The 227380-nt window shown below is 69.3% G+C and carries 211 protein-coding genes, 2 tRNA genes and 1 pseudogene (2 of these 214 only partly in view); 105 read left to right on the forward strand and 109 right to left on the reverse strand.

Translation table 11 applies throughout. The features are described from left to right. From ACQPYY_RS29375 to ACQPYY_RS29390, 4 genes are all read right to left on the reverse strand, one after another. Nucleotides 1-371, reverse strand: partial view of a DUF501 domain-containing protein gene (locus ACQPYY_RS29375; protein ID WP_357091942.1) — the 5' portion only. 178 nt of this gene lie to the left of the window's left edge; only the first 371 of its 549 coding nucleotides appear in the window; its start codon is at nucleotides 369-371; its stop codon lies beyond the left edge, outside the window. Beyond that, nucleotides 368-1048 carry an FtsB family cell division protein gene (locus ACQPYY_RS29380; RefSeq protein ID WP_433591776.1) on the reverse strand — a complete coding sequence of 227 codons (681 nt, stop codon included), beginning with the start codon at nucleotides 1046-1048 and terminating at the stop codon, nucleotides 368-370. Before ACQPYY_RS29380 ends, ACQPYY_RS29375 begins: the two co-directional genes overlap by 4 nt. A 51-nt stretch (nucleotides 1049-1099) precedes the next feature. After that, nucleotides 1100-2386 carry a phosphopyruvate hydratase gene (gene eno / locus ACQPYY_RS29385; protein ID WP_379093107.1) on the reverse strand — a complete coding sequence of 429 codons (1287 nt, stop codon included), beginning with the start codon at nucleotides 2384-2386 and terminating at the stop codon, nucleotides 1100-1102. A 220-nt stretch (nucleotides 2387-2606) separates the two neighbouring features. Beyond that, on the reverse strand, nucleotides 2607-3338 hold the full coding sequence (locus ACQPYY_RS29390) for a lytic transglycosylase domain-containing protein (RefSeq protein WP_433591777.1): 732 nt from the start codon (nucleotides 3336-3338) through the stop codon (nucleotides 2607-2609). A gap of 236 nt (nucleotides 3339-3574) precedes the next feature. On the opposite strand from ACQPYY_RS29390, the gene ACQPYY_RS29395 reads away from it, so the two are divergent. The 8 genes and pseudogenes from ACQPYY_RS29395 (at nucleotide 3575) to ACQPYY_RS29430 (ending at nucleotide 14841) form a co-directional block, all read left to right on the forward strand. Further along, nucleotides 3575-4663, forward strand: a complete 1089-nt coding sequence (locus ACQPYY_RS29395) for a TauD/TfdA family dioxygenase (RefSeq protein ID WP_433594761.1) — start codon at nucleotides 3575-3577, stop codon at nucleotides 4661-4663. Next, nucleotides 4660-5649 carry an ornithine cyclodeaminase family protein gene (locus ACQPYY_RS29400; RefSeq protein WP_379093101.1) on the forward strand — a complete coding sequence of 330 codons (990 nt, stop codon included), beginning with the start codon at nucleotides 4660-4662 and terminating at the stop codon, nucleotides 5647-5649. The genes ACQPYY_RS29395 and ACQPYY_RS29400 overlap by 4 nt, the downstream gene beginning before the upstream one ends. A gap of 166 nt (nucleotides 5650-5815) precedes the next feature. After that, on the forward strand, nucleotides 5816-7192 hold the full coding sequence (locus ACQPYY_RS29405) for a Y4yA family PLP-dependent enzyme (RefSeq protein WP_433591778.1): 1377 nt from the start codon (nucleotides 5816-5818) through the stop codon (nucleotides 7190-7192). A 60-nt stretch (nucleotides 7193-7252) separates the two neighbouring features. Next, nucleotides 7253-8284: pseudogene (locus ACQPYY_RS29410) on the forward strand (PLP-dependent cysteine synthase family protein); the annotation flags it as partial. Nucleotides 8285-8802: 518 nt separating this feature from the next. Next, nucleotides 8803-10221 (forward strand): MATE family efflux transporter, encoded by a 1419-nt coding sequence (locus ACQPYY_RS29415; protein WP_433591779.1) that lies wholly within the window; start codon nucleotides 8803-8805, stop codon nucleotides 10219-10221. 132 nt (nucleotides 10222-10353) lie between these two features. Next, the gene (locus ACQPYY_RS29420; RefSeq protein WP_433591780.1) at nucleotides 10354-11307 is read left to right on the forward strand and encodes a metallophosphoesterase; all 954 of its coding nucleotides are present in this window, start codon (nucleotides 10354-10356) and stop codon (nucleotides 11305-11307) included. A 164-nt stretch (nucleotides 11308-11471) separates the two neighbouring features. Next, nucleotides 11472-12575, forward strand: a complete 1104-nt coding sequence (locus ACQPYY_RS29425) for an esterase/lipase family protein (RefSeq protein WP_433591781.1) — start codon at nucleotides 11472-11474, stop codon at nucleotides 12573-12575. Between the two features lie 181 nt (nucleotides 12576-12756). Beyond that, complete coding sequence (locus ACQPYY_RS29430; RefSeq protein ID WP_433591782.1) at nucleotides 12757-14841, forward strand: hypothetical protein; 2085 nt, start codon at nucleotides 12757-12759, stop codon at nucleotides 14839-14841. A gap of 17 nt (nucleotides 14842-14858) precedes the next feature. On the opposite strand, the gene ACQPYY_RS29435 is transcribed toward ACQPYY_RS29430, so the two are convergent. The 3 genes from ACQPYY_RS29435 to ACQPYY_RS29445 all read right to left on the reverse strand — a co-directional run bounded on the left by ACQPYY_RS29435 (nucleotide 14859) and on the right by ACQPYY_RS29445 (nucleotide 17746). Then, the gene (locus ACQPYY_RS29435; RefSeq protein ID WP_433591783.1) at nucleotides 14859-15680 is read right to left on the reverse strand and encodes a DUF4389 domain-containing protein; all 822 of its coding nucleotides are present in this window, start codon (nucleotides 15678-15680) and stop codon (nucleotides 14859-14861) included. Nucleotides 15681-15827: 147 nt separating this feature from the next. After that, nucleotides 15828-16211, reverse strand: coding sequence for a hypothetical protein (locus ACQPYY_RS29440; RefSeq protein WP_379093080.1), 384 nt, complete (start codon nucleotides 16209-16211; stop codon nucleotides 15828-15830). Nucleotides 16212-16291: 80 nt separating this feature from the next. Beyond that, nucleotides 16292-17746, reverse strand: coding sequence for a stealth family protein (locus ACQPYY_RS29445; RefSeq protein WP_379095751.1), 1455 nt, complete (start codon nucleotides 17744-17746; stop codon nucleotides 16292-16294). Between the two features lie 440 nt (nucleotides 17747-18186). Here ACQPYY_RS29445 and ACQPYY_RS29450 point away from each other — a divergent pair, with 440 nt between their 5' ends. Genes ACQPYY_RS29450 through ACQPYY_RS29460 form a run of 3 tightly spaced genes read left to right on the forward strand, consistent with a single transcriptional unit; the run spans nucleotide 18187 to nucleotide 19560 of the window. Then, entirely contained in the window at nucleotides 18187-18675 is a 489-nt protein-coding gene (locus ACQPYY_RS29450; protein ID WP_379093077.1) for a hypothetical protein, read from the forward strand. A gap of 16 nt (nucleotides 18676-18691) precedes the next feature. Beyond that, complete coding sequence (locus tag ACQPYY_RS29455; protein WP_379093074.1) at nucleotides 18692-19267, forward strand: TerD family protein; 576 nt, start codon at nucleotides 18692-18694, stop codon at nucleotides 19265-19267. Continuing rightward, nucleotides 19264-19560 (forward strand): MTH1187 family thiamine-binding protein, encoded by a 297-nt coding sequence (locus tag ACQPYY_RS29460; RefSeq protein WP_433591784.1) that lies wholly within the window; start codon nucleotides 19264-19266, stop codon nucleotides 19558-19560. The genes ACQPYY_RS29455 and ACQPYY_RS29460 overlap by 4 nt, the downstream gene beginning before the upstream one ends. Before the next feature lie 27 nt (nucleotides 19561-19587). Here ACQPYY_RS29460 and ACQPYY_RS29465 read toward each other — a convergent pair whose 3' ends face one another. From ACQPYY_RS29465 to ACQPYY_RS29485, 5 genes are all read right to left on the reverse strand, one after another. After that, entirely contained in the window at nucleotides 19588-20598 is a 1011-nt protein-coding gene (locus ACQPYY_RS29465) for a hypothetical protein (protein WP_433591785.1), read from the reverse strand. A gap of 118 nt (nucleotides 20599-20716) precedes the next feature. After that, nucleotides 20717-21394: a MazG family protein gene (locus tag ACQPYY_RS29470; RefSeq protein ID WP_379095748.1), complete on the reverse strand. Its 678-nt coding sequence runs from the start codon at nucleotides 21392-21394 to the stop codon at nucleotides 20717-20719. A gap of 47 nt (nucleotides 21395-21441) precedes the next feature. Continuing rightward, nucleotides 21442-25059, reverse strand: a complete 3618-nt coding sequence (gene mfd, locus ACQPYY_RS29475; protein WP_433591786.1) for a transcription-repair coupling factor — start codon at nucleotides 25057-25059, stop codon at nucleotides 21442-21444. Nucleotides 25060-25224: 165 nt separating this feature from the next. After that, nucleotides 25225-25872 carry a TetR/AcrR family transcriptional regulator gene (locus ACQPYY_RS29480; protein WP_357280388.1) on the reverse strand — a complete coding sequence of 216 codons (648 nt, stop codon included), beginning with the start codon at nucleotides 25870-25872 and terminating at the stop codon, nucleotides 25225-25227. Nucleotides 25873-26101: 229 nt separating this feature from the next. After that, nucleotides 26102-26716, reverse strand: coding sequence for a TetR/AcrR family transcriptional regulator (locus ACQPYY_RS29485; RefSeq protein WP_357280857.1), 615 nt, complete (start codon nucleotides 26714-26716; stop codon nucleotides 26102-26104). Between the two features lie 207 nt (nucleotides 26717-26923). On the opposite strand from ACQPYY_RS29485, the gene ACQPYY_RS29490 reads away from it, so the two are divergent. The 5 genes from ACQPYY_RS29490 (at nucleotide 26924) to ACQPYY_RS29510 (ending at nucleotide 30743) form a co-directional block, all read left to right on the forward strand. Further along, a tRNA-Gln gene (locus tag ACQPYY_RS29490) sits at nucleotides 26924-26994 on the forward strand. 76 nt (nucleotides 26995-27070) lie between these two features. Next, the gene (gene glmU, locus ACQPYY_RS29495; RefSeq protein ID WP_433591787.1) at nucleotides 27071-28573 is read left to right on the forward strand and encodes a bifunctional UDP-N-acetylglucosamine diphosphorylase/glucosamine-1-phosphate N-acetyltransferase GlmU; all 1503 of its coding nucleotides are present in this window, start codon (nucleotides 27071-27073) and stop codon (nucleotides 28571-28573) included. Next, entirely contained in the window at nucleotides 28570-29550 is a 981-nt protein-coding gene (locus ACQPYY_RS29500; RefSeq protein ID WP_379093053.1) for a ribose-phosphate diphosphokinase, read from the forward strand. The genes glmU and ACQPYY_RS29500 overlap by 4 nt, the downstream gene beginning before the upstream one ends. 179 nt (nucleotides 29551-29729) lie before the next feature. Then, a complete protein-coding gene (locus ACQPYY_RS29505; protein WP_379093050.1) occupies nucleotides 29730-30062 on the forward strand; it encodes a hypothetical protein in 333 nt (110 codons plus the stop codon). Between the two features lie 42 nt (nucleotides 30063-30104). Further along, nucleotides 30105-30743, forward strand: coding sequence for a DUF2461 domain-containing protein (locus ACQPYY_RS29510; RefSeq protein WP_379093047.1), 639 nt, complete (start codon nucleotides 30105-30107; stop codon nucleotides 30741-30743). Nucleotides 30744-30749: 6 nt separating this feature from the next. On the opposite strand, the gene egtD is transcribed toward ACQPYY_RS29510, so the two are convergent. The 4 genes from egtD to egtA all read right to left on the reverse strand — a co-directional run bounded on the left by egtD (nucleotide 30750) and on the right by egtA (nucleotide 35578). After that, nucleotides 30750-31721: an L-histidine N(alpha)-methyltransferase gene (egtD, locus tag ACQPYY_RS29515; protein ID WP_433591788.1), complete on the reverse strand. Its 972-nt coding sequence runs from the start codon at nucleotides 31719-31721 to the stop codon at nucleotides 30750-30752. Further along, entirely contained in the window at nucleotides 31718-32569 is an 852-nt protein-coding gene (locus ACQPYY_RS29520; protein WP_433591789.1) for a class II glutamine amidotransferase, read from the reverse strand. The genes egtD and ACQPYY_RS29520 overlap by 4 nt, the downstream gene beginning before the upstream one ends. Further along, a complete protein-coding gene (gene egtB / locus ACQPYY_RS29525; protein WP_433591790.1) occupies nucleotides 32569-33912 on the reverse strand; it encodes an ergothioneine biosynthesis protein EgtB in 1344 nt (447 codons plus the stop codon). Before egtB ends, ACQPYY_RS29520 begins: the two co-directional genes overlap by 1 nt. A gap of 280 nt (nucleotides 33913-34192) precedes the next feature. Beyond that, the gene (gene egtA, locus ACQPYY_RS29530) at nucleotides 34193-35578 is read right to left on the reverse strand and encodes an ergothioneine biosynthesis glutamate--cysteine ligase EgtA (protein WP_433591791.1); all 1386 of its coding nucleotides are present in this window, start codon (nucleotides 35576-35578) and stop codon (nucleotides 34193-34195) included. 124 nt (nucleotides 35579-35702) lie between these two features. On the opposite strand from egtA, the gene ACQPYY_RS29535 reads away from it, so the two are divergent. Both ACQPYY_RS29535 and ACQPYY_RS29540 read left to right on the forward strand, forming a co-directional pair. After that, entirely contained in the window at nucleotides 35703-36875 is a 1173-nt protein-coding gene (locus ACQPYY_RS29535) for an aminotransferase class V-fold PLP-dependent enzyme (protein ID WP_433594762.1), read from the forward strand. Between the two features lie 107 nt (nucleotides 36876-36982). Beyond that, nucleotides 36983-38629, forward strand: a complete 1647-nt coding sequence (locus tag ACQPYY_RS29540) for a fatty acyl-AMP ligase (protein ID WP_433591792.1) — start codon at nucleotides 36983-36985, stop codon at nucleotides 38627-38629. A 72-nt stretch (nucleotides 38630-38701) separates the two neighbouring features. On the opposite strand, the gene pth is transcribed toward ACQPYY_RS29540, so the two are convergent. Both pth and ACQPYY_RS29550 read right to left on the reverse strand, forming a co-directional pair. Beyond that, a complete protein-coding gene (pth, locus tag ACQPYY_RS29545) occupies nucleotides 38702-39283 on the reverse strand; it encodes an aminoacyl-tRNA hydrolase (protein ID WP_433591793.1) in 582 nt (193 codons plus the stop codon). 25 nt (nucleotides 39284-39308) lie between these two features. Next, entirely contained in the window at nucleotides 39309-39905 is a 597-nt protein-coding gene (locus tag ACQPYY_RS29550; RefSeq protein WP_433591794.1) for a 50S ribosomal protein L25/general stress protein Ctc, read from the reverse strand. Between the two features lie 372 nt (nucleotides 39906-40277). Between ACQPYY_RS29550 and ACQPYY_RS29555 the strand changes: the two genes are divergently transcribed. Together ACQPYY_RS29555 and ACQPYY_RS29560 are read left to right on the forward strand one after the other, a co-directional pair. Beyond that, nucleotides 40278-40535, forward strand: coding sequence for a hypothetical protein (locus ACQPYY_RS29555; protein WP_379093025.1), 258 nt, complete (start codon nucleotides 40278-40280; stop codon nucleotides 40533-40535). Nucleotides 40536-40653: 118 nt separating this feature from the next. After that, nucleotides 40654-41124, forward strand: coding sequence for a hypothetical protein (locus ACQPYY_RS29560; RefSeq protein ID WP_433591795.1), 471 nt, complete (start codon nucleotides 40654-40656; stop codon nucleotides 41122-41124). 66 nt (nucleotides 41125-41190) lie between these two features. Here the strand turns inward: ACQPYY_RS29560 and ACQPYY_RS29565 are convergent, their stop codons facing one another. Beyond that, a complete protein-coding gene (locus ACQPYY_RS29565; RefSeq protein ID WP_379093019.1) occupies nucleotides 41191-41853 on the reverse strand; it encodes a lysophospholipid acyltransferase family protein in 663 nt (220 codons plus the stop codon). Between the two features lie 109 nt (nucleotides 41854-41962). Between ACQPYY_RS29565 and ACQPYY_RS29570 the strand changes: the two genes are divergently transcribed. Further along, a complete protein-coding gene (locus tag ACQPYY_RS29570; RefSeq protein WP_379093016.1) occupies nucleotides 41963-42541 on the forward strand; it encodes a TetR/AcrR family transcriptional regulator in 579 nt (192 codons plus the stop codon). A 103-nt stretch (nucleotides 42542-42644) separates the two neighbouring features. Further along, on the forward strand, nucleotides 42645-44270 hold the full coding sequence (locus tag ACQPYY_RS29575; RefSeq protein WP_433591796.1) for a peptide chain release factor 3: 1626 nt from the start codon (nucleotides 42645-42647) through the stop codon (nucleotides 44268-44270). A 31-nt stretch (nucleotides 44271-44301) separates the two neighbouring features. Here the strand turns inward: ACQPYY_RS29575 and ACQPYY_RS29580 are convergent, their stop codons facing one another. Both ACQPYY_RS29580 and ACQPYY_RS29585 read right to left on the reverse strand, forming a co-directional pair. Further along, nucleotides 44302-44823, reverse strand: a complete 522-nt coding sequence (locus ACQPYY_RS29580) for a nuclear transport factor 2 family protein (RefSeq protein WP_379093010.1) — start codon at nucleotides 44821-44823, stop codon at nucleotides 44302-44304. A gap of 83 nt (nucleotides 44824-44906) precedes the next feature. Next, nucleotides 44907-45797 carry a DUF4393 domain-containing protein gene (locus ACQPYY_RS29585; protein WP_433594763.1) on the reverse strand — a complete coding sequence of 297 codons (891 nt, stop codon included), beginning with the start codon at nucleotides 45795-45797 and terminating at the stop codon, nucleotides 44907-44909. Between the two features lie 350 nt (nucleotides 45798-46147). Between ACQPYY_RS29585 and ACQPYY_RS29590 the strand changes: the two genes are divergently transcribed. Next, nucleotides 46148-47470 (forward strand): hypothetical protein, encoded by a 1323-nt coding sequence (locus ACQPYY_RS29590; RefSeq protein WP_379093007.1) that lies wholly within the window; start codon nucleotides 46148-46150, stop codon nucleotides 47468-47470. Further along, entirely contained in the window at nucleotides 47461-48324 is an 864-nt protein-coding gene (locus tag ACQPYY_RS29595) for an Abi-alpha family protein (RefSeq protein WP_433591797.1), read from the forward strand. Before ACQPYY_RS29590 ends, ACQPYY_RS29595 begins: the two co-directional genes overlap by 10 nt. A gap of 91 nt (nucleotides 48325-48415) precedes the next feature. Here ACQPYY_RS29595 and ACQPYY_RS29600 read toward each other — a convergent pair whose 3' ends face one another. From ACQPYY_RS29600 to ACQPYY_RS29610, 3 genes are all read right to left on the reverse strand, one after another. Beyond that, on the reverse strand, nucleotides 48416-50224 hold the full coding sequence (locus ACQPYY_RS29600; RefSeq protein ID WP_433591798.1) for an ABC-F family ATP-binding cassette domain-containing protein: 1809 nt from the start codon (nucleotides 50222-50224) through the stop codon (nucleotides 48416-48418). A 127-nt stretch (nucleotides 50225-50351) separates the two neighbouring features. Then, on the reverse strand, nucleotides 50352-51275 hold the full coding sequence (locus tag ACQPYY_RS29605; RefSeq protein ID WP_357280442.1) for a 4-(cytidine 5'-diphospho)-2-C-methyl-D-erythritol kinase: 924 nt from the start codon (nucleotides 51273-51275) through the stop codon (nucleotides 50352-50354). Between the two features lie 19 nt (nucleotides 51276-51294). After that, the gene (locus tag ACQPYY_RS29610) at nucleotides 51295-52047 is read right to left on the reverse strand and encodes an SDR family oxidoreductase (RefSeq protein WP_433591799.1); all 753 of its coding nucleotides are present in this window, start codon (nucleotides 52045-52047) and stop codon (nucleotides 51295-51297) included. A gap of 93 nt (nucleotides 52048-52140) precedes the next feature. Between ACQPYY_RS29610 and ACQPYY_RS29615 the strand changes: the two genes are divergently transcribed. The 5 genes from ACQPYY_RS29615 to ACQPYY_RS29635 all read left to right on the forward strand — a co-directional run bounded on the left by ACQPYY_RS29615 (nucleotide 52141) and on the right by ACQPYY_RS29635 (nucleotide 56837). Beyond that, nucleotides 52141-52734 (forward strand): TetR/AcrR family transcriptional regulator, encoded by a 594-nt coding sequence (locus ACQPYY_RS29615; RefSeq protein WP_433591800.1) that lies wholly within the window; start codon nucleotides 52141-52143, stop codon nucleotides 52732-52734. A 102-nt stretch (nucleotides 52735-52836) separates the two neighbouring features. Next, nucleotides 52837-53043 (forward strand): heavy-metal-associated domain-containing protein, encoded by a 207-nt coding sequence (locus ACQPYY_RS29620; protein ID WP_379092989.1) that lies wholly within the window; start codon nucleotides 52837-52839, stop codon nucleotides 53041-53043. After that, entirely contained in the window at nucleotides 53040-53936 is an 897-nt protein-coding gene (locus ACQPYY_RS29625; protein WP_433591801.1) for a hypothetical protein, read from the forward strand. The genes ACQPYY_RS29620 and ACQPYY_RS29625 overlap by 4 nt, the downstream gene beginning before the upstream one ends. Beyond that, a complete protein-coding gene (locus ACQPYY_RS29630; RefSeq protein ID WP_433591802.1) occupies nucleotides 53933-56173 on the forward strand; it encodes a heavy metal translocating P-type ATPase in 2241 nt (746 codons plus the stop codon). The genes ACQPYY_RS29625 and ACQPYY_RS29630 overlap by 4 nt, the downstream gene beginning before the upstream one ends. 163 nt (nucleotides 56174-56336) lie before the next feature. Further along, nucleotides 56337-56837: an LpqN/LpqT family lipoprotein gene (locus tag ACQPYY_RS29635; RefSeq protein WP_433591803.1), complete on the forward strand. Its 501-nt coding sequence runs from the start codon at nucleotides 56337-56339 to the stop codon at nucleotides 56835-56837. On the opposite strand, the gene ACQPYY_RS29640 is transcribed toward ACQPYY_RS29635, so the two are convergent. Further along, nucleotides 56838-57032 (reverse strand): DUF397 domain-containing protein, encoded by a 195-nt coding sequence (locus ACQPYY_RS29640; RefSeq protein WP_379092977.1) that lies wholly within the window; start codon nucleotides 57030-57032, stop codon nucleotides 56838-56840. Next, entirely contained in the window at nucleotides 57029-57901 is an 873-nt protein-coding gene (locus ACQPYY_RS29645; protein WP_433591804.1) for a helix-turn-helix domain-containing protein, read from the reverse strand. The genes ACQPYY_RS29640 and ACQPYY_RS29645 overlap by 4 nt, the downstream gene beginning before the upstream one ends. An 857-nt stretch (nucleotides 57902-58758) precedes the next feature. On the opposite strand from ACQPYY_RS29645, the gene ACQPYY_RS29650 reads away from it, so the two are divergent. After that, complete coding sequence (locus tag ACQPYY_RS29650) at nucleotides 58759-59154, forward strand: GerW family sporulation protein (RefSeq protein ID WP_433591805.1); 396 nt, start codon at nucleotides 58759-58761, stop codon at nucleotides 59152-59154. Here ACQPYY_RS29650 and ACQPYY_RS29655 read toward each other — a convergent pair. Together ACQPYY_RS29655 and ACQPYY_RS29660 are read right to left on the reverse strand one after the other, a co-directional pair. Then, nucleotides 59113-59445, reverse strand: coding sequence for a chorismate mutase (locus ACQPYY_RS29655; protein WP_433591806.1), 333 nt, complete (start codon nucleotides 59443-59445; stop codon nucleotides 59113-59115). The genes ACQPYY_RS29650 and ACQPYY_RS29655 overlap by 42 nt on opposite strands. Before the next feature lie 177 nt (nucleotides 59446-59622). Next, nucleotides 59623-60201, reverse strand: a complete 579-nt coding sequence (locus ACQPYY_RS29660; RefSeq protein WP_433591807.1) for a hypothetical protein — start codon at nucleotides 60199-60201, stop codon at nucleotides 59623-59625. A 230-nt stretch (nucleotides 60202-60431) separates the two neighbouring features. Between ACQPYY_RS29660 and ACQPYY_RS29665 the strand changes: the two genes are divergently transcribed. Continuing rightward, nucleotides 60432-60827, forward strand: coding sequence for a VOC family protein (locus ACQPYY_RS29665; RefSeq protein ID WP_433591808.1), 396 nt, complete (start codon nucleotides 60432-60434; stop codon nucleotides 60825-60827). Nucleotides 60828-60836: 9 nt separating this feature from the next. Here the strand turns inward: ACQPYY_RS29665 and ACQPYY_RS29670 are convergent, their stop codons facing one another. Further along, nucleotides 60837-62045: an FAD-dependent monooxygenase gene (locus ACQPYY_RS29670; protein ID WP_433591809.1), complete on the reverse strand. Its 1209-nt coding sequence runs from the start codon at nucleotides 62043-62045 to the stop codon at nucleotides 60837-60839. A gap of 93 nt (nucleotides 62046-62138) precedes the next feature. On the opposite strand from ACQPYY_RS29670, the gene ACQPYY_RS29675 reads away from it, so the two are divergent. Together ACQPYY_RS29675 and ACQPYY_RS29680 are read left to right on the forward strand one after the other, a co-directional pair. Beyond that, nucleotides 62139-62903 (forward strand): TetR family transcriptional regulator, encoded by a 765-nt coding sequence (locus ACQPYY_RS29675; RefSeq protein ID WP_433591810.1) that lies wholly within the window; start codon nucleotides 62139-62141, stop codon nucleotides 62901-62903. Nucleotides 62904-63347: 444 nt separating this feature from the next. Beyond that, the gene (locus tag ACQPYY_RS29680; protein ID WP_433591811.1) at nucleotides 63348-64940 is read left to right on the forward strand and encodes an ArnT family glycosyltransferase; all 1593 of its coding nucleotides are present in this window, start codon (nucleotides 63348-63350) and stop codon (nucleotides 64938-64940) included. Between the two features lie 30 nt (nucleotides 64941-64970). On the opposite strand, the gene rsmA is transcribed toward ACQPYY_RS29680, so the two are convergent. Further along, entirely contained in the window at nucleotides 64971-65852 is an 882-nt protein-coding gene (rsmA, locus tag ACQPYY_RS29685) for a 16S rRNA (adenine(1518)-N(6)/adenine(1519)-N(6))-dimethyltransferase RsmA (protein ID WP_433591812.1), read from the reverse strand. Between the two features lie 238 nt (nucleotides 65853-66090). On the opposite strand from rsmA, the gene ACQPYY_RS29690 reads away from it, so the two are divergent. Continuing rightward, a complete protein-coding gene (locus ACQPYY_RS29690; protein ID WP_433591813.1) occupies nucleotides 66091-67599 on the forward strand; it encodes an alpha/beta fold hydrolase in 1509 nt (502 codons plus the stop codon). A 25-nt stretch (nucleotides 67600-67624) separates the two neighbouring features. Here the strand turns inward: ACQPYY_RS29690 and ACQPYY_RS29695 are convergent, their stop codons facing one another. Beyond that, nucleotides 67625-68782: an alpha/beta hydrolase family protein gene (locus ACQPYY_RS29695; protein ID WP_433591814.1), complete on the reverse strand. Its 1158-nt coding sequence runs from the start codon at nucleotides 68780-68782 to the stop codon at nucleotides 67625-67627. A gap of 162 nt (nucleotides 68783-68944) precedes the next feature. Between ACQPYY_RS29695 and ACQPYY_RS29700 the strand changes: the two genes are divergently transcribed. The 3 genes from ACQPYY_RS29700 to ACQPYY_RS29710 all read left to right on the forward strand — a co-directional run bounded on the left by ACQPYY_RS29700 (nucleotide 68945) and on the right by ACQPYY_RS29710 (nucleotide 72733). Then, a complete protein-coding gene (locus ACQPYY_RS29700) occupies nucleotides 68945-69712 on the forward strand; it encodes an SDR family NAD(P)-dependent oxidoreductase (protein ID WP_433591815.1) in 768 nt (255 codons plus the stop codon). 112 nt (nucleotides 69713-69824) lie between these two features. Further along, the gene (locus tag ACQPYY_RS29705) at nucleotides 69825-71138 is read left to right on the forward strand and encodes a serine hydrolase domain-containing protein (RefSeq protein ID WP_433591816.1); all 1314 of its coding nucleotides are present in this window, start codon (nucleotides 69825-69827) and stop codon (nucleotides 71136-71138) included. Further along, nucleotides 71117-72733, forward strand: a complete 1617-nt coding sequence (locus tag ACQPYY_RS29710; RefSeq protein WP_433591817.1) for an FAD-dependent monooxygenase — start codon at nucleotides 71117-71119, stop codon at nucleotides 72731-72733. The genes ACQPYY_RS29705 and ACQPYY_RS29710 overlap by 22 nt, the downstream gene beginning before the upstream one ends. A 136-nt stretch (nucleotides 72734-72869) precedes the next feature. Here the strand turns inward: ACQPYY_RS29710 and ACQPYY_RS29715 are convergent, their stop codons facing one another. Then, entirely contained in the window at nucleotides 72870-73997 is a 1128-nt protein-coding gene (locus tag ACQPYY_RS29715; RefSeq protein ID WP_433591818.1) for a transglycosylase family protein, read from the reverse strand. 250 nt (nucleotides 73998-74247) lie between these two features. Further along, on the reverse strand, nucleotides 74248-75075 hold the full coding sequence (locus ACQPYY_RS29720; RefSeq protein WP_433591819.1) for a TatD family hydrolase: 828 nt from the start codon (nucleotides 75073-75075) through the stop codon (nucleotides 74248-74250). Between the two features lie 54 nt (nucleotides 75076-75129). Between ACQPYY_RS29720 and metG the strand changes: the two genes are divergently transcribed. Further along, the gene (gene metG / locus ACQPYY_RS29725) at nucleotides 75130-76686 is read left to right on the forward strand and encodes a methionine--tRNA ligase (RefSeq protein ID WP_433591820.1); all 1557 of its coding nucleotides are present in this window, start codon (nucleotides 75130-75132) and stop codon (nucleotides 76684-76686) included. A gap of 216 nt (nucleotides 76687-76902) precedes the next feature. Here metG and ACQPYY_RS29730 read toward each other — a convergent pair whose 3' ends face one another. The 3 genes from ACQPYY_RS29730 to ACQPYY_RS29740 form a co-directional block, all read right to left on the reverse strand. After that, a complete protein-coding gene (locus tag ACQPYY_RS29730; protein WP_433591821.1) occupies nucleotides 76903-77685 on the reverse strand; it encodes a helix-turn-helix domain-containing protein in 783 nt (260 codons plus the stop codon). 61 nt (nucleotides 77686-77746) lie between these two features. Continuing rightward, entirely contained in the window at nucleotides 77747-78541 is a 795-nt protein-coding gene (locus ACQPYY_RS29735) for a helix-turn-helix domain-containing protein (RefSeq protein WP_433591822.1), read from the reverse strand. Further along, the gene (locus ACQPYY_RS29740) at nucleotides 78541-79338 is read right to left on the reverse strand and encodes a helix-turn-helix domain-containing protein (protein ID WP_433591823.1); all 798 of its coding nucleotides are present in this window, start codon (nucleotides 79336-79338) and stop codon (nucleotides 78541-78543) included. Before ACQPYY_RS29740 ends, ACQPYY_RS29735 begins: the two co-directional genes overlap by 1 nt. 200 nt (nucleotides 79339-79538) lie before the next feature. Between ACQPYY_RS29740 and ACQPYY_RS29745 the strand changes: the two genes are divergently transcribed. The 8 genes from ACQPYY_RS29745 to ACQPYY_RS29780 all read left to right on the forward strand — a co-directional run bounded on the left by ACQPYY_RS29745 (nucleotide 79539) and on the right by ACQPYY_RS29780 (nucleotide 89391). After that, on the forward strand, nucleotides 79539-80210 hold the full coding sequence (locus ACQPYY_RS29745; protein WP_433591824.1) for a TetR/AcrR family transcriptional regulator: 672 nt from the start codon (nucleotides 79539-79541) through the stop codon (nucleotides 80208-80210). 339 nt (nucleotides 80211-80549) lie between these two features. Continuing rightward, entirely contained in the window at nucleotides 80550-81602 is a 1053-nt protein-coding gene (locus tag ACQPYY_RS29750) for a 3-oxoacyl-ACP synthase III family protein (RefSeq protein ID WP_433591825.1), read from the forward strand. 9 nt (nucleotides 81603-81611) lie between these two features. Then, entirely contained in the window at nucleotides 81612-82523 is a 912-nt protein-coding gene (locus ACQPYY_RS29755) for a hypothetical protein (RefSeq protein ID WP_433591826.1), read from the forward strand. After that, a complete protein-coding gene (locus ACQPYY_RS29760) occupies nucleotides 82520-84340 on the forward strand; it encodes a fatty acid CoA ligase family protein (protein ID WP_433591827.1) in 1821 nt (606 codons plus the stop codon). Before ACQPYY_RS29755 ends, ACQPYY_RS29760 begins: the two co-directional genes overlap by 4 nt. Then, nucleotides 84337-84606 carry a hypothetical protein gene (locus tag ACQPYY_RS29765; RefSeq protein ID WP_379092903.1) on the forward strand — a complete coding sequence of 90 codons (270 nt, stop codon included), beginning with the start codon at nucleotides 84337-84339 and terminating at the stop codon, nucleotides 84604-84606. The genes ACQPYY_RS29760 and ACQPYY_RS29765 overlap by 4 nt, the downstream gene beginning before the upstream one ends. Before the next feature lie 70 nt (nucleotides 84607-84676). Then, a complete protein-coding gene (locus tag ACQPYY_RS29770; RefSeq protein ID WP_433591828.1) occupies nucleotides 84677-85717 on the forward strand; it encodes an NAD-dependent epimerase/dehydratase family protein in 1041 nt (346 codons plus the stop codon). 30 nt (nucleotides 85718-85747) lie between these two features. Continuing rightward, nucleotides 85748-86932, forward strand: coding sequence for a peptide synthetase (locus ACQPYY_RS29775; protein ID WP_379092897.1), 1185 nt, complete (start codon nucleotides 85748-85750; stop codon nucleotides 86930-86932). 110 nt (nucleotides 86933-87042) lie between these two features. Next, the gene (locus ACQPYY_RS29780; protein WP_433591829.1) at nucleotides 87043-89391 is read left to right on the forward strand and encodes an MMPL family transporter; all 2349 of its coding nucleotides are present in this window, start codon (nucleotides 87043-87045) and stop codon (nucleotides 89389-89391) included. Here ACQPYY_RS29780 and ACQPYY_RS29785 read toward each other — a convergent pair. Further along, the gene (locus tag ACQPYY_RS29785; RefSeq protein WP_433591830.1) at nucleotides 89292-90524 is read right to left on the reverse strand and encodes a cytochrome P450 family protein; all 1233 of its coding nucleotides are present in this window, start codon (nucleotides 90522-90524) and stop codon (nucleotides 89292-89294) included. The genes ACQPYY_RS29780 and ACQPYY_RS29785 overlap by 100 nt on opposite strands. Before the next feature lie 109 nt (nucleotides 90525-90633). Continuing rightward, complete coding sequence (gene rsmI, locus ACQPYY_RS29790; protein WP_379092888.1) at nucleotides 90634-91488, reverse strand: 16S rRNA (cytidine(1402)-2'-O)-methyltransferase; 855 nt, start codon at nucleotides 91486-91488, stop codon at nucleotides 90634-90636. 138 nt (nucleotides 91489-91626) lie between these two features. On the opposite strand from rsmI, the gene ACQPYY_RS29795 reads away from it, so the two are divergent. After that, a complete protein-coding gene (locus ACQPYY_RS29795; protein ID WP_433591831.1) occupies nucleotides 91627-93234 on the forward strand; it encodes a dolichyl-phosphate-mannose--protein mannosyltransferase in 1608 nt (535 codons plus the stop codon). Between the two features lie 29 nt (nucleotides 93235-93263). Here the strand turns inward: ACQPYY_RS29795 and ACQPYY_RS29800 are convergent, their stop codons facing one another. Continuing rightward, nucleotides 93264-93638: a GntR family transcriptional regulator gene (locus tag ACQPYY_RS29800; protein ID WP_357280540.1), complete on the reverse strand. Its 375-nt coding sequence runs from the start codon at nucleotides 93636-93638 to the stop codon at nucleotides 93264-93266. A 7-nt stretch (nucleotides 93639-93645) separates the two neighbouring features. Beyond that, entirely contained in the window at nucleotides 93646-94872 is a 1227-nt protein-coding gene (gene arcA / locus ACQPYY_RS29805) for an arginine deiminase (RefSeq protein WP_433591832.1), read from the reverse strand. 126 nt (nucleotides 94873-94998) lie between these two features. Between arcA and soxR the strand changes: the two genes are divergently transcribed. Continuing rightward, nucleotides 94999-95508, forward strand: coding sequence for a redox-sensitive transcriptional activator SoxR (gene soxR / locus ACQPYY_RS29810; RefSeq protein WP_379092879.1), 510 nt, complete (start codon nucleotides 94999-95001; stop codon nucleotides 95506-95508). A 67-nt stretch (nucleotides 95509-95575) separates the two neighbouring features. Here the strand turns inward: soxR and ACQPYY_RS29815 are convergent, their stop codons facing one another. The 7 genes from ACQPYY_RS29815 to ACQPYY_RS29845 all read right to left on the reverse strand — a co-directional run bounded on the left by ACQPYY_RS29815 (nucleotide 95576) and on the right by ACQPYY_RS29845 (nucleotide 103296). Then, a complete protein-coding gene (locus tag ACQPYY_RS29815; RefSeq protein ID WP_433591833.1) occupies nucleotides 95576-96475 on the reverse strand; it encodes an SDR family oxidoreductase in 900 nt (299 codons plus the stop codon). A 129-nt stretch (nucleotides 96476-96604) separates the two neighbouring features. Next, complete coding sequence (locus ACQPYY_RS29820; protein WP_433594764.1) at nucleotides 96605-98428, reverse strand: putative bifunctional diguanylate cyclase/phosphodiesterase; 1824 nt, start codon at nucleotides 98426-98428, stop codon at nucleotides 96605-96607. Nucleotides 98429-98492: 64 nt separating this feature from the next. Further along, nucleotides 98493-100640, reverse strand: coding sequence for an Rv1355c family protein (locus ACQPYY_RS29825; RefSeq protein WP_433591834.1), 2148 nt, complete (start codon nucleotides 100638-100640; stop codon nucleotides 98493-98495). 2 nt (nucleotides 100641-100642) lie between these two features. After that, nucleotides 100643-101392, reverse strand: a complete 750-nt coding sequence (locus tag ACQPYY_RS29830; protein WP_433591835.1) for a hypothetical protein — start codon at nucleotides 101390-101392, stop codon at nucleotides 100643-100645. Nucleotides 101393-101641: 249 nt separating this feature from the next. After that, entirely contained in the window at nucleotides 101642-102076 is a 435-nt protein-coding gene (locus ACQPYY_RS29835; protein WP_357280559.1) for an effector binding domain-containing protein, read from the reverse strand. Further along, a complete protein-coding gene (locus tag ACQPYY_RS29840; RefSeq protein ID WP_213559389.1) occupies nucleotides 102073-102516 on the reverse strand; it encodes a GyrI-like domain-containing protein in 444 nt (147 codons plus the stop codon). The genes ACQPYY_RS29835 and ACQPYY_RS29840 overlap by 4 nt, the downstream gene beginning before the upstream one ends. A gap of 105 nt (nucleotides 102517-102621) precedes the next feature. Continuing rightward, nucleotides 102622-103296, reverse strand: coding sequence for a trimeric intracellular cation channel family protein (locus ACQPYY_RS29845; protein WP_379092865.1), 675 nt, complete (start codon nucleotides 103294-103296; stop codon nucleotides 102622-102624). A 119-nt stretch (nucleotides 103297-103415) separates the two neighbouring features. Here ACQPYY_RS29845 and ACQPYY_RS29850 point away from each other — a divergent pair, with 119 nt between their 5' ends. The 10 genes from ACQPYY_RS29850 (at nucleotide 103416) to ACQPYY_RS29895 (ending at nucleotide 112399) form a co-directional block, all read left to right on the forward strand. Further along, complete coding sequence (locus tag ACQPYY_RS29850; protein ID WP_379092862.1) at nucleotides 103416-104144, forward strand: uracil-DNA glycosylase; 729 nt, start codon at nucleotides 103416-103418, stop codon at nucleotides 104142-104144. A 179-nt stretch (nucleotides 104145-104323) separates the two neighbouring features. Then, nucleotides 104324-104884, forward strand: a complete 561-nt coding sequence (locus ACQPYY_RS29855; protein WP_379095733.1) for a TetR/AcrR family transcriptional regulator — start codon at nucleotides 104324-104326, stop codon at nucleotides 104882-104884. 58 nt (nucleotides 104885-104942) lie between these two features. After that, on the forward strand, nucleotides 104943-105182 hold the full coding sequence (locus ACQPYY_RS29860; RefSeq protein WP_433591836.1) for a hypothetical protein: 240 nt from the start codon (nucleotides 104943-104945) through the stop codon (nucleotides 105180-105182). A gap of 384 nt (nucleotides 105183-105566) precedes the next feature. Continuing rightward, nucleotides 105567-105639: transfer RNA gene (locus ACQPYY_RS29865), tRNA-Ala, on the forward strand. Between the two features lie 213 nt (nucleotides 105640-105852). Then, nucleotides 105853-106215 (forward strand): hypothetical protein, encoded by a 363-nt coding sequence (locus ACQPYY_RS29870; RefSeq protein WP_433591837.1) that lies wholly within the window; start codon nucleotides 105853-105855, stop codon nucleotides 106213-106215. 196 nt (nucleotides 106216-106411) lie between these two features. Beyond that, nucleotides 106412-107263 (forward strand): alpha/beta fold hydrolase, encoded by an 852-nt coding sequence (locus ACQPYY_RS29875; RefSeq protein WP_433591838.1) that lies wholly within the window; start codon nucleotides 106412-106414, stop codon nucleotides 107261-107263. Between the two features lie 36 nt (nucleotides 107264-107299). Further along, a complete protein-coding gene (locus ACQPYY_RS29880) occupies nucleotides 107300-107542 on the forward strand; it encodes a VOC family protein (RefSeq protein WP_433591839.1) in 243 nt (80 codons plus the stop codon). Nucleotides 107543-107561: 19 nt separating this feature from the next. Beyond that, nucleotides 107562-109019: a dihydrolipoyl dehydrogenase family protein gene (locus ACQPYY_RS29885; protein ID WP_433591840.1), complete on the forward strand. Its 1458-nt coding sequence runs from the start codon at nucleotides 107562-107564 to the stop codon at nucleotides 109017-109019. Nucleotides 109020-109168: 149 nt separating this feature from the next. Then, nucleotides 109169-110611 (forward strand): aldehyde dehydrogenase, encoded by a 1443-nt coding sequence (locus ACQPYY_RS29890; RefSeq protein ID WP_433591841.1) that lies wholly within the window; start codon nucleotides 109169-109171, stop codon nucleotides 110609-110611. Between the two features lie 192 nt (nucleotides 110612-110803). After that, nucleotides 110804-112399, forward strand: coding sequence for an ABC-F family ATP-binding cassette domain-containing protein (locus ACQPYY_RS29895; protein ID WP_433591842.1), 1596 nt, complete (start codon nucleotides 110804-110806; stop codon nucleotides 112397-112399). Between the two features lie 63 nt (nucleotides 112400-112462). Here ACQPYY_RS29895 and ACQPYY_RS29900 read toward each other — a convergent pair whose 3' ends face one another. Together ACQPYY_RS29900 and ACQPYY_RS29905 are read right to left on the reverse strand one after the other, a co-directional pair. Beyond that, a complete protein-coding gene (locus ACQPYY_RS29900) occupies nucleotides 112463-113500 on the reverse strand; it encodes an alpha/beta fold hydrolase (RefSeq protein ID WP_433591843.1) in 1038 nt (345 codons plus the stop codon). An 87-nt stretch (nucleotides 113501-113587) separates the two neighbouring features. Beyond that, nucleotides 113588-116302 carry an ATP-binding protein gene (locus tag ACQPYY_RS29905; RefSeq protein WP_433591844.1) on the reverse strand — a complete coding sequence of 905 codons (2715 nt, stop codon included), beginning with the start codon at nucleotides 116300-116302 and terminating at the stop codon, nucleotides 113588-113590. Between the two features lie 130 nt (nucleotides 116303-116432). Here ACQPYY_RS29905 and ACQPYY_RS29910 point away from each other — a divergent pair, with 130 nt between their 5' ends. Beyond that, a complete protein-coding gene (locus ACQPYY_RS29910) occupies nucleotides 116433-116861 on the forward strand; it encodes a hypothetical protein (RefSeq protein WP_433591845.1) in 429 nt (142 codons plus the stop codon). A gap of 188 nt (nucleotides 116862-117049) precedes the next feature. Continuing rightward, a complete protein-coding gene (locus tag ACQPYY_RS29915; RefSeq protein ID WP_379092808.1) occupies nucleotides 117050-117481 on the forward strand; it encodes a hypothetical protein in 432 nt (143 codons plus the stop codon). Between the two features lie 4 nt (nucleotides 117482-117485). Here the strand turns inward: ACQPYY_RS29915 and ACQPYY_RS29920 are convergent, their stop codons facing one another. The 10 genes from ACQPYY_RS29920 to ACQPYY_RS29965 all read right to left on the reverse strand — a co-directional run bounded on the left by ACQPYY_RS29920 (nucleotide 117486) and on the right by ACQPYY_RS29965 (nucleotide 126478). Then, nucleotides 117486-118190, reverse strand: a complete 705-nt coding sequence (locus tag ACQPYY_RS29920; RefSeq protein WP_433591846.1) for a hypothetical protein — start codon at nucleotides 118188-118190, stop codon at nucleotides 117486-117488. 20 nt (nucleotides 118191-118210) lie between these two features. Then, nucleotides 118211-118576 (reverse strand): peroxiredoxin, encoded by a 366-nt coding sequence (locus ACQPYY_RS29925; protein ID WP_433594765.1) that lies wholly within the window; start codon nucleotides 118574-118576, stop codon nucleotides 118211-118213. A 44-nt stretch (nucleotides 118577-118620) separates the two neighbouring features. Continuing rightward, complete coding sequence (locus ACQPYY_RS29930; protein WP_433591847.1) at nucleotides 118621-120192, reverse strand: HD domain-containing phosphohydrolase; 1572 nt, start codon at nucleotides 120190-120192, stop codon at nucleotides 118621-118623. Between the two features lie 84 nt (nucleotides 120193-120276). Then, nucleotides 120277-120765 carry a carboxymuconolactone decarboxylase family protein gene (locus ACQPYY_RS29935; RefSeq protein WP_379092799.1) on the reverse strand — a complete coding sequence of 163 codons (489 nt, stop codon included), beginning with the start codon at nucleotides 120763-120765 and terminating at the stop codon, nucleotides 120277-120279. 221 nt (nucleotides 120766-120986) lie between these two features. Continuing rightward, nucleotides 120987-121688 carry a TetR/AcrR family transcriptional regulator gene (locus tag ACQPYY_RS29940; protein ID WP_433591848.1) on the reverse strand — a complete coding sequence of 234 codons (702 nt, stop codon included), beginning with the start codon at nucleotides 121686-121688 and terminating at the stop codon, nucleotides 120987-120989. A gap of 13 nt (nucleotides 121689-121701) precedes the next feature. Next, complete coding sequence (locus ACQPYY_RS29945) at nucleotides 121702-122616, reverse strand: SDR family NAD(P)-dependent oxidoreductase (RefSeq protein WP_433591849.1); 915 nt, start codon at nucleotides 122614-122616, stop codon at nucleotides 121702-121704. A 2-nt stretch (nucleotides 122617-122618) separates the two neighbouring features. After that, the gene (locus ACQPYY_RS29950; protein WP_433591850.1) at nucleotides 122619-123395 is read right to left on the reverse strand and encodes a crotonase/enoyl-CoA hydratase family protein; all 777 of its coding nucleotides are present in this window, start codon (nucleotides 123393-123395) and stop codon (nucleotides 122619-122621) included. After that, complete coding sequence (locus ACQPYY_RS29955) at nucleotides 123388-124929, reverse strand: class I adenylate-forming enzyme family protein (protein WP_433591851.1); 1542 nt, start codon at nucleotides 124927-124929, stop codon at nucleotides 123388-123390. Before ACQPYY_RS29955 ends, ACQPYY_RS29950 begins: the two co-directional genes overlap by 8 nt. Continuing rightward, nucleotides 124926-126071, reverse strand: a complete 1146-nt coding sequence (locus ACQPYY_RS29960) for a thiolase family protein (RefSeq protein ID WP_433591852.1) — start codon at nucleotides 126069-126071, stop codon at nucleotides 124926-124928. Before ACQPYY_RS29960 ends, ACQPYY_RS29955 begins: the two co-directional genes overlap by 4 nt. Next, complete coding sequence (locus ACQPYY_RS29965; protein WP_433591853.1) at nucleotides 126068-126478, reverse strand: zinc ribbon domain-containing protein; 411 nt, start codon at nucleotides 126476-126478, stop codon at nucleotides 126068-126070. Before ACQPYY_RS29965 ends, ACQPYY_RS29960 begins: the two co-directional genes overlap by 4 nt. Before the next feature lie 275 nt (nucleotides 126479-126753). Here ACQPYY_RS29965 and ACQPYY_RS29970 point away from each other — a divergent pair, with 275 nt between their 5' ends. Further along, complete coding sequence (locus ACQPYY_RS29970) at nucleotides 126754-128157, forward strand: lipase family protein (RefSeq protein ID WP_433591854.1); 1404 nt, start codon at nucleotides 126754-126756, stop codon at nucleotides 128155-128157. 145 nt (nucleotides 128158-128302) lie between these two features. Beyond that, on the forward strand, nucleotides 128303-129934 hold the full coding sequence (locus ACQPYY_RS29975) for a cutinase family protein (protein WP_433591855.1): 1632 nt from the start codon (nucleotides 128303-128305) through the stop codon (nucleotides 129932-129934). Nucleotides 129935-130004: 70 nt separating this feature from the next. Here the strand turns inward: ACQPYY_RS29975 and ACQPYY_RS29980 are convergent, their stop codons facing one another. Continuing rightward, nucleotides 130005-130958 carry an undecaprenyl-diphosphate phosphatase gene (locus ACQPYY_RS29980; protein ID WP_433594766.1) on the reverse strand — a complete coding sequence of 318 codons (954 nt, stop codon included), beginning with the start codon at nucleotides 130956-130958 and terminating at the stop codon, nucleotides 130005-130007. Between the two features lie 12 nt (nucleotides 130959-130970). Between ACQPYY_RS29980 and ACQPYY_RS29985 the strand changes: the two genes are divergently transcribed. Beyond that, a complete protein-coding gene (locus ACQPYY_RS29985; protein ID WP_379095911.1) occupies nucleotides 130971-131312 on the forward strand; it encodes a hypothetical protein in 342 nt (113 codons plus the stop codon). Here the strand turns inward: ACQPYY_RS29985 and ACQPYY_RS29990 are convergent. After that, entirely contained in the window at nucleotides 131306-132016 is a 711-nt protein-coding gene (locus tag ACQPYY_RS29990) for a MarR family transcriptional regulator (RefSeq protein WP_433591856.1), read from the reverse strand. The genes ACQPYY_RS29985 and ACQPYY_RS29990 overlap by 7 nt on opposite strands. Nucleotides 132017-132222: 206 nt before the next feature. Beyond that, nucleotides 132223-133305: a substrate-binding domain-containing protein gene (locus tag ACQPYY_RS29995; protein WP_433591857.1), complete on the reverse strand. Its 1083-nt coding sequence runs from the start codon at nucleotides 133303-133305 to the stop codon at nucleotides 132223-132225. 89 nt (nucleotides 133306-133394) lie between these two features. Here ACQPYY_RS29995 and ACQPYY_RS30000 point away from each other — a divergent pair, with 89 nt between their 5' ends. Next, entirely contained in the window at nucleotides 133395-134057 is a 663-nt protein-coding gene (locus ACQPYY_RS30000) for a TetR family transcriptional regulator (protein ID WP_379092763.1), read from the forward strand. Here the strand turns inward: ACQPYY_RS30000 and ACQPYY_RS30005 are convergent. After that, nucleotides 134006-134956, reverse strand: a complete 951-nt coding sequence (locus tag ACQPYY_RS30005; RefSeq protein WP_433591858.1) for an SMP-30/gluconolactonase/LRE family protein — start codon at nucleotides 134954-134956, stop codon at nucleotides 134006-134008. The two genes, ACQPYY_RS30000 and ACQPYY_RS30005, sit on opposite strands and share 52 nt — an antisense overlap. Before the next feature lie 69 nt (nucleotides 134957-135025). Then, complete coding sequence (locus ACQPYY_RS30010) at nucleotides 135026-135976, reverse strand: NlpC/P60 family protein (protein ID WP_433591859.1); 951 nt, start codon at nucleotides 135974-135976, stop codon at nucleotides 135026-135028. Nucleotides 135977-136271: 295 nt separating this feature from the next. Between ACQPYY_RS30010 and ACQPYY_RS30015 the strand changes: the two genes are divergently transcribed. Together ACQPYY_RS30015 and ACQPYY_RS30020 are read left to right on the forward strand one after the other, a co-directional pair. Continuing rightward, nucleotides 136272-137006, forward strand: a complete 735-nt coding sequence (locus ACQPYY_RS30015; RefSeq protein WP_379092754.1) for a ParA family protein — start codon at nucleotides 136272-136274, stop codon at nucleotides 137004-137006. Continuing rightward, the gene (locus ACQPYY_RS30020; RefSeq protein WP_433591860.1) at nucleotides 137006-138070 is read left to right on the forward strand and encodes a hypothetical protein; all 1065 of its coding nucleotides are present in this window, start codon (nucleotides 137006-137008) and stop codon (nucleotides 138068-138070) included. Before ACQPYY_RS30015 ends, ACQPYY_RS30020 begins: the two co-directional genes overlap by 1 nt. A gap of 477 nt (nucleotides 138071-138547) precedes the next feature. Here ACQPYY_RS30020 and sepX read toward each other — a convergent pair whose 3' ends face one another. The 4 genes from sepX to ACQPYY_RS30040 form a co-directional block, all read right to left on the reverse strand. Beyond that, nucleotides 138548-139693, reverse strand: coding sequence for a divisome protein SepX/GlpR (sepX, locus tag ACQPYY_RS30025; protein WP_433591861.1), 1146 nt, complete (start codon nucleotides 139691-139693; stop codon nucleotides 138548-138550). A 184-nt stretch (nucleotides 139694-139877) separates the two neighbouring features. Further along, entirely contained in the window at nucleotides 139878-140546 is a 669-nt protein-coding gene (locus ACQPYY_RS30030) for a GNAT family N-acetyltransferase (RefSeq protein ID WP_357280638.1), read from the reverse strand. Nucleotides 140547-140628: 82 nt separating this feature from the next. Further along, the gene (gene glp / locus ACQPYY_RS30035) at nucleotides 140629-141888 is read right to left on the reverse strand and encodes a molybdotransferase-like divisome protein Glp (protein ID WP_357280640.1); all 1260 of its coding nucleotides are present in this window, start codon (nucleotides 141886-141888) and stop codon (nucleotides 140629-140631) included. Between the two features lie 33 nt (nucleotides 141889-141921). After that, nucleotides 141922-142860, reverse strand: coding sequence for a UTP--glucose-1-phosphate uridylyltransferase (locus tag ACQPYY_RS30040; protein WP_379092744.1), 939 nt, complete (start codon nucleotides 142858-142860; stop codon nucleotides 141922-141924). A gap of 200 nt (nucleotides 142861-143060) precedes the next feature. Between ACQPYY_RS30040 and ACQPYY_RS30045 the strand changes: the two genes are divergently transcribed. The 5 genes from ACQPYY_RS30045 (at nucleotide 143061) to mscL (ending at nucleotide 146949) form a co-directional block, all read left to right on the forward strand. Further along, nucleotides 143061-144716, forward strand: coding sequence for a purple acid phosphatase family protein (locus ACQPYY_RS30045; protein ID WP_433591862.1), 1656 nt, complete (start codon nucleotides 143061-143063; stop codon nucleotides 144714-144716). Between the two features lie 47 nt (nucleotides 144717-144763). After that, entirely contained in the window at nucleotides 144764-145348 is a 585-nt protein-coding gene (locus ACQPYY_RS30050) for a 5-formyltetrahydrofolate cyclo-ligase (RefSeq protein ID WP_433591863.1), read from the forward strand. A 70-nt stretch (nucleotides 145349-145418) separates the two neighbouring features. Next, entirely contained in the window at nucleotides 145419-145733 is a 315-nt protein-coding gene (locus ACQPYY_RS30055) for an FmdB family zinc ribbon protein (protein WP_433591864.1), read from the forward strand. An 87-nt stretch (nucleotides 145734-145820) separates the two neighbouring features. Beyond that, nucleotides 145821-146468 (forward strand): SAF domain-containing protein, encoded by a 648-nt coding sequence (locus ACQPYY_RS30060; protein ID WP_433591865.1) that lies wholly within the window; start codon nucleotides 145821-145823, stop codon nucleotides 146466-146468. Between the two features lie 79 nt (nucleotides 146469-146547). Beyond that, a complete protein-coding gene (mscL, locus tag ACQPYY_RS30065; protein WP_379092732.1) occupies nucleotides 146548-146949 on the forward strand; it encodes a large conductance mechanosensitive channel protein MscL in 402 nt (133 codons plus the stop codon). An 88-nt stretch (nucleotides 146950-147037) separates the two neighbouring features. Here the strand turns inward: mscL and ACQPYY_RS30070 are convergent, their stop codons facing one another. The 9 genes from ACQPYY_RS30070 to ACQPYY_RS30110 all read right to left on the reverse strand — a co-directional run bounded on the left by ACQPYY_RS30070 (nucleotide 147038) and on the right by ACQPYY_RS30110 (nucleotide 155596). Next, nucleotides 147038-147700, reverse strand: a complete 663-nt coding sequence (locus ACQPYY_RS30070; RefSeq protein WP_433594767.1) for an MspA family porin — start codon at nucleotides 147698-147700, stop codon at nucleotides 147038-147040. An 80-nt stretch (nucleotides 147701-147780) separates the two neighbouring features. After that, complete coding sequence (locus ACQPYY_RS30075; protein ID WP_433591866.1) at nucleotides 147781-148461, reverse strand: MspA family porin; 681 nt, start codon at nucleotides 148459-148461, stop codon at nucleotides 147781-147783. A 299-nt stretch (nucleotides 148462-148760) separates the two neighbouring features. Continuing rightward, nucleotides 148761-149432, reverse strand: a complete 672-nt coding sequence (locus ACQPYY_RS30080) for an MspA family porin (RefSeq protein WP_379092723.1) — start codon at nucleotides 149430-149432, stop codon at nucleotides 148761-148763. A gap of 63 nt (nucleotides 149433-149495) precedes the next feature. Then, nucleotides 149496-150170, reverse strand: coding sequence for an MspA family porin (locus ACQPYY_RS30085; protein WP_379092720.1), 675 nt, complete (start codon nucleotides 150168-150170; stop codon nucleotides 149496-149498). A 245-nt stretch (nucleotides 150171-150415) separates the two neighbouring features. Further along, entirely contained in the window at nucleotides 150416-150634 is a 219-nt protein-coding gene (locus ACQPYY_RS30090; protein ID WP_379092717.1) for a hypothetical protein, read from the reverse strand. After that, nucleotides 150631-151125, reverse strand: coding sequence for a MogA/MoaB family molybdenum cofactor biosynthesis protein (locus ACQPYY_RS30095; RefSeq protein WP_357280873.1), 495 nt, complete (start codon nucleotides 151123-151125; stop codon nucleotides 150631-150633). The genes ACQPYY_RS30090 and ACQPYY_RS30095 overlap by 4 nt, the downstream gene beginning before the upstream one ends. Nucleotides 151126-151223: 98 nt before the next feature. Further along, nucleotides 151224-152678 (reverse strand): S1C family serine protease, encoded by a 1455-nt coding sequence (locus ACQPYY_RS30100; protein ID WP_433594768.1) that lies wholly within the window; start codon nucleotides 152676-152678, stop codon nucleotides 151224-151226. Nucleotides 152679-153432: 754 nt separating this feature from the next. Then, nucleotides 153433-154818 carry a HAMP domain-containing sensor histidine kinase gene (locus ACQPYY_RS30105; RefSeq protein WP_357280877.1) on the reverse strand — a complete coding sequence of 462 codons (1386 nt, stop codon included), beginning with the start codon at nucleotides 154816-154818 and terminating at the stop codon, nucleotides 153433-153435. Between the two features lie 88 nt (nucleotides 154819-154906). After that, nucleotides 154907-155596, reverse strand: coding sequence for a response regulator transcription factor (locus ACQPYY_RS30110; protein ID WP_379092714.1), 690 nt, complete (start codon nucleotides 155594-155596; stop codon nucleotides 154907-154909). 331 nt (nucleotides 155597-155927) lie between these two features. On the opposite strand from ACQPYY_RS30110, the gene ACQPYY_RS30115 reads away from it, so the two are divergent. The 5 genes from ACQPYY_RS30115 to ACQPYY_RS30135 are packed head-to-tail and all read left to right on the forward strand — an operon-like array spanning nucleotide 155928 to nucleotide 161608. Continuing rightward, the gene (locus ACQPYY_RS30115; RefSeq protein WP_433591867.1) at nucleotides 155928-159233 is read left to right on the forward strand and encodes an ATP-binding protein; all 3306 of its coding nucleotides are present in this window, start codon (nucleotides 155928-155930) and stop codon (nucleotides 159231-159233) included. Next, entirely contained in the window at nucleotides 159230-159637 is a 408-nt protein-coding gene (locus ACQPYY_RS30120; protein ID WP_213559341.1) for a roadblock/LC7 domain-containing protein, read from the forward strand. The genes ACQPYY_RS30115 and ACQPYY_RS30120 overlap by 4 nt, the downstream gene beginning before the upstream one ends. A 31-nt stretch (nucleotides 159638-159668) precedes the next feature. After that, the gene (locus ACQPYY_RS30125; RefSeq protein WP_357092287.1) at nucleotides 159669-160046 is read left to right on the forward strand and encodes a DUF742 domain-containing protein; all 378 of its coding nucleotides are present in this window, start codon (nucleotides 159669-159671) and stop codon (nucleotides 160044-160046) included. After that, the gene (locus ACQPYY_RS30130) at nucleotides 160027-160722 is read left to right on the forward strand and encodes a GTP-binding protein (RefSeq protein ID WP_379092707.1); all 696 of its coding nucleotides are present in this window, start codon (nucleotides 160027-160029) and stop codon (nucleotides 160720-160722) included. Before ACQPYY_RS30125 ends, ACQPYY_RS30130 begins: the two co-directional genes overlap by 20 nt. Before the next feature lie 46 nt (nucleotides 160723-160768). Beyond that, nucleotides 160769-161608, forward strand: coding sequence for an MHYT domain-containing protein (locus ACQPYY_RS30135; protein WP_433591868.1), 840 nt, complete (start codon nucleotides 160769-160771; stop codon nucleotides 161606-161608). A gap of 6 nt (nucleotides 161609-161614) precedes the next feature. Here ACQPYY_RS30135 and ACQPYY_RS30140 read toward each other — a convergent pair whose 3' ends face one another. After that, nucleotides 161615-162400, reverse strand: a complete 786-nt coding sequence (locus ACQPYY_RS30140; protein WP_433591869.1) for a VOC family protein — start codon at nucleotides 162398-162400, stop codon at nucleotides 161615-161617. Nucleotides 162401-162531: 131 nt separating this feature from the next. On the opposite strand from ACQPYY_RS30140, the gene ACQPYY_RS30145 reads away from it, so the two are divergent. Beyond that, the gene (locus tag ACQPYY_RS30145) at nucleotides 162532-163560 is read left to right on the forward strand and encodes a glycoside hydrolase domain-containing protein (RefSeq protein ID WP_433591870.1); all 1029 of its coding nucleotides are present in this window, start codon (nucleotides 162532-162534) and stop codon (nucleotides 163558-163560) included. A 292-nt stretch (nucleotides 163561-163852) separates the two neighbouring features. Beyond that, nucleotides 163853-164077 (forward strand): hypothetical protein, encoded by a 225-nt coding sequence (locus ACQPYY_RS30150; protein WP_213559337.1) that lies wholly within the window; start codon nucleotides 163853-163855, stop codon nucleotides 164075-164077. An 89-nt stretch (nucleotides 164078-164166) separates the two neighbouring features. On the opposite strand, the gene rpmF is transcribed toward ACQPYY_RS30150, so the two are convergent. The 3 genes from rpmF to mrf are packed head-to-tail and all read right to left on the reverse strand — an operon-like array spanning nucleotide 164167 to nucleotide 165918. Continuing rightward, nucleotides 164167-164340: a 50S ribosomal protein L32 gene (gene rpmF, locus ACQPYY_RS30155; RefSeq protein WP_433591871.1), complete on the reverse strand. Its 174-nt coding sequence runs from the start codon at nucleotides 164338-164340 to the stop codon at nucleotides 164167-164169. Continuing rightward, entirely contained in the window at nucleotides 164340-164627 is a 288-nt protein-coding gene (locus tag ACQPYY_RS30160; protein WP_379092691.1) for a type B 50S ribosomal protein L31, read from the reverse strand. The genes rpmF and ACQPYY_RS30160 overlap by 1 nt, the downstream gene beginning before the upstream one ends. Nucleotides 164628-164631: 4 nt before the next feature. Beyond that, the gene (mrf, locus tag ACQPYY_RS30165) at nucleotides 164632-165918 is read right to left on the reverse strand and encodes a ribosome hibernation factor-recruiting GTPase MRF (protein WP_433591872.1); all 1287 of its coding nucleotides are present in this window, start codon (nucleotides 165916-165918) and stop codon (nucleotides 164632-164634) included. 109 nt (nucleotides 165919-166027) lie between these two features. On the opposite strand from mrf, the gene rpmB reads away from it, so the two are divergent. The 4 genes from rpmB to rpsR are packed head-to-tail and all read left to right on the forward strand — an operon-like array spanning nucleotide 166028 to nucleotide 167057. Then, nucleotides 166028-166264: a 50S ribosomal protein L28 gene (gene rpmB / locus ACQPYY_RS30170; RefSeq protein WP_357280687.1), complete on the forward strand. Its 237-nt coding sequence runs from the start codon at nucleotides 166028-166030 to the stop codon at nucleotides 166262-166264. A 10-nt stretch (nucleotides 166265-166274) separates the two neighbouring features. Then, the gene (gene rpmG, locus ACQPYY_RS30175) at nucleotides 166275-166445 is read left to right on the forward strand and encodes a 50S ribosomal protein L33 (protein WP_433591873.1); all 171 of its coding nucleotides are present in this window, start codon (nucleotides 166275-166277) and stop codon (nucleotides 166443-166445) included. Between the two features lies 1 nt (nucleotide 166446). After that, nucleotides 166447-166752, forward strand: a complete 306-nt coding sequence (rpsN, locus tag ACQPYY_RS30180) for a 30S ribosomal protein S14 (protein WP_379092682.1) — start codon at nucleotides 166447-166449, stop codon at nucleotides 166750-166752. Nucleotides 166753-166802: 50 nt separating this feature from the next. Then, entirely contained in the window at nucleotides 166803-167057 is a 255-nt protein-coding gene (rpsR, locus tag ACQPYY_RS30185; protein WP_433591874.1) for a 30S ribosomal protein S18, read from the forward strand. A 179-nt stretch (nucleotides 167058-167236) separates the two neighbouring features. Here the strand turns inward: rpsR and ACQPYY_RS30190 are convergent, their stop codons facing one another. Next, nucleotides 167237-167797 carry a LysM peptidoglycan-binding domain-containing protein gene (locus tag ACQPYY_RS30190; protein WP_379092678.1) on the reverse strand — a complete coding sequence of 187 codons (561 nt, stop codon included), beginning with the start codon at nucleotides 167795-167797 and terminating at the stop codon, nucleotides 167237-167239. Nucleotides 167798-168014: 217 nt separating this feature from the next. On the opposite strand from ACQPYY_RS30190, the gene ACQPYY_RS30195 reads away from it, so the two are divergent. Then, on the forward strand, nucleotides 168015-168473 hold the full coding sequence (locus ACQPYY_RS30195) for a hypothetical protein (protein ID WP_433591875.1): 459 nt from the start codon (nucleotides 168015-168017) through the stop codon (nucleotides 168471-168473). A 92-nt stretch (nucleotides 168474-168565) separates the two neighbouring features. Here ACQPYY_RS30195 and purH read toward each other — a convergent pair whose 3' ends face one another. From purH to sucC, 6 genes are all read right to left on the reverse strand, one after another. After that, a complete protein-coding gene (gene purH / locus ACQPYY_RS30200; protein WP_433591876.1) occupies nucleotides 168566-170140 on the reverse strand; it encodes a bifunctional phosphoribosylaminoimidazolecarboxamide formyltransferase/IMP cyclohydrolase in 1575 nt (524 codons plus the stop codon). After that, a complete protein-coding gene (gene purN, locus ACQPYY_RS30205) occupies nucleotides 170137-170772 on the reverse strand; it encodes a phosphoribosylglycinamide formyltransferase (protein WP_379092670.1) in 636 nt (211 codons plus the stop codon). Before purN ends, purH begins: the two co-directional genes overlap by 4 nt. A gap of 103 nt (nucleotides 170773-170875) precedes the next feature. Next, a complete protein-coding gene (locus tag ACQPYY_RS30210) occupies nucleotides 170876-172492 on the reverse strand; it encodes a cell division protein PerM (RefSeq protein ID WP_433591877.1) in 1617 nt (538 codons plus the stop codon). 120 nt (nucleotides 172493-172612) lie between these two features. Next, entirely contained in the window at nucleotides 172613-173605 is a 993-nt protein-coding gene (locus ACQPYY_RS30215; RefSeq protein WP_433591878.1) for a DUF5336 domain-containing protein, read from the reverse strand. A 291-nt stretch (nucleotides 173606-173896) separates the two neighbouring features. After that, nucleotides 173897-174811 carry a succinate--CoA ligase subunit alpha gene (gene sucD, locus ACQPYY_RS30220; RefSeq protein ID WP_357280709.1) on the reverse strand — a complete coding sequence of 305 codons (915 nt, stop codon included), beginning with the start codon at nucleotides 174809-174811 and terminating at the stop codon, nucleotides 173897-173899. A gap of 14 nt (nucleotides 174812-174825) precedes the next feature. Further along, nucleotides 174826-175992 (reverse strand): ADP-forming succinate--CoA ligase subunit beta, encoded by a 1167-nt coding sequence (gene sucC / locus ACQPYY_RS30225; RefSeq protein ID WP_357280711.1) that lies wholly within the window; start codon nucleotides 175990-175992, stop codon nucleotides 174826-174828. Between the two features lie 854 nt (nucleotides 175993-176846). Between sucC and ACQPYY_RS30230 the strand changes: the two genes are divergently transcribed. Further along, a complete protein-coding gene (locus tag ACQPYY_RS30230) occupies nucleotides 176847-177815 on the forward strand; it encodes a M23 family metallopeptidase (RefSeq protein WP_379095720.1) in 969 nt (322 codons plus the stop codon). 81 nt (nucleotides 177816-177896) lie between these two features. Here the strand turns inward: ACQPYY_RS30230 and pgi are convergent, their stop codons facing one another. Next, nucleotides 177897-179537 carry a glucose-6-phosphate isomerase gene (gene pgi, locus ACQPYY_RS30235; RefSeq protein ID WP_379092660.1) on the reverse strand — a complete coding sequence of 547 codons (1641 nt, stop codon included), beginning with the start codon at nucleotides 179535-179537 and terminating at the stop codon, nucleotides 177897-177899. An 89-nt stretch (nucleotides 179538-179626) separates the two neighbouring features. On the opposite strand from pgi, the gene ACQPYY_RS30240 reads away from it, so the two are divergent. Then, the gene (locus tag ACQPYY_RS30240; protein ID WP_433591879.1) at nucleotides 179627-181078 is read left to right on the forward strand and encodes an NAD-dependent succinate-semialdehyde dehydrogenase; all 1452 of its coding nucleotides are present in this window, start codon (nucleotides 179627-179629) and stop codon (nucleotides 181076-181078) included. A gap of 211 nt (nucleotides 181079-181289) precedes the next feature. Here ACQPYY_RS30240 and ACQPYY_RS30245 read toward each other — a convergent pair whose 3' ends face one another. Continuing rightward, nucleotides 181290-181598 carry a chorismate mutase gene (locus ACQPYY_RS30245; protein WP_357091322.1) on the reverse strand — a complete coding sequence of 103 codons (309 nt, stop codon included), beginning with the start codon at nucleotides 181596-181598 and terminating at the stop codon, nucleotides 181290-181292. 364 nt (nucleotides 181599-181962) lie between these two features. On the opposite strand from ACQPYY_RS30245, the gene ACQPYY_RS30250 reads away from it, so the two are divergent. Then, nucleotides 181963-184488, forward strand: a complete 2526-nt coding sequence (locus ACQPYY_RS30250; RefSeq protein ID WP_433591880.1) for a UvrD-helicase domain-containing protein — start codon at nucleotides 181963-181965, stop codon at nucleotides 184486-184488. Here the strand turns inward: ACQPYY_RS30250 and ACQPYY_RS30255 are convergent, their stop codons facing one another. From ACQPYY_RS30255 to ACQPYY_RS30265, 3 genes are all read right to left on the reverse strand, one after another. Further along, a complete protein-coding gene (locus tag ACQPYY_RS30255; protein ID WP_379092651.1) occupies nucleotides 184489-184725 on the reverse strand; it encodes a hypothetical protein in 237 nt (78 codons plus the stop codon). Between the two features lie 133 nt (nucleotides 184726-184858). Continuing rightward, a complete protein-coding gene (locus ACQPYY_RS30260; protein ID WP_433591881.1) occupies nucleotides 184859-186481 on the reverse strand; it encodes an acyl-CoA dehydrogenase family protein in 1623 nt (540 codons plus the stop codon). Nucleotides 186482-186493: 12 nt separating this feature from the next. Continuing rightward, on the reverse strand, nucleotides 186494-187123 hold the full coding sequence (locus tag ACQPYY_RS30265; protein ID WP_433591882.1) for a TetR/AcrR family transcriptional regulator: 630 nt from the start codon (nucleotides 187121-187123) through the stop codon (nucleotides 186494-186496). A gap of 65 nt (nucleotides 187124-187188) precedes the next feature. Here ACQPYY_RS30265 and ACQPYY_RS30270 point away from each other — a divergent pair, with 65 nt between their 5' ends. Together ACQPYY_RS30270 and ACQPYY_RS30275 are read left to right on the forward strand one after the other, a co-directional pair. Beyond that, nucleotides 187189-187950, forward strand: coding sequence for a crotonase/enoyl-CoA hydratase family protein (locus ACQPYY_RS30270; protein ID WP_433591883.1), 762 nt, complete (start codon nucleotides 187189-187191; stop codon nucleotides 187948-187950). A 149-nt stretch (nucleotides 187951-188099) separates the two neighbouring features. After that, nucleotides 188100-189350, forward strand: a complete 1251-nt coding sequence (locus ACQPYY_RS30275) for a hypothetical protein (RefSeq protein WP_433591884.1) — start codon at nucleotides 188100-188102, stop codon at nucleotides 189348-189350. 6 nt (nucleotides 189351-189356) lie between these two features. On the opposite strand, the gene ACQPYY_RS30280 is transcribed toward ACQPYY_RS30275, so the two are convergent. The 3 genes from ACQPYY_RS30280 to ACQPYY_RS30290 all read right to left on the reverse strand — a co-directional run bounded on the left by ACQPYY_RS30280 (nucleotide 189357) and on the right by ACQPYY_RS30290 (nucleotide 192950). Continuing rightward, on the reverse strand, nucleotides 189357-190970 hold the full coding sequence (locus ACQPYY_RS30280; RefSeq protein ID WP_433591885.1) for a carboxylesterase/lipase family protein: 1614 nt from the start codon (nucleotides 190968-190970) through the stop codon (nucleotides 189357-189359). A gap of 337 nt (nucleotides 190971-191307) precedes the next feature. After that, complete coding sequence (locus ACQPYY_RS30285; RefSeq protein ID WP_357280742.1) at nucleotides 191308-191553, reverse strand: DUF2630 family protein; 246 nt, start codon at nucleotides 191551-191553, stop codon at nucleotides 191308-191310. Continuing rightward, the gene (locus tag ACQPYY_RS30290) at nucleotides 191550-192950 is read right to left on the reverse strand and encodes a PLP-dependent aminotransferase family protein (protein WP_433591886.1); all 1401 of its coding nucleotides are present in this window, start codon (nucleotides 192948-192950) and stop codon (nucleotides 191550-191552) included. Before ACQPYY_RS30290 ends, ACQPYY_RS30285 begins: the two co-directional genes overlap by 4 nt. A 175-nt stretch (nucleotides 192951-193125) precedes the next feature. On the opposite strand from ACQPYY_RS30290, the gene ACQPYY_RS30295 reads away from it, so the two are divergent. After that, a complete protein-coding gene (locus tag ACQPYY_RS30295; protein WP_433591887.1) occupies nucleotides 193126-193812 on the forward strand; it encodes a pyridoxamine 5'-phosphate oxidase family protein in 687 nt (228 codons plus the stop codon). Between the two features lie 5 nt (nucleotides 193813-193817). Here the strand turns inward: ACQPYY_RS30295 and ACQPYY_RS30300 are convergent, their stop codons facing one another. The 3 genes from ACQPYY_RS30300 to cobF all read right to left on the reverse strand — a co-directional run bounded on the left by ACQPYY_RS30300 (nucleotide 193818) and on the right by cobF (nucleotide 197297). Next, nucleotides 193818-194684 (reverse strand): Fpg/Nei family DNA glycosylase, encoded by an 867-nt coding sequence (locus ACQPYY_RS30300; protein ID WP_379092621.1) that lies wholly within the window; start codon nucleotides 194682-194684, stop codon nucleotides 193818-193820. 114 nt (nucleotides 194685-194798) lie between these two features. After that, entirely contained in the window at nucleotides 194799-196409 is a 1611-nt protein-coding gene (locus ACQPYY_RS30305; protein ID WP_433591888.1) for an AMP-binding protein, read from the reverse strand. A 123-nt stretch (nucleotides 196410-196532) separates the two neighbouring features. Further along, nucleotides 196533-197297, reverse strand: a complete 765-nt coding sequence (cobF, locus tag ACQPYY_RS30310) for a precorrin-6A synthase (deacetylating) (protein ID WP_433591889.1) — start codon at nucleotides 197295-197297, stop codon at nucleotides 196533-196535. 20 nt (nucleotides 197298-197317) lie between these two features. On the opposite strand from cobF, the gene ACQPYY_RS30315 reads away from it, so the two are divergent. The 5 genes from ACQPYY_RS30315 (at nucleotide 197318) to ACQPYY_RS30335 (ending at nucleotide 200954) form a co-directional block, all read left to right on the forward strand. Continuing rightward, nucleotides 197318-198124: a thymidylate synthase gene (locus tag ACQPYY_RS30315; RefSeq protein ID WP_379092612.1), complete on the forward strand. Its 807-nt coding sequence runs from the start codon at nucleotides 197318-197320 to the stop codon at nucleotides 198122-198124. Next, a complete protein-coding gene (locus ACQPYY_RS30320) occupies nucleotides 198121-198615 on the forward strand; it encodes a dihydrofolate reductase (protein ID WP_379092609.1) in 495 nt (164 codons plus the stop codon). Before ACQPYY_RS30315 ends, ACQPYY_RS30320 begins: the two co-directional genes overlap by 4 nt. Nucleotides 198616-198720: 105 nt before the next feature. Continuing rightward, nucleotides 198721-199047, forward strand: coding sequence for a cupin domain-containing protein (locus ACQPYY_RS30325; RefSeq protein WP_357091284.1), 327 nt, complete (start codon nucleotides 198721-198723; stop codon nucleotides 199045-199047). A gap of 63 nt (nucleotides 199048-199110) precedes the next feature. Then, nucleotides 199111-200118: a Dyp-type peroxidase gene (locus ACQPYY_RS30330; protein ID WP_433591890.1), complete on the forward strand. Its 1008-nt coding sequence runs from the start codon at nucleotides 199111-199113 to the stop codon at nucleotides 200116-200118. A 38-nt stretch (nucleotides 200119-200156) separates the two neighbouring features. Then, complete coding sequence (locus ACQPYY_RS30335; RefSeq protein ID WP_379092603.1) at nucleotides 200157-200954, forward strand: family 1 encapsulin nanocompartment shell protein; 798 nt, start codon at nucleotides 200157-200159, stop codon at nucleotides 200952-200954. On the opposite strand, the gene ACQPYY_RS30340 is transcribed toward ACQPYY_RS30335, so the two are convergent. After that, entirely contained in the window at nucleotides 200955-201941 is a 987-nt protein-coding gene (locus tag ACQPYY_RS30340) for a GlxA family transcriptional regulator (protein ID WP_433591891.1), read from the reverse strand. 136 nt (nucleotides 201942-202077) lie between these two features. Between ACQPYY_RS30340 and ACQPYY_RS30345 the strand changes: the two genes are divergently transcribed. Continuing rightward, complete coding sequence (locus ACQPYY_RS30345; protein WP_433591892.1) at nucleotides 202078-202668, forward strand: isochorismatase family protein; 591 nt, start codon at nucleotides 202078-202080, stop codon at nucleotides 202666-202668. Between the two features lie 12 nt (nucleotides 202669-202680). Here ACQPYY_RS30345 and ACQPYY_RS30350 read toward each other — a convergent pair whose 3' ends face one another. After that, entirely contained in the window at nucleotides 202681-204048 is a 1368-nt protein-coding gene (locus ACQPYY_RS30350) for a serine hydrolase domain-containing protein (RefSeq protein ID WP_433591893.1), read from the reverse strand. 158 nt (nucleotides 204049-204206) lie between these two features. Here ACQPYY_RS30350 and ACQPYY_RS30355 point away from each other — a divergent pair, with 158 nt between their 5' ends. Together ACQPYY_RS30355 and ACQPYY_RS30360 are read left to right on the forward strand one after the other, a co-directional pair. Further along, nucleotides 204207-204731, forward strand: coding sequence for a hypothetical protein (locus ACQPYY_RS30355; RefSeq protein ID WP_433591894.1), 525 nt, complete (start codon nucleotides 204207-204209; stop codon nucleotides 204729-204731). Between the two features lie 42 nt (nucleotides 204732-204773). After that, nucleotides 204774-205169, forward strand: coding sequence for an NUDIX hydrolase (locus ACQPYY_RS30360; protein WP_379092588.1), 396 nt, complete (start codon nucleotides 204774-204776; stop codon nucleotides 205167-205169). Between the two features lie 63 nt (nucleotides 205170-205232). Here ACQPYY_RS30360 and ACQPYY_RS30365 read toward each other — a convergent pair whose 3' ends face one another. After that, the gene (locus ACQPYY_RS30365) at nucleotides 205233-206900 is read right to left on the reverse strand and encodes an MFS transporter (RefSeq protein ID WP_433591895.1); all 1668 of its coding nucleotides are present in this window, start codon (nucleotides 206898-206900) and stop codon (nucleotides 205233-205235) included. Between the two features lie 173 nt (nucleotides 206901-207073). Here ACQPYY_RS30365 and ACQPYY_RS30370 point away from each other — a divergent pair, with 173 nt between their 5' ends. Further along, nucleotides 207074-208480, forward strand: coding sequence for a TerD family protein (locus ACQPYY_RS30370; protein ID WP_433594769.1), 1407 nt, complete (start codon nucleotides 207074-207076; stop codon nucleotides 208478-208480). A 10-nt stretch (nucleotides 208481-208490) separates the two neighbouring features. On the opposite strand, the gene ACQPYY_RS30375 is transcribed toward ACQPYY_RS30370, so the two are convergent. After that, on the reverse strand, nucleotides 208491-209180 hold the full coding sequence (locus ACQPYY_RS30375) for a TetR/AcrR family transcriptional regulator (RefSeq protein ID WP_379092583.1): 690 nt from the start codon (nucleotides 209178-209180) through the stop codon (nucleotides 208491-208493). 184 nt (nucleotides 209181-209364) lie between these two features. On the opposite strand from ACQPYY_RS30375, the gene ACQPYY_RS30380 reads away from it, so the two are divergent. From ACQPYY_RS30380 to atzF, 6 genes are all read left to right on the forward strand, one after another. Continuing rightward, nucleotides 209365-210921: an amino acid permease gene (locus tag ACQPYY_RS30380; protein WP_433591896.1), complete on the forward strand. Its 1557-nt coding sequence runs from the start codon at nucleotides 209365-209367 to the stop codon at nucleotides 210919-210921. A 16-nt stretch (nucleotides 210922-210937) separates the two neighbouring features. Next, nucleotides 210938-211087 (forward strand): hypothetical protein, encoded by a 150-nt coding sequence (locus tag ACQPYY_RS30385; RefSeq protein ID WP_379092577.1) that lies wholly within the window; start codon nucleotides 210938-210940, stop codon nucleotides 211085-211087. A 2-nt stretch (nucleotides 211088-211089) separates the two neighbouring features. Beyond that, a complete protein-coding gene (locus tag ACQPYY_RS30390) occupies nucleotides 211090-211836 on the forward strand; it encodes a DUF1989 domain-containing protein (protein ID WP_433591897.1) in 747 nt (248 codons plus the stop codon). After that, on the forward strand, nucleotides 211833-212453 hold the full coding sequence (locus ACQPYY_RS30395; protein ID WP_433591898.1) for an urea amidolyase associated protein UAAP2: 621 nt from the start codon (nucleotides 211833-211835) through the stop codon (nucleotides 212451-212453). The genes ACQPYY_RS30390 and ACQPYY_RS30395 overlap by 4 nt, the downstream gene beginning before the upstream one ends. A gap of 74 nt (nucleotides 212454-212527) precedes the next feature. Then, nucleotides 212528-214462 carry a 5-oxoprolinase/urea amidolyase family protein gene (locus ACQPYY_RS30400; protein WP_433594770.1) on the forward strand — a complete coding sequence of 645 codons (1935 nt, stop codon included), beginning with the start codon at nucleotides 212528-212530 and terminating at the stop codon, nucleotides 214460-214462. Nucleotides 214463-214499: 37 nt separating this feature from the next. Continuing rightward, complete coding sequence (atzF, locus tag ACQPYY_RS30405) at nucleotides 214500-216104, forward strand: allophanate hydrolase (RefSeq protein WP_433591899.1); 1605 nt, start codon at nucleotides 214500-214502, stop codon at nucleotides 216102-216104. Between the two features lie 16 nt (nucleotides 216105-216120). Here the strand turns inward: atzF and ACQPYY_RS30410 are convergent, their stop codons facing one another. Next, nucleotides 216121-216963 carry a patatin-like phospholipase family protein gene (locus tag ACQPYY_RS30410; protein WP_433591900.1) on the reverse strand — a complete coding sequence of 281 codons (843 nt, stop codon included), beginning with the start codon at nucleotides 216961-216963 and terminating at the stop codon, nucleotides 216121-216123. 93 nt (nucleotides 216964-217056) lie between these two features. Further along, entirely contained in the window at nucleotides 217057-217530 is a 474-nt protein-coding gene (locus ACQPYY_RS30415; RefSeq protein ID WP_357280812.1) for a MarR family winged helix-turn-helix transcriptional regulator, read from the reverse strand. 110 nt (nucleotides 217531-217640) lie between these two features. On the opposite strand from ACQPYY_RS30415, the gene ACQPYY_RS30420 reads away from it, so the two are divergent. Beyond that, nucleotides 217641-218789: a GDSL-type esterase/lipase family protein gene (locus tag ACQPYY_RS30420; RefSeq protein WP_433591901.1), complete on the forward strand. Its 1149-nt coding sequence runs from the start codon at nucleotides 217641-217643 to the stop codon at nucleotides 218787-218789. On the opposite strand, the gene ACQPYY_RS30425 is transcribed toward ACQPYY_RS30420, so the two are convergent. From ACQPYY_RS30425 to ACQPYY_RS30440, 4 genes are all read right to left on the reverse strand, one after another. After that, complete coding sequence (locus ACQPYY_RS30425) at nucleotides 218762-219448, reverse strand: hypothetical protein (RefSeq protein WP_433591902.1); 687 nt, start codon at nucleotides 219446-219448, stop codon at nucleotides 218762-218764. The two genes, ACQPYY_RS30420 and ACQPYY_RS30425, sit on opposite strands and share 28 nt — an antisense overlap. A 121-nt stretch (nucleotides 219449-219569) precedes the next feature. Further along, entirely contained in the window at nucleotides 219570-221138 is a 1569-nt protein-coding gene (locus ACQPYY_RS30430; protein ID WP_433591903.1) for a hypothetical protein, read from the reverse strand. Next, complete coding sequence (locus tag ACQPYY_RS30435; protein ID WP_357091369.1) at nucleotides 221123-221872, reverse strand: ABC transporter ATP-binding protein; 750 nt, start codon at nucleotides 221870-221872, stop codon at nucleotides 221123-221125. Before ACQPYY_RS30435 ends, ACQPYY_RS30430 begins: the two co-directional genes overlap by 16 nt. A gap of 339 nt (nucleotides 221873-222211) precedes the next feature. Next, nucleotides 222212-227380, reverse strand: partial view of a non-ribosomal peptide synthase/polyketide synthase gene (locus ACQPYY_RS30440; protein WP_433591904.1) — the 3' portion only. 39129 nt of this gene lie beyond the right edge of the window; 5169 of the gene's 44298 nt are visible here — the last part of the coding sequence; the start codon falls outside the window, past its right edge — the gene reads right to left on this strand; the stop codon is at nucleotides 222212-222214.

Here is a 227380-nt window from a genome sequence, read left to right on the forward strand (position 1 = left end):
CGGTCGGGCATGCCACCCCCGGCGAAGTCGGTGCCCAGGTCCTCGATGGCATTGCGTTCGGCCAGGTAGCTGTCGTACGCGGCGCGATAGGCGGCGGCCAGTTCCGGATCGCGGGTGAGGCGTTCGGACATGTCGCGCATCAAGCCCGTGGTCTCGAGCCGGCTCGCTTCGGCGGTCAGCCGCGGGTCGGTCAGGTAGTACAGGGTCGGGAAGGGCGTGCCGTCGGGCAATTTGGGCGCGGTCTTCACGACCGCGGGCAGGCCGTCCGGGGTGTGGTACGCGATGGCGAGCACGCCGCGCGGAGCCCGGCCCAGTTGCTCGGCGACGATCGCGAGATCGCGCTCGCTGGGTTCGTTCTCGGCTGCGGTCACCTGGGTTGTCCTTCCTCGGAGGGTACGGGCGGCGGGGGCGGCGCCGGAGTGGTGGTGGGTGCGGGGGCGGCGACCGGTTGCGGCGACGAGATGCTGTGCCACACCTGCGTGTACCAGGGGTCGGGCTCCCGCGGCTTGGCGGGCTGGGTCGGGATGGCCGGCTGCTCGATCTCGGGGATCTGCACGATGTAGGGGGTGTCCCCCGGCATCACCAGGCGCAGGCGGTCCCGGGCCTCGGCCTTGATGTAGTTCGGATCCTGTTGCTGCGCACGGCGATCACGCAGGACCGAGACGTCCTCTTCCAGCTGACGGTGCTGGGTGGCCAGTTCGGCGGCATCGGCGCGCTGGGTGAAGTAGGTGCGCAGCGGGACCGCCAGGGTGAGCGCCAGGCCCGCCAGCACCGCGGCCAGCAGGACCGCGCGCCCCGTGGACAGGCCCAGGATCTTGCGTTCGTGCCGTTCGGAATTCGCGGCGGGCGTGGTGCGGCGCTTGGCCGTGGCCTTCACCGCCGCCGTCCGGGTCTTGCTCGCGGTCTTGGGGACCGCGCCCGACTTGGACGCCGCGGTGGCGGTTTCGGTCCGCTTCCCGCCCGAGGCGGTCTTGGACCGGGTGGAGCGCGACGGGCGCCGGTCACTTCGTCCCGCAGGACTGGTACCGCGCGCCCGTCGCTCCGTCATCTCACACCTCGAAAGTCAGCTGATCGATTGCCTTCTCAGCCTTCGACTATGTCAGCCTTCGAACGCGAAACGCGGGAAGGCCGCGTCACCGGCGTAGCGCGCCGAGTCGCCCAGGGCGTCCTCGATACGCAGCAGCTGGTTGTACTTGGCGACCCGCTCGGAGCGAGCCGGGGCGCCGGTCTTGATCTGGCCGGAGCCGACGGCCACGGCCAGGTCGGCGATGGTGGTGTCCTCGGTCTCGCCGGACCGGTGGCTCATCATCGTCTTGTAGCCGTTGCGGTGGGCCAGCTCGACCGCGTCCAGGGTCTCGGTCAGGGTGCCGATCTGGTTGACCTTCACCAGCAGCGCGTTGGCCGCGCCCTTGGCGATGCCCTCTTCCAGGCGGTCCGGGTTGGTGACGAACAGGTCGTCGCCGACCAGCTGCACCTTGTCGCCGATCTGGTCGGTCAGCGCGACCCAGCCGTCCCAGTCGTCCTCGGACAGCGGGTCCTCGATCGAGACGATCGGGTACGCGCCGAGCAGGCCGGCGTAGAAGTCCGACATCTCGGCCGCGGTGTGCAGCTTGCCCTCGAACTTGTAACCCTCACCGGTGGTGTAGAACTCGGTGGCGGCCACGTCGAGCGCCAGCGCGATCTCGCTGCCCAGCTTGAAACCGGCCTTCTCGATCGCGGAGACGATCAGGTCCAGGGCGGCGCGGGTGTTGGCGACCGACGGCGCGAAACCGCCCTCGTCGCCCAGGCCGGTGGACAGGCCCTGAGCCTTCAGCACCGACTTCAGCGTGTGGTAGACCTCCGCACCCCAGCGCAGCGACTCCTTGAAGGTCGGCGCGCCGATGGGGGCGATCATGAACTCCTGGACGTCGACGCCGGAGTCGGCGTGCGCGCCACCGTTGAGGATGTTCATCATCGGGACGGGCAGCACGTGGGCGTTCGGGCCGCCGACGTAGCGGAACAGCTCCAGGCCCGAGGACTCGGCGGCGGCGCGGGCCACGGCCAGCGACACGCCCAGCAGAGCGTTGGCGCCCAGGCGGGACTTGTCCGGGGTGCCATCCAGATCCAGCAGGGTCTGGTCGACGGTGCGCTGTTCGACGGCGTCGAGACCGATCACGGCCGGGGCGATCTCGTCGAGGACGCCCTCGACGGCCTTCTGCACACCCTTGCCCTGGTAGCGGTCGCCACCGTCACGCAGCTCGACGGCCTCGTGCTCACCGGTGGACGCGCCGGAGGGCACGGCCGCACGGGTGAGGGTGCCGTCGTCGAGAGCGATCTCGACCTCGACAGTGGGGTTGCCACGAGAATCCAGGATCTCGCGAGCTCCGACCTGTTCGATGATGGCCACGAAACGACACTCCTTCGGCTGCTGACTCGGCAGGTCGCACGGCTGTCGCCGTGCTGCCGAAAAGCCTAGCAGTGTTGAATTTGCCCCTCCGCTACGCTCCGGGGCCGGTTCGCGGCCCCTGCGGCCTCGACTTTTCCCTCCTCCGCTTCGCTCCCCCGCTCCAAGGCGGAGGTCTATCCAGCCGCAGTCCGGAATCGAGACGGGCCGCGAACTCCAGGTGTCAGACGGTGCGGCCCACGCTGTAGGCGGCGGCGCGATACCGGACGGTATTCATGTAGCTGGTGGATTGGTTGTAGGTGAGCAGGGCCTGCTGCCAGCCGGGCGCGGCGGTCAGGTCGCCACCCATGGCGCAGAGGTAGCGGGCGGCGGTGAGGGCGGCGTCGTCGATGTTGTCGGGATCGATCTTGCCGTCGCCGTTGGCGTCCACGCCCCAGCGCTTCCAGGTCTCGGGGATGAACTGGAACGGGCCCATGGCGCGGGCGTAGACCGGGTTCGCGTCGGTGGCGCCGACATCGAGGATGCGGGCGCGGCCCGGCGAACCGTCCAGGGCCAGGCCGCGGATCGGGGGCGACACCGTGCCGTCGTCGGCGATGCGGGAACCGGCGTGGGTGCCGTGCTGACTCTCGACGCTGGCGATGCCCGCCAGGGTGGTCCAGCCGATCCCGCATTCGGGCTTGGAGCGGGCCAGCACCGCGGCCGCGTACCCGTACGCCTCGAGCGCGAGCACCGGGATGCCGGTCGATTCGCGCTGTTCCTTCGCCCAGTCGCGGAGCTGAATCGCGGTGCGGCCCGGGGCATCCAGATCGATCGCGGGCACCGGTGCGCCTGCTCGGGGCGGCATGTCGTCGGGCACCGGGGTGAGATGGGTTGTCCCGCAACCGGTCAGCACGAGGAGAGCGACGGCCGCGCCCACCAGGCCGGCGCGGGTCAGCGGGGCTCGGAGGCCGGCCATTCGGATACGCACACCGTTCATCATCCAGATGGATCGGCGCGCAGGCGAGAAACGTCAACGCGGTTCGCCCGAACGAGGCCGATTCGATTACCCTCCGCGCGGGCATCCTATACCTATTCGCTATTTCTACGACACACCCTTAGGTAAGCCTTGCCAAAATTCCGCGGGGGCAATACCGTCTTCGGTCGAGCCAAGATCACCATGCCCCCGCCCACGCCAGGAAGGCCCTTCCGTTGGTGAAAAGCGTTCTCTCCGAACGTAAACCGCTCCACCCCGAAAAGCTCGAACCATTCGAGCGGCGCGACCTGCCGGAATCCGCGACCCGCGCGATCCGCTACCTCGCCGCTGAGATCGCCGTCACAGTCGGCGCTACCCCCGCGATTGCGGCCACCCTCTCGCATCCGGTCCTGTTGCGCCACATCGACGCCAAATACGGCAGGCTGCCCGACGTCGTGCACGAGGCCATGCGCCCGCCCACCACGTCCGCGGGCGTCGCGGTCATCGGCCGGCTACCGATCGACGAGGACGCGCTCGGCCCGACCCCGTTCAATTGGGAGGAGGCCGCGGCCTGGGCCGGAGACCGGTCGCGGCGGTCCACCTCGTTCGAACTCGACATCGCCCTGCTGCTGCTGGCCCGGTGCGCCGGTGAGCCGTTCGGCTGGCAGGGACAGCAGGCCGGGCGACTGGTCAACAACATCCTGCCCACTCCCGGGCACGAGCACGAGCAGTCCGGGGCCAGCAGCACGGCACTGCTCAGCCCGCACACCGAGGACGCCTTCCACCCGCGGCGCGCCAACCTGCTGATGCTGAGCTGCCTGCGCAACCCCGACCGGGTCGCCACCACCGTGTCCTCGATCCGTCAGGTGGAACTCGATGCGGCGCAATGGGACATCCTGCGCGCCGCCCGGCTGCCGATCCTGCCCGACGTCTCCTACGGCGCCGACTTCGGTGAGGAGACCGCGCCGCCGATCCCCACCGTCGGGGCCGACGCCGACGGGCCGACACTGCGTTTCGACCCCGCGTACACCCCGCTCGACCAGGCCGACGACGAATTTCGTTGCGCCTACCAGCATTTGACCGGCGAATTGCACCGGGTAAGTCGCGCGGTCGCTTTGGCTCCCGGCGAGCTATTGCTGGTGGACAATGATTCCGTGGTCCACGGCAGGGTGCCTTTCGCGCCGCGTTACGACGGCACCGACCGCTGGCTCAAGCGGGTGAATATCCGTCTGCCCCAACGCCGCCGCGCCGCCGCCGAAGCCGAGGAGGACGGCTACGGCCAGCGCGTCGTCGCCCCCTTCAGCACGACCAGAGGACAGCACCCGTGAACTATCGCCCCACCCCGCTCCGGGTTCTCAGCCGCAGCGACCTGGCGGATGTCCCGATCAGCCCCGCCGAGGTGGTCCGCGCGGTCGAGGACGCGTATCTCGCACTGGCGGGCGGCGATTCGGACAACCCGCGGAAGCTGAGCGTGGCACACCCGGACGGCTGGTCGGTCGCGTACGCCATGCTGGGCCGCGACGGCCGCCGCCGGGTGGTGGCGATGAAAACCAGCTACAAGTTCGACCCGCACCACGACCGCTCCAACAAGCGGTATTTCACCACCATCTCGCTCTACGACGACTCCACGGGAACACCCATCGCGCTGATGGATTGCGCCCGCGTCGGCGCGCTGCGCACACCCGCGGTCTCGGCTCTGCTGGTACGCGAATGCGTCCGGCCGGGTGCGCGCAGCGCGCTGCTGATCGGCACCGGCACCCAGGGGCGCAACGCGCTGCCCCACCTGCTGGCGGCGAACCCGCAACTGAACCGGCTCATGCTCTACGGCACCCACCCCGAAGGCCTGGAAGCCGTGTATCGGCAACTGCTGCACCACCATCCGCACGCGGAACTGGAGACCGTCGACGACCCCAACGCGGCGGCGCGGGAGGCGGACGTCGTCCTCGCCACCGCGGGTCCGGGTACCGAGGTCGCCATCGACTCCGAGGATCTCGCGCCCGGCTCGACCGTGGTGCTGGTCGGCTACGGCCTGGCCCCCTCCACCCTGGTGCACGCCGATCGCGTGATCGCCACCAGCGCCGAGCAGATGGCGCTCACCGGAACCGATATGGCGGGCCCGGACGGCCGACTACGCCGGGTCGACGCCGAGCTACCCCAGATCCTGGGGCATCGCGCCGTCGGCCGGATCTCCGATGACGAACGAATCTTCGTGTACAACAGCGGGCTGGTGCTCACCGATATCGCCGTCGCGCACGCGCTGGCCAATCGCGCCATTGCCGAGGGACGGGGCACCGAGGTTTCGCTCTGGGACTGATCGCCGGAATTGACCGGCTGGATTCGCCTCAGAAATTCACCCGAAACGGTTATTCGCGACATTGATCCAATCGATAACCGCTCGGGTCTAACGTTTCGAACGACACTCTCATGCATGTTGGCTATCGCCGCGCCCGAGGGGCAGCCCCGCGCGCCCGAAAGGAAAAATGTCCGCCTCCGCCGAGACCGTGGTCGCCCCTCCCGGTATCTCCACCATTACCGCCAGCCCGATGCCCGCGCACCGACACGCCTGGGAACAGGGGCTACTCGACCACCCGGAGGCGCTGCGGCAAATCGCCGGGCAGATCGACGGACCGTTCCACGTCATGTATCCCGACCAGGTCGTGGAGAACATCCGAGGATTCCAGCGGGTATTCGCCCGGGCCGGGGTGCAGGGCTCCGTCTACTACGGGAAGAAGGCCAACAAGGCCGACTGCGTGGTCCGTGCCTGCGCCGAGGCCGGATGCGGCGTCGATGTCGCCAGCGTCGACGAACTGAACGACGCCACCCGGGGCGGTATCCCCGGGACCGACCTGATGGTCACCGGACCGGCGAAGTCGGATCGGCTGCTCGAACTCGCGACCCGGGCGCGGGCGCTGATCGCGGTCGACGACCTGGACGAGCTCACCCGGCTGAGCAGGTTCCCGGAACCGAGCCGGGTCCTGCTGCGCGTGCTGCCCCCGGGCTCCACCAGCCGGTTCGGGCTGACCGAGCAGGAATTGGATCTCGCCCTCACCGAGATCGATCGGAACGTTGTGCACCTGCACGGCTTCAGTTTTCATCTCTCCGGCTACGAGGCGGCCCCGCGCGCGGCGCTCACCCACGCGCTGATCGAACGCTGCCGCAAGGCCCGCGTCCTCGACCATCCGATCAGCACCATCTCGATCGGCGGCGGCTTCGGCGTGGACTATGTCTCCGGGGACGACTGGGAGACCTTCCGCAAGGGCGTCAATCCGCGGTGGTTCCACGGTGACCGGGCCCCCGGCGCCGGCTCCTACTACCCGTATCACTGCCCCGTGCCCGGGCCCGCCATGCTCGCCGCCATCCTCGGATCCGACGACCTCGCGGACACGCTGCGCGACACCGGCATTCGGCTGGCGATCGAACCCGGGCGGGCGCTGCTGGACCGCGCGGGCAGCACCGTATTCGGGATCCAGGGCGTCAAAACGCGGTACGCGCACGGCGTCCCGTACGACATTCTCACCGCCAACGGGACCAGCCTCAGCCTTTCCGAACAATGGTTCAACAGTGAATATCTGCCCGACCCGGTGTTGTGGCCGCAACGCCCGGGAAATCTCACCCCGACCTGCGTCGGCGGGTCGTCCTGCCTCGAAGATGACATGCTGAGCTGGCGCCGGATCCCGCTCCCCCGGCCCGCCACCACCGATGATCTGCTCATTTACCCGAATACCGCCGGTTATCAGATGGACAGCAACGAGTCCTCATTTCACGGGCTCCCCATTCCGCCGAAGGTAGTCTTGCGAAGCTCGCCGGATCGACGACAATTCAATTGGCGCCTCGATACCGCTCTCGACGCGTTCTGAACCGTTTTCAGTCACCGCCCCGCGCCCCGCTCCAGCGACCTTCCCGAGGAGAAACACTCGATGCCGGTTATCGCCAGGCGAGTGTCCGAGCTGATCGGCCGGACCCCGCTGTTCGAGCTGGCCGTCAGCCCGGCCACCGGGACACGGCTGTTCCTGAAACTCGAGACCATGAACCCGACCGGGACCGCCAAGATCCGGATGGCCCGGGCCATGGTGCTGGACGCGGAGCGGCGCGGGCAGTTGGGGCCGGGCGGGCACATCATCGAATCGACCTCCGGCAATACGGGTTTGGGGCTGGCGGTGGTCGCGCGCGAACGCGGGTACCGCTTCACCGCGGTGGTCGACAATCACGCGTGCAAGGCCAAGCTGAACGCCATGCGGGCCATGGGCGCGACGCTCGAATTCGTCTCCGACGAGGGTGACGACGGACTGTCCACCTCCGCGCGGGAGGAGCGGGCGGCTGAGATGGCCGAGCAGACCGGCGCGTACTTCCCGGCGCAGCACGCCAATCCGGCCAATGGCGTCGGATATGTCGCGCTCGCCGGGGAATTGGTGGCCGACCTCGGGCACGTCGACGTGCTGGTGGCGGCGGTCGGGACCGGCGGATCCCTGTTCGGGACGGCGCGAGGGCTGCGGGAGAAGGGCTGCGATCCGCGGCTGATCGGTGTCGAGCCGGAAGGGTCCATCGCCTTCGGCGGGCCCGGGCACGACTACTGGCAGTCCGGCACGGGGACGCCGATCGGCGCCGAACCCGGGGTGCACGTGGACCAGGACCTGCACCTGATCGACGAGCGGGACCGCGTGAAGGTGTCCGACGTGGACGCCTTCGCCACCACCCGCGCGCTGGCATCCCACCTGGGGCTGCTGATCGGCGGGTCCTCGGGCAGCTCGGTGTACGCGGCGCTCACCCGGATCGACGAATTCCCCTGCCACTCCACCGTTGTCGTGATCATCAACGACGACGGCGAGAAGTACCTGGACACGGTGTTCGACGACGAATGGATGGCCGACCGCGACCTACTCGACACCGAACGCGAGGCCGCGGTCACCACCCTGCTCGCCGCCCACCGGCCCGCGGCCCGCCCCGACCCGCGCGAGCGCGCGGCCCTGCGGCACCTGCACTACGCGTTGCCCGACGACTACGCCGTCGAACGCGGCCTCACCGGACGTCCGCTGCGCGACTACGCCGACCAGAAGGTCCCCGAGGCCACCCTGATCCATCAGCTGGAACTGGCCGACATGCCCGCGCACGAAATCGGCGAGCTGCTCGCCGCCGGCGACTCCGGGCTGGTCTGCCTCGCGCTCGACAAGTACCGGCAGCGGCTCGAGGATCAGGCCGCCATGGTCGCGCAACTGCTCGCGAAACTCCGTGGCACCGCGCCCGTACCGCCCGGCACCCACACCATCCTGATGCCGGACACCGCACCCGCCGCCGATTCGGCACCCGGCTCCACCACCGGTCCCGTGCCCGCCGCCGGTTCGACCGCCGTGCCCGCAGCCGATTCGACCGCCGTGCCCACCACCGGTTCGACCGCCGTGCCCACCACCGGTTCGACCGCCGTGCCCACCACCGCGTGTGCGCCCGTACCCACGGACGGGGCTGCCACGAAATGACCGGGGCGCTCGGATATTCCGATCGACGACACCGGCATTCCGATGGGCGGCAACTGGCTTCGCTGGCCGCCCCCATCGCCTTGACCCAGCTCGCCCAGGTCGCGGTGTCCACCACCAATATCGCGCTGATGGGGACGCTCGGGGTGCGCGAGGTGGCCGCGGGCGGGCTGGCGCTGGTGCTGTTCAACCAGATTCGGACCATATGCGTCGGGCTGATCACCGGGACCGGGAATCAGGTGGCGACCGTGGTGAGTCGCGCCGAGAAACAGGGGCGGCGGGCCGAGGCCCTGGTCCGGGAGGTGGTGCGGTCGAGTTTCCTGATCGCCACCGTGGCCGGATTGCTCGGCGGCGCACTGCTGATCGGGCTGGGGTGGGCGTTGCGATGGCTGGGGCAGGACGCCGACGTGCTGGCGCAGGCGCGGCCGATGATGGTGGCGCTCGCGCCGGGACTGGTGCCGTGCCTGTGGTTCCAGGTGTTGCGGCAGTACACGGTCGGGATGCAGCGGCCGCAGGCGCTGCTGCTGGTGACGCTCGGGTCGGTGGCGCTGAATCTGGTCCTGGCGCTGGCGTTCATGCACGGGTGGGCCGGGCTGCCCGCGCTCGGGTTGACCGGGGTCGGCGTGGCGACCTCGCTGGTCTTCCTCATCACCTTCGGGGTGTTCTGGGCGATGGTGCGGCGGGATCCGAAACTGCGTGCGACGCTGCCGGTCCGGATGTGGCCGGTGCATTCGGCGACGGTGCGGGAGGAACTGCGGCTGGGGACGCCGATCGCGCTCACCTACGGGTCCGAGGCGGGCATGTTCTCGGTGCTGGCGCTGGTCATGGGGAGTCTCGGGGCGGCGGCGCTGGCGGCGCACAATGTCGTCTACCAGATCGTGTACATCGTGTTCCAGGTGGCGATAGGACTCTCGCACGGGGCGTCGATCCTGGTCAGCCGGGCGGTGGCGCGCGACGAGTACCCGCACGCGCGCTCGGTGGCGTGGCTGGCGCTGCGGTACGCGGGACTGGTCGCGGCGCTCACCGGGCTGGCGTACGTACTCGCACCGGACCGGGTGTTGAGGCCGTTCCTGGCCGACAGTGATTCCGCCACCGTGCGGTTGGCGCACACCCTGCTGGTGATCGCGATCGTGCTGCAGTTCTTCGACGCCGCCCAGAACATCGGGGTGGGATTGCTGCGCGGGCTCAAGGACACCAAGGCCGGGTTCCGGCTCTCGCTGGTGGGGTACTGGGGTGTGGGATTGCCCACTGCACTGCTACTTGCCTTCCCGGCCGGGCTGGAGGCGGCGGGTGTGTGGTGGGGGCTGACGGCCGGGCTGGCCACCACCGCTGCCTTGATGCTGCGGCGCTACTTCACCCTGCTGCACGCGCGTGAGCAGGAACATCCACGAGTGCTGGCCGGTAGCCTCGGGCATTAGCCCGACATCCAAATCTCACCTTCCCGCAAGCATGTCGTCACTGGGCACGGGCAACCTGGAAGAAACGGCTTTCGCTATTCTGGCGACGAATTCGGTCAGGGGCGCAAACCACCAATGCCGGGGAGGATGTCCGTGCACATCTCGCGAGTCGCCGAACACGCCAGGGCCGATCATGTCCTGTTCCACTTCAGCGACACCCATCTGATCGCCGCCGACACCGAGCTCTACGGTGCGGTCGACGCCGAGGCGCGGCTGTCCACCCTGCTCGGCCAGGCCGAGGCCAGCGGCATCGCGCCGACCGCCATCGTCTTCACCGGCGACCTCACCGACCAGGGCGAGCCCGGCGCGTACCGCAAGCTGCGGGACCTGGTCGAGCCCTGGGCCGAGCGCATCGGCGCGCCTGTCGTGTGGGTCGCGGGCAATCACGACGAACGCGGCACCCTGCGCGAGCACCTGCTCGACGAAACGCCGTCCGCCGCACCGTTCGACGTCGTCCACATGTTCGACGGCCTGCGCGTCATCGCCCTCGACACCACGGTCCCGGGCCATCACTGGGGTGAGATCACCGAAGCCCAATTGACCTGGTTGCGAGACGTTCTCGCCGAACCCGCCCCCTTCGGCACCATCCTCGCCATGCACCACCCGCCGATCCCCTGCGTCCAGGACCTGGCCGTCCTGGTGGAGCTACGCGACCAGCGCCGCCTCGCCGACGTCCTCGACGGCACCGACGTGCGCGCCATTCTGGCCGGCCACCTGCACCTTTCGAGCCACGCCACTTTCGCGGGCATCCCCGTCTCGGTCGCGTCGGCCACCTGCTACAGCCAGGACATGGCGGCCGCCGAGGGCGGCCAGCGCGGCCGCGACGGCGCACAGGCCTTCAACTATGTGCACATCTACCCCGACACCATCGTCCACTCAATGGTCCCGATCGGCCACGGCCCCACCGTCGGCAAGCCCGCCGATCCGGAACAGGCGGCCGCCCGTCTCGCCGACGCCGGCATCGTCATCCCGCCCGCGGCCCGCATCCCCCACGTCCTGCGCCGCCGGACCGAGGCCTCCGAGTCCGACGGCGAGACGGTTCTCTGACGGTCTGAACCCGAGCGCTGTTGGCGCTTTTCACACCGATCGTCCGGTGCGATTGTAGGAACCGCGAATCCAGCTGCAACCAGGGCGAACATCCACGGTCATCGCAATACCTTCGGCATCCAGGTTCGGGCAGCGAAGCCCGGCACCTGCAGGAAGGACTACAGATGACCACGAGCAAGCGGATGCGGGCGCGCGTCGCCGCGGCGATCATGAGCGCGGTGGCGCTGACCGGGCTGGCCGGCGTCAATACCGTTCGGGCCCAGGCCGATACCGCCGCCCCCACCATCCAGAACCTCGTCGACGCCATCAATTCCGGCGTGAAGACCGCCGGCAAGGCGCTCGCGGACACCGGCGTATCCAGCGCCCCGCACTCGACCATCCCCTCCGGCAACGGTCCCCAGATGACCGACGCCGTCGCCGCCTTCACCTTCTCCCTCGCCAATGCGAACATGGCCCCCTCCGGCGCCAACGACTGGAACTGCAAACCCACTGCCGCGCACCCCGAACCGGTGGTGCTGTTGCACGGGTCGTGGATGAACGCCTACGACGGCTTCGCCTACCTGTCGCCCCAGATCAAGCAGGCCGGTTTCTGCGTGTACGCGCTGAACTACGGCCAGGAGGGCCTGCTCCAGCAGGGCGGCCTGAGCGCGCTGGTGCCGGGCGTCAACGGCATTGCCCCCATGGAGGATTCGGCGAAGCAGGTCGCGACCTTCGTCGACAAGGTGCTCGCGTCGACCGGCGCGCACAAGGTCGACGTCATCGGCCACTCCCAGGGCGGCCCGGTCGCCGACCAGTATCTGAAGTTCGGCGGCGGCGCGAGCAAGGTCGACCAGCTCATCACCTTCGGCGCGACGCACCACGGCACCAGCCTCGACGGCATCGCCACCCTGGGCCGGCATCTGACCGACATGGGTTTCAACGCACTGGGATTCAGCCGGCTCCTGGTCGGTGAGGGCCTGATCGAACAGGTCGCCGGATCCACCTTCTACGCGACCCTCAACGCCTCCGGCGACACCGTGCCCGGCGTCCACTACACCAGCGTCGCCACCAACCACGACGAGATCTCCACCCCGTACACCGCCACCTTCCTGACCGCGGGCCCCGGCGCGACCGTGAACAACGTGACCCTCCAGGACGGCTGCGGCATAGACCTCTCCGACCACCTGTCGATGATGTATTCCAAGCGCGCGGTCTCCATCGCGCTGCGCGCCCTCGACCCGTCCGGCCACCCGAACCTGGTCTGCGCCTTCAACCCTTACGCCCTCTGAGCCCCGAGCCCGCATCCGACGCACAAGGTAAAGCGTCGGATCCGGGCCTCCACCGCCGACGGAGTCCGACCGACCGGCGGCGCGATTCGAGTAGTCGAGTACTCGCGCTGCCCCGGTACCCGACGACGATGATCAGAGCTTCCCTCGTGCACGACCATCGAGTGAGGATCGAGGATCAGCCATGACCAAGAACGTGCGCCTCGGCATCATCCGGGCTCGGCACAACTCCGCCGTCCCGGTCATCCCCGATGCCGCATGCATCGCCATGCTCATGACCGGTGAGCACGCGGTCCTGAAGTACTGGATCAACACCACCCGTGGACATCTGGATTTCATCGACTCACCGATGTTTCCGTGGGTGGACGTGACGCTGGGCGCCGACACCAGCCGCGCGGCACAGGCCAAGGCCGCCGTGGACGCGCTGCTCGCCAAGTTCCCCGATCCCAACCCGCTGGCCGGGCTGGACGGCCTGATCGTGCTGATCCATCCCGGAGCCGCCGGTTTCGGCGCCGGTGCCACCGGCGTTGCCGGTTTGCCCACCGCGGTCCTCTCGGCCGGCTTCAGCAATCACACGTTCATGTGCCACGAGACCGGTCACGTGCTCGGCTTCCCGCACACCTTCGGGCTGGACAACAACGGCACGGACTGGGACCCCAACGACGCCACGATCATCGTCGGCCCCGAATACGGCTCCCCCTACGACCTGATGTCCTCGGCGTCGTTCGGCAGCCGCTGGCTGGGCGCGGGGCCGACCTACTCGGCCTCGCCGACCTTCGCCGGACCGGCCATCGCGGGCTGGCCCAATCCCGGCGCCTTCTCCATGGGACCGCATCTGTCGCGGGCGAACCTGCACCTTCACCTGCCCGATGCGCTGGCCGGCCGGATCGTCGAGCAGGCCTTTCCACAGCCGGGCGCGACGGTCACGGCCCGGCTGGTGCCTGCCTCGGCTTCCACCGGTACGTGCCTGCTCATCCTGCATCCGCCGGGTGAGCCGCCCAGCGGCGCGGGCCGGGTGTACGTGGAGTACCGCATACCGGACGGCTGGGACGCGGGATTGGATCCGGTCGGCCCGAGCCTGTCTCGCTCCGGTGTGGTCGTGCACTCGCTCGTCGATCAGCCGAATGTCGGCCCGCGCGCCTGGTATCGCGGCAGCATCCCGACGGTGTCGGTGGACCGCGATGTCACCGTCGCCATGACCCCGCTGGTCGTCCGTACCGACAACGTCGACGACCACTGGGTCGACGTGGCCGTCACCGTCGGCACCGGACGCCGGGTCGACATCGTGCGGGGAAACCACACCGACGACATGGTCGGTGTCATCGGCGAACTCCAGCAGTCGAACAGCCCCTGCGGCGACCCCATCCGGAAGGGCTCGTTCGCGACGGCGACGACCGACCAGTTCGGCCTGCGCACAATAGGTTTCGGCGGGGTCGGAGAGCCCGTCGCACCGGCGGCGACGGTCTCCTGGACGGTGGGCGGCGTGCCGGCGCCAGGACCCAGCGGGAAGGTCGACGTACCCGTCGGCGACGTGACCTTCCCGATCGACTACACCATCGACCCCGTGGTGTTCGAGTTGCAACTCACCTCGCGGGGCGGGGAACGCTACGAAACGCCGGTCGCGGTCACCGTCACCGGTGACGGCGCCGGCGCCACGGCGAGCGCCACCTTCAGCGCCCTGGGCTGGTTCGACGGCATCCACCCCGATGACGTCGACGCCCTGGGCAACTGCCTGCGGCGGATCGCCGACCGCTACCGCGTCGCGCCGCCCCCGTTCCGCAAACCAAGTCCCGATCCGCCCTGGACGCCGCCGATGCTCCGGCGCCTGGCCGACGTGCGATGGTTCGACAAGGCGGTGCGACTGCTCGACGAGCTGCCGGGCCTGGAGGCCGAGGGCCGCAGCGCACTTCTACAGATCATGTCGTCACAGATTCAACCGGTCCCCACGATGCTGGATCGGCTGGGGGCGGACGGGATCGATTTCAGCGTGCCGGAAGCCGAGCTGACCGATTGGCTCGGCGACCCCGAATTCACGCCGTACCCGGCGATGGCCGAGGCGCTGCTGAAGCTGTTGGACGGCAACCGACTTCGACGCCCGGTGTTCCTGGACGTGATCGTCTTCAACTACGAGAATTCGCCGGGAAACCCCTCGCCGCGCAGGGTGGAAGACGTCGACACGCGCGTGCTGAAGGCGGCCGTCGTCGACGGGTCGAACGATCGATACGGCGAGGCGGGTTCGGATTTCGGCGAGCTGCTCAGCGTCCGATAGCCGAACCCCGAAACCGATCAGGGAGTCGGACGAGGCCATTCGATCTGGGTGGGGTGAGTCGGGCCGCCGTCGTCGTCGGTGGAGAAGTCGGGGCTGGGGTTGAAGAAGCCCCAGATGATGCCGAGGACCAGGATGATCCAGAGCAGGACCTTGCCGGCCTGGGAGACCAGGAGCGGGCGGGTCGGGGAGGCGGGGGTGAAGCCGGGCGGGAGGGCGGCCTCCGGTTCAGGGAGGGGGCCGTCGCCGAAGACCTGCTTGAGGTAGGTGGGGGTGAGCATGAGCCAGTAGGCCTCGGTGCGGATCTGGACGCGCAGGACGGCCGCGGTGGCTTGGAAGAGGGCGGCGGGCATGCGCCCGGTGATCAGCACGATCAGCCAGACGATCGGGGAGATGACCATCCAGCCGGTGGACAGCCAGGTGGCCAGCACCTGGATGGGGAAACCCAGGATGAAGCGGAACAAGACGGCCCAGCGGTTCAGGCGGGTGGGGGCCGGGAACAACACGCGCACCGGGTAATTCACATCGGTGTCGACGGTGAACGGCGGATACTCGTCGACCAGCAGGTACAGGTAGCCCTCGACCCGGGCCGTGTAGGCCAGCGTCCAGCGCAGGTAGTCGCCGCACCACTGCGGCAGGGCGCCGGTGAACAAAGCGCCGAACCAGCCGCAGATCGCCACCACGATCTGGCCCAGCGTCAGGATGAACAGCACGAACAGGTGCGGGATGGCCAGGATCAGGCGGAGCAGCACGGTCCAGCGGCGCTGTTGCACGGGCGGGAAGATGTCGAGATCGACACTGGGTTCCGGCATCGGCTGCACCGGCATCGAGGCCGGCGGCATCGGCGGATATTCGACCATGACGCACGCTCGCTTCCTGGTCCGTGACGACGGGAAAGACGTTTCCTGGTCAGCGTCCCACAAGAATTAAGGAGCGCGCCGAGGGCGCGCTCCACGAATTCAGGACTATGGGTTGGAATCGGACGGAATTCAGTCGATCTTGACGCCCAGCCCGTAGTCGAGGGTGTTGTGACCGACCGAGGTCACCACCAGCTCGTAGGAGCCGTTCACCGGCAAGGTGACCTTGGCCCACTGCTGCTGGTTGGCCAGCGTCCCGGTCGGGCCCTTGATGGTGACCACGGTGTCCGACCAGTACGGCGCGGCGCTGATGATCATCGTCTGCCCACCCCGGGCATCGAGCCGATAGGTGTCATTGCTCCACCCCTGCAGGTGGCCGCTGACGAAGGCATTGTCGGTGCCCTTGGCGAAATGGATCTGATGCGCGCTGTCCGCGGCGGCCGGACCCGTGCCGAGAACGGTGGCGGTGGTCGTGGCGGCGGCGAGAACAGCGGCGGCGAGGAATTTCTTGTTCATGCCATCGATGGTCGGAGCCGCCACCAATCGGATTCCAACCAAACACTATTGGCCGGAATCCGGGCGGAGCGCGCGGCGGGTCAGGCCGCGCCGGATTCGAAGGCCGTCATGGTGCCCGCGATGGTGTCGGGCTTTTCCCAGGGCGCCGGTTCGGGGAAGTAGGTTTCCAGGAATTCCGAGACGGCGCGGACGCGTTCGGCTTCCGGGACCTCCGGGAAGCTGCCGTCGTTGAGGCAGAAGAAGTCGACGTTGCGGCGTTTGGCGAGGCCGTCGAGGAGGGCCAGGCCGGTGTAGCTGGTGGTGTCGACATAGCGCATCTTCGCGGCTTCCTGGGGGACGGCGCGGCCGGTGAGCAGTGCGTAGTAGTGGTAGAGGGAATTGGTGACCGAGATGTCGGTGGCGGCGCGGAAGCGGCTGGCCCGGGTGCGGGCGAAGTCCTCGGCGAAGACCTGCTCCATTTCCAGCAGGACGCTGCGGCGCAAGGGAACCGGGGTGTGCTCGAGGTGGCGGGTGATCACGTGGCCGAAGCGCTGGGACAGCAGGGCTCGGTTGACGCGGGCCGCGTTCTCGAAACCGCTGCGCCGCTCATTGTTCGCGCCCGGGCCGATGCGGGTGCCCGCCTCGATGTAGCGGCTGATGCCCGCGGGAGTGAAGAACATGGAGGGGCGCACCGGGCGCGCGAAGAACATGTCGTCATTGGAGTAGAGGAAATGCTCCGACAAGCCGTCGATGTGCTGCAACTGGCATTCCACCGCATGCGAATTGAAGATCGGCAGACCGCTGATATCCGAGAAATGGTCCAGGGCACGGACGATGGTGACCTTCGGGTCGTCGCCGAGCCAGTCGGGGACACGGGAATCGGTGGCGATGAAGATGCGGCGGATCCACGGAGCGTTCTTGTGCACCGAGCGCAGGGCGTAGCGCAGTTCGTCGATCTGGCGGATGCGGGCGTCGGCCTCGTCCCCCTCGCCGACCACCACCTGCGCCAGCATTCCCGCACGGCGGGCCCGGAATTCGGGGTCGGAGCCGTCCACCCAGGAGAACACGATGTCGATGTCGAAGCCGACGTCGGCGGTGTTGGGGGTGAACATGCCGGCCAGGGTGGGCCAGCTGGCGTCATAGAGGAGCACGGTCGAGGGCTCCACGTCGGCGACGTCGAAGACCATGCGGGTCAGGGCGTTCGGGCGCGGGCATTCCACGGTGTCGCCGTGGTACTCCCACAGTTCCAGTTCCACGTGATGCGCCGGATCCAGGTCGCGGCCGAGCCGGAAGACATTGTGCGGCTTCTCATTGCAGGAGAATCCGGCGACCATGGCCGCCCCCAGCACCCGTCTGAGCGCGGCTCGGTGACCACTGTCCACGGCCAGCACCAGCCGATGGTCGGCATCGCGAACCAGCAGGTAGGGGACATCCGCGGCGACCAGTTCGGCGCGCAGGTAGCGCAGGTCGTCGATCACCGGTTGGGACACCACCAGATTCGCGACCGTCGCGCTGCCCACCATCTCCACCATCTCCGGCTGCTGCCCCGCACCCATATCCGCCATCGCCGTCTCCGCTCTCTTCGTGCTGTTCACCTCACGTCTTCGCGGCGTCACGCCGGCAGGGCCGCATACCGGCCCGGGGCACGCCCGGGCCGGTACACGCCGTGAAATCTGTTGTGCAGTCAGAAGAACGGAGCGGACGGTGCTTCGGGTGTGTTTCCACGGGCGATCTTCACCGGGCGGTCATCGGCCGGCTACTCGCGTGACCTCGCTGGGTCGAGGGACTGTAACGAATGATGCAACCGTTATCGCTTCTCGTCAATCTGTTTCCCCGCAGGTCCAGAGGTGTTTTCACAGTCGTAACGGACGAAACACCCGTATCTGGCGCGCTCGGGCTCCACGTCGGAGACCAGCGGTCCAGTGCGGCAACGGCATACACTTGCGGGCAGCACAGTCCAGCCCGCTGTGCGGACCCAGATGGTGAGGGGACACAGATGGTAGCCGACGCCCGGGAACGTCAGGAGCCCTCGACGGACACGCAACCCGACCACCCCGAACTGGACGTTCTACCCGAGTGGCCGCTGGACACCATCGCGGTGCTGGTGACCACCGATCCCGCCCCGCACGCCATCCCCGTCTCCTGGCCGGTACGCGCCGGCGACCGGCGAATCCTGCTCAGCCTCAAGTCCGATCGCGGCTCGCTGGCCCGGCTGCGGGAACGGCCGGAGCTGGCGCTGCTCATCCTGGGCGGCGGCAATGTGGCGTTGTGCGCCCGCGGCACCGGCAAGGTGATCGCGGATCCGCTGCCCGGCGCCGACGATTACGTGGCGGTGGAATTGACCGTCGACGTGATCGACGACCACCGCCAGTCGGCTTTCGCGGTCGCCTCGGGAATTCAGCGCACCGTCATCGACGACACCGAACTACGCTATCTGGAGAATCGGGTCGCCACCCTCGAAGCAATGGCGGCCGACCGCAACTGAGATCGAAGGAGATCGTGTGTCTGTCAGCTTGGCCAAGGGCGGAAATGTCTCGCTGTCCAAACAGGCCCCGAATCTGACCAAGGTCGCGGTGGCACTGGGCTGGGATGTGCGCACCACCACCGGCGCCGACTATGACCTCGACGCCAGCGCGATGGCCTGCGGATCCAATCAGCGGGTGCTGTCGGACGCGCACTTCATCTTCTACAACAACCTGCGCTCCCCCGAAGGCACCATCGAGCACACCGGCGACAACCTCACGGGCGCGGGCGACGGCGACGACGAGGTGATCAATGTCGACCTGGCCGCCATGCCGCCGACCATCACCAATATCTTCTTCCCCGTCTCCATCCACGAGGCCGACGTCCGCCGCCAGTCCTTCGGCCAGGTCCGCAATGCCTACATCCGCGTCATCGACGCGGTCACCAACTCCGAACTGGCCCGCTTCGACCTCAGCGAGGACGCGTCCACCGAAACCGCCATGGTCTTCGGTGAGCTCTACCGCCACGGCCCCGAATGGAAGTTCCGCGCCATCGGCCAGGGCTACGCCTCCGGCCTGGCGGGCATCGCCCGCGACTACGGCGTGAACGTATGATCGTCGCCTTCTCGGTGACACCCCTGGGCGTCGGCGCGGACGTGGGCCGCGCCGTCGCCGAGGCCGTCCGCATCGTGCGCGCCAGCGGCCTCCCCAACGAAACCAACTCCATGTTCACCACCCTCGAGGGTGAATGGGACGAGGTCATGGCCGTGGTCAAACAGGCCACCGACGCCATCACCGCGGTCGCCCCGCGCTGCAGCCTGGTCCTCAAGGCCGACATCCGCCCGGGCGTCAACGACGCGATGACAGCCAAGGTCGACACCGTCGAGCGGTATCTCGCGGAGGACTGATCCGGTCAGCGGATGCGCCGGCTCCGGTCAGGAGATGCGCTGGCGGAGCCAGGCGGGGATCTCGTCGCCGGCTCGCGGGTAGGTGGCGAGTTCGCGGCGGCATTCGTCGGGCTCGGGAATGGGGAGCCAGTCGGGGATTTCCTTGAAGGACAAGGTGAATTGGGCCTTGGTGGAGTCGGCGCGGAGCAGGACCTGGCCGCTGAGCCAGGTGCCGGTCATCTGGTCGTAGCAGACTTCCTTGAGGCGGTTGAGCAGCATGAGGACTTCCTCGGAGGGCTGTAGCTCCTCGGAGGGGACGCCGGACTCGGGGACCTCGGGGACGGGGGCGCCGGACAGCTCCAGTTGGAGTCCCGCGTGGCCGTCGTCGCCGACCAGGGAGAACCACAGCACCGCAAGGGTCCAGCCGGTGGGTAGCTCGTCGGTGAGGGCGCTGACCAGGGCGGTCTCCACCATGTCGCGATCGGCCGAGCGGGGGGCGGCGGGCGGTTCGGGGGCGGCGCCGGGGGCGTCCTCGACGGTTCTGACCACCAGGCCGGGACAGTGATCGCGCATGACCTCCACGACCGTGAGCACCGGCACGGGTAGGCGCTCGGCGACGATGTACAGCGGGCGGTCGACCTGGCGGCGGGCGATCACATCGCCGAGCGCTCGGACCCGGTGCCGGAACTCCTCCGGATCACGCAGCACCACTTCGGCGAAGAGTTCCGTGCGCCCGCCCTTGCGTAATCGGCCGACGCCCAGCCGGATCCGCTCCACCTCGCTCCACGCCACGTGCGGGAAACCGCGATACGTGAAGCCGTGATCATTGAGCAGCAGCGTCGGCTGCGGGCGGAACAGATCGTCGGCCATGGTGTAGACGCCGAAACCGAACACCGCCATGAGCACCCCGGCCACCACCCGCATGACCGGATGTTCCGCGTCGTTGAACACCACGAAACCCGGTAGCACGGTCATCACCAGGAAGAAGACCAGCGCGACGATCGCACCCGTTCTCCGCGGGTAGTACTCGGTGATCGATTCGCGCCCCGAAGCATGCACCCCTGTGACGCTAGCCGAAACCGGCCTCGCGCAACACCGCCGTTATCGCCCGGCATGGCCACCGCTATGCCGAATTTGCCAGGAATCACCATGATTCCAGGCCGGTCCGCTCGGCGGGTCAGCCGTGCGGCCAGTACCGATGCCAATCCTCGGCGGTCAGCGCGTCGCGCGTGCCTCGATCGATTTCCGCGGCGTCCTCGGCGGCGCGCACCGTGGCGGCGAAATCGAGAGTGGCCTTGCGCAGGCGTTCTTCGGCGCTGTCGGGCCCGCCGAGCTCCACCACCCGCAGGGCAGCGGGAATCAGCTCCTCCGGTAGCCCCGCTTTGATGCCGCGCGAGCGCACCTTCTCCGCCAGCGCGAGCGCGGGCTGCGCCATGGCGATCCCGTCGAGGCAGGAGCGCCGCGCCTTCTCGGCGGATTTCCGCTCCTCCCAAGCCTTTTCCTGCGCCGCGATCTTCTCCGCCACCGACGCGCCGGGAACGGTGAAGGCGTCGAGCGCGTCGCTCAGGTGCGGGCTGCGGTGCACCAGCTTGGCGACCAGCGCCGCCGCCACCTCCGCGACCGTGAATTCGCCTGCGGCCTCGGCGATCCGGGAGTGGAACAGCACCTGCAGCAGCAGATCGCCGAGTTCCTCCTTGATGGTCTCGGCGTCCTCGTCCTGGATGGCGTCGAGCAGCTCGTAGGTCTCCTCCAGCAGGTAAGGGCGCAGCGAATCATGGGTCTGCGTCACCTCCCAGCCGCCGAAATTCCACAGCCGATCCATCACCTCGACAGCCTCGCCCAGCGCCTCGGTCATGCGCGCGGTATCGGCCGCGGTCTCGGCGGCGACGCCCTCCCCCGATGTCATCGGTCGGCCATCACCTCTGCCGGAACCCGGACATCCACGGCGCCGGGCGCCTTTCCGTCCAGAGCGAGCAGCAGATCGGCCACGAACTGCAGCACCTGGACGTCACGGACGCGGGCCGCGCCGACACTGTCCTCCACCCGCGGTAGCGGCAGCTGGACGATGCCGGTGGCCGCGCGGTAGGTGGCGTTCGGGTAGAGCCGCTTGAGCCGCAGCTGCTTGGAGTCCGGCAGCTGCAGCGGCGACACCTTCACCGTGGTCCCGGTGACGCCGATCTCGGCGATCGAGTAGGCGCGGGCCAGCAACCGCAGCTTGGCCACCGACACCAGGCGGCCCACCTCCACCGGCAGCGGCCCGTACCGGTCCACCAGCTCCTCGACCACGGCCGACAGCCCCGAATCGTCCTGGGCGGCGGCGAGTTTGCGGTACGCCTCCAGACGCAGGCGATCGGAGGTGATGTAGTCCGGCGGAATGTGCGCGTCCACGGGCAGGTCGATGCGCACCTCCTTGACCTCCTCGTCCACCGAGATCGGGCGGCCGTCGGCGGCGGCGCGATACGCCTCCACCGCCTCCCCGACCAGGCGCACGTAGAGGTCGAAGCCGACGCCCGCGACATGGCCGGACTGTTCGGCGCCCAGCACGTTGCCCGCGCCGCGAATCTCCAGGTCCTTCATGGCCACCGCCATGCCCGCGCCCAGATCCGAGTTCTGCGAGATGGTGGCGAGCCGGTCGTAGGCGGTCTCGGTGAGCGGCTTCTCCGGCGGGTACAGGAAGTAGGCGTACCCGCGTTCCCGGGATCGGCCGACGCGGCCGCGCAACTGGTGCAGCTGCGAAAGGCCCAGGGCGTCGGCGCGTTCCACCAGCAAGGTGTTGGCGTTGGAGATGTCCAGACCGGTCTCGATGATGGTGGTGCACACCAGCACATCGAATTCCCGCTCCCAGAAGCCCTGCACGGTCTTCTCGAGCATGTCCTCGTTCATCTGCCCGTGCGCGACCACCACCCGGGCCTCCGGCACCAGATCGCGAATCTTCTTGGCCGCCTTGTCGATCGACGACACCCGGTTGTGCACGTAGAACACCTGGCCGTCGCGCAGCAGTTCACGGCGGATGGCGGCGGCCACCTGCTTGTCGTTGTAGGCGCCGACATAGGTGAGGACGGGATGCCGTTCCTCGGGCGGGGTGAGGATGGTCGACATCTCGCGGATGCCCGCCAGCGACATTTCCAGGGTGCGCGGAATCGGCGTCGCGGACATGGTCAGCACGTCCACGTGTGTGCGCAGCGCCTTGATGTGCTCCTTGTGCTCGACGCCGAAACGCTGCTCCTCGTCGACGATGACCAGACCGAGATCCTTCCAGCGCACGCCCGTCTGCAACAGCCGATGCGTGCCCACCACGATGTCGACATCCTTGGTGGTCATGCCCTCCAGGATCTCTCGCGATTCGGCGGCGTCGGTGAACCGGGACAGGCCCTTCACCACCACCGGGAATCCGGCCATCCGCTCGGTGAAGGTCTGCAGATGCTGCTGTGCCAGCAGCGTGGTCGGCACCAGCACCGCCACCTGCTTGCCGTCCTGCACCGCCTTGAAGGCCGCGCGCACCGCGATCTCGGTCTTGCCGTAGCCGACGTCACCACAGATGACGCGGTCCATCGGGACCGCCTTCTCCATATCGGACTTCACCTCGGCGATGGCCGAGAGCTGGTCGACGGTCTCGGTGAACGCGAACGCGTCCTCCATCTCCTGCTGCCACGGGGTATCCGGGGCGAAGGCGTGACCGGGCGCGGCCTGGCGGGCGGCGTAGAGCTGCACCAGCTCGGTGGCGATCTCGCGAACCGCCTTGCGCGCCTTGCGTTTGGTATTGGCCCAGTCCGAACCGCCCAGCTTGGACAGCGACGGCATCTCGCCGCCGACATAGCGGGACAGCTGGTCGAGGGAGTCCATCGGCACGAACAGCCGGTCGCCGGGCTGGCCGCGCTTGCCGGGCGCGTATTCGATGACCAGGTACTCGCGGCGCGCGCCGCCGATGGTGCGCTCGATCATCTCCACGAAGCGGCCGATGCCGTGTTGATCGTGCACCACCATGTCGCCCGCGGTCAGGGCCAGCGGATCGACCTGGTTGCGGCGGCGGGCGGGCAGCTTCTTGCCTTCGCCGGGCGCGGTGACCCGGTTGCCGGTGAGGTCGGATTCGGCGATCACCACCAGTTTGGCGTCGTCGAACACCATGCCGTCGTGCAGCGAACCGCACAGCACGCCGACCAGGCCGCGGACCGGCTCGGCGCCGGCGTCCAGCGCCGCGGCGGGCACCTCGGCGTCGGCGAGGCGTTCCAGAATGCGTTGCGCCGTACCGTGTCCCGCCACCACGATGACCGCGCGGCCGCCGGTGGCGACGTGTGCGCGCAGCGAGGCGAAGATGGTGGCGACCAGTTCCTCCGAACCCCGCGCGGAGGCGGCCGCCAGCACCGGCAGCACGATCTCGTCCGGGGCGTCGGCGGCCAGCGGGCTCAGCGTCCACCACGGCAGGCCGCGGCGGTCGGCGTCGGCGCGCACCACGTCCAGGCCGCGATAGCCGGAGGCGGCCAGGTCCAGGCCGTGCGCGCCCAGCGGCGCGGCCCCGCCGAAGGAGGCCGCCGTCCAGGACGCCTCCAGGAATTCCTGCCCGGTGCGCACCAGGTCGGCGGCGCGAGTGCGAACCTTCTCCGGATCGCACAGCAGCACATGGGTTTCCGCGGGCAGCGCGTCCACGAGCAGCTGGAGTTCGCCGGGCTGCAGCACCGGCAGCAGCGCCTCCATGCCCTCCACCGGGATGCCCTCGGCGATCTTCTCCAGCATCTCCACCAGCGCGGCGTCGGCCGGATTGTCGGCGGCCACCTGGGCGGCCCGTTCGCGCAGGGCGTCGGTCAGCAGCAGTTCGCGGCACGGCGGCGCGACCACCAGATCGATCGGCACCTCGTGGATGGAACGCTGGTCCTGCACCGAGAAGGCGCGCAGTTCGGAGACCTCGTCACCCCAGAACTCCACGCGCACCGGATGATCCGCGGTGGGCGGGAAAAGGTCCAGAATGCCGCCGCGGACCGCGAATTCGCCGCGCTTGCCGACCATGTCGACCCGCTCATAGGCGAATTCCACCAGCCGCGTGAGCAATTCGTCGAAGTCGAACTCGGCGCCGGGTCGCAGCACGATCGGCTCGACCTCCCCCAGCCCCGCCGCCATCGGCTGCATGAGCGAGCGCACCGTGGTCACCACCACCCGCAGCGGACCGGTCACCCCCGGATCCTCGGGATGCGCCAGCCGCCGCAATACCTGCATCCGCCGGCCCACGGTGTCGGCCCCCGGCGAGAGCCGCTCGTGCGGCAGCGTCTCCCACGACGGGAACAGCGCGACCGTATCGCCCAGGATCTCGGTCAGCTCGGCGGTCAGATCATCGGCCTCGCGCCCGGTGGCCGTCACCACCAGCAGCGGCCGCTGCCCGGCGATGGTCGAGGCCACGAACGGCCGCACCGCCGACGGCGCGACCAACCGGGCCTCCGCGCGCCCGATCAGGCTCGCGACCTGCGTCAACGCGGCGTCGGCACCCGCCACCGCAGCAAGTCCCGACAGAGGCGGACGATCGGTGGTCATGCGGAGACTCCTCGGCGCAGATCAGCGTTTCAGAACGACCAACCGAGTCTAGTGCGGGGCCGTGACAAGCCGTGCAGCCCCCAACCTCCACCAACCCCGCTGTTCGCGGCCCGGCTCGGTCCGGACTGACGGAGCGAGGGAGCGCAGGGCAGGCAGGGCAGATAGTTACTGCACGTAGCGGCGCAGGCGGCGGGCGGCGAACTCGCGGAAGTAGGCGACCTTCTCCTGGGGCACGATCGAGGGCAGGAGGAAGTACCAGGCGCGTTCCATGCGGGTCGCCATCTGATCGATCGACTCGGTGCTGACCGCGACGATGTGGACGCCGGTGGTCATCTCCTGCAGGAGCATGCCGATGGTGTCGGGGTCGAGGTCGGGCTCCAGATCGCCCTGGGTGATCGCGCGTTCGGCGAGCAAACGGTGCGTCTCGCCCCAGGTCTTGGCGATATTGTCACCGGTCGCGCCGCGGTAGTCGCCGATCTGATGGGTGAGTTTGAGCATCGCGCCGACCATGGGGTCGTTCATGGTGAGATCGGCGACCACGTAGGTGATCCCGATGCACGCCTCCAGCGCCGGCACCCGCGGATCGAAGAAACCCTGGCATGCGCTGATCAGTCGCTCGTTGCCCTGATCGACGACCGCGCGCGCCAGTTCTTCCTTGGAGCCGAAGTGAAAGTACAAGGCGCCCTTGGTCACATTCGACTGCGCGATGATCTCGGACAGGGACGCGTTCGCGTAGCCCAGCCGGAGAAAGACATCGGCAGCGCCCGCGAGCACGGAATCGCGAGTGATCTCCGCACGCGCTTGCCTAGCCATCAGATCCGCCCGTCATCAAACCAGCCATCCTGAAGTAGACCGCCATCCCGAAGTTGACCGACATCACAGTTCGAACAGCACTCGAAGGATGGGTGAACCGTACCACCCGGCTGCGTGCTGCCAGCCGATTCGAGCATTCGACCCGTCCTCCTTCGCAATTCGCTGGTTAACTGTCCGGTTCTGCCCCGCTACGACAGACATATCAGACCAAAATTCAGACCGCAGGGTTCTATAACCCCTTGCCGCTCGGCCATTCCGACGCCAGCTTCGGTTCCGCCTCCAAATGCGTGAGTCCGTTCCAGCACAGATTCACCAGGTGCGCGGCCACCACTTCCTTCGACGGCTGGCGCTCGTCCAGCCACCAGGTCGCCGCCGTCGCAACCATTCCCACCAGCGCCTGCCCGTACAGCGTCGCCAGAGTCGGATCCAGACCACGCCGTTCGAAATCCCCGGCGAGAATATGGGCCACCTGATTCACGGCCTCGTTGAGCAGACTCGAATAGGTGCCCTCGGCCGCCGACACCGGCTGATCCCGCATCAGGATCCGGAATCCGTCGGTGCGCTCCTCCATATAAGTGAGCAACGCCAGCGCCACCTGCTCGAGCCGCACCCGCGAACGGTTCTGGGTGAGCGAGGAGGTGATCATCTCGAGCAGTGTCGACATCTCCCGGTCGACCACGACGGCGTAGAGCCCCTCCTTGCCGCCGAAGTGCTCGTACACCACCGGTTTCGAGACCTGCGCCCGCGCCGCGATCTCCTCGATCGAGGTGGCGTCGTAGCCGCGCTCGGCGAACAGCGCCCGCCCGATCTCGATGAGCTGCTGACGGCGCTGGGTGCCGGTCATGCGCGCCCGCGCCGGCCGTTGGCCTTCGCCAGCCGTCATCGCCCACCTGCCCCTTTCGCCCTGCCCGCGAGCACCTTTACGGGGTCGCGCGCCCCGCGCCCACCGCGGTTCGGTAGGTAGCCTATCGACAGACACGATGGACACTGTGTAAGCGGTTCGACGTGGAGGCGTACTTCATGCGAGGATCAGACCCGCATGACGCTGCAATCCGCCGTGGTGTAATGGCAGCACAACTGATTTTGGTTCAGTTTGTCCAGGTTCGAGTCCTGGCGGCGGAGCTCGCGCGCAGGGTCGCTATGGTTGGCCCCGCACAACCTGACTCAGCACACGATGACTGGCAGCCGAGGGAGATCCATGCCACAGGAGACCGCCGTCGTCGTTCTCGCAGCCGGAGCCGGAACCCGAATGCGGTCCAAGACACCCAAGGTGTTGCACCCGCTGGCCGGCCGGAGCATGCTCGCGCACGCGTTGCATGCCGCGCACGAGATCGACCCGACGTCGCTCATCACCGTGATCGGCCACGATCGCGAACAGGTCGGCGACGCGGTCGGCAAGGTGGGAGCGGAACTGGGCCGCCCGATCACCCTGGCAGTTCAGAACGAGCAGCGCGGCACCGGCCACGCCGTGCAGTGCGCGCTCACCTCGCTGCCCGAGGATTTCGCGGGCGATGTCCTCGTCACCTACGCCGACGTACCGCTGCTGGACGGCCACACCCTGCACGCGCTGCTCGACGAGCACCGCAGCTACTCCGACGGATCCGCCGCCACCGTACTGACTTTCGTGCCTGAGGACCCGAACGGCTACGGCCGCATCGTGCGCGATGACGAGGGCCGGGTCATGGAGATCGTCGAGCACGCCGACGCCACCCCGGAGCAGGCCGCGATCACCGAGGTCAACTCCGGCGTCTACGTCTTCGACGCGGCCGTGCTGCGAATCATGATCTCGCGCATCGACACCGCCAACGCCCGCCACGAGCTGTACCTGACCGACGTGCTCAAACTGGCCCGCGAGGCCGGGCACCCGGTGCACGGCGCGCGGCTGGTCGATTCCGCCAAGGTCACCGGCGTGAACGACCGGGTGCAGCTGGCCGGTGCGGCCAAGACGCTGAACCGCTACATCCTGGAGCGGCACATGCGCGCCGGGGTCACCATCGTCGATCCGGGCAGCACTTGGATCGACGGCAATGTGGTGATCGGCCGCGACACCGTAATCCGCCCGGGCGTTCAGCTGTTGGGCGACACCGTGATCGGTGAGGACGCCGAGATCGGCCCGGACTGCACGCTCACCGACGTGACCGTCGGCGACCGCGCCAAGGTGGTCCGCACCCACGGCGAGAAGTCCAGCATCGGCGCCGGCGCGAATGTCGGCCCCTTCGCCTACCTGCGGCCCGGCACCTCGCTCGGCGAGGAGGGCAAGATCGGCGGCTTCGTCGAGACCAAGAACGCCACCATCGGCGCGCACTCCAAGGTCCCGCATCTCACCTATGTGGGTGACGCAACCATCGGCGAGTACAGCAATATCGGCGCATCCAGCGTGTTCGTGAACTACGACGGCGTCAAGAAGCACCACACCACGGTCGGATCGCATGTGCGGACCGGTAGCGACACCATGTTCGTCGCCCCGGTCACCGTGGGTGACGGCGCGTACTCGGCGGCGGGTACTGTACTGCGCAGAAACGTTCCTCCGGGGGCGCTCGCGGTATCGGGTGGAGCACAGCGCAATCTCGAGGGTTGGGTACAGCGCAATCGCCCCGGTACCGATGCCGCCCGCGCGGCCGAAGCGGCTCTCGCTTCGAACCCGGAGGATGCGGGAACCACCGAGAAAACCAACGAGCAAAAGGATGGCGAACGTCAGTGACCGCGTTCTCTACCGATAACCAGAAGAATCTGATGCTGTTCTCGGGACGCGCTCATCCCGAGCTCGCCGAGGCGGTGGCGAAGGAACTCAATGTTCACGTCACCCCCCAGACCGCTCGTGATTTCGCGAACGGCGAGACCTTCGTCCGGTTCGAGGAATCGGTCCGCGGCTCCGACGCCTTCGTGCTGCAGAGCTTCCCGGCCCCGCTGAACCAGTGGGTCATGGAGCACCTGATCATGATCGACGCGCTCAAGCGCGGTTCGGCCAAGCGCATCACCTCGGTGCTGCCGTTCTACCCCTACGCCCGCCAGGACAAGAAGCACCGCGGCCGCGAGCCCATCTCGGCCCGCCTGGTCGCCGACCTGCTCAAGACCGCGGGCGCGGACCGGATCATCACCATCGACCTGCATACCGATCAGATCCAGGGCTTCTTCGACGGCCCGGTCGATCACATGCACGCGCAGGTGCAGCTGGCCGAGCACATCCGCAACAACTACGACCTGTCCAACATCACGGTCGTCTCCCCCGACGCCGGCCGGGTGAAGGTCGCCGAGAAGTGGGCCAACTCGCTGGCGGACGCGCCGATGGCGTTCATCCACAAGACCCGCGACCCGCTGGTCCCCAACCAGACCGTCTCCAACCGCGTGGTCGGTGAGGTCGAGGGCCGCACCTGCATCCTGATCGACGACATGATCGACACCGGTGGCACCATCGCCGGCGCGGTCAAGGTGCTCAAGGCGGCCGGCGCGGGTGACGTGGTCATCGCCGCCACCCACGGCATCCTGTCCGACCCGGCCGCCGAGCGTCTCGCCAACTGCGGGGCCAAGGAGGTCGTGGTCACCAACACGCTGCCGATCGACGAGGCCAAGAAGTTCCCGACCCTGACCGTGCTGTCGATCGCGCCGCTGCTGGCGCAGACGATCCGCGAGGTCTTCGAGAACGGCTCGGTCACCGGCCTTTTCAACGGGAACGCCTGACAGACGACGGGGCCACGTCCCCGACCAGCACCAACCGAGCGCCCCTCCTGTTCGCGGGAGGGGCGCTTCTGCGTGAAATGGGGTCGACAAGCGTGTTCGTTTCGGCTGGCAGGCGGTAGCGTTGGGTCGGACGTACGGTTTGCTACTGGTGCGCTGACAGCGCGGAGAGGTGGTGCCGCATGGCCGACCGGCCCGACGAGGACGACGCCCGGCTGATGGACGAGGTCTTCGACACCGATCAGGTCTACGACAGCGATGTCGACAACCTCGACTACGACCTCGGCGACGACGACCAGGAAGACGAGATCCGCGAGTACCAGCGCTACATCGCCGACCCGCCCTCCGACCTGGTCATCCGCAATCGCGAGAACGACGACGACGGCCGCCTCGGCATCGGCGACGAACTCGACCAGGAGTGGACCCGCCGCCGTCAGCGCGAGGAATTCGGGATCGAGGACAACCGCCCCGCGGAGGTCGCCGCCATGGACATCGTCGAGGAGCTCGAGGACTAGGGCGGTCGCACGCGGCCGCGGGGCATCACGGACACTCGATCCATGACCGCGTTCACGGGATTCCCGCTCGCCGGACTCGACTTCTACGAGGACCTGGAAGCCGACAATTCCAAGGCCTTCTGGACCGCCCACAAGACCGTGTGGGAAGAGTCGGTCCGGGATCCGATGAAAGCCCTGGTCGCCGAGCTGGAACCCGACTTCGGCACCGCCAAGATCTTCCGTCCCTACCGCGACGTGCGTTTCGCCAAGGACAAGTCGCCGTACAAGAACCATCAGGGCGCGGTGGTCTACAGCGCGCAGTACTCCGGCTGGTACGTGCAGATCGGCGCGGGCGGGCTGCGGGTGGCCGGCGGCATGTACGCCGCCGAGGCCGCCCAGCTCACCGCGCTGCGCGCCGCCATCGACGACGAGGTGCGCGGCGCGGAACTGGAGGCGCTGATCGCCCGGCTGATCGCGGACGGCTACGCCATCGGCGGGGACAAGCTGGCCACCAAGCCCAAGGGCTACGACATCGACCATCCGCGCATCGAATTGCTGCGGCACAAATCCCTCACCGCCGGAAGGGATTTCGGCGCCCCGAAGTGGCTGACCACCCCGCGCGCCGCCCGGGAGGTCCGGGCGGCGTGGGAGCAGTTGCGGCCGCTCATCGAATGGCTGGCGGCCGTGACGGCGCAGAAGTAGCCGCGCCTACCGGCGTTCGGCGAACACCAGGGCGAACCGCCGGTCCGGGTCGGTCCAGATGTGCTCGGTGCTGAAACCGGCGGTGTCCAGCTCGTTTTCGAGCACCTCGCGGCGGAACTTCGCGGAGATCTCGGTGCGCAGCTGCTCGCCCGCCGCGAAATCGACGGTGAGGTCGAGTTCGGGAATGCGGACGGTCATGGCCTCGGTGGCCTCGAGCCGCATCTCGATCCACTCGTTCTCGGCGTCCCAGAGGGCGATGTGCGCGAACTTGTCCGGCACGAAGTCCGCGCCCAGGCGGGCGTTGAGGACGTGCAGCACATTGCGATTGAATTCCGCGGTGACACCGGCGGCATCGTCGTAGGCGGGGACCAGCACCGCCGGATCGATGACCAGGCCCGCCCCGAGCAGCAGCTGCTCGCCGGGCTCGAGCACATCCCGGATGCCCGCCAGGAATTCGGCGCGCTCGGCCGGAACCAGATTGCCGATGGTGCCGCCCAGGAAGGCGACCATGCGTCGGCCGCCGCCGGGCAGATTGTCCAGGGTGTTGGTGAAGTCGCTGACCACGCCGTGCACGACCAGGCCCGGGAACTCCGCCGCCACCTCGTCCGCGGCCATCCGCAGCGCCGAGACCGAGACATCCTGGGGCACATAGCTCTTCAACGGCCCCGCCGCGGAGAGCGCGTTCAGCAGCAGCCGGGTCTTGGCCGCCGAACCCGCGCCGAGTTCGACCAGCACCTCGGCCCCGGCGATCCGCGCGATCTCCCCGACCACTCGCTCCAGCAGCGCCCGCTCGGTGCGGGTCGGGTAATACTCCGGCAGTTCGGTGATCTTCTCGAACAGCTCGCTGCCGCGGGCGTCGTAGAACCACTTGGGCGGCAGCCACTTCGGCTCCGCCGTCAGCCCGCGCCGCACGTCCTCGCGCAACGCGGTCGTCAAATCCTCGTCCGTCAGATGGATTTCCACCGTAGCCGCAGTCATGAACCAGTCCTTCCGATCTCGATATCCAGTGGTTCCACCGTCACTTCGCCGATCCGCGCCCGCACCAGCCGCCGATCCTCGATCGCCCGCCAGCGTGGATCGTCGTCGAACGGTTCCGACGACGCCACCACGAACCCATCGCCCGACAGCAGCGACAACGAGTGATGCCACGTCGTCGCCCACACTCCGGACCCGTTCCCCAGCAGCAGGTTCAAACGCGCCCGCGGCGATCGCTTCAGCACCGCGGCCATCACCCGCCGCAACACCGCACCCGGTTCCGCGTCATCCTCGAGCAGGTGGCGCAGGATCACCCAGAGCACACCGGAATCCGTCAGCGCCTCGGCGTCGAGCAGGGACCCCGAACCGAATTCGGCGGCTACGGCGGTCAGCACGGCGCGCCAGTCGGGAATCGCCCCGTTGTGACTGAAGGCCCAGCGGCCGTGGACGAACGGCGCGCAGGCCGCCCGCTCCACGGGCATGCCCACGGTCGCGGAGCGGACCGCGGCCAGCACCGCCGCCGAGCGGATCTGCGGCAGCACCTCGTCCACGGCCGGATCGGTCCACATCGGTACGGGATTGCGGTAGCGGCTGACCACCGGATCGATCGGCGGCGGGTTGTCCGCCGGATCGCCGGTCGCGCCACCGTGCCAGACGACGCCGGGGCCGTGGTCGAGCGCCGCCGCGTCGGGGTGGTGCCACCAGGCGACGCCGAAGCCGTCGGCATTGATGATGCCGCCACCGCGCATCTCACGCGGCGCCCAGGACTGGGTGCGCAGTGAGTGCGGGCCCTGGGTGAGCAGCGCGCCGACCGGGGTCGGCGGGCCCAGATAGGCCAGGTGACGGCACATCAGCGCTCGTCCGATCCCAGATCTCGGGCCAGCCGGAAACCGGAGAAGATCTGACGGCGGATGGGGTGGTCCCAGTTGCGGAAGGTGCCGCGGCAGGCGACCTGGTCCGCGCCGAAGGAGCCGCCGCGCAACACCTTGTAGTCGCCGCCGAAGAAGACCTCGGAGTATTCGCGGTACGGGAACGCCCGGAAGCCCGGGTACGCCTCGAAACCCGAGGACGTCCACTCCCACACGTCGCCGATCAGCTGATGCACTCCGGCCGGCGACGCGCCGTCCGGGTAGGCCCCGACAGCGGCCGGTTCCAGGTGGTGCTGACCGAGATTCGCGAGCGCCTCGGTGGGATCGCCATCGCCCCAGGGGAATCGGCGGGAACGCCCGGTGCTCGCGTCGAAGCGCGCGGCCTTCTCCCATTCCGCCTCGGTGGGCAGGCGCTTGCCGGCCCAGCGGGCGTACGCCTCGGCCTCGAACCAGCACACGTGCACCACCGGCTGATGCGCGCGCAGCGGCTGCATGACGCCGAAAACCCGTCGCCACCAGCGTCCGCCGCCGTCCTGCTCCCAGAACTGCGGCGCGGTCAGCCCGGCCTCCACGCGGTGTGCCCAGCCGCGCTCGGACCACAGTTCCGGTCGCTCGTATCCGCCGTCGTCGACGAAGGCGAGGTACTGCTCATTGGTGATCGGCGCGGCGTCGATGGCGAAGCCGTCGACGTGGACCGGGTGCGCGGGCCGTTCATTGTCCAGCGCCCAGGGGTCGGTATCGGTGCCCATGGTGAATTCGCCTGCGGGCACCACGACTTCACCGGTGACCGCCACCCGTACGGCGGGAGTCGGCGGCGCGGACAGCACCGCCGCACCGGTCCGCAGCTGGTGGGTGGCCAGCATGGTCTCGTCGTGCTGCTGCTCGTGCTGGGCGATCATGCCGAACGCGAACCCGTCCCGCACCAGGTCCGGGCCGCGCAACGGGCTGCGGTCCAGCACATCCCACACCTTGTCGCGCACGGTGCCGACATAGTCGCGCGCCTGTGCCGGATCCAGCAGCGGCAAGGCGGGCCGATCCGCGCGGGCGTGCTTGAACGCGTCGTAGAGGTGGTCGATGTCCTTCCGCACCGGTTCGCGCCCGCCCACATCGCGCACCAGCCACAGCTCTTCCTGGTTGCCGATATGCGCGAGATCCCACACCAGCGGGCTCATCAATCGCGAATGCTGTGCCACCAGCTCGGCCTCGTCGAGGCACTCGGTCAGCCCGATGGTCCGCCGCCGCGCTCGTTCGAGCGACTCGGCGATCCGCCCGCGCAGGGCCTCGGTCTCGGCGTGGTCCGACCCGGGCAGATGCTGAACAGTCATGAGAGAACTCCCGATTCGAGAATGAGGCGCGGCGGGCGGGCCTTCGCCACCGGCCGGGCAGCGTGCGCCCGGCGGGCGGCGGCCGGACGCTCGAGGGTGCGGACCGACGCCGAATGGCCCGGGTGGCGGCCGGAGTCGGCCGCGGCGCACCACCCGCTTCCCGCGGCACGACCCCGGTGGGATCGCGAGTGCCGCCGCACCGGGCGACGGCGCCGCCGGGCCGATGGTCGTCCGCGGAGACCGGTTCGCGGGCCCAATGCGAAACCGCCGGGTTCGGATGTCATGCCCCGCCTCCGAACTCGGCCCCGGTGGGAATGTCACCGCGGCGACATCGAAGTGCGGCGGCGGCCAATTCTCCTGCGGCTTCGGGGGTCTCGGCATGTGCGGTCGCCATCTCCAGCAGCGCGACGGCGGTGGCACGCAACTCGGGATCGGCCAGTCCGTGGCGCGCGGACTCCGACCAGGCGCTCGCTGTGGGGTCCGCCAGAGCCGTTGCCTCCTTGACGGTCTCGGCCGACGACAGCAGCGCGCCGATGGCGTGGACCGGCACCGTCCAGCCGTCCCCGGGCTGCGCGTCGATATAGCGGACCTCGAGGTGACCGGCCGCGCGGACCGGTGGGAACAGGGTGGTGAGGTGATAGTCCAGATCCGACCGGTCCGGGCGGCGGCCGATCTCGTCGTCGAGCGCTCCGCACAACCAGTCCGCGAAGGTGGCTCCCGGCGGCGCGCACCAGTCGGCCTCTGTTCCGGCGGAACCAGAGCTGCCGTTGGCAGAGCCGGAAGTGCCGGCGGCAGAGCCGGAAGTGCCGGCGGCAGAGCCGGAAGTGCCGTTAGCGGAGCCGGGGCGCACGCACAGCAAGGGTACGTCCAGCGCCCAGCGCGCGTAGCCGGTGATGGGATCGGCCCAGTCGTGCACGGGCGGCCGCGTACGGAGCTGATCGAGCCGCTGCCAGGCCCGCATGCGCTGCGAGGCCCACGCCCCCGGCGGGGCGGTGTGCAGGCCCGGTGAGCAGGCGAAGGCCGCCAGCAGGGCCGGGCCCACGGCGTACAGCGCCCGCCAGCGGGCGGCGATCTCGGCGGGGTCCGCGCCCGCGTCCACGCTGACCTGGGTGGCGGCGGTATTGCACATCATGAGCGCCCCGAACGGGCCCAGGCCGGCGAAGGACTCCTCCATGGCCCGGTAGCGCGGCAGCCGCAGGACGCGCAGGGGCAGCCGGACCGCGTCGGCGGCGCCGGAAATGGTTCGGATACCGCGGGATTCGAGCAGCTCCCGCAAGCTGGTCGTGTCTGCCCGCAAGCGCTCGCACAGTTCGGTGGCGGTGCCGAACGGGGCACTGGACAGTTCGATCTGACCGCCGGGTTCGAGGGTGACCCGGCTGCCGCCCGGCAGCGGATCGGCCGGGGAATCGGGAGAGATGGACCGCGGCGCATACGGCCCGAGGGCGTCCGCGAGGACCGTGAGGTCCGGACGCGAATTCGTCGCCGAAAGTTCACCTTGCGCGGTGAGCCACTCCAGTTCGGCGCCGATGAGCAGCGGTGGGCCCTGTTTGAAACAGACTTTTCCGACATACGCCTCAGCGGCGGCGCGTGAGGTGAATTCGCCGCCGGGTTCCGAGACATCCAGGCCACTGCGCAGCACATCGGCGGGTGACGCTGTGACAGCCATTGCCAACCTCCGTCTGATGCGGTCGCCGCTGGGGATCGGAACGACGACCCAAACCAGAGTAGCGAGCGACTGTGACAAGAAATCTGACGAAATGAAGAACGCGGCAACCTATATGGTCGATTCCATGCTGGATATGGCTGGATTGCGGGCCGATACCCCCGGATGTGAAAATCACGTATTTCTCGACAGCGCGGGCTCCTCGCTGCCCCCACGGGCCGTCGTGGACGCCACCATCGCCCACCTGCGCCGCGAAGCGGAGATCGGTGGCTACCGCGCGGCCAACGAACGCATCGATGACCTGTACGCCGTCAAAACTGCGATCGGCGAACTGATCAACGCCGACCCCGCCGCCCTGGCCCTCAGCGACAGCGCCAGCCGCTCCTGGAGCGACTTCTTCTACTCGGTCCCGCTGGCCCCCGGCGACCGCATCCTGATCTCCGGCGCGGAGTACGGCAGCAATGCCATCGCCGCCCTGCAGCGCTCCCGGCAGACCGGCGCGGTCGTCGAGGCGATCCCCAGCGACAGCAGCGGCCAGCTCGACCTGGACGCGCTCAGCGCCATGATGGACGAACGCGTGAAACTGGTATCGCTGGTTCACGTTCCGACCAACGGCGGCCTGGTGAACCCGGTCGCCGAGGCCACCCGCATCGCGCACCGGTCCGGCGCGCTGGTGCTGCTGGACGCCTGCCAGTCGGCCGGTCAGCTACCCCTCGACGTCGCGGCCCTGAATGTGGACGCCCTGTCCGCCACCGGCCGCAAATGGCTGCGCGGCCCGCGTGGCACCGGGTTCCTGTACGTGCGTCCAGAACTGGCGCTGAGCCTGGAACCCGGCCGCCTCGACCAGCACAGCGCCGAATGGACCGCCCCCGACGACTACGTGCTCTCCCCCGACGCCGGGCGCTTCGAGTTCTGGGAGTACTCGGTCGCCGCCCGGCTGGGCCTGGGCGCGGCCGTACGGTACCTGCTCGACCTCGGCCCGGCCGCCGTCTACGCCGCGATCGCCGAGCGCGCTGAGTATCTGCGCAAGGCGCTGTCCGAGATTCCCGGCGTCGACGTGCGCGACCGGGGCATCCAGCACGCGGGCATCGTGTCATTCACCCTGGACGGGCTGGAACCGGTCCGGGTGCGCGACCGGCTGGCCGCGGAGTCGATCACCGTCACGGTCAGCCACCGCAGCTCCACCTTGCTGGATATGTCGGCGCGAGAACTGAACTCGGTGGTTCGGGCCTCCCCGCACTGCTTCGTGAGCTTCGAGGATCTGGACCGCTTCGCCGGGGCCGTCCGGGCTCTCGGGTAGATCTTCAGAACCCTCACATACCAGACCGGATCACCCGAAAACGGTTAACAGCGCACCTCGAACGCGGGATATTTGAATGCTGGTCCGGCATTCGAGGAGTGTTCTGCGTGAGCCGCTTCACCGACGAAATGTATGCCACCGCCCGCGTTTCCCAGCGCGGACTGGTGACCGGAGAGCCCGACGCACCGCTGCGTCAGACATGGGCCGAGATCCACGACATCGCCCGTCGCATGGCGGGCGGGCTGGCGGCCGCCGGCATCGGCCCCGGCGACGCCGTGGGCGTGCTGGCCGGGATGCCGGTCGACATCGCGCCCGCCTGCCAGGCGGCGTGGATGCGTGGCGCCTCGCTCACCATGCTGCATCAGCCCACACCGCGCACCGATCTGGAGGTGTGGGCCCACGACACCGAGACGGTGCTGGGCATGATCGAGGCGCGAGCGGTCATCCTGGGCGCGCCCTTCGAGATCGCGGAACCGCTACTGCGCGAACGCGGTATCACCGTGGTGACCCTGGACTCCATGCGCGCGGGCGACCCGATCGACCTGGTGCCCACCGGCGAGGACGATATCGCGTTGCAGCAGTTGACCTCCGGGTCGACCGGCTCGCCGAAGGCCGTGCGGATCACGCACGGCAATTTCTTCGTCAATGCCTACGCCATGTTCGATCGGGTGAAGTTCCAGCTCGACGACGACGTGATGGTCAGCTGGCTGCCGCTGTTCCACGACATGGGAATGGTCGGATTCCTCAGCGTGCCCATGCAGTTCGGCGCCGAGGTGGTGTGCGTGACCCCGCTGGACTTCCTGGCCCGGCCCATCCTGTGGGCCGAGCTGATCTCCAAATATCGCGGAACAGTCACCGCCGCACCGAATTTCGCGTACTCGCTGCTGGCCCGGCGATTACGCAACGCCGACGAGGGCTCGCTGGACCTGAGCAGCGTGCGCTACATGTGGAACGGCGCGGAACCCGTCGACGCCGACACCATGGAGGCGCTCGCCGTGGCCGGACAGCGCTTCGGCCTCAACCCCGCGGCCCTCACCCCGGTCTACGGCATGGCCGAGACCACCCTGGCCGTCTCCATCCCGGATCCGGGGCTCGGCCAGATCCTCGACGTCGTCGACGCCGATCTGCTCGAGGCGCTCGGCAAGGCGGTGCCGGTCCGCGATTCGGACCATCACCACGGCGGCGTGCGCCGCCTGCCCACCCTGGGCTACCTGGTCGACAATCTCGAGGGCCGGGTGGTCGATGCCGAGCGTCAGCCGCTGCCCGCCCGCAGTGTCGGCGTCATCGAATTGCGCGGTCCGGCGGTGACTTCCGGCTATGTCACCGTCGAAGGCTTCCGCCCCGCGCTGGACGCCGAGGGCTGGCTCGACACCGGCGATGTCGGCTACTTCACCGAGGAGGGCTACATCGTCGTCTGCGGCCGGATCAAGGACGTCATCATCATGGGCGGCCGCAATATCTATCCCACCGACATCGAGCGAGCGGCCTTGCGCGTCAAGGGAGTTCGGCCCGGCAACGCGGTGGCGGTGCGCCTCGACGCGGGCCAGAAACGCGAGAGTTTCGCGGTGGTGGTGGAATCCAACGATTACCAGAATCCGGTGGAGGTGCACCGCATCGAGCACGACATCGTGCACGCGGTGTTCTCCGAGGTGGGGGTACGCCCCCGCAGCGTGACCGTGCTGGGACCCGGCGCGCTGCCCAAGACCTCCTCCGGCAAGCTGCGCCGCTCGGCGACAGCCACCAGCGTGTCCTGAGACGCGAAGCGCCCCGGGCTCGAATTACCCTGGGGCGCAACGTAGTTGACGCTCAGTACGGCAGTTGACCACTCAGTGCAGCTGGTTCTGCGCGGTCTCCAGACCCACGCGCAGCAGCAGCTCGACCGCGTCCGCGGTCTGCTCGACGATCACCGGAACCTCTTTGCGCTCCGACGCGGAGAACGGCTTCAGCACGTAATCCGCGGGATCCTGCCGGCCCGGCGGACGGCCGATGCCGAAGCGGACGCGCAGATAGTCCTTGGTGGTGAGAGCCTGCGAGATCGACCGCAGCCCGTTGTGCCCGCCCTCGCCGCCGCCGCGCTTGAGGCGGATCTGGCCGAAGGGGAGGTCGAGTTCGTCGTGGACGACGATCACCTCGGTGGCGGGCACGGAGAAGAATTTGGCCAGCGCCGCGACGGGCCGCCCGGACAGGTTCATGTAGGTACGCGGCTTGGCCAGCAGCACCTTCCGCCCGTCCAGGCGGGCCTCGAGCAGATCCGCGCCGGACTTCTTGTGCACGGTGAAACGACCGCCGACCCGCTCCGCGAGCAGGTCGGCGACCATGAAACCGACATTGTGCCGGGTGCGCTCGTACTCGGATCCGGGATTACCCAGACCGACCACGAGCGCGGGCCCGGCTGTTGCCTCGGTCATCGAGAACCGTTGCGGGAGTAGGGAGTTACTCCGCGGCGGCCTCTTCGGTGACGGCCTCTTCGGCCTCGGCGGCGGCGGCCGGGGCGGCGATGACGTTGACGATCAGGGCCTCCGGGTCACCGGCGAGGGTGACGCCCTTCGGCAGCTCGATGCCGCCGGCCAGGATCTGGGTGCCGGCCTCGACGCCCTCGATCGAGACCTCGATGGACTCGGGGATGTGCAGGGCCTCGGCCTCGATGGAGAGGGTGGTGGCGTCCTGGGTGACCAGGGTGCCGGAGGCGGCATCGCCGACGATGGCGACGTTCACGTCGGCGGTGACCTTCTCGCCACGACGCACGATCAGCAGGTCGGCGTGCTCGATGTAGCGGCGGATCGGGTGGACGACGACCGACTTGGTCAGCGCCAGCTGCTTCTTGCCGTTGATGTCCAGGTTCAGGACGGCGTTGGTGCCGTGCTCACGCAGGATGGCGGCGAACGCCCGGGCGCTCACGGCCAGGTGCTGCGGCTCCTCGTTGTGGCCGTACAGGACGGCGGGGACATTGCCGTCGCGGCGGGTACGGCGGGCGGCACCCTTGCCGAACTCGGTACGTACGGTGGCTTCGAGAAGGTTGGCGTCGGACATGACTGTCTACTCCCTACGGCTCGTCCGGCTGTAATGTCAGCGTGTCGCCAGGCGACGTGGGCCGCCCTGGCAAAGTGGTTGGTCTGCTCGTCGGCGAAGACCAACGTGGACGGCCGAATAGGCCGAGCCGCGTCGATCACGGTGGGCAGCTAGGTGCCACACCCTCGCCGAGACAACCTGAAGACTCTAACACGCTGCCGGAAGGCACTTGCCGCACCCCCTCGGCGGCAGCGATTTCCACCCTTGTATCCGGCAATTTGACACACTAGTATTTCGCATCACTCGGCCCACCCCTCGAACCCATTCCTACCCGGTCCCGGGTCATTCGAGGGCACGCCGAGGAGCTTGTCTGCCAAGTTAGGAAAACGCTTGATGAAGAACATCCGCCGGGTCGGCTTCAGCGCCGCGGGCATCGCCGCAGTCTCCGCCGCCATCGCGCTCACCGCGCCGATCGCCTCGGCCACCAACAACGACTGCGGCCCGGGCACCACCACTCCGCCGCCGACCACCACCACTCCGCCGAAGACCACCACTCCCTCGACGGGCGGCGGCGGCTTCGATTCGATCATCAAGTCGCTGGGCACCGGCTCCGCCGCCAACTCCAACGGCATCGGCGCTTCGGTCAGCTGACGGGCCGCACCGTCAGCAGGCGATTATCCCGGTTTCGGGGACGGGGATTCCTTTCCAATGCTAGGCAGTTTGATCGGCACGCTGATCAGCGTGCCTCCCGAGTGAGGAACAGAGATCTATGAAGAACATCCGCCAGGCCGGCCTCAGCGTCGCGGGCCTCGCTGCCATCTCCGCAACCGTCGCCATCGCCGCTCCGTTCGCCGCCGCGGACACCACCGTCAACGGTCTGACCGTGTCGGGTAGCGGCTACACGGTGGGCAAGACGTACACCATCACCATCGTCACCGGCTCGCCCACCGTCAGCGCGAACGTCTTCGACACCACCGGGTCGAACACGGTCTCCGTCGGCACCGCGACCCCGGCGACCGGCACCGCCACCACGGCCGCCATCAACTGGACCCCGGCGTCGGCGGGCACGCACCACATCACGGTCACCCTCAACGGCGCCGGTCAGTCCGCCACCGTCGGCCCGGTCGACATCACCGTCTCCGCCGCGGCCGAGAACTCCGGCCTCGACACGGGCAGCGCCGCCGGCCTGCTCCAGTCCCTCGGCATCACCGGCTCCAGCGCGAACGCGCGCGTGAGCTGAGACGACCAGTACAACGGCCGGTTATCCGGGTCCCGATCGGATCCTGGATAACCGGCCGTCGTCGTTTCAGGCGGCCTGCTGCTTGAAGGTGGTTGCGTAGCAATCGACATACGGGCGGCCCGAGCGGCTGACGATGTCGGCCATGAGCTCGTCGGTGGCGCGGCGCACGGCCCGCTGGTCGGCGGGCAGGAAATAGCGCGGGTGGCCGAAGGAGATGCTGACCTTGGCCGGGCGCAGGAAGCGGCCCTCGCGCGGATTCACCCGATCGGTGCCCGACAGCACCACCGGGATCACCGGGGCGCCGGTCTGCATGGCCACCCGGATCACGCCGGTGCGGCCCCGGTAGACGCGGCCGTCGGGCGAACGCGTGCCCTCCGGGTGAATGCCCCAGATACCGCCCGACTCCAGCACCCGCACCGCCGCGGCGAGCGAATCCGAGCCCGCGCTGCCGCCGGTGCGGTCCACCGGAACCTGACCGGTGGCGTTCATGACGAAGCGGTTGAGTCGACCGCGGAACCCGCCCTCGGTGAAGTACTCCTGCTTGGCGATGAAGGTGACCCGGCGGCGCAGCACCAGGCACAGGTAGAGCGAATCCACCACGGCCAGATGGTTGGCCGCGATGATCAGCGGCCCGTCCTTCGGAACATGGTGCAGCCCTTCGATCTTCGGGCGCCCGAGCAGCCGCAGCACCGGCCCCACCAGGATGTGCTTGAGGAGCCAGTACCACATGGAGTCCACCCAACTCTCGCCGTTTCGACCACTTCGTAGACAGTGTCTACCCGTACTTTTCTACCGGATGCGAGTAGACACTGTCTACGAATGCTGGAGAATGTGACATATGACCACCGCCGAGCCCCTGCGCGAACGACTCGTCACCGCCGGAGTCGCCATGCTCGAGGAGGTCGGCGCGGCCGAACTCGGGCTGCGGGCGATCGCCCGGGAGGCGGGGGTGTCACACGGCGCGCCCCGGCGGCACTTCCCCACCCACAACGCGCTGCTGGCGGCGGTCGCCGCCCGCGGCTACGCGGACCTGCGCGCGGAAATCGATGCGGTGGGCGGGGATACGCCCGAGGAACGGGTACGCCGGAACTGCCTCGCCTATATCCGCTTCGCCGCCGCGCGGCCGGAGATGTTCACCCTGATGTTCCGCCACGACCTGCTCGAGGGCGCGGGCGGGAACTTGCGGGTCACCTGGTCACTGCCCCTGTTCGCCCGCTGGCGGCAGCTGGTCGCCGACTGCGCGGGCCCCGGCGCGGACGAGCGGGCCGGCGAACAGGCCCTCGGCCTGTGGACCCAGCTGCACGGCATCGCGGTGGTGGTCGCCAACCGCAGTATCGAGGCGATCGCGCCGGGCATCGATATCGAGGCGCTGGTCGGACGGGCCGTGGCCCGGCATCTCGCCCCGGACCCGGACTGACCTCCGGTTCGAGGGCCACATCGGGCCGGACCGGCCGGTCGGGGCGGGGGGCCGGTCGCGTACCCTGGTTCGGTTGCCTCGTCCGCACATAAGGAGTCCCCCCGTGAGTTCCCCGACTGCCAGCGCGACCTCAGCTACCGCCGGTCGGCTGGCCGGTGAGGCGGCGCGGCGGCGCACCTTCGCGGTGATCTCCCACCCGGACGCGGGTAAGTCCACCCTGACCGAGGCGCTGGCCCTGCACGCCAAGGTGATCTCCGAGGCGGGCGCCATCCACGGCAAGGCGGGCCGCAAGTCCACCGTCTCCGACTGGATGGAGATGGAGAAGGCGCGCGGTATCTCCGTCAGCTCCACGGCCCTGCAGTTCGAGTACGGCGAGTGCGTCATCAACCTGGTGGACACCCCCGGCCACTCCGACTTCTCGGAGGACACCTACCGCGTGCTCACCGCGGTCGACGCCGCGGTCATGCTCATCGACGCCGCCAAGGGCCTGGAACCGCAGACGCTCAAGCTCTTCCAGGTGGCGCGCGACCGCGGCATCCCGGTCATCACGGTCATCAACAAGTGGGACCGCCCGGGCCAGGCGCCGCTGGAGCTGCTCGACGAGATCGTCGACCGCATCGGCCTGACCCCCACCCCGTTGTTCCTCCCGGTCGGCATCGCCGGTGACTTCCGCGGCCTGCTGCGCCGCGGCGAGGAGGGCGCGGCCACCGAGTACATCCACTTCACCCGCACCGCCGGTGGCGCGACCATCGCCCCGGAGGAGAGCTACAGCCCCGAGCAGGCCGCCGAGCGTGAGGGCGATGCCTGGACCACCGCCGCCGAGGAGAGCGAACTGCTCTCGGCGGCCGGGCAGGACCACGATCAGGAACTGTTCCTGGCCGGGCACACCTCGCCGGTCATCTACGCCTCCGCCATGCTGAATTTCGGTGTGCGCCAACTGCTCGAGACCCTGGTCGAGCTCGCGCCGCCGCCGCGCGGGCGCACCGACATCAAGGGCGAGCCGCGCGATACCACCGCGCCGTTCAGCGCCGTCATCTTCAAGGTGCAGGCGGGCATGGACACCGCGCACCGCGACCGGCTGGCGTTCATGCGCATCGTCTCCGGCGAGTTCGAGCGTGGCATGGTGGTGACCCACGCCCAGACCGGGCGGCCCTTCGCCACCAAGTACGCGCTGACCGTCTTCGGCCGCGAACGCACCACCGTCGACACCGCCTACCCGGGCGACGTGGTCGGCCTGGTCAACGCGACCGCGCTGGCCCCGGGGCACACGCTCTTCGTGGACAAGAAGGTCGAGTTCCCGCCGATCCCGTCCTTCGCGCCCGAGCATTTCGCCTCGCTGCGCGCCAAGACCGCGGACAAGTACAAGCAGTTCCGCAAGGCCATGGATCAGCTCGACTCCGAGGGTGTGGTGCAGGTGCTGCGCAACGACGCCCGCGGTGAGCAGTCGCCGGTGCTGGCCGCGGTCGGTCCCATGCAGTTCGAAGTCGTCACGGCGCGAATGCAATCCGAGTTCAATGTCGAGACCCAGCTCGACCATCTGCCGTTCCAGCTGGCGCGGCGCACCGATGCCGAATCGGCCGCGGAGCTCAGCCGGCAGCGCGGCGTCGAGGTCTTCACGCGGACCGACGGCGCGATCCTGGCCCTCTTCAGCGACAAGTGGCGGTTGCAGTACATCGCCAAGGAGATGCCGAAGCTGACCCTCGAACTACTGGTCGCCGGAACGGAATAGGACTCCGGTCGGCTTCGGGCGGAGCGGGCGTTCAGCCCATCGTGCCCGAGCCGTCCGAGCTGGGCTCGACGCGGGGCGTGTCCGCGGGATCGCGGGCGATCAGGCCCCAACGGCTGGAGGTCAGGCGCAGACTCGGCAGGTCCGAGAGCGAGAGCACGACCTCGTAGGTGCGTTCGTAGCCGGTGTGCGCGATACGCCACTGCCCGTCCTCGCAGCGCACGTATTTGTCCGTGTAGAACGCCGCGCCGCGTAGGAGCATGTTGTGGCCGGGGATGAGCACGGTGTCGGCCAGGTACCAGGTGCCGGTCGCCTCGTCGCCGTCGACGTCGATTTCCGGGTGGTCGCAGCGGTGTTCGGTGATGACGTGCGGGCCCAGCGTATTGCGCATGAAGGCGAGGAAGGCGTCGCGCGATTCGAACTGGAGGTACTCGCTGTAGGTGGCGGTGGCCTCCGGAATCATGGTGTCGGCGAACTCCTCCCACGCCTTCGTGTCGAGCGCACGCAGGTAGCGGAACTTCAGCCGGCTGATCGCCGCGACGGCATCGGAATCCATACCTTCCACAATCCCATCAGGTGCGGGAAACCTGAGGAAATCGGCACGGATTTGTACCGGATCGCTATCAGCCGGATACCGAGTCAGTTGTTGATGGTGAAGCAGGTGTTGCAGAAGTCCTCGCCGAATTCGGTCAGGCGCAGGCTCTTTCGGACGATCTTGGGGACTCGACCGGCCTTTTTCAGCGCCTGCTCGACCACGGGCTGCACTTCCAGCACCATGTATCGCGACAAAACGACCGGATCTTCCGAGGTCATGGTGAGACCGAGACGGCTCAGATTGATCAGGTAGTGCCGCGCGCGGTCCGGGTAGCGGACGCCGGACTGCTCCGGAACCGAGGTCAGATCCCCCGCGACCAGCTCCGACCCGATGCCCAGCGGCCGATTGGTGCGCACGTCGACCGACGGCTGCGGGCCCTGCAACGCCATGAAGCGCAGGATCCGGGCCTCGTCGGGGGCGAGTTGATCGAGGATGCGGTCGTAGGCCGGGTGCACGTCCTCGGTGAAGTAGACGTCGGCCGAGCGGGCCAGCAGCGCGTCGCCGCGGCGGCGCAGATCCTCGGTGGTGCCCGAGCGGACCAGACCGCCGCCGTTGGCGATGGCCTGCTGCGGCGCGGCGCCCATGGGAGTCGGTACGTAGCTGACGATCTCGCGCACCGAGCCCTCGGTGACACCGAGCGCGCTGCGCGCGATCGACCGCAGCGCCGCCCCCGTGCGCTCGGCGATATCGGCCGAGGACTCGCCGTCCAGCGCCGCCTGGGTCAACTGCTTGGTGATCTCGAAGCTGGTGCCGACCGCCCACTCGGTCCCCCGCACCGCGGTGCCGGCCGCGAGCCCGGCGGCCCGGAAGACCCCGCGGATCAGACGGGCCTCATTGCTGATCTGCCGCTGCTCCACATCGGAACTGCGTTCCACGGCACGAGGTCCCGGACGGGTCACGTCCTGCCCCGGGATCCTGTCTTCCGCCACGTCCATCTCCGAATATCGCCAGGTGAACACAATCGTCCACAGATTATTGCCCCCGACGGACCTGCGGGCACGTTGAACCCATGAGCCAGACGAAGGTTACCCCAGTCCACGTCCGCCGAGTAACGACGCACATGACCCCCAACACGAACGATCAAAGGACGATATGGCTGTGGTCTCCGCCATTCTCGTGGTCCCATCGGGAGAGAGGAACATCGAGCCCGGGCAGTGTGACCGAGATCTCCGACCCAGACACTCCGCCGCTGGACTCGCTTCCGGAATAGCCAGTAAGGTCCGAACCGCCGATGGGGTAGTCAACGCCTAAGGCGGTGCGTTGCGGGTCGGCAGGAGGGTGTCGCGTGCTAGAGAGTGTCTTCGGGGTGCGTCCGACCCTCCTATTGGAATTGATCACGATTCCGCTGTTCACGGGCGTGATCGGCTATATCACCAACTGGACCGGCGTGCTCATGTTGTTCAAGCCGATCCGGTTCCACGGATTCCGGCTGCCCGGTTTGGCCGCGGTGTTTCCTTTGCTGCCCAAGCGGATTCAAGTGCTGCCGCTGTTGCAGTACGACGGGCGGATCGGCTGGCAGGGGATCGTGCCGTCGCGCGCCGACAAGATGGCCAGCATCGCCGTCGACAAAGGACTGGCGAAACTCGGGAGTGTCGCGGATTTCTATCGCGAACTGGAACCGGACAAGCTCGCTGAACATTTTGTTGAAATTGCCGATCTTCAGATTCGCGGCATTGTCGAGGAGATCCTCAAACGCGAACATCCACAGCTCTGGTACAACCTGCCGACAGGTGTGCGGGAGATGGTCCACAACCGCGTGCGGGAACAGTTGCCGGATATTCTCCGGGAACTCACCGATGAACTCGGCAAGAACATCGATCAGCTGCTGGACGTCAAGTCCATGACCATCCGCTACTTCCAGGCGCGGCCGCAGATGCTGAATTCCGTGTTCCAGGTGCTCGGCGCCAAGGAACTGCGATTCATGCAGAACTTCGGCTTCTACTTCGGCGCGCCCATGGGTCTGGTGCTGGTCGGAATCCTGCACTGGACGCACTGGTCGTCGCTGGTCGTGCTGCCGGTCGGCGGGGTGATCATCGGCTGGGTGGTCAACTGGATCGGCATCAACCTGATCTTCGAGCCCGCCTATCCCAAGTGGTGGTGCCCGTGGCGGCAGGGCCTGCTGATCAAGCGGCAGGACGAGATCACCGAGGGCTACGCGGCGCTGGTGGCCAGCGAGATCATGACCGTCGCCAATATCGGCGACGAACTGCTCAACGGCCCGCGCGCCGATCGCACCATGCAGATGCTCACCGACACCCTGCGCCCGGCCGCCGACCGCGCGCTCGGCCCGGCCCGCTCGGTGGTCAAGTTCGCCCTGGGCAGCCGGGAATACGACACCCTCCAGGACACCCTCACCAACGAGGCGATGACCATCGCGCCCATCGCCTTCGCCGACCCCGCGTTCAACGTGCAGCAGGGCGTGCAGGTGCAGGAGTACATCGCCAAACAAATGTCGGCGCTGCCCCCGCCGGAGTTCGTGGACATGCTGCGTTCGGCCATCAAACAGGATGAATGGCTTTTGTTCGTCCATGGCGGCGCGCTGGGGCTCTTCGCCGGTTACGCTCACCTCCTGATCTTCGGAACAGGAGTCGCCACCACATGGATATGACCGAATCCTCCTCTGGCGAGGACGATCCCGCCGATCCCTCCACCGTCATCGCTGTTCGCGAGTCCGCGCCGCTGCCGGTGCCGGTGGACTCGGGTGAGCGGCGGGGTTCGGCCGGACCGGTGCGTGCCGCCACGGGAGTGGTTCGGGTGGCCATGTCGGCGGCGGTCGAGGCCAGTTTCTGGAGTCTGCACACCGCGCTCGGGGTGACCTCGGTCGTGCTGCGCGGCAGCATGGCCGGGCAGCCGCCGCGCGAGATCCTCTCCGACGCCGGCGCGCAGGTGCGGCAATCGGTCCGGCAGGCGCTGGGCGTGCCCGTGCCCGAGGACCTCGACGCCGCACCCGATTCCGGGCACACGGCGCTGCTGCGGGCCCGCGGCGCGGAACTGCTGCGCCGGTCCGCGGACTTCCACGCCGAGGACGACACCCACCATCACACCGCCTACTCGCGCATCCTGGGCGAACTCGCGCCCGACGAGGCGCGCATCGTGCGGCACCTGTACCTGGACGGGCCGCAGCCCGCGGTCGAGGTGAAGACCGGACGCAGCTCCTACCGGGGCGTGTTCAACCTGCTGGGCGAGGACGCGGCCCTGCGCTACCCGAACCGGATCGACGAGTACCTGGCCAATCTGGACCGGCTCGGACTGCTCGACGTGACCCGCGAAGCGCTGGGCAACCCCAACCGGTACCAGCTGCTCGAGGCCATGCCGGAGGTGCGGCGGCTGCTCAAGCGGGCGAGCTTCGGCACCAAGGTGCTCTATCGCACCGTCGAATTGACCTCCTTCGGTGCGGGTTTCGTCCGCACCTGCCTGCCGGTTCCCTCACTCGACCCGCAGATGCTCGAGCAGCACGGATAGATTCTCGAACCGCACGGATGGATGTCCGGCAGTGTTCACGAACAATCGATCGCCGTCCACCACCAGGGTGAACGGCGATTGTCGTTGGAGCTCAGGCGTCTTCGGCCAGTTCCAGCCAGCGCTCTTCGGTGGTCTCCTTCTCGGCCTGCACCTGCTTCAGTTCGGCGCCCAGCTTCACCAGCTTGTCCGGCTCGGTGGCCGCTTCGGCTAGCGCCGCGTGCAGCTTCTCCTCGCGGTCGGTGAGCTTCTCGAGCGCGCGTTCCAGCTTGGCCAGTTCCTTGCGGGCGGCGCGGTAGGCGGCCGAATCCGTGGCCGGGGCCGTGGAATTCGCGGCGGCGGCCGGGGCGGCGGAGCGGGCCGGGGTGGCCGGGCCCCCGCTCAGCGCGGCGCGTTTGCGCAGGTATTCCTCGATGCCGCCGGGCAGGTTGGTGAGTTTGCCGTCGCCGAACAGCGCCCAGGTGGTGTCGCAGATGCGCTCGATCAGATAGCGGTCGTGGGAGATGACCACCATGGTTCCGGCCCAGCCGTCGAGCATGTCCTCGAGCTGCTGCAGGGTGTCGATGTCGAGGTCGTTGGTGGGCTCGTCGAGCAGCAGCACGTTCGGCTCGGCCATCAGGATGCGGGTGAGCTGCAAGCGGCGGCGCTCGCCGCCGGACAGGTCGCGCACCGGGGTGCGCTGTTTGGCCGGGGTGAAGCCGAGCCGCTCGGCCAGCTGACCGGCGCTGATCTCCTTGTCGCCCAGCATCATTCGCTGCGCCACGTCCTGCACGGCCTCCAGGACGCGCATGTCCAGCGGCAGGTCGTCGAGTTCCTGGCGCAGCCAGCCGATCTTGACGGTCTGGCCCTGGATCCGCTTGCCGGACTGCAGGTCCCGCTCCCCCGCGAGCGCGCGCAGCAGGCTGGTCTTGCCGGAGCCGTTCACGCCGACCAGGCCGACCCGTTCGCCGGGCGCGAGCCGCCAGGTCAGGTCCTTCACCAGTTCCCGGCCGTCCGGGAGGGCGAGGGTGGCGTCCTCGAGCTCGACCACCACGCGGCCCAGTCGCTTTCGCGCGAAGGAGGCCAGTTCCACGGTGTCGCGCGGGGCGGGGACATTGGCGATCAGGGCCTCGGCGGCCTCGATCCGGTAGCGCGGTTTGGAGGTGCGGGCGGGCGCGCCGCGGCGCAGCCACGCCAGTTCCTTGCGGGCCAGGTTCTGGCGGCGAGCCTCGCTGGCGTCGGCCTGGCGGACGCGTTCGGCGCGGGCGAAGATCCAGTCGTTGTAGCCGCCGTCGTAGGTCTCCACCTTGCCGCCCTGCACCTCCCAGGTGCGGGTGGCGACGGTGTCGAGGAACCAGCGGTCGTGGGTGACGACCACCAGCGCGCTGCGGCGGGCGAGCAGATGCTCGGCCAGCCACTGCACGCCCTCGACGTCGAGGTGGTTGGTGGGCTCGTCGAGCACCAGCAGGTCCAGCTCGCGAACCAGGGCGGCGGCCAGCGCGGTGCGGCGGCGCTCACCACCGGAGAGGTTGGCGACCGGGGTGTCCATGCCGAGATCGGCGATGCCGATGCCCTCGACCACGGAACGGATACGGGGGTTGGCCGCCCATTCGTGCTCGGCGACGCCGTCGGTGCGCTGATCCTCGGCCAGGCCCGCGAGCACGACATCGCCGACCGTCGCGTCCTCGGGGAGGACGCCGCGCTGGGTGACGACCGCCATGCGCAGGAATCCGGCCCGGCTGACCCGGCCCGAATCGGGCTCTTCGAGACCTGTCAGCACCTCGAGCAGCGTGGTCTTGCCGCCACCGTTCAGACCGACGACACCGATCCGCTCCCCTTCCTGAACCCCGAGGGACACCTTGTCGAGCAGCGGCTTGACGCCGAAGCTCTTACTGACGGTTTCCAGGTTGATCAGGTTGGCCACGGAACTGTCCCGCCTCTCCGGGTCTTTTGACGAACCGTAAGAGCCTACTCACCCGCCGTCGCGGACCGGCGGTCGCGTTCGGAGAGACTCGGCCCGTCCCCGGCCAGTTACCCCGAAGCTCACGAAATCAGTTGTCGCCCACGATGCGGCGCGCGCCCGGGACCGGGCCGTGGGCGGTGCGGACGCTGCGGGCGACGCCCGCGCCCGCGAGCTCGGCGGCGACGGCGACCGCGGCCTCCTCGCTCTCGCACAGGAAGGCGCAGGTCGGGCCGGAACCCGAGACGATGCCCGCCAGGGCTCCCGAGGTGACACCGGCCCGCAGGGTGCGGCGCAGGTCTGGCTTCAGCGACAGCGCGGCGGCCTGGAGGTCATTGCCGAGCAGCGGGGCTAGCTGGGTCGCGTCGCCGGAGGCCAGGGCTTGGAGCAGGTCCTCGGGGCTGCCGAGGCGCGGCGGGTCACCGGCCTCGCGCAGGCGGTCGAGTTCCTTGAAGACGGCCGGAGTGGACAGGCCGTCCTTGGCCAGGGCCAGCACCCAGTGAAAGGTGTTGCGGGACAGCACCGGGAGCAGCTTTTCGCCGCGGCCCCGCCCGAGCGCGGTGCCGCCGTGCAGGGAGAATGGGACATCACTGCCGAGTTCGGCTGCGATATCGGACAATTCAGCCCGGCTGAGGCCGAGCTCCCACAGGTCGTTCAACCCGACCAGGGCCGCGGCGCAGTCCGCGCTGCCGCCCGCCATCCCACCGGCCACCGGAATCCCCTTGGTGATCCCGATTTCCACCAGCGGCGCCCGGCCCGCCTGATCGGCGAGCCGGACCGCCGCCTGCCAGACCAGGTTGGTGCGGTCGGTGGGGACCTCGTCGGCGCCCTCGCCGGTCACCTTGACCCGCATGGCGGCGGCCGGCGCGATCTTCAGATCGTCACTGAGCGAAAGGGCTTGGAAGACGGTGGTGAGGTCGTGGTACCCGTCTTCACGCAGGTCACCCACCCCGAGGTGCAGATTCACCTTCGACGGGGCACGCACGATCACGGGACTCGGCACAACTGACAGCACGCGCCAAGCCTAATGGTGCTCAGAGCAGCGCACCGCCGGTGGCGTCGATCCATTGGCCGGTGACCCAGCGGCTGTCGTCCGAGGCCAGGAACGCGACGATATCCGCGATCTCGGCGGGCTCGGCCACGCGATTCAGTGGTGACTTCGCCGATACCGCCGCCATGGTCGCGTCGTTGCGCAGCCAGTCGGCGTTCATGTCGGTGTCCACCACGCCCGGCGCCACCGCGTTGACGGTGATGCCGCGCGCGCCGACCTCCTTGGCCAGCACCGAGGTGAAGGCGTCGATCGCGCCCTTGGTCATGGTGTAGGCGAGCAGTTCCGGCATGCCCGCGCCGCGGGTGAGCCCGGTGGAGACGTTGACGATGCGCCCGCTGTCGCGCAGCCGGTCCAGGCCCAGCTTGGTGACGAAGAACGGGGATTTCGTATTGACGGCGAAGACCCGGTCGAACGCCTCTTCCGAGGTGCCCCCGATGGGTTCCCGGACGCCGTCGGTGCCGGCGTTGTTGACCAGGATGTCGAGGCCGTCGGCGTGGGCGTCGAAGGCGGTCCACAGCGCTTCGGCGTCGCCGGGCACGCCGAGGGTGGCGGCGAAGGCGAAGGCCTGGCCGCCCGCGGCCTCGATGCTCGCGACGGTCTCCTTGGCGGCGGCCGCGTTGCCGTTGTAGTGGACGCCGACCCGGGCGCCGTCGCGGCCGAGGCGCCGCGCGATGGCGCGCCCGATTCCCCGTCCGCCGCCGGTGACCAGTGCCGTCTTGCCGGAAAGTGCGCCCATGACCTCGTCCTTCGTTCGTCGGCCACATTCTCTAGTGACCGTTACAGAAACCGACGATAACACATGTGTAGCGGTCGTTATAAAATCGCTGACATGGCCACAACCACCCGGGGTCGCCCCCGCTCGTTCGACCGCGACGCCGCCCTCGACCAGGCGCTGCGGCTGTTCTGGGAACGCGGCTACGAGGCCACCTCGGTCAGCGACCTGACCAAGGCGCTAGGCATCGGAGCGCCCAGCCTGTACGCGGCGTTCGGCGACAAGCGGAAACTGTTCGACGAGGTCCTCACCGCCTACGGCACGAGTTACGGCGGCTTCGCGGCGCGCGCCTTCGCCGAGGAGCCGACCGCCCGCACCGCCGCGGAGCGCACCCTGCGGGAGGCCGCGGCCGAATACGCCCGGCCCGGACAGCCGCCCGGCTGCCTGGTCATCCACGCGGGCACCAACACCACCAATCATGAAGTGCTGCAACTGCTTCAGACGCTGCGCAATGACAATATCGACGCCTTCGAGCGGCGGATCCGCGAGGACGTGGCCGCCGGACGCCTGCCCGCCGACACCGACGCCCGGGCCCTGGCCCGCTACACCGGGGCCGTCATGCAGGGCATGTCGCAGGCCGCGCGGGACGGCGCGGACGAGGGTGAGCTGCGCCGAGTGGCCGCGCTGGCCATGCTGGCCTGGCCCGACTGAATTTCTCGGACCAACCGCTTGCGTCAGGTACCCATGGGGGGTATGTTTCTCGATGTCGGGGATACCCCCTCACCGTATGAGAAGCGAGCGAAGGAGACCACCATGGCCACCAGCACCTACACCGTCACCGGCATGACCTGCGGCCACTGCGTCGGTTCGGTCCAGAAGGAGATCGGCAAGATCGACGGCGTCACCAGCGTGGATGTGGATCTCGCCAGCGGTCTGGTCACCATCGAGTCGGCCGCCGAGCTCGCCGACGCCGCTGTGATCGCCGCCGTCGACGAAGCGGGTTACGAGGTGGCCAGGTGAACGATCGACTGAAGTTCGCCGCCTTCGGTGGCGGACTGGTCGTCTTGTTCGGAGCCGCGCTCGGCATCGGCGCCCTGGTGGGCGACCGGTCCGGCGCGGCCCCGGCCGAGGCCGCCGACCACTCCCAGCACGAGACCGCCGCGCCGACCGGCCTGCAGGACAGCCTCTCCGGCTACACCCTCGGTGAGATCAGCGCCCCGGCTACCCCCGATCAGCAAGGCGCGCTGCGTTTCCGGATCACCGGACCGCAGGGCACCGTCACCCGATACGACAACCTCCACGACAAGGACCTGCACCTGATCGTGGTCCGCTCGGACGCGAGCCAGTTCCGGCACGTGCATCCCACCCGGGCCGCCGACGGCACCTGGTCGCTGGACTGGAAGTGGGCCGCGCCCGGCAGCTACCGGGTGTTCGCCGACTTCTCCCCCGCCGGCGGGCCCGGCGAACTGGTCCTGAGCCGCACCGTCGCGGTCGCGGGCAATGTGACCGACAAGCCGCTGCCGCCGGTCTCCGAGACCGCCGACGTGGACGGGTACCGGGTCACCCTCGCCGGTGATCTGACCACCGCGGGCAGCGAACTGACCTTCAGCGTCACCCGGGACGGCAAGCCGGTGACCGACCTGCAGCCCTACCTCGGCGCCTACGCGCACCTGGTAGCCCTGCGGGCCACGGACCTGGCCTACCTGCACGTCCACCCCGAGGGCGAGGTCGGCAAGACCGCTCCCGGCCCCGACGTCGCCTTCCACGCGCAAGCGCCCAGCGGCGGCGAGTACCGCCTGTACCTGGACTTCCAGCACGGCGGCGCGGTCCACACCGCGGAATTCACCGGCACCGCATCCACCGCCGCACCCGCTTCGGGTGCGCCCGCATCACACGGAGGAGGTCACTCATGAGCGCCCCGGCTCCCGAGCGTTCGATCGAACTCGATATCGGTGGAATGACCTGCGCCTCCTGCGCTTCCCGGATCGAGAAGAAGCTCAACCGGATGGACGGCGTCACGGCGTCGGTCAACTACGCGACCGAGAAGGCGAAGGTCAGCTTCCCCGACTCGGTGACCGCCGATGACCTGATCGCCAAGGTCATCGACACCGGCTACACGGCGGCCGTGCACCACACCGAACCGGTGAAAACCGAGGCGGCCGAGACCGATTCGGCCCCGTCGGCGGCGGATCTGTTGCGGCACAAGCTGCTGGTGACGCTCGCGCTGGCGGTCCCCGTGGTCGCCATGGGCATGTTCCCGGTCTTCCAGTTCACCAACTGGCAATGGCTCTCCCTCACCCTGACCGCGCCCATCGTGGTGTGGAGCGCGTCCCAGTTCCACCGGGCCGCGTGGGTGAACGCCAAGCACGGTGCGGCCACCATGGACACGCTGATATCGCTGGGCACGCTGGCGGCGTTCAGCTGGTCGGTGTACGCCCTGTTCTGGGGCAATGCCGGAATGCCCGGCATGAAGCACCCGTTCAGTTTCGTCATCGAGCGCGGCGATTCGTCCTCGGCGCTGTACTTCGAGGTGGCGGCCACCCTGGTCACCGCCATTCTCGCGGGCCGCTATTTCGAGGTGCGGTCCAAGGAGAAGGCCGGGTCCGCGCTGCGGGCGCTGCTGGAGCTGGGCGCGAAGGACGTGTCGGTGCTGCGCGGCGGCGTCGAGACCCGGATTCCCATCGGCGATCTGCGGGTCGGCGAGGAGTTCCTGGTCCGTCCCGGCGAGAAGGTCGCCACCGACGGTGTTGTGGTGAGCGGCAATTCGGCGCTCGACATGAGCATGCTGACCGGTGAATCGGTGCCGGTCGAGGCGGGCCCCGGCGATCAGGTGGTGGGCGCGACCGTGAACGCCGGCGGCCTGCTGACCGTGCGCGCCACCCGGGTCGGCGCGGATACCCAACTGGCGCAGATGGCTTCGCTGGTCGAGGACGCGCAGAACGGCAAGGCGCCGGTGCAGCGGCTGGCCGACCGGTTGGCGGGCGTGTTCGTGCCGATCGTCATCGCGATCGCGGTGGCGGCGCTGGGCTTCTGGCTCGGCACCGGCGCGGCGGTGGCGACTGCGTTCGGCGCGGCCGTCGCGGTGCTGATCATCGCCTGCCCGTGCGCCCTCGGCTTGGCCACGCCCACCGCGCTGCTGGTGGGCACCGGGCGCGGCGCGCAGCTGGGCATCCTGATCAAGGGCCCGCAGGTGCTGGAGTCGACCCGGCGGATCGACACCGTGGTGCTGGACAAGACCGGCACCGTCACCACCGGCAAGATGACGCTGGCGGAAGCGATTCCGGCGGCCGGCGTCGATGCCGACGACTTGCTGTCGGTGGCCGCGGCCGTCGAGCACGGCTCCGAGCACCCGGTCGCCAAGGCCGTGGTCGCCGGCGCCGCCGAGCGCGGACTCGACACCGAAAAGGTGGAGCAGTTCGTCAGCCACGGCGGTAAGGGCGTGCAGGGTCTGGTCGGCGAGCGGGCCGTGGTCATCGGGCGCACCGAGCTGATGGCGGACTGGTCGATCACGGTGCCGGAAGTCCTGGCGGACGCCAAGACTCGCGCCGAGCAGGCCGGGCAGACCGCCATCGTGGTGGCCTGGGACGGACAGGCGCGCGGCGTGCTGGTCATCGCCGACGCCGTGAAACCGACCAGCGCGCAGGCGATCTCGGAGATGAAGGCGCTCGGGCTCACCCCCGTGCTGCTGACCGGCGACAATGCCGCGACTGCGCGCACCGTGGCGGATCAGGTCGGCATCGCGGAGGTCATCGCCGAGGTGCTGCCCAGCGACAAGCTGGACGTGGTGAAGAAGCTGCAGGACGAAGGCAAGGTGGTCGCCATGGTCGGCGACGGCGTGAATGACGCGGCCGCCCTGGCCCAGGCCGATCTGGGCCTGGCCATGGGCACCGGCACCGATGTCGCCATCCAGGCCGCCGACCTCACCCTGGTCCGCGACGACCTGCGGGCGGTGCCCACCTCGATCAAGCTGTCCCGCGCCACATTGCGCACCATCAAGGGAAACCTGTTCTGGGCGTTCGGCTACAACGTGGCGGCCATCCCGCTGGCCGCCGCCGGCCTGCTGAACCCGATGCTCGCGGGCGCCGCCATGGCGCTGTCCAGCGTGTTCGTGGTCAGCAACAGCCTGCGGCTGCGCCGCTTCCGCGGGTGAGCCGACACCGCGTCGGCAGGTGAGTCACGGCGGCAGGTGAGTCACGGCGACGGGCCGCCCGGATCGCACGATCCGGGCGGCCCGTCGCGGTCGTCGTCCTGCGCTTCGCTGTCATCGTGTTGAATGTCGGGTGTCCACCGCCGCCCCCTCTCGAGGAGCTTCGTTGACCACCATCGCCGAATACCTGGCCTCCGCCCAGATCCAGGCCGCCCCGGTCGACCCCGCGGCCCCCGGCGCGCCGAAGGTCACCGTCGGCGTTCCCGAAGGCTGGCAGCAGGTCCCGCCGCAGATGTTCCCCGGCTCCTTCGGCGTCTGGACCCAGCCGCCCGTCGACGGCTGGGCCGACAACGCGGTCCTCCTGGTGGCGACCTTCACCCCCGCCGTCGACCCCGCCGAACTCCTCACCCACGCCTTCGACGATGCCCGCCAGCTCCCCGCGTGGAAGGACATCGACACCGACACCGCGGACTACGACGGCCTCCCCTCGGCCGCCATCACCGGCACCTACGAGGTCCAGAACCTCACCCTGTGGGCCTACAACCGCTACATCATCGTCGACTCCGACCAGGGCCAGTACCTGGTCCAGCTCACCATCACCACCCGCAACGACAGCGACGGCAGCGCCCCCACCGCCATCCTCCAGGGCCTGTCCATCTCGGCGTAGCTACCGCTCCCACACCCCACCGGCGAGAAACCGATCCCACTGCTCGCCGGTGAACACCAACGCGGGCCCACCGGGGTCCTTGGAATCACGGACCCCGACCCCGCCCCGGTTCAGGAATGCGACCTCGACGCAGTCCTGTCCCCCGGCGCTCCGGCTGCTTTTGAACCATTCGGCTTGGGCCAGCTCATTTTTCACGCTGAATACTCCTTTGCCATCCGCCGCAGCAGGTTTCTGCTGTCGGCCTCGTTCAACGCTACGCGTTCGATGGTGGCGAACGCGGCACGATACTGGTCGACGGTGCCATCCAGCTCGAAGTACATTGCGCCCGTGTAGCTCTCGACATAGACGACAGTTGGCTCCTCGGGCTCGCCGTCATCGTCCACGGCGAAATCGAGGATCGTGAAGGGGCCGGGCGAGACGCCCAGGGGAAATCCCGCTGCGGCAGACAGGATCCGAACAGACACATTCGGCGGCATGGCCGCGAGGTGCCGGAGTTGGGCGGCCATGACCTTCGGGCCACCGACCACTCGTTGCAGCGCGACTTCGTCGATGACCAGGCGCGTGGTCGCGGGCTTGCGCTTCCTGGTGATCAGGGACTGTCGCCTGATTCGAAGATGCACCCGCCGTTCGATGGCCGTAGGCGACTCATGCGGAAAGTAGATGTGGTCCAGCGTGCGCGCATACTCCGGAGTCTGGAACAAGCCGGACACCATGTCGGGCCGGTAGATCGTGATCCGCTCGGCCGCCGACTCCAACCCGACGTATACGTTGAACCCAGCCGGAATCAGGTCTCCGTATTCGTGCCACCACGATTTCACATTGGCTTGCTGCGCAAGCCCTTTCAGCGGCTCCACATATTCGGGCGCATCGTAGATCCGGCACAGTTCTTCGATGTCGCTCAGGTGGATCCGTTCGGTCACTCCGGTTTCCAGCCTTTGCAGGCTGCCGGTACCTCGCTCGGCCAGCTTGGCCGCCTGCACGATCGACAGACCACACTGCTGCCGCAGTTCTCTCAAGTACCGCCCAAGTTGGCGGCGAGGCAGATTGCTGGAGCGCTTCGACATGACCATCTCCTGGCGTCGGCTCCGAAACCCGAATCAATTGTGCGCCGAAATCGGATGGCGTGCTGGGGAAACGCGCAGAAATCCTGCGCACGCAGAAATCGCGGTCCTTCGATCGCAGTTTCTGCTGTCCGATGTACGCATCCCCGGTTCCCCAACCACTCCGAAACCCCACCGGGAGCCCGGGAGCGACCGAGATCCGCGTTCGAGAGGAGACCATAATGCGGTGGGACACCTGGGCACTTCTGACGATCGCAGTCCTCTGCGGCAGCGTGATCCTCTGGTCCTGGTGGGGCTTCCACCACGACGCTCCCGCACCAGAGCCCACCGTCCTACGACTCTCCGTCATCGGCGGCGGCCACCTCGACGTCCCCCGCCCCGAAGCAGATCCCGGACGCCATCGCCGAGCACCACGACCAATGCGCACTCACCCAAGGCATCTCCGCCGGACGCCGCAAAGGTTCGCGGCATGACCCCCGCCGAGGTGGCCGTTCTCACCGCACTCAGCCCCGACCGCACTCTCACCGCCGCCCAAGTCCAGCTCGCCGCAACTCTCACTACCTGGCGTACGCGCAACGCCTTGGCCCATCTCGAATCCCGTGGTCTGATCGTTCCCAGTCACCCGCGCGGTCGCTGGCGGATCACCCCGCGCGGCCGCGCAGCGCTGACCTCGAAGGCGAGTAGGTTTCGTTGATCCAGCCGGGTCCGACAGCCGGTGCGGCAGCGCTGAACTGCCCTGAACCACCACTACTGCTCATGAATTGGCGACGATTCGATGATTCGCGGCAGGGTTGTGGAGGAAAAGACCAGTCAGGGTGGCGGACTCGGCGGTCGTGTCCGGTTGGCGGAACAATGGCGGTATGGATTTCGAGGATGCGGGCGGGTCTACCGCGCGGCTGATGGAGGAGCTGGTCGATCGGCTCGGGGAGAAGGCGCGCGCGTCAGTGGTTTTCGGGGATCCGATCACCGGCGACGGGGTCACGATCGTGCCGGTGGCCCGGGCGGGGTTCGCGTTCGGTGTCGTGCCCGGTCGCGGTTCCGCCGCCGACGAGGTCGTCGACGGCGGGGGTTCGGGCGGCGGAATGGAGATGCGGCCGTTGGGATTCATCGAAATCCGGGACGGCTCCGCCCATTACCGCCCGCTCCCGGCCCGGTGGACCGGCGTGGCCCTGCCTCTGGCCGGGATCGCGGCCGGCCTCCTCGCACCGTACGCATTACGCGCCGGACGCCGCCTTTACCGGGCGCGCCGCGGCTGAACCGGCCACCTCACCGGCGGTGAGTGCGCGGTGGCGCTGCTGCTCGAGTTCGATGAATCCGTCGATCAGGGTGTTGTAGACCCGCTCGACCAATGTCGGGTCGACGCCGTGGCGCACCGCCAGTTTGCGGAGGCGGACCATCATCCGGCCGCGCCGGTCGGGGGCGCGGACCTCGTGTTCGTCGCGTTTGAAGGTGGCGGCGCGCATCACCAATTGCTGCCGGGCGCCGAGCAATTCGATGATCTGCGCGTCGATCGCATCGATCTCGCCGCGCACTTCTTCCAGAGACATGAATTCGGACCTCTCGATTCGAGGCCACCGACGCGTCAGCCGAGCGACGCGAGACGCGTCGGCCACCGCACCGGCAGCCGACACGAACGCACGTCAGAGCCGCCGAAACCTCGGCCGCCACGACTGCGTCATCACCATCACTCGGCCATCAAACCACAGGTCCGCGGCGGTCGCCGATCAGTCGAGGTCGTCGAAGGTCTCGATGTCGGTGCGGAACGATCCTCCGTCGGCGGGTGCGATCAGGACGACGAAGTCGGGCAGGGCGGTGGCGGTGGCGTCGCCCTTGTCGTCCGTCGCGCCGGGTTCCGCTTCCCAGTCCAGGAGGTGGACGGTTACGGCGTACGAGCCTGCCGGAAGGTCGATGTCGGTCGGCTTCATGTCGGCCACCGTCGACTCTTCCTCATCGAACGAGCCGACCTCTTCGATGCCGCTGATCTTGGCGACGCCCGTGGACACGAACAGGTACGGCTCGGAGGAGTTCTGCGCGTACCGCCGCTCGCGCTCGGTGAGCTCCCCCGCCGCGCCCTGCCGCACCAGCACTCCGAATCGCCCGTCGGACAGGATGTTCAGCGGCACCAGCCGACCGGCGCGGACGTGCTCGATGATCGGTTCGTCATCCAGCAGCTCCAACTCCCAGCTGTCGTAATCGACAACATGGGTGAACGCCGCCGGATCCCACAGCGCGAGCATCCCCGAACCGGTGACCGCGGTGAACACGCGCTCGCTCGACACATCGACCGACAATCTCGAAGTCATGCCGGTCAGCATGGCAGGGCCTACCGACAGAACGCGATATCGCCCACTACCGCAAGGGAATTGGCCGGCGAGTCAGGGACAGGATCGCGGCGATACCCGTCCGGCCATCGACACCGACGACATCGCTCCCTCCGCCGGCACGTTCCTCCGACGGCAATCTATCGGCCCGATGTGGATGTCCCCGGACCGATCACGGGGATCGTGTGGAGAACATCGCGTAGATTCCGACCATGCCCCTGGGACACCTCGGCGTCAATGTCACCGATCTCGCTGCGGCACGCCAGTATTACGACCAGCTGATGCCGCTGATCGGCTACGACCAGCTGCTGGCCGACGATACGCAGTTCGCCTACTGGCCCGCGGGCGGCAAGGTCGGCACGTATCTGTTCTTCTACCCGGCCCCGGAGCCGGGCTACTCCCCCGAGCGCGCGGGTCTTCAGCATCTCGCGTTCATGGTCCCCACCCGCGCGGACGTCGACCGGGTCCACGACTGGGCCTCGGGTCGTGGCGACGAGATCATCCATACGCCCCAGTCCTTCCCGCAGTATCCGCCGCCGTACTACGCCACGTTCTGGCGCGGGTACGACGGCGTCATGCTGGAAGCGGTGTGCCACAAGGACCGGTGAGCGGGGCCTTCACCGGGCCGGATCGGCTACGGACTCGTAGTCGGGGAGCCGGTCGGTGGCCTTCGGGGACATGATGCGCTCCATGCCGGACATCGACTCGAGCAGCGGCAGGCGGGTGACGGCGTTGCGCACGGCCATGCCCAGCCGGGTCTTCGGCACCATCAGCCGAAGGTTGGGTCCGACCTGTTGTTTGCGGGTGATCAGGGGACGGTGCGACCGCTCGTACCGGTCGAAGGCGATGCGATGGTCACCGGCGGCGGCCGCCAGCTCCCCGGCGAGCCGGTAGGCCCCGATCAGAGCGATCTCCGCACCCGCCCCCGAGACCGGTGAGGCACAGTAGGCCGCGTCGCCGACGAGGACGACCCGCCCGCTGGACCACGAGTCCATGCGGACCTGACCGAGCGCGTCGATGTAGGCGTCCGGGTCGGCGAGGACGCCCGCGAGCAATCCCGGTACGCGCCAGTCGTTCTCGTCGCCGAACTCGGCCGAGAGCAGGGCGCGGGCCGCTTGCTGGTCGCGCAGGTCGATGTCGCGTCGGGGGCTGCGGAACATGAAGTAGGCCTTGGCCTGCGGGTGGTTGCCCGATCGGTAGACGCCGGTCATGCGGCCGGGGGTGTTGAACAGGGTGACCCACCGGTCGGGGCCCAGCTCCGCGTCGGCATTGCCGAAGGCGAAGTAGTGGTCCAGGAAGCGCACGTAGTCCGATTCCGGCCCGAAGGCCAGTGTGCGGACCGTGGAGTGCAAGCCGTCCGCGCCGACCACCAGGTCGAAGCGGCGGGCGGGTCCGTTCACGAAGGTGACGGTCACGCCGTCGTCGTCCTGATCCAGCGCCGTGATGGCGTCGTCGAAGAGGTATTCGACTGCGCCGGAGGTGATGTCGTGCAGCATCCGCACCAGGTCGCCGCGCATGATCTCGACCTCGGCGCTGCCGTTCTCGTTCTTGATGCCCTCGATGTCGATGCGGGAGATCTCGCGGCCGTCGGCGCGGACGAACCGCATGCCGACCACATCGGCCGCCGCCTCGCGCACCCGCGGCATGATGCCCATCTTCTCGGCGACCTCGATCGCCTGGTCGCGAATGTCCACGCCTTGGCCGCCGGTCCGCAGCCGCGCCGCCCGCTCGACCACGGTCGGCCGGAATCCGTGGCGGGCGAGCCAATACGCCAGAGCCTGGCCCGCGATCCCGGCGCCGGAAATCAGAATTCGCTCTCTCGACATGATGACTACCCCTATCTCAAAAATACTGACCAACGGTCAGTCTCGACTGTAGGCCACTGACCGATGGTCAGTCAACGGGTAGGGTGCTGGGGCATGACCGACGACTCACGGGCCCGCATCCTTCGCACCGCGCTCACACTGTTCGTCGAGCGCGGGTATCACGCGGTGTCGGTGCGGGAGATCGCCGAGCAGGTCGGTCTGACGAAAACCGCCGTGCTCTACCATTTCCCGAGCAAGAGCGACATCGTCGCCGCCCTGGTCGAGCCCTTGCTGGCCGAGACCGAGGCCCTGCTCGAATCGATTCAGACCCTCCCGGACTCGGCCGAACGGCGATGGGCCGTGGTGGAAGGACTCATCGACACCTGGCTGCGGCACGCGCGGGTGCTGCGGATACAGCTGCACGACGAGGCGCTGTCCGCCGACAACGCGACCTATGCCCGGCTGCGCGACATCGCGCTGGCCGCCCAGGAGGTGATCGCCGGACCCGAGGCCGACTTCGCCGAGCGGGTGCGGGCCACGCAGGTGTACGCCGCGCTCAGCGACCCGGTGGTCATCTTCGCCGACCATCCCGAGCCGGAGCTGCGCGCCGCGATTCTCGCGGGCGCGCAACAACTCCTGAACACGCCGCCGCCCCGGCGCACCACCACCCCCGCCCGAGCGCCCGAGACACCGCGCCGCCGTCCGGCCCGGGGCCGTCCCGGCGCGATGACCTCGACGATGGTGGCCTCCGCCCAGCGCATGCGGGATGCGGGCGACCACACCGTCGACGAGATCGCCGCCGAGCTGGGCGTGTCCCGCGCGACCGTCTATCGGTATCTCGCCACGCCCACCGGCGACGGCTCCGAGACGGCAACGTGAGACATTTTTGAGACGCGCTCGCGAATCCGGGCGGCGAGATCGCTCCGCCCACAGGCGCACCCGAATGGCGCATATACGACTTGTCTCATTTGAGACAAATCCACACGAGATGAGCGCGGTCACTGTCGCGTGATCAGGGGGTGCGCACCCGTGGCGGGAACCCGCGAGAGCACCGACTCGGTAGCCGCGTTTACGGTGTTCAGCGGCCCTTCACAGGGGTAGCTGGAGGGGTGCTGAGAACTGTTCGACAAGGCCTGCCGGGACACCGCGAGGAGGGGGTAAACCCGGGCGCCGGGCGGCGGGTTGCTGCGGAGGGGGCGGCAAGCCCCTGAAAGTTCGGGGCGACTGCACGGGGGGTTTGCGGATATTCTGCTGCGTGATCGACGCCCGGCCTTGCCGACTTTCGGTTTCGCCGGGCGTTTTTGTGTTCCCTGGGAGGGCATAGTGTCAACCACCGAAGTGGCGCCGGAGCCGGTCGCCGTCGAACCGGTCGCCGATCGGCGGGTGCATCCGTTCGCGTGGAAGGGCGTCCTGGCGGTTTCGCTGGGGTTCGCCGCCGTGCTCGGCCTCCCCGCGGCTCGGATCAATTACTTCGGCGACGAGCTGTACTTCTTGGCGGCTGGGCGTCGGCTCGCGTGGGCCTACCCGGATCAGGGTCCGCTGGCGCCTTTCGTGGCGCACGTGATGGATCTGATCGCGCCGGGTTCGGTACTGGCGCTGCGCATTCCGGCACTGCTGCTGATGGCCGCCGCGGCGGTCGTCGCGGCCGCCACCGCGCGGGAGCTGGGCGCGAGCGCGCGGTATCAGGTGCTGGCCGCGACGGCGTACGCGGTGTCACCGCTGGCGTTCAACCAGATGCAGCTGATCACGCTGACCTTCGACATCCCCTTGCAGGCGGCCATCATCTGGCTGCTCATCCGCTGGGTGCGCACGCGGCAGGACTACCTGCTGATCGTCGCGGGCGTGGCCGCCGCGCTGGCGTTCCAGGCGAAGTGGATGATGCCCGGCGTGTGGGCGCTGCTCGGCCTGGGCGTGCTGATCGCGGGCCCGCGCGAATTGCTGCGCCGCCCGGCGCTGTACGTCGGGACCGCGATCCTGACGCTGTCGATGGTCCCCGGCATCGTGTGGCAGGTGCAGCACGGCTGGGTGGAATCGCAGATGACCGAGATCATCGCCCAGGAGCAGTACGCCGCCAATACCGGTCCGCTGATCTGCGCGATCGAGATCGCCGTCCAGTGCGGTCTGCTCGGCGGCCTGCTCAGCATCTTCGGCCTGTGGGGCCTCACCCGGCTGGAGGCGTTGCGCCCCTACCGTTTCGCGCTGATCGCGGGCCTGGGCCTGCTGATCATCGTCCTGGTGGAGAACGGCCGCTCCTACTACGTGGCGGGCTTCTGGCCCGCCCTGGTCGGCGCGGGCGCGTTCGCGTTGAGCACGGTCGAGGCGCGAAAGCAGATCAGCAAGTGGGTCAATGCCGTGGCGGTGCTGTCGGCGGTCATGTTCACGGCGTGGATGGCCTCGATCCCGGTCCCCTACAGCTGGGAGTGGGCGCGCGACTTCACCGGCATCGACAAGCCGATCACCGACCAGGCGCAGTACTGGCAGCGTGAATCGCTCACCGGCCCGGCCGGATACGAGACCTTCACCAAGGCGGTCGCCGACGCGGTGGCCGGACTGCCGGAGGCCGAGCGCAACAACACCGCCGTGGTCGCCGCCGCCTACGTGCAGGCCAGCGCGCTGGAGGAATTCGGCCGCGACCACAACCTGCCGCCGGTGTTCAGCCCGAACCGCGGCTTCGGCTACTTCGGCCCGCCGTCGGACTCCTACCGCACCATCGTCTACCTGTCGGTGGACGGCGTGGGCGACAAGGACTTCCTGGCCCAGTTCAACTCCACCACCGAGGTCACCAAGATCAACGACCCGAACGGCCTGCCCGGCCTGGAGCGCCTGATGACCGTCTACGTGTGCCGCGAACCCAAGCACCCGTGGGCCGACGTGTGGCCGGGCCTGCAGACCCTCACCTTCCCCAGCGGAATCTGAGAGTCCACGGACTCGGCCGGCTGCGGGGAGTCAGCCTTGTTGAGCCAGACGAACGAAAGCGGCGGTATCGAGCGTCTCACCGCGCGCGGTGGGCGCGATACCGGCCGCGGTGAGACGATTCTCGGCCTCCGCGGCCGAGCCCGCCCAGCCCGCGAGGGCCGCGCGCAGGGTCTTGCGGCGCTGCGCGAAGGCCGCGTCGACCACGGTGAACACCCGCTGCCGGAAGGCGTCGTCCTGCGGCCAGGGCGCGTCGTCGAACCGGTCGATGCGGACCAGCCCGGATTCCACCTGCGGCACCGGCCAGAAGATCTGGCGGCCAACGGTTCCGGCGCGCCGCACGCTGCCGTAGAAGCCCGCCTTCACGCTGGGCACGCCGTAGATGCGCCCGCCCGGCGTGGCCGCCAGCCGATCCGCGACCTCGAGCTGCACCATGACCAGCGTGGTCCGGATGCTCGGGAATTCGGCCAGCAGGTGCAGCAGCACCGGCACCGCGACGTTGTAGGGCAGGTTGGCGACCAGCGCGGTCGGCTCGGCGGGCAGGTCGGCGTGGGTGACCTTCATGGCGTCCATGGGCACCACGGTGAGCCGGTCCGCGAGTTCGGGAGCGCGCGCCCCGACGGTCTGCGGCAGATGCGTGGCCAGCGTCGGATCGATTTCGACGGCGATGACGCGATCCACCACGTCGAGCAGGGCGAGTGTCAGCGATCCGAGACCGGGCCCGACTTCGAGCACGGTGTCTCCGCGTGTCACGCCGGCGGTGGCGACGATGCGGCGCATCGTATTGGCATCGTGGACGAAATTCTGCCCCAACTGCTTGGTCGGGCGGACCCCGAATCGCTCGGCGAGCTCACGCACTTCGGCGGGGCCCAGCAGGGCTGCTTTTCCACGACCGGCGACTTCGGGTTCGGACATTCTGGAAAACCTATCAAGCTGGGCGGATCACTCGCGCCGACACCCCGGTCAGGACACGGTCGGCGCGGCGCGGATGCGGTCGGTGAGCCCGCCGAGGCCGGCGCCGCGGTCATCCGCCGCAGCGCCGCTACGGCGTGGCGGACGCGCGCGTCGGACCAAAAACCCCATCACTCAGGGCTTTTCGCCCTATGCCCGGGTAGCGTCGCCACCCGGCAACCACGACCTTGGAGGAGAGTGCATGCCCGCTCGGCGGATTCGACGGTTCGTTCTGGGCGCGACGCTGGTGACCGCGGCCGCCACCCTGCCCGCGGGCCCGGTGCACGCGGAAGCGCCCGTCGCGCCGGATCGGTTCACGCATCAGACGCTGAACTGGCAGGCATGCAATGACAAGATCCTGGACAAGGCGGGCGCGCAGTGCGCGGGCGTGGTCGTCCCGCTCGACTACGCCGATCCCGGCGGCCGCACCCTGACCCTGGGCATCTCCCGGGTCCAGGCCACCGATCCGGAGCGCCGTCGCGGCATCCTGCTGACCAATCCGGGTGGTCCGGGCGGCCAGGGCCTGCGCATGCCCGCCAACTACCTGACGAACCTGTCCGACGACGTGCGCGCCCAATACGACATCATCGGCATGGACCCGCGCGGCATCGGCCGGTCCGACAAGGTCAACTGCACGATCCCGATTCCCACCATTCTGTTCTCGGCGGGCTTCGACGTCCTCGGCTTCGCCCGCGACGCCACCGTGGCCGCGGCCATGGCGAGCGCCTGCGTGGCCACCGACCCCGGCAAGATCCGCCACATCACCACCCGCAACACCGCCCGCGACATGGATGTCATCCGGAGCGTGCTGAGCGAGCAGAAGATCAACTTCTTCGGCGCCTCCTACGGCACCTACCTGGGCGCGGTCTACACCCAGCTGTTCGGCGACCGCGTCGACCGCATGGTCCTCGACTCCCCCATCGACCCGGACCGCTACTACATCGGCCTCTACCAGGACATGGGCGCGATCAACGAATGGGCGCTCGACGACTGGGCGACCTGGGCGGCCCGCCACGACGACCTCTACCACTTCGGCACCACCCCCGAGGCGGTGCGCGGCTGGGTCGAGGACCTGATCCGCCGGTCCGCGGGCCACGAGATCTACGGCAGCGGCTTCCTCGTCGACGAGCACACCATCCCGATGATTCTGGTTGCGCTGCTGCCCAATCCGCAGTTCAACCCGAACCTCGCCGAGATCCTCACCATGGTGGCCAGCGGCGTCGCGGGCGGCCCGATCGACATGGACGCCCTCCAGGCCAAGATCTTCTCGGTGGTGCCGCTGGACGCCGCCGCCATGGCCGCCATCATGTGCGGCGACAAGGCCGCGCCGCGCGATCCCGCCTGGTACTACAAGAACGTCGAGGCCACCCGGGCGTCGCAGCCGGTGTTCGGCGCGTTCGCCAACAACATCACCGCCTGCGCCTTCTGGCCGGACCCGGTGGAGCAGCCCACCGAGATCGGCAACGACACCCCGGTGCTGATGCTGGCCAATGTCCACGACACCCGCACCGCCTACTCCGAGGGCCTGGCGCTGCACGCGAAACTCCCGAAGTCGCGACTGATCACCCTGGCGGACACCAGAATTCACGCGTCGTTCCGCGACGATCTGAGCCCGTGCGTGAACGATGCCGTGAACACCTACCTGGCCACCGGCGTCCGCCCGGACACGGACATCACCTGCGCGCCCGACTACAACTGGTTCCCGAAGTAGCCGGTCCGGGCCGGACCGCCCCGGCTCAGGGCAGGGTGGGGGTGGACAGGATGCGATCGGTGAAGGCGCCGATCGCATCCCACATGGCCGGGTTCAGCTGGGTGTGGCTGCCGGTGCCGACCACGGTGGAGAAGTCGACCCCGTTGGCGGCGAACTGCGCGGCCAGCGCGGCGTGCAGCGGGGAGGGCACGGTGGTGTCGGTCGCGTTGACCAGCAACAGGATCGGCGCGTCGTAGCCGGTGACCGGCACGGTCATGTACTGGTTCATGGCGGCCTGGAACGCGGGATCGTTGAGCGGCCGCGACAGCATGTCGCCGATGCCCATGCCCTCGACCTTCTTCATGATGTCGAGGAAGCACAGACTCTGCGACTCGTCGAGCGCCTGGCGGCCGCGCTCGGTGAGGAAGCTGTCGACGTTCGCCTGCGGGTGGGTGGCGCGCAGGCCGGCCAGCATGCTGACCACGAAACCGTTGACCGCGGTTCCGGCCTGGCCCGGGATCTCCGGCATCCACGGGCCGACGAACGGGGTGATCTTCTCCAGATCCGATTCCGGGTCGACGGTGATGGTGCCGCGGAAGTCCAGATCCGGTGCGGTGGCGGCCTGCAGGTGCGCGGTGCCCAGCGCCGCCTGGCCGCCCTGCGAGAAGCCGGTGACCGCCCAGCTGCGCGACAGCGAGGGATTCAGTGCGCGAGCGGCTTTCAGCAGGTCGATGGTCGAGCCGGCCTCGGTGCTGATCTCGAGGTACGGGTGCGGGCCGGTGTCGAAGCGGCCCAGGCCGAGGTAGTCGGGGGCGACCACGGCGAAGCCCTTGTTCACCAGGTACTGCAGGAATTTGTCCTCGGTGGCCCGGGTGATGTGGGTGGTGTCGGTCTGACCGCCGCAGCCCGGTCCCATGCCGGAGGTGCCGTGGTCGTAGGCCATGATCGGCCAGCCGCCCTCGGGCGCGGGGCCGGGCGGAACGAACAGCGCGCCACTGGCTTTCACCGGTTCGCCGTTGGAGCGGGTGGTCCAGTAGTCGATGAAGGTGCCGTCGGACAGGCCGCGGAAGCCGTCCGACGCGGGCGTGGTGGCGAAGGCGGTGCCGGGATAGGCCTGTGCCGGAGCGCCGGGGATCACCAGCAGGGCGCCGGCGGCCGCGAGAGCCGTCGTGCACACACGAGTACGCCAACCAACCGAACGCATGAATCCTCCATCAGATCCCGACCCTCATTGCCCGAACACATACGGCGAAGGAGTTTATCTACTGGACTGTCGTTCAAATATGTGAACACTCTGGCAAATAGCCGACGAGTATCCGGCGCACACCCCATTGACGGGCTTTGAAACTTGTTCTAATTTCTCGCCATGTCGAGCAGATACGAAGGTCGTCGAGTCATTGTCACCGGAGCGGGATCGGGCATCGGCCAGGGCGTGGCCCTGCGCCTGCTCGCCGAGGGGGCCCAGCTGGTCGCCGCGGATGTGAACGAGGCCGGACTGGCCGCCACCGTCGACGCCGCCCCCGCCGCGCAGCGCGAACGCCTGCGCACCCTCACCATCGACATCGCGGACCAGGACTCGGTCCGCGCGGTCACCGCCGAGGCCCTCGAATTCCTCGGCGGCCTGGACGTTCTGGTCAATGCCGCGGGCATCCTGCGCGCCGCGCACACCCACGAGATGCCGCTCGAGGACTGGAACAAGGTCATCTCGGTCAATCTGACCGGTACCTTCCTGATGATCCGGTCCGCCCTGCCCGCGCTCATCGAATCCGGCCACGGCGTGATCGTGAACTTCTCCTCCACCTCCGCGTTCGGGTCCAACCCGTATATGGCGGCGTACTCCGCGTCCAAGGCGGGCGTGAACGCGCTGACCCACTCCATCGCGCTGGAATACGTGAAGAAGGGCCTGCGCGCGGTCAATATCGTGCCCGGCGGCATCAGCTCCGGCATCACCTCCGGTCTGGCGCTGCCCGCCGACGCGGACTGGTCACTCATGGCGCGGCTGCCCGGCTGGATCGAGGGCGGCGCGCTGGGCAAGCCGGAGGACATCGCGGGCGTGGTCGCCATGGCCGCCTCCGACGACGGCCGCTACATGACCGGCACCGAGCTGCGGGTCGACGGCGGCGCGCTGATGTAGCGGGCCCGATTTCAATCGGGACCAGTCGGTACGGAGTTAGGCTGGCAAGCACTTCCTAGCCACGAACATCGGACCCGGACGGAGAGTCATGGGAAACCGGCGGAGTTTCGGAGTGCTTGTCGCCACCGTGGGATTGACAGCGGCGGTGGGATGCGAGTCCTCGAAGGACTCGGGTGGATCGAAGGAATCCACCAGCGGGTCCCCGGAATCGAATGGATCCAAGGAACCGGCGTACGCCGCGACGCTGCGCCCGCTCATCACGAAACTGATGAAGGACAACGTCATTCCGGGCGCCGTCGTCATGATCACCTCGCCCAAGGAAGGGAACTGGAAGGCCGCCTTCGGGACCGGGACCCTCGGCGAGGACGACCCGATCAGAGTGGACGACCATTTCCGGATCGGCAGCAATACCAAGACCATGACCGTCACGGTCCTCATGCAGCTCGCCCAGGAGGGCAAGCTCTCCCTCGACGATCCGATCGACAAGCACTGGCCGGGAGTGCCCAACGGCGACAAGATCACCCTCGCCCAGCTCGCCGAAATGCGCAGCGGCCTCTACAACTACACCTTCGACCGCGACCTGAGCGTCGAGGTCGACAAGGACCCGCAGAAGGTGTGGACCCCCGAGGAGCTGCTGGCCATCGCCTTCGCGCACCCGGTCCGATTCCCGCCGGGCGAGAAGTTCGAATACAGCAATACCAACACCATCCTGCTCGGTCTGGTCATCGAGAAGGTCGCGAAGATGCCGCTGGCGGATGCCCTACGCCAGCGCATCTTCGAGCCGCTCGGGCTGAAGAACACCTCGTTCCCGGCGGTGTCCGACTCCTCGATCCCGGATCCGCACCCGCAGGGCTACACCTTCGGCACCATGGTCTCCACCATCGACACCTACGCCCTGCCCCCGGACCAGCGGGCGGCGGCGCTGGCGGGCACCCTGCAACCGAACAACTCGACCACCTCGAGCCCCTCCTGGGCCTGGGCCGCCGGGGCCGCGATCTCGACGGTGGAGGACATGACCACCTTCACCAAGGCGCTCGTCGAGGGCAAGCTGCTCGACGCCGAGTTCCAGAAGATGCGGATGGACAGCATCCAGCCGATCAACCCGGACCTTCCGGCATTGGCGGGATACGGCCTGGGCCTGGTGCGATTCGGTGAACACCAGTTCGGGCACGACGGCCAGCTCCCGGGCTTCATGAGTTACATGGCGTCGGACCCGGATTCCAAGCTCACCATCGTGGTCGCCACCAACCTGGCGGCGGTGCCCTCGGGCGATGGATCGGCCCTGGTGCTGGTGAAGGCCATGCTGCCGACCTTCTACGGCCCCAACGTCCTGTCCGGAAACGATCCGGCACAACGCGATAGCGGTACCAGCACCACCGCCGCCTCGCCTACCGAGTCGACGCCGTGGACGACGACACCGCGGTAATCATCGCCGGAGCCGGACCCGTCGGCCTGACCGCGGCCATCGAACTGCGCCGCCGGGGCGTACCGTGCCGGATCCTCGACCCGCTGCTCGAACCACCGCAGTACGCGAAGGCCGTCGGCATCCAGCCGCGCGCGCTGGAGGTGTTCGAGCAGATGGGGGTCGTGCGGGAAATCCTCGACGCCGCAATACCGTTGCGCGGGCAACTCGCCTATGTCAACGGCGAACCGGACGGGCGGATGGAGCTGACGCTGCCGCCGGACGTGCCGTTCGGATTCGTCGGGCTGCCGCAGTACGAGACCGAGCGGATCCTGCGGGACCGGCTGACCGGACTCGGCGGCGTCATCGAACGCGGTACGCGGGTAACGGCTTTCGCACAGGACGCCGACGGGGTCACGGTCACGTCGGAGAACGGGAGCGGCGCCGCGACCACGCGCGCGGGGTATCTCGTCGGCTGCGACGGCGCGCACAGCACGGTCCGCAAGGCGCTGGGATTGTCGTTCGAAGGGGCCGCGTTCGCCGAGCAGTACATGCTCGGCGATGTGGAACTCGGCTGGAACATGCCGCGCGGCTACAACATTCGCGCCAGCCACCGGACCGACGGCGTCGTCGACGACGTCCTGGTCTGCATCCCGCTGCCCGGCCTGCACCGGTACCGCATCTCCATGCTGCTGCCCGACGGCCACTCGGGCGAGCAGACCGGCGACAGCGTCGAGCACGGCTTCACCACCGGGTGGACGCCCGAAATCGACGACCTGCAAGCGGTCGTCGACCGGCTCGCCCCCGAACCGGCGCGGGTCTCGCATCTGCGCTGGTCCTCGGTCTTCCGGATCAGCCACCGGATCGTCGACTCCTACGGTCACGGCAGGGTTTTCGTGGCCGGCGACGCCGCCCACATCCATCCGCCCACCGGCGCGCAGGGCATGAACACCGGCATCCAGGACGCGCACAACCTGGCGTGGAAACTGGCGCTGGCCGTCCGCGGCGACGCCTCCCCCGCCCTGCTCGGCTCCTACGACGCCGAACGCCGCCCGGTCGGCGAGGAGGTCGTGGGCCGCACCGTCCGCAGCGCCCGCGAAGGCATCGGCGCGGACTCCACCGACCCCGAATACGTGCTGCGCCGCGAAGCCCAGCTACTCATCGACTACGCGGGCAGCCCGATCGTGGCGGCCTCCCCGGCCGACGAACCCGCGCCGCGCGCCGGGGCCCGCGCTCCCGACGCCCGCGGCCTCACCCGCGCCGCCGTCGCCTTCGACCTCCGGCTGCTCCCCTTGCTGGACGGCACCCGCCACACCCTGCTGTTGTACGCGGACGACACCACCGCCGACTCCGACCTGCGCGCGCTGGAAGAGCTGGCCACCACCGCGATCGCCGCCGCCCGCTGCCACCTGAACGTCTATCTGATCGCCACCCCCGGCGCCGTGGCGGACGCGACCACCCTCCCGCTGATCCGCGACACCGCGGGCGAATTCGCGCGCGCCTACCGGGCGGCGCGGCGGTCGGCCTTCGTCATCCGGCCCGACGGGTACCTGGGCTACGCCCGGCGCGCGGCCGACATCGCGGACCTGATGACCTATCTCGAATCCACTTTCCGCTGACCATGTCGCGGGAGAGATCTTCGGTAACACCCTGATTCGCGGAACCGACATCCCCGGTGAGTGTCCGCTGTCCGCACTCGCGGGACAGCCGTTCGACCCGATCGCCGTGGCTGTCCGGGCCGATGAGGGGTCCGGACTAGCTGATTCCCAGCCGCGACGTGCACGCGGGCCACGCACCCCAGCCCTGGCGGGCGCGGGTCACCTCGGCGATGGCGATCTGCTCCTCGCGCGTGGCCATATCGGCGCGAGGCGCGTAACGGGTGCCGCCCTGCCGTTCCCAGGTGCTCTGGTCGAACTGGATGCCGCCGAAATAGCCGTTGCCCGTATTGATCGCCCAGTTGCCGCCGGATTCACAGCTGGCCAGGGCGTCCCAGGTACGGCCGTCCTTGACCTCCGGAACCTCGGTGCCGGGCTTGGCGCCGCGGCGCACGGTCTTGGGTTGCGCGGGGACGATCACGGTGGACTTGATCGGATCCTTGCCCGCCTCTTGGCCGTTCACGATGGAGACCGCGAAAGTCACGTCCTGCGTGCCCGGTACGCCCGCGTTCTCGACGATCGTGCGGCTCATATTGAGCGACTGATCCTCGATGGTGTTCTCCGGCGGATCCAGCGGCACCCGCTCGGTGCGGTTCTGCACGATCTTGCGGGTGACGGTGATCTTCATGCCCTCGGTGAGCGGGGTGTTCGCGGCCGGGACCACGAAATCCTGATTCACCAGCGGGCGGCCCTGCACCTGGAGCAGTTCCCCGACGGTCGGCGCGGCCAGCCGGACCAGGGCGGGGGCGAAACCGTTGTCGCTCAGCTCGACCGTGCGCGGGTTGGTGATCAGCAGCTGCGCGCCCAGCAGCGGCAGCGGCGTCGGGCGCGCGGGCGAGGTGTAGACGTCGCCGGGCAGATTCAGCTTCACCACGGCCTCGGCCACGGTGAGCGCGGTGGTCCACGCCTTGGACGGGGTGCCGTCCACGATCAGCGCGACCTCGCGGGCCCGGTTCAGCGTGATGGTGGAGCCGTCGCTGATGCGCGCACCCGCCGACGGGGACACGTCGTCGCGGCCGGAGATGCCGTAGCCGGCGTCCGCCAGCGCGCCGCGCACATCGCCGCGCATGGTGGACACGACGAAATCCTTGCCGTCGACGACGAAGGTCACCTGTTTCTTGCTCATGATGGCGACGCCCGCACCGACGATGAGCGTGACGAGCATCGCCGCGATCGCCCCGTACAACATCGGGGAACGCGACGAGTTGATCTTCGCCAAAGCGTGCATCGGAAATCCCGGCATGGTCACAATACGATAACGAGGGGGTCAGTGAATCACAACCACTCGCGGCAGTGCTGCGGGAACGAGGGTCACGACCCGGTATCGAACCGCAGGTGAATCACGATCGCGGCAGATCTTAGTGAGCCAAGCCACACCGATTCAACTCGTGCCGATGGCAACGCGGGAATCGCGCGATGACGAAAAAGGTGCGGTGGCCGCGTTTCCGCGGCCCCCGCAGATCCCGTAGACGCGGGCGTCAGATCCCGTAGACGCGGCGCGCGTTCGCCGTGGTGATCTTGGCCAGCTGCGCCGGATCCTGCTCCCGCAGCTCCGCCAGCGCGCGCAGCGTGTACGGCAGCATGTAGGACTCGTTCGGCGCGCCCCGGAACGGATGCGGCGTCAGGTACGGCGCGTCGGTTTCCACCAGAATCAGTTCGTCCGGAACCAGTTTCGCGGCCTCCCGCAATTCGTGCGCATTCTTGAAACTGACCGTGCCCGAGAAACTCAGTACGAAGCCCTGTTCCACGCACGCCATCGCCATGTTCGGGTCCGAGGAGAAGCAGTGGAAGATCACCTCGTCCGGCGCACCCTCGTCGATCAGCACGGCCAGCAGGTCGTGATCGGCCTCGCGGTTGTGGATCATGAGCGGCTTGCCCAGCCGTTTGGCCAGGTCGATGTGCCAGCGGAAGCCCTCGACCTGCTCCTCGATATCGGCGCAGCCCTCCAGTTTGCCCGGCCAGTAGTAGTCCAGGCCGGTCTCGCCGACCGCGACCACGCGCGGATCGGCAGCCAGCTGCTCCAGCTCGGCCTTGGCGGCGTCGTCGAGGTGGTTGGCGCGGGTCGGATGCAGCGCGACGGCGGCGTACACGCGGTCGTCCCAGTGGGCGGCGCGCACCGCGAAGCGGGCCGCCTCCAGGTCGTCGGCGACCGTCACCAGTTCCCGGACGCCGACCTCCCGGGCCCGGTCCACCAGCGCCGCAACCGATTCCGGATCGGTGGCCCCGCAGGCGTCGATGTGGGTGTGCGCGTCGATCAGCGGCGACAGCGGCTCCGGCGGCTCGGGCGCAGGTCGGCGGCTACTCATGGACGGGGATATTCACGCGAGCGACGTAGGACACGCAGATAGAGTAGACACACCATGAGCGCATCCGATCGCCCCGCCTTTTACGTCACCACGGCCATCGCGTACCCGAACGGCGCACCGCACATCGGGCACGCCTACGAGTACATCTCCTCCGATGCCCTGGCCCGCTTCAAACGGCTGGACGGCTTCGATGTGTTCTACATGACCGGCACCGACGAGCACGGCCAGAAGGTGCAGCAGGCCGCCAAGGCCGCCGGGCTCTCGGAGCAGGAGTACGCCTCGCGCAACTCCGACGTCTTCGAGAACATGGACAAGGCGCTCGACATCTCCTTCGACCGCTTCATCCGCACCACCGACGAGGACCACCTCGCCGCGTCGGTCGCGATCTGGGAGCAGATGGTCGCCGCGGGCGATATCTACCTCGACACCTACGCCGGCTGGTACTCGGTGCGCGACGAGGCGTTCTACACCGAGGAGGAGACCACCGTCCTCGAGGACGGCACCCGCATCTCCACCGACACCAAGACCCCGGTGGAGTGGACCGAGGAGTCGAACTACTTCTTCCGCCTGTCCAAGTACCAGGACAAGCTGCTCGAACTGTACGAGACGCAGCCGGAGTTCATCGCGCCCGCGACGCGGCGCAACGAGATCGTCTCGTATGTGAAGGCCGGTCTGAAGGATCTGTCGATCTCGCGCACCACCTTCGACTGGGGCGTTCCGGTGCCCGGGCACCCCGATCACGTCATGTACGTGTGGGTGGACGCGCTCACCAACTACCTCACCGGCGCGGGCTACCCCGACACCTCCTCGGGCTCGTTCCAGAAGTATTGGCCCGCGGATCTGCACATCATCGGCAAGGACATCTCGCGGTTCCACACCGTGTACTGGCCCGCGTTCCTGATGAGCGCCGGAATCGCGCTGCCGAAGCGGGTTTTCGTGCACGGCTTCGTCAACTACAAGGGCGAGAAGATGTCCAAGTCGGTCGGCAATGTGGTCGACCCGATGGAGCTGGTCGACACCTTCGGCCTGGACGCCGTCCGCTTCTTCCTGCTGCGGGAGATCTCCTACGGCCAGGACGGCTCCTACAGCGAAGAGGCGATCATCGGCCGGATCAACTCCGACCTGGCCAACGAGTACGGCAACCTGGCCCAGCGCTGCCTGAAGATGGTCGGCCGCGACTTCGCCGGTGTGGTCCCGACCCCCGGTGAGTTCACCGAGGACGACAAGGCCCTGCTGGACCGCGCCAACGGCCTGCTCGAGAAGGTCCGCGCCGAATTCGACCAGCAGCAGATCCATCTCGGCCTGGAACAGCTGTGGCTCACCCTCGGCGAGACCAACCGCTACTTCTCCGCCCAGGCCCCCTGGACCCTGGCCAAGGCCGGCACCCCCGAGGACACCGCCCGCGAAGGCACCATCCTCTACGTGACCATGGAAGTCCTGCGCATCGTCTCGATCCTGGTCCAGCCGGTGATCCCCGCGTCGGCAGGCAAGATCCTCGACCTGCTGGCCGCTCCCGACCGCACCTTCGCCGACGTCTCCACCCCGCTGGTCCCGGGCACGGCTCTCCCCGAGCCGGAAGTCGTCTTCCCGAAGTACGTGACCCCCAAGTAATGCGAGATCCGGTGCCGCCCGCCCCCCTTCGGCGGGCGGTCACCGAGTCGTCACACCCGTATCCACCACGGGTGGAGATTCCCCTCCGAACTCCACCGGCACCGGAACGGGAATGCCGCGAGAAAACGCGAAACTGCCCGATCCGAAGCACGGGCTCGGACCGGGCAGCAGCAGTTTGATCTCGCCGAACAAGCATCCGGCCCCGCCGCGGCAGGGTCAACCCGCAGAGGTCGCACGAATTGGGGCACTCACGCTCGGCGCCGGGTCGGCCCGGGGCGTGAGCATGAACAACTGGTACGGGCAGTTGTCGGGATGCCAGGCGTTGTAGGAGCGCATGGTCAGCGCCATCTGCCCGCCGGTCTCCGGGTCCCGCACCAGAACCAGTGAATCGTTGAACTGCTCTTCACTGAGGTCGGTGGTCCAGAATCGCTCGAACTCCGGATTCACCCGGCAGGTTTCCAGAATCTGCGCGAGCCGCTCCGGAGCGACGGTCCCCGGCGCGTTCACCCGCAGGATGAACAGCAGCCGATGCACGATCAGCTCCCAGTTGATCAGCACCTCCCGCGCGATCGGCTCGGTCATCATCTGCTCGATGACATTCGCGGGCCGCTCGGCTTCCGCATGCGTGGGAAGCAGCCACGGAAACGCCTCCCGCGCGGCCTGGTTCGCCGCCAAGATCTCGTACTCGGGCGTCCGGTGATAGAACGCCGGAAACGGCAAAGCCTCCAAATGCTCGATATCCTCGGCCCGCAACGCCGGCGGCCACACCCCCGCCTCCACCGCGGAGGCCATCGGCAGCGCCAGCGAAGCCATTTTGCGCAACAACCACGCGGGCGCGTCCATGGCCCGGGACCAGTCCGCCAGCCGCTCCGGCGACATGGGGCGTTCACCGTTCTCGAGCTTGCGATAGAGGGACAGGCTCACGAACATGCGTCGCGCCACGTCGTCCTGGGTCAATCCCAGATGCTCGCGCCGGTAGCGCATGAACATGCCGAGCATGGGCTGCTCCGGCGCGGGCCGACTCTCACCGGACACCATCGGTCCACCTCCTCGGGGCGGGTCAGTCGATCGCGAAAGGATCGACAGTGGGGGTGCCGGGCGTGCGCGGCGTGAGCATGAACAGCTGGTAGGAGCAGTCCTGAGGGAGGGACGGGTTGTACGAGCGCATGGTGAGGGACATGATCTCGCCGGATTCGGGATGACGGACCTGCACCAGGGAGTCGTTGAACACGTACTCCTCCATGGGGGTGTTCCACATTCGCTCGAACTCCGGGTTCACGCTGCAGGTTTCGATGATCTGCGCGAGCCGCTCCGGGGCGATGATGCCGGGCGAGAGGACACGCAGTCCGAACACCAGCCGATGCGCGATGGTGTCCCAGTTGACCAGCAGTTCCCGCATCTCGGGGACGGTCAGCATCTGCTCGATGACGTTCACCGGGCGCCCCGCGCCGGCACCCGCGGGCGCCAGCCACGGAAACGCCGCCGTCGCAGCCTCGTTGGCCGCGAGCACCTCGTATTCCGGGAAGCGGTGGAAGTACGCGGGGTACTGGAGGGCCCGCAGGTGGTCGAGGTCTTCCTGACGCAGTTCGGGCGGCCAGGCCCCGCGGGCGATCGTCATGATCTTCGGAACCGCCAGAGTGACCATCTTCTCGAGCATCCACATCGGCGCTTCGGTGGCGACGCACCAGTCCTCGAGCCGCTCCGGGGTCAGCGCGCGCTCGCCGCTCTCCAGCTTCCGGTAGAGGGAGAGCGAGACGAACATGCGCCGCGCGATCTCCTCCTGGGTGATGCCGAGGGTCTCGCGCCGGTAGCGCAGGTACATCGCGAGCAGCGACGGTTCGGGTTCGATGTCCATCATGCGAGCGCGAAGGGGTCGACGGTGGCGGTGCCGGGGGTTCGCGGCGTGAGGACGAACAGCTGGTAGGAGCAGTCCTGGGGGTGATAGGCGTTGTAGGCGCGCATGGTGAAGTGCCTGATCTCGCCGGCTTCCGGATCGCGGATCAGCATCAGCGAATCGGTGTAGAGGTCCTCGTCCATGGGGCTGTTCCACATGCGCTGGAACTCCGGATCGGCGTGGCAGGTCCGGATGATCTGCGCGAGCCGTTCGGGGGCGATGACGCCGGGCGAGAGGACGCGGAGGGTGAACAGCAGCCGGTGCGCCACGGTGTCCCAGTTGACCAGGGACTCACGCGCTTCGGGCACGGTCATCATCTGTTCGATGACGTTCACCGGGCGCTCGGAACCCTCGGGCGCGGGGGCCAGCCAGGGAAACACGGCGGTCGCCGCCGAATTGGCCGCCAGCACCTCGTATTCGGGGAACCGATGGTAGAAGGCCGGGTAGGGCAGGGCGTGGAGATGATCGAGGTCTTCCCGACGCAGCACCGGCGGCCACACTCCCCGCGCCACCGTCGCGATCTTCGGCATCGTGAGCGAGACCATTTTCTCGAGCATCCAGCTCGGCGCGTCCATGACGGCGCACCAGTCCGAGAGCCGCTCGGCGGTGAGCGCGCGTTCCCCGCTCTCGAGCTTCCGGTACAGCGAGAGGCTGACGAACATGCGCTTGGCGGTTTCCTCCTGGGTGATGCCGAGCGTCTCGCGCCGATACCGCATGTAGATCCCGAGCAAGGGTTGTTCGGGGATCGAGTCGAACACTCCTAGCACCTGTCGTCCACCCTTCCGGAAATCTTCCGTCAGCCTACGGTCCGGTGCAGGTCACAGTGACGCGGGACCCGGTTGAGAGGACAACCGCAGGAGACTGATGGCATGCGATGTCAATACCGGGGTGGGGCGGCTTCGACGGGGGCTCGATAATGGGGATCTGAAGTGTTGACAGTTCAGTCAGGGAGGTTTGGATGCGGGGTTGGGGTGGGTCGGCCGCGGGGTTGCAGCGCACGGACTTCGATCAGCGGCATCGGGCCGCCCGGGAGGCGGTACTCACCTCGCAGCGGGGGCGGTTGCTGGAGGCGATGGTGGAATGCGTTGAGGGGAAAGGGTATTACGCGGTCACATTGAGCGATATCGTGGCGCGGGCCCGGGTATCGCGCAGTACGTTCTACGAGCACTTCAGCAATAAGGAAGAGTGTTTCGTGGAGGCGGTGCGGACGGCTTCGGACATCATCGCGACTCGGATCGCCGATGAACTGGGGCAGTTGCCGACCGATGCGGGGGCGCACGAGCGGATCGAGTCCATCGTGGTGACATTCTGCGAAACCGTGGCCTCCGAGCCGGATTTCGCGCGGCTGATGCTGGTCGAGGCGTTCAAGGTGGATCAGCAATCGGTGGCGCTGCGGGATCTGTCGGTGGATCGGTTCGCGGATCTGTATCGCGCGTTCTATGCCGAGGCACGGGTAACCGATCCGAGCCTGCCGGTGATCGCGAACGAACTGTTCGCGCTGATCCCGGACGCGATCGGGGAGCGCACGCGGCGGGTCATCGTCGCCGAGGGGGCGCATCGGGTGCCCGAATTGGCGCCGCTGTTCGTGGAATTCGTGAACGCGGTATTGGGGCTGCCCGAACGCGCCTGACGCGTGAACTCACTCACAACAGGGGGCCTCGTCCTGCCATATCCGGACCATGCCGAAGGCGCATGACCGAGGATAGCCGGATGTTCACTTGCATTGCCGGAGAAGGTCAAACCCCCATTTCAGCGCGACCTCGGCGAGGCTGGCTGCACTGAGGGCTTTTCTGTCACCGCCGGTAACAGTAAGCGACTGTTCACCTTTCGTCCCAGACGGTTACACGGAACGCGACAGTTCCCCAAGCTGGTTACCCTCGGGTAGCCTCAGCGCATCCGAGCTTGACGATCACAGTCGATCACCTTTCCCCCCAACGCTTTTCAGCCTCCCCAGTTTCAGGAGTCCCCTGTGCCGCAATCTCGATTCGAATCGATCGGCGCCTATCTGCCCGAGAACCGGGTCACCACAGCAGAACTCGTCGCGCGATTGAAGGAGGCTCCCGAATTCGATCTCGAACGAATTACGGGAGTCAAGGAACGCCGCTTCCGCGACACGCGTCCGGAGAGCCGCGAGGATTCCTTCGCGCTCGCCATGAAGGCGGTCGAGGACTGCCTGTCCAGGTCGTCGTACGCCGCGGGCGATCTCGACATCATCATCTCCACCTCCATCACCCGCAGCAAGCACGGCACCAAGATGTACATGGAGCCGTCCTTCGCCGGCACGATCGCCCGCGCCATCGGCGCCCGCGAGGATGTCATCGCATTCGATCTCTCGAATGCGTGCGCCGGCATGATGAGTGGCGTCTACATTCTCGACCGCATGATTCGCAGCGGCGCCGTGAAACGCGGCATCGTGGTCAGCGGTGAGGCCATCACGCCGATCGCGGAAACCGCGGTCAATGAAATCTCCAGCAAATACGATCTGCAATTCGCCTCGCTCACCGTCGGCGATTCCGGCGCGTGCGTGGTGCTGGACGAAGCCGTCGACGACAACGACGTGATCCACTACATCGAACTCACCACCGCGTCGGAGTTCTCCCACCTCTGTCTGGGAATGCCGAGCGACAAGTCCAACGGCGTCGCGCTGTACACCGACAACCGGAAGATGCACAACGAGGCCCGGTTCCTGCTGTGGACCGACACCCAGCGCAATTTCATGGAGGCGCAGGGCTTCACCTTCGCCGACGAGGGCTTCGACTACATCATCCACCACCAGTTCGGCGCGGCCGCGATCCCGTTCATGAACGCCATCGCCGAACGCGAATTCGGCCACCCCATGCCGCCGGACCTGAATGTCATCGAGAAGTACGGAAACACTTCCAGCACTTCCCATTTCATCGTGCTGCACGATCAGCTGAGCCAGCAGAACCTGGCCGCCGGATCGAAGATCCTGATGATTCCCGCGGCGTCGGGCGTCGTCGGCGGATTCCTGTCCACCACCATCTCGTCGCTGAAGGTCTGAGGTACCGCCATGGGTGTGCGCATCAAATCCACCGGAATCGCCCGGGACACCGACACTTTCAGCATCGTGGAGCTCAGCGGCCGGGCCGCGCGCCGGGCGATGGAGAGCGCCGGGGTGGAGCCCGGACAGGTCGGGGTCATGATCAACGCGGGCATCTTCCGCGACAGCAATACCGTCGAGCCCGCCGTCTCGGCGTTGATCCAGAAGGCCGCGGGCATCGGCCTCGACTACGTGAAGGAGGACCCCCGGTCCTTCTCCTTCGACCTGATGAACGCCGGCACCAGCGTGCTCAATGCCGTGCAGGTGGCCCAGGCGGTGCTGGCGACCGGCAGCGCCGAGCACGTGCTGATCGTCTCCGGTGACACCCACCCGTCGATGACCCGCGCGGCCGCCGACGACGAATTCCCCTACGCCACCGCCGGCGCCGCGCTCCTGCTGGAGCAGACCGGCGAGCCCGAGGGCTTCGGCCAGGTGCACACCCGGGCCGCCGCGGGCACCCCCGGCCTGGAGTCGTACGTGGACACCGAGACCATGGGCGACCGCGGCCGCGGCCTGATGACGGTGGACCGTGAGCCGGACTACCTGGACCGGCTGCTCACGGTCGCCGCCGACGCCGCCCGCGCCGCCCTCGCGGGCGGTGACGTGGAGGAGACCACCACCGCCCTGATCGCCGCCACCCCGAGCGACGACTTCCCGGCCCGCCTGGCCGAGGAGCTGGGCATCGCCCCGGACGCGGTGTTCCTCCCGGACCTGTCCCAGGGCGACCCGCACACCGCGTCGCTGTCGCTGGCGTATCACGCTGCCGCCCAGGCGGAATCGCTGACCGGGTACCGCGATGTGCTGTTCGTGGCGGCGGGCGCGGGCCCGTCGGCGGCCGCCGTCGTGTACCGCCTACCCGCCGTGGTCGGGGCCGCGGCGTGACCACCGCGACCTATTGGCAGGCCATCGACCGCTTCCGTGCGGTGGTGGCCGCCGATCCGGACCGTGAGGCGGTGATCTACCCCGCGGGGAAGACCGCCTCCGGCCTGCCGGACTACCGCCACCTCACCTACCGCGAGCTCGACGAGTGGTCCGACACCATCGGCCTGCACCTGGCCGCCGCCGGGGTGGGCCGCGGCACCCGCACCATCGTGCTGGTGCTGCCCAGTCCGGAGCTGTACGCGATCATGCTGGGGCTGTTGAAGATCGGCGCCATCCCGGTCGTGATCGATCCGGGCATGGGTGTGCGCAAGATGCTCAACTGCCTGCGCGCGGCGAACGCGGAGGCGTTCATCGGCATCCCGCAGGCGCACGCGGCGCGGGTGCTGTTCGCCAAGTACTTCCGCAATGTGCGGGTGACGCTGACCGTGGGCCCGCGCTGGTTCTGGGGCGGGCCGACCCTGCGCAGCTGGGACGCCCCGGTGACGGCGAGCCGGTTCGGCACCCGGTTCCGCAGCGACGCCGCCGGTCCGGTCGGCGCGAAAGTGGCTGCGCGACTGGAGGAACTGCTCGCCTCCGTCGCCGACTCGCGGCGGCCGTCCGGTGAGCACCGCGCCCCGTTCGACGCCTTCACCCTGCGTGAGCGGGTGCCCGCGCCCGCCGACGAGGTGCTGCTCATCGCCTACACGACCGGCTCGACCGGCCCCGCCAAGGCGGTGGAGATGACGCACGGCAATCTCAGCGCCATGGTCGAGCAGGTGCACGCCGCCCGCGGCCGGGTGGAGCCGGGCACCTCGCTGATCACGCTGCCGCTGGTCGGCATTCTCGACATGCTCCTCGGATCCCGGTGTGTGCTGCCGCCATTGGTGCCCAGCAAGGTCGGTTCCACCGATCCCGCGCACGTGGTGGACGCGATCAACCGGTTCGGGGTGAAGACCATGTTCGCCTCCCCGGCCGTGCTGATCCCGCTGCTGCGGCACCTGGAGACTCACCGGACGCCGGTGCCGACGCTGCACAGCATCTTCTCCGGCGGCGCGCCCGTCCCGGACACCTGCATCGCCGGGCTGCGCCGGGTGCTGCCCGCGGACGCGGAGGTGTACGCCGGGTATGGCTCCACCGAGGCGCTGCCCATGTCCACCATCGAATCCCGCGAGCTGCTGGCCGGTCCGGCCGATCGCGCCCGCCTCGGCGAGGGCACCTGTGTGGGCCGTCCCGCCGAAGGGGTGCGCGCGCGGCTGGTCGCCATCACCGACGACCCGATCCCGACCTGGGCGCACGCGCAGGCCCGCGAGACCGAGCTGGCCGCCACCCGCGGCATCGGCGAACTGGTGGTGGCCGGGCCGAACGTGAGCACCCGCTACTACTGGCCGGAGTCGGCGAACGCGGCGGGCAAGATCCAGGACGGTGAGACGGTGTGGCATCGCACCGGCGACCTGGCCCGTATCGACGGCGAGGGCCGGATCTGGTTCTGCGGACGCAAGAGTCAGCGGCTGCAGACCGCCGCGGGACCCATGTTCTCGGTGCAGGTGGAGCAGGTCTTCAACGCCGTGCCCGGCGTGGCCCGGACCGCGCTGGTCGGCGTGGGCGAGCGGGGCGCGCAGCGGCCGGTGCTGTGCGTCGAGACCGTACCGGGCGCGGATCCCGCGGCCGTGACGGCCGGGCTGCGCGCGCGGGCGGCCGAATTCACGGTCACCGCAGCGGTTTCCACGTTCCTGTTCCACCCGAAGTTCCCGGTCGATATCCGACACAATGCCAAGATCGGCCGCGAGCAGCTCGCGGTCTGGGCGGCGGAGCGGCTCGGAAAGGACGAACGACGATGAAGGTGCTGGTACTACGGGCGATTCCGGTGCTGGGCTGGCTGTATCTCGCCGTGGGCGTGCTGCTCGCGGCGGGGGATCGCGCCCCGGAGAACCGGCTGTTGCGCGCGGTGTTCTGGATCGACGCGTTCCTGAGCGTCGTGGTGCACGCGGCCCAGATCCCGGCCGCCCTGCGCGCCACCGCGGACAGCGGGCACTCGCCGGTCAAGACGGCGGCCATGACCCAGATCTTCGGGATCACCTGGTGGAAGACGCAGGAGGCCGCATGACCGGGTCAGGCGCGGAGCAGGCAGCGTGCATGACCACGCAGCGCTCCCGGGCACGCGGAAAGGACAGGGCGTGAAGGCATTGGTGACGGGCGCTTCCGGATTCCTGGGCGGGGCGCTGGTGCGCCGCCTGGTCCGCGACGGCGACTACGAGGTGGCCATTCTGGCCCGGCCGACCAGCAACCTGCGCGATCTGTCGGAGGTGCTGGATCGGGTGGAGGTCGTCACCGGCGACCTCACCGATCAGGGGTCCCTGGACCGCGCCACCAAGGGCGTGGACGTGGTCTTCCACAGCGCCGCACGGGTGGACGATCGCGGCACGCGCGACCAGTTCGTCGCCGAGAACGTCACGGCCACCGAGAATCTGCTGCGGGCGGCGAAGCGCAATGGCGCTGCGCGGTTCGTGTTCGTGTCCAGCCCGAGCGCGCTCATGGACCGCGACGGCGGCGATCAGGTCGATATCGACGAATCGGTGCCGTACCCGAGCCGCTACCTGAACCACTACTCCGAGACCAAGGCCGCGGCCGAACGCCTGGTCCTGGCCTCGAATACGGACGGGTTCACCACGTGTGCGCTGCGGCCGCGCGCCATCTGGGGCGCGGGCGACCGGTCCGGGCCGATCGTGCGGCTGCTGGGCCGGGCGGGCGAAGGGTCGCTGCCGGACCTGTCCTACGGCAGGCACGTGTACGCCTCGCTGTGTCACGTGGACAATATCGCCGAGGCCTGCGTGCTGGCCGCGCGCAGCGAGAACGCCGGCGGCAAGGCGTATTTCGTCGCCGACGCCGAACGCACCGACGTGTGGGGCTTCCTCGGCGAGGTGGCCACCGGTCTCGGCTACCCGAAGCCGACCCGGCAGCCGAATCCGAAGGTCCTCGCCGCGATCGTGGCCACCATCGAAACCGTCTGGCGCGTACCGTTCGTCGCCACCCGATGGTCGCCGCCGCTGTCCCGGTACGTGGTCGCGCTGATGACCCGCACCGCGACCTACGACACCTCCGCCGCCGCCCGCGATCTCGGCTACCGGCCGATCGTGGACCGCGAGACCGGCCTGGCCGGTTTCCTGACCTGGCTCGAAAGCCAGGGCGGCGCGGTGGCATTGAACGCGCAGATCTAACGCATCGAGACGATCCAGGCAGGTAGACCCATGTTCCGCCGTCCCATCTCCCCCACCGAACTCATCTACTTCCCGATGCGGGATCTGGCTCCGCCGTTCCTCATGCAACTGGTGGTGGAGGGCACGGGCAGCATCGACCCGGAGACGCTGCGGCGCGCGGTCGCCACCGCCGCCGCCGCGAACCCGGGCGCGCGCCTGGTGCGCGACGGCCGCCACTGGGTGGACAGCGGACGCGCACCCGGCGTGCGCGTGGTCGAGCACACGCTGCGCTACCCCGCGCTGGAAGCGGATCCGGTGCTGACCAGCCCGATCGGGCCGACCCCGGACGCCACGGTGGAGGTGCTGCTGCTCACCGGCACGACCACCGCCCTGGTCTTCCGGGTGTTCCACGGCGTCATGGACGGCATGGGCATGGTCATGTGGACCACCGACGTGCTGCGGGCGCTGCGCGGCGAGGAGCCGGTGGGCGCGGCCGACCCGATCGCCGACGCCGAACTGGTGAAGCGGATCGGCGCGCCCGGGCGGCCCACCCTCATGCTGCCGCGCTTCCGGTCGGCGACCGGACACGGCCGCCAGGAGCGTGGCGAGCACCGGCATCTGTTGCGCACCAGGACCATTCACGCGACCGGGCCGGGCACGCTGATGCGGGTGGCGGCCATGCTGGCCGATGAGGGCGGGCCCGTCTCGCGGATCATGATCCCCGTCGACATCCGACGCCACGACCCGGAGCTGCGGTCGACCGCGAATCTCGCGCTGCCGCTGTTCCTGGACGCGCGGCCGGGCATGGACTGGCGGCAGCTCAACGAGATCAAGCGCGCGGGGCTCGCGGAGAACCGCGAACTGAACCAGATGGACAACGGCGGGCTGAAGTACCTGCCGCAGGCCGCCGGACGCGGACTGCTGCGCGTCCTCAACGCCCTGGGCTCGCGGACGGGCCTGAACCTGGCCTCCGCCACCGTCTCCCACATGGGCCGCTACGACCTCGACGCCCTCGCCGTCCCCGGTTTCGCACCCACCGCCATCAAGGTGATGCCGCAGCACAGCGTCGCCATGCCACTGCTCATCGGCATGACCGAATGCGGCGGCCGCACCGAGCTCACCGTCTCCGCGCGCAGCGGCCGCGGCGTGCCCGAACGCCTGGACGCACTACTGGACCGCATCGTCCGGACGCTGGAAAGCGAACTCGCCCAGCAACCGTCGACCGCTCACAACTAGGGACCGAGCCCACCGGGGTGTAGCGGCGACGCCGCCGAGCGCGTCCGGCCTGGCCACAGTGCCCGGCCCGCCGCGCTCACCCGCTCGCGCACAACAGGATCGGAGTGCCCATGACCACCACCGGCAATTCCACCGAGGCCACCGGAGCTGGGATCGAGGGCGACTCGCCCGGCGCCACCGGCGGGCCCGCCCAGCCGACCGACTACTCGGCCACAACCGAATCCGGGGCGGCCGGCGGACAATCGCGCGGTGGCGTGGCATCCGGTGATCAGGCGGCGGTCGGCGGTCTCGTCGCCGCGTGGGCGCGCGTGGTGGTCGCCCGGCCGAAGACCGTGCTGGTGGTGGCGGTGTTGTTCGCACTGGCCTGCGGGGTGTTCGCGACCGGACTGCAGCAGCGGGTGAGTTCGGCGGGATTCGTGGTGCCGCGCAGTGAATCCACGGAGGTGGACGCCTGGGTCACCGAGCGGCTCGGGCCGCAGAATCCGGATGTCATCGCCGTGTACACCGCGCCCGAAGGGCAGTCGCTGGCGGATATCGGGCCACGGGTGACGGCGGCCATCGCGTCCATCGACCCGGCGCTGTTGCGGCGGCCCGTCGAAAGCTATTGGAGCAGTGCGCGATCGCAGTATCTGCGGTCGGCCGACGGGCGGCAGGCGGTCGCCGTGGTGTTCTCGGCGGGCGACGACAACCAGCGGGTGGCCGAGTATCCGAGAATCGCTGCCGCGCTGCGGGTCGACGGGCTCGACACCAAGCTGACCGGGTACAGCGCGCTCGCCGACACGATCAGCACGCAATCACGGGACGATCTGGTACTGGCCGAATCCATTTCGATCCCCTTGACGGCGTTGGTGCTGGTTCTGGTGTTCGGCGGTGTGGTGGCCGCCGCGCTGCCGGTGGCGATCGGCACCCTGGCGGTGATCGGGGCGCTGGGCGCGGTCGGGCTGATCGCGAGGCTCACCGAGGTCAGCGTGTTCGCCATGAACGTGGTGTCGCTGCTGGGCCTCGGATTGGCCATCGACTACGGGCTTTTCATCGTCGGACGGTTCCGGGAGGAACTCGCGCGCGGAACCGGCGTGGAGGCGGCGGTGACCCGCACGCTGGGCACGGCCGGGCGCACGGTGCTGTTCTCGGCGCTGCTGCTCATGTGCGCGTTCGCGGGGACGTTCGTCTTCCCGCTGGCGGTGCTGCGTTCGCTCGGGATCGGGGCGATCGCGGCGGTGGGGCTGGCCGCCGCGCTGTCGGTGACCGCGCTGCCCGCCATACTGGCGCTGCTCGGTCCGCGGATCGGCAAGTGGAGCTGGCGCGCGGACGCCTTCGATCGTTCCGAGGCTCGGGCGCAACGGTTCTGGGGTGGCGTCGTCACCGCGGTCATGCGGCGGCCGGGCGTGATCGCCCCCGCCGTCGGCGCGATCCTGCTGGTGCTGGCCGCGCCGCTGACCGGTGTCCGGCTCGGCGACATCGACCACACCGCCCTGCCCGCGGGCAATGAAACGCGGGTCGCCGTCGAGGAACTGACGGCGCACTTCCCCGCCGCCAATAGCGGGGCCACCATCCTGGTCCGCGAAACCGGCGGCGGCACACCGACTCAGGCCGTGGTCAGCCGCGCGCTGCGGGAGATCGGCGGCGTGTCCGGAGTCCGGCAGGCGCTGGCCCTCGATACCCGCGACGACACCGTCATCGTGCACGCCGCGCTCGCCGCCCCGGACCGCTCACCGCGCGCCCAGGACATCGTGCGCGACCTGCGGGACCTGCATCCGGACGGACTCGAGCTGCGGGTCGGCGGCGAGAGCGCCACCACGGTCGACAGCATCGCGGCGGTGCTCGATCGGCTCCCGCTCATGATCGCGGTCATGGTGGCCGTCACGCTGCTCATGCTGGCGGTGGCGTTCCGCTCGATCGTGTTGCCGCTCAAGGCCGTCCTCATGGCCTTCCTCAGCCTGGCCGCCACCTTCGGCGTGCTCACCTGGATCTTCGATCAGGGGCATCTGGCGGGTGCGCTGCACGTCAGCGTCGGCCCGCTGTCCGCGGGGATGATGGTCCTCATCATCGCGGTCGTGTTCGGGCTCTCCACCGACTACGAGGTGTTCCTGCTGTCGCGCATGGTGGAAGCGCACGACGCGGGCGCGGACACCGAGACCTCGGTGCGCGTCGGAACCGTGCGGACCGCGCGCGTGATCACCGCCGCCGCGACGCTGCTCGTGCTCATCACCGGCGCGTTCACGCTGTCGCCGCTCACGCCCATGCGGTTCCTCGGCCTGGGCATGGTGATCGCGCTGATCATCGACGCCACCCTGGTCCGCATGCTGCTGGTCCCGGCGCTGGTGAAACTGATGGGGCCCGCCAACTGGTGGACCCCGGGTCAGGGACGGAGGCGGACCGGCAGCGCGGTGAGTCCCCGCACGATCAGCGACTTGCGCCAGGACAATTCGGCGTCGGTCGCGAGCACCAGGTCCGGGTAGGCCGCGAGCAGGCGGGTCAGCGCGACCCCACCCTCCATGCGCGCCAGCGGAGCGCCGACGCACCGGTGGACGCCGTAGCCGAAGGCGAGATGGTTCTTGTCGGCGCGGTCCAGGTCCACCCGGTGCGGGTCGTCGAAGCGCGACGGGTCGCGGTCGGCGGCGGCCATCGACACCAGAACCCGCTGACCCGCGGGGATTTCGATGCCGCCGACGGTGACCGGGGCGGTCGTGTAGCGGAAGGTGCCCTCGCCGGCCGGGGACTCGAAGCGCAGGACTTCCTCCACGAAATCCGCCATCCGGCCCGGGTCCGCGGCGAGAGCGGCCCGGACTCCGTTGTCGGTCAACAGGATCGCGACGGCATTGGAGATCAGGTTCACGGTGGTCTCGAAACCCGCGATCAGCAGCAGGAACACCATGCTGATCAGCTCGCGTTGGGAGAGCCGGTCGCCGTCCTCACTGGCCGAGATCAGTTCGGACAGCAGGTCATCGGCGGGCAGTTGCTGCTTGGCGCGGATCAATCCGTCGATATAGCCGAGGAATTGGCCGACGGCGGCGCCACGGGCCTCGGGGGTCTCGTCATTGGAGACCAGGGTCGTGGACCAGGCGCGAAAGCTGTCGCGGTCCGCGTTGGGCACGCCCAGCAGTTCACAGATCACCAGCATGGGCAGCGGGAACGCGTAGCGGTCCAGCAGATCCTGCTCGGTCGCGGCGTCCTCGGCCAGCCCGGCCAGCAGACCGTCGGCCAATTCGGTGATGCGCGGCGCCAGTTCGCGCACCGCGCGACCACTGAACGCGCGATTCACCAGCGCCCGCAGCCGGGTGTGCTCCGGCGGGTCGTAGAACAGCATCATGTCGCCGAACATGGCCGCGCCGCCGGCATCACCACCGAGCGCGGCCTGCGCGCCCGGCGATGTGAGGGCCTTGCTGACGGCGGGATCCAGGAAGACGGCCTTCGCCGCCTCGTAATCGGTGACCAGCCAACCGGTCCCGCCGTCGGGGAAGCGCACGAAATGCGCCGCGCCGCGCGCCCGCAACAGGTCGTACGCGTCGTGCGGCCGCTGATAGAAATCGTCGCTCAACTCGAACGGTTCCAGCACCAATTCACTTGCCGGAGCGGCCGTCTCATGCACCATGAACGGGGACTGTAACAGCGGCCCGCCGGGCCGGGCGCGGCATCGGCGCACCCCTTCCAGTGGGCACACTGGCCAGACAATCGCGGTCCGAACACCGACCCGCACAGTGCTATTCGGCGGAACGAGACGCCAGCACCGCGTCGTACAGCTCGCGACGCGACGCCCCGGTGGCGGCGGACACCTCCGCGCACGCGTCCTTCAACCGCAGCCCCGACTCGATCAGGGCTTCGACCTGGCCGACCAGATCGGCGGGCTCGGCCGAAACGGGCTGCGCGCCTTCGAGAACCACGGTGATCTCACCGCGCGCCCCCTCGACGGCCCAGGCGGCCAGCTCCGCCAGCGTGCCGCGCACGACCTCCTCGTAGGTCTTGGTGAGCTCCCGGCAGACCGCGGCGCGCCGGGTCGGGCCGAGCACCTCGACCGCGTCGGCCAGGCAGTCGGCGAGCCGGTGCGGGGCCTCGAAGAACACCACCGCGCGGGCTTCCGAGGTCAGCGTGCGCAGCCACTCCTTGCGCTGCCCGGACTTGCGGGGCGGGAACCCGTCGAAACAGAAGCGTTCGACGGGCAGGCCGGACAGGGCCAGCGCGGTGGTGACCGCGGACGGCCCGGGCAGGCAGGTGATCGGCAGGCCGTGCTCCACGCACGCCGCCACCATCCGATAACCGGGATCGCTCACCGACGGCATGCCCGCGTCGGTGACCAGCAGCACCGTCTTCCCGGACTCGATCTCCTCGAGCAGCATCGGGATGCGCGCGGTCTCCACGTGGTCGTAGAAGCTCACCACCCGGCCGGAGATCTCCAGCTCGAGCGCCTTCGCCAGCGACCGCGTCCGCCGGGTGTCCTCGGCCGCCACGATGTCGGCGGTGGCGAGCGCGTCCCGCAATCGCCGCGAGGCGTCACCGATATCGCCCATCGGCGTCGCCGCCAGGACCAGCCGGCCCGGCGCACCGGACCCGGCGCTCATCTGTTCCGCTGTTCCACTCCGAGACACCCGCCGAACCTACCGGCGCGGGCGCGCGAACCCCGGCCGGGGGCCGCCACCGGAGTGGCGGCGGCTCACCGGAAGGCGACTCGAGGGGCGCGACCGCTTACGATCGACGGCGTGACCCAGGTAACCGACGTGCGACCGTCAGCGGTTCAGGCGGAGACGGCGGCGCTGTCGAGTCCCGCTCCGCTGGCGCCCTCACCCGATTTCGGGCCCACGGACTGGGCACGGGGCTGGGTGGTCACGCTGTTCCTCACCGCGATCGCGGGCATCACCCGGTTCCTGCTGCTGAACTATCCGACCGACCTGCACACGCCGGTCTTCGACGAGAAGCACTACGCGCCGCAAGGCTGGCAGGTGCTCACCAACGGCGGCGTCGAGGACAACCCGGCCTACGGGCTGGTGGTGCACCCGCCGGTCGGCAAGCAGATGATCGCGCTCGGCGAGGCCATCTTCGGATACGGGCCGTGGGGCTGGCGGTTCACGGCCGCCGTCTCCGGAACGCTGCTGGTGCTGCTGGTGATCCGCATCGTGCGGCGGATGACCCGATCCACCCTGATCGGCGCGTTCGCGGGCATCGTGCTGATCTGCGACGGACTCACCTTCGTGTCCTCGCGCATCGGCATGCTCGACATCTTCCAGGCGCTGTTCGTCACCGCGGCCTTCGGCTGCCTGGTGGTGGACCGCGACGACATCCGCGCCCGCATCGCGCTGGTCGCCGCCGAGGGACGCATCGACGACACCGAATACGGGCCGCGGTTCGGCGTGCGCTGGTGGCGGTTCGGCGCGGGCCTCATGCTCGGACTGGCCTGCGGCACCAAATGGTCCGGCGCGTACTGGATCGTCGGGTTCGCGGCGCTGTCACTGGCGTTCGACCTGGCCGCGCGACGCGGGTATCGGGTGAAGAAGCCCTGGGAGGGCGTGGCCCGGCGCGACCTCGGGCCCACCGTCTACGCGCTGATGGTCGTACCGGTGTTCGTCTACCTCATGTCCTTCTGGGGCTGGTTCGCCAGCGAGACCAGCTACGACCGGTACGCGGTCGGGTCGAAGGTCGGTCGCGGCGGGGACTTCTCGTGGGTGCCCGGCGCGTTGCGCGGACTCTGGTACTACGGCGGCGAAGTCCTCAACTTCCACAAGGAACTCACCAACTCCGCGGGCAATCACCATCCGTGGGAATCCAAGCCGTGGACCTGGCCCATGGGACTGCGGCCGATGCTCTACTACTACGCCGACACCAATGTCAGCGGCTGCGGGCAGGCCGCCTGCGTCAAGGCGGTCATGGCGATCGGCACGCCCGCGCTGTGGTGGGTGGTCTTCCCCATGCTCGGGTGGGCGCTGTGGCGCAGCATCGTGCGGCGCGACTGGCGCTACGCCGCCGTCCTGGTCGGGTACGGGGCGGGAATCCTGCCCTGGTTCCTGGACCTGGACCGGCAGATGTACTTCTTCTACGCGGTGCCGCTGGCCCCGTTCCTCGCCATGGGCGTGGCGCTGGCGCTCGGCGACATCCTCGGCCACGCGCCGCCCAGCGGACGGCGGCTCTCGGGCGCGCCGGGCTGGCAGATGTTCACCCCGCCCAGTGAACGACAGGGGCTGGGGCTGCTGCTGGTGTGCCTGTACCTGGCGCTGGTCATCGCCAATTTCATCTGGCTGTGGCCGATCCTGACCGGTATGCCGATCACACCCGGCAACTGGCACGACCACCTGTGGCTGCCCAGCTGGAGGTAGGACCGACGCTCGGCGTCGACCGCCGGAAACTATGGCGCCGTGTCGTTTTCGCCGAGGGCGGCGTGCAGATAGCGCTCAGCGGCATCGTCGTCCAGGCCTAGTCGCCTGATCACCGCCACGTACTCGGTGGCCGCGCGGCCCGCCAGGTCGCGGGTCGGGTCGCCCGAGGACGCGATGAAAGAGCCCAGCCGCCCGCGGGTTTCGAGCATGCCGTCCTGCTCCAGCTCGCGGTAGGCGCGCGCCACCGTATTGGGGGCCAGTTTCAGCGTCGCCGCCAGCGCCCGGACCGTGGGGATCTTGGTGCCCGCGGCGAGCTCACCGGAGCGCACCCGGGCGATGATGCCCTGGCGCAGTTGCTCATACGGCGGGACCGTCGAGTGGTGGTCGACCGGGATGTCCAGCATGGCTTCATCACACCTCGTCACGCGACAACGGGCAGGACAGGCAGCGCGGACCGCCACGGCCGGAACCCAGCTCGGAGCCGGGGATGCGCAGCACCTCGATTCCGGCGTCTTCGAGCCGCGCGTTCGTGTTCTCGTTGCGTTCGTAGGCCACCACCACGCCGGGGGCCAGGGCGAGGGTGTTGTTGCCGTCGTCCCACTGCTCCCGTTCGGCGGTGACGCCGTCCAGGCCGGTGTCGACCACCCGCAGCTTGCCGATGCCCATGGCCTCGGCCGCCACCCGCAGGAAGGGGTCGGGGCCGGAGATGCTCACGCCACCCTCCTCCTTACGAATGGTGAAGGCGCACAATTCGTCCTGGATCGCCGGATACATGACCACGGCGTCGACGTCGACCATGGTGCAGACCGTGTCGAGATGCATGGTCGCACGGGTCTGGGCGATCGGCACGACGAGCACGGTGTGGGCCAGGTCATCCTCGAAGAGACTGCGCGCCAACGCTTCCGCCCCCGCGGCGGTGGTTCGCTCACCCACCCCGACCGCCACCACGCCCGGGGACAGCAGCAGCACGTCGCCGCCCTCGATGGGGGCGGTGTGCGATTCGTAGGCCCGGCGCACACCCAGGAAGCGGGGGTGGAAGGCGTAAATCAGGTCGGTGAGCGAGGTTTCGCGGGCCCGCGCGGGCAGCGCCAGCGAGGTGATCGCCACGCGCGGGCCGACCCAGAACGACGAGTCCCGGGTGAACAGCAGGTTCGGCAGCGGATCGATGACGAAGTCGTGGCCGTGATGCATGCGGCGCACCAGCGAGGTGGCGTCCTGACCGAACGGCAGCTCGTCGAATGTCATGCCGGACATCAGGATCTGCGCCAGCTCCGGGGCGGGCACCCGGCGCAGGTGGGCGGCCAGCTCGTCGGCCAGCACGTGACCGAGCCGGCGGGCGTCCACGGCCCCGGAAATACCCTGGATCCGGGCGGCGCCGCTGCCCTGGATGGTCTCGGTGAGCACATCGGCCAGCAGCAGCACCTCGACCCCGCGGCCACGCAGCACGTCGGCGAAGATGTCGTGCTCCTGCTGGGCGCGCTCCACCCACGGAATGGCGTCGAACAACAGCTGATCGTTGTTGCGCGGGGTGAGCCTGCGCAGCTCGTCGCCCGGGCGGTGCAACAGCACCGTGCGCAGTGCGCCGACCTCCGAGGTCACGGAAAACGGTCGCGCCGTGGGTGCGGCCTTTGTTCCCATGACACGACGGTAGTTGCCCGCGGCACGGATGGCATGCAATTCGCACCCGGGAAAACCTCGAGTCGCCCCGGTGAATCCTCCGGTCGCCGGGTCGCCGCGGCCGGAAACCTGGAGTAATGTTCAGGAATGCAGACCGCGTCGTGGCAGGCGAAGGAGCTGACCCCCGGTCAGCTCGCCCAGCGAGCCGGAGTATCGGTGTCCGCCTTGCACTTCTACGAACGAGAAGGGCTGATCAGCGCCCGCCGGACCAGCGGCAACCAACGCCGCTACTCCCGCGAGACCCTGCGCCGGGTCGCCTTCATCCGCATCTCCCAGCGGGTCGGCATACCGCTCGCCGAGATCCGCCGCGCCCTCGACAACCTCCCCGACGGGCGCAACCCCAGCCGTCGCGACTGGGAGACCCTGTCCACCACCTGGCGCGCCGATCTCGACGACCGAATCGAACAGCTGGTGCGGCTGCGCGACAACCTCACCGGATGCATCGGCTGCGGGTGCCTGTCGCTGGGCGTGTGCAAGATCTTCAATGCCCACGACCACCTGGGCGACGAGGGACCGGGAGCGCGGGTGCTCGACACGCACGCGGCCGAGAACTGCACCAAGCCGGGCGTCTGCGAGCCGACCGCCGATCAGATCTGACCCGGTCGGCCGATCCGCCGCACCGGGTCCGGCGAGTGCGGCCTACCGCCCGGCCCGACGCCGCCGGTCAATCCGCCGTGTTCGCACCCGTCACTTCGCCCTGCCGCCCGGACTTCGACTCCGGCCTGGGCAGGAAGGTGGTGAACAGGTCGTTGGCGCGACGCATGGCGAACTCGTACGGCCAGGCGAACTTGCGGGCCCACCAGTAGCCGAAGCGGATGTCGAACTGGGTGTGGATCAGGTAGGTGCCCTTCTCCACGCCGCGCAGGATCGTCTCGGCCACCTCGTCCGGCGACTTGGCGTGGCGGCGGAAGCGCTTGATCCAGGCCTGGATTCGCGGGTCGTCACGGTCGACGCCGACGATGTCCACGGTCTGCACCAGCGGAGTGTCGACCGCGCCCGGCACCACCAGGTGGACATTGATGTCGTGGCGGGCCAGATCGAAGCGCAGCACCTCCGAGACGCCGCGCAGACCGAACTTGCCGGCGCTGTACGCGGCGTGCCAGGGCAGCGCGAGCAGACCGGCCGCGGAGGACACGTTGACCAGCGCCCCGCCCCGCCCGGCCTCGACCATGGGCGGCACGAAGTTCTCGATCACGTGGATGGGACCCATGAGGTTCACATCCACCATGCGCTTCCAGTGCTTGTGCTCGAGGTTCTCGACGGTGCCCCAGGTGGAGACGCCCGCGATGTTCATCACCACGTCGAGCGAGCCGAGCTGCCCGTGCACCTTCTCCGCGAACGCGGTGACGGCCTCGTAGTCGCTGATGTCGAGGGCGGTGGCCACCTCCACGGCGCCGCCGCCGGAACGGATGGATGCGACGGTGGCGTCCAGCCCCTCGGCGTTCACGTCGGTGAGCACCAGCCGGGCGCCCTTGCGGGCCGCCGCCAGCGCCGTGGCCCGGCCGATGCCGCTCGCCGCGCCGGTAATCAAAGTCTTCTTGCCGCTCAGGCCACGATCACGCACGCCGATCCATCCCTTACTTCGACAGCCCTGTCAGAACCGCACGCTACATCACGAACAATAGTGTTCGCGAGTCGGACGAGTACCGGTTTCGCCCCGATTTCCCGGGGGTTCGAATTATTTCCGGGCAGGTCAGGACGGTCCCGGCAGGACCGACCGGCTGGTACCGGGCAGATCCAGATCCAGCGCGATCCGGCCCGCCGCCAGATGCTCCTCGACCTCCTCGGCCGGCATCGGCCGCGCGATCAGGAAGCCCTGCGCCCGATAACAGCCCAGCGCCACCAGCGTGCGCGCCGCCACTGTGGTCTCCACCCCCTCGCCGACCACGCCGAGACCGAACGAACCAGCCAGCCCCACAATCGATTTCACGATAGCCAGATCATCCGCGCTGGCGCCCAGCCGCTGCACGAACCCGCGGTCGATCTTCACCGCGTCCACCGGCAGCGCCTTCAGATGCGACAGCGACGAATACCCCGTCCCGAAGTCGTCGATCGCGATCTGCACGCCCATCCGCTTGAGCCCGCGCAACGTCACCTGCGTGCGCGCGAGATCCTGCACCACAACATGTTCGGTGATCTCCAGGCACACCGACGACCCGTCGATCCCGTACCGCCGCAGAATCCCCTCCATGGTCTCCACGAAGTCCAGCGAAACCAGCTGCACCGGAGACACATTGATCCGGATCACCACATTCGACGCCAGCCCCCGCCGCCGCCACAACGCGAACTGCTCACTGGCCGTGCGGATCACCCACCGCCCCAGCTCCCCCGCCAGATTCGTGGCCTCCGCCACCCCCACGAACGCCCCCGGCGGCAACAACCCCCGCGTCGGATGCTGCCACCGCACCAACGCCTCCAACGCGACAACCCGCCCCGTCCGCAAATCCACCTCGGGCTGATAGTGCAGCACCAGCGACCCGTCCGACACCGCGCTCCGCAAATTCAGCTCGACGTCGTCCTGCAACTCGAACTGCGCCCGCATGGCATCGGTGAAAACAGCCACCCCATTGCCGCCACTGGACTTCGCCGACAACAGGGCATGATCGGCCCGCCGCAGCACATCGGCGACCGTGGTCTCCCCCGGAATCCCCAGCGCCACACCCACACTCGCCCCGCGACTGACGGTCTCCTCCCCCACCGTCACCCGCCGCCCGATCAACTGCTGAATCCGCGTCGCCTCCGCCCCGGCCGACTCCGCGTCCATCGGCTTCGCGGGCACGATCACGAACTCGTCGCCGCCCAGGCGGGCGATCATGTCGGCAGGATCCAGGTTCTCGCGTAACCGGGTCGAGAGCGAGCGGATGAAATTGTCACCCGCGGTGTGCCCCAAAAAGTCGTTGAGCGCCTTGAGCCGATCCAGATCGAGGAAGAAGGTCGCCACCGGCCCGGCATTACCGGGCCGCAGCCGATCCTCCATGTGCTCCAGCAGCGCGCGCCGGTTCACCAGCCCGGTCAGATCGTCGTGCATGGCGATATATCTGAGCCGCTCCTCGGCCACCACGCGCGCCTGCAACTGAGCGAACAGGGCGGCGATCGCCTTGAGAACATTGAGCTCGCGAGTACTCCACTCGCGGTCGCCCTCTTTGATGAAACCGAGCAATCCGGTCGCTTTGCCACGGGAAACCAGGGGCACCGCGGCGGCAGACACGGCTTCGATTCCGGCGGCTTGGTGAATCAGTCGCTGATAGTCGGCGAATTCGGGGATGGGCCTGATGATGATGGGTTCGACGGTCTCGCCGAACCGTGTCAACGCCTCGGTCGGATCCTCGAGGTCGGCCACCTGCAAGGGATCGATATCCGCGGGCATCGTTCGATGCGGCCACTCCGCGATCAGGACCGAAGCCGCGCGGGTCTCATCCGTGAAACGCAGGAAGCTGAAATCGACATCGAAGTGCTCCACCAGCCAGGCCAGCACACGCTCACTCGCGGCCGCCATCGTGGACGCATCGACCGCCATCAACTCCGAGGCGACCTGGGTCACCAATGAGTCGAGAGTTCGCCGAGGCACCTTGTCTCCGATCTCACTCGCCGCGCATGCCGAGACTCGGTATCGGACGTCGCCCGCTGCGAACAGCAGGTTCCGACGCGTAGCCGAGACGCAGCACCAGCGCCATCGTTTCGTGCCCAGGCACTTCCAACAGCTCCAGGAAGCTGCCCTGAAGTGACGTTAGTGTATCGGCGAACTCCGGGGAAACCGCGTGTAGTTCCCCGGGGCGTCGGGCATAAAGGAATACCGGCGAAACCGGCTGAACCGCGAGTCCGGATCGTTCGGCGGCAATCCATACCCGCTGCATTGCCTCGCCTGCCTGGGCATATGCGACGAGCTCGGATCGCCCGTCCAATTCCGGGCGCGGGAAGGTCAGCGCGGCGACGGCCGAACTGGATCGCAGCTTCGTCAGTGTGTCCTCCACCAGGGCAGCACCGCCCGACCAGGAGCGCAGATGGGCCATCACATCGGGGCGAATGGCGATCTCGAGCTTGGCCAAACCGTCCGGCCGAAGGCCCAGGGTGCGCAGATCCATCCCGGTTCGCAGATCGTCGCCAGGCCATCGCAGCTCGGATGTCATCTCGGCATGCATGTCCCGGGTCAGGTAGCGCGTCCGCTCGGATTCGGCCAGGATGCGCGCCGCGGAGTCGATACCGTGGCGGTCGGTGACCATGCGCAACGTCGCGCCCGCCCGGGTCGCGACGGCCCGGAGTCCGTCCAAGACCTCGGCCGGGATCGGCGCGCCGGTCCCCTCGCCACGATTGGTGTGCCGATCGAGCAGCCCCCGATAGTGCTGGGACAACTCCGGGTCAGCACCCGAGCCCAACCGCATCACGGCGGTGAGCGGTCCCGCTTCGCCGGTCCGCAGTTCGCTCTCGCCGAGCATCCCCTGCGCGGCAGCGGCAGCACGCGCGTTGAACAGCGCGGCTCCGACCGCGAGCGCACTGCCCCGACCGCCGATATCCATCATCGAGGAGCGCTCGGGCGCGAGGGCGATGGTCACCTCGGCCGTGTCGGCGCGAAGCGTCCACGGCTGGACATTGCCACCCGAGGGCGCCCGCTGCGCGCATTCGAGCACGGCCTCGATGCCGGACCGGGGTCCCGGCTCGTCCGGTCCGTCCGGCCACACCAGTTCGTCCCGGAACTCGGGCTCGACGATCTCGTCGAGGCTCTTTTCGATGTCGACGCGCGTGCGCCCGGACCTCAGCTTCTGACCCAGTCCGATCCGGCGCACCGCCGCGGCCACATTGGAGCCGCCGAGCTGCACGTCGGAGGCCAATTGTGGCCAACTGTTGAGAGTCTCGCCGATCTCCACCATGCTCGCCGCGAGCGTGGCCGACAGATTGCGGCCGTCCAGAACGCGGACCATGAGCGGGGTCTTGTCGCGGGTGGACAGTCCGCGCAGTTCGGCGGCCGTGACGCCACCCAACAAGCCGTGGAACGGCTCCCGCTCCGGTTCCAGGTCGAAACGCTCCACATCGAGCAGCCCGCGATCGCTGGAATGCATCACGAGCGGGAGCCTCAGGCGGCGGGCGCCCTCGCGCACCGCGAGCTTCATGTCGAACGAATCGCATTCCTCCACAACGATGTCCAGACCGGCGAGAAAGGCTTCGATGTTCTCCTCGTCGACCCCGGTCGGGAAGACCTCCACGGGCAGGTAGGGATCCAGCTCGGCGAGCCGGCGGGCGGCGACCACGGCCTTGTTGGCTCCGAGGTCGAACAGGGTGCCCGGGAGCCGGTTCAAGTTGGAGAGCTCGACGGCGTCGAAGTCCGCCAGCCGCAGCAGTCCGCACGTGCCTTCCATGGCGAGTACGTGGGCCACGGCGTGACCGACGCTCTGCCCGACCACACCGATGGCCTGGGTGCCGAGGATCTCCTGTTCCGCGCGAGTCAGGTTGTTGCGATTCCGGTCGAGCCGGACGGTGCGAAGCAGTTCCGGACCGGGCAGCGCGATGACAGCACGGCGCCAGGGGTAATACGCCCACCGCTCCAAATCCGGTGAATCGGATATTTTCGGCGGCGCAACCAGACTCGCGAACTCGGCACGCAGACCGGCTCGCAGGTCCCGGACCTCGATCGTCGAATCCGACAACAACTCGGCAAGCCGGGTGGCCTGCTCCGGATCGGATTCATCGAGCAGTATCGGGCGATAATGCTCGTCCGATCCGCCGTTTTCGATCATGATTACGCCAGCCCTTGGGCCGGCGCCCAGTCAATGCGCGGCAACAGACCATTCTCCCGCAATTGGGACAATTCGATCTCGATCATTCGCGCTTGCGATTCGGTTGCCACGGAAGCATATGTATCCATATCCCACCAGATCGCGAAGGTCCGGTAACGATCATCCGGATACGATGACGGCGGAATCCACCACGCCACATTCGCCCCGCTGCTGCGATAGAGATTCAACGCGTGCTCCGGAGAATGCGAACCGATGTAGCGGACGCCGAGTAGCAGCGCGGCATGAACGCAGGCCCGCGACATCCAATCGGCCAGCGCGTGGCGGTGTTCGGAATCACGGTCCACCCAGCCGGCCTTGCACTCGATCACACCGCGGGGGATCTGCTCGGCGATCAGGTGCCGGAAAGCCGAGTCACCTTCCAGCCCTTCCCAGCTCGCGACAGCACGCATCTCGTCGACCTGCTTGTGCGGGCCCTCCGCCCGCACTCCCGCGACCACCCGGCCCTCGGGATCGAGCGCCACGAGGAACAGCGATGTGGTGACGCCGTCGATCACCTTGTCGTACTCGAGTGCTTCCTCGGAGCCGAACCGCCGATAGGCCGCGAGCGCGCCGTCCATGTTTCGGCGCCACAGATCCGGGTCGGCCTCCGGAGGGCCGACCAAGATCGTGAATCCCGTTCGCGACTCCTGAAATCGAAGCATGCCGTGACCAGGACTTCCCTCCGGTACGCGCTCGATCGGTTCGACTGCCATACAGTTCCACTCCACTAAAAACGACCCGCGCGACTGCTGCGCCTTCGCCCGATACGGTCGTGCATCCACGACCGACGGACGAAGGCGCCTAGGGGAGTATCCGCCAGGGGGCAGAAATTGTCCAGGCGTCCGGCAAATCTTCCGAAACCCGAATGGTCGTAAAGAAATCCCGCCAGGTCAAACCATTGCTATCAGTCATGAAAACCTGCGACAAGACCGGTTGGTTCTCAATCAGTTAACAACCGGCTATCAGACCAGGATGGAGATGAACAGCTCCAGTTCGGACGGGCCGTGCCAGATCTCGATCTCCTCGCGGTAGGCGCGGGTGATCTCGGCGGAGGCGGTGGCGTCGTCGACCTGGGCCCAGACGTCCTCGACGGGGTCGTGGTAGTCGCCGTTGGGGCTGAAGCGGGCGTAGACGCCCTTGGGGACGCGGATGAGGATGTCGCCGGTGGGGGCTTCGTCGGGGCCGGGGTATTCGTAGGAGACCAGGACGTTGTAGTTGCCGGCGGGGTCGGGGACGTAGACCGTGGCCAGGGGGCGCTGGGTGGCGCCGCGGTCGCGGAGGCGGTCGCGCAGGAACTCGATGAGCTCACTGTTGGAGACCTTGAAGCTGGGGCGCACCCGGGGAACCACCAGGCCGCCGTAGACGCCGCCGGGGCGGACCACGATCGAATAGGTCATGACGGCTCGACCGCCAGGTACAGATCGATCTTGTACGCGTGCGGGTAGGTCTCGAAATCACCGGTGTGAATGCGCTTGATCTGGTTGTGCTCCTCGGCGTAGGCGATCTGCGTCCACAGGTCGGTCATCACCTGCGGGAAATTGCCGATCGAGGAGAAGCGGGCGTACGTGCCGCGCGGGAGCCGGGCCACCAGATGGCCGCGGGTCACCTCGTCGAGGGAGGAGCACTGGTAGCCGACGATCTGGGTGTTGTAGGTGCCCAGCTCGGCCGCGTAGTCGGTGTAGGCGGAGGCGAGGGGGCCGCCCAGGTCCTGGTGCAGGACCGCGGCCCAGGCCACCTCGAGGTCGTGATCGCGCAGTTCACCGAGGGCGCGTTTGGGACTGCGCACCGGTAAACCGGCGACCCAGGTCTCGTCCCGCTCGACGATCTCGAACTGCATGGGAAGGAACTCTCTCGAGGTGTGATTCACAGCCGGTCGGCCAAGCCTTCGCCATGCTATCAATCGCCGGGAACCGTGCTGGGCGACACGACAGAGGCGCTCGTCTCACCGGGCGGCGGGGTCGTCCTCGCGGCGGCGGTGCGGGCGGGCCATGGGTGCGTGCCAGTGCCGATACAGCGCGAGCAGGCGCAGGGAGACCGCGCCCGCACCGGCCAAAGCGCCTGTCCAGTAGGTGTATTGGCCGTAGTGCAGCAGGGTCGCGGTCACCGCGGATCCGAGCAGCGCGGGGACCGCGTAGAGCTCTCCGTCACTCAGGACGCTCGGTGTGACACCGGCCAGCACGTCGCGGATCACACCGCCGCCGACCGCGGTCACCAGACCGAGCGCGGCGGCCGAGGTCGCCGACATGCCGTGCTGGAACGCGGTGACCGTGCCGGTCACACAGAAGATGCCGAGACCGATCGCGTCCGCGACATTGAGCGGGGTGCGAGTCAGGCGGACCGGCGGGTGCCAGAAGAAGATCAGCACCGCGGCCAGCAGTGCCGTCGCCGCGTAGGAGAGGTCGACGAAGGCGCGTGGCGGGGTGCGGCCGATCACCAGATCGCGGATCACACCGCCACCGGTCGCGGTCGCCACCGACAAGGCCGCGATGCCGACCACGTCGAAGCGGCGGCGCACCGCGAGCAGCGCGCCCGACACACCGAATGCGAACACTCCCATCAGGTTTCCCGCGCTCTGCGCGGCGTCGGCGGCGGTGCCGAGTTCGACGAGATCACTCATTGCACGCCCGGTTCCCTTCCTGGGGTCGCTAACTCTCCGCTAACGGCGCTCAGTATGCCCGGTCCGCCGTGCCGACGCCCAGCCGCACGGTACGGGCCGAAATGTGATTGAGTCGCCTGGTGTGCCGCACAATTGCCCAGCTCGATGCGGAACTGACCGCCTGTCGCGCCTGCCCGCGACTGGTGGCGTGGCGCGAACAGGTCGCCCACGAGAAACGGGCCGCGTTCAGTGACGAGAATTACTGGGGCAAGCCGGTTCCCGGGCTCGGTCCGGCCGATGCCCGGCTGCTGCTGGTGGGGCTGGCGCCCGCGGCGCACGGCGGCAATCGCACCGGTCGCATGTTCACCGGTGACCGCAGCGGCGATGTGCTCATCGCCGCCATGCACGCGGTCGGCCTGGCCAATCAGCCGACCAGTGTCTCCGCGGACGACGGTCTGCGTTTGCTGGGAACTCGCGTGACCGCGCCGGTGCACTGCGCGCCGCCCGACAACAAGCCGACGCCCCTGGAACGCGACACCTGCCGCCACTGGCTCACCACCGAATTGACGCTGCTGGCGCCGACCTTGCGCGCGATCGTGGTGCTCGGCGGCTGGGGTTGGCAGGCCCTGCTCCCCGCCCTATCCGAATCCGGCTGGGCGGTACCCAAACCCAAGCCCCGTTTCGGCCACGGCGCGCACATCGAACTGAACGGCGCCACCCCCGCCCGATCCCCGATCCACCTGTTCGGCGCCTACCACCCATCCCAGCAAAACACCTTCACCGGCCGCCTCACCCCCGAAATGCTGCAGCAGGTACTCCGCGACGCCGCACACGCCGCCGGCCTCCCCCAACCGCCGAGTGGCACATGACGGAGGGGTTTTGTCCGAAACTCCCGCCAGGGTGTGCCACTCGGCGAACCGGGCAGGTTGGGCGGACCGGCTAGGATACGGTCGTGAGCAGGGCCGATGACGAATCCGGGCAGGGCGGCGCGACCGTCCGGGGTGGCGGGAACGGCGTCCGGCCGCGGCGGGCCGAGACCCGGCAGCGGCTGCTGGACGCGGCGTTCGAGGCGTTCGCCGAGGAGGGTTTCGGCCGGTGCTCGGTCGAGCAGGTGTGTGAGCGGGCCGGGTTCACGCGGGGCGCGTTCTACTCGAACTTCACCTCGCTGGAGGAGCTGTTCCTCGCCATGTGGGAGCAGCGGTCGGCGCTGATGCTGGCCGAGGCGGCGGCGGTGCTCGACGCGCCCGGCTCGGTGGCGAACGATCCCCGGCGAGCGGTGGAACAGGTCCTCACCGCGGTTCCGGTGGACGACAAGTGGTTTCGGATCACCTCGGAGTTCACCGCGCACGCCCTCCGCAATCCCGATCTGCGGCAGGTGATGGTGGCGCGTGAGGAGGCGATCGCGGCGGCGCTCACCCCGGTGGTGGTGGCGCTCATGCGGCGCAATGCCCGGCGAGTGCCCGATCCGGCCGCGTTGGGCCGGGCGCTGGTGGCCGTACACGACGGCACCCTGGCCCAATGCCTGCTGGAGCCGGACAACCCCGCGGTCCGCGAGTACCGGATCGACCTGTTCCTGCGAGTCCTCGACTCCTACAGCGAACCGGCCTGACCGTTCGGACCTGTGCGGCCCGCGATGCGCTCACGTTCTCCCGGAATTCGGGCAGATCGTGAGCGATGGCGTGCACTATGTCGAACGCCCGATCGGACTTCTCCCCGAAGCAAAGTTCGACAACGAGCCGATCGCCCAACGCCTCCCCGCCGCATTCCCGTACGCGTCGAACGAATTCCGCTCCAGCGCCCGCCCCGAGCACATGACCAATGCTCATATCAACATGAATCAACACCGGCCCGGATTCGAATTTCCGTTCGCCGGACAGGAATTCATCCCACAAACCCAGCAACCGTAGCCCGCCCACCCCCGGCAGCAACGGAATCACCTGCGCCCGAACCACCTCCACCCCCGCCGCGAATTCCACCGCGTACCCATTCCATCACCCCCAGTCCCCCCCAGCCCGCCACCAGAAACCCGCACACCCCCGCCAAGCTCTCCACCACCACCCAAATCGTCTCCACCCGCCCAGCCCCACACCCAACACCTCCCCGCCTCCAAACTGCGCCCACCCGGCCCCTCCAACATCCCCCGCGCAGCCCCTTCCACCGCTCTTCCCCAGCCGGGAACACCCGCCCACCTCCCCATCACCACCCCAAGAAACCCCTCCCAACCAGCCGATTCGCCGACTCCCCACCCCACCTGCTAATGTTCTCCGAGCGCGGATCGGAAGATCCGACGCGGGGCTATAGCGCAGTTGGTAGCGCGTCTCGTTCGCATCGAGAAGGTCAGGGGTTCGATTCCCCTTAGCTCCACAGAACACAGAGCCGCAGGTCGATGACCTGCGGCTCTGTTGCATGTTCGGCGAGGCGCGGATTCGGAAGGTGTCTGCCGAAACGAAACTGGGCATCTGCCCGATACGCTTCGGAACGTCCGGCCTGGTTTGTCGGGTGTTTGGTTCCTCGAGTTGGGTAGTCCGATCGGGAGTCGGCTCCTGGCTCTTCATGCGATACGAACCGAGGGGATTCATGGGCAAGTCATTGGGTATCGCCGCGACGGTTGCGGCCATGAGTGTTTCGGGATTGGGCTTCGGGGCGGTGGCCGGGTCGGGTAGCGCGCAGGCCGCGCCACAGGACTGCAGCGTGACGCGAGGGGTGTTCGACGCGTCCGCGGTCTGCGGGGCGGATGGCGGCAGCAACTATGTGCTCCATCTCGACTGTGTCGGCCTTTACGCCAGCGGGCCGTTCCCGCTGTATGCCGTCGGGCCCTACAAGGTGCTCAGCTATCCCTTCACACCGTCCGGTCAAACCATCTCGGCAGGGTGCACCGGAATGGGTCCCGGCGTCTTCGCTGTGGCGACAAATGCCTACGTCGAGATCTACCACCCTTAGTCCGCAGTCACCGCCCGTGACCTCGACAGAGGTCACGGGCGGTTGTCGTTTCAGCGTCGAGATCGCCGACCTCGACTGACGACGTACCGAGGGTGTACGTCGCCGGTAGCGTCAGCTGACGGATGTGGCGGTGGGGGCCGGAGGGCGACAGTGGGATCACGTTGTTGGATCTCACTGCTTCGGAGGATGAAAACTCATGGTCGGCAATGGATATGGATGGCTGCGGCGGCGGACGGCGCGGGTTGCCACCGCGGTCGTGGCGGGGGTGGCCGGAGGCGGTCTGGTTGTCGCGTGCAGTGCGGAGGCCGTCACCAAGGCCGGGCCCGTGGATGATGCGCCGCGGCCGACCATCGTGCTGGAGCACGGGGCGTTCGCCGACGGGTCGAGTTGGAACGCGGTGATCGAGAAGCTGCGGAAGGATCGGTATCCCGTGGTGGCGGCGGCCAATCCGCTGCGGGGCCCGGCGAATGATGCCGCTTCACTGCGGGGGTTGATCAGCAAGATCGATGGGCCCGTCGTTCTGGTCGGGCATTCCTACGGCGGGTCCGTCATCAGTGCGGCGGCCGCGGGGAACGACAAGGTGAAGGGGCTGGTCTATGTGGCCGCGTTTCTGCCCGCGGTCGGTGAGAACGCGCTCGAACTGACCAACAAGTTCCCGGGGTCGACGCTGCCGGGCACGCTGAATCCGGTGGCGTACACCGGTGTCGACGGGGTCGCGCAAACCGATCTCTACATTCAGCAGGACAAGTTCCGGGCCCAGTTCGCGGCCGATGTCCCCGAGGGCGAGGCGGCTCTCGCGGCGGCGGCGCAGCGGCCGATCGCGCAGGCGGCGTTGGAGGAGCGGGCCACCGTCGCGGGGTGGCAGGACAAGCCCAGCTGGGACATCGTCACCACCGAGGATCTGAATATCCCGGTGCAGGCGCAGCGGTTCATGGCCGAGCGGGCGCACGCGACGGTCACCGAGGTGAAGGCGTCGCATTCGGTGGCCGTGTCGCATCCGGATGTGGTCGCGGACGTGATCGAGCAGGCCGCCGCGGCCGCGCACTGAACCTCGACAATCCTTACACCACAGGAGAACACGATCATGGATATGAAACTCGAAGTCGTCGTGCTGCCCGTATCGGATGTCGACCGCGCCAAGGCGTTCTATGTGGATCGGCTCGGCTTCCGGGACTCGACCGGCGTCTTCCATCACGCCGGCACCACCGATCGCGTCGCCGGCACGCACCCGGAGCGCCGCAGCTACGGTTCCTTCGCGGCGTTCGACGACCCCGACGGCAACAGCTGGTTCCTGCAGGAAATCACTCAGCGCGCACCCGGCCGCTGACCCGGACCGAAAGCAGATCATGTCCGACGAGAACATCCAGATCTACGACGTCATCGTCCTCGGGGCGGGGCCGGTCGGCGAGAATGTCGCCGACCGCACCGCCGCCGCGGGACTCCGCACCGTCATCGTCGAATCCGAGCTGGTCGGCGGCGAATGTTCGTACTGGGCTTGCGAACCCAGCAAGGCGCTGCTGCGGCCCGCGTTGCTGTACGGCGAGGCCGCGCGGTTCCCGGGCGTCGCGAACGCGGTCACCGGTTCCCTCGACGCCGACGCGGTCCTGAAGCATCGCGACCGGATGGCGGCCGATTGGGACGATCGGGGGCAGGTCGAATGGCTCGAGTCGGCCGGCATCGAATTGGTGCGCGGTCACGGGCGGCTCGACGGGGTGCGGGAGGTGACGGTCGAGACTCCCGGCGGCGGCACCGTGCGATTGCGGGCCCGGCACGCGGTCGCGGTGTGCACGGGCACCCGGGCGGCCTTGCCGCCGCTGCCGGGCTTGGACGCGTTGCGGCCGTGGACCAGTCGTGAGGCCACCAGTGCCCGCGAGGCGCCGCGCCGGCTCGGCATCGTGGGCGCGGGAGTGGTCGCCGTCGAAATGGCCACGGCGTGGCGGGCTCTGGGGTCCGAGGTCGTGCTCATCGCGCGGGAACCGCGGCTGCTCACCCGCGTCGAGGGGTTCGCCGCGGACCTGGTCGCCGACCGGCTGCGGGCGGCGGGTGTCGACCTGCGGTTCGGGTCGGGCATCGTGACCGCGGAACGGGCGGGTGGACCCGACGACGGCATCCACCTCGGTCTGTCCGGCGGTGAGCGGATCGTCGTCGACGAGCTGCTGTTCGCGACGGGCCGGGCGCCGCGCACCGACGATATCGGCTTGGAGACAGTCGGTGTGGACTCCGGCGACTGGCTCGCCACCGATGACGCGTTCACCGTGACCGCGGTCGACGGCGAATGGCTGTACGCCGTAGGCGATGTCAACCACCGGGCGCTGCTCACCCATCAGGGCAAGTATCAGGCGCGGATCGCGGGGCAGGTCATCGCGGACCGGGCGGCCGGTCGGGAGCTGGACCGTTCACCGTGGGGCGCGCACGCCGGGACCGCCGATCTGGTCGCGGTGCCGCAGGTGGTGTTCACCGATCCGGAGATCGCCGCGGTCGGCCTCACCACCGAGGAGGCGGCGCGGCTGGACCGCACGGTGGATGTCGTCGACTACGAGATCGGCCGGGTCGCGGGCGCGATCCAGCACGATCCGGAGTATCGCGGCCGGGCCCGCATCCTCATCGACCCGGAGCGCCGGGTGATCGTCGGGGCCACCTTCGCCGGGCCGGGCGTGGCGGAGCTGCTGCATTCGGCGACCATCGCCATCACCGGCGAGATCACCGTGGACCGCCTCTGGCATGCGGTGCCGTCGTTCCCCACCATCAGCGAGGTATGGCTGCGACTGCTGGAGACCTACCGGGATCAGCGCGCGAAGCCCTGACCGGGGAGCGCCGCGCATCGTGCTCGAGGAGTGGGAGCGTGACCGTCAGCGAGTACGTCATTTGACGCTCGCGGCCCGCACCCGACGGCTCCTAGCGTCACCACCATGACCAGCATCTTTCGCCCCGCCCTCGACGCAGGAGCACACGGATGATCACCTATGACCGGCTCTATGTCGGCGGCGCCTGGACCGAACCCGCCGAACCGGCGCTGCTGGAGATCCTGTCCCCGCACGACGGATCACTCATCGGCGCGGCGGCACAGGCGCAACCCGCCGACGTGGACCGCGCGGTCGCGGCGGCGCGCACCGCGTTCGACAGCGGGGAGTGGCGCGACACTCCGCCGAGCGAACGAATCACGGTGCTGCGCAGGTTCAACGAACTGCGCGAGGAGCAGGCCGACCGGATCGCCGAGCTCATCACCGCCGAGAACGGCTCCGCGGCGTGGTTCACCCGGGCGGGTCAGGCCGCGCTGACCCGGCAGGCCAACGCCTATCTGATCGCCGCCGAGAGTTTCGACTGGGAGCGCACCCTCACCCCATCGGACCCGGATTCCCCGGTGCGCAGCGTGGTTCGGCGCGAGCCGGTCGGCGTGGTGGCGGCGGTGATCCCGTGGAACTCCCCCTTCTCGTCCGCCACGTCGAAGATCCTGCCCGCGCTGCTGACCGGAAACTCCGTGGTGCTCAAGGTTTCTCCGGAGAACTCGCTCAGTATGGGCCTGCTGGCCGAGCTGGTGGATCGCATCGGCCTGCCCGGCGGTGTGATCAGTGTGCTGCCTGCGGAACGGGAAACGAGCGAGTACCTGATCTCCCATCCCGGGGTGGACAAGATCGCGTTCACCGGCTCGACCGGGGCCGGTCGCCGGATCGCGGCCATCGCGGGCGAGCAGCTCAAACGGGTCAGCCTGGAACTGGGCGGCAAGTCGGCGGCGGTGATCCTGCCCGATGCCGATCTGACCGCGGTCGTGAACGGCTTGAAGTTCGGTTCGCTGCTGAACAATGGCGAATCCTGTATCGCCCAGACGCGCATCATCGCGCCGCGCTCCCGCTACGAGGAGGTGGTCGAGGCGCTGGCGGGGCTGGTGGCATCCCTGCCGGTCGGTGACCCACGCGACCCGGCGACCTTCATCGGCCCGATGGTTCGCGGCGATCAGCAACAGCGGGTCCGCGACTACATCGAGCTCGGCATCGCCGAGGGCGCGCGCCTGGTCTGCGGCGGCCCGCAGCTGCCGCCGGGCCTGCGGGACGGCTTCTATGTCACGCCAACGGTTTTCGCCGATGTGACCCCGTCCATGCGGATCGCCCGGGAGGAGATCTTCGGCCCGGTGCTGGTCGTCCTCGCCTACGACGACCTCGACGACGCCGTCCGCATCGCCAATGACTCCGACTACGGGCTCTCCGGAGGCGTGTGGTCGGCGGACGTCGACGCGGCGCTGTCCGTGGCCCGGCGAATCCGGACCGGGACCGTCACCGTCAATGGCGCGCCGGTCGGCTTCGACGGCCCGTTCGGCGGCTTCAAGGCCAGCGGGATCGGCCGCGAATACGGCGCGGTCGGCCTGGGCCAGTACACCGAATTCCAGACGATCACCGTCTGACGTCGCTGCTAGGGTGGTCCCGTGCTCATCGAGGAAGTCGACAGAATCTAGCCGCCCGGTCGAAGGCGGCGCTTTCTCACACACCTGTCGCTCGGCCCCATCGGCCGAGCGCCCTTGGCCTTCGCCCGGCTCCGAGACGTTCCCGAATCACGTCCGGCCGCTCGTTCGCGAGCAGGAAAGAGTCGACAACCCATGTCCACATCCATGCCTTCCGCCGTCACCCTGCGGAATCTGTCCTTCGAATGGCCCGACGGCAGCATCGCGCTGTCCGGGCTCAGCGGCACCCTCGGCACCGGGCGCACCGGTGTGGTCGGCCGCAACGGCGCGGGGAAATCAACGCTGTTGCGGCTGATCGCCGGAAGCCTGACCCCGACGGCGGGGCGGGTCGAAACCACCGGCGCGGTCGGGTATCTCCCGCAGAGCCTCACCCTCGGCCGTGAGGCGACGATCGCCCACTTGCTCGGTATCGCGCGCAAGCTCGCGGCGTTGCGCGCGATCGAGTCCGGCGAGACGAGCGACGAGCATTTCGAGACGATCGGCGACGACTGGGACATCGAAGCCCGCGCCGACGAGGCTCTCCACGACATCGGTTTCAGCGCAGCCGATCTGAACAGACGGGTCGGCGAGATCTCGGGCGGCGAGGCCGTCCTGGTCGCGATCACCGGCCTGCGGGTTCAGCGCACCCCCATCACCCTGCTCGACGAACCGACCAACAACCTCGATCGCGAAACCCGTTCCAAGCTGGCTGGATTCGTGGATTCCTGGTCCGGAACCCTGATCGTGGTGAGTCACGATCTCGAACTGCTCGAGCGGATGGACGCCACCGCGGAGCTGCGCGGCGCGGAACTGGCGGTCTTCGGCGGGCCCTACAGCGCCTGGAAGGCGGCTGTCGAGCAGGAGCAGGCCGCGGCAGTCCAGGCCGCCCGCACCGCCGAACAGGCCGTGAAGGTCGAGAAGCGGCAGCGGATCGAGGCCGAGACCAAGCTGGCCCGCCGCGAGCGCACCGCCCGCGCGACACAGCGGGACGGCGGGATTCCACGGATTCTCGCGGGCAACCGGGCCAGCCGGGCCCAGGGCTCGGCGGGCGCCATGCGCACCACACTGGACGCGAAACTCCAAGCCGCGCAACAGCTGCTGGACGACGCGTCGGCCCGGGTCCGCCGTGAGGAGCACATCCACCTCGATCTCCCGGATCCGGATGTGCCGCGCAGCCGCCGGATCGCGGAACTGAGTGACGGTGATCGGCGGGTCATCATTCAGGGCCCGGAACGCGTCGCGCTGGTCGGCCCCAATGGCTCCGGAAAATCGACGCTGATCGAGAACCTGCTCACGGGCCGCGATCCGGAACGCGGCAGTCTGCTCACCGATCGGGTGGGGTATCTGCCACAGCGTCTGGACAACCTCGACGAGGACGCCAGCGCGCTCGACAACGTGCACGCCGCGGCACCCACGGCAACCCCGGCCGTGATCCGTAATCATCTGGCCCGCTTGCTGTTACGCGGCAGCAGTGTCGAACGTCCGGTCTCGACACTGTCGGGCGGTGAACGCTTCCGGGTGTCGCTGGCCCGCCTGTTGTTCGCCGATCCGCCGGCGCAGCTGCTGATTCTGGACGAGCCGACCAACAATCTCGATATCACCAGCGTCGAGCAGCTGACCGAGGCGCTGGCCGACTATCGCGGCGCGATCCTGGTGGTCAGCCACGACTATCCCTTCCTGCGCGGGATCGGGGTCGACACCGTGGTGGAACTCGAACCGGGCGGCCGCATCCAGCAGCGCGGCTCCCTGTGAATGCCTCCGGCTCCGGGCGCCTTCGGGTGCTCGGAGCCGGATCCACACAACCTTCCGCCACCGTCAGAGATGGTCGGCGTCGATGATCGCCCGCGCGAACGACTGGGGCGCTTCCTGCGGGACGTTGTGGCCGATCCCGTCGAGGACGCGGTGCTCGTACTTGCCGGTGAACTTGCCGCGATACCCCTTGCCGTCCTTGGCCGCACCGTCGAAATCGCTGCTCACGGTGATCGCGGGCACCGAGATGACCGGCCCGGCGGCGAGCTGCTGTTCGTAGCCGTCGTACTGCGGTTCGCCGGGAGCCAGGCTCAGCCGCCACCGGTAGTTGGAGATGACGACGTCGACGTGATCGGGATTGTCGAAGGCGGTGGCGCTGCGGTCGTAGGTGGCGTCGTCGAAAGTCCAGGCGGGAGAGGCGCGTTGCCAGATGAGCTTGTTGAAGTCGTGGCGATTGCGGTCGTAGCCGACGCGGCCGCGTTCGGTGGCGAAGTAGTACTGGTACCACCAGCCGAGCTCCGCTTCGGGCGGCAAGGGCTGCTGCTGGGCGGCCTGCTGGGTGATCAGGTAGCCGCTCACCGCGACCATGGCCTTGACGCGTTGCGGCCACAGTGCGGCGATGACGTCGACCGTGCGTGCGCCCCAGTCGAATCCGCCGAGTACGGCCTTGTCGATGTGCAGGGCGTCCATGAAGTCGACGATGTCGCGCGCGATGGCCGACTGCTGCCCGTTGCGCACGGTCTGCGGGGACCGGAAGGTGGTTTCGCCGTAGCCGCGCAGGAAGGGCACCAGGACCCGGTACCCGGCGTCGGCCAGCAGCGGGCCGACATCGGCGAAGCTGTAGGCGTCGTAGGGCCAGCCGTGCAGCAGGATCACGGGCTGCCCGGTGGCGGGACCGAATTCGGCGTAGGCGACGTTCAGCACGCCCGCGTCGATCTTCTTGATCGGGCCCAGGCTGGTGTGCGCGCCCGATCCGGCCCGCAGGTTCACGCTCGCGGGAGCCGGCGCGGGGGTGGTGGAGTCGGTGGCGCAGGCGGTGAGGGTGGCCGCGGCCAGGCCCGCCGCCAGCGTGGCGCCGAGGAGGCGTCGTCGGTCGAAGTTCATGCCTTCGACGCTAGGCAGCGGACCCGGGCCGCCGCGTGCGTCGGATGACGTAATCGGTGTCGATCGGTCGCGTCGGCGACCGGCCGATCATCCGGCCGTGTCGTCCAGGGTGGGGAGCAGGGCCGCGAGATCCCCGCGCGAACTGATGCCCAGCTTCGGGAAGATCCGGTGCAGGTGGGTGCTGACGGTCCGGTGCGACAGGTAGAGCCGCTGCCCGATCTCCCGGTTGGTCAGGCCCTGCGCCGCGAGTTGCGCGATGCTCAGTTCGTGCGGCGTGAGCCGCTCGCGGGCATCGGGGTCGCGGTTCGGGCTCGATTCACCGGCGCTGCGCAGTTCCAGGCGGGCCCGTTCGCTCCACGCGGTGAAGCCGAGCGCATCGAAGATCTCACGGGCCGTGCGCAAGTGGGTGCGGGACTCGACCACGCGGCGCTGCCGCCGCAGCCATTCGCCGTAGGCCAGGTGCAGGCGACCGCGTTCGGCCGGCCAGCCGGTCAGATCCGCGGCCAGGGCGGCGGCGAACGCCTCGGCGGCCTTGTCGCCGGCGAGCACCGCTCGGGCGTAGCGCAGGCCGATGTGCAGGGCCGGTGACGGCGTGGACGCGGCGGCCGCTTCGAGACCACGCAGCAGGTCCGTCATGGCGTCGGTCCGACCGGCGCGGACGGCGGCCTCGGCGAGTTCGGTGAGGAAGTACGCGGCCAGCGCCGGCGAATGCGAGGGATCGCGCGGATCGTGGATGCGGGCCAGGTCGGTGAAAGCGTCGTCGAATCGGCCTTCCCCGAGCGCGGTGAGCCCCCGGGTGAGCTGCACGGTGGCGAGCACAGGCCGGGCTCCCGCGGCCAGTCCGGTGCGTTCGGCGTCCGCCGCCAGGGTGGTGGCGTGCGTGTAATCGCCACGCAGCGCGGCGATTTCGGCCTGTACCGACACGATCACCGCATGCATGAACGGCTGCTCGGTCTCGAGCGCGAACGCCGCCGCCTCGGCCGCGATGGGTGCGGCGGTGGCGATATCGCCGAGCCGGGCCAGGCTCCACGCCTGGATCGCGAGCGCCCGGGTCAGCAGCCCCAGCCGTCCGGCGGAACGGAATCCGGGTGCGGAGGCCGCGGCGAACTGGGCCGCCAGATCGAACGCGCCGACCTGGTAGGCGGCGCTGCTGAGAAAGTGGTCGACCTCGGTGTCGCGACCGGAGGTGGCCGCCAGCGTGCGCAGGTGGCCGAGGACCTCGTCGCCCCGCTCGAACGGGGCCACAATCGAGTCGATCGCCAGCTTGGCCGGATCGCCGTCGGGAATGGCGAAGGTGTCGGCGACCGCGAGCACCGCGCGCCGGGTGTCGGGCCCGGGTTCGGACCAGAAGCAGCGGGCCGCCGCCGCCCACAGGATCCGCAGCGCCGGATCCGGGTAGCCGTCGGCGGCGACGTCGGCCGCCAGCACGGCCAGTTCACCGATGCGCGTGTGGCTTTCGCGCATGCCGTCCTCGAAACCGCTGAGCAGCCAGGCCGCGGTGGCCTGCTGTCCGGCCGTGAGGGGCAGCATGCGCGCGGCGTCCACCAGCCGTTCGACGGTGTCGCGGCGACCGGCGTCGACGGCCAGTTCGGCGGCGCGCAGCAGGCGGTCCGCGCGGCGGCCGGGGGTGACGGTGAGAGCCGCGGCGTGTTCCATGGCGGCGACCGCGCCGCCGCGGTGCCGGGACCGTTCGGCGGCGGCTTCGAGCGCGGCGGCGACGTCCTCGTCGGCGCCGGCCGTGCCCGCCGCCCGATGCCACACCTGACGCTCCGGCGACTCGGCGAGCACGTCGGCGAGGGCCAGGTGGGCGCGGCGGCGTTCCGCGCCGGTCGCCGCGGCCACCAGGGCCGACCGCACCAGGGGATGGCGGAAAGTGACCGTGCCGGAACCGATGTCGACCAGCCGGGCCGCGACCGCCGGGGCGAGATCCTCGGCGGTGGCGGCGGAATCCAGGAGAATCCCGGCGGCGGTCAGGGTTTCGGCGACCGCGTCGCCGTCGTTCAGGGCGGCGACGAGCAGGACCGAGCGGGTCGGGCCGGGCAGGGCGGCGCTCCGGGCCGAGAAGGCCTGTTCCAGACGCTCGGTCAACGGCAGAGCCGAGGCGCTCTCGGTGAGATCCATTGCGGTCGTGGGTAGCTCGGTCAGGGCGAGCGGGTTGCCGTGCGATTCGGCCAGCACGCGACGCCGGACCTGCGCGGGCAGATCCGGTGCGATGGCGTCGAGCAGCGCGTTCGCGTCATCGCCAGGCAGCGGTCCGAGCCGCATGACGGTCAACCCGGCGGCGCTCAACGGCGAGGCCGCGCCGTCGCGCCGGGTCGCCAGCAGCGCAACGGGTTCGGAGTCGATGCGGCGCGCGACGAAGGCCAGCACCTCGGCGCTGGCCAGGTCGAGCCAGTGCACGTCCTCGGCGACGACCAGCACCGCGCGCTCGGCCGCCGAATCGGCGAGCAGGGTCAGGGCGGCGAGCCCGACCAGGTGGATGCTCGGCTCGTCGGTGCTCTCCGACATGCCCAGAGCGGTTGTCAGCGCCTCGAATTGCCGGGCGGGCAGGGCGCCGAACTCGCGGCGCAGCGGATACAGGAGCCGTTGCAGCCCGGCGTAGACGAGATTGCGTTCGGCTTCCACGCCCGCGGTTCGGAGCACGCGGTGACCGGCGGCGGAGGCGGCGGCGACGGTTTGCTCGACCAGTGTCGACTTCCCGATGCCGGGCTCGCCCTCGATCAGGATGCCGCTGCGCTCGCCGGGTCCGTCCACCAGGGCGGACAGGTCTTTCAGTTCGGTGTCGCGTCCGAACAACGGCATGGTGCGGAACCCTCCTCCGGGCCCGCACGGAAGATGTGGGTCCCGCCGCGACCCTACCCACCGTCGATTACGTCAAGACAGCGTCATCTGACAGATTCGGCGACCCGGCCGTGACCGCGAAGGTATTTCCATGGCTACCGTTCGATTCCACCTGATGTCCACTCTGTCCCCCGCCGAGGTCATGCACGTGCTGACCGACTTCGGCCCGACCCGCCCCGACGCCTGGCCCAGCATCGACGCCGAACACTTCGCCGTCCACGCTCGCGGCGACAATTGGGCCGAGGTCACCGAGGGCACCGCCGCCGCCTGGGAGCGCGCCCGCTACGACTGGGACCCGTCCGGCGACACCGTCACGATCACCACCCTCGATTCCAAACTCTTCGGCGCGGGCGGCGGCTGGGTCTTCCGCATCACCCCCGACCTGCCCGGCAGCCGGGTGGACGTCGAGCTGACCCGCAGCCCGCAGGCGTTCAAAGGCAAGATCCTCGCCGCGCTGCTGCCCCTCATCGGCCCGTCCTCGCTCCGCAAGTCCTTCGCGACACCGCTGCGGGCCGCGTGATGTCCGCATCGCAGCCCCACCAGCATTTGATCGCCGACCTATTCGTCTGCGGACCGGTCGCGATGCTGCTCTGGTCCGAGACCGCCGTGCTGCACGGTCGCGGGCCGTCGGTGCGAGACCTCCTCGGCTAGTCCGGATCCGGTTGTCGGTTCGGGAAGATCGGGCGGCATCGCGCGCTTGTACCGTCCATGACGACAACCGGCTCGGAGGACCTCGTGAACCAGCAGAACCCGAACGGCTCGACCGTGCTGTCGGTCGGATTGCATCCCAGCGCTGTGGATTACAGCAACTACCCCCAGTTGACCGAGGAGATTCTGACCGCGCGCATCACGGCCGGCGAGGCCGCCTTGCGCGAGGCCGGGTTCGATCTGGTGTCGTGTCAGCTGCCCGCCGACCCCGATGCGGCGGAAGCGGCACTGCGCGAACGCATTGCGGGGCAGACGTTCCGGGCCGCCATGATCGGCGCGGGCGTCCGGATGGCCGGCGAGCACACCCTGCTGTTCGAGCGGCTGGTCAACACGCTGGCGGACGAGGTTCCCGGAATTCGATTCTGCTTCAACACGTCACCGGAGACCACCATCGACGCGCTGCGCCGCTGGGTGGAGCCCAGCGTGCGCTGACGCGTCAGTCCACGTCGTCCCGGATCTGCCACATCGCCTGACCGATCGCCACCACACCGCGGGCGGGCAGGGTGACGTCGCCGATCCGGGGGTTGGCGTCCAGGTGGGCGGGGCGACCGAGGTCGTGACCGTCGAGGACCGCGGTCGAGTCGGTGACCAGGTACATGCGTTCGGGCATGAGGAGGCCGGTGTGTCCGCTGGGCATGGTTCCCGCCATCTGCAGATGACCCAGACCCAGTGCCGTGGCCATCATTTCGCGTGAGCGGACGAGGGTGCGGGAGCGCCAGGTGGCGAGTGGCAGGTGGCCGCCGACGGCGTTGAGGGCGCGAAGGGCCGGGGTTTCCGTCACGGTCAGCGTCCAATCCAGGGCGGGCTTGTCGACGGTGACGTGCAGGGACGTCGGGCCCGTCCATTCGGCGCTGACCGACGCGAAACCGGTGTGGTCGCAGGCGGGGCCGTAGTAACGCGGGCACGCGTGATCCAGGCGTTCGCCGTCCACGAAGATCGACCAGCGGCCTTCGGGGTCCCGATGCCAGACGGTTCTGTAAGGGCCGAAATCGTTTTCGGGGAAGACGCGGAGCGCCAGCACATGGCCGCTGTCGAAGGGGAGGCCGAAAACGCCCCAGCCCTTGACGTATTCGTGGCCGGGCCAGGGCGCCTGGCCGCGGTGTTCGGGGAGGCCGGTGAGCCGGGAGGCCAGATCGAGCATGGGGTCACCTCCGGTGGGAGTCAGTAGCTGAAGGTGGTGGCCGGGTCGTCGCCGATCCACTGCCACATCGGAATGGTGCCCTGCAGCTCGGCATTGCCGACCAGGTTGCCGGCCTCGAGTTGCTTCGCGTTGAAGCAGATCGGGCACACGAAGTAGCGGCCGCCGGCCGCCTCGTAGCGTTTGCACAGCTCCTGGAGGGGCGGGCAGCCGTCGCAGGCGACGCCGACCGCGGTGTCGGCCAGCGCGAGCCGGACCGCCTCCTTGGTGAGGAACATCAGGGTCTCGCGCCCGGTTTCGGCGGCGCCCACGGCTACCAGGAACGCGACGGTGACCTTCTCGGGGTCTTCGAGCCCGGTGGTCAGGCTGATCACGGCTTTCGACATGATTCGACGGTAGGCGCGGCGAATCCGGGTGTCGTCGGGCGTTCTCCCTACGAATCGGTGGCCAGTGTGTCGAGCAGACCGTGCTGGACGGCGTAGAGGGTGACCGTCGAGCGGGTCGACGAACCGGTCTTGGTGTAGATGCGTTCGATGTGGGTGCCCGCCGTTTTCGGGGCGATGCCCAGGGTGCGGGCGACCTGGCGGGTGGACGCGCCGCGCGCGATGAGGGCCAGGACCTCGAGTTCCCGCGGGGTGAGGCCGTCCGGACCGGTGCGGCGGCGCTGACGGGGCTGTCCCGCCGCCGCGAGGACGGCGTCGACCGCGCCCGCGTCGAGCCGTCCGCGGCGCATCTCGGAGCGGAGTTCGGCGAGAATCCGCTTGGGCGGCAGAGCCTCCCGGTACGCGCGCGGTTCGCTCATCGCGCGATAGGTGTCGGCGGCGGCCAGCAGCCGCGCCGAGACCGGAATCGACGGGCCGGTCAGGCCGCGATGCGCGCCCGAGCCGTCGAGTCGCTCGTAGGCCATGGCGGCGATGGCGCCGATCCGGGCCAGTCCGGCGGGGCGGGCGAGGACCCGTTCGGTGTAGTACGAGTTCATGCGCAGCCGCTCCAACTCGGTGACACTCAAGGGGCCGGGCTTGTCGAGAATCGTTGCGGGAACACCGTGCAACCCGATGTCGTGGAGCAGGGCGGCGCGACGCAGCACCGTGACATCGGGTTCGGCGAGCCCGGCGGCGGCCCCGGCCCGGGCCGCGAGATCGGCCACGCCGCGCGAGTGGCCCGCCCGATAGGGCGAGCGCAGATCGGTGAAGTCGGCGATCACCTCGAGGGCCGTATCCAGTTCGGCGCCGGTTAGATTGCGGCGCAACGCGGGATCGGCGGCGATGAGCTCCCCGTAGTCCGGATCGGAATCATTGTCGGCCAGCAGGTCCCGCGCCGAGGCACAGAATTCGTCCACCACGGCCGGATCGAACTGGGTGCCCCGCCGAGCCCGGGCGACCTCGACGGCGGCCTCGATTCCGGCAGTCCGATGCAACACCTCGGCCACGTCGGCGAGATGGAACAGACGCATCCCCAACCCGATTCGATCCCCGCCGACACCGACCGGCACGCCCTTGCCGTCCCACCGCGCGAAGAACTGCCGCAGCGAATCCCCGACCGCGGGGGCCAGCCCGAGCCGGTCGGCCATGGTCGACGTGGTGAGGCAGTGCGACATGAGCCCGCGCTCGATATCGCGCCCGCCCTTCGCCGCGATCGCCACCGTCTTCCGCACCCGCTGCGCGAACGGCCCCGAAGCCCCCGCGTGCGAGAGGAAGAACCGCGCTCCGCCGAGCCCCCGCAGGTCGGTCCCGTAGCTGTCGGCCCGGAACGCGATATCGTCCCCGAACCACGCCGAAACCTCGGGCGCGTCGGCCACACATCCGGCCCAGGCCAGGACCGCGGTGTAGTACAGGTCGGACCGCTCCCCCTCGGTCAGCCCGACCCGCTCCCCCAGTCGCGTGGCGAGCCGCCAGGACCGCAGGACGTGCGCCATCGGCTGGCCCAGGCCGAGATCCATCGCGAACGAGAACGCTGCCAGCAGTGCCGCCAGCGAAACACCCGTCTCCCGAGCGTCACGCGCCATGCTGCGAGCATAGGCGCGCGCCGCGCCGTTCGATCTCGGATCGGCCCGCGGCCTGGACCGACGGGCCGGACCGGGGCGTGCCCGTCAGTCGGCGGCGATCGCCTCGAAGGTGCCCGCCTGGTAGGAGCCGCCCTTGGTCTTCGTGATGACCGCCAGCCGGTTGGCCGCGTTGATCAGCGCGATGACGTAGACGAGCGCCGCGGCCTGGTCCTCGTCGTAGTGTTTGCGGACCAGCGCCCACGTCTCGTCGGAGACGCCGTGACCGGTGTCGGCGAGGCGGGTGCCCTCCTCTGTGAGGGCCAGGGCGGCCTGCTCGGGCTCGGTGAAAACGGTCGATTCGCGCCAGACGGCGACCAGGTTGACGCGGGTCGCGGATTCGCCCGCGGCGGCCAGTTCCTTGGTGTGGCCGTCGACGCAGAAGCCGCAGCCGTTGATCTGGCTGGCCCGCAACTCCACCAGCTCCATCAATGATTTCGGCAGGCCCGACTGGGTGATCGCCAGGCCGACACCGGCGAACCGCTTGCCGAGCTTGGCGCCGACCGCGTTGGTGTTCAGGTCGATTCGGGGTTCCATCATGTGATCCTCACGTGCGGTGATGAATTGGACGACCACAAGACGCCGGAGAACGCGTCCGCGTGACAGCGTCCAGCCTGTGAGGTGGGCCACGGCCGAAACAGAAGACGCCCGCGCCATCCGGGGATGACGCGGGCGCTGGGACGCGCGGTTACTTCGGTTCCGGGTGGGTGGTGGGGGTATGAATGATGTCGAAGTACACCGTCTTGTCGTTGGCGTAGCTATCCGGTGGCAAGTCCTCGCTCAAGGAATCGCTGGCAGGATCGGATGGCGGCGGGCAGATCCACGGCGTCGGGAGCGATCTGATACTGGGCCGCCACGCCGCGCAACATGCCGGTCAGCACCGTCGCGGTGGACGCCGGATCGACGTCGGCGGACACGGATCCATTGCGCTGTCCGGCGCGCAGCAACTGCTCGACGCCGTGCCGGAAGCGTTCGTCGTCGGTGGCGAACACCGGGCGCAGCGCCGCCTCGGAAGGCATTGCGGCGCCCCACATCACGAAGAAGGCGCGGCTGGTCCGGGGGTATCCGATCATGGCCGTCAGGTAGTCCTCGGCCAGCCGCGACAGCACCGCGACGGCATCGAATCCGGGCTCCTCGAGCTCGGCCACACCGGCCTCGCCGACGAACTGCGCCTGGATGCGCTGGGCGAGTTGATCGACCAGGGCCGCCTTGGTGCCGAAGTGATGGTTGGCCAATCCGCGGCTGTAGCCCGCGAGTTGCCCGACATCGGCGAGCGACGTCTGGTCGACACCGCGTTCGGAGAACAGCGACTCGGCCGCGTCCAGCAGCGCCTGACCGGCCTGAGCAGCCCGTTCCCGTTGGGTGCGGCGTGGGGGCGGGGCCGCGTCGCTCCCCTTCGCCGCCCGCGCCACCGACTGCTCGGTGGCCTCCGCCATGGACCTCTCCGCGCGACCCGCCATGGCGCAACCCTAACTAGCCCAGTCGTGAACCACCGTTGACGGGCACCACTTGCCCGGTCACGTAGTTCGACAGCGGCGAGCACAGCCAGAAGATGACATCGGCCGCCTCCCCGACGGTGCCGGTGCGGCCCAGCGAGACGAACGGCATCGGCCGCGCCGCGTAGATCTCGGCATCGGTGAGCGGGACATCGGGATCCACGGTGATGCCCATCCGCCGCGCCTGCTTGGCGGGCATGCCGACCCGGATCTCGCGGCCACCGGTGTTGATGACCTCGCGATCGGATTGCGGCTGCCCGAAACGGGTTTGGATGATCCCGAACGCCACCGCGTTGACGTTCACGTGCATCGACCCCCACTCCTGGGCCAGGGTGCGGGCCAGCCCGAGCACACCGGCCTTGGCCGAGGCGTAGTTGGCCGCGCCGTCGAGCCCGAGCAGCCCGGCCATGGAGGACACCATCACCGTCTTGCGGTGCCGCGTGATCCCCTCGGCGGCGTCGGCCCGGTCGGCCGCGCGGAATACCGGCGCGCAGGCCCGGGCCAGGCGGAACGGCACCATCAGGTGGATGTCGAGCATGGCCTGGAACTGGTCGTCGGTCATGGCGTGCACGCGGGCGTCCCACGCGTATCCGGCATTGTTGACCACGATGTCGAGGGCGCCGTACTCGGCGATCGCGTGGGCGACCAGGTCATCGCACGCACCCGGCGCCACCAGGTCTGCGACGAAGGCGCCGGCCGACCCCGCGCCGTAGGCGTCGTTGATCGCGGTCACCGCCTCGTCCGCCTTGTCCTTGTCCACATCGGCGATGACGACCTTGGCCCCATTGGCCGCGAGCAATGTCGAAGTGGCGCCGCCGATTCCGCGGGAACCACCGGTGACGATCGCGACCTGCCCGTCCAGCAGACCGCTCTCGAAGCTCGGTGTCAGCATGGTCAGCGTCCCTTCCAGACCGGCGGCCGCTTCTCGGCGAAGGCGCGCAGGCCTTCTCGCAGGTCCTCGGATTGTTGGAGTGCGGTCAGATAGGGCATCTGCTTCGCCCAGGCTTCCTCGTCGGTCCAGCCCTGGGAGTCGACGACGATCTGCTTGCTCGCCCGCACCGCCAGCGGCCCGGCGGCGCAGATGTCGCGGGCCAGCTCCAGCGCGCCGTCGACCGCCCCGCCCGGTTCGGTGAGCCGGTTGATCAGTCCGAGTTCGGCGAACATCGTGGCGTGCCAGGGCTTTCCGGTCAGGATCAGCTCCATGGCCAGGTGATACGGAATCCGCTTGGGCAGCCGGAAACAGCCGCCGCCCATGGCCACCAGCGATCGCGCGGCCTCCGGCAGGCCCAGGGTGGCGGTGCGCGAGCAGACGATCAGATCGCAGGCCAGGCACAGTTCGAGGCCGCCCGCGAGGGCGTGGCCCTCCACCGCGGCGATGATGGGTTTGACCGGCGGCCGGGCCATGATGCCGAAGCCGCCGCGGCGTTCGGTGACGCCCATATCGCCGGTCGCGGCGGCGATCAGATCCTGTCCGGCGGAGAACACCAGGTCGGAGCCGGTGAGGACCGCGCAGCGCAGCGCGTCGTCGGCCTCGTAGCGGTCGATGGCCGCCTCCAGGGCGCGGGCGGTCGCGCCGTCGAAGGCATTGCGGCGTTCGGGCCGGTCGATCCGGATGAGCAGGATCCCTTCGTCGACGACGTCGGTCACGATGAGATCGGGCCGGTCAGACATTGCGCTCACGTCCTTCCCAATATGGTTGGCGCAGTTCGTGTTTCATAACCTTGCCGACCGGGTTGCGGGGCAGGTCGGTGACGAAGTCGAAGCGGCGGGGGCGTTTGTACCCGGCCAGCCGTCCTTCCAGGTGGGCCAGCAGTTCGGCCTCGGTCGGCGCGGATCCCGGCGTCGCGACGATGTAGGCCAGCGGCTTCTCGCCGAAATCGTCGTCGGGGATGCCGATCACCGCGGCGTCGATCACCCGCGGGTGCGTGACCAGGGCCTTCTCGATCTCGGCCGGATAGATGTTGACCCCGCCCGCGACGATCATGTCCTTGATCCGGTCGGTGATGAACAGGAAGCCGTCGGCGTCGAGGTAGCCGACGTCGCCGGTGCGGTAGAAGCCGTCCTTGATCACGTCCTCGCCGAGCGGCGGACCGCCGAGATAGTTGCGCAACACGATCGGCGTATTGACCGCGATCTCCCCGGATTCCCCGGCGGGCAGCCGATTCCACTCCGCGTCGACGATGGCGATCTCGACCCCGTCGAACGGCAGGCCGCTGGTGCCCGGCTTGGCGATCTGATGCTCCGGCGCGGTGTAGCTGATCATGCCGGGTTCGCTGGCGCCGTAGCTCTCCCACAGCACGTCGTCGCCGAAGCGCTCGACCACCCATTCCTTCAGCGACTGCGGGACCGGTGCGGCCCCGGTTCCGAGGTGCCGCACCGAGGACAGGTCGTAGCGGTCGAGTACCGCGCCGGGCAGTTTCTGCAGGCGCAGCAGCATGGTGGGCACCGCGATCCAGGACTGGATGCGATGCTCGTGGATGAGCCGCAACGCCGCCTCGGCGTCGAAGGGATCCAGCGTGACCACGGTCCCGCCGCGCCCGCACGCCGACGCCGTGACCGCCGGTCCGGCGCCGTGATGGATCGGCATGGTGAGCAGTGCCCGCACCGCGTCGGGCAGGGGCGGGACGGAGGCCACCGAGGTCAGGAACCGGTACAGGCGTTCGGGATCGGTGACGGTGGCCGGGTCGGTCGGCGGGACGCCGCGCGGGCGGCCGGTGGTGCCGGAGGTGTAGAGCACGAGAGCGGGCCGAGCCGCACCGAAACGAGCCGGGGCGTCCGGTGTTTCGAGCAGATCCTCGTAGCGGACCCCGGGCGCGCCCGCGGTCTGGCCGACGGTGATCAGCAGGCCGACCATGTCCGGATCCCATCCGGTGACGTCGATGTCATTGCAGGCCAGCCCTTTCGCACCGCTGTCGCGCAGGATGTACAGCGCCTCGTCCGGGGTCAACCGCCAGTTCACGGCCACCTGGGCCACGCCGAGCTTCTGCAGGGCGCGCTGGACGACGAAGTACTCCGGCGCGAGCCGGAACCGCGTGCCGATCCGATCGCCGCCGGTCAGCCCGCACCGGGCCAGGCCTTCCGCGACCCGGTCGGCCGCGTCGTTCCATTCCCGATAGGTCAGCACGGCGCCGCCGCTGACCACCGCGGGTGCGTCCGGTCGATGGACGGCCCAGAACTCCGGGGATCCCATGTCGGGTGTGTTCACCATTCCTCCTCGCGTGCGAGCACGTGTACGGCGCAGACCGCGCCGATTCCGACCATGTGCGCCAAGCCGATTCGCGCATCGGGGTGTTGCCGCGGCCCGGCTTCGCCGCGCAGCTGGACAGCCAGCTCCGCGATCTGCCCGACGCCGGTCGGCCCGATCGGATGTCCCATGGACAGCAGCCCGCCGGAGGTGTTGACCGCGACCTTGCCGCCGATATCGAAATCACCCCGGGCCAGGGCGGCCGCGGCCCGGCCGGGCTCGCACACCTGCATCGCCTCGAGATAGACGAGCTCCTCCACCGTGAAGGCGTCGTGCAGCTCGATCAGATCCACGTCGTCGATGCTCACGCAGGCCGCCCGCAACGCCTCGGCTGTGGTCTCCGCGGTCAGGGCGGCGTCGAAATTCTCGGTGCCGTAATAGGTTTCCGACCGCAGCGCCGAGGACCGCACCCGCACCGCGCGACCCCGGTCGAGGCCGAGGTCGGTGATCGCCCGTTCGGAGACGACGATGGCGGCGGCCGCGCCCTCCCCGATCGGACAGCACTGCAGGCGGGTGAGCACGCCGCTGAGGGCCGGCGGGGCCAGCACCTCCTCGAGCGTTCTGGCCCCGGGGCGCTGCGCGTTCGGATTGAGCGCGGCATTGCGGCTGTTCTTCACCGCCACCCGCGCGATCTGTTCCGGCGTCGCGCCCGTCTCGTACATGTACCGCGAGGCCAGCAGCGCGAAGTGCGAGACCGGCAGCAGCCGATTCCCGACCAGGTCCTCCAGCCCGGCGGCGCGGGCGGGCATGGTGAGGTTCAGCGGCTTGTCGACGCCGACCGCGATGGCCACATCGTGCAGGCCCGCGGCGACATCGAGGTACGCCTGCCGGAAGGCGCTCGACCCCGACGCGGAGGCGTTCTCGACCTGCACCATCGGGATGCCGGTCGCACCCAGATGCCGATACATCAAGCGCGACAACGCCATCGAGGTGGTGGCGGTTCCGGTGTACGCGGTGTCCACCTGATCCCACCGCAGGCCCGCGTCGGCGAGCGCCGCGCGGACGGCGGTGACGCCGAGCTCCGGATACGGTGTGCGGCCGGGCTTCCGATAGGGATGCAAGCCGACGCCGATGACCCACACCGGCCGCAGGTCCGTGCTCATGCCCGCACCTCGCTCCCGGCCGGAACCGCCGCGAAGGCGGGCTCGACCATCTCGGCGTCGTCGCGCCGCACGACCCGCCAGCGCGCGGCGACCCGATCGCCGATCCGCGGCGCGGGCGAGTCGGGGTGGGTCAGCGCGCGGATCAGCGGCCCCTCGTCGAGCACGATCTCCGCGACGGTGAACGGGGCCGCGCCGAGCGGGTCGACCGCCACCTCCGCGACCGCGAACACCACGCCTTCCGCGCGCAGGGGCCGCGCACGCAGCCGCCCCTCCCCCGCGCCGCACATCTCGCAGCCGAGCCCGATCGGCGGGAAGTACACCCGGCCGCACGCCTCGCATTCGCAGCCGAGCAGCACCGGATCGTCCGGTAGCGGGTCATAGAGCCTGGGGTTGACGGCAACGCGCATCGAGACCTCGCAAACTTACTTGTTGAGCGTTCAGTAAGTGTGAAACTAGCAGTGATCCCCGCCACCGGGAAGGGCTCTTGCCGAAATTGCCCCACGACCTCGCATCCCGGCCCGTCGAGCCACGCCACCGGCGTCGATAGGCCGAATCCGCCCAATCCCCGATTCCGCCGCTCGCGCATATTGCGAGCCCGGTCACAGCTGTGGCAGAGTGAGCCCCGCAATATTGAGACTAGTTAGTCTCACAACTTGGGGATTCAGGGTGAGGAAGTGGGTCGATGAAGACCAGGCGACTGACCGGGCGGCTCGTACGCTTCGGGACGGTGTCCATCACGACGCTGGTGGCGGCGGCATTCACGGTGGGACCGGCGCACGCCGATCCGGCCGCGCCGACGCCGCCCTCGATCGCGCCGGCACAGGTGCTGCCACTGCCGCCGGAACTCGATCCCGGCTTCTACAACCCGCCCGCCGACGTGATCGCCGCCGCCGCGCCCGGCGAGATCATCGCGGCCCGGCAGGTCAATCTCGGCAACTTCGGGCTGATCCCGCTGAACGTGGACGCCTGGCAGGTCTCCTACCGCTCCAACAACAGTCGCGATGAGGCCATCGGAGCGGTCGCCACCCTGATCAAGCCGCGCGGCACCGCGCCCGCGCCGCGCAAGCTGCTCTCGGTGCAGATCGCCGAGGACTCCACGCAGGGATATTGCAGTCCCTCCTATGCGCTGCAACACCTTTCGGCCGCGCCGTTCCTCGGGCAGATCGTCGCGCCCGCCGAATTCCTCTTCGCGCAGGCCGCGCTGCAGAAGGGGTTCGCGGTCGTGATCCCCGATCATGAGGGCCCGAATTCGGCGTACGCCGCCGGGCCGCTGGCAGGGCGCATCACCCTCGACGGCATTCGCGCCGCCACCTCGTTCGCGCCGCTCGGCGTCGGCGCGGGCGCGCCGACCGCGCTGTACGGCTACTCGGGCGGGTCGATGCCCACCATGCACGCCGCCGAGATGCGCAAAACCTATGCGCCGGAACTGAATATCGTGGGCGCGGCCTCCGGCGGCACCGGCGCGGACCTCGGCGCGGCACTGCTCATGGCCAACAATCAGGCCACCGCGGGCCTGGTGCTGGGAGCGGTCCTCGGGCTCTCGCGGGAGTACCCGGACTTCAGCGCGCTGCTGGACCAGAAGCTCAACCCGCTCGGCCAGCTGCTGCGCACGGTGAAAGCGCCGTTCTGCGTGCAGTACCAGACCGCGCTGCTGCCGTTCCTCAATATCACCGGCATGATCAACTCCCCCGACCCGCTCGCCGAACCCGCTGTTCAGGCCATGCTCGAGGACACCCGCCTGGGCAAGAGCCTGCCGGACATGCCGCTGTTCGTGTGGCACTCGCGCTGGGACGAGATCCTGCCGTTACCCGCGGCCGACAAGCTGGTCGACACCTACTGCGCGCAGCCCGGAGCACAGGTCACCTACACCCGGGACTGGGCCAGCGAGCATGTCATCGGCGAGGTCTCCGGCGGACCGGCCGCGCTGCTGTGGCTGTTCGATCGCTTGAACGGTATTGGCGCGCAACCGGGCTGCTCCACCACCGACATGCCGTCCATGCTCGGCACCCCCGGTGAGCTGCAGTCCCTGGGCGAGACGCTGGGTGAGACCTTCGCCTCATTCTTCGGCAAACCGATCGGCGCCTGATCAGCGGGTTCGGGTCAGGGTGCGGTAACGACTCATTCGCATAAGTAACACTCGGATCTCCGGTTACGACGTCTCCGTGTGAAGACGGCCCGCTCAGTCGCTGGGCCTGACAGTTCACTTGTCGGGGTGAAATGGGGATTCGGGCATGGATATTCGCGGGTTCGCGAAACGACATAAGATCGCATCGGCGGTCGCCGCTCCCGCGGTGCTGGGTGTGGCGGCCGCGATAGCGGCCACCTACGCGCTGACGGGGCCGGATTCGAAGCAGGCCGATCCGGCGCTGACTTCGTCGGTCACCGAATGCCATGACATGGTGACCATCTCGGTGGCCGGACGCAACGACTCGCCGCAGTCCGGGACCACCAAGATGCTCGTCGACGCGAACGGCAACGAACTGCCCGCCGCCCTGTCCGACGACTACCAGAGCCACTGGGTGGACCCGGTGGTCAACGCCCCCGGCGGCTCGGTCGACTCCAATTCGTATTCGGCCGTCTACATCTCCTATCCCGCGAACCTGAACAGCTACGAGGACGCCGTCAATACCGGTGTCGCCAATACCGAGCAGGTCATGCGGGATATTTCCGCGGCCTGCCCGAACACCAAATACGCGATCGTCGGCTATTCCGAGGGCGCGGACGTGGTGCGGCGGGTGGCCATGCAGATCGGCCACCAGAGCGCGGGCGCGGACGGCAAATACGGGATCGTGGATCCCGGCAATGTCGCGGGCGTGGTGATCCTCGCCGACGCGGGCCGCACCGCCGGGGAAGGTCCGTTCCCGGGCGCGAAGGACCCGAGCCGTCCGGACAACTTCAACCAGAGCTACCAGACCGGCAAGCAGGTCGCGGGCGGACAGGGCGCGCTGCCCGACCAGGCCGGTGACTTCGGCGCGCTGAACGGCCGCATCGCGTCCTTCTGCTCCGACGGCGACCTCACCTGCGCGGCGCCGAAGAACATCTCGCTGCTGCAGCTCGCCATCAATGTCGGCCGCCAGATCAATGCCGACCAGATGCAGAACGAGGGCCTCAACCCGACCACCGGCATCGACGTCGCCGTCGTGCTCGGCAAGATCGCGGGCGACGCCTTCGCCGACATCGCGCACAACCCGGGCTGGTGGACCAGCAAGGAGACCTTCCTCGACGTGCTGCTCAAGGTGTCGCAGCCCGGCTACCAGGCGAACCAGCAGAACGCGACCCCGGTGGCCGCGGACAATATCGCCGCCGAGAACATGTCGCCGCTGGCGTACCTGCCGCAGAAGGTGTTCAACGAGGTCATCGGGCTGATCACCACCAATCAGAACACCATCCCGGTGATCATGAACGACCCGTACAACCTGACCCTGGGCCCGAACGGCACCGGCCACCACTTCGACTACTGGCACGACTCCAACCCGGACAACGGCAAGCCCGTCAGCTCCGCCGAGTACGCCGCCGCCTGGCTCACCGAACTGGCGAAGCAGGCCCAGGCCCACCAGCTCGACCCGAAGACGCTGACCACCACGCCGACCCCGACCACCACCTCGAAGGCCCCGGCCGCGCTGGCCGCCGCCCCGAAGTCCGGCGAGGCCGCCACCACCACACCGGCGACCGGAACCACGACGACCACCACCACCCCGGCCCCGGCCGTCACCACCACGACGCCTCCGGCCACCACGACGGTCGCCCCGGACACCACCACCGCGCCGGTCACCACCACGCCCCAGGTGACCACCACCGTCCCGACGACGACACCTGTCGTCACCACCACCACCGCGGCGCCTACTACCACGCCCACGAACTGACAGCGCAGCAACGCGCCCGGCATCCCTCGGATGCCGGGCGCGTTCTGGTTTCGTCACCCGGGGAGACGGGTCAGCGAATGGTGAACCAGACCAGGCTGCCCAGCCCCGCGATCAGGCAGTAGACGGCGAAGGGGGTCAGGGTCTTGGTCTCGAAGTACGCGGTCAGGAACTTGACCGAGATATAGGACAGCACGCCCGCGACCACACTGCCCGCCACGGCCGGACCGAGGATGGCGTGGTTCTCGGGCTTGAACAGCTCCGGCGTCTTCAGCACGCCGGCCGCCAGGATGACCGGGGTGGCCAGCAGGAACGCGAAGCGGGCGGCGTCCTCGTGGCGCATGTCCTTGAACAGGCCCGCCACGATGGTGCTGCCGGAACGGCTGATGCCCGGGAAGAGCGCGGCGATCTGGGCCGATCCGATCAGGGTGGCGTCGCGCATGGTCAGGCGGGACAGGCGCACGTCCGAGGCGCGGTCCGGGTCGGTCATCGGCAGCACGATGGTGTCCTCCATGGACACGTCCCGGCGGCCGGTCGGGCCGGCGAGCACGAAGTCGGCCTCGGGCTCACGCTTGCGCATGATCTCCGCGGACAGCAGCACGAAACCGTTGATCGCCAGGAAGATCGAGGTGGGCACGGGAGTGCCGAGATAGTTGCGGACGATCTTCTCCAACAGCAGTCCGGCGAGGCCGACCGGAATCGTCGCCACCACCAGCAGCACGCCCAATCGCGCTTCGGGCGTGCGGATCTCGCGGGTCAGCGCCACATCCCACAGGCCGCGCAGGATGCGCACCCACTCCCGCCGGAAGAAGATCACCAGGGCCAGCGCGGTGGCGACGTGCATGGCCACCAGCAACGCCAGGTACGGGGAATCCTTGGCGGACATGCTCAGATCGTCGGCCCACTGCCCGCCCACCCAGGCCGGCAGCAGGATGCTATGGCCCAGGCTGGAGACCGGGAACAGCTCGCTCACCCCTTGCAGCGCGCCGACGACGATCGACTCCAGGTAACTGATGGCCATTCGAATTCCTGTCGGGCGGTGGTGCGGGGACCCGAACACCCCGATGGCGCCGGGGCAGCTCGCCTGGCGAGGCTACCGGAAGCAATCCAATTGCGCGGCGCGGCGTCCGGCAGCGTGGAATACTTCGGCGATATGCAGTACAGGGGATTCGGTAATCCCGATGTCGGCGAGGATCCCGAGTTAGCTCAGGCCCGCATCTTCCTGGACGAATTGGAAAGGCATGTAGTCAAACTGACGCGGCGATTACACACCGCACCCACCGCGGAAGCCCGGCAAACGATCTCGGCCGAACTTTCCACGGTGCGCAAGTATGTCGATCGCATTCACCGCAGATTTCCCGGCATCGCCGTCGCTCATTGATCGAGCCGCGGCCGCCAGCGTTCGGCGGAACGGACCATGTCCAGGCCCACCCGCTCGAGATAGTCCCCCATGCCCAGCAGCCGCAGCCCGGCGGGCGTGGCCACACCGAGCGCGTCCGCGCCGTGCCGGGCCTGGGCCGCCAGCCGCTCGTTGACCTGCGCCCCGGCGAGAGTGGCTCGGTACCAAGCGGACTCGTCGATCACGTAGCGGTCGCGGCGGGTGCCCGGGTCCCGGTCGCGGCGGATCAGCGCCCGCTCCTCGAGCCGCCCCACCGCCGCGGACACCGTCGCGGGGCTCACCCGCAACTGGGCCGCCAGCTCGGCGGCGGTGAGACTGCCCGAGTCCGCGGCGTACAGCCGGGCCAGCACCGCGGCGGCCATGCGCGGCATCCCGAACTGCGCGAACAGCAGCGCGAAGCGGTCGCTGACCTCGGTCAGCAGCACCGGATCGCGGCCGTATTCGTCGACGCCGGAAGGCTTCTCGACGGGTTTGGGGCGCGGCGTGCGGCGGCGCGACCGCACCGCGGTGGCGGCCTGCGCCAGCTCCGCGCGGTAGCGGCCCGGACCGCCGTTGCGGGTCACCTCACGGCTCACGGTGGAGGTCGGCCGGGACAGGCGACGGGCGATCTCGGCGTAGCCGAGGCCCCGGGCCAGACCGGCGGCGATGAGGCGGCGATCATCGGGGCTGAGTCTTCCTCCGGGCACGGAGCGGCTCCTTCATCACATGCCGCCGAGGCGGCGCGGCATCACCCTATTGCAACACGAAAACCGCCCGGTGGGCGCCGCAAATGATCATCATGACAATCGAAAACCCTTGGCACACTTGCATTATCCTGTTCGTGACGGCATTCGGTCTTCACCCCGGTTGGGAACGCAACGTAGCGTTCGCCATCAGTCGAACAGCCAGCGCTTCACAATCCGGTCAGGTCGGCCAGCACCGTGAAGTCCATGATGTCCGCGCCCGCCAGGTACACCGGCTGCGTGGTGTGCGCCCCGCGCACCCGCACCTCACCGCGCGGGCCGCCGTAGCTCACCCGCGCCGCGCCACGCTCGATGAGCCGCACGTCCAGGCTGTGCGCCGCCTCCGCCAGCGAGGCGAACAACAGCAGACCCTCGTAACAGGATTCGCCGATATTGTTCAGCGCCGGCGCCAGCTGACCGAAACGGGAGGTGTAGCGGCTGCCGAAGGCCATCGCCTCACGCGACACCAGGCTCTCGAAATAGCCACTGGCGGTGAACAATCCGCGCGCGCTGTCCGGACCGCCCGCGTAGAGCACGTCCTCGCCGATCATCATGCTCAGCCGCAGGCGGCTCTCGTCCAGCCCGGCCGCCGCGAAAGCCTGATTGAACGCCGCGCAATCCGCGCCGACCATGAAGAGCAGCACACCCTCGGCGGGCGAACTGCGGATGAGGTCCAGCGCCGCGGCGAAATCCCGGCTGCCCAACGGCACGAAAACCTCACCGACCACGTCGATATCGCTCGTGTCAGCGAATTCCCAAGTAACCCTTGCTGTTTCACGCGGCCAGACATAGTCGTTGCCGACGATGCACCAGCGGCGCACCCCCAGCTCGGCACGGAACCAGCGCAGCGCGGGGAACAACTGCTGATCCGGGGTCTCCCCCACCATGTAGACGCCGTCGGAGTCCTCGCCGCCCTCGTAGAAGGTGGTGTAGATGTAGGGCACCCGGCCCGCGGTGTACGGGGTGATGGCCTTGCGCGCGTTCGACAGGTGCCAGCCGACCACGCCGTCGATCATGCCGCGGCTCACCATCCGGTCGATCCGCGCGGCCAGCACCGGCAGCGGCGCGCCCGCGTCCACCGGATGCAGCCGAACCGGGCGGCCCAGGATCCCGCCCATCGCATTGATGTCCTCGACGGCCAGCGCGGCGCACGCCTCGCAGGAGGGCCCGAAGATGCCGGCCGAACCGCTCATCGGGACGACCAGGGCCAGGTCCACCGTCGCCCGGCGCGACCGGGCCGCACGTGGCGTCATCGATCATCACCGCCGTCCGAATGCCCACGGATCCGCCCGCGCGTCCACCCGGGACCACGCGGTGCGAGACGAAGGGGCACGATAGCACCGTGAACAGTCCTGACGCGCGCGAGCTCATGTTGCTCGCCGGTGAGCGCACCATCGCCGAACGCGGGCCGCATGTGGCCCTGCGCGATATCGCGGTGGCGGCGGGACAACGCAACAACTCCGCGGTCCACTATCACTTCGGTTCCCGGGACGGACTCATCGCCGCCATTATCGAACGCCATCAGCCCGCATTGGAATCCCGCCGGACCGAACTGCTCGCCGAGCACGAGTCCTCGGGCGCCCCGGACAGCGTCGCCGCGCTGGTCGCCATTCTGGTGCGGCCCATGTTCGACGTGCCCTACGCCGAGGGCTCGACGCATTACGCGCGGTTCCTGGAGCAGGCCCGCGCCCATCCGGCGGTCACCGGACCCAATCTCAACGAAAAGCGTTGGCAGACAACACGAGTGCTCGTCGCCAGGCTGTATCATGCACTGGCGGAACTGACTCCGGCGCAACGCCGGTACCGGCTGCAGGCCATGACCACGGTCATGTTCGCCCTGCTCGCCGACTACGAGCGGTACGTGCTGCCCACCGAGATCGAACGCGACGAGGTGCGCGACAGCATCATCGCCATGATCGTCGGACTACTCAGTGAACCGGTGAACCACCCCGGTCAGGGGGCCGCCGTCCGGGCGTCCGGATCGAAGCCGCCCGGCACCTCGTAGACCACACCGCCGAAGGTGATGCCGAAGAGCCGGCCCGCCGAGAAGCCTTGCGCGCCACGGCCGTACTGCACCGCGCTGGTCAGCCGCGGGCCGGCGCCGAGCACGCAGTACCGGCCCGGAGCGTCGATCCGCACGACCTCACCCGACAGATTGAACGGCAGCACCGGGCGCTCCGCCGAATCCAGGGTGAGCCCATCCGCGGCCGCGAGGGCGTCACCGCCGGACAGGTCCAGCAACGACTGCGGAGCCCACGGGGCATCGGTGGGTATGCGACTCACGCCCGGATTGGCGAAAGTCCGCGACACGTACAGGTAGGAGCCATCCCGGTTCAGCACGGCGCCATTGGCGCTGGGCAGACTGCCCCAGTCGGCCTGCACCACGCCGTTCGGATTCACCCGGCCCACCAGCGAGCCGAAATCATTGGTCGCGTAGACGGTTCCGTCCGCCGCCACGTCCATACCGTCGCCCGCCGACAACCCGGCCGCGAACGGAGCCACCGCCCCGGTGTCCGGGTCGACGGTCACGATGCCCGCCTGCCGCAGCGAATCACCCACGAGGACACGGGGATCCGCGCCGTATCCGACCAGCAGCCGGCCGTCCGGGAGCCAGGCCAGCGCACCCGCCCCGCCGGAGGGCACCCGCGCGATCGGCACCGCCGGTGCGCCCGGGGCGTCGATCCGGAAGACCCGCCCGCTCACCAGATCGGTGACGAACGCGCGCCCGGCCGGGTCGACGGTGATGCCTTCCAGCGCGGTCCCCGGCAGATTCGCCACGGTGACGGTCGGCCCGCCCGCGCTCGCGCACACCGGTGCGGCATTCGCGGGAGTCTCGGCGAGAGTCGACCAGGCCGCGGCCGCGAGCGTGGCGAGAGTCAGTGCCACCGTTTTCCTTGCACCCATGCCCTACCTCGCACTATCGGTCAATTGATCAAGAATTCGGGGGAATCACGTCCGCCGATGTCGATCGGTTCACTGGAAGCGACGCGCTCCGGTCACCGGCATATTCGACAGCGGTGAGACCTTCACCCCGGAACCATAGTCACTGGCGTGAATGATCTTTCCATCGCCGAGGTACATCGCCGAATGGCCACCACCGTAGTAGGAGACCAGATCGCCCGGCTCCAATTCGTCGATCCCGACCGGGGTTCCCGCGGCGAGCTGTGAATAACTCGTGCGCGGCAGTTCCACGCCCGCCTCTCGATACGACCACTGCACGAAACCGGAGCAGTCGAAGGAGTCCGGGCCGCTCCCGCCCATGCTGTAGTTCGCGCCGAGTTTGGTGCGGGCCGCCTCGACCGCGCGCTCGCCCGCCGTCTTCGGCATCGCCGCGGGCACCGTGGTGCGGGTGGCCGCGGAATCGGTCACGCCGGGGATTCCGGTCAGCGGGGGCAGGGCGGCGGGCACCGCGAAGGTGCCGAGACCGGCCACCGATACCGTGCGCGATACCGGCGCGGGGGCCTGGATCACACCGGTCGGGGCGGCGACGGCAGGAATGGCGACGGCAGGGGTGCCGATCGCCGGGGGCACGATGGCCGGGCGCAGCGACTCCGGGAGCAGTGACTGCACCGGCGCCGGGTCGGGCATCGTGTCGGCCGGGGCGATGACGATGTGCTGCGGCGCCACCGTCATCCGGGGGGCGTCCGGCTCGCCGATCGCCGATTCCGGCGTGGGAGAAGTGGTTCCGGCCGCGGGGGGCAGAATGCCGATCGCGGGGGTCACCCGGCCGAGCGGGGCGGCGATCTCGTCCGGGATGTCGATCGCCCCGATACCGGGGATCGTCACCGGCGCCGCCTGCGCCTGGCCCGCCGCGAAGAACAGGGCGGCTCCTATGGCTGCAGCTCCGAGGACTCCTGTCACCAGGGTCCGCAGGCTCAGCCGCGGAAGTAATCGAACCTTCTGTCTATCACCGTTGGTTTCCATGAGCGGTCGTCCTCCGATCAAGCCGTGAGAGCTATCCGGTTTCCGTCCATCACGCGAAATTCTTCGGTACTGCCAGCAGATCCGAGAATGCATATTTCGCCGGAACGTCGGAGGTGGCAATGAATGACATGCGTGTTATTCATTACGAAACGGTAACCATTGACGGCTGTGTCCAATTGGACACAGCCGGTTTCCAACCAATTCGACACCCCCGAGCGAGCCTTCACGGGCGCGTCCCGCGCGCGTGTGAGACTGATCGAGGAAGCTGCCCTCCCCATCAACAGGAGGTTGATCGATGACCAAATCCCCTGCGCTAGGCAACCTTCCCGAGCCACTGGTGATCACGCTCGGGAATCTCAAAGGAGGCGTGGGCAAGACGACATCCGCCTTCTTCCTCGCCTCGTATTTCACTACCGCGCACGAACTTCGAGTACTGGTGATCGACGCCGACCCGCTGAGCCAGACCGGGTACTCCTGGTATCGGCGACTACAGAAGGCCGAGGTCGACATTCCCTTCGAATTGCTCGCCTTCCCCTCGCGGCACGTGAATGACTGCATCACCGACAATTCCGCGAACTACGACGTGATCATCGTCGACGCCGGCGGTGAATCGGCCGACATCTTCAAGGCCGCCGTCCCCGTCAGCGACGAACTCATCCTCGTCACCAGCGTCAGCCCCTCGGAAGTCAAACGCGTCCCCAGTACCTACCGCGCCGCCGAGGAAGCGGCCGCCGAGCACGAGAAGGCCGTTCGCGTGCGTGTGCTCATGACCAAGGTTCCGGTCACCATGAAGAACGGCGTCAACGTATCCACCGAATACCGCACGCAGCGCGGCAATCTCGAGGACGCGGGCTACGAGGTCTTCGACTCCTACGTCAGCGCCTGGAAGTGGTATCGAGAGGCCGCCGACGGCGAAGTCGGTGACGGCGCCGAGAACCCGATCGAGGATCTCGGCGAATACCGGGCCGTCGGCGACGAGCTGGTGCGCGACTACATCGAGTCGTGCGTGCCGGCGGAGGTGTCGGCCTGATGCCACCCCAGCGGAGAAAGACCTCCATCGGCGGCGGCCTGGGCCGCAACCCGCTCTCCGACGAGGCCGAGCACACTCCCCCGGTGTCCCCGCTGCGCGACGCCAAATGGCCGCGCACACCGAAACTCTCACCGGCCGCCACTACCGTCCTCATGGCGCCGGCCGCGCCCGCGGCGGCCCCGGCGGAAGCGGCGGCGGCGCCCGCCGCCACCGCGACCGCCACCCTGACGCCCGAGACGGTGGCGGCCGAACCCGTGGCGGCGCAACCGGTCACGCCCGCGCCGAAGATCCCGGCGGCACCGAAGATCTCGGCCGCACCGAAGGCTCCGGCGCCGAAGCCGGTGGCGCGCGAGGCCACCCCGGCGGCGGCCGAGAGCACGCCCGGCGTGCTGGATCTGCCGCTGCCCACGACGGGTGGCGAAGGACCGCTCAGCCGCAGCGAGTCCGATCAGCTCGAGGTGTGCGAGTCCTCCATCGACGCGCTGCGGGTGGCCTTCTGGACCGCCGGGCGCGCCCTGCAGATCGTGCGCGACGGCCGGCTCTACCGCGCCGACCACGCCACCTTCGACGAGTACGTGGAGAAGCGCTGGGACATGCAACGGTCCTACGCGCACAAGCTGATCCGGGCCTGGCCGCTCGCCGCGCGCCTGCACCCGGTCGCGCCCGCCCTCAACGAGGGCCAGATCCGCGAGCTGCTGCCGGTGGCCGCGGCCTACGGCGAGGACGCGGCGGTCACCGTGTACACCACGCTGGCCGCCGACGTGAAGGTCACCGCGGGCAAACTCCGCGAAGCCGTCGCCGTCCTGCCCGACGACTACGACGAGGGCGCGGTCGTGCAGCGGCTGCGCGCGTGGCTGCGCGGGGACCTCACCGAGGAGCAGCCCGCCACCTCCGACGTGTTCAGCGCGGTCGAATCCCGGCTCACCGCACTCACCCAGAAGGTGGTGAAGGGGTCCGGGGAGCATCCGGTGGCCGCGCGCGAATTCGCGGCCAAACTCCGGACGCTGGCCGAACTCATCGAGCGGCAGATTCCGGCAACCGGCCGAATGCCGGACGTCGATTAGCTCGCGACAGCACCCGCCGAAAGGGCCCGGCCGAAAGCCGGGCCCTTTCGCTGTAATAGCAAAAGCCTATTCAATTTCGCGAGAGACACCTCTCGAACCTCTCAGTGGCTACGCCCCCGAACCCACGGAAACCCGCAGCCTCACACCCGAACTCCAGACGACTCGGAGCGACGCTCACCGTAGGCGCGGTCGTCGCGTATCAACCGGCAGTCATCGGCAGGCTCATGCCCGCGCGCGCCCAATGAATCACGACCCACCCCCGCCCCGCCCCCGATGAACTCTCGGCCTCACCCCCGTGCGAACTCTCGGCGTCACTCGGAACGCCAGTCGGCTCAGCGCTTCACTCGCATCACCCATGGCTCAGGGCCTCACCCGCACAGCCGTGGCGCGGCTCCTCGCCCGCACCGCCTATTGACGACCCCTGATATGCGAGAAGGGCTCCCCGTTGAACGGGGAGCCCTTCTCGGTGCGTTGTGGCTATTCGCCTACGGCGCGGCGTTCGCGGGCGCCGGCGGCTCGCTGGCGGGTGGCGCGCGCCTCAGCGGCGTCGAAGAGGTCGAGGTGCTCGAAGAACGGGTCCTCGTCGTCGGGTTCGACCAGAACGGCACGGCGCAGCTGGGTGCGGGTCTCGTCGCGGTCGGGGCGGGGGCGTTCGCGGGTGCGGCGCTCCTCCTCGGCGTCGGCGTCGGACTCGGTCTGCGTGCGGGACGCGCGGGCGGCGCGGCGGCGGCGGATGTCCTCCTCGATGCGAACCTGCTTGCGTAGGTAGGCGAGGTAGGCGACCAGCACGGTGCCGGACAGCGCCGCGAGCCACCACAGGATCGAGGAGATGGCCACGCCGGAGGCGGCGAACAGCAGGCCGGCGAGCACCAGGCCCAGGACGGCGCGCTGGCGGAAGGTGTAGCGGGCCGCGCGGGCGGCGGCGTCGGCCTCGGGGTCGAATCCGCCGCGTCCGCGCCGGGACGGCACGAAATCCTCGTCCTCGTCGTCGGATTCCGGCTCCGGCTCCGGCTCGGGGTCACGCAGCGCGGGGGCGCGGGAGACCCGCTTGCGGGGCTCGGCCGCCGACACCTCGGCCACGGCGGCTTCCGGCTCAGCGTCGTCGGTCTCGGCCGCGGCATCCACGATCTCGGATTCTGTCTCATCCGTGGCGGTTTCGGGGTAGGTCTCGGATTCCGCTGCGGCGGGCTCGGATTCGGCGGCGTCCTCGTCCGCGTCGTCGGCGCCCTCCGGGTCGGTCGAATCCGTCTCGGGCTCCGGCAGTTCGGCGCTCACCGCGGCGACGACCTCGTCCTTCTCGGCTACGGTTGCTGCCGTCGCGGCCGCGGCGGCGGCGGTGAGGGCTTCCGGTTCGGCGGGGCTGTCGTCCGATCTGGTCATCCGATCCTCCGGATCCTCATTCGGGTGAAGCTTTCTGCGAACCGGCACGTAGTCCGGGTCGGTGTCATGTCCGGTCGCCGGACCTTTCCTGGTGCGTCGCTTGGCACCACCGCGATGCAACACTCGTGTCGAGAGGGCGGCGTCGGTGTGCTGCCGGATGCGGGGATGGCGATTGGCCAGCATCGGGAAGAGCACGAAGACCCAGAGCACCACCAACCCGATCCACAAGATCGAATTCGGCATTGGCCCTTACACCTCCGTCCCGCCCTGTTGTCTGTCCCTTCTGATCGGAAAACAGACGCACCACCGACGTGCGTAGGTTAATTCCACGCCGTGGGTATTCCCCTCAGGCGCGCCGACCACACACGCAACACTAGTCACACGAATTCGGTCGCGAAAACTCTCACACGCCGCGCTCAGCGAGTTATCAGGCTTTGCTGGCGCGCCCCGCACGAATCAGCCTGTCCACCACGGTCCCCGAAACCTCCTCGACCGTCATGCCGACCAGCAGATGATCCCGCCACGCGCCGTCCACGTCGAGGTAGCGCTGCAGCATGCCCTCCTCGCGGAAACCGACATTGCGCAGAACCGCCTGACTGGCAAGGTTTTCCGGCCGCACCGTGGCCTCCACCCGGTGCAGGCCCACCTCGCCGAAGCAGTGGTCCAGGCCCAGGGCCAGCGCCGCGGTGGCCACGCCCTGCCCGGCCAGCTCGCTCGACACCCAGTAGCCGATCCACGCCGACCGCAGCGCGCCGCGCACGATATTGCCCACCGTGAGCTGACCGCTGAACTGGCCGTCCACCTCGATGACGAGCGGAATCATGGCGCCGCGCCGCGCCTCGGCCTTCAGTGCCGACCACAGCGCGGGCCAATTGCTGGAGTGGTTACGCGCCTCCCACGGACCGCGGCCGGTGGGCTCCCACTTCTCCAGATAATCCTTGTCCCGGACCCGGATCCGGCCCCACGCGGACGCGTCCCGCAGGCGGATCGGCCGCAGCGTGACCGTGCCCGCCGCGACCCGCACCGGACCCAGATGCGCTGGCCAGCCCGGATGCTGGGCCGAACGGAAGACGTTCACGCTGAATCCATTCGCCATGCTCGGGTGCCCTGCGTGGTGACGCGACCAAGCGCTGGGTGGAGGAGCGACGCCTTCGGGCCCTGACCGATCATGTCGGGCCTCACCCACGCTGAGCCAGGAACGCGACCTGGACCTCGTCACCGGTACGCACCTCGGTGGTCTCGGGGTCGATCACGATCAGGCTGTTGGCCTCGGCCATGGTGGCCAGCAGATGCGAGGACGCCCCGTTCGGGCCGCCCAGCGGCTGCACCAGGTAGTCGCCGGTCTGCTCGTCGCGCATGAGCTGCGCGCGCAGATAGCCGCGGCGGCCCGGGATCGAGGCGATCGGCAGGATGGTGCGCGCCCGCACCATGCGCCGCATGGGGTGACGACGGCCCAGCGCGATCCGGATCAACGGCCGCACCATGACCTCGAAAACCACCAGCGCGCCAACGGGATTCGCGGGTAGCAGGAAGGTCGGCACCTCGTCGCGGCCGAGCAGGCCGAAACCCTGCACCGACCCGGGATGCATGCCGACCCGGGTGATCTCCAGCTCGCCGAGCCCCTCGAGGGCCTCGCGCACCTGCTCCGACGCCCAGCCGCCGACCGCACCCGCGATCACGACCACCTCGGAGCGGACCAGCTGGCCCTCCACCACGTCCCGCAGCCGCTTCGGATCAGCACTCACGATGCCGACCCGGTTCACGTCCGCGCCCGCGTCGCGCGCGGCGGCGGCCAGGGCGTAGGAGTTCACGTCGTAGACCTGGCCGGGTCCGGGCGTGCGGTCGATGTCGACCAGCTCGCCGCCCACCGACAGCACCGACAGCCGGGGCCGCGGATGCACCAGCACCTTGTCCTTGCCGACCGCGGCCAGCAGGCCCACCTGGGCCGGGCCGATGATGGTGCCGGCGCGCACGGCCAGATCGCCGGGCTGCACGTCGTCGCCGATGCGGCGCACGTAGTCCCCGGAGCGGACCGCCTCGTAGACCTTGACCCGGGCGCGGCCGCCGTCGGTGTTCTCCAGCGGCAGCACGGCATCGGCGAGGGTGGGCAGCGGCGCGCCGGTGTCCACGCGTACGGTCTGGCGGGGCTGCAGGCGGATCGGCTGGCGGGAACCGGCCGCCACCTCGCCCACCACCGGCAGGCTCAGGAGCACCGAATTGCCGTCCTCGTCACGGATATTCGCGCCCGCGCCGGCCACATCCACACTGCGCACGGCGTATCCGTCGATGGCGGCCTGGTCGAAGCCCGGCAGCGGGCGCTCGGTGACCACATCCTCGGCGCACAGCAAACCCTGTGCCTCGCTGATCGCGACCCGGACCGGCCGTGGGGCCACGGCCGCGGCGGTCACCTTGATCTGCTGATCCTCAACCGAGCGCATGCCGCCCTTCCGTTGTCGCGCCTGCTCGTCGCCTCATTCGCACGTGGTCAGCTGCGGATTCCAGTCCGGACCGAGCCGCTGCTCGAGCCACTCGCGCAGAGCGGGACCGTATTCCTCGCGTTCCAGAGCGAAATCGACCGCAGCACGAAGATAACCGCCAGGGTTGCCCAGATCGTGCCGCGACCCACGATGCACTACGACATGAACCGGGTGGCCTTCCGCGATCAGCAGCGCGATGGCGTCGGTCAGCTGCAGTTCGCCGCCCGCACCGGGGGTGATGCGACGCAGCGCGTCGAAGATGGCGCGGTCCAACAGGTATCGCCCGGCCGCGGTGAAGGTGGAGGGCGCCTCGTGCACGGCGGGCTTCTCCACCATGCCGTTGACCTTGAGCACGTCACACGGGCCGTCGGGCAGTTCCTCGACGTCGAAGACGCCGTAGGCGCTGACCTCTTCCTTGGGCACGTCGATGGCGCACAGCACCGAACCGCCGTAGGTGTTCCGCACGTCGGCCATCAGCTCCAGCACGCCGCCGGGCAGCACCAGGTCGTCGGGCAGCAGCACCGCGATGGCGGTCTCGTCGGCGTCGAGCACCGATTCCGCCTGCGCCACCGCGTGACCCAGGCCCAGCGGCTCCTCCTGCACCACCGAGGTGACGTCGAGCAGGGCGGGGGCCTTGCGCACCTTCTCCAGCAGATGGAACTTGCCGCGCTCGGCGAGGGTGCTCTCCAGCACCAGGTCCTCGACGAAATGCGCGACCACACCGTCTTTTCCGGGCGAGGTCACGATCACCAGCCGATTGGCGCCGGATTCCGCGGCCTCGGCGGCGACCAATTCGATGCCCGGGGTGTCGACCACCGGCAGCAACTCCTTGGGAACCGTCTTGGTCGCGGGCAGGAACCTGGTGCCGAGCCCGGCCGCGGGGACCACCGCGGTGCGGAAGCACGACTCGGTTCCGCCGCCAGTAGCTGTCATGAATTTCACCCTATCCATCCGTCATATGCCCGAGAGTGGCTCGTGGCCGCCTCGATATCCCCGAGAGCCTAAGGGGCGAGGACGGCAGGAGCGCACCGAACGCCGGACCGAGGGCGTTCTCACCGACCGACCCGTTCTTTTCATTTGGCGTTCGTCGCACTGTGACCTCCCTCGTACCCACTGGTTGTTGACTGACACCCATGACCGATCGTGAGGATTCCCACAACCCCGATTCCACGCCGGACAACCCCGACACACCTACTGTCAGCACCCCTGACACCACCCGGGCGGTCAGCCGCCGCCGATTGTTCGGCGCCTCCGCCGTCGCGGGCCTGGCCGGACTGGCCGTCGGCGCGGGCGGCGCGGTCGCGCTGAAGAGCTCCGGATCCACCGCCGCCGCCTGGCCTCGCTCCGCCGAACTCGTCACCACCCCCGACCGCGCCGCCGCGCCCCGGGTCTCCGGGCTGCACCTCCAGTTCGGGGCCGACGCGGCCCGCGAGGTCGTGGTCACCTGGCACACCCTCGGATCGGTCAGCGCGCCCACCGTGCGCTACGGCACCGCCGACTCCGGATTCGGCACGGCGGTTTCCGCGCGGACCCGCACCTACCGGGATGCCAAGTCCGGCATCGAGATCCAGGCCCACCACGCCCGGCTCACCGGCCTGTCCCCCGACACCGACTACGTCTACGCCGCCGGGCACGACGGCGCGCCGCCGGAACTGGGCACCATCCGCACCGCGCCCGTCGGGCGCGCCAAGTTCCGGTTCACCAGCTTCGGCGACCAGGGCACACCCACCGTCGGCAAGATCGTCGACGGCAAGGCCCTCAACGACAACCTCGGCTCCCAGTACGCCGGCGACATCACCTCCGCGGTGGAATCACTGGCCCCGCTGTTCAACCTGGTCAACGGCGACCTCTGCTACGCCAATCTGTCCACCGACCGCATCCGCACCTGGAACGACTGGTGGGCCAACAACTCTCGCTCGGCCCGCTACCGGCCCTGGATGCCCGCCCCCGGCAACCACGAGAACGAACTCGGCAACGGGCCCATCGGCTACCAGGCGTTCCAGACCTACTTCACCGTCCCCGACGCCGGGAGCGAGGAACACGCCCAGGGACTGTGGTACTCGTTCACCGTCGGTGGCATGCGGGTGATCGCGGTCGCCAACGACGACGTCTGCCTGCAGGACGGCGGCAACAGCTACGTCAAGGGCTACTCCGGCGGAGCCCAGAAACGCTGGCTGGAAAGCGAACTGGCCGGGGCGCGCGCCGACCAGGGCATCGACTGGGTGGTGGTGTTCATGCACCAGGTCGCCATCTCCTCGGCCGACAAGGCCAACGGCGCGGACCTGGGCATCCGCGCCGAATGGCTGCCGCTGTTCGACAAATATCAGGTCGACCTGGTGTTGTGCGGGCACGAACACCATTACGAGCGTTCGCATCCCGTGCGCGGGACGACCGGGTCCGAGACCCTCACCCCCAAGCCCGCCGACACCCGCAAGGACGTCGTCGACACCGGGAAGGGCACCGTGCACCTGGTGATCGGCGGGGGTGGCACCTCGGTGCCGTCCAATCACCTGTTCTTCCCGGGCGACAGGTGCCGGGTCATCACCGCCGTCGGGAACGCGGATCCGGCGACCGGCAAGAAGGTCCCGACGTATGTGCTGGAGGACGCGCCCTGGTCGGCGTTCAAGGACGCCGAACATCCCTACGGCTTCTGCGCTTTCGACGTCGACCCCGGCACACCCGGCGGGAACACCACCATCAAGGGCACCTACTACGCCCTCACCGGGCCGACCAGCGAGCTGAAGGCCGTCGACACCTTCACCCTGACCCGGCCGCGCGCGGACCGCTGAGCGCGGCGGGCGCGGATCGCCCAGAGCGGCCGCCCTAGGGTGGAAGCGTGACGGACGAGCGGGACAAGACGGCGTGGCGCGCGGAGATCCTCGCGCGCCGCAAGGCCCTGCCCGCCGAGGTCCGCGAGCGCGAGGCCGCGGCGCTGGCCGCCGCGGCCGGACGGCTCGCGGACAGCGGCTGGGTCTGCGCCTACGTGCCCGTGGGCGGCGAACCCGGCTCGGTGGCCCTGCTCGACGCGCTGCGGGCCGCCGGCGCCCGGGTGCTGCTCCCGGTCACCGGCGAACCCGGGCCGCTCGCCTGGGCCGAATACACCGGGCCCGACGGGCTGCGCCGCGGCCGGTTCGGGCTGCGCGAACCGGACGGAGACCCGGTCGCGGACGGAATCTCGACGGCCTCGACGATTCTGATTCCGGCGCTCGCGGTGGATCGGCGCGGGGTCCGATTGGGACGCGGAGCCGGTTATTACGATCGAAGTCTGAACGCCGCGCGCGCCGACGCGCGATTGATCGCCGTGGTGCGCGACGACGAACTCGTGGACCGTTTGCCGGAGGAGTCACACGACCATCGAATGGGGTGGGCACTGACCCCGTTCGGCGGGCTGCGCCGCCTCGGAGATCGAGCCGGGAATTGACACCCGATTGGCAGCGTTGGCACTGCCAGCTGTAGAGTGCTAATTCGACGAAGAGCGTGGAGGTTTCCCGATGCCTACTTACTCGTATGCATGCACCGAGTGCGACAACAAGTTCGACATCGTGCAGTCCTTCTCCGATGACGCACTGACCACGTGTGACCGTTGCAACGGCAAGCTCCGCAAGCTGTTCAACTCGGTCGGCATCGTCTTCAAGGGCAGCGGCTTCTACCGCACCGACAGCCGTAACGGCTCCACCTCCTCCGAACTGGCCAAGCCGTCGTCCTCTTCGTCGGACAACGGCGGGTCGAGCTCCACCGCGTCGAGCGCGTCCACGTCGAGCACCTCGACCTCGTCGTCCAGCGGTTCCAGCACCTCCGCGGCCTGATCGCAGCTTTCTCCACAGGCTCTTCGTTATCCACAGCCCGGGTCCGGCCCGGGCGTGCCGGTGTCGGGGCGACCGTACGCTGCCCCCGTGACGCGACCGTATCGAGCTTTCCCGCACGAGTTCCGTAGCCGCCTGACCTGGGCGGACTCGGTGCTACTGCGGCGGGCCGGGGCGGTCGCGTTGCTCATGGCGGCGGCCTTCCTGGCCGTACGCCCGGATCCATCCGCGGACCGGACACCCGTCCTGGTCGCCGCGCGGGAGCTGCCGCCCGGGCAGGTGCTCGGCGACGGCGATCTGCGCACCGCCGACCGGGAGACCGCGACCCTGCCCGCCGGAGCCGTGCGCGACGCCGCGCGGGTGCGCGGGGCCACCCTCGCCGCCGCACTCACAGCCGGGGAGATCCTCACCGAGGTGCGGGTGCTGAGCCCGCGACTGGCCGCCGTGGCGGCGGGCTCCCCCGATGCGCGCATCGTCCCGATCCGCCTGGCGGACAACGCCGTTGCCGAGATCCTGCGCACCGGCGACCGGGTGGACGTGGTGGCGGGCGAGGACACCGGCGGGACCGGCCGTCCCGCACGGCTATTGGCCGCCGACGCCGCCGTGGTGCTGGTGCCGCAGGCCGACGGAACCCGCGGGCGCACGGACCGGGTGGTGCTGGTCGCCTTGGATTCCCGACGCGCCACCGCGGTGGCAGCCGCCTCGCTGCGGACGGCGCTCACGGTCGTGTTCCACTGAACCGGCGCATCGGTGAACTAGCATCGCCTCACAACCCCATCATTCTGCGTTCGATCCCTCAGGTAGAGGAGTTTCGGCAATGCTCAAGGGTTTCAAAGATTTTCTGATGCGCGGCAATGTCATCGACCTGGCCGTGGCCGTCGTCATGGGTACGGCCTTCGTCGCGGTCGTCACCGCCTTCACCGACGGCATCGTGACACCGCTGCTGGCGGTCTTCGGCGGCACCAATCAGCTCGGGCTGGGCTTCCAGCTGGTGGCCGACAAGCCCGCCACCTTCATCGCGATCGGGCCGATCATCACCGCGGCCATCGATTTCGTCATCATCGCGGCCCTGCTCTACTTCATCCTGGTGGTCCCGGCCACCAAGGCCAAGAAGAGGTGGGGCGCCAAGGCGGACGACGTGCTCACCGACAACGAACTGCTGCACGAGATCCGGGACCTGCTCGCGGAGCGCAGCGCGGGCGGGCGGCACGAACTCTGACCCGCGGCGCGAACTCCCCTGCATCACAAGGCAAAACGGGCCCGGCGCGAAAAGCGCCGGGCCCGTTCGGATTACACCGGGGTGTAGATCAGCCGAGGCTGAAGGGCTGGCCCCACAGGGTGACCCAGCTGATCACGTTGTCGGTCTCGACCTCGACGCTCACGAAGGCGCGCGCCTGGGCGTAACCACCACAGCCGTTCAGGCCGATGGTCTCGTCCGACCAGGTGACCGAACCGCTGGTGCCGCTGAAAGCGTTGCGCTTCTTGTGGATTTCGTGGCCGAAGTCGTCCGGCATCTCCAGGTCGAGGATGTAGAACGACTTGGCCTGGCCCGGACCCAGGGTCAGGTTGGCGCCGGAGTTCACGCCGCCGGTCGGGGTGGCGTTGCCACTGCTGTCCCAGCTCGCACCGCCTTCCGCACCACCGCTGACGCCGCCGCCGTCGATGGTGACCTGGCAACCCACGACATAGCCGGGGTAGATCTTGCCGCCGGTCGCGGTGGTGTCGCCGGAGATGTTGACCTGCGCCGACGCCGAGACCCAGGCGTTGCGGTGCACCGGGGTGGCGCCCAGCGACGGGCTGATGTTGGCGGACTCGCCGACCAGCTTCACCGTGACCACGGTGCCGTCGGACAGGGTCTGGGTGAGCTCGCCGCCCGGCAGCGGCACGAAGGTGTCGGCATTGGCCGCACCGGTGGAGAACAGGCCAAGGGCCGCGGTGGCGACGGCACCGACACCGGCCACCCGCGCCATTGTCTTACGGATGTTCATATCTGGTTGTCCCTCAGATTTGGTTCGCTTGCGCGAGAAAGGATTTGGCGGGCGGAGACCACTTAGCCGATGCTGAACGGCTGGCCGTAGAGGGTGGTCTTGGAGTAGTGATCGCCGATGACCTCGACGACCGTGTACGCACGCGCCTGGGCGTAGCCCGCGCAGCCCTGGATCTGGATCTCGGCGTCGCGGTACTCGACCGAGTAGGTGCCCGCCTTGGTGATGTCCTTGTAGTCGATCTGGACGAACGCCACCTCGCCGGGGCCGAGGTTGACGCCGATCGAACCACCGATGCTCGCGCTGTCGAGGTTGATGCTGCCGGAGACACCGGCCGAGATCGCGTCCTCACCGATGGAGATCTGGCAGCCGACGATGTAGCCGGTGTTGATCTGCGAGGTGCCGTGGGTGGACGAGTTGTTGCTGCCGGGGATACCGACCGGGCCGTTGTTCGGACCGACTGTGCCCTCGGGGGTTTCGGTGACCACCGCGGAGGCGGCGCCGCTCACCCACACCACACGGCCGGCACCGTTGGCAGCGAGCGACGGCGACACGATGGCGTGCTCGCCCGTCCGGGTAATGGTGACGGTGCCCGCCGGGTTCACCTTCTGGCCGTCCGGCAACGGCACGAAGGTGTCAGCGTTAGCGGCACCAGTGGAAAAAAGGCCGATGGCCACGGCAGCAGCCGCGCCGATGCCCGCGAAACGGGCCGCGGTACGCAGACCGTGGGAGCGCTTCTCGCTCATACTTCCCCTCATCAGGTTTCTTGCGGTCAACCTCGACCACCGAGGTTGAAATGGGACTCTTGCGAATCCCCGATTGAGTTTGTCGCCACATTGTTGCCACTGTGTTACTCGTTACGAATTCTTTTCCCGTAGCGACGGAGGGCACTTTACATCACAGCTGTGAGCTCTGAGACGTGAGCGAACAGGATCGACCACTCGCCGACACAAACCCGCAGGTATCCAGAGAAAGTCGTGGATAGCAAAAGGGGCCCGGTGCTAATCGCACCGGGCCCCTTGGCATTCCGCTGAGCGGAAACTGATCAGCCGAGGCTGAAGGGCTGACCCCACAGCGTGTAGGCGGTGATCACATGGTCGGTCTCGACCTGAACCGCGATGAACGAGCGCGCCTGCGCGTAACCGCCGCAGCCGTTCAGGTTGATGGTCTCATCCGACCACGTCACCGAACCGGAGTTACCCGAGAACTTGTTGCGCTTGTAGTGCGCCTCGCTGCCGAAATCGTCGGGCGCTTCCTGATCCAGGACGTAGAACGCCTGCGACTGGCCGGGGCCCAGGGTCAGGTTGCCGCCGACATTCGCACCGGCCGACGGGCTCGAGCCGTCGTAGTTTGCGCCCGCGCTCGGGCCGCCGTTGGCGCCGCCGCCGGAGATGTTGACCTGGCAGCCGACCACGTAACCGGGGACGATCTTGCCGCCGGCATCGCCGTGCGTGCCCGACAGCTCGACGCGCGCGCTGCCCGAGACCCAGGCGTTGCGGTGCAGCGGGGTCGAGCCCAGCGACGGGTTGATGTTGGCCGACTCGCCGGTCATGGAGATGGTGACGACGGTGCCGTCGTCCATGGTCTCGGTGATGGAACCGCCCGGCAGCGGCACGAAGGTGTCGGCGTTGGCCGCACCCGTGGAGAACAGGCCCAGGGCGGCGGTGGCGACGGCGCCGATCCCGGCGGCCCGCGCCATGGTTTTGCGAACGTTCATGATGGTTTCCCTCTAGGGTCGAATTCGCTTGTGCGAGAGATGAATCGGTTGTCTGACCACACGTCAGCCGAGGCTGAACGGCTGCCCGTAGAGGGTGGTCTTCGAGTAGTGGTCACCGATGATCTCGACCACGGTGTAGGCGCGCGCCTGGGCGTAACCCGCGCAGCCCTGCACGTCGACCGGCACATCCTTGTAGTCGATGGAGTAGCGACCCGCGTCGAGGATGTCCTTGGAGTTGATCTGAAGGAAGGTCACCTGGCCGGGGCCGAGGTTCACGCCGATGGAACCGCCCGCGTTCGCGCCGGTCAGGCTCACGCCACCGGAGACACCGGCGGAGATGGCGTTGTCGGCGATGTTCACCTGGCAGCCGATGATGTAGCCGGTGTTGACCTGCGAGGCGCCGTGCGTGGAGGAGTTGTTGGTGCCCGGACCGTTGGTGGGGCCGTTGTTCGGGCCGACCGTGCCCGCGGGGGTCTCGGTGACGTCGGCGACGACCTTGCCCGAGAGCCAGGCGGTGCGCCCCGCGCCGTTCGCCGACAGCGACGGCGAGATGACGGCGTGCTCGCCGAGACGGTTGATGGTCACGCCCGGTCCGACCTTCTGACCGTCCGGCAACGGTACGAAGGTGTCGGCGTTGGCGGCGCCGGTCGACAGCAGGCCGAAAGCCACGGAGGCGGCTGCGCCGATGCCCGCGGCACGCGCGGTCCAACGCAAACCGGCAGTCCGGTTCTCGCTCATTGTTCCCTCATCAGTTTTTTTGCGGACAACCCCGACCACCGGGGCTGAAGAGAGCCACTACGGCACAGAACTCGGCAAGAGCAACTATCAAGCGCGCTGCTCATTTTCTTTACAACCGTAGCTTTGTTGACCCAGAGGAGATTTTAGCCACAACAGCTACTGTTTGGCAACAAATTGATAACGGCGCGTCAAATCACGGCCTTCGAGAGATGGCTAATTCCCGGCAGCCGTGATGTAAGCGAATCTCAACCGTGATGGGGCGGCTTCTGCGCGCGCAGCCAATCATCGGAGGACTGAACGGAATCCGGCTCGGGAGTGCGCTCGTCCTTGGTCGTGGACGGCAGTTCGTCGCCGAAGACGCGCGCGAGCCGGGCGCGTTCGGCGGGGGTCAGACGACGAGACCCCGCCCGGCGCTCGGCCGGACGGGGCGACTCGGGTGAATCAGGTGTGTCGGCGTCGGTCATTCCGACAGACCGGACAATTCATCGATGACTTTGCTCGCCAGCGGGCCCAGAGTGGCCATGCCATCCCGGACCGCGGCGCGTGAACCCGGCAGGTTCACCACCAGCGTGCTGCCCGACACCCCGGCCAGACCGCGCGACAGGCCGGCGTCCAGCGACCCCGAGGCCAGACCCGACGCCCGCAGGGCCTCGCTGATCCCGGGCAGCACCCGGTCCAGCACCTCCTCGGTGGCTTCCGGCGTCACGTCACGCGGGGACATACCGGTGCCGCCGACCGAGATGACCAGGTCGACACCACCGATCACCGCGGTATTGAGGGCATTGCGGATCTCCACCTCATCGGCCGACACCGACACCGAGGCGTCCACCAGGAACCCGGCCTCGGTGAGTAGCTCGGTGACCAGCGGACCCAGCGAGTCCACTCCGCCATGGGCGGTTCGATCGTCGACGACCACGACAAGAGCACGGCCCGCCACAGCGGCATCGATTTCCATGGTGCTCACCGTAGCGCCCTTGTCCGACAACAGCTCCCATCCCCCGTCGGAGGTGACACGGATCGCCGGTACCGGTTCCCTGCCATTGACACGGTTGCTCATCGTCCGCCCTCCGCGGCTGCTTCGCCGAGGGTGACCTCGACAGTCTTGGGGTTCTTGCCCTGATCGTCGGTGTAGGTCACCTTGACCTTGTCACCGGGCCGGTGCGAGCGCACCCCGGCGATCAGTGAATTGCCCGAGTCCACGATCTGGTCGTCGATCTTGGTGATGATCGCGTTCTTCGGGATGCCCGCCTTGGCGGCCGGGCCGTCGGGCGACACGTCCATCACACGCGCGCCGTTCACATCGTCCTGCGCCCGCACGGTCACACCGATCTGGGCGTAGGTGGCCTTGCCGTTCTTGATCAGCTCGTCGGCGACGCGGCGCGCGGTGTCCACCGGGATCGCGAAGCCCAGGCCGATCGAGCCGCTCTGCGCGCCCGCCGACTCGGCGGTGCCCATGGTGGCGATGGCGGTATTGATGCCGACCAGCTTGCCGTTCATATCGACCAGCGCACCGCCGGAATTGCCCGGGTTGATGGCCGCGTCGGTCTGGATGGCGTCGATGACCGTGCCCTGCGAACCCGGCTCGCCGCTGGTGGAGACCGGACGGTTCAGCGAGGAGACGATACCGCTGGTCACCGTGCCCGCCAGGCCCAGCGGCGAACCGATCGCCACCACGCCCTGACCCACCTGCAGATTGCCGGACTGCCCCAGCTCGATCGGCTTCAGATCCGACTTGCCGGTCACCCGGATGACCGCGATGTCGGAGACCGGGTCCGCGCCCACCACGGTGGCCGGAGCGGTCGAGCCGTCATTGAACGCCACATCCATCTTGGCGTTCTGGCCCGCGCCGCTGACCACGTGATTGTTGGTGAGGATCAGCCCGTCCGAGGACAGGATCACCCCGGAGCCCTCGCCCTCGGCCCGCGCGCCCGCGACCCGGATCATGACGACGCTCGCGAGCACCTTCTGCGCCACCGCCTGCACCGAACCCTCCGGCGCGGGCGCGGCCTTGCCGTTGCCCGCGGGCTGATCCAGCGCATTGCTCACCGTGCCGTGATCGCTGCTGTGGGTGGCCAACGCGCCCACCGCGCCACCGATACCGCCGCTGAGCAGCGCCAGCACGACCGCGCCGGCGACCAGACCGGTGCGGCCGGACCGCTTCGGCCCCGGCGCGCCGCCGTACGCCAGACCCGGTTCACCCGGCATCCCGGGCCCACCCGGACCACCGGGCACGGCCGGAATCACCTGCGTCGGATGCGGACCCGCCGCATAAGCCGGAAGCTGCCCCGTCGAATACGCCGACTGCTGCCCCGTCACGTACGCGGGCTGCTGGCCCGTGGCGTACGTGGGCTGCTGGCCCGTGGCGTAGGGCGATTGCCCCGCCCCGGCGGCAGCCCGCTGTCCTGTCCCGGCAGTCGGCGGCTGTCCGGTAGCGGGCGTGGGCTGCTGCCCGGCCGCGTACCCGGCCCCCGACGCCGCGTACGCCTGCCCGTAACCCCCGCCCGGAATCTCCCCGGTCGGCGGATTCCCACCACCGTACTGCTGCGAATAAGGCTGTGCGCCACCGAAAGCCGCCCCGTAGGCGGGGCCACCCTGCGGCGCGCCGAAACCCGGGTGCGCCGCACCGGGCAGCACCTGGGTGGCCGGATCGACCGCACCCGAACCCGGTTGCCCCGCAACGCCGTACGCCGTCCCGCCCGGACCACCGAAGGCCGGCGCCGAACCAGCGGGCGGCTGCGCGCCCGCAGCGGGCTGATCGGCCCGCGGATCGCTGCCCTGAGCCTGGGGCATCCCGCCGGAGAACGATTGCGCCGCACCGAAACCGGGCGCGCCGGGCGTACCGGGAGCGCTCGACGCGGGACCCGCCGCGGGCGCTCCGGGATGGCCGGGCTGCGCCGGGGACGGGAACGCGCCGGGCGCCGGAGCCGAACCCGGGGTGGCGGCCGCGAAGCCGTTGAAGGAGTCGGCCGCGGGAGCGCCCGCGGGGTCCCGCTTCGGCAGGCCGGACGCGGTGGTGTCGGAGCCGGAGGCCGGGCGGTCGGAACCGGGGGCCTGGCCGCCGGGGGCGGGCTGCGCGCCGGCGGGCCCGGAGGGTGCGCCGGCCGCGGCGGCGTGGTCGGCGGCCTGGCCTTCGGGCTCGGTGCCCCGCTGGTTCGAATCCTCGGTCATTTCTCGTTTTCTCCTCGAGTCTCGTCGCCAAGCCTGGCGGGAACGACTGAGAGTGGACTGAGACCGTGCTTGCTTTTCGCCGAGCTTTCCGGGTTCAGTTGTCCGCCTCGGCGGGCAGGGGCGGTGCGCTTTCTCCAGGCAGAACGATACGGATCAACGCGCCCCCTCGGTCGGAAGTGTCGATGTTGATGGTGCCACCGTGCTTGGTCACCACCTGCTTGACGATGGCCAGGCCGAGCCCGGAGCCGGGCATGGAGCGCGAGGCCGTGGTGCGGTAGAAGCGCTCGAACACCAGCTCGCGTTCGGCGGGCGGGATGCCGGGCCCGGCGTCGTCGACGGCGAACTCGAGCAGTCCGCGCCCGTTCTCGCGCATGGTGACGAACACCTGCGCGCCCTCCGGACTCCACTTGGCGGCGTTGTCGAGGACATTGAGCAGGGCGCGTTCCAGGCCGGGTTCGTCGCCGTAGACGAACCAGGGCCGCAGCTGGGCCTCGAAATCGATTCCGGTGCGCCGCCGCCGGACTCGCTCCAGCGCGCGTTCGGCGATCTCGCCGAGGTCGATGCGCTCGTACACGGTTTCCGGGGCGTCCTCGCGGGCCAGATCGACGAGATCGCCGACCAGCGTGGACAACTCCTCGATCTGGGCCATCACGTCCGAGCGCAGTTCGGCCATGTCCTCGTCGGGGATGCGGGGCGCGCCCGGCCGGGAGGAGGCGATGAGCAGTTCCATATTGGTGCGCAAAGAGGTCAGTGGCGTCTTCAGCTCATGGCCGGCGTCGGCCACCAGGCGGCGCTGCCGTTCCCGGGATTCGCCGAGGGCGCGCAGCATGGTGTTGAAACTCTCGGTGAGCCGGGCCAGTTCGTCGTCGCCGGTGACCGGGATGGGGGTCAGGTCGTCGGTGCGGGCGATGCGTTCGGTGGCGGCGGTGAGCCGGGCGATGGGTCGCAACCCGGTGCGGCCCACGGTGGTTCCGGCCGCCGCGGCGACGATGACCCCGCAGCCGCCGACCACGAACAACAGCCAGGCCAGCCGGTCGAGGACTTCCTTGGTGGGTTGCAGCCGCTGTGACACCACCAGCGTGGATCCGGAGTGGGTGCGGCGGGCCAGCACCCGCTGGTCGTCGACGGTGCGCAGTGAGAACCCGATCTCGCCGCGGGCCACCTGCCGCTCCTGATTGCCGATCGGCGGAATCGTGGTCTGCGGCGGCACGTACTGCGACTGGTCCGCGAACACCAGCGCCACCCCGACATCGCTGGAGTACAGCCCCGCGAACACCAGCGACTGGAAGCCGAGGCTGTCGAGGTTGTTGTCGATCATCACCGAGGCGCGGGCCCGCAGCTGCGAGTCCACGTCGGCGTACAGCGACCGGGCCACCATGGCGTAGGCGGCGATGGAGGTGAAGGCGACGGCGACGGCGACCACCGAGGCGGCCAGCAGTGTCACCCGCCAGCGCAGCGACACCGAACGGGTCAGCGGCATCGGCGGCCGCAGCCCGTCGTGCTCCGTCCGCGATCCGAGTCCGGCGACCACCGTCCGCCGGGGAACGCTTCTACCCACGAGCGCCTGCCTACGGAGGAGTCTCGCGCAGCACGTAGCCGACGCCGCGCACGGTGTGGATGAGCCGCGGCTCACCGTCGGCTTCGGTCTTGCGGCGCAGGTAGCCGATGTACACCTCGAGCGCGTTGCCGGAGGTGGGGAAGTCGTAGCCCCACACCTCCTCCAGGATGCGGCTGCGGGTGAGCACCCGGCGCGGGTTGGCCATCAGCATTTCCAGCAGGGAGAACTCGGTGCGGGTGAGGCTGATCGGCCGTTCGCCGCGGGTGACCTCGCGGGTGACGGGGTCGAGCGAGAGGTCGGCGAAGGACATGGCCTCGGAGGCGGCGTCGACCGGGTCGCCGGCGGTGCGGCGCAGCAGGGCGCGCAGCCGGGCCAGCAGTTCCTCCAGCGCGAAGGGCTTGGGTAGGTAGTCGTCGGCGCCGGCGTCCAGCCCGGCGACCCGCTCGGACACCGAATCCCGTGCGGTGAGTACCAGAATCGGCAGATCGTCGCCGGTGCTGCGCAGCCGGCGGCACACCTCGAGCCCGTCCAGCCGGGGCATCATGACGTCCAGGACCAGGGCGTCGGGTCGCTGACTGGCGGTCTTCTCCAAGGCGTCCAGACCGTCGACGGCGAGGTCGACGGTGTACCCGTTGAAGGTCAGCGAGCGACGCAGCGATTCACGAACCGCGCGGTCGTCGTCGACTACCAGAATGCGCATGGCAACCAGTCTGCCCACAACGACTGAGAGTCCACTGAGAAGGGCCCTTCCGACACGCCGGATGGGTGAGGCAGATGACCTGCGTGTTTTACGAACGGCCGATGCCGAGTGGTTGCAATGTCACCCAATTCGACGCGAAAGCCGTTGCGGCAAGCCCGCATTCGGAGGCTTATACACTACGTCTTCCGAATTGCCGTTACTCAGCTCACGCGGTATGTTGCAGGCCGGAAAAGAAGACCCTTAGTTGGTTCTGCGCGGGCTCGACCCCAAAGCCGTACAACCGCATACGTACCCGGGGGTCAATCGTGAAAGCGGAGGCGACGGAAGCGGGATGGAAGCAGCACCCCGGTCGTGGCAATTCAGCCTGTCCAACTGGCCCGTTACCCGCAAGGTCGGCATCGTGCTGGTGCTCCCGGTGCTTCTCGCCGCGACCTTCGCGGTACTGCGCATCAACAGCGAATTGCAGACCATCTCCAAACTGAGCGCGGCCTCGGAGCAGATGGACGTGCTCCGCCCCACGGTCAAATTCCTCACCAGCACCAATGAACTCGCGGTCGCCGCCATCGTCGGCGGCAACCAGGACGTGGACGCCGACCTCGACGCCGCCACCGCCAAGTTCGACCAGGCCCAGGCCGAACTGGAGACCGCGCTCAAGTCCTCCAACGCCGACCCCGGCGTCGTGAAGGAACTCGGCACCGCCATCGCGGTCGCGAAGACCATGCGCAACAGTCTGCGCACCAGCTCCCCCCAGACCATCGGCGATCAGGCCGACGAGGTGCAGACCCGGGCGCAGAACTCGCTCGCGGGCGCGCCCACCGTCGGCGACCTCCGGGTGCAGCAGTCCTTCCTGCAGTTCGGCGCCGCCCTGACCGCCTCGCGCCTGCTCACCCAGGAGCGCGTCATGCTCGCGGTGCCGGGCGCCGGGGCCAACCCCGCGCTGCGGACCAAGCTGCTCACCGCCATCGGCGCCGAGATCACCATGATCGAGGTGTACCGCGGCATGGCGCCGGAATCGGCGCAGAACGCGAACACGCTGAAGGACAACGCCGGCGCCCGTGTCGGCATCCTGATGCAGAACGTGCCCGACCCGGGCACCCTGCCCGCCATGCAGGACTCGCTGCGCGGCAGCGCGGACGCCTACGCCTCCGAGGTCGCCACCGTCGCGGGCACCATGGGCGCCAAGCTGTCCGAGCTCACCACCGAGGCGCGCAACAACGTGCTGCGTGACACCTCGGTCGTGATCGGCATGCTGCTGGCCGGTCTCGCGCTGGCGCTGGTGGTGGCCCGCTCGCTGGTCGTGCCGGTCCGCCGCCTGCGGCGAGACGCCTTGCAGGTGGCCCACATCGACCTGCCGCAGGAGCTCGAGGTGGTGCGCGCCGGCGGCGCGACCCCGGAGATCTCGCCGGTCGACGTGCACACCACCGAGGAGATCGGGCAGCTGGCCCGAGCCGTCGACGACATCCACTCCCAGGCCCTCCACCTGGCCGCCGAACAGGCGCGACTGCGCCTGCAGATCGGCAACATGTTCGAAACCCTCTCGCGCCGCAGCCAATCCCTCGTGGAGCAGCAGCTGTCGCTGATCGAGGAACTCGAGCGCGACGAGGACGACTCCGAGCGCCTGCAGTCGCTGTTCCGCCTCGACCACCTCGCCACCCGCATGCGCCGCAACGGCGACAACCTGCTGGTGCTGGCCGGAACCGCGCTGCGCCGTGGCCATCTCGCGCCGGTGCCGCTGTCGGACATGCTGTGGTCCTCGGTCTCCCAGGTGGAGGACTACCAGCGCGTCGAGATCGGCACCGTGCCCGACGGCATCGTCGCCGGCGAGCCCGCGGTCGACATCGAGCACCTGCTCGCCGAGCTGATCGACAACGCGCTGCGCTACTCCCCGCCCACCACCCCGGTCGCGGTGTCGGTGGCGCGCGCGGTGGACGGCGGCTACCTGATCGAGATCACCGACCGCGGCCTCGGCATGAACGCCGACGACCTGCAGGGCATCAACGACCGCCTCGCCTCCGGTGGCGAGGTCAATGTCGAGACCGCGCGCCGCATGGGTCTTTTCGTCGTCGGCCGCCTGGCCAAGCGGCACCACATCACGGTGAGCCTGCGCCGCACCTCCGCCATGGTGCAGCAGCCGGGCATCACCGCCAGCGTGCACCTGCCGGGCAGCCTGGTCTCGCCCGCGCCGGAACGCGTCGGCGACCCGACCGGTCAATACCCGGTGGCCACGGCGCTGCCCATGCCCCCGTCGGCCCTGGCCTCCGGGCCGATCCCGGCCGCGGCCCTCGTCTCGGGCCCGATTCCGGCCGCCTCCGGGCCGATTCCGGCGGCGCCGGGTCAGATTCCGCCGCCCGTCGGGCCGATCACCGGACCGAACCCCGTGGTCAACCCGCCGCGGCTGACGCCGGTGCCGAATCTGCCCGAACCGCCCACCGGCCGCTTCCCGACCACCAGTTCCGGCCTGCCGCAGCGCAAGCCGGGCACCGATACCGGTGAGCACCCGATCGTCCCCGCGTTCCCGGAACCGCCGCAGCAGCAGGCCGATCGCTTCTCCGACGGATTCACCGACGCCTTCACCCCCGACGACGCCCGGGCCTACGGCGCGAGCGCTGTCCGGCCCGAACCCGCGGCGCCGCAGGGCCCCGCCCCCATGAGCTTCTGGGGCGAGGCCGCCGAGTCCACGGAATCTGCCGAGCACAATACGGTTTCCGAGCAGGCCGCCGGGTCCGGGCCGGACTCGGAGGAACCGGCCGGTTACGCGCCGGAGCCGATCGCCCCGGCCGCGGAAACGGTCGCCCCGCTCCCCCAGCGGGTCGCGCCCCAGCAGGTCACGCCGATGCCGCAGCGGGTCGCCCAGGTGCCCGAGCGCCTCGTTCCGGCACCCGAGCCCGTGGCGCAGGCGCCCGAGCCCTTCACACCGGCGCCCGAGCCCTTCACGCCCCCGGGGGCCGAGCCCTTCACGCCCCCGGCGCGGGAGCCCTTCACACCGGCCGGGTCCTTCGCACCGCCGCCCGCTCCGACCGCGCCGATCACCAGCACCCGCAACGGCGGCAGCGGCTACGTCGAGAACCCCAACGGCCCGGACACCGGCAGCTATTTCGGCAACGGTTTCAGTGCCTTCGGCGACAACGACCGCCCCACGCTCCCGCCCACCGCCGTCCCCGGCAGCGTGACCGGCGGCGATATCGGCGGCGCCGCTGTTCGAGGTGCCGACAACGCTATTCGCGGCAATGACGCCGCGCGCGGCAACGAGGCCGCACCCGCCGGATCGCGGCCGGCCGCGCCGCAGACCGGCCTGCGTCCGGTCGAGGGCGCTCCGACCCCGATCTACCAGCGCATGGTCTCCGAGTGGCTGGTGGAACCGGCCGACGGGCAGCAGACCGGCGCCGCCTGGTCGTCGACTTCGGACGTCGGCTGGGCCGCGGCCGAGGACGCGGCCAACCCGACCACAACCAGTCGTACCGAAGGCGGCCTGCCGATTCGGCGGCCCGGCGCCCAGCTGGTGCCGGGCGCGGTCGCCCAGGAGGACGACGGTACCGGCCGCGACCCGGAAGAGATCCGCAACAGCCTCAGCAGGCATCTCAGCGGCGTCCACTCCGGGCGGGCCGACTCCCAGTACAACGACGGAGGGCATGCATGACCGACACCCAGAGCACCACAACGGATGAGAATCTGAACTGGCTGGTCACCCGCTTCACCAAGGAGGTGCCCGGGGTCTCGCACGCCGTGCTGGTCTCCGCGGACGGTCTGCTGCAGGCCACCAGCCCGCACCTGCCGTCCGACCGCGGCGAGCAGCTGGCCGCGGTGACGGCCGGTCTGGCCAGCCTGTCCGCCGGCGCCGCACAGCTTTTCGAGGGCGGCAAGGTGATGCAGTCCATCGTGGAGATGCAGCGCGGCTACCTGCTGGTCATGAGTGTCGGCAATGGCTCGCACCTGGCGGTGCTGGCCAACAAGCAGCACGACATCGGCCGCATCGGCTACGAGATGGCCCTCCTGGTCGACCGGGTCGGCTCCGTCGTCTCGGCCACCGCCCGCACTGCCTAGATGAGTCGAACACTGCCTAGATGAGCCGCAAATGACCAATCCTCATGGCGGTGGCGGTAACCGGCCACCGACCACCCGAGTTCGTCCCTACGCGTTGACCTCCGGCCGTACCGAGCCGGCGGTCGAGCTACCGCTGGAAGCGGTCGTCGAGACCCTGTCCTACACCGCCCACTTCGACTGGCCCGCCGGCGACGTGCGCACCGAGATCCTGCGGCTGGGCACGGCCCGGCTCTCGGTCGCCGAGATCGCGGCGCACCTGGGCCGTCCGCTGGGCATGGTCCGGGTCGTCATCGGCGATCTGGTGGTCGCCGGAACCCTGCGTGTGCATTCGACTTTGAGCGATCAGGCGACCTTCGACGAGCGCCGCTCCCTGATGGAGAGGACCCTGCATGGACTCCGCGCCCTATAACGGCGGAGGCTACCCCGCCGGCCCGCACGGGGGGCCGGCGTACACCACCGGGCAGTTCCCGAACCCGGGACTGCAGTATCCGCCGCGGCCGGGCGAGGAGTCGCGCACCGCGTCGACCAAGATCGTCGTGGCGGGCGGATTCGGCGCGGGCAAGACCACCTTCGTCGGCGCGGTCTCCGAGATCGTGCCGCTGCGCACCGAGGCCATGGTGACCGGCTATTCGGACGGGGTCGATGACCTCGCCGCCACGCCCGGCAAGGAAACCACCACCGTGGCCATGGATTTCGGGCGCATCATCCTGCCCGGCAACCTGGTGCTGTACCTGTTCGGCACGCCCGGACAGCGGCGGTTCTGGTTCATGTGGGACGACCTGATCAAGGGCGCCATCGGCGCGGTCGTGCTGGTCGACACCCGCCGCATCGAGGACAGCTTCGCGGCCGTGGACTTCTTCGAGGCCAAGTCGCTGCCGTTCCTGATCGCGGTCAACCGCTTCCCGGACGCGCCGCGCTTCCCGGTCGCCGAGCTGCGCGAAGCGCTCAGTGTCCGCGAGGGCGTGCCGATCGTGGACATCGACGCGCGCGACCCGGTCGAGGTGCGGCGGTCGCTGGCCGCGGTCACCGAATACGCGATCGAACGGTTGATGGTGGCGCAGCGCGAGACCGCGCAGCGCGGCTGACGTTCGCCCATCCGGGTTCGGGCTTACGAAGGACAGGGGTGTCTGGATGATCTACTTCTCGATGGGCTACTGGGTGCTCGCGCTGGCGGTGATCGTGTCGTTCGCGGGGGCGGCCTGCGGGCTGGCGTGCATTCGGCAGTCCACCAAGTCGGTGACCCAGAAGTTCCGGATCGTATGGCTTTTCGTGGCGGCGGTGTCGATCGGCGGCGTCGGGGTCGCCATGCCGGTGTTCGTCTCCATGCTCGGTTTCGATGTGCGCGGCACCCAGCTGCGCTACGACAACCTGTCGATCACGCTGTTCTCGGTGCTGTCGGCGATCACCGTGTTCCTGGCGCTGCTGATCACCGGCAAGACGCTGGTGTGGTGGCGGCTGCTGGTCGCGGCGGCCGTGATGGCCTTCGGGATCGGCGACGTGCACCAGCTGCTGCTGGGCGCCATCCGGATCCAGGGCACCGCGGACCGCGGCCTGGTGTCCACCGTCGCGGTGTACGCGATCGCGTTCGTGCTCTCGGCGCTCACCCTGTGGTTCAGCCTGTGGGTCGGTTCGGTGCCGATGGTGCTGGCCGGCGCGGTGGTGTACGCGGTCCTCGTGACCAGCATGCATTACGCCGGACTGACCGGGCTGCAGGTGCACGTGGACCCGAACGCGCCCGCGCCGCAGGGGAATGTGCTGTTCACCTTCTTCGTGCCGTTCTTCATCATCGGCACGCTGTCGCTGGCGATTCCGATCACCGCCATCCTGGTCGCCCCGGACCGGCGCGAGGCCCGCGCCCCGATGGCGGCCCCCGATCCGGCGGTCGCGCACAGCACGTCGCTGCAGGCGGCCTCGCAGCACGCCGCGGCGTCGCAGCAGCAGGGTGCGCGCCGACCGGAATCGATGCTCTGATCCGCACTAGCGCGGCACGTCCCGGGGATCGAGCAGACCGAACAGCTCGCCCTGGGGCGCGGCCATGATGGCCATCCGGCCGAACGGTCCGTCGGTGGCGGACATGAGCACGGTCGCGCCCAGTTCCACGGCGCGGGTAAGGCCGGAATCGATGTCCTCGGACTGGAACCAGGTCAGCCAGTAGGGCTGGGCGGGGGCGACGCCGTTCACGCTGTCGTCGTTGATGCCGCCGACCGAGCCGGTCTCGCCGGGCGGAGTGAAGGTGGCGTATCGCGTTGTCTCGTCGTCGAATTCGGCGAAGTTGAAGCCGAAGACCGCCGCGTAGAAGGACTTCGCGGCCGCGAAATCGCCGGTGTGCAAGTCGTTCCAGACATAGGCGCCGTGCTCGTTGTACACGGCCGCGCCGTCGTGGGCGCGGGCCTCCCACACCGCGAAGGGCGCGCCGGAGGCGTCGGCGGCCACGAACATGCGGCCGAACTCCATCACGTCGAAGGCGGGAACCAGCAGGCGGCCGCCCGCCGCGGTCACCTGCCGCGCGCACGCGTCGGCGTCGGCCACCGCGAAGTACGTGGTCCACGCCGAGGGCACCCCGGCCTCGGGTTTGGGCCCGATGCCCGCCACCGCGCGGCCGTCCCGCAGCGCCATCAGGTAGCCGCCCGACTCCTCCCCGCCGCCTTGCATGTCCCAGCCGAACAGTCCGGCGTAGAACTCGCCGGCCTTGGCCGGATCGTCGACCTGACAGTCGACCCAGCACGGTGTTCCGGGCGGCCACGCCTCGTCGCGTACAGGCATTTACGAATCTCCGTTCCCACTCATCAGTGACGCACCTCACAAAGCGTCCCCAGTCAACCACTCTCGATCGATCGCCGCGATGGTTCGGATTCGGCTCCCGGCGGCGCCGCCGTCGAATTACAGTGGGAGTCATGCGTTTCGGGCTGGACTACGCCGCAGGTCGGCCCGCGCCGAGTGCCATCACGGCCAACGGCTACGACTTCGTGGTTCGCTACCTGTCCGAGGGCGGCCCCTCGCTGCCGGGCAAGCTGCTCACCCCCGCCGAAGCGGATGACCTGCGCGCACACGGGATTTCCATCGTCGCGAACTGGGAGACCACCGCCGCCCGCATGCTGGACGGCTACGGCGCGGGCGTCACCGACGCGCGCGCCGCGCTGGCGCAGATGCTGCGCTGCGGCGGGCGGACGGATCGGCCGATCTACTTCTCCGCGGATTTCGACGCCACCCCGCAACAGCAGGTGCCGATCGACGCCTACCTGGACGGCGCGGCGAGTGTCCTCGGACGCTCGAATGTCGGTATCTACGGCGGGTATTGGCCGGTGAGCCGGGCGCTGGACGCCGGGACGGCGACCTGGGCGTGGCAGACGGTGGCGTGGTCGGGCGGGCGGGTGGATCCGCGGATCGCGATCTACCAGAACGGCGAGCAGGTGATCGTCGACGGCGTGGAATGCGATGTGAATCAAACCGACCGAATCGATTTCGGCCAGTGGGATGTGGAAACGGAGGAACCCGACTTGACACCCGAACAGGACGCGGCATTGCACGACATCCAGATCCAGCTGCGCGGACCCGGCCTCAACGGCTGGCCGCAGCTGGGCACCGATGCCCAGGGCCGCAACCGGACGGTGGTGGACGGGCTGGCGGCCGCGCTCACGCGGATCGACGAACTGCGCACCGAGATCAGCGAACTCGAAGCCACCACCGCCGAGTTGAAGGAGGAACTGGCGCGGGTGGCGGGCAAGGGGCACTGGCCCTTCCCGTTCTCGCTCGTCGAGGGTCCGGCCACCGCGTTCGCCGATCAGCTGGCAAAGCTCGAGCAGTTGCTGCCGGATGTGCCGTTGCCGGGCTGGGGAACCGGACCGAACGGACATTCCGGTGATAAGGCCGCGAATGGATCAGCCTCGGCGAGTTCCGCACCGAAAGCCTTATCCGACAGTTAGATTGGGTGAATTGTCGGATTCTCCCCGTCGAGGGAAGAACCCGAAACGGCCTCTGAAGTGGCGATGAGCGGGTTCTCCTGTAATCAGAAGAACCCGCCCTCAAGGCACGAGAATACCGTCACCAGGCCACGACTTCACAACTTTAGGAAGACTTTTTCGCACCCTCGCGAAAAGTCCACCCGTGACCGGGGCCTCCGCAACACCTGAGCAGATCACTGGTGGGACAGCAACTTCAACGCTATTGTCGGGCTCGTCCGTTCTCTTGCTCCAGTTCCAGACGAAGGAGGCTCTCGTGGCCGTCAACGTGGTACTCGACAAAGCTCTCGACAAGGCCTACGAATCCAAGTCTCTCGACGACATCCTGGCCGCGCCGCCGTCGGCGCTCGCCGGACTCACCGAGAAGCACGACGCCCAGCTGCTCGAGGCGCTCGGTGTGAAGACCATCGCCGACCTCGGCAAGAACAAGTACTTCCGTCTCGCCGCCACCCTGGTGGACCTGGCCGCGAAGGAGGGCTGACGGGCCCCGGGGGAACCCCGGACCCGCAGCAGTGGGGAGGTTCGGGGGGCCAAGCCCCCGAACCCCCACGACCCGCGGTCTTCTCGAACTCAGAGTTTCCCGGGATCGATCAGCCCGCGTTCGACGGCTCGCAGCAGCCGCCGCGGCACCCTACGCACCACTCCCCCGACCGTGACCGGCACCAGATCCGGCGGGCTCGCCTTCCACTGCGAACGGCGGCTGTGGGTGTTCGCGCGCGACATCCTGCGCTTCGGAACGGCCATCAGGCGTTCTCCTCTCCGGTGATCGAATCACGGTTTCCTCGAACGCGTTTGCCGTAGCGGCGCTCGAACTTCTCCACGCGGCCCGCGGTGTCCAGGACGCGCTGATTCCCGGTCCAGAACGGGTGGGAATCGGCGGTCACGTCCACCACCAGCAGCGGGTAGGTATTACCGTCCGACCACTCGATGGTGCGGGTGGAGACCGCGGTGGAACGGGTCAGGAAGCATTTGCCGGTGCCCACGTCCTGGAAGACCACCGGGTGGTAGTCGGGGTGGATTCCCTGTTTCATCACTTCACCTTTCGTTGTTGCGGGTCTTGCCGTCGCCGGCGGGTGTCGAGCGGGTGGTGTCGCACGGCTCCTCGTGCTGATCGCCGAACGGGTCGACCCACAGCGCGACCCGTTCCGGGGCGAAGCGCACCTGCCGCAGTTCGTCCTCGTCCACCAGCGCCCAATGCAGCGCGTTCCGGATCTCGTCGGCGTCGGCGTCGGCGACCAGGATCACCAGCGAGGTGTGGCGGTCGCCGAAGTGCTCGTGCCAGCGCAGCGAGGCCAGCACGCGGCGTTCCGGGTCCACCTCGCCCAGCTCGCGGGATGTCATGGCCGCGAGCCACTTTCCGGCGCCGCCGACGCGCAGCCCGCCGCCCGCCGATTCCAGCCACACCACCTCGTCGGGCTGGGTGGCCAGCCAGGCCCGGCCCCGCGCGCTCACCACGCCCTCCAGCAGCACATCGATGGCCGAATGCAGTCGATCGGGGTGAAAGGGGCGGTCGGTGGCGAATTCCAGCAGCGCCACACCACAATCCGGCTCCAACGGCGGTGCGCCCGCCAGCAGCGGGGCGTGCGGATCGAAGGCCGCGCCGCGGCGCGCGTCGTCGGGCACCCGGCGCAATAGCCAGGTCAGATCGTCGACGTCGAGGGTGGCGGGGTCGGCTACCCAGCTGATCGGGGCGCGCGGGGACAGCCGGGCCAGCACGGCGGTCGTGCGCTCCCGGTCGAGCAGGTCGGCTCCGGAGTCGAAAACCAGCAGGGCATCGGCGAACTCGGCCTGGCCGACGGCCAGCTGCGCCACGGTGCGCTCGTCCTCCGCGGTGACATGGCCGCGCTCGGCGAGGGTCTCGTCGCCGGTGGCGTCGGCCAGCCAGTCGCGGGCGTCGACGCAGGTGAGGACGGTATCGATGCGGACGCTGCGGGCGGCCGGGCCGTCGACGCGACCGAGCACACCGGTCACCACCACGTCATTGACGGCCTGGCACACCGCTTCGGCTTCGAAGGCCGGATCCAGCGCGAGCACGATGCGCCGCACCGAATCCCGTTCGGCGAGCTGACACAGGTAGGGCAGCAGGTCGGCGCGCAGGGTGCAGGAGACGCAACCGTGCGCGAGTTCCAGCACGGTGACGGTCTCGCGCCCGTCGAGACGAACCGTCCGGCGCACCACACCCTCACGCAGTTCGCTCAGGTCGTGCCGGACCACGACGGTGCCGGGCTCGGCGCCCAGCAGGCGCGCGGCCTGCTCGACACCGTCGGCCGCGCGTCCGGGGAGTCCCGCGAGGACGAGCACAGGCTTGCGTTGGGACGCCACCGGTCCCCCTTTCGACAATGATTTTCAATTACTGGGGAGTCAATGTACCGTGGAATAAGTTCGTTGTCGAAAACGATTGTCAATATCGTCTACCCCGAAGGGAGTGCCCATGTCGGCCATCTGCCAGGTCACCGGCCGCAAGCCGGGCTTCGGCAAGTCCGTATCGCACTCGCACACGCGGACCAACCGGCGCTGGGACCCCAACATCCAGCGCAAGACCTACTACCTGCCCAGCGAGGACCGCCGCATCACGCTGCGGGTCTCGGCCAAGGGCATCAAGGTCATCGACCGCGACGGCATCGAAGCGGTCGTCGCTCGCCTGCGCGCCGCCGGCGAGAAGATCTGAAAGGAAGACGATGGCATCGAAATCGACTGACATCCGGCCCGTCATCAAGCTGAAGTCCACCGCCGGGACCGGCTACACCTACGTCACGCGCAAGAACCGGCGCAACGACCCCGACCGGCTGGTCCTGAAGAAGTACGACCCGGTCGTCCGCCGGCACGTCGACTTCCGCGAGGACCGGTGATATGGCGAAGAAGTCCAAGATCGCCAAAAACGAAGAGCGCAAACTGATCGTGGAACGCTGGGCCGGGCGGCGCGCGGAGCTCAAGGAGATCATCCGCAAACCGACCAGCAGCGACGCCCAGCGGGCGGCCGCGCAGTCCGCCTTACAGCAGCTGCCGCGCGATGCCAGTCCGGTACGATTGCGCAATCGGGACGCCGCGGACGGACGCCCCCGCGGCCATCTCCGCAAGTTCGGCCTCTCGCGTGTGCGGGTTCGCGCGATGGCTCATCGAGGAGAGCTGCCCGGTGTGCACAAATCGAGCTGGTAAGCATCCACCATTCGTTGACAACGACACCGCGTGAGTGAGGAACCGCTGACATGGCAGTGAAGCGAGCACCGTCGAAGAAGATGCGGGCCGAGCAGGCCCGCCGTCCGAAGAAGAACCCCCTCATCGCGGCCGGCATCGAGACCGTCGACTACAAGGACGTGAACCTGCTCCGCACGTTCATCTCCGACCGCGGCAAGATCCGCAGCCGCCGCGTGACGGGACTGACCCCGCAGCAGCAGCGCCAGGTGGCGGTGGCCGTGAAGAATGCCCGCGAAATGGCCTTGCTGCCCTTCACGAGCCGATAGCCCGCGGAGCGAAAGCCCAGGAATGGGAACAACTCTCGGACGCTCAGGGGGTACTCCCTGAAACCCCGGCAGAGGCGTGAGCGGGAGCGACGGCACGGCCCGTCCACCCCAAATCCGAGGCCCCCGAGTGCTTTTTGCACTCGGGGGCCTCGTTCTCGTTCACGTGGCGGAGCCGCGATTTACGGGATGGTCAGCACCTGGCCGGGCTGAATCAGGTCGGGGTTGTCGACACCCGACGCGTTGGCGATCTCCTGGTAGCGGTTGCCGTCGCCGTAGAAGCGCTCGGCGATGGCCCACAGGGTGTCACCCGGCTCGACGGTGTAGGTCTGGGCGGCGGGCGGCGGCGGGGGGACATCCTCGACCGCGGCGGCCTGGGTCTGGACCGGCTCCGGAGCGGGGAGCGGGTTGTCGGTGTTGGTGCCCGACGACCACAGCGAGCCGCCGTCGGAGCCGTACAGCACCACATTGCGGTCGGCCTGCACGACCAGGCGCTCCGCGCTCTTGCCATTGGTCTCGGTGGACCAGGCGGCGCCGTCCTCCTTGTAGAGGACGAAGTTGCCGTCATCCTGCAGGGTCGCCTTCACGACGCCCTGACCGTTGGTGCCGGAAGCCCATTCGACCTTGCCACTCGGGTCGGACAGCACCAGGTTGCCATCATCTTGCAGAGTCAGGGTGTACGCGCCGCCTTGCAGCGACTGACCACGACCGAGTTCTTCGCCAACCTTCAACGAGTCGCCCACGGTGCGTCCTTTCGGGAGGGGGGAACATGAGATAAGACGATGTCGCGGAACTGCATTCGCACATCTGGGGACGACAGTACCGACTCCGCCCCCGTCACCGCATCGTTACGCGCCGGTTCTGCGAAGATTTCGGCGTGTCTTCGCCAGAAATTCGCCGGCTGGGCTTACACGGCGCTCCGGACCGGTCGTGCGGTGGCGGGACATTAGGGTGTCAGCCATGTACGGGATACGGGCACGCCGCCTGATCGCTGCCGCCGCAGCCACTCTGATCGGGCTCAGCCTCACCGCCTGCGGGAACTCCGGCAACGGCGGCACCACCTCCAGCAGCACCGGCGCGACCACCACCGCCGCCACGCCCACCGAAGCCACGAGCGGACAGATCGGACGCGAGTTCACCGCCGACCCGACCATCGTGAGCCCGCACGGCATTCCGTTCGACAGCTGGACCCGCGTCGCCCCCGACAAGATCGCCGTCAACTTCCAGACCGGCTCCCCCGAATGCTACGGCGTGGACGCGAGCGTCACCGAGACCTCGTCCACCGTCACCGTGGACCTGCGCTCGGGCACCCGCGCCGACGCGGTCGGCAAGATGTGCACCATGATCGCCGTCTTCGGCACCCTCGAGGTGCCACTGAAGTCCCCACTCGGCGATCGGAAAGTATTGAGCGCCACGTAATCCCGCATACGCGACAGGGCCCGGACCGCATAGGCGATCCGGGCCCTGTCCCGATCTCGTGGTACCGCTACCGCGTCACCGCCGACTCACGCTCAGTGCGCGAAGTGACGAGATCCGGTGAGGTACAAGGTGACTCCGGCCTCACGGCACAGGTCGATGGTGTCCTTGTCGCGGATGGAACCGCCCGGGTGCACGATGGCGCGCACGCCGGCCGCCACCAGGATCTGCGGGCCGTCCGAGAACGGGAAGAACGCGTCGGACGCGGCCACCGAACCCTTGGCCCGCTCCCCGGCCCGCTCCACCGCCAGCTTGCAGGAGTCGACCCGGTTGACCTGGCCCATGCCGACGCCCACGGCCGCGCCGTCGTCGGCCAGCAGGATGGCGTTGGACTTCACGGCACGGCAAGCGCGCCAAGCGAATTCGAGGTCACGCAGGGTGGCCTCGTCGGCCGCCTCGCCCGCGGCGAGAGTCCAGTTGGCGGCGCTGTCGCCTTCGGCGTCGAGGATGTCACGGTCCTGCAGCAGCGCGCCGCCGCTGACCGGACGCAGCTCCGCGCCCTTGCGCTGGGCCGGGTCGGCCACCAGCACGCGCACGTTCTTCTTGCGCGCCAGCACCTCCACCGCGCCGTCGGCATAGGACGGGGCCACCACGACCTCGGTGAAGATCTCGGCGACCTGCTCGGCCATCTCGACCGAGACCTCACGGTTGGCCGCGATCACGCCGCCGTAGGCGGAGACCGGGTCGGTGGCGTGCGCCTTGCGATGCGCCTCGGCGATATCCGCGCCGACCGCGATGCCGCACGGGTTGGCGTGCTTGATGACCGCCACGGCCGGAGCGTCGAAGTCGTAGGCGGCGCGCCAGGCGGCGTCCGCGTCGGTGTAGTTGTTGTACGACATCTCCTTGCCGTGCAACTGCCGCGCCTGCGCCAGCCCGCGCGGGCCGCCCTGGCTGGTGTACAGCGCGGCCGCCTGATGCGGGTTCTCGCCGTAACGCAGCACGTCCTCGCGCTGCCAGGTGCCGCCGATCCACTCCGGGAACTGCTGCGCGGCAGCCGATTCCGGCGCCACGGCCGGAACCGCGACACTGGTCATCCAGCTGGCGACGGCCACGTCGTAGGTGGCGGTGTGCTGGAAAGCCTTGGCCGCCAGGGCGGTCCGCTCGGCGAGGGTGAAACCACCCTGCGCCACGGCGGCGATCACCTCGGCGTAGTCACCGGTGTTGACGACCACCGCGACCGACGGGTGGTTCTTGGCGGCGGCGCGCACCATGGACGGGCCGCCGATGTCGATCTGCTCCACGCACTCGTCGACGCTCGCGCCCGAGGCCACGGTCTGGGTGAACGGGTACAGGTTCACCACGACGAGCTGGAAGGCCTCGACACCGAGCTCGACCAGCTGGTCGACGTGCTCTTCCTTGCGGGTGTCGGCCAGGATGCCGGCGTGCACGCGGGGGTGCAGTGTCTTGACCCGGCCGTCCAGGGTCTCCGGGAAACCGGTCAGGTCTTCGACTTTGGTGACCGGAATGCCGGCGTCGGCGATCTTGCCGGCGGTCGAACCGGTGGAGACCAGCTCCACGCCCGCCTGGTGCAGACCGGTAGCCAGTTCGATCAGCCCGGTCTTGTCGTAGACGCTTACGAGGGCCCGCTTGATCGGCTTGCGTTCACTCACCGGAGAACTCGCTCATCTGGGATAACTGCCTTTCGTCCATCGGAGACAATGCCTCGGGTAGCGACGGCGGCGACGGTCTCCGCCAGCAGCCGGCGCTCCACGACCTTGATGCGCTCGTGCAGGGTCGCCTCGTCGTCATCGGGCAGCACGGTGACCGCCTCCTGCGCCAGGATCGGCCCGGTGTCGATGCCCGAATCGACCAGGTGCACGGTCGAACCGGTCACCCGCACGCCGTAGGCGAGCGCGTCCCGCACGCCGTGCGCACCCGGGAACGCGGGCAGCAGCGCGGGATGGGTATTGATGATGCGACCGCCGAAACGGTCCATGAAAGCCGGACCCAGGATCTTCATGAAGCCCGCCGACACCACCAGATCCGGTGCGAAGGCGGCCACGATCTCGGTCAGCGCCCGATCCCATTCGGCACGGTCGGCGAACTCGCCCAGCGCGACCTTGAACGAGGAGACGTCGAACGCCTCGGCGTGCTCCAGGGCGGCGCAGTCGCGATCCACGCCCACGGCGACCACCCGCGCCGGGTAGCCCGGCTGCCGGGTCGCTTCCAACAGGGAACGCAGCAGGGACCCGGTGCCGGAGGCGAGCACCACGACGGACGCGGGTGCGGTCGGCGGCAACATCGGGGCGGGCGTGGACGTCAGCGCACTACTCCCTGTCGATCGGGGCGGGGAAGGGACAGCGGGAAGCTATCCGCCGACCAACAGCCTAACGACCGTGCACCGGCTACTTGTCCGGCAGGTCTCCCTCTACCACTTCCGCGTCGACGATGTCGGGGTTGTCGGCGGATTTCACACCGGCGGCGGACCCGTCGTCGTCCTGGTCGTCGACCAGTTCGGCGTCCAGGGCGTCGTCGAGATCCTCGTCGTCGTACCAGCCGCTCTCGGCGTGGTGGCCGGTACCGGGCGCCGAGGCGGGGGCGGGGGCGTCCTCCCCGAGTTCGTCGCCGTAGTCGTCGTACTCGTCGTCGTAGTCGTCGTCGGCATACTCGCCTTCGGCGTAGTCGTCGTCGGCGTAGTCGTCCTCGTACTCGTCGTCCGCGTACTCGTAGCCGTCGTCCGCGTAGTCGTCGTACTCGTCATCCGCGTACTCGTCGTCGGCGACGGCGGGCGCAGTGGCCGGGCCGCCGAACCAGCGCGCACCGAGCAGGCCCACGTATCCGGCCACCGCGAACCACACGAACACCAGCACCGCGCTCAGCGCGGCCGGGCCGATCCGGCCGAAGGTGCCGAGCTCGCCGCCGGCCAGCGCGCCCAGCAGCGCCATGCCCACGGCCGCGACCCCGGCGGCGGTCAGCGTCGCCCACGGCGCGGTCGCCCGATCCCGGGAGGTGCGACCGCATTCCAGCCCCGACAGCACGCCGATCGCCGCGGGCGCCAGCAAGAGCACCAGCCACCACAGCGCCACCGGACCCGACGGCACCGCGGCCGCCACCGGCACCGCGGGCACCGGCGCACCGTCGATCGCGAACAGGCTCAACGATCCCGGGCCGATCCGCACCTGCCCGCCGACCAGCAGGCTCACCCCGTCGACCGCGATATTCGGCAGGTAGGCCAGCGACAGCAGCGTCAAACCCAGTGCGCCGGAGACGCTTCCGGCGGCCGCGTGATAGGTGTCGCCGATCCGGGACCAGTGCGCCAGGAACGACACCACGGTCAGCACGGCAGCGGCCGCCAGCAGCCGGCCGGCGGCCAGCGCACCCGCCCGGGCGCCGGGAACCACCCAGTCCGGCAGCGGAATCGGCAGCAGTTCCGCGAACTCGCGCCACCGGCGCGAACCGATACCGGCCATGGCGGCCAGCAGATTCAGCCAGGCGACCCAGGCGAACGCGGCCAGGGTGTCCGGCGGTTGCAGCGGCACCAGGGCCGCCGCGTCCTCGGCCACCGCCAGGCAGACCGCGGTGATCAGCAGCGGACCGCCGACGGCCGCGCCCAGCACCCAACCCAGATCGCGGATCTCGCAGTCGGAGTCGGCGGCCTGGGCGCTGTCGCGGGCCACCAGCCACAGCATCAGGAAGGTCGGCAGCAGCGGCCACAGGCCGATCCCGGTCTTGCCGATGACCAGCGGAACCTGGTGCACCGCAAGCCAGCTCGCGGCGATCGCCCCGGACGAGCCGCCCATGCCGCCGCCGGACGCGAACAACGTGGCGTACACCAGGATGAAGATGATCAGCAGCGTGATGGCCGACGCCCGCGCCGCCACCAGCATCAGGACCCGCGCGAATTCCGGGGTGAGCGAACCGAATCCCCCGCCGTCGCCCCCACCCCGCTGCACCCGCGGCCGCCGCGGCGCCCGCAGGTCGGGGTCGCTCAGGCGAGCCAGGGCAGTTCTCGGGGCACTCATGGACAACCAGCGTGGCAGCATCTCGGAAACCGTAGGGTCAGGCGCGCCGGGCGAGCGGCGCGCGGGCAAAGAGAACGGCCCCCGGTCGGATACCGGAGGCCGCACCTTTGACGCGGAAAACTACTTGTCGTCCTGGCCCGGACGGAAGGCGCGGGTGGCGTCCGCGGCCGGATCGGCCGCCTGCTCGCCACCGAACGGCTGCGCCGGGCGCTGCTGCTGCTGACCGCCGAAGTGCTGGGTCGCGTCCGCGCTGCCCGCGGGCTGCTGCTGCGCGCCGTAGGACGGCTGCTGGCCGAAGGACTGCTGCGGCTGCTGACCGTACCCGGGCTGCTGCTGACCGTAGGTCGGCTGCGAACCGGTGCCGTAGCCCGCGGGCTGCTGACCGTACCCGGCCTGCTGACCGTACGACGGCTGCTGACCGTAGGCGGGCTGGGCGGGCTGGCCGAAGGACTGCTGCGGCTGCTGGCCGAAACCGCCCTGCTGACCGTACGACGGCTGCTGGTAGGACTGCGGGCCGGTCTGGCTGAACGGCTGCTGCGGCTGCTGACCGAAACCACCCTGCGGCGCGGCCGGTTTCGGCTCCGGCGCCTTGACGATGCCGGCCTCGAACAGCAGCGCCAGCACCGCGACCACGGCCTGCACGAACGACAGGAACAGGATCACCCAGCCGCCCCACTTCAGCGTCATACTGTCGCCGAGGTTGAAGGAGCCGAACAGGATTCCCAGGAACGCACCCAGCGAGGCCGCCGCCGCCAGACCGGTGTTGCCGCTCTGCTTGGGCAGCAGGGACAGCCCGGCCACCAGGCCGGCGATCAGCAGGAGCGTCACCAGCGCCGCGGAGCCCGCGCTCTCGAACAGGCTGAAGGTGGTGTCACCGCCGACCCGGGTGTTGCCGATCTCGACGGCCTTGGTGCCGACATAGGGCGCGAAGCCCAGCAGGAAGTTGAGGACGCCGAGCGCGGCGACGCCGACGGTCAGGAAGAAAGGCAGCCCCTTGCCCGCAACAGGCGAGGTTCCCGAACCGGCCGCGGGAGCGCCCGCGCCGAATCCGGAACCGGAGGAAGGCGTCGGCTGGGGCGCGTTGTATCCCGAGCCCCCGGTCGGGTAAGCCATGTCGTCGTCTCCTATCGAGTCGTTCACGAACTTCCACCGACGCTACTGCACGCAGCGGCCGGTGGCAGCATCTACCACCACCCGTGCCTCTACCGCAATAGCCGATTCGGCGCAGTACCCGACGGCAGTACCCGCCCCCGCGCGTCCCCAAACGCCCGGCGCACGACGCGTTGCTCACACTCCCGCGAATCACGAAGGCCGCCTGTCGAATTCGACAGGCGGCCTTCGTATCAGCCATGGGGAGCAGGTGGGCCTGCGGCCCGCATCGGCATCAGCGGGGCACGAGAACCATCAAGCGCTGATGGAAGCCTTCTCCAGGATCTCGCGCGCGAGGGCGGCGGTCTCGGACGGGGTCTTGCCGACCTTCACGCCCGCGGCCTCGAGGGCGTCCTTCTTGGCCTGGGCGGTACCGGCGGAGCCGGAGACGATGGCGCCGGCGTGGCCCATGGTCTTGCCCTCCGGGGCGGTGAAGCCCGCGACGTAGCCGACGACCGGCTTGGTGACGTTGGCCTGGATATAGGCCGCGGCCCGCTCCTCGGCGTCGCCGCCGATCTCGCCGATCATGACGATGAGCTTGGTCTCCGGGTCCTTCTCGAACGCCTCGATGGCGTCGATGTGGGTGGTGCCGATGACCGGGTCGCCGCCGATGCCGATGGCGGTGGAGAAACCGAAGTCCCGCAGCTCGTACATCATCTGGTAGGTCAGGGTGCCCGACTTGGAGACCAGGCCGATCGGGCCCTTGCCCGCGATGTTGGCCGGGGTGATGCCGACCAGCGACTCACCCGGGGTGATGATGCCGGGGCAGTTCGGGCCGATGATGCGGGTCTTCTGACCCTTCTCGACGTTGTAGGCCCACGCGTACGCGGTGTCCTGCACCGGGATGCCCTCGGTGATGACCACGAGCAGCGGGATCTCCGCGTCGATGGCCTCGATGATGGCGTCCTTCGAGAAGGCCGGGGGAACGAACGCGATGGAGGTGTCGGCGCCGGTCTTCTCCATGGCCTCGGCCACGGAAGCGAACACGGGGAGCTCGACGGTGTTGCCGTCCTTGTCCACGTGCGACACGGTGGTGCCGGCCTTGCGGGCGTTGACACCGCCGACCACGTTGGTGCCCGCCTTCAGCATCAGAGCGGTGTGCTTGGTGCCCTCACCGCCGGTGATGCCCTGGACGATGACCTTGTTGTCCTTGTTCAGGAAGATAGACATGTGGGTTCGTGTCCTTACTTGGCGGCGGCCAGTTCGGCGGCCTTGTCGGCGCCTTCGTCCATGGTCTGAGCGAGAGTCACCAGCGGGTGGTTGAAGTCGGCGAGGATCTTGCGACCCTCCTCGACCTTGTTGCCGTCGAGGCGCACGACCAGCGGCTTGTTGGCCTCGGCGCCCAGGGTGTTCAGCGCGCCGACGATGCCGTTCGCGACCGCGTCACAGGCGGTGATGCCACCGAAGACGTTCACGAACACGGACTTGACCTGGGCGTCGCCCAGGATGACGTCGAGGCCGGCGGCCATGACGGCAGCCGAGGCGCCGCCACCGATGTCGAGGAAGTTGGCGGGCTTCACGCCGCCGTGGTTCTCACCGGCGTACGCGACGACGTCGAGGGTCGACATGACCAGACCCGCGCCGTTGCCGATGATGCCGACCTCACCGTCGAGCTTGACGTAGTTGAGGTCGTTCTCCTTGGCCTTGAGCTCGAGCGGGTCGGTGGCGTCGATGTCCGCGAACTCGGCGTGGTCGGCGTGGCGGAACTCGGCGTTCTCGTCCAGGGTGACCTTGCCGTCGAGGGCCAGGATCTCGTCGTTGGGGGTGCGCACCAGCGGGTTGACCTCGACCAGGGTGGCGTCTTCCTTGATGAAGACTTCCCACAGCTTCTGGATGGTGACCGCCGCGGCATCCAGGATGTCGGCCGGCAGGTGGCCCTGCTCGGCAATGCTGCGCGCGAAGGCCAGGTCCACGCCCTTGACCGCGTCGACCGGCACCTTGGCCAGACGATCCGGCTTGGTGGCGGCGACCTCTTCGATCTCCATGCCGCCCTCGACCGAGCACATGGCCAGGTAGGTGCGGTTGGAGCGGTCCAGCAGGAAGGAGATGTAGTACTCCGCCGCGATGTCCTTGGCCTCGGCGACCAGGACCTTCTTGGTGATGTGGCCCTTGATGTCCAGGCCCAGGATGTTGGTCGCGTGGGTGAAGGCGTCGTCCGGGGTGGCGGCGTACTTCACGCCACCGGCCTTGCCGCGGCCACCGACTTTGACCTGCGACTTGATCATCACCGGCTTGCCGATTTCTTCCGCGATCGCACGGGCGTCCTCGGCCGAGTCCGTGACGCGGCCCTCCGACGAAGGCACTCCGTGCTTCACGAAGAGTTCCTTCGCCTGATATTCGAAGAGATCCATGTACTCACCGTCTCGTCTGCGTTGTTGTGACAACGTCTTGGTTGGCGGCCCGTCGTCGGAGGCGGGTCGGCTCGGACTCTAATCAGTCACATGGAGCGGAAATCAGCCGCATACAGCCTAAGTGGCGCAGGTCACGGGATTGTCTCCGGGAGTGGAAAACCCCTCGTCAATGCTACTGACGGGTAGCTTGTTGACCCGGTGCCAGGTGGAGCCAGCGAATCCCGGAGCGTGACACTGGCTACTACGTGGCGTAGTTGACAAACCTCACGCGGTTACCCAAGGCACAGTGAGCACATTCCGGATAAACGAGTGATGAATGTCACAGCAGTGTGTCGAAGCAGTCCCATCGCTTGCTGAGCCGCAATCGTTTCGTTACCGTCGTTGCGGTCGATGTCACAACCCGGTCACGGACAGGAGGACGGCAGGCTTTGAGCGACAGCTCGTTCCCTTCGCAGCACCGGCCCCGCCGCGGCCACCGCTATCGCGAGGACGCGGATCATTCCGGCGGCGCAACGACATTCGATTCTCCTGTCAGTACCCACAGCGCGGTCGCCCACGGCGAGTGGGACGCGACCCAGGCCTGGAACGGCGGCGCCCAGTGGGAGCAGCCCGCCCAGCCGTGGGAGCAGCCCGCGCAGCAGTGGAACCAGCAGGCCCAGTGGGATCCGCAGGCGCAGTGGCAGTCCGACGCCGACTGGAACGGCGGCGCGCAGTGGGGTGACCCCCAGCAGCAGTGGGACCCCCAGCAGCAGTGGGACCCCCAGCAGCAGTGGGACGAGGCCCCGCAGTGGCAGCAGGCCGAATCCGACGACTGGCAGGCCGAACCGAACTGGGACTACAACGCCCAGACCACGGTGAACGGCTGGGCCGCACCGAATCCCACCGATTGGGCGCCGCAGTCGCGGACCAACTGGGATCAGACCGCGGACCCGACCCCCTCCGACAACTACCGACCGGTCTACAGCTTCAAGACCGCGTCCGGTGAGAAGCTCCAGTTCTCCGGCGACGGCGCCCGCGTCGATCACGGTGCGCTCGACGACTATTCGGCCGACGAGCCGCGTCCGGCCCGGACCGGCGGCAAGCGCCGCGCCGGCGGCTCGCACCGCCTACCCGCCCCGCCGACCGCCCTCAAGGGCCGGGCGGCCGTGGTCGCGGTCGCGGCCGGTGCGGTCGTGGCGGCCGGCCAGGCCACCATCGAAGCCTCGGCCAGCGACAGCAGCAATGTCGACTACCAGGCGGCCAACCAGGTTAAGGAGGTCGCCGCGACCTCCGTGGTCGGCGGTTCCGATACCACCGCGGGCTCCCCGCAGGTGCTGAACCCGAACGCGCCCGCGAACCTGGACCAGTTCAACGACATTCTGGCCAAGGGCAAGCAGTTCGCCGCCGACATGGCCAACCAGGAGGCCTCGAAGTACCGGCCGCTGTGGACCAAGTTCACCGCCGCGGGCACCTTCACCTCCGGCTTCGGCATCCGCTGGGGCGTCGCCCACCAGGGTGTGGACATCGCCGCCCCGATCGGCACCCCGATCTACGCGGTCGCCGACGGCACCGTGCTCGAGGCCGGGCCCGCTTCGGGTTTCGGAATGTGGGTCCGCCTGCTGCACGACGACGGCACGGTCACCATCTACGGCCACATCGACACCGCGACGGTCTCGCAGGGCCAGCGCGTGATGGCCGGCGATCAGATCGCCACGGTCGGCAACCGCGGGTTCTCCACCGGCCCGCACTGCCACTTCGAGGTCTGGCTCAACGGTGTCGACAAGATCGACCCGCTGCCCTGGCTGGCCTCCCGCGGCATCTCCCTGGGCCCCGAAAGGGACTGACCGGCCCCCGGAACAGCGAAAAGGCGCGTCCTGCGGGACGCGCCTTTCTCGTATCTCGCCGGGTCGGCGCCCTCGGTCCGGTCAGCGCCGGTTCGCGCGGTACCAGCCGATCAGCGCGTCCGTGGAGGAGTCCGCCTGCGGCTGTGGATCTTCCGCGGCGGTGAGCAACGGCGCCAGCGCCAGCGCCTGCTGCTTGCCGAGCTCCACACCCCACTGGTCGAAGCTGTCGATGCCCCAGATGGCGCCCTCGGTGAAGACCTGGTGCTCGTACAGGGCGATGAGCTGTCCGAGCACCGACGGGGTCAGCTGGGGCGCGAGAATGGCCGTGGAGGGCCGGTTCCCGGGCATCACCTTGTGCGGCACCAGGTTCGGGGCGGTGCCCTCGGCGGCGATCTCCTCGGCGGTCTTGCCGAAGGCCAGCACCTTGGTCTGGGCGAACAGGTTGCTCATCAGGATGTCGTGCATGCTGCCCGTGCCGTCCATGGTGGGCAGATCGTCGGTGGGGCGGGCGAATCCGATGAAGTCGGCGGGCACCAGCCGGGTGCCCTGGTGCAGCAGCTGGTAGAAGGCGTGCTGGCCGTTGGTGCCGGGCTCGCCCCAGAAGATCTCGCCGGTGGAGGTGGTGACCGGGGAGCCGTCGGCGCGCACCGATTTGCCGTTGGACTCCATGGTCAGCTGCTGCAGGTAGGCCGGGAAGCGGGCCAGGTCGTTGGAGTACGGCAGCACCGCGCGGGACTGGGCGCCGAAGAAGTTCGAGTACCAGACGCCGAGCAGACCGAGCAGGACCGGCGCGTTCTCAGCCAGGGGCGCGTTCCTGAAATGCTCGTCCACGGTGTGCATTCCGGCCAGGAATTCGGCGAAGCGCTCCTTGCCGACCACCGCCATCACCGACAGTCCGATGGCCGAGTCCACCGAGTAGCGGCCGCCGACCCAGTCCCAGAAGCCGAACATGTTGGCGGTGTCGATGCCGAAGTCCGACACCCGCTGCGCGTGCGTGGACACCGCCACGAAGTGCTTGGCGACCGCGTCCTCGCCGAGCGCCGCCACCAGCCAGCGGCGGGCCGCGGTGGCATTGGTGAGCGTCTCCAGGGTCGAGAAGGTCTTGGAGGCGACGATGAACAGCGTGGTGGCCGGGTCCAGGCCGTCGAGCTTCGAAACCAGGTCCGCCGGATCGACATTCGAGACGAAGCGGGCGGCGATGCCGGCGTCGGCGTAGTGCCGCAGCGCCAGGTACACCATGGCCGGGCCCAGATCGGAGCCGCCGATGCCGATGTTCACCACGGTGGTGATGCGTTCGCCGGTCGCGCCGCGCCACTCCCCAGAGCGCACGGCGTCGGTGAACGCGCCCATCCGCTCCAGCACGTCCTGCACCTCGGGGACGACGTCCTCGCCGTCCATGTCGATGTGGCCGCCCGCGGGGACCCGCAGCGCGACGTGCCCGACCGCGCGGTCCTCGGAGGTGTTGATCCGCTCCCCCGCGAACATGGCGTCGCGACGCCGCTCGACCCCGGCCGTCTCCGCCAATTCGACCAGCAGATCCAGGGTTTCGCGGGTGACGCGGTGCTTGGAGTAATCGATATGCAGGTCACCGACCCGCACGATCAACTCCCGGCCGCGCTCGGGGTCCTCGGCGAAGAACTCGCGCAGGTGCCGCGAGGCCAGAGAGGAGTGATGATCGTGCAGTTTCCGCCAGACCGCCGACGCGGTGATGTCGCTGCTCACTCTCGGCAGGTTACAACCACGGTGCCAAATTTGCCCTCCGCTTCGCTACGGGCGGGGCGAGGCTTTGCATGCGGTCCTACCCTGAGGACATGGTGTCTGAGACTGAGCTTCTTTCATCCATTCCCACACAGCTCTGGATCGGGGGGCCGGTGGACGCCACCGGCGGCGCGACCTTCCCCGTCCACAATCCGGCCACGGGTGAGGTCATCGCCCAGGTGGCCGACGCGACCCCCGAGGACGCGGTGCGCGCGCTCGACGCGGCGGCCGCGGTGCAGGCCGAGTGGGCCGCGACCCCGGCCCGCGAGCGCGGGGAGATCCTGCGCAAGGTCTTCGAGGCGATCACCGCGCGGGCCGACGAGTTCGCGCTGCTGATGACCCTGGAAATGGGTAAAGCCCTGCCGGAGAGCCGCAATGAGGTCCGCTACGGCGCCGAGTTCTTCCGCTGGTTCTCCGAGGAGGCGGTCCGGGTGCACGGCCGCTACCAGGCCGCCCCGGGCGGGACCGGTCGAATCCTGGTGCACAAGCAGCCCGTCGGGCCCTGCCTGGCCATCACGCCGTGGAACTTCCCGCTGGCCATGGGAACTCGCAAGATCGGCCCGGCGCTGGCGGCGGGTTGCACCATGATCGTGAAGCCGGCGGGCGAGACCCCGCTGACCATGCTGCTGCTGGCTCGGCTGTGCAGCGAGGCCGGGCTGCCGGACGGCGTGCTGTCGGTGATCACCACCTCGCGGTCGGGCGCGGTCACCGCTCCCCTGCTGAACGACCCGCGCCTGCGCAAGCTGACCTTCACCGGGTCCACCCCGGTCGGCAAGAAGCTGGTCGAGCAGTCGACGCACGGTCTGCTGCGCACCTCCATGGAGCTGGGCGGCAATGCCCCCTTCGTGGTCTTCGACGACGCCGACCTGGACGCGGCCGTACAGGGCGCGGTGCTGGCCAAACTGCGCAACGGCGGTGAGGCGTGCACCGCGGCCAACCGCTTCCACGTCCAGAATTCGGTTCGCCAGGAATTCACCGACAAGCTGGTGGCGGCCATGGCCGAATACCGGCTGGGCAATGGCGTGGACCCGGACACCACCCTGGGCCCGCTGATCAACGAGGACCAGCTCGACACCGTGAGCGATCTGGTGGACGACGCGGTGTCGGCGGGCGCGCAGGTGCAGCTGGGCGGCAAGGCCCCGGGCGGGGCGGGCTGGTTCTACCCGGCCACCGTGCTCACCGACATCCCGTCCCAGGCCCGCATCCTGCGGGAGGAGGTGTTCGGCCCGGTCGCCCCGATCGTCGGCTTCGACACCGAGGCCGAGGGCCTGGCGGCGGCGAACAACACCGAATTCGGCCTGGTCGCATACGTTTACACGCGCAGCCTGGACCGGGCGCTGCGGGTCGCCGAGGGCCTGGAGACCGGCATGGTCGGCGTCAACCGCGGCGTCATCTCCGACCCGGCCGCGCCCTTCGGCGGCGTGAAGGAATCCGGCTTCGGCCGGGAGGGCGGCTACGAGGGCATCGAGGAGTACCTCGACACCAAGTACATCGCCCTGCCCTAGGAAGACGAAGAACCGCCCCGGGGTCGAGACACCCGGGGCGGCCTGGGGGTGCTGCATCCGTGGCTCCGCATGCAGCGTGGCTTGTGTGTGCCCGCGATTCGCGACGCACCGCCTGTTGTATCGAGCCGGGCGACGCTCAGCGTTAACGGACCTTCCCGAGTCGGAAGGGTCCGGGGTTCAGGGGCGCAGCCCCTGAGAGTTACGAGAGTTGTTAATGGCCCAGCCGGCCGCGGCCCAGACGCAGCAGGAGCATGGCGAGGGTGTGCCCCTCCTGACCCAGCTCGCTGAATCGCTCGAGTACCTTCATCTCGCGGGAGTGGACGAGCTTGGGCCCGCCGTTCGCCATTCTGGTCCGTCCGATGATGCGCGAGACCTCGGTGCGGCGCTTGATGGCCGCGAGGATCTCGGCGTCCAGCTTGTCGATCTCCAGGCGCAGCTTTTCGATCTCCGCTTCGGAGGGCAGCGGGGCGGAGTCCGAGCCGGTGGCAGACTCGGAATGTCCCGTCGTCGAGATGCTCATACTTTCAACTCCTCGTGGTCCAGAACGTGGATCGGCGGGTGGACCCATCCTGTTACCGATCGGTTCTTCACCAAGAATCTGACCTGTCGGCCATACATTGTCCCCCCTGGAAAATCATTGTCTCCCCAGGATCGGGCTCAGGTGCACCGCGCCCTCGGTGAGCAGGTGTGTCGCACCGCGGTCGAGCCGGTCATAGGACGAGTCTGCCACGGAGAGGTACCCATGCAAAACGGGTACGTTTGTGAATCTCCTGAGTTTCCTCCTGTCACACGGTTCACCAGAAGTTCGCCGGACCGGCACTAATCGGACACCTGTGCGATCCCGCCCGACGGCTGTCGGTGCGCGCCGGTAGCGTGGATGGGCGATGAATACGACGGTGGCACAGGACGAGCAGAAGCCCCAGCAAGCGCGGGGTGGCGGAGTGTTGCTCGAAGGGTTGAATCCACAACAGCGCGCCGCGGTGATACACACCGGCACCCCGCTGCTGATCGTGGCCGGGGCCGGTTCTGGAAAGACCGCGGTCCTGACCCGTCGTATCGCCTATCTCCTCGACGCCCGCGGGGTGCGGCCGAGCGAGATCCTGGCCATCACCTTCACCAACAAGGCCGCCGCCGAGATGCGTGAACGCGTCGCCGGGCTGGTCGGCCCGCGCGCGGCCGGTATGTGGGTATCGACGTTCCACTCCTCCTGCGTGCGCATCCTGCGCACCCAGGCCTCGCTGCTGACGGGGATGAACTCCAACTTCTCCATCTACGACGCCGACGACTCCCGGCGGCTGCTGGGCATGATCATCCGCGATTTCGAGATCGACCCGAAGAAGTACACGCCGCGCCTGCTGGCCACCGCCATCTCGAACCTCAAGAACGAGCTCATCGACGCCGCCCAGGCCGCGGCCGACGCCGAGACCGAGGAGGCCGAGCTGCCGCGCATCGTGGCCCGGGTCTACGGCGAGTACCAGCGGCGGCTGCGCGCGGCCAACGCCTTCGACTTCGACGATCTGATCGGCGAGACGGTGTCGGTGCTGCAGCGGCATCCGCAGGTGGCCGAGTACTACCGCCGCCGCTTCCGGCACGTGCTGGTCGACGAGTACCAGGACACCAACCACGCCCAGTACGTGCTGGTGCGCGAGCTGGTCGGCCATCACCGCGGCGGGGCGTGGGGCGACGACCCGGACACCGGCTCCGAGCATCGGGTGCCGCCGTCGGAACTGTGCGTGGTGGGTGACGCGGACCAGTCGATCTACGCCTTCCGCGGCGCGACCATCCGCAATATCGAGGAATTCGAACGCGATTTCCCGGACGCGGAAACCATTCTGCTGGAACAGAACTACCGTTCCACCCAGCACATCCTGACCGCCGCCAACGCGGTCATCGCCCGCAACGAGGGCCGCCGCGACAAGAAGCTGTGGACCGATCAGGGCGACGGCGATCTGATCGTCGGGTACGTGGCCGACAACGAGCACGACGAGGCCTCGTTCGTGGCCCGCGAGATCGACCGGCTGGTGGATCAGGGCGACGCCAACTACGCGGATGTGGCGGTCTTCTACCGCACCAACAACAATTCGCGCGCCCTGGAGGAGATCTTCATCCGGATGGGCCTGCCCTACAAGGTGGTCGGCGGCGTCCGCTTCTACGAGCGCAAGGAGGTCCGCGACATCGTGGCCTACCTGCGGGTGCTGGAGAATCCGAACGACGCGGTGAGCTTGCGCCGGGTGCTCAACACCCCGCGGCGCGGGATCGGTGATCGCGCGGAGGCGTGTGTGGCCGTGCACGCCGAGCAGCGGAATATCGGTTTCGCGCAGGCGTTGCGGGATGCCGCCGCGGGCAAGGTCGCGCTGCTCAATTCCCGGTCGCAGAAGGCGATTTCGGGGTTCCTGGAGCTGCTGGAGGAGATCCGGGCGGCCGGAACGCAGGTCGCTGAGCACACTGGCGGCGCGGCCGCCGAGCACACTGGCGGCACCGCCGCCGTGGACTTCCCCGACGTGGGTTCGATCGTCGAGGCCGTACTGGATCGCACCGGATACCGGGCCGAGCTGGAGGCCTCCGACGATCCGCAGGACGGCGCGCGGCTGGACAACCTCAACGAATTGGTGAGCGTCGCACGGGAATTCAGTTCCGAGGCGCGCAACAATGTGGAGGCCGCGCGGGACGAGGGCCTGGTGCCCGAGCAGGCCGAGGGCGAGCCGGAGCCGGGGTCGCTGGCGGCGTTCCTGGAGCGGGTCTCGCTGGTGGCCGACGCGGACCAGATTCCCGAGGAGGGCTCGGGCGTGGTCACCCTGATGACCCTGCACACCGCCAAGGGCCTGGAGTTCCCGGTGGTGTTCGTGACCGGCTGGGAGGACGGCCAGTTCCCGCACATGCGCGCGCTGGGCGATCCGGCGGAGTTGCAGGAGGAGCGCCGCATCGCCTACGTCGGCATCACCCGGGCCCGCAAGCGCCTGTATCTGACCCGCGCGGTGGTGCGTTCGGGCTGGGGGCAGCCGGTGTCGAATCCGGAATCCCGCTTCCTGCAGGAGATTCCGGGTCATCTGATGGATTGGCAGCGGCTGGAGCCGACGCCCTCGCAGTCGCAGTCGCGCGGTTTCCGCCGCCGCGGCGAGGACGACGGCCTGGAACGGGATTGGACGCGCGGCGACGGTTGGTCGGACTCTCGTCCCGGTCTGCGCGGTCGCGGCGAGGGCCGGCCCGCTCCGGCGGCGGCCGGGGTGAAGCGCAACAACACCGGCCTGGTGCTGGCGGTCGGCGATCGCGTCAATGACGACAAGTACGGTCTGGGCCGGGTCATCGCGGCGGAGGGTTTCGGTGCGCTGGCCACCGTCACCATCGACTTCGGCACCGCGGGCAAGATCCGGCTGATCCCGTCCTACAGCCGGACCCTGACCAAGCTCTGATCAGCCGAGGCGGCTGAGGACGTCGTAGGCGCGCACGGCGTCCTCGGGGAACACCAGAATCCGGAAGTGGTCCTTCAGGTTCCGCCACCGGTGGATGCGCGCCGGCCCCAGCGTGGCGCGCACCCCGTGGCTGTTCAGCAGTTGCCGCACATGGCGTGCGGACCGCATGTCGTACGCGGTGGCAACGGCCACCAGCAGTCCGTAATCCCCGTCACCGGTGCGTGCCCGGAGTTTCATCCTCGACTCCCGTTGTCCTGCTTCGCTTTCAGCACCAACAGCTGTGCGCGCTCCCATGATGACATGGGACCGAAGGCGATTCGGGTGTTGCGCGAGGCCCTGGTCGCGCGGGGCCTCGCCTTCGGCTGAGAGGTCAGTCCACGTAGCCGCGCTGGATGATCGATTCGACGTCCACGCCCCCGGGCAGGGTGCCGAACGCGATGCCCCAGTCGCCGCCGAACCTGGTCTCGCAGAAGGCGTCCGCGACGGCCGGGTGGCCGTGCCGCACCAACTGCGCACCCTGCAGCACCAGCGCCATCAGCTCGACCACGCGGCGGGCCCGGTATTCGATGTCGGCGAAGTCGGTGAGCTCCTTGCCGATGCGGTCGATGGCCTCGTCCAGGTGGCGGTTGCCGCCGCGGGCCAGGTTGACCTCGTTGAAGAACGCCTCGACGGTCTCGGGTTGACGCCCCATGGCGCGCAACGCGTCCAGCGCCGCCACATTGCCCGAGCCCTCCCAGATGGACATGAGCGGGGCTTCCCGGTACAGCCGCGGCATGCCGGATTCCTCGGCGTAGCCGTTGCCGCCGAAGCATTCCAGCGCCTCGGCCGCGTGCGCGGGGGCTCGCTTGCACACCCAGTACTTGGTGACCGCCAGCGCGATGCGGCGCAGCGCGGCCTCGGCCGGATCGGCGTCGGCGCGGTCGGTGGCCCCGGCCAGGCGCATCATGACGGTGGTGGCAGCGTCGGATTCGATCACCAGGTCCGCCAGCACGTTTCGCATGGCGGGCTGGTCGATGAGCTTCTTGCCGAACACCTCCCGGTGGCGGGCGTGGTGGGTGGCGAAGACGACTCCGGCGCGCATGCCGGTGGCCGAGCCGATCACGCAGTCCAGGCGGGTCATATTGACCATCTCGATGATGGTCTTGACGCCCGCGCCCTCCGCGCCGACCAGCCAGCCGATGGCGTTCTCGTACTCGAGTTCGGAGGAGGCGTTGGACTTGTTGCCCAGCTTGTCCTTCAGCCGCTGGATGCGCAGCGCGTTGCGGGTGCCGTCGGGCAGCACCCGGGGCAGCAGGAAGCAGGACAGGCCGCCGGGAGCCTGGGCCAGGGTGAGGAACAGGTCGCCCATGGGGTGCGAGGTGAACCACTTGTGGCCGACGATGCGGTAGCTGCCGTCGGGCAGCGGGGTGGCGGTGGTGGTGTTGGCGCGGACGTCGGAGCCGCCCTGCTTCTCGGTCATGGACATGCCCGCGATGAGACCGGCCTTGGTGGACGGCTCGCGCAGGCCGAAATCGTACGTGCGCGAGGCGAGCAACGGCTCATACTCGGCGGCGAGTTCCGGATTGTGGCGCAGCGCGGGCACCACCGCGTAGGTCATGGAGATCGGGCACATGTGCCCGGCGTCGGCGATGCCCCAGGTGAAGAATTTGGCGGCGCGGGCGGTGTGCGCGCCCGGCCGGTCGTCGCGCCACGGCGCGCCGTGCAGGCCATGGGTGACCGCGACATCCATCAGGTTGTGCCAGTACGGGTGGAATTCCACCTCGTCGATGCGGTGGCCGTAGCGGTCGTGGGTGTGCAGGACCGGCGGGTACTCGTTGGCGACCCGGCCCCACTCTTGCGCCTCGACCCCGCCCGCGAGCGCGCCCAGTTCCCGCACCTCGGCCTCGGCCCAGCCCGCGCCCTCCCGGTGCAGGCCCTCGATCAGCGCGGGGTTGCGGGAGTTGTCGAACGGGGAGATGGGCGGCACCTGGTTGAAGACGTCGTGGGTGTGCATGACGGGTGACTCCTATTCGTGGGGGACGCCGCGGGCTTCGGCGGGGACGCCGAGGGCGCGCAGGGCGAAGGCGACCAGTTCCGGCAGCACCGACTCACTCTGGAGCTGCTGGGAGAGCGGGCCGACCAGCACCTCGCCGATCGCGCCGACCAGCGCGGTGGCGGAGGTCGCCGGATCCTGAGGCGGCAGTTGGCCATGGGCGATGCCGTCGGCGATGGCGGCCACGTAGGTCTCGGCGAAGGCCCGGCGGAAGCGCAGGCGTTCGGCGTCGACGGCGGTGTCCACGGGCTCGGCGAGCAGCACGTAGGCGAGTTTGGGGTTCTTGAGGGCGCGGCCCGCGAAGGTCTCGACGGCCGCGGTGACCCGGTCGGAGGCGGTGCGGCCCGCCCCCGCCGCGCCCGCTTCGGCGACGGCATCGACCTCGCGGGTGACGACCTCACGGAAGACGGCGGTGACGAGTTCGGACTTGCCGCTGAAGTTCTTGTAGACGGTGCCGGTGGCGACGCCGGCCTCGGCGGCGACGGCGGCCATGGACAGTCCGGCGAAGCCGTCGCGGGAGAGGACGGTCATGGCCGCGCGCACGATCGACCCCGCCTGAGCGTCCAGTCGAGCCTGGACAGCGGGTGTTCTCCGATAGGCCATGCAAGAAGTGAACCATCGATTCATTTCTTGACGCAACCCCGGGTTTACGGCGTAACGTCGGCCGCGTGACAGTACGAGTGGAGCGCAACGGCCCCGTCTACACCGTGATCCTGCACCGCCCCCAGGCCCGCAACGCGGTGGACGGCCCGACCGCGAAAGCCCTGGCCGACGCCTTCCGCGAGTTCGACGCCGACCCCACCGCCGCGGTCGCCGTGCTGTGGGGCGACGGCGGCACCTTCTGCGCCGGCGCCGACCTCAAGGCGCTGGGCACCGAACGCTCCAACCAAGTCACCGAGGACGGCGACGGGCCCATGGGCCCCACCCGCATGAAACTGTCCAAGCCGGTCATCGCCGCGGTCTCCGGCTACGCGGTCGCGGGCGGCATCGAGCTGGCGCTGTGGTGCGATCTGCGAATCGCGGAGCAGGACAGCACTTTCGGCGTCTTCTGCCGCCGCTGGGGCGTGCCGCTCATCGACGGCGGCACGGTGCGGCTGCCGCGCATCATCGGCGAGGGCCGCGCCATGGATCTGATCCTCACCGGCCGCGCCGTCGGGGCCCCCGAGGCGCTGCAGATCGGCCTCGTGAACCGGGTGGTGCCGAACGGCGAATCCCGGCGCGCCGCCGAGGAACTCGCGCTCGAACTGGCGGCGCTGCCGCAGACCTGCCTGCGCTCGGACCGGATGTCGGTGCTGGAGCAGGACGGGCTCGAGGAGCCGGCGGCGATCTCCAACGAACTGCGGCACGGCACGAAGGCCCTCATGGACGGCGCGCTCGACGGCGCCCAGCGTTTCGCCGCGGGCGCCGGACGGCACGGCAACAGCGCGTAGTCAGCGCAGCCGCAGCGCGAATCGGGGCCGTCGGAGCGACCGTGCGAGCGGTGGGGTGGCAGCCCGGCTCGGCACGGCGGGCCGCCTCGCGGAAGCCCCGTATACGCCCGGCAGCGCCCTGCCGGACCGATCGGTACGCTAGCCGTTCGATGAATCGGCTGAGCGTGCTGGACGAGATCTTCCTGCGGTCGCATCGGGGTCTGGGCACCCCGATCGTCCTGCAGGGACTCTGGCGTACCGCCGAACCCGTGCATCCGGCCCTGCTGTGGCGGGTGCACCGCGATCTGCGCACCGGGCCGCTGGGCCGGCGCGTGGTCCGCTCCCGGGTGCCCGGGGCGCGGCCGCGCTGGCAGCCCAACGAGTCCGCCCACCCGTTCACCATGACTAGCGAGCCGATCCCGGTCGCCGCGATCCTGGAGTGGGCCGACCGGCAGGGCGAGGACCTGAACCCGGAGACCGGGCCCGGCTGGCGGCTCTCGGCGGCGCGGCTCGACGACGGCGGCTGCCTGGTCGCGCTGACCTGCTCGCACGCCCTGGCCGACGGGCGGGCACTGACCCTGGCCATCGACAACGCGCTGTCGGGCATTCCGCTCGCGGCTCCCGTTGCGGGGCATTCGGATTGGGCCGACGCGCGCGGCATGTGGGCGACCGTGCTGGGCGGAACCGCTCGCGCGCTGCGCCGCGGCATCCCGGCGCGACCGGTCCCGAACGCCGACCGCGAGACGGTATCGGGCGGCGGGAAATCCGGTGACCGACCGGCCACCCGCGCGACCGTGCTGCAGATTCCGGCCCGCGACTGGAATCGCGTCGCCGTCGCACACGCGGGGACGGCCAACAGCCTGTTCGTCTACGTGATCGCGAAAATGCTGTGGGCCGGCGGATTCCAGCCCGACACCATCGCGGCGAGCCTTCCCGTCGACACCCGCGACGAACCGCGCGTGGACAACGACATGTCCATGACCGAGATCGCCATCACCCGCGACGACACCCCGGCCTCCTTGCGGCAGCAGGCCCGCCGGGCCTACGAGCACCGCATGACCAGCCCCGGCGGCATTCCCGAGGAACTGCTCCAGGTCATCCCCGACCGCTGGGCGTACCGGCTGGCCAAGGGCGCGGGCGAGCGGGACATCCTGTGCTCCAATATCGGCAATCTGCCCGAATCGCTACTGGCGCTGGGGCCGCACGCCTGCACCGGCGTGGCGGCGCGCGCCATCCACCCCGGGTTGCGGCTCGACGCCCTGCCCCGCACCCGGCTGTCCGGGTACCTGACCCGGATCGCCGACACCTACACGCTGTCGCTGGTGAGCCTGGACCCCGATGCTATCCCCACGGCCGCGGCGCTCACGGCGCTGGCCGACGCGCAACTGTCCGCGCTCGGCCTGCCGTCCACCCGCTGGTGACGCCGCTCAGGTGAGCGCCGGAATCCGGACCCCTTGCCAGGCCAGGCGTTTGGTGCGGTCCGGGTCGAATTCGACCCGGCTCGGTGCATCGATGATGAGGGTGGCGCGCTGGTCCTCGGTGTAGGCGGGCCAGGCGGGGAGCGGGGCGCCGGTGCGGGCGAAGGACAGCCAATTGTCCTGGAACTGCTTGGACACCGATTGGAATCCGCGATGCCCGCCCAGGGCGGTCATGGCCCGCCCGATGCCCGTGTCGACCGCGCCGAACACGGGGATCAAATCGAGGGCGTGGGTCGCGCCGAACCCGCTCACCTGGACTGCGCGCGGGGCGAAGTCGTAGCGGTAGGCGTAGGTCGGCGCGAATCGGCTGTGCGCCTCCATGACCCGGACCGAGGGCCGCCAGAAGGTGAAGTCGCCGCCCATCCGGATGGTGGCCTTCTTGCCCGGGAAGCCGGGATAGGCGGCGGCGACCCGGGATTCGACGGCCGCGTCGTATTCGGACAGCGCGTCGTGCAGGCGTTCCTCCGAGGTCGGCATGGTCCGGCCGAGTTTGGTGAAGATGGGGCCCTCACCGTCGGCCTCGAGGGCCTGGTCGACGTGGCGCAGCAGCCAGCGCATGCGGTCGGGGGTGGTGGGCAGGGTGTCGTCGAGGCGCACGAACAGGGTGGCCTCGTCGCGGTTGGTGCCGAGGATCAGCGGCACCCGGTGCGCGGTGCCGTGGGCGAACGCGGCGACCGGTGCGGCGGGCAGGAATTCGCCGTCCACCACCGGGGCGACCGGGAACAGGCCCGGCTGCTCGTGCATGACCCGGGCCAGCGCGCGGTCGACGCCCTTGCGAATGTCATTGGCCCCGGCGGTGCTCAGGGCCTGGGCGGCGTCGGCGGGGTCGATGCCGAGTTCGTCGAGGCAGCGGCGGGCGAAGAGGCGGGCCTCGGCCTGGCTCGGCGCCCAGTCGGCGGGCGCGCTCTGCGCGATGCCGCGATGGAACAGTCCGGCCGCGGCGGGGGTCGCCATGAGCGACAGCACCGCGTGCGCGCCCGCGGATTCACCGAAGATGGTGACGTTGCCGAGGTCACCGCCGAACGCCGCGATATTGCGCTGCACCCACTCCAGGGCCGCGACCTGGTCCCGCAGACCCAGATTGGAGTCGAATTGCCGGTCGGGCGTGGAGTATTCACCGAAATCGACGTACCCGAACGCGCCCAGCCGGTAGTTGACCGACACGACGATGACATCGCCGCGGGCGGCCAGCCGCGCACCGGAATACAGTCGCAGCGCGGAGGTTCCGATCATGTAGCCGCCGCCGTGGATGAACACCAGCACCGGCCGCGGCGTCCCCGACGGCGAGTTCGGCGCCGCCACATTCAGGGTGAGGCAGTCCTCCCCCGTCGCCTGCGCCTGCCGCGGCCCGATCCGCGCACCGTCACGGTGTTGCATTGCGGCATAGCCGAAGTCGGTCGCGTCCCGCACCCCGGTCCAGGGTCGCACCGGCTGCGGCGCCCGAAAGCGCAAGTCGCCGACCGCCGGCGCGGCGAAGGGAATGGACCGCCAGCGTGAGACGCGGCGGCCCCGGATTCCGCGAACCACCCCGTCCGCGGTCGTGATGTCTGTGGTTGCCACCATTTGAAAAGCGTAGACCCAACGGTCGGGCGCTCCCAGGGCCTACGCGTGGGGACCCCATATTTGGCGACTCCCGCCACCCGGGGCGCGCAGCGCCCGCCTAGGAGTGGCCGCAGCTCCAACCGCTGCGGGACGGAGGCTCCGCTTGTCCAAGGCGGACGGCTCCCGCTACTCCTTGACGGAGATCCCGCCTCTTGTCCGAGGGCGGACGACACCGGCCGGTTCAGGAAGCCGAGACCTACCTGGCAGGCGGCGCGCGACGAGATCACGCTGGTCGACCTGGGGCCGGACGCGGGTCCAGGACCGCTCCCGAGGTGGCCCCGGAGGCGCGGGGCTTCCGCTACTGGAGGTAGCCCTCGACCTGGCGGGCGGAGTTGGGCTGGGCCTCGTCGGGATTGCGGCCCTGGTCCAAGCGGGCGCGACGCTGGCGGAGCAGGTCCCAGCACTGGTCGAGCTGGACCTCGATCTCGGCGAGCTGGCGGCGTTCGGCCTCCGGGTCGAGTTCGCCGCCGGTGGTCTGGGCGCGCAGCTCGTGCTCACGATCCACGAGTTCCTTGATGCGCGCGTGGATGTCCTTTTCGGTCATGCGGTCCACTGTACGACCCGGGCCAGCGCGTTTCCGGCCAACCGGACCGCACCGGGCAGGTCTGCCGCGGGCAGGGCGGCGTATCCGAGGGCTATGCCGAAGGTGTGCCGGGGGCCGACGTGGTGGCGGGCCAGGCCGTCGAGGTAGACGCCGTTCGCCCGGGACGCGGTGATCGCGCGATCCTCCTGCTCCGCGCTCGCGAGGGGGACGTAGACGTGCGAACCCGCGTCGTCGCCGCGCACCTCCAGACCGTGGCGGCGCAGTTCTTCCAGGACGAGCGCGCGGCGGGCGGGCATGTCGCGGCGCAGGCGGCGCAGATGCCGGGCGAGGTCTCCCGCGCGGGCGAGTTCGGCCACCACCTGCTGTCCGGCGGGTGAGGGGCTGGCGCCGGTGAGTTCGCGATGGGCGAGCACGGCCTCGGTGACGGCGGGATCGGCCACCAGCCAGCCGGTTCCGAGCGTCGGGGTGAGGATCTTGCTGGTGGTGCCGAGGTGCACGACCACGTCCGGGGCGAGGGTGGCCAGCAGGGGCAGCGGCGCGGTGTCGTACCGCAATTCGCCGTCGTAGTCGTCCTCGATCACCAGTGCTCCGGCGCGGCGCGCGAATTCGATGAGCTGTACCCGCCGCGCCGCGGGCATGCGCGCGCCGAGCGGAAACTGGTGCGCTGGAGTGCAATACACCATGCGCGCGTTCTCGGGGAGCAGCTCGACGCGCAGCCCGTCGGCGTCGACCGGCACCGGCACCAGGCGCGCGCCCGCCGCCCGGAACGCGCCGCCCGCCCGCTGATACCCCGGATCCTCGATCGCCACCACATCGCCGGGCCGCAGCAGCGCGGCCGCGAGTTCGCCTGCCGCTGCACTGGTTCCGGCGGTGGCGAGCACGGTCGCCCCGCTGCCCGCACCCAATCCTCGATGCCGCAGCAGGTGTTCCGCCACGGCTTCGCGATACGCGGCCTCCCCGCGCCGATCCCGCCGGATCACCGGCGGCCGATCCGACGCGGCCCGCCACGCGCGACGCCACGCCGCGGCATCGATGGCCTCGATCGACGGCGCTCCCGCACCCAGATCCAGCAGCCCGGCCAGCGGGTCGACCCGCTGCGGCCCATCGGCCTGCGCGTCCACCCGCGGCGGCGTGGCCGTCAGATACGTCCCCGACCCGTGCCGGCCGTCCAGCCACCCCTCCGCGTGCAACTGGTCATAGGCGGCCGTCACCACCGTCCGGCTCACCCCCAACCGAGCAGCCAGCTCCCGCGAGGACGGCAGCCGATCACCCCCGCGCAGCGCCCCGCTGGTCGCGGCCCGCCGCAGCCCATCGGCCACCTGCACGGCCAGCGGCTCCCGCCCCTCCCGCTCGATGGCGAACGGCAGATCATCGTCAACCAGGCGATTCCCCCGCAAGTGGCCTCCTGATATCTCGGCGAACAGTAGATATCAGGATGCCACTCGACACCTCAGCACCTGCGAGCCGACGGCAGCCACGAATGAACCCAACAGCACGAGGCCACAAGTGGTCTGCGAATCTTCCGAAGAATTGGCTATTCAACAATGCCAATTCCCCGCCGAAACTGGTCATATGAGTGAGACAGCGACGACCCGGACCTCATTGTCACCCACCCCGCGCAGCAGCCTCACCCGGTCCAAGGAGCGGGGCAGCACCGACCGCGCCGACCTGGACGCCATTCTCGACACCGGCCTGCTCTGCCACCTCGGCGTCCTGCTGCACGGCGCCCCGGTGGTCATTCCCACCATCTACGGCCGCGACGGCGACACCCTCTACCTGCACGGCTCCACCGGCGCCGGCAACCTGCGCGCCGCCATGACCGGCGACGTCTCCCTGACCGTCACCCACGTCGACGGCATCGTCTACGCCCGCTCCGCCATGCACTTCTCCATGAACTACCGATCGGCCGTAATCCACGCCCGGCCAACCGAACTCACCGACCCGGAAGAACGCATGCACGCCCTCCGCGTCATCGTCGACCAGGCCGCCCCCGGCGCGTGGGACTCGGTGCGCTCTCCCGACAAGAAGGAGATGGCCGCGACCCTGGTCCTGGCCGTCGACCTCACCGAAGCCTCGGTCAAGATCCGCACCGGCGGCCCCCGCGACACCCCCGAGGACATCGCTACCGGCGGCGTCTGGGCAGGCGTCCTCCCCCTCCGCCAGGTCTTCGACGCCCCGATTCCCGCCGCCGATCTGGAAGCGGGAGTGGAGATTCCGGCGCACGTACTGGACCGCTGCACCGAGACGGCGGCGGTCTAGCCCCGCTATTTCAGCAGGCGGGACATGCGGCGGTCGGCGAGGATCTTGCCGGAGGTCTGGCAGGTGGGGCAGTACTGGAAGGACTTGTCGGCGTAGGAGACTTCGCGGACGGTGTCGCCGCAGACCGGGCAGGGGAGGCCGGTGCGGGCGTGGACCTGGAAGCCGGAGCGTTTCTCGCCCTTGAGGCGGGCGGCGTCCTGGCCTACCGAGCGCAGGATGGCGTCGGAGAGGGTGGCGCGCATGGCGGAGTAGAGGGCGGCCAGCTGCCGGGGGTTGAGCGTGCCGGAGTTGGCGAAGGGGGAAATCTTTGCGGTGTGCAGGATTTCGTCGGAGTAGGCGTTGCCGATGCCCGCCATGAGGGTTTGGTCGGTGAGGGCGTTCTTGACCCGTTGGGAGGTGCCGCCGAGGATCTCGGCGAATTCGGGTTCGCTCACCGCGAGGGCATCCGGTCCCAGGCGGGCGATGCCGGGCACCGAGAGCGGGTCGGCCGTAATCCATACGGCCAGCCGTTTCTTGGTGCCCGCCTCGGTGAGATCGAAGGCGGGAGTGGCCCCTTCGGGGGTGAAGAAGTGCACACGCAGGGCGAGCGGGCCTTTGCCGGGCTTGGGTGGATTGGCTCCCGGTTCGTCGATCCACCGCAGCCAGCCGCCCCGGGACAGGTGGGTGATCAACCACAGCCCGTCGCAATCCATTCCGAGGTGCTTGCCCCAGTGCCCCACCCCGGTGACATCGCGCCCCGACAGCGCCGTCACCGGCGGATCGAAGGTCTTGAGCACGCTCAGCGCGGCCACGTCAACCCGGCCGACCACCGCCCCCACCGCATGCTCGGCCAGAAACTGCTCGAGCGCCACTATCTCCGGTAGTTCGGGCAACGGATCTCCTCCAATCCCCGAGGCATCTCCGGGTCTGCCGACCCGGATGATCGTCTCCCACCCTAGCCGTCCCCGCCGACACCCCCGGGATTCAGCGCGGCCAGCGGTTCGCCCTCAGTCGCGGAACTGCTGACGCAGCAGGTAGCGCTGGACCTTGCCGCTCGGGGTCTTGGGGAGTTCGGGGACGTAGTGGATGCGGCGGGGGTAGACGTGGGCGGCCAGTTTCCGTTTGACCAGGTGCTGGAGGTCGGTGGTGAGGGTGTCGTCGGGGTCGATTCCGGGGGTGGCGACCGCGACCGCGATGAGCACCTCGCCGCGCAGTTCGTCGGGGACGCCGATGACCGCGGCCTCGGAGATCGAATCGTGCTCGGTGAGGACGCTTTCCACCTCGAAGGGGCCGATACGGTAGCCCGCCATCAGGATGACGTCGTCGTCACGCGAAGCGAACGTGAGGTAGCCGTCGGCGTCGCGGGAGGCGACGTCGCCGGTGAGGTACCACCGGCCGTCGGCGGTGAACCGGGCGGCGCTGGCCTCGGGGGCGTCGCGGTACTCACGGAACAGCAGCAGTGGACTGGAGGTCGCGATGGCCACCCGGCCGGGCTGCCCGACCGGCGCCGGCTCGTCGGAGTCCAGGCCGAGGATCTCGACGGTGTAGCCGGGCATGGGGTGGCCCATGGACCCGATCTTGATGTCGGCCACCAGGTCGGGGTGCCAGGCGTTGACGACGGTCATGCCGGTCTCGGTCTGCCCGTAGTGGTCGCGGATCTCCAGTCCCAGTACCTGTTTCGACCAGGTGATGACGTCGGGGGTGAGCGGCTCTCCGGCCGAGGACAGGCGGCGCAACCGCACGCCGTCGGGCACGGGGCTGTTGCGCAGCGCGCGGTACACCGTGGGCGCGGCGGCGAAGTTGGTGACGCCGAAGTGGTCCAGCACCCGCCAGGTGAGGGCCGGGTCGAAGGCCGAGCAGACCAGCATGCTGCGTCTGCCGGTCGCCATGGGCGCGAGGATGGCGATGTAGAGCCCGTACGCCCAGCCGGGGTCGGCGATGTTCCAGAACACGTCGCCGTCGGCGTAGTCGATGCCGTATTCGAGGTACATGACCACCCCGGCCATGCCGCCCAGCCGCATCGGGACGGCCTTGGGTTTGCCGGTGGTGCCGGAGGTGAACAGTTCCACGAGTACGCCGTCACCGCCGATGGCCACGGATTCCGGTGCGGGCCCGGTGTTCTCGAGCAGATCGGCGAAGGCGACGTCGTCGCCTTCGGGCACGCCCGTGGTGATGACCCGCCAGTCGCGTTCGGCCGGGAGCTCCGCGCTCGGCGCGAGTTTGGCCCGCTGGTCGCCGTCGGTGATGACGAATGTGGTGCCGTTCCCGGTGACGCGCAGAGCGATCGCGCCGGGAGCGAAGGCGGTGAACAGCGGCACGTGCACGGCCCCGAGTCGCCAGACGGCCAGCAGGGCGATCACCAATTCCTGCGATTTGCCCATCAGGGTGGCGACCCGATCACCTTCCGCCACACCGAGTTCCGCGAGCGCCGCGGCGGCTCGCCGGGACTTCTCGCGCAGTTCACCGAACGTCACGTCGACACTCGACAGGTCCGGCTGCACGAAGGTGAACGCCACCGCGTCGCCGGGATGCCGGTCGCACAGCAGCTCGGCCGCACAGGCGTCGGCGGCCCCGTACTCGTCACGTAGTTCCAGGGCCCGCTGGATCGGGGTCGTCATGCCGTACCTCCACACGCGAGGGGGTCCCAGCCCGTTGTCCAACCCCGGACTGTGACCCCCGCTACACCGTCGCTCCGACTATTGACGCTCCGCCAGTAAGAGTCAACAGCCGCGCCGGATCCGTCAGAGGGAGCGGCGCAGGAGGTAGATGTCCATGATCCAGCCCTTGGCCTCCCGCAGCGCCGCGCGGCGGCGGGTGATGCGGGATTCGACGACCCGCAGCGGGCCTTCGATGACGACCTCGTCGGGCATGCCGAGGTAGGCGCCCCACCAGATGTAGATGTCGTCGCCGGGCAGCTGGGTGAACGAGCATTCGCCGTCGAGCATGACCAGGGTGGATTGACCGTCGGCCAGCCCCTTGTCCCGCAGTCGGCGGCCGGTGGTGATGTGGAGGGGTTCGCCGATCTCGTGCAGGACGGTGCGGTGGGCCGCGGCGAGGGCCTGCACGCTGGTGATGCCGGGAATGACCTCGTAGTCGAATTGGATGCGGCCACGGTCGAGGACGCGTTCGACGATGCGCAGCGTGCTGTCGTAGAGGGACGGGTCGCCCCAGACGAGAATGCCGCCGACGCCCTCGGTTCCGGCGAAGGCCTGTTCCAGGAGTTCGGCGCGCGCCTCGTGCCAGTCGGCGACCACGCCCTGGTAGGCGGCATCGGCGCCACGCGCGGGCACGCTGCGATCGCGCGGCGGGTCGGTGATCTCCACGACCGTGTGCGGATGCTGGACGTGTTCGGCCAGGATCGCCGCGCGCACGTCCGTGAGCTCCTGTTTCTCGGCTCCCTTGCCGATGAGGAAGAACACGTCCACCTGGCGCATCGCCTTGACGGCCTGCACCGTCACCTGGTCCGGGTCCCCCGCCCCGATTCCGATCACAAACAACTTTCGCACGGTGCGTAAGCTTGCCAGGCGTGGAGAGCGCCCGAGATACCCAGTACGAGGACCTGCTCCGACTGGTGCTGGAGTCCGGCACCCCGAAGGCGGATCGCACCGGCACCGGCACCCGCAGCATCTTCGGGCATCAGCTGCGCTACGACCTGTCGCAGGGCTTCCCGCTGATCACCACCAAGAAGGTGCATCTCAAGTCGATCGTCTACGAGTTGCTGTGGTTCCTGCGCGGCGACTCGAACGTGAGCTGGCTGCGCGAGCACGGCGTCACCATCTGGGACGAATGGGCCGACAAGCAGGGCGAATTGGGCCCGGTCTACGGCGTGCAGTGGCGGTCGTGGCCGAGCCCGGACGGCACCCACATCGACCAGATCTCGCAGGTGCTGCAGACGCTGCGCACCGACCCGGACTCGCGCCGCATTATCGTGTCGGCCTGGAACGTGGCCGAGCTGGACAAGATGGCCCTGGCCCCCTGCCACGCGTTCTTCCAGTTCTACGTGGCCGACGGCAAGCTGTCGTGCCAGCTGTATCAGCGCAGCGCGGACCTGTTCCTGGGCGTGCCGTTCAATATCGCCAGCTACGCGCTGCTGACCCTGATGGTGGCGCAGCAGACCGAACTGCAGCCCGGCGAGTTCATCTGGACCGGCGGCGACGTCCACATCTACGACAATCACGTGGAGCAGGTGCGCGAGCAGCTGACCCGTGAGCCGTACCCGTTCCCGGCATTGCACCTGCGTCCCGCTCCCTCGCTGTTCGACTACGAATACGAGGACGTGGAAATCGAGGGCTACCAGCATCATCCGGCCATCAAGGCGCCGGTGGCGGTGTGAGCAGAACCGTCGGCCTGATCTGGGCGCAGACGACGCGGGGAATCATCGGGCGGGACAACACGATTCCGTGGCGGGTGCCCGAGGACATGGCGCATTTCAAGGACGTCACCTTCGGTCATCCGGTGGTGATGGGCCGCAAGACCTGGGATTCGCTGCCCGCGCGTTTCCGTCCGCTGGACGGCCGCCGCAATATCGTCGTGACCCGGCAGCCGGAGTGGGCGGTGGACGGCGCGGAGCGCGCGGGTTCGCTGGCCGAGGCGCTGGAGATGACCGGCGACAAGTCGGTGTGGATCATGGGCGGCGGTGAGATCTACCGAGCGGCAATGCCTTTCGCGACCGAGCTGATGGTCACCGAGATCGACGCGGACATCGACGGCGACACTGTCGCGCCGGCGATCGACCGGCAGTGGCGGGCCGAGGCGGCCGATTGGCGTGAGTCGTCGACGGGTCTGCGCTATCGATTCCGTCGTTATACCCGCCCGCGCGGATAACGGTCGGATTCCTCGTCCGGCAATTCCCGCACACACCGCGTCGAAACCGCCGAGCGCCCCGGGTGTGTCCGGCATACTCAGCGATACTCCGGCGAAAGGCAGTCCATGGACAAGAAGTCGCTGACCGCGGTTGCTCGCCAGCAGCTGAAGCTGGCCGCCACGGCCTCGAGCGGGCGTAGTTCGTCGACGATCTACGGCGGCCACGCGCATTCGCTGCGGCAGACGGTGATCGCGTTGACGGCCGGACAGACACTGGCCGAGCACGAGAATCCGGGCGAGGCGACGCTCATGGTGATCAGCGGGGTGCTGGTGCTGATCAGCGGCGCCAACGAGTGGAAGGGCTCGGCCGGCGATCTGATCGTGATCCCGAATGCCCGGCACAGTGTGAAAGCCATCGATGACGTGGCGTTTCTGCTGACCGTGGCCAAGTAGGGCGCCCCGACACGGACGGACCGGACCGTTCGGCGGTGGAGGGCAGGGCCTAGGCTGGTGCTCATGCGTGAGCCACAGCCGATCATCGACCCGCTCACCCCGGCCGCACTCTTCCTCGTGGTGACCATCGACGAGGGAGGCGAGGCGGTGACGCGGGATTTGCTCGCCGATCTGCCCGGGTTGCGCCGCTCCGTCGGTTTCCGACTGCCGGGTTCGGGCCTGGCCTGCATCACCAGCATCGGGTCCGCGGCCTGGGACCGTCTGTTCGCCGGGCCGAAACCCGCACAGCTGCACGAGTTTCCGGGTTACGTCGGGGAGCAGCACCAGGCCCCGGTCACGCCGGGTGACCTGCTGTTCCATATCCGGGCCGAGGTCCAGGACGCCTGTTTCGAATTGGCGATGAAGCTCGCCGAACGGCTCGCGGGGGCGGGCACGATCGTGGATCAGACGGTGGGTTTCCGCTATTTCGAACAGCGCGATCTGCTCGGTTTCGTGGACGGCACCGAGAATCCGGAGGGCCAGCTCGCGGTGACCGCCGCGCTGGTGGGTGACGAGGACCCCGAATTCGCCGGTGGCAGTTACGTGATCGTGCAGAAGTACCTCCACGATATGGCCGCCTGGAAGGCGCTCTCAACCACCGAGCAGGAAAGGGTCATCGGGCGAACCAAACTCGACGACTTCGAGCTCTCCGAGGACGATCAGCCCGCGGATTCCCATGTGGCCGTGAATGATCAGGACGTCTCCGGCAATATCGTGCGCGCCAATATGCCGTTCGGCTCGGTCCAGGACGGCGAATACGGCACGTACTACATCGCCTACGCCGACGATCCGGCGGTGCCGGAAGCCATGCTGACCCGCATGTTCCTGGGCAGCGACGAGGCGGCGTACGACCGCATCCTGGATTTCTCCACCGCCATCACCGGCACCTCGTTCTTCGCCCCGCACGCGGCGTTCTTCGACGCTCTTCCCGACGCGCCCGCGCCGGTGGCGGCCGCGGTCGCCGCGCCGGAATCCAATGGCGCGGGATCCCCTGACGGGTCGCTGGGAATCGGGACGCTGCGAAATCGTTGAGTAGCTACGAAATCGTCGAACCGACAAGGAGCTGACGTATGAACAACCTGCATCGCGAACTGGCGCCGATCACCTCGGAGGCATGGAAGGCCATCGAGGAGGAGGCGACGCGAACCTTCAAGCGGCACATCGCGGGTCGCCGCGTGGTCGATCTGTCGGGACCGCACGGTGTCGACTATTCCGCGGTCGGTACGGGCCGCACCACGGCGATCGAATCCCCGGGCGACGGGGTACAGGCGCGGCAGCGCGCGGTGGTGCCGCTGATCGAGTTGCGGGTGCCGTTCACGCTCTCGCGCACCGAGCTCGACAATGTGGAACGCGGAGCCCAGGACGCCGACCTGGACCCGGTGAAGGCGGCCGCCAAGAAGATCGCGTTCGCGGAGGACCGCGCGATCTTCGAGGGCTATCCGGCGGCGGAGATCCAGGGCATCCGGGCCGCCACCTCGTGCGAGCCGGTGAAGCTGCCCGGTGACGCGCGCCTGGCGCCCGAAGCGGTCGCGCAGGCCCTGAGCAAGCTGCGGCTGGCCGGTGTGGACGGCCCGTATTCGGTGCTGTTGTCGGCAGACCTGTACACCGCGGTCAGCGAGACCTCCGATCACGGTCACCCGATCCGCACGCACATCGAGCGGCTCATCGACGGCGAGATCATCTGGGCGCCGGCCATCGACGGCGCGTTCGTACTGTCCACGCGCGGTGGCGATTTCGATCTGCAGCTGGGCCAGGACCTGTCGATCGGCTATCTGTCCCACGACGCGGAGACGGTGCAGCTGTACTTCCAGGAGAGCCTGACGTTCCTGGTGTACACGGCCGAGGCGGCGGTCGCGCTCGAAGCGTGATCAGGTGATGCGGAAGCGGTTTCGATACTCCGTCGGCGTCGTGTCCAGCGTGCGCCGGAAGGCCCGGGTGAGGGTGTCGGTGGTGTTGAAGCCGCTCAGCGTCGCCACCCGTTCCAGGGTGTGATCGGTCGTCTCGAGCTGGTTGCGCGCGAATTCCACGCGCGCGGACTCGATGTAGGCGGCCGGGGTGGTGCCGAGGTCGGTCTTGAAGACGCGGGTCAGCTGCCGTTCGCTGACATGCGCCTCGGCGGCGAGGTCGGCGACGGTGAGCTGGTCGCCGAGGTGGCGGGTGATGTAGTGCCGCAGGTCGTCGATGCGCCGCGTGGTCGAGATGGGTTCGAGTGACACGCTGAACTGGCTCTGCCCGCTGGGCCTTTTCAGGAACATGACCAGCTGCCGGGCCACCCGCAGTGCGAGGGCGTCGCCGAAGTCGTCGGCGACCAGGGCGAGCGCCAGGTCGAGGCAGGCGGTGAGTCCCGCTCCGGTCCAGACGTTCTCGTCGCGGATGAAGATCGGGTCGGCGTCGACCTCGACGGCCGGGTGCTCGGCGGCGAGCTGGGTGGCGGTGGACCAGTGCGTGGTGGCGCGTCTGCCGTCCAGGAGTCCGGCGTCGGCGAGGATGTGCGCGCCCACGCACACCGAGGCGACCCGCCGGGTCTGTCCGGCGAGTCTGCGCACCCACTCGACCACGGCCGGGTCGCTGAGCGCCCGAACCCGGCCGTCCGCGTCCACGTCGACGGCGCCGGGCACGACCAGGGTGTCGATACCGCGGTCGCCGATCTCGGCGAAGGTGATGTCGGGCAGCACCCGCACGCCCGCGGAGGTGGTCACCGGGTCGAGGGTCTCCGCGGCGAGCGCGACGCGATATCCGGTCTCCCCGTTCATCTCTCGCCCCAGCAGCGCGAAGACCTCGGGTGGTCCGGTCACGTCGAGCAGGTCGACGCGGTCGAACAGCACGATGACCACGAATCGTTCGATGGTGCCCACGGTCCTCCGTCCGCCCGATCCGGCAATGTCCGGATTTGCAGGTTACATGACATTTCCGACACGCCCGCGGGCTCATAGCGTGGACGACGTCCCCCGCACCAGGCGGCGCGGACGACACACGACCGGAGGAATTCCCATGTCCGCCCAGACCCTGCGCGACCTCAGCGGCTTCGATCAGACCCCCGCCACCCTGCCCGACGCCACCCTGATCCTGGTCGACTACCAGAACACCTATACCCGCGGCGTGATGGAGCTGACCGGCTGGGAACCCGCCCTCGACGCCGCCGCCGATCTGCTGGCCCGGGCCCGGGCCGCCGGTGCGGCGGTCATCCACATCGTGAACGACGGCGGTCCGGGCACGCCCTACGACATCACCGACGAGATCGGCCGCATCCATCCCCGGGTGGCCCCGATCGACGGCGAACCCGTTGTCGTGAAGACGGTTCCGAACGCCTTCGTCGGCACGGACCTGGCCGCGCACGTGGACGCGGCAGGCCACGAGAACGTCGTGATCGCCGGTTTCATGACCCACATGTGCGTCACCTTCACCACCGAGGGCGCGTTCCTGCGCGGCAATCGCCCCACGGTCGTGGCCGACGCGTCCGCCACCCGTCCCCTGCGGTCGGCCGCCGGTGAGGTCGGCGCCGCCCAGTTGCACGAGAGCGCGCTGGCCACCATCGCCGACCTCTACGGTGTCGTGGTCGCCTCCGGCTCCGAGCTGAATTGACCGCCCCTCGGGTCAGGGCTGGCGGGGCATCGCGCGGCTGGTGTGCAGGTAGCGCGTCCCGGCGTGCCCGTCACCGTTGATCAGGCCGTAGACGGTGTGGCGGCCGCGGATCGGGTGGGCGGCGATGAGCGCGTCGGGCCGCAGGTGCAGCACTTCGATGCGGTCGGGGACCGCGACCAAGGCGGCCTCCGCGGTGAGGGGTTTGGTGGAGAGCCAGGCGCGTCCGTCGGGGTCCACGTCGATGGCGTGCTCGTACATGGCGGAGCGGTAGCGGCCGCTGACGTGCGCGGCATCGACCGGTTCGGGGCGGGCCGGGGGCACCGGGCGGGCGGGCAGCCGGATGCCCGCGTGTTCCCACAGCAGGTCCTCGACCAGGTCCCGATAGAGCGCGAACGCGCTTCCGCCATTGGCCAGCAAGGCGATCGCGACGCCGGGGGCGGGCGCGATGCGCAGGAAGGCGTTCTGGCCGAGGGTGCTGCCGTCGTGCCCGAACAGCCCCGACGCGGCGTCGAACAGCTGCCAGCCCAGTCCCCAGTGGGTGCCGTAGCCGATATCGGGCACCTCGATGTGCGGCCGGGTCATGTCCCGGACCGCGGATTCCGGGAGCACGGCGGTTCCGTCCGGGGCGCGCCCGCCGGACAGGTGCAGCCGGGCGAATCCCAGCAGGTCGCGCGCGGACATGGCCAGCCGGGCTCCGGCCGGGGCGTTGGAGGCCGGGAGCGCCCACACCGGCGCGGGCAGCGGACCGGTCCCGGGCTCGAATCCGGTGTGCCCGACCGCGGCCCGGAACAGGATGGCCTCGTCGGCGTCGGTGGCCACCCGGGTCAGTCCGAGCGGGGTCACCAGCCGTTCCCGCAGCAGCGTGTCGAAGGGCTTGCCGCGCAACACTTCCAGGATGCGGCCGAGCAGCACGTACCCGCTGTTGCAGTAGGAGAACATGGCGCCGGGCCGGTGCACCTGCCCGGCGTCGGCGATGGCGGGCACGAAGTTGGCGACCGCGTCCGCGCCGCGCCCGGTGTCGAGGAACAGGTCACCGTCGATGCCGGAGGTGTGACCGAGCAGCTGCCGGACGGTGATGGCGGCGGCCGCGGCCGCGTCGCGCACCCGGAATTCGGGCAGGTAGCGCCGGACCGGGGCGTCGAGGTCGAGCAGGCCCTCGACGACGGCCTGCATGATCAGGGTCGCGGTCCACGGCTTGGTGATCGAGCCGATCTGGAACACCGAATCCGTGGTCGCCGCAACACCGGTCGCGGTGTTGAGGACCCCGGCGGCCGCGTCGGTGATCCGGCCGCCGGACAGGACCGCGACCTGCGCGCCGGGTACCCCGTACTCCTCGATCAGGTCGCCCAACCGGCGTTCGAGATCGACGGCTGGCACCATGGGTCGCTCCTTCGGGTAATGCTGACCCACACCGCCGGAGGCGGTAGGAGTGGGCACCGTAGGTTAGGTCGGCGACGGCGCCGGTGTCGAGATCGCCGGGCAGCCGGGACCGGGGACGGGTACGGTGACGCGCAGTCGGTTGCGGGAGGCGATGAGCGATGGTGCGGGCGGGCGTGGTGCCGGGACGCCGGATTGCCGGTTACGCGGCGGCGGGCGTGTTCCTGGTCGCGGTGGTCTGCGCCGGGACGATCGGGGTCTTCGGGCTGAATCGGGTGTTCACGGGGTTGTTCTTCGGGGCGGCCGCCGCGGTGGGGCTGTTGATCCTGCTGTTCGGGCGGGACGGGGTGGAACTGACCGAGGCGGCGATCGTGCGCCGGACGCCGTGGGGCACCTCGACGGTGGCGTGGGATCGGGTGGTGGCGGCGCGGTTCGCGCTCGACGAGCACGGCCGCTGGACGCTGGCGCTGGACCTGACCGACGGCGACGAGCCGCATCGGGAGCTGGTGCTGCTGTCCATCCCGCCGGTGCACCGCCCGGTGGCCGGCGCCTACGACCAGCGCAAGCGCGAGCAGGTCACCGAGATCCGAACCATGTTGCGGCAGCGCCGGATTCCGGTGACCATCCTGCCGGAGATCGCCGAGGCGTTGCAGGAGCACTGGAAGATCGCCCCGCCCACGCGGTGATCGCCGGCGAGCCCGCATCGGCGCCCGGTTAGGGTGGGTGCCGTGATTCGTACCGCGGCACTGGCGCACATCCGGGACCGCCGCATGCTGCAGACCCGGTCCGACGGCAAGACCGTCTTCTACATGGCGGGCGGCAAGATCGATCCGGGCGAGACCCCGGAGATGGCCCTGCACAGGGAGATTCACGAGGAGCTCGGGGTCGGCACGGCCGGGGTGAGCGAGCTGGGCGTGTTCGAAGCCGAGGCGTACGGGCACGCGCCGGGCACCCGCCTGCACATGACCTGCTTCCTGGGCGAGCTCACCGAGGAGCCGCGGCCCTCGGGCGAGATCGCCGAACTGCGCTGGTTCACCCTCGCCGAGTACGCCGCCATGGACGAGGTCGCTCCCGGTTCGCTGCTGGTCTTCCAGCACCTGCACGCCCTCGGTCTGATCGACTGATCCGGGAACCGTTGTGACGCGACCGAAGACGTCAGCCCGATCGTCCGGCCGGTGCCGGGACGGTCAGCTGCTCTCACCGTCCCCGGTGCCGTCGGACAATGCCCGCGAGTCGTCGGGCGGCACGTTGTCGACGGTCCCCGAGTAGGGCCGGTTCGGGATGCGGGTGGCCGCGGCCAGGCCCACCAGCAGGAACAGCGCGGCGGCCAGCAGGGTGGTGCGGGTGGAGTCGGTGAAGGCCCGGCTCAGCGCGTCCGCGATGGCCGCGCCGCCTCCGTGCTCGCGCACCCCGGGGATGGCGCCACCCGCGGATTCCCGGGTGGCGGTGGCGAGGGTGTCGGCGACGTTCGGCGGCAGATCCTTGACCGCCGAGAGGCGGCTCGGCAGATCGTGCGCCAGTGCCGCGGACAGCAACGCACCGACGACCGCGGTACCGAAGGCCGAACCGACCTGCCGCACCGTGCTCTGGGTGGCCGAGCCCTGACCTGAATTGCGCGGCGGCACATCGGCGAGCACCGTCCCGGTCAATTGGGCGGAGGCCATGCCGAGTCCGATGCCGTACCCGATCAGCAGCACGGCCAGCCACCAGCCGGAGATGTGCGGGGTGACGAACAGCGCGGCCAGGGCCACCGCGACGACCTCGAAGGCGAGGCCCAGCTGCACCACCCGCACCGGCCCGTAGCGCCGCACCAGCCCTTCGGCGATCCCCGCGGCCAGGAACGCCCCGACGGCCATGGCGGCCAGGACGTAGCCCGCGCCGAGGGTGGACAGCCCGAGCACGTTCACCATGAACAGCGGCAGCACGAACAGCAGGCCGAATTCGCCCAGCGCCACCAGGAACGCGGTGATATTGCCCCAGCGGAAGCTGGGGATCCGGAACAGCGCGGGATCCAGCAGCGCGGAGCGTCCGATCAGATGGCGATGCTGTTCCCACTTCACGAACAGGTACAGCGCCAGCACGCCCAGCACCAGCAGCACCGGGATCGGTGAGAGGGGCGCGCTGACCGGCCATTTCCATCCGGCGATCGGGAACTCCCGCAGCGGTTTCCACCAGCCGTAGGTCTGGCCCTCGATGAGCGCGAACACCAGCAGCGCGAAACCCATTGCGCTGAGCAGGAATCCGTCCACGTCCAGGCCGGGCGCGTTCTTGCCGGTGCGGGTCTCGGGCACGAACAGCACCAGCCCGATCAGCACCACGATGCCCAGCGGGATGTTCACCAGGAAGATCCAGGGCCAGGTGAAGTAGGTGGTGAGCCAACCGCCGAGCAGCGGCCCGATGGCGGCGACACCGGAGATGACCGAGCCCCACACGGCGAAGGCGATGGCCCGGTCGCGGCCGCGGAACAGCGCGTTCACGGTGGCCAGCGTGCCGGGCATGACGCCCGCCGCGCCGATGCCCTGGATGACGCGTCCGAGGATGAGGGGTCCCGCGCTGTGCGCCCGCGCGGCGAGCAGACTGCCGAGCAGGAAGACGATGACGCCGGCGGCGAACATGGTGCGCCGTCCGAGCCGGTCGCCGAGTCGGCCGCTGGTGATCAGCAGCGCGGCCAGGACCACCGCGTAGATGCTGTTGATCCATTGCGCCTGAGTGAAATTCAGCCCGAGCTCGTCGATGAGGACCGGCAGTGAGACCGAGACGATGGTGCCGTCGAGCACCACCATGCCCAGGCCCAGCGCCAAGACTCCGAGGGTGATCCATTTCCTGCGCCCCAGATCGGGCCGAGTTTCCGTCATCCGTCGCTCCCGCCGCTGAACAGTTGTCCGTGGACGCCGATGTTTCAGTTAGCCATCTATGCGCGAAATGTCCGTTGATCAGTGTAGGCCGAGGTCATTGGACAGCCGAACATTAGCCGGTCGGAAAGGGGAAACAGTGCATGCCGGAATCGGATAACTTGGAAATCGTGTCGATGATGAAGGGTTCCAACGTTCCGGTGGCGGCCTCCGAAGTTCGGATCGAACTGGGCTGGGAATCGGGACCCGGGGTCCCCGACGCCGACGCCTCCGCGCTGCTGCTGGCCGGTGGGCGGGTCCGCTCGGACGCCGATTTCGTGTTCTACAACCAGCCCGCGCACGCCTCCGGCGCCGTGCACCACCGGGGCAAGCAGCCCGGACCCGTGGTGGTCGACGCGCTGTCGGTGGATCTGCCGCGCGTGGAGCCGCAGATCGACAGCATCGTGCTGGCCGCCTCCGCGGACGGCGGCACCTTCGCCCAATTCCGGGGCCTGCACGTGCGTTTGGTGGATGCCCGCGGGGTGGAGCTGGCCCGGTTCGACAGCGCCGACGCCACCTCCGAGACCGCGTTCGTGCTGGGTGAGCTGTACCGCCGCGACGGGGGCTGGAAGTTCCGCGCGGTCGGCCAGGGCTACGCCTCCGGACTCGCCGGACTCGCAACCGATTACGGCATCACCGTCGACGACGCGCCCGCCCCGCAGCCGATTCCGCCGCAGCCGCTCGCTTCCCCGCAACCGTTCACGCCGCAGCAGTTCGCGCCGCCACCGCCGCCGCAACCGTTCACGCCGCCGCCCGCGCAGCAGCAGTTCGCACCCCCGCCCGCACCGCAGCAATTCGCACCCGCGCCGCCACCGCAGCAATTCGCACCCCCACCGCCGCCACAACAGTTCGCGCCAGCGCCGCCGCCACCGCAGTTCGCTCCCGGGCAGCCGCCCGCGCCCGCGCCGCGGGTGAACCTGGCCAAGATCTCGCTGACCAAGGAGGCCCCCGCGGTCTCGCTGACCAAGGCGGGCGCGACCGGCGGCATCATGCGGGTCAACCTGAACTGGTCGGTCCCGAGTTCGGGCGGTCTGTTCGGGCGCAAACGCGCGCAGGGCGGCCTGGATCTGGACCTGTGCGCCTTCTGGGAGCTGACGGACGGTTCGCGCGGCTGTGTCAGCGCGCTGGACACGTTCGGCAATCTCACCAAGCCGCCGTTCATCGCGCTGGATCAGGACGACCGCACCGGCGGCAGCGCGGCGGGTGAGAACCTGGCCATCAATCTGGACCAGACCGCGGCCTTCCGCCGCATCCTGGTGTTCGCCTCGATCTACGAGGGCGCCCAGGATTTCCGTGGCGTGCACGCCACCGCGACCCTGTTCCCGCGCGACGCCCCGCCGATCGAGATGGAAGTGGGCGGCTGCCAGGACGATTCGCGCGAGATGGTGCTGGCGCTGATCGAGAACATCGGCGGCGAGCTGGTGGTGCGCCGCGAGGGCCGGTTCATCCGACCGCCGGAGGGCCGCAAGTTCTGGGGCAAGATGGCGGTCGACCAGGCCTACGGCTGGGGCCTGAAGTGGGGCACCTCCAAGGGCAAGTCCTGAGCCGACCGGCTCAGTTCGACGGCGCCCGGTGCACCGCCGGGCGCAGTTCGCGCGCCAATTCGAGTGCGGCGAGCCGGTTCTCGGCGAGCGGGCCGGTCCAGCAGAGCAGCCGCAGGATGGCGTCGGGGATGAGTTGTTCGGCGTACTCGGGCGCCGCGCCCTCGTCGGAGCGCATATTGATCACCGATTCGACCAGCCGGAACGGCAGTCGTTCGGCGCCGGCGACCGCGCCCGTCCCGGCCTCGGCGATGACGGCGGCGGCCAGGGTCTCGTAATGGCCGCGCAGTTCGTCGCGGCGTTCGCGGAAGCGGGCGAAGCGTTCGCTGCGCAGCTCGGGTAGCAGGTACAGCGCGCCGAGGTTCCAGCGGCCGGCGCACAACTGACTGACGTCGAACCAGGCCAGCGCGTAGAGCCGCACGGCAGCGGGTTCGGGACGTTCGGCGAGGGTGCCCGCCAATTCCAGTGGTGCGGTGACCGTTTCGGCGAGCAGCGCGTCGAGGATGTCGTCCTTGGCGGCGAAGTGGTGGTACAGCGAGGCCTGCCGGATGCCGACGGCGTCGGCGACCGCCCGGGTGGAGGTGTTTCCGTACCCGTGGCTGGTGAACAATTCGGCGGCGGCGTCGAGGATTTCGGCGCGTGGCGTCTGGCCCGCGCGCCGACGCGGTTCGAGCCTGGGCCGGCCGGGTCCGAGTTGGGTCACCTTTTCATTCTGTCCTACCGTCGCCGCGACCTGGCAGGTGAGGTTCCTGTCATTTGATAGAAATACCGGCAACGCAGAAGTTACGGCGGGCCACACACCCGATACATCGGCGTCACCGGAGCGGCGATCGCGAATGGAAACCTTTCAATCGATAGATATTCGCCTCGGGAAAGACTCACCGCCCATGGTTGCCTCCGCCGAAGCCCTCACCCCGGGCTCTCCGACCGGTCCCGATACCAGCGCCGACAGCACCGATCTGGCGCGTTTCGGCTATCAGCCGGTGCTGCACCGCAAGCTCGGCCGCTACGCCTCCTTCGCGGCCGGCTTCTCCTTCGTCTCCATCCTGACCACGATCTTCCAATTCTTCGGTTTCGGGTACTCCTTCGGAGGCGCGGCCTTCTTCTGGACCTGGCCGATCGTCTTCGCCGGCCAGTTCCTGGTGGCGTTGAACTTCGCGGAACTGGCCGCCCGCTACCCGATCTCGGGCTGCATCTATCAGTGGTCGCGTCGTCTGGCCGGGGAGGTGGTGGGCTGGTTCGCGGGCTGGATGATGATCATCGCGCAGATCGTGACCGCCGCGGCCGCCGCCATCGCGTTGCAGGTGGTGCTGCCGACCATCTGGTCCGGCTTCCAGCTGATCGGCACCGACACCGCTCTCACCTCCCGCGACGGGGCCTCGAACGCGGTGCTGCTGGGCAGCGCGCTGCTGGCGCTCACCACGCTGATCAATGTGATCGGCATCGACTGGATGGCGCGGATCAACTCGCTCGGCGTCACCATCGAGATCATCGGCGTGCTCGCGGTGATCGCGGTCTTCTTCACCCACACCGATCGTGGCCCGGGCGTGGTCACCCACACCGATCAGGCGGCGGCAGGGCCCTATTGGGCCGCGTTCCTGGCCTCGGGGCTGATGGCCGCCTACGTGATGGTCGGATTCGACTCCGCCGGTGAGCTTTCCGAGGAGACCAAGAACCCCCGTCAGGTGGCGCCGCGCACCATCCTGTCCGCACTGGCGGTGTCGGCGCTGGGCGGCGGACTCATCCTGCTGGGCGCGCTGATGGCCGCCCCGAGCCTGACCGACGGCTCACTGGCGAGCGGCGGGCTGGCGTACGTGATCGAGGCCAAGCTGGACACCACACCCGGCAAGGTGGTGCTGGCGTGCGTGGCCTGCGCTATCACGGTGTGCACCTTGGCGATCCAGACGGCGGGCTCGCGACTGCTGTTCTCCATGGCCCGCGACGAGCGGCTCCCGTTCTCCAAGCAGCTGGCGACCGTGCACCCCCGCTTCGGCACCCCGGTGTGGCCCGCGGTGGCGATCGGCGTGCTCGGCATCGGCCTGCTGCTGCTGAACCTGGGCAACGCGGCCATCTTCGCGACCCTGGCCAGTGTCTGCATCGTCATGCTCTACCTCGCCTACCTGCTGGTGACGGTGCCGCTGCTGATGCGCCGGATCAAGGGCTGGCCCGCCGACGTGGCCGGTGACGCCGCGGGCACCGAGCTCTTCGCGCTGGGCCGCTACGGCATCGCGATCAACGCGCTGGCCGTCGTCTGGGGCGTCGCCATGGCGGTGAACCTGGCCTGGCCGCGCAGCGCCGTCTACACCCCGAACGGCGGCGGCTGGTGGATGCTCTGGGCCGCACCGCTGTTCGTCCTGGCCACACTGGGGGTGGGGGCGGTGGTGCACCGGCTGGTGACACCAGCCCGCGTACCGGACGCCGAGCCGGCCGTCCAGATCGCCTGACCCGCACGCCATCCCGATGATCTCGCCGGAACCCGACCCACGTCTGCACGGTCGCCCGGAACTGGCCATGGTGCTCGACGACCTGCTGCGCCGGGCTTACCGCCGGTGGCGCGACAGGCGCGCCGACCACGGCCGGGATTCCGGCGACCCCCGAGGAACGGAGTAGTAATGACCACAGCGAATACGACCGGAGCGCGGGATCACGCCCGCGCGCAGGCGGCGGCCGCCGCCTGCCACGGACCGAGTCTGCCCGCCGACATCGATGCCGCGACCGTCACCTTCGCCCAGCGCATTCCGGCCGGCGGCTACGCGAATGTCGTGCTGGCCCGCGGCACCCGGGTGCGGTTGTCCGACCCGGAGGGCGGGGCGTGCGCGCACGTCCTGCTGCTGCGGGCCGAATCACCGTGGGAGCGGCTGAATGTCGCGGACACGGTGAAGGTGCCGTGGCAGGCGTACCTGGGCGCCGGCCATCCGCTGCTGTCGGATCAGGGCCGGGTGCTGGCCACCGTTCTCACGGATACCTCGGGGCAGCACGACACCCTCTGCGGTCCTTCGCCCGCCGCACGCCAGGGCTTGAGGATGGCCGGGGTCAAACAAGGACTGGACCCCCGCGACATCGGTCCGACGGTGTCGTTCTTCCGGGGCGTGCGCGTGGCACCCGACGGCGCGCTGACCGTCACCGGCGGCGCGGGCGCGGGCGCGGCGGTCGACCTGCTGATCCACCTGCCGGTGACGCTGCTGATCGCCAATGCCGAACACCCCCTCGATCCCACGCCGGTGACCTCGCTCGAGGTCGTGGCCTGGGCCGCGCCCGCCGCCCTGGCCCCGGCCCCCGACTCCGACCCGGAATACCTGCGCGCGGTGGAGAACACCGAACAGGACTGGCACGCACGCACTCTGGAGGCCCGCGCATGATCATCACCACCGACCGCACCGTGGTCCTCGACGAGACCGTCCCCGCCCGCGCCCCCTGGTCGGCCGTCGTCCGGGCCGGGGAGCAGCTGGAGATCATCGACCTGCACGGCAATCAGGCCGTGGACTGCCTGCTCTACAACGCCGCCGACCACGCCGACCGCTACAGCGCCCAGGCCACCGTGACCGCGCAGCGCAATATCTTCCTCACCACCGGCAGCGTGCTGCTCACCGAGGCGGGCACCCCGCTGATGACGGTGACCGCCGACGAGGTCGGCAATCACGACACCGTGGCGGGCGCGTGCTCGCAGGAGTCCAACACCCTGCGCTACGGCCACCACACCCGCCATCAGCACGCCTGCGTGGAGAACTTCCTGGCCGAGGGCCTGAAGTGGGGGCTGGGCAAACGGGATCTGGTCTCGAACATCAACTGGTTCATGAACGTTCCGGTCGAGGCGGACGGGACGCTGGGCATCGTGGACGGCCTGTCCGCGCCCGGCAAGACCATCACCCTGCGCGCCGAGATCGACACCCTGGTGCTGGTCTCCAACTGCCCGCAGATCAACAATCCCTGCAACGGTTTCGACCCGACGCCCGTCCGCATGGTGGTGACCCGATGACGGCCGTGCTCCCCGATCTCGCCGTGACCGAGAACCCCTCCCCCGCACCGGCTTTCCGGGTCGTCCGCCCGGGCATGCAGACGACGGTGCAGGACTGGCCCGCCCGGGTCGGCTACTGGCACGTGGGAGTGCCGCCGTCGGGCCCGATGGACGATCTGTCGTTCCGGCTGGGCAATCGGGCGCTCGGGAATCCCGAGGGCGCGGCGGGTTTGGAGTGCACGCTCGGCGGCCCGGCGTTGCGCTTCGACACCGACACCTGGGTGTGTGTGACGGGCGCGCCGGTGCCGGTCACGGTGAACGGCCGCGCGGTCCGGCAGTGGCGCAGCGTGCTGGTGCCCGCGGGCGGGGTGCTGGATGTCGGCATGGTGCGCGGGCCGGGCATGCGGTGCTACGTCCTGGTGGCCGGTGGCATCGAGGTGCCCGAATACCTGGGCAGCCGTTCGACTTTCACGCTCGGCAAGTTCGGCGGCGGCACCGGGCGCGCGCTGGCGGCCGAGGACGGGTTCGAGCTCGGCCCGGCGGGCCGGGTGACGGCCGGGGTGCCCGGCGACGATCAGCCGGTGCTGACCCGGCGGTGGGAGCTGGCGGTCACCGAGGGCCCGCACGGTGCGCCGGAGTTCTTCACCCGCGCCGACTTCGACACCATCATCGGCACCGACTACGAGGTGCACTTCAACTCCGACCGGACCGGTGTCCGGCTGATCGGGCCGAAGCCGCAGTGGGCGCGCCTGGACGGCGGCGAGGCGGGCCTGCACCCCTCCAATATCCACGACACCGCGTATTCCATCGGCGCGCTGGACTTCACCGGCGACACCCCGATCCTGCTCGGCCCGGACGGCCCCAGTCTGGGCGGGTTCGTCTGCCCGGTCACCGTGGTCGCCGCCGACCGCTGGAAGCTGGGCCAGCTCACCCCGGGTGACAGCGTGCGCTTCGTGCCGGTGCGCGCCGAACGCGCGGCGTCGCTGCGGGAACTGGGAGCCGAGCGCCGCGCCGCCTGGCCGGTGGTGCTGTCCACCGGCGGTGACGGTGACGACGGCGTGCTGGCCCGCCGCGACGGCGCGGACACCGCCGTCACCTACCGCCGTGCGGGCAATGACGGCCTGCTCGTCGAATACGGCGATATGACACTGGATCTGGAGCTGCGCGCCCGCGTGCACGCCCTGCACCAGGCGCTGCTGGAACGCGCCGAACCGGGCATCACCGAGCTGACCCCGGGCGTCCGGTCACTGCAGGTGCGCAATGATCCCGATCGTCTGCCCACCCGCAAGCTGCTGGACCTGCTGGCCGAGGTGGAGGCCGACCTGCCCTCCGCCGACCGGCTGGTGGTCCCGAGCCGCACGGTGCGCCTGCCGCTGTCCTGGGACGACCCGTCCACCCGGGAGGCCATCACCCGGTACATGCACGGCGTCCGCGCCGACGCCCCGTGGTGCCCGTGGAATATCGAGTTCATCCGCCGGATGAACGGACTGGCCTCCGTGGACGAGGTTTTCGACACCGTCTTCGCCGCCGAATACCTGGTGCTGGGCCTCGGCGACGTCTACCTGGGCGCACCGGTCGCCACCCCCACCGACCCCCGGCACCGGCTGGTCACCACCAAGTACAACCCGGCCCGCACCTGGACGCCGGAGAACGCGGTCGGCATCGGCGGCGCGTACCTGTGCATCTACGGCATGGAGGGTCCCGGCGGCTACCAGTTCGTCGGCCGCACCACCCAGGTGTGGAACCACCGCTCCAGCGGGATCGGCGAAGACCCGTGGCTGCTGCGCTATTTCGACCGGATCAGCTGGTATCCGGTGAGCGCCGAGGAACTGCTCGACCTGCGCGCCGACACCGCCGCCGGGCGGGGGCGACTGCTGGCCGAGGACGGCGAGTTCCGGCTCGTCGACTACCGGAAGTTCCTGGCCGACAACGCCGCCTCCATCGCGGACTTCCGCGACCGGCAGGCCGACGCCTTCGCCGCCGAACGCAACTCCTGGCGCGAGGCGGGCGAACTCGCCGAAACGCCCTGACCTGATCCCACCACTCCGACCTGATCCGGGAGCACGAATGACGACGTGGATTCACCGCCGCGACGAGGCCGAGGTGGCCGCCGACATCGCCGCCGCCGCAGGAGTTCTGGCGGGGCTGCGACTGGCCGTCAAGGACAATGTGGACGTGGCGGGACTGCCGACCACCGCGGCCTGCCCCGACTTCGCCTACACCCCGGAGCGGGACGCGCCCGCGGTGGCGGCGCTGCGGGCGGCGGGCGCGGTCGTGGTCGGCAAGACCAATCTCGATCAGTTCGCCACCGGCCTGGTCGGTACCCGCTCGCCGTACGGGGTCGTCGAGAACACGCTCCGACCCGGATACGTCTCGGGCGGTTCGAGTTCCGGCTCGGCGGTGGCGGTGGCCACGGGCGAGGCGGACATCGCCATCGGCACCGATACCGCGGGCTCGGGACGCGTCCCCGCCGCGTTGCACGGCCTGGTCGGCATCAAGCCGACGGTGGGCGTGATCTCGACCGAGGGCGTGGTGCCCGCGTGCCGGTCCTACGACTGCGTGACGATCTTCGCCGCCGACCTGGGCCTGGCCGACCGCGCCATGGGAGTGATGGCCGCTGGTGCCGCGGGCCGCCCGTGGCCCGCCGACACCCGCCTGGCCGCTCCGCCCGAGCCCGTGGTGGCCGTCTTCGGCACGCTGCCGGACCTGGATCCGCGGTGGCACACCGCGTTCGAGCGCACCGTCGCGGCGCTGCGCGCTGCGGGCGCGACCATTGTCGAGATCGATCCGACGCCGTTCCTGGCCGCCGCGAAGCTCCTCTACGAGGGCGCGCTGGTCGCGGAACGCTACGCCGCGGTCGGGGAGTTCGTCGACGCGCATCCCGAATCCGTCGATCCCACAGTCGGTTCCATCGTCCGGGCCGCCCGCGACCTGCCCGCGCACCGGCTGGTCACCGATCTCGCCGCGCTGGAACGCCTGCGCGCCGCCGCCATGGCGAGTCTCGCGGGCGCGGACGTGCTGCTGACGCCGACCGTGCCGATCCACCCGACCATCGCCGAGGTCGCCGCCGACCCGATCGGCGTCAACTCCCGGCTGGGCACGTACACGAACTTCTGCAACCTCTTCGACCTGTGCGCGGTGGCGGTCCCCACCGAGGAGCCGCACTTCGGGGTGACGGTGCTGGCCCGCGCGTTCGAGGACGCCGTCGCGATCGATATCGCCGCCCTGATCACCGGCACGCCGCTCGACCGGTGCTGGCCGACGGCCGTCGCGCCCGTGCAGGACCTGATCGTCTTCGGCGCGCACCTGCGTGGTCAGCCCCTCGAACACCAGCTGATCGAGCTGGGCGCCCGCTGGGGCGGCCCGGTCGACACCGCCCCGCACTACCGCCTCGGTGCGCTCGACACGGCCCCGCCCAAACCGGCCGTAACTCGCGTCGCCGCAACCGAATCCGGCGTCGCGGTGGCCGGGGAGCGCTGGCTGCTCTCCCCCGCCGCGCTCGGCCGTTTCCTCGCGAAGCTGCCCGCCCCGATGCAGCTCGGTGCCGTCGAGCTGGCCGACGGCACCTGGCACACCGGTTTCGGCTGCGCCGGTGCGGCCGCCGAATCCGCGAAGGACATCAGCGAATACGGCGGCTGGAAGGCGGCGCTGGCGGCCGGCGCCGTCGGCTGAGGCCGTCCTTCTCGGATCAGTCCTGCCAGAGCGCGGCGATCCGCGCCGCGTCCGACTTGCCCTGGGCGCGACCGGCTTCCAGTGCCGGGACCCGGGTGGCGGTGTCGAGGGGATTGAGTCCGAAGGCGGTGGTGGCCGCCTCGTCGGGCGCGATCACCTCGACCCGCGCCCCGGCCGCGACCAGTCCCGCGACCTGCGCCTCGAGCTCCTCATCGGGCATCGGCGCGATCACCAGCACCCGGGCGTAGCCGGTGGCGAAGTCGGCGTTCACCGAGGTCCGGACACCCCCGTCGGTGTAGCGCACCCCGTCGATGGTGGCGCACGGCCACACCATGGGCACCGCCGAACTGGCCAGCACGGCGTCGACCAGCGCGACCCCGGAGTCCTTGTCGAAGACCCGAGGTTCCCCGGTCTCGGCGTTGACCGCGACGATGCGCAGGTCGCGGGCGGGCCACTCGTGCACCGGCAGCCGGGTCTCGATCACGGCCCGGCGGTCCGCCTCGGGGACGGTCTCCGCGGTCAACGCGAGCGCCCCGATCCGCTGCCGCCGCTCGGGCGAATCCCCCTGCGTCTCTTCGATGATCGCCGCCATGGTCTCCCAGAGCCCGGCGAACTTCTCCATGGACGGCACGATCTCGCGGCTCTGCACCGCCGGATCCACCTGCCGCCGTACCAGTTCCGCGAGCTCGGTCCCGCTGCCGAGCTGCGCGGTCACGTTCGACCCCGCCGACGTCCCGAGTAGCAGGTCGGCCCCCGTCACATCCACCCCCGCGTCGGCGAGCCCGGCGACGATGCCGGTCGCCCAGGAAATCCCCGCCACACCACCGCCGCCGATGACCAGCGCACGTTCGGTCGTCATTCCGTCCCACTTTCTCACCACGAAGAACACACACCCTGCGGTTCGCAAGTTACCGGCTGCGCGCCCGTCGCGGCGGTTGTGCGGAATGTCGGCTCATTCCGAGATCTGGGTGGCCGCGGCATTGGTGGCGTCCCGGATCACGCGCAGGCTCGCGGTGAGGTCGTCGAGCTGGGCGGGGGTGAGCAGGCTGGTGAACCAGCGGTCGATGCCGTCCAGGTAGGCGGGCAGCACGCGGGCGACGCGCGTGGCCCCGGCGGCGGTGAGGACCGCATAGGAGCTGCGGCGGTCGGCGGGGTCGGGTTCGCGGCGCACGAAGCCGTTGCGTTCCAGGCGGTCCACCAGGCGGGTGACGCCGCTGGTGGACAAACCGGTCTGGGTGGCCAGGTCGGTCATGCGCAGCCGGCGGCCCGGTGAGCGACTCAAGCGCATCAGGGCATTGAGGTCGAGACCGGAGAGTCCATTGCTCTTCCAGGTCTCCTCGAGCCGGGCGATGAGCCCCTCGTGGGCCTCATAGAGCAGGCCGACGGCGGTCAGCCGGGGGTCGTCGAAGAGATGCTTGGGATCCACGCCGACCAGCGTAAACCAGATGATTTCGCTGGGGATAGTTGACACGCGGAACAAATGCGCTATCTTGTTGTCAGCGCAATATTCCGCACAGCAACTAAATGGAGGTTCTCATGACGACACAGCGCTGGGCAGCGGGATTCCGTGCGCCGCTGGTGAATCCGGCCGAGGAGATCAAACTGGCCGAGCCGCGGGACTTCGCCGACGAGACGGTCCGCCAGGTGGTGCGGGTGGCCGGCGGCGGGACGAGCCTGCGGGTGCGGCTGACCAATCGGTACGGAACCGAGGACCTGGTGATCGGGGCGGCCCGGGTCGCGCTCCGCAAGGCGGGCGGCGAGATCGTGGCGGAGACCGATACCGAGGTGCGGTTCGCGGGGTCCGCATCGACGCGGATCCCGGCCGGGGCCGATCTGGTCAGCGATCCGGTCGAGCTGCCGGTGGAGGCGGGCGCCGAACTGGCGGTCAGCGTGTACCTCCCGGAGCCGACCCGGCCCGCGTTCGCCCAGTTCCCGATGGATTCGAGCTGGATCAGCGCCGGCGATCGGACGGGCGACGCCGCACCGTCCGATGCCGAGGAGACCGCGCTGCGGTTCTTCCTCACCGGCATCGACGTCGCTGTCGATGCCGACGTGCCGGTGCTGGTGGCCTTCGGCGACTCCTGGTTCGAGGGCGTCGGGTCCACCCACGCCGCCAACCGGCGCTCGGTGGATGTCCTCAACGAGCGACTGGCCGCCGGGTGGGCGGTGAACCAGGGCATCAGCGGCAACCGGCTGCTCACCGACGAGATCGGCGAGCACGGCCTGGCCCGGTTCGAGCGGGACGTGCTGTCGGTGCCCGGGGTGACGGCCGTGTGGGCCAACTTCGGCATCAACGACCTCATCCTGGCCGGGACCGCCACCGCCGAGGCGCTCATCGCCGGGTTCACCGCGCTGGCCGAGCGAGCCCACGCGGCCGGACTTCCGGTGTACGCCAACACCATCGGGCCGTTCGCGGGGGCGATCTACCCCGGCCTCTCGCTGGCGGACGGCATTCCGGTCCGGAACGTGGTCAACGAGTGGCTGCGCGGCACCGACGTGTTCGACGCCGTCTTCGATGTGGCCGCGGCGGTGGAGGATCCGGCCCGGCCGGACTTCATCCGCCCCGACCTCGACGGCGGCGACGGCATGCACCTCAATGACGCGGGAGCCCGGGCGATGGCGGAGACGGTGGATCTCACCGTGCTGCCGCCCGCTTTTCAGGGCACGCGCGGTCCGGCCGCCTGATCCTGCCGCAACCCGGCGGCCCACAGATCGTCGGTGAGGCTTTCGAAGCCGTCGGCGGCGGCGTAGTAGTAGCCGACGATGGTCCGGAAGGTCGTGCCCACGCAGGCGGCGTCGTCCCCGCACCGGATCACGGTTCCCGCGAGGGCGGCGTTGACCAGGGCGAACAGGCGGGCGTTCTGTTCCACGTCATTGCCCTGGACGATGGCGATCTCGCGGGTCATCAGATTGCAGAAGCGGGTCGGGGCGTCGGCGGAACCGTGATGCGGTGTATCGCGACCCGATTCCGGGTCGACCGGGTCGTCCGCGCGGGCCTTCAGGATGGCGTGGGCGACGGCCTGTCCCTGCTGGCCGCCCCGGCGGGTGCCCGGCCCCCGCAATCCCGCTTCCCGCAGGGCCTTGTCGAACCGCGTGATCCGCTCCGGATAGAGCGCCGACAGGGTGGTGTGGGCGGCCACCGCGATGGCGGCTTCGGGCGCGGCGCCCGGGGCCGCCACGGGTGGTGCGGTCAGCCAGGTGCCGTGCGGTGCACCGAAAATGCTGAAGATGGCATCGTGCATGGCCAGGTGTACGACGGCCAGGGCACGGGAACCGCCGGTGTCGGTGTGCGCCATGCGGTCCGACTCCAGCGCCACCGCGTTCCAATACAGGATCTGATCCACTTTCGCTGTCTCCCAATGTTTCGAGCAGTGGGACCAGCGTCGCCGGATCGGCCCGGAATGTCGGCAGTAGTGCGCTACCCGATTCCGGGCCGATGATCGGCGGCGGGGTGAGTAGCGGCGGTCAGCGCGGTTTCACCTCGGCCAGCAGTTCCGGACCCCGATCCTCCAATCGGGTGGTCGCCAAGCGGATTCCGAGCAGCGCGGCGAGTACGCCGAGCAGTACACCGACCGGCAGGGCGGACCATTGCACGAGCGAATTGTGCAGGTAGGCGCCGATTCCCAGCATGGCCAGGGCGGGAGCGGCGGCCAGCACCTGCACCACGCCCACCGCCAACTGCATGAGCATCTTCATACAGCCGGGGTTCCCGGTGCCCGCGAACGGATTTCCGCGCTGCGGCGGCAGCGCGAAGGCGGCGTGGGTGGACAGGTACACGACGGCCCCCACACCCACGCCGAACAGCACCGGCAGCGTGGACAGCGCCCACGGATACAGGTGGGCCAGCCCGAGCGCGCCGGGCAGGACGAGCGTGGAGATCACGGCGACCGGCCCGACCAGCAGAGCCCGGGCGTAGGCCCGGCCGCGCACGTCCGCCCGGGCCGCGTCCGGCGTCACCAGCGTTTGCCAGACCGCCGTGCCGTCGAATCCGTACAGGTTGGTAGAGGACATGGTGGCCAGCCACACCACGAATGCGCCCGAGAACGCGATGGTCCCGCTACCGCCGTTGCGGACCGACAGGAAGATCGGCAGCACGAAACCGATGATCAGCAGCGGGATCAGGGCCGCGCGCCGGCGGCCGTCCCGCCACCAGGTGCGCAGTTCCTTGGCGACCACCGCGCCGACCGGAGTGGTGGGCAGGAAGCGGTCGAGCAGGCCGCCGCCGGTGTCGACCATCTGGGCCTTGGGTGCGGGCGGGGTGGTGAGCCGGCGCTCCAGCAGCACCGCCCACGACTGCCACAGCACCAGCGACAGCAGGGCCAGACCCAGCAGTGCCAGCAGCGCGAGCAAGTAGTCGTCGCGGGAGGCGGCCTCGACGGCGTACGGGGCCCAGCCCGACGGGACCGAGCGCAGCAGGATGGACAGGGCGCCCCGGTCGCCGTCGAGTTTCGGCCCGGCCGTGGTGATGAGCAGGTTCAGCGGGTAGTACGCCAGCCCGATGAGCGCCGCGAACAGCACGCCCAGGTCCTTGCCGCGCCGGGAGCGCATGGCCGCGCCCAGCCAGGCCACCACCACGCGGGCCAGCAGCACCACGAACACGAGGTGCAGGACCGCGCCGAGCGCCGCGATTCCGGCTGCGGCCCAGCCGATCTGAGCGCCCAGCAGGACCAGCCCGCCGAAGGCGATGAGGTTGACGATGGGCGCGGGTCCCACGAACGCGGCGGCCCCGAGTCCGTAGGCGAGTTCGCGAGTCGTCAACGGCAGCAACCGGAACTGCTCGGGTTGCAGGGTTTCGTCGCTGGTTCCGGTGACCACCGGGCCGCAGATCCAGCCCAGGGTCCAGGCCCCGTACAACGCCGCGGCGATGGTCACGCCGCCGTGTACGCTCTCGTGTCCCGTGGCGATGATGAGCGCCGTGAACAGGGCCGCGAGCAGTCCGAAGATGCTGCCCAGCACGAAGTTCAGCGCCGACCGGGTCTCGCGCAGGCCGCGTCCGATGATGCGCAGCCGCATCCGGATCAGGACGCCAACCACGACAGCCCCTCCTCGCCGCCGACCCGCCCGCCGACGAGCCGCACGAACGCCTCCTCCAGGGTCCCGTCGCCACGGACCTCGGCGAGGGTGCCGCCCGCGACCACGCGGCCCCGGTTGATCACGGCCACCCGATCACAGATCGATTCCACCAGGGCCATCACGTGACTGGACAGGACCACCGATCCCCCGGCGGCCACGAACCGTTGCAGGATCGTCCGGATGGTCCCCGCCGACACCGGATCCACGGCTTCGAACGGCTCGTCCAACACCAGCAGTTTCGGCGCGTGCAGCAGCGCCGTGGCCAGCCCGATCTTCTTCCGCATACCGGCCGAATAGTCCACGACCACAGTGTTTTCCGCGCCGTCGAGCTCCAGCACGTGCAGCAGCTCGTCCGCCCGGCCGACCACGGTCGCCTTGTCCATCCCGCGCAGCAGCCCGGTGAAGTTCAACAGCTCGCGCCCGGTCAGCCGCTCCGGCAAGGCCATCCCGTCGGGCAGCACCCCGACCACGGCCTTCGCGGCGACCGGGTCCGCCCACACGTCGTGCCCGAAGATCCGCGCCAGCCCCTGGTCCGGCCGCAACAACCCCACCGCCATCGACAGGGTGGTCGTCTTCCCCGCGCCATTGGGCCCCACCAGCCCGAAGAACGACCCGGGCGGCACCGCCAGGCTCACGCCCTCGACCACCCAGGGCCCGCCGAATCTCCTGTACAGCCCGCTCAGCTCGAGCGCCATCTGCCCATTGGTCGTCACAAGCCCCTCCTTCGCGCGCGCCCCCACGGCGCTTTGCCCACGATACGTCCGAACCCGCTGTTCAACGAGTTATCGCGAACGGCTCTCATGGCGCAACGAACCCACCCCGGACCGGGGCTGGGGCAAGAGTCTCGCTGTGTCGAAAGCGATTTCGAAGGGCCGCCGCATGACGACCAGCTCGGGTAGTGGCATCGCCGAGGCAAACACCCCCTGATTCGCAGCTGAAGTCGAATCCACCGCCGACGCGGTCGAGGCTAGCGCGGTCCGACGAACGACTCGCCGGTGACGAACATTTGTTCGTTCGTCACCGGCGAGTTGCCACTAGCTGGGGATGACGCGGATTTCGTCGCCCGCTTCGCCCGCCGGGTCGGTCTCGGTGGTGAACCAGTGGGTCACTTCGCCGTCTTCCAGGTCGGCGGGGATGTCGCCGGTGGGGAGGACCGAGAGCGCGCCCGCGGTCGACGACGACAGGAACTCGTCGATGGCCGCGGTGCCGGTGGAGGCGGTGGTGTACGTGGTCGACTCGTAGTCGATCTCGTGGTCGGCGCGCAGGGTGGCCGCGCGGTCGAGGGCCTCGGACTGGGTGAGGGTGGCCCAGGTGTCGGCGTGGCGGTAGATGAAGGCCGGGTCGGTTTCGGAGAGCGGGCGGACTCGGTCGGTGTAGGAGACCGGGTGCGCCGGGCGGGCGGTCAGGTCGGCCTGGACCTTGGGGTCCGAGGGGACCAGCCAGCGGACCGAGCTGGCGGCGGGTTCCAGGGCGATGCCGAAACCGGCTCCGGCGGCGAGGATGTCACCGAAGGAGAGGGTGTCGGCGAACAGTGCCGCGGCACCGGCCTTCTGGATGGCCCAGACCGCCACGACCGCGTCGACCGAGTGCGGTAGGGCGACGGCGACGACGTCGCCGGGGCCCGCGCCGCGGTCGATGAGCAGACGCGCCAGCTGGGAGCTGCGGCGGTCCAGGACGTGGTACGCGATCTCCTCGCCGCCGGACAGCAGGGCGGGCGCCTGCGGGTCCTCCTCGACGACCTCGGCCAGCACGTTGGCCACGGTCGCCGTGCCCACCCGCGCCGCGTCGGCCGCGGAATCGGCCGGGGTGACGGCGCTTTCGGCGAGGATGCGGGCGCGTTCGGTGGCATCGAGGATGTCGATGTCACCGACCAGGCCGTCGGCATCGCCGACCAGCGCGTCCAGGATCCGGTTGAAGCGCGCGGCGAGGATGACGACCTCGTCGGCGGTGAACCGGCTGCCCAGGTAGCGCATGGAGATGTCGATGGTCTCGCCCGCCATGATGACCAGGCTCATCGGGTAGTGGGTGTTGTCGTTGATACCGACACCACTGACCGACATGCCGTCGATGGAGCTGGCGGCCGCGATCGCGTCCTTGTCCACCGGGTAGGACTCGAACGCCATCATGGTGTCGAATTCCGCTCCGGCGCCGGCCAATTGCAGGATCTCGGTGAGCCCGATGTGGTGGTGCTCGAGCAGGTCGGCCTGATCGCTCTGGACGCGCTGCAGCAGCCCGCCGATGGTCAGGCGATCGTCGACCCGGATGCGCACCGGCACCGTGTTGATGAACAGACCCACCATGGCTTCGACGCCCGGCAGGTCGCCGGGGCGGCCGGAGACGGTGGCGCCGAACACCACGTCGCTGCGCCCGGTGAGGCGGCCGATCAGCACCGCCCAGGAGGTCTGGATCAGCGTGTTCAGCGTGACGTCGAGTTCCCCGGCGCGCTTGGTGAGCGCGCGGGTGCGGTCGGCGTCGATATCGACGGTGTAGCGGCCGATCTCGTAGTTCTCGTCGCGGGTGGCGGCCGGCGCGAGCTGGGTGGGCTCGCTGACCCCGGCCAGGGCGCGCTTCCACGCCTCGATCGATTCGTCCCGGTTCCGTCCGGCCAGCCAGGCCAGGTAGTTCCGGAACGACGGCACCCGGGGCAGCACCGACGCGTCACCGCGCACCGCGTACAGCACCAGCAGGTCCTGCATGAGCAGCGGCATGGACCAGCCGTCCACCAGGATGTGGTGGGTGGTGATGACCAGGTGCACCAGGTCGTCGCTGATCCGGAACACGGTGAACCGCATGAGCGGCGCCGCGGACAGATCGAAGTGATCGGCGCGATCGGCCTCGATCATCTCCCGCATGCGCGGATTGCGTTCGGCCTCGGGCAGATCCGTCAGGTCGATGACCTGGAACGGCGCTTCCACGCGATCCAGCACGACCTGGTGGGCCTGACCGTCGGCGTCGGTGACGAACGCGGTCCGCAGGCTCGGGTACCGGTCGAGGATGGCCTGCGCGGCCACCTTCAAACGGTCCACGTCCACCACACCGCTCAGGTCGAGCACGGTCTGAATGGTGTAGACGTCCACCGTGTTCTGGGTGAGCAACGCGTGGAACAGCAGACCGGACTGCAGCGGCGAGAGCGGCCACACGTCGCCCAGGGCGGGGTAGTTCCGTTCCCAGACTTCGATGTCGGACTGCGCGACCCGGACCAGCGGCAGGTCGGACGGCGTGAGACCGCCCGCCTCCGGCCGCTGGGCGTGCGCGGCCAGCGCGGTCAGCGCCGCCACGAACAGGTCGGCGAACTCCTGCACCCGCTCGCGCTCCAGCAGGCCGCGCGGGTAGGAGAAGGCCGCGCCCAGCTGCGGGCCGTCCTCGCCGTCGGTGACGATGGCGTTGATGTCGAGGGTGGCGTTGGCGGGCATGTCGGCGTCCATGTCGCCGTCCAGGCGGCCCAGGTCGTCGACCGGCACCCAGCCGATCTCGGCCATGCCCTCGGGCGCTTCGCCCGCGGACATGCGGCCCAGGTAGTTGAAGCTGATCTGGCCGACGTCCCGCAGCTGCGGGGCGGTGTCGGGGTTGAGGTGCCGCAGCAGACCCCAGCCCAGACCCTTGTCGGGCATGGCGAGCAGCTGTTCCTTGACCGATTTCACGATGTCGCCCAGGGCGTTTCCACCCGCGAACGCGTCGTCGAGGTTCGCGCCGTTCAGGTCCAGGCGGACCGGGAAGGCGGCGGTGAACCAGCCGACCGTGCGCGAGAGGTCCGCGCCCGGAACGATCTCCTCTTCACGGCCGTGGCCCTCGAGCTTGATCAGCGCCGAGCCGCCGGTGGTCTCGCCGCGCCAGCGCGCGACGGCCATGGCCAGCGCCGAGAGCAGGCCGTCGTTCACGCCGCCGCGGTACAGGCCGGGGACGGCGGTGAGTACGGCGTCGGTGACCTCGGCCGGAACGCTGACCTCGATCCGCTCGACGGTGTCGAAGGTGTCGACCTTCGGGTCGAAGGCCCGCGAACCCAGCTGCGGGTCCGGGGTTTCCGTGACCCGCTGCCAGAACGGCAGTTCCGCGACCCGCGCCTCGCTGCGCGATTCCTCGACCAGGGCGTGCGCCCAGCGGCGCAGCGAGGTGCCGGTCTCGGGCAGCGCGATCGGCTGCTCGAAGGCCACCTGCGACCAGGCCAGACCCAGGTCCGGGATCAGGATGCGCCAGGAGACGCCGTCCACCACCATGTGGTGCGCGACGATGAGCAGCACGTCGCGGCGGACGCGCGCCTCGTCGGAACCCTCGGGGGCGAAGGCGAACCAGACGAACTGCACCATGGCGGCGTTCGCCGGATCCAAACGGCCCAGGGCCGCGTCGAATTCGACGCTGCCGACGCGGGTCAGCTCCTCGTCGGAGATGTCCGCGGCCAGTTCGACCCGGTGCACCAGCGCGTCGACGTCGACGGCCCCGCGCGGCAGCGCCTCGAATTCGAACCCGTCCGAGGCGTTTCCACGCAGGCGCGAGCGCAGCACGTCGTGGTGGTCGAACAGGGCCGAGATGGCCCCGACGAGCACCGGTCGCGTGATGCCGTCCGGCAGGCGCAGCGGCATGGTCTGCGAGAACCGCTCGTAGGACGAACCGCTCGACAGGATGGCGTGCATGATCGGCGTCAGCGGGATGTCGCCGACCCCACCGCCGGGCAGTTCGGCCAGCTTCTCCTGCGCGGTGTCGTCGCCCAGCGTGGCCACTTCGGCCAGGCCCGCGACGGTCCGCTGTTCGAACACGTCGCGCGGCGAGAACTTGATGCCGCGCGCCTTGGCCCGCGAGACCAGCTGGATGGACAGGATCGAGTCGCCGCCGAGGGCGAAGAACGAGTCGTCCGCACCCACCTGTTCCACGCCGAGCACGTCGGCGAAGACCTCGGCGAGCGTCGCCTCGAGTTCGGTGACCGGAGCGCGGAAGTCGCGCGCGGTGAACACCGGCTCGGGCAGCGCCCGGCGATCCAGCTTGCCGACCGGGGTCAGCGGGATGGCGTCCAGGACGGTGATGGCGGTCGGGACCATGTATTCCGGCAGGCGGCCCGAGACGTGCTCGGTCAGCGCCGGAATGTCGATGCTGCGGCCCGCGACCGGGAGCACGTAGGCCGCCAGGATGGTGGCCCCCGCCTCGGTCTTGTGGCCCACGGTGACCGCGAAGTCGACCGTCTCGTGCGAGGCCAGCGCCGCGTCGATCTCACCGAGCTCGATACGGAAACCGCGGACCTTCACCTGGAAGTCGTTGCGGCCCACGTATTCGACCAGGCCGTCCGGGGTCCAGCGGACCACGTCACCGGAACGGTACATGCGCTCGCCCGCCACGAACGGGTTGGCGACGAACCGCTCGGCACTCAGACCCGGGCGGTCGTGGTAGCCCCGCGAGAGCTGGATACCCGACAGGTACAGCTCACCGGCGACGCCGACCGGCACCGGCCGCAGTCGCGCGTCCAGGATCAGCGCCTGCATGCCGCGGATCGGACCACCGATGGTGACCAGATCACCCGGAACCAGCGCGTCGCTGATGTTGGTCATGATCGTGGTCTCGGTGGGGCCGTAACCGTTGTGGAACGCACGAATCGTGCGGTTCTGCTGCGCCCCCTCTCCGATGGGCACCGCCCACTTCTCGACCAGATCGGCCGGGACGGCCTCACCACCGGCGACCAGCACCCGCAGCGAGTCCAGACCCTTCGGGTCGAGGGTGGCGAGCGCGGCCGGGGTGATGAACGCGTGGGTGGCCCGCTCGCGCTTGATCAGCTCGGCGAGCTCCTCGCCGCCGTAGACGCCCGGCGGAACCACCACGAGGGTGCCGCCCGCGCCGATGGCGAGCAGGTACTCCAGCACCGACGCGTCGAACGACGGCGACGCGAAGTGCAGTGCGCGCGAACCGGAGTCGAGGTGGTAGCGCACGATCTGCTCGGTGGCGAAGTTGGCCAGACCGGCGTGCGTCACCACGACGCCCTTGGGCATGCCCGTGGTGCCGGAGGTGTAGATCACGTACGCGACGTGCTCGGGCCGGACCACGCCCCACCGCTCGGCGTCGGTGACGGGTTCGGCCGAGTGCGAGGCGATCTCGGCGTGCACCATCGGGTCGTCGAGCGAGATCCAGCCCGCCAGGCTGGCGACCGGCGGCAGCCCCTCGAGTTCGGCGTCGATGGTCAGGCCGAGCACCGCGCCGGAGTCGTCGACCATGTGCGCGATGCG

The sequence above is a fragment of the Nocardia sp. CA-145437 genome, from assembly GCF_050956485.1.
Lineage (GTDB): Bacteria > Actinomycetota > Actinomycetes > Mycobacteriales > Mycobacteriaceae > Nocardia.

What these genes read in the sequence shown, in the direction of transcription:
- ACQPYY_RS29840 (WP_213559389.1), bottom strand. Translation starts at nt 102,516, where the DNA reads ATGCAGTTCGAGATCGTCGAGCGGGACGAGACCTGGGTCGCCGGTTTA.
- ACQPYY_RS29965 (WP_433591853.1), bottom strand. Translation starts at nt 126,478, where the DNA reads ATGCGCGTTGCCGTCAACCCCAGGCTCTATGACCCGCTACCGGACGAT.
- ACQPYY_RS29870 (WP_433591837.1), top strand. Translation starts at nt 105,853, where the DNA reads ATGGGCAAGTCATTGGGTATCGCCGCGACGGTTGCGGCCATGAGTGTT.
- rsmA (WP_433591812.1), bottom strand. Translation starts at nt 65,852, where the DNA reads ATGTCCGAACCCGAAGTCGCCGGTCGTGGAAAAGCAGCCCTGCTGGGC.
- ACQPYY_RS29690 (WP_433591813.1), top strand. Translation starts at nt 66,091, where the DNA reads ATGCCCGCTCGGCGGATTCGACGGTTCGTTCTGGGCGCGACGCTGGTG.
- ACQPYY_RS30390 (WP_433591897.1), top strand. Translation starts at nt 211,090, where the DNA reads ATGACCACAGCGAATACGACCGGAGCGCGGGATCACGCCCGCGCGCAG.
- ACQPYY_RS30030 (WP_357280638.1), bottom strand. Translation starts at nt 140,546, where the DNA reads ATGGCGAATGGATTCAGCGTGAACGTCTTCCGTTCGGCCCAGCATCCG.
- ACQPYY_RS30250 (WP_433591880.1), top strand. Translation starts at nt 181,963, where the DNA reads ATGAATACGACGGTGGCACAGGACGAGCAGAAGCCCCAGCAAGCGCGG.
- ACQPYY_RS29390 (WP_433591777.1), bottom strand. Translation starts at nt 3,338, where the DNA reads ATGGCCGGCCTCCGAGCCCCGCTGACCCGCGCCGGCCTGGTGGGCGCG.
- glp (WP_357280640.1), bottom strand. Translation starts at nt 141,888, where the DNA reads ATGCGCTCGGTTGAGGATCAGCAGATCAAGGTGACCGCCGCGGCCGTG.
- ACQPYY_RS29445 (WP_379095751.1), bottom strand. Translation starts at nt 17,746, where the DNA reads ATGGGTGCGGGGCAGCAGCCGGAGATGGTGGAGATGGTGGGCAGCGCG.
- ACQPYY_RS30010 (WP_433591859.1), bottom strand. Translation starts at nt 135,976, where the DNA reads ATGGAAACCAACGGTGATAGACAGAAGGTTCGATTACTTCCGCGGCTG.
- ACQPYY_RS29645 (WP_433591804.1), bottom strand. Translation starts at nt 57,901, where the DNA reads ATGTCGAAGCGCTCCAGCAATCTGCCTCGCCGCCAACTTGGGCGGTAC.
- ACQPYY_RS29995 (WP_433591857.1), bottom strand. Translation starts at nt 133,305, where the DNA reads ATGACGCCACGTGCGGCCCGGTCGCGCCGGGCGACGGTGGACCTGGCC.
- ACQPYY_RS29755 (WP_433591826.1), top strand. Translation starts at nt 81,612, where the DNA reads ATGGGTGTGCGCATCAAATCCACCGGAATCGCCCGGGACACCGACACT.
- ACQPYY_RS30080 (WP_379092723.1), bottom strand. Translation starts at nt 149,432, where the DNA reads ATGAACGTTCGCAAAACCATGGCGCGGGCCGCCGGGATCGGCGCCGTC.
- ACQPYY_RS29715 (WP_433591818.1), bottom strand. Translation starts at nt 73,997, where the DNA reads ATGCACGCTTTGGCGAAGATCAACTCGTCGCGTTCCCCGATGTTGTAC.
- ACQPYY_RS30040 (WP_379092744.1), bottom strand. Translation starts at nt 142,860, where the DNA reads ATGACAGCTACTGGCGGCGGAACCGAGTCGTGCTTCCGCACCGCGGTG.
- ACQPYY_RS29610 (WP_433591799.1), bottom strand. Translation starts at nt 52,047, where the DNA reads ATGGGCGCACTTTCCGGCAAGACGGCACTGGTCACCGGCGGCGGACGG.
- ACQPYY_RS30195 (WP_433591875.1), top strand. Translation starts at nt 168,015, where the DNA reads ATGTACGGGATACGGGCACGCCGCCTGATCGCTGCCGCCGCAGCCACT.
- ACQPYY_RS30135 (WP_433591868.1), top strand. Translation starts at nt 160,769, where the DNA reads ATGATCTACTTCTCGATGGGCTACTGGGTGCTCGCGCTGGCGGTGATC.
- mscL (WP_379092732.1), top strand. Translation starts at nt 146,548, where the DNA reads ATGCTCAAGGGTTTCAAAGATTTTCTGATGCGCGGCAATGTCATCGAC.
- ACQPYY_RS30020 (WP_433591860.1), top strand. Translation starts at nt 137,006, where the DNA reads ATGCCACCCCAGCGGAGAAAGACCTCCATCGGCGGCGGCCTGGGCCGC.
- ACQPYY_RS29875 (WP_433591838.1), top strand. Translation starts at nt 106,412, where the DNA reads ATGGTCGGCAATGGATATGGATGGCTGCGGCGGCGGACGGCGCGGGTT.
- ACQPYY_RS29650 (WP_433591805.1), top strand. Translation starts at nt 58,759, where the DNA reads ATGGATTTCGAGGATGCGGGCGGGTCTACCGCGCGGCTGATGGAGGAG.
- sucC (WP_357280711.1), bottom strand. Translation starts at nt 175,992, where the DNA reads ATGGATCTCTTCGAATATCAGGCGAAGGAACTCTTCGTGAAGCACGGA.
- ACQPYY_RS29700 (WP_433591815.1), top strand. Translation starts at nt 68,945, where the DNA reads ATGTCGAGCAGATACGAAGGTCGTCGAGTCATTGTCACCGGAGCGGGA.
- ACQPYY_RS29615 (WP_433591800.1), top strand. Translation starts at nt 52,141, where the DNA reads ATGGCCACAACCACCCGGGGTCGCCCCCGCTCGTTCGACCGCGACGCC.
- ACQPYY_RS30055 (WP_433591864.1), top strand. Translation starts at nt 145,419, where the DNA reads ATGCCTACTTACTCGTATGCATGCACCGAGTGCGACAACAAGTTCGAC.
- ACQPYY_RS30385 (WP_379092577.1), top strand. Translation starts at nt 210,938, where the DNA reads ATGATCTCGCCGGAACCCGACCCACGTCTGCACGGTCGCCCGGAACTG.
- ACQPYY_RS29785 (WP_433591830.1), bottom strand. Translation starts at nt 90,524, where the DNA reads ATGGTGCATGAGACGGCCGCTCCGGCAAGTGAATTGGTGCTGGAACCG.
- egtB (WP_433591790.1), bottom strand. Translation starts at nt 33,912, where the DNA reads ATGACTGTTCAGCATCTGCCCGGGTCGGACCACGCCGAGACCGAGGCC.
- ACQPYY_RS30435 (WP_357091369.1), bottom strand. Translation starts at nt 221,872, where the DNA reads ATGGCGCTCGAGCTGAGCGGGCTGTACAGGAGATTCGGCGGGCCCTGG.
- ACQPYY_RS29960 (WP_433591852.1), bottom strand. Translation starts at nt 126,071, where the DNA reads ATGAGCACGGACCTGCGGCCGGTGTGGGTCATCGGCGTCGGCTTGCAT.
- ACQPYY_RS29435 (WP_433591783.1), bottom strand. Translation starts at nt 15,680, where the DNA reads ATGCCGCCGGCCTCGATGCCGGTGCAGCCGATGCCGGAACCCAGTGTC.
- ACQPYY_RS30355 (WP_433591894.1), top strand. Translation starts at nt 204,207, where the DNA reads ATGGTGCGGGCGGGCGTGGTGCCGGGACGCCGGATTGCCGGTTACGCG.
- ACQPYY_RS30295 (WP_433591887.1), top strand. Translation starts at nt 193,126, where the DNA reads ATGAGTGAGACAGCGACGACCCGGACCTCATTGTCACCCACCCCGCGC.
- ACQPYY_RS30305 (WP_433591888.1), bottom strand. Translation starts at nt 196,409, where the DNA reads ATGACGACCCCGATCCAGCGGGCCCTGGAACTACGTGACGAGTACGGG.
- ACQPYY_RS29885 (WP_433591840.1), top strand. Translation starts at nt 107,562, where the DNA reads ATGTCCGACGAGAACATCCAGATCTACGACGTCATCGTCCTCGGGGCG.
- ACQPYY_RS30045 (WP_433591862.1), top strand. Translation starts at nt 143,061, where the DNA reads ATGACCGATCGTGAGGATTCCCACAACCCCGATTCCACGCCGGACAAC.
- rsmI (WP_379092888.1), bottom strand. Translation starts at nt 91,488, where the DNA reads ATGAGCGCCGGGTCCGGTGCGCCGGGCCGGCTGGTCCTGGCGGCGACG.
- ACQPYY_RS30365 (WP_433591895.1), bottom strand. Translation starts at nt 206,900, where the DNA reads ATGACGGAAACTCGGCCCGATCTGGGGCGCAGGAAATGGATCACCCTC.
- rpmG (WP_433591873.1), top strand. Translation starts at nt 166,275, where the DNA reads ATGGCATCGAAATCGACTGACATCCGGCCCGTCATCAAGCTGAAGTCC.
- ACQPYY_RS29880 (WP_433591839.1), top strand. Translation starts at nt 107,300, where the DNA reads ATGGATATGAAACTCGAAGTCGTCGTGCTGCCCGTATCGGATGTCGAC.
- ACQPYY_RS30330 (WP_433591890.1), top strand. Translation starts at nt 199,111, where the DNA reads ATGCGTGAGCCACAGCCGATCATCGACCCGCTCACCCCGGCCGCACTC.
- ACQPYY_RS29505 (WP_379093050.1), top strand. Translation starts at nt 29,730, where the DNA reads ATGGCCGACCGGCCCGACGAGGACGACGCCCGGCTGATGGACGAGGTC.
- ACQPYY_RS30015 (WP_379092754.1), top strand. Translation starts at nt 136,272, where the DNA reads ATGACCAAATCCCCTGCGCTAGGCAACCTTCCCGAGCCACTGGTGATC.
- ACQPYY_RS30260 (WP_433591881.1), bottom strand. Translation starts at nt 186,481, where the DNA reads ATGCACACCCACGACGTCTTCAACCAGGTGCCGCCCATCTCCCCGTTC.
- ACQPYY_RS29480 (WP_357280388.1), bottom strand. Translation starts at nt 25,872, where the DNA reads ATGGCTAGGCAAGCGCGTGCGGAGATCACTCGCGATTCCGTGCTCGCG.
- mfd (WP_433591786.1), bottom strand. Translation starts at nt 25,059, where the DNA reads ATGACCACCGATCGTCCGCCTCTGTCGGGACTTGCTGCGGTGGCGGGT.
- ACQPYY_RS29835 (WP_357280559.1), bottom strand. Translation starts at nt 102,076, where the DNA reads ATGACCTATTCGATCGTGGTCCGCCCCGGCGGCGTCTACGGCGGCCTG.
- ACQPYY_RS29405 (WP_433591778.1), top strand. Translation starts at nt 5,816, where the DNA reads ATGTCCGCCTCCGCCGAGACCGTGGTCGCCCCTCCCGGTATCTCCACC.
- ACQPYY_RS29570 (WP_379093016.1), top strand. Translation starts at nt 41,963, where the DNA reads ATGACCACCGCCGAGCCCCTGCGCGAACGACTCGTCACCGCCGGAGTC.
- ACQPYY_RS30085 (WP_379092720.1), bottom strand. Translation starts at nt 150,170, where the DNA reads ATGAGCGAGAACCGGACTGCCGGTTTGCGTTGGACCGCGCGTGCCGCG.
- arcA (WP_433591832.1), bottom strand. Translation starts at nt 94,872, where the DNA reads ATGGGAACAAAGGCCGCACCCACGGCGCGACCGTTTTCCGTGACCTCG.
- ACQPYY_RS29905 (WP_433591844.1), bottom strand. Translation starts at nt 116,302, where the DNA reads ATGCCGTTGTTCGGACGCGACACCGAACTGAAAGACCTGTCCGCCCTG.
- ACQPYY_RS30245 (WP_357091322.1), bottom strand. Translation starts at nt 181,598, where the DNA reads ATGAGCATCTCGACGACGGGACATTCCGAGTCTGCCACCGGCTCGGAC.
- soxR (WP_379092879.1), top strand. Translation starts at nt 94,999, where the DNA reads ATGCAGACCGCGTCGTGGCAGGCGAAGGAGCTGACCCCCGGTCAGCTC.
- ACQPYY_RS29665 (WP_433591808.1), top strand. Translation starts at nt 60,432, where the DNA reads ATGCCCCTGGGACACCTCGGCGTCAATGTCACCGATCTCGCTGCGGCA.
- ACQPYY_RS30345 (WP_433591892.1), top strand. Translation starts at nt 202,078, where the DNA reads ATGTCCGCCCAGACCCTGCGCGACCTCAGCGGCTTCGATCAGACCCCC.
- egtD (WP_433591788.1), bottom strand. Translation starts at nt 31,721, where the DNA reads ATGACTGCGGCTACGGTGGAAATCCATCTGACGGACGAGGATTTGACG.
- ACQPYY_RS29510 (WP_379093047.1), top strand. Translation starts at nt 30,105, where the DNA reads ATGACCGCGTTCACGGGATTCCCGCTCGCCGGACTCGACTTCTACGAG.
- ACQPYY_RS30090 (WP_379092717.1), bottom strand. Translation starts at nt 150,634, where the DNA reads ATGACCGACGCCGACACACCTGATTCACCCGAGTCGCCCCGTCCGGCC.
- purN (WP_379092670.1), bottom strand. Translation starts at nt 170,772, where the DNA reads ATGTTGCCGCCGACCGCACCCGCGTCCGTCGTGGTGCTCGCCTCCGGC.
- ACQPYY_RS29915 (WP_379092808.1), top strand. Translation starts at nt 117,050, where the DNA reads ATGACGACAACCGGCTCGGAGGACCTCGTGAACCAGCAGAACCCGAAC.
- ACQPYY_RS29655 (WP_433591806.1), bottom strand. Translation starts at nt 59,445, where the DNA reads ATGTCTCTGGAAGAAGTGCGCGGCGAGATCGATGCGATCGACGCGCAG.
- ACQPYY_RS29670 (WP_433591809.1), bottom strand. Translation starts at nt 62,045, where the DNA reads ATGTCGAGAGAGCGAATTCTGATTTCCGGCGCCGGGATCGCGGGCCAG.
- ACQPYY_RS30095 (WP_357280873.1), bottom strand. Translation starts at nt 151,125, where the DNA reads ATGGAAATCGATGCCGCTGTGGCGGGCCGTGCTCTTGTCGTGGTCGTC.
- ACQPYY_RS29555 (WP_379093025.1), top strand. Translation starts at nt 40,278, where the DNA reads ATGAAGAACATCCGCCGGGTCGGCTTCAGCGCCGCGGGCATCGCCGCA.
- ACQPYY_RS29585 (WP_433594763.1), bottom strand. Translation starts at nt 45,797, where the DNA reads ATGGACGTGGCGGAAGACAGGATCCCGGGGCAGGACGTGACCCGTCCG.
- ACQPYY_RS29830 (WP_433591835.1), bottom strand. Translation starts at nt 101,392, where the DNA reads ATGGCAGTCGAACCGATCGAGCGCGTACCGGAGGGAAGTCCTGGTCAC.
- sepX (WP_433591861.1), bottom strand. Translation starts at nt 139,693, where the DNA reads ATGCCGAATTCGATCTTGTGGATCGGGTTGGTGGTGCTCTGGGTCTTC.
- ACQPYY_RS30400 (WP_433594770.1), top strand. Translation starts at nt 212,528, where the DNA reads ATGCAGACGACGGTGCAGGACTGGCCCGCCCGGGTCGGCTACTGGCAC.
- ACQPYY_RS30370 (WP_433594769.1), top strand. Translation starts at nt 207,074, where the DNA reads ATGATGAAGGGTTCCAACGTTCCGGTGGCGGCCTCCGAAGTTCGGATC.
- ACQPYY_RS29660 (WP_433591807.1), bottom strand. Translation starts at nt 60,201, where the DNA reads ATGACTTCGAGATTGTCGGTCGATGTGTCGAGCGAGCGCGTGTTCACC.
- ACQPYY_RS30070 (WP_433594767.1), bottom strand. Translation starts at nt 147,700, where the DNA reads ATGGCGCGGGTGGCCGGTGTCGGTGCCGTCGCCACCGCGGCCCTTGGC.
- rpmF (WP_433591871.1), bottom strand. Translation starts at nt 164,340, where the DNA reads ATGGCCGTTCCGAAGCGCAGGATGTCGCGCGCGAACACCCACAGCCGC.
- ACQPYY_RS29565 (WP_379093019.1), bottom strand. Translation starts at nt 41,853, where the DNA reads ATGTGGTACTGGCTCCTCAAGCACATCCTGGTGGGGCCGGTGCTGCGG.
- ACQPYY_RS29800 (WP_357280540.1), bottom strand. Translation starts at nt 93,638, where the DNA reads ATGCTGGACATCCCGGTCGACCACCACTCGACGGTCCCGCCGTATGAG.
- ACQPYY_RS29720 (WP_433591819.1), bottom strand. Translation starts at nt 75,075, where the DNA reads ATGAGTAGCCGCCGACCTGCGCCCGAGCCGCCGGAGCCGCTGTCGCCG.
- ACQPYY_RS30145 (WP_433591870.1), top strand. Translation starts at nt 162,532, where the DNA reads ATGCGTTTCGGGCTGGACTACGCCGCAGGTCGGCCCGCGCCGAGTGCC.
- ACQPYY_RS29930 (WP_433591847.1), bottom strand. Translation starts at nt 120,192, where the DNA reads ATGGCGCGTGACGCTCGGGAGACGGGTGTTTCGCTGGCGGCACTGCTG.
- ACQPYY_RS29935 (WP_379092799.1), bottom strand. Translation starts at nt 120,765, where the DNA reads ATGGAACCCCGAATCGACCTGAACACCAACGCGGTCGGCGCCAAGCTC.
- ACQPYY_RS29745 (WP_433591824.1), top strand. Translation starts at nt 79,539, where the DNA reads ATGCGGGGTTGGGGTGGGTCGGCCGCGGGGTTGCAGCGCACGGACTTC.
- ACQPYY_RS29820 (WP_433594764.1), bottom strand. Translation starts at nt 98,428, where the DNA reads ATGGCGGTCGATGCGTCCACGATGGCGGCCGCGAGTGAGCGTGTGCTG.
- ACQPYY_RS29440 (WP_379093080.1), bottom strand. Translation starts at nt 16,211, where the DNA reads ATGAACAAGAAATTCCTCGCCGCCGCTGTTCTCGCCGCCGCCACGACC.
- ACQPYY_RS29825 (WP_433591834.1), bottom strand. Translation starts at nt 100,640, where the DNA reads ATGATCGAAAACGGCGGATCGGACGAGCATTATCGCCCGATACTGCTC.
- ACQPYY_RS30215 (WP_433591878.1), bottom strand. Translation starts at nt 173,605, where the DNA reads ATGGCTTACCCGACCGGGGGCTCGGGATACAACGCGCCCCAGCCGACG.
- ACQPYY_RS30325 (WP_357091284.1), top strand. Translation starts at nt 198,721, where the DNA reads ATGGACAAGAAGTCGCTGACCGCGGTTGCTCGCCAGCAGCTGAAGCTG.
- ACQPYY_RS29765 (WP_379092903.1), top strand. Translation starts at nt 84,337, where the DNA reads ATGAAGGTGCTGGTACTACGGGCGATTCCGGTGCTGGGCTGGCTGTAT.
- ACQPYY_RS30110 (WP_379092714.1), bottom strand. Translation starts at nt 155,596, where the DNA reads ATGCGCATTCTGGTAGTCGACGACGACCGCGCGGTTCGTGAATCGCTG.
- ACQPYY_RS30380 (WP_433591896.1), top strand. Translation starts at nt 209,365, where the DNA reads ATGGTTGCCTCCGCCGAAGCCCTCACCCCGGGCTCTCCGACCGGTCCC.
- ACQPYY_RS30265 (WP_433591882.1), bottom strand. Translation starts at nt 187,123, where the DNA reads ATGGCCTATCGGAGAACACCCGCTGTCCAGGCTCGACTGGACGCTCAG.
- ACQPYY_RS29780 (WP_433591829.1), top strand. Translation starts at nt 87,043, where the DNA reads ATGACCACCACCGGCAATTCCACCGAGGCCACCGGAGCTGGGATCGAG.
- ACQPYY_RS29890 (WP_433591841.1), top strand. Translation starts at nt 109,169, where the DNA reads ATGATCACCTATGACCGGCTCTATGTCGGCGGCGCCTGGACCGAACCC.
- ACQPYY_RS29920 (WP_433591846.1), bottom strand. Translation starts at nt 118,190, where the DNA reads ATGCTCGATCTGGCCTCCCGGCTCACCGGCCTCCCCGAACACCGCGGC.
- ACQPYY_RS29910 (WP_433591845.1), top strand. Translation starts at nt 116,433, where the DNA reads ATGGCTACCGTTCGATTCCACCTGATGTCCACTCTGTCCCCCGCCGAG.
- ACQPYY_RS29580 (WP_379093010.1), bottom strand. Translation starts at nt 44,823, where the DNA reads ATGGATTCCGATGCCGTCGCGGCGATCAGCCGGCTGAAGTTCCGCTAC.
- ACQPYY_RS29945 (WP_433591849.1), bottom strand. Translation starts at nt 122,616, where the DNA reads ATGCTGACACCGAGCTTCGAGAGCGGTCTGCTGGACGGGCAGGTCGCG.
- ACQPYY_RS29695 (WP_433591814.1), bottom strand. Translation starts at nt 68,782, where the DNA reads ATGCGTTCGGTTGGTTGGCGTACTCGTGTGTGCACGACGGCTCTCGCG.
- ACQPYY_RS29595 (WP_433591797.1), top strand. Translation starts at nt 47,461, where the DNA reads ATGGATATGACCGAATCCTCCTCTGGCGAGGACGATCCCGCCGATCCC.
- ACQPYY_RS29950 (WP_433591850.1), bottom strand. Translation starts at nt 123,395, where the DNA reads ATGTCTGACCGGCCCGATCTCATCGTGACCGACGTCGTCGACGAAGGG.
- ACQPYY_RS30420 (WP_433591901.1), top strand. Translation starts at nt 217,641, where the DNA reads ATGACGACACAGCGCTGGGCAGCGGGATTCCGTGCGCCGCTGGTGAAT.
- ACQPYY_RS29550 (WP_433591794.1), bottom strand. Translation starts at nt 39,905, where the DNA reads ATGTCCGACGCCAACCTTCTCGAAGCCACCGTACGTACCGAGTTCGGC.
- ACQPYY_RS29675 (WP_433591810.1), top strand. Translation starts at nt 62,139, where the DNA reads ATGACCGACGACTCACGGGCCCGCATCCTTCGCACCGCGCTCACACTG.
- ACQPYY_RS29460 (WP_433591784.1), top strand. Translation starts at nt 19,264, where the DNA reads ATGATCGTCGCCTTCTCGGTGACACCCCTGGGCGTCGGCGCGGACGTG.
- ACQPYY_RS30120 (WP_213559341.1), top strand. Translation starts at nt 159,230, where the DNA reads ATGACCGACACCCAGAGCACCACAACGGATGAGAATCTGAACTGGCTG.
- ACQPYY_RS30140 (WP_433591869.1), bottom strand. Translation starts at nt 162,400, where the DNA reads ATGCCTGTACGCGACGAGGCGTGGCCGCCCGGAACACCGTGCTGGGTC.
- ACQPYY_RS30395 (WP_433591898.1), top strand. Translation starts at nt 211,833, where the DNA reads ATGATCATCACCACCGACCGCACCGTGGTCCTCGACGAGACCGTCCCC.
- ACQPYY_RS29630 (WP_433591802.1), top strand. Translation starts at nt 53,933, where the DNA reads ATGAGCGCCCCGGCTCCCGAGCGTTCGATCGAACTCGATATCGGTGGA.
- ACQPYY_RS29380 (WP_433591776.1), bottom strand. Translation starts at nt 1,048, where the DNA reads ATGACGGAGCGACGGGCGCGCGGTACCAGTCCTGCGGGACGAAGTGAC.
- ACQPYY_RS30335 (WP_379092603.1), top strand. Translation starts at nt 200,157, where the DNA reads ATGAACAACCTGCATCGCGAACTGGCGCCGATCACCTCGGAGGCATGG.
- rpsR (WP_433591874.1), top strand. Translation starts at nt 166,803, where the DNA reads ATGGCAGTGAAGCGAGCACCGTCGAAGAAGATGCGGGCCGAGCAGGCC.
- ACQPYY_RS29735 (WP_433591822.1), bottom strand. Translation starts at nt 78,541, where the DNA reads ATGGACATCGAACCCGAACCGTCGCTGCTCGCGATGTACCTGCGCTAC.
- ACQPYY_RS30210 (WP_433591877.1), bottom strand. Translation starts at nt 172,492, where the DNA reads ATGAGTGCCCCGAGAACTGCCCTGGCTCGCCTGAGCGACCCCGACCTG.
- ACQPYY_RS30240 (WP_433591879.1), top strand. Translation starts at nt 179,627, where the DNA reads ATGGTGTCTGAGACTGAGCTTCTTTCATCCATTCCCACACAGCTCTGG.
- pth (WP_433591793.1), bottom strand. Translation starts at nt 39,283, where the DNA reads ATGACCGAGGCAACAGCCGGGCCCGCGCTCGTGGTCGGTCTGGGTAAT.
- ACQPYY_RS29535 (WP_433594762.1), top strand. Translation starts at nt 35,703, where the DNA reads ATGCTGGATATGGCTGGATTGCGGGCCGATACCCCCGGATGTGAAAAT.
- ACQPYY_RS29520 (WP_433591789.1), bottom strand. Translation starts at nt 32,569, where the DNA reads ATGTGCCGTCACCTGGCCTATCTGGGCCCGCCGACCCCGGTCGGCGCG.
- ACQPYY_RS29425 (WP_433591781.1), top strand. Translation starts at nt 11,472, where the DNA reads ATGACCACGAGCAAGCGGATGCGGGCGCGCGTCGCCGCGGCGATCATG.
- ACQPYY_RS29620 (WP_379092989.1), top strand. Translation starts at nt 52,837, where the DNA reads ATGGCCACCAGCACCTACACCGTCACCGGCATGACCTGCGGCCACTGC.
- ACQPYY_RS29895 (WP_433591842.1), top strand. Translation starts at nt 110,804, where the DNA reads ATGTCCACATCCATGCCTTCCGCCGTCACCCTGCGGAATCTGTCCTTC.
- ACQPYY_RS29975 (WP_433591855.1), top strand. Translation starts at nt 128,303, where the DNA reads ATGGATATTCGCGGGTTCGCGAAACGACATAAGATCGCATCGGCGGTC.
- ACQPYY_RS29845 (WP_379092865.1), bottom strand. Translation starts at nt 103,296, where the DNA reads ATGAGTGATCTCGTCGAACTCGGCACCGCCGCCGACGCCGCGCAGAGC.
- ACQPYY_RS30125 (WP_357092287.1), top strand. Translation starts at nt 159,669, where the DNA reads ATGACCAATCCTCATGGCGGTGGCGGTAACCGGCCACCGACCACCCGA.
- ACQPYY_RS29560 (WP_433591795.1), top strand. Translation starts at nt 40,654, where the DNA reads ATGAAGAACATCCGCCAGGCCGGCCTCAGCGTCGCGGGCCTCGCTGCC.
- glmU (WP_433591787.1), top strand. Translation starts at nt 27,071, where the DNA reads ATGCCACAGGAGACCGCCGTCGTCGTTCTCGCAGCCGGAGCCGGAACC.
- ACQPYY_RS29970 (WP_433591854.1), top strand. Translation starts at nt 126,754, where the DNA reads ATGAAGACCAGGCGACTGACCGGGCGGCTCGTACGCTTCGGGACGGTG.
- ACQPYY_RS30350 (WP_433591893.1), bottom strand. Translation starts at nt 204,048, where the DNA reads ATGGTGCCAGCCGTCGATCTCGAACGCCGGTTGGGCGACCTGATCGAG.
- rpmB (WP_357280687.1), top strand. Translation starts at nt 166,028, where the DNA reads ATGTCGGCCATCTGCCAGGTCACCGGCCGCAAGCCGGGCTTCGGCAAG.
- ACQPYY_RS30005 (WP_433591858.1), bottom strand. Translation starts at nt 134,956, where the DNA reads ATGGGTGCAAGGAAAACGGTGGCACTGACTCTCGCCACGCTCGCGGCC.
- ACQPYY_RS29940 (WP_433591848.1), bottom strand. Translation starts at nt 121,688, where the DNA reads ATGGCGGGTCGCGCGGAGAGGTCCATGGCGGAGGCCACCGAGCAGTCG.
- ACQPYY_RS29900 (WP_433591843.1), bottom strand. Translation starts at nt 113,500, where the DNA reads ATGAACTTCGACCGACGACGCCTCCTCGGCGCCACGCTGGCGGCGGGC.
- sucD (WP_357280709.1), bottom strand. Translation starts at nt 174,811, where the DNA reads ATGTCTATCTTCCTGAACAAGGACAACAAGGTCATCGTCCAGGGCATC.
- egtA (WP_433591791.1), bottom strand. Translation starts at nt 35,578, where the DNA reads ATGGCTGTCACAGCGTCACCCGCCGATGTGCTGCGCAGTGGCCTGGAT.
- ACQPYY_RS30075 (WP_433591866.1), bottom strand. Translation starts at nt 148,461, where the DNA reads ATGAGCGAGAAGCGCTCCCACGGTCTGCGTACCGCGGCCCGTTTCGCG.
- ACQPYY_RS29485 (WP_357280857.1), bottom strand. Translation starts at nt 26,716, where the DNA reads ATGACCGGCACCCAGCGCCGTCAGCAGCTCATCGAGATCGGGCGGGCG.
- ACQPYY_RS30105 (WP_357280877.1), bottom strand. Translation starts at nt 154,818, where the DNA reads ATGCCGCTGACCCGTTCGGTGTCGCTGCGCTGGCGGGTGACACTGCTG.
- metG (WP_433591820.1), top strand. Translation starts at nt 75,130, where the DNA reads ATGAGCGCATCCGATCGCCCCGCCTTTTACGTCACCACGGCCATCGCG.
- ACQPYY_RS30280 (WP_433591885.1), bottom strand. Translation starts at nt 190,970, where the DNA reads ATGGTGGCAACCACAGACATCACGACCGCGGACGGGGTGGTTCGCGGA.
- ACQPYY_RS30275 (WP_433591884.1), top strand. Translation starts at nt 188,100, where the DNA reads ATGAATCGGCTGAGCGTGCTGGACGAGATCTTCCTGCGGTCGCATCGG.
- ACQPYY_RS30160 (WP_379092691.1), bottom strand. Translation starts at nt 164,627, where the DNA reads ATGAAACAGGGAATCCACCCCGACTACCACCCGGTGGTCTTCCAGGAC.
- ACQPYY_RS30285 (WP_357280742.1), bottom strand. Translation starts at nt 191,553, where the DNA reads ATGACCGAAAAGGACATCCACGCGCGCATCAAGGAACTCGTGGATCGT.
- ACQPYY_RS29470 (WP_379095748.1), bottom strand. Translation starts at nt 21,394, where the DNA reads ATGACCGAGGCGCTGGGCGAGGCTGTCGAGGTGATGGATCGGCTGTGG.
- ACQPYY_RS29775 (WP_379092897.1), top strand. Translation starts at nt 85,748, where the DNA reads ATGTTCCGCCGTCCCATCTCCCCCACCGAACTCATCTACTTCCCGATG.
- ACQPYY_RS29450 (WP_379093077.1), top strand. Translation starts at nt 18,187, where the DNA reads ATGGTAGCCGACGCCCGGGAACGTCAGGAGCCCTCGACGGACACGCAA.
- rpsN (WP_379092682.1), top strand. Translation starts at nt 166,447, where the DNA reads ATGGCGAAGAAGTCCAAGATCGCCAAAAACGAAGAGCGCAAACTGATC.
- ACQPYY_RS29730 (WP_433591821.1), bottom strand. Translation starts at nt 77,685, where the DNA reads ATGCTCGGCATGTTCATGCGCTACCGGCGCGAGCATCTGGGATTGACC.
- ACQPYY_RS30410 (WP_433591900.1), bottom strand. Translation starts at nt 216,963, where the DNA reads ATGACGACCGAACGTGCGCTGGTCATCGGCGGCGGTGGTGTGGCGGGG.
- ACQPYY_RS30130 (WP_379092707.1), top strand. Translation starts at nt 160,027, where the DNA reads ATGGACTCCGCGCCCTATAACGGCGGAGGCTACCCCGCCGGCCCGCAC.
- ACQPYY_RS30115 (WP_433591867.1), top strand. Translation starts at nt 155,928, where the DNA reads ATGGAAGCAGCACCCCGGTCGTGGCAATTCAGCCTGTCCAACTGGCCC.
- ACQPYY_RS30255 (WP_379092651.1), bottom strand. Translation starts at nt 184,725, where the DNA reads ATGAAACTCCGGGCACGCACCGGTGACGGGGATTACGGACTGCTGGTG.
- ACQPYY_RS29430 (WP_433591782.1), top strand. Translation starts at nt 12,757, where the DNA reads ATGACCAAGAACGTGCGCCTCGGCATCATCCGGGCTCGGCACAACTCC.
- atzF (WP_433591899.1), top strand. Translation starts at nt 214,500, where the DNA reads ATGACGACGTGGATTCACCGCCGCGACGAGGCCGAGGTGGCCGCCGAC.
- ACQPYY_RS29415 (WP_433591779.1), top strand. Translation starts at nt 8,803, where the DNA reads ATGACCGGGGCGCTCGGATATTCCGATCGACGACACCGGCATTCCGAT.